At 60.6% G+C, this 177,621-nt stretch carries 191 protein-coding genes, 1 tRNA gene and 3 pseudogenes (1 of these 195 cut by a window edge); 91 read left to right on the top strand and 104 right to left on the bottom strand.

The genetic code is table 11. The features are described 5' to 3' along the window. The 6 genes and pseudogenes from EQW76_RS11230 to EQW76_RS11205 all read right to left on the bottom strand — a co-directional run. Positions 1 to 324: pseudogene (locus EQW76_RS11230) on the bottom strand (hypothetical protein); the annotation flags it as partial. A gap of 295 nt (positions 325 to 619) precedes the next feature. Next, positions 620 to 883 (bottom strand): hypothetical protein, encoded by a 264-nt coding sequence (locus EQW76_RS11225; RefSeq protein ID WP_142824420.1) that lies wholly within the window; start codon positions 881 to 883, stop codon positions 620 to 622. A gap of 3 nt (positions 884 to 886) precedes the next feature. Beyond that, entirely contained in the window at positions 887 to 3,097 is a 2,211-nt protein-coding gene (locus EQW76_RS11220) for a hypothetical protein (RefSeq protein ID WP_142824419.1), read from the bottom strand. A gap of 51 nt (positions 3,098 to 3,148) precedes the next feature. After that, on the bottom strand, positions 3,149 to 4,564 hold the full coding sequence (locus EQW76_RS11215) for a hypothetical protein (RefSeq protein WP_142824418.1): 1,416 nt from the start codon (positions 4,562 to 4,564) through the stop codon (positions 3,149 to 3,151). A 53-nt stretch (positions 4,565 to 4,617) separates the two neighbouring features. Then, positions 4,618 to 5,340 carry a hypothetical protein gene (locus EQW76_RS11210; protein WP_142824417.1) on the bottom strand — a complete coding sequence of 241 codons (723 nt, stop codon included), beginning with the start codon at positions 5,338 to 5,340 and terminating at the stop codon, positions 4,618 to 4,620. A 138-nt stretch (positions 5,341 to 5,478) separates the two neighbouring features. Then, positions 5,479 to 5,865 carry a hypothetical protein gene (locus EQW76_RS11205; RefSeq protein WP_244616954.1) on the bottom strand — a complete coding sequence of 129 codons (387 nt, stop codon included), beginning with the start codon at positions 5,863 to 5,865 and terminating at the stop codon, positions 5,479 to 5,481. A 166-nt stretch (positions 5,866 to 6,031) separates the two neighbouring features. Here EQW76_RS11205 and EQW76_RS11200 point away from each other — a divergent pair, with 166 nt between their 5' ends. The 5 genes from EQW76_RS11200 (at position 6,032) to EQW76_RS11180 (ending at position 8,445) form a co-directional block, all read left to right on the top strand. Then, the gene (locus tag EQW76_RS11200) at positions 6,032 to 6,313 is read left to right on the top strand and encodes a hypothetical protein (protein WP_142824416.1); all 282 of its coding nucleotides are present in this window, start codon (positions 6,032 to 6,034) and stop codon (positions 6,311 to 6,313) included. Positions 6,314 to 6,445: 132 nt separating this feature from the next. After that, positions 6,446 to 6,835, top strand: a complete 390-nt coding sequence (locus EQW76_RS11195; protein ID WP_142824415.1) for a DUF5681 domain-containing protein — start codon at positions 6,446 to 6,448, stop codon at positions 6,833 to 6,835. Continuing rightward, the gene (locus EQW76_RS11190; RefSeq protein ID WP_142824414.1) at positions 6,822 to 7,325 is read left to right on the top strand and encodes a hypothetical protein; all 504 of its coding nucleotides are present in this window, start codon (positions 6,822 to 6,824) and stop codon (positions 7,323 to 7,325) included. The genes EQW76_RS11195 and EQW76_RS11190 overlap by 14 nt, the downstream gene beginning before the upstream one ends. Positions 7,326 to 7,508: 183 nt before the next feature. After that, positions 7,509 to 7,904 carry a hypothetical protein gene (locus tag EQW76_RS11185; RefSeq protein WP_142824413.1) on the top strand — a complete coding sequence of 132 codons (396 nt, stop codon included), beginning with the start codon at positions 7,509 to 7,511 and terminating at the stop codon, positions 7,902 to 7,904. 52 nt (positions 7,905 to 7,956) lie between these two features. Next, the gene (locus EQW76_RS11180) at positions 7,957 to 8,445 is read left to right on the top strand and encodes a hypothetical protein (RefSeq protein WP_142824412.1); all 489 of its coding nucleotides are present in this window, start codon (positions 7,957 to 7,959) and stop codon (positions 8,443 to 8,445) included. A 1,092-nt stretch (positions 8,446 to 9,537) separates the two neighbouring features. Here the strand turns inward: EQW76_RS11180 and EQW76_RS11175 are convergent. From EQW76_RS11175 to EQW76_RS11160, 4 genes are all read right to left on the bottom strand, one after another. Beyond that, positions 9,538 to 10,152, bottom strand: coding sequence for a recombinase family protein (locus EQW76_RS11175; RefSeq protein WP_142824411.1), 615 nt, complete (start codon positions 10,150 to 10,152; stop codon positions 9,538 to 9,540). A gap of 266 nt (positions 10,153 to 10,418) precedes the next feature. Continuing rightward, a complete protein-coding gene (locus EQW76_RS11170; protein ID WP_142824410.1) occupies positions 10,419 to 11,912 on the bottom strand; it encodes a P-loop NTPase fold protein in 1,494 nt (497 codons plus the stop codon). A 106-nt stretch (positions 11,913 to 12,018) separates the two neighbouring features. After that, positions 12,019 to 12,351: an endodeoxyribonuclease gene (locus EQW76_RS11165; protein ID WP_142824409.1), complete on the bottom strand. Its 333-nt coding sequence runs from the start codon at positions 12,349 to 12,351 to the stop codon at positions 12,019 to 12,021. 832 nt (positions 12,352 to 13,183) lie between these two features. Next, the gene (locus tag EQW76_RS11160) at positions 13,184 to 14,035 is read right to left on the bottom strand and encodes a hypothetical protein (RefSeq protein WP_142824408.1); all 852 of its coding nucleotides are present in this window, start codon (positions 14,033 to 14,035) and stop codon (positions 13,184 to 13,186) included. 252 nt (positions 14,036 to 14,287) lie between these two features. Here EQW76_RS11160 and EQW76_RS11155 point away from each other — a divergent pair, with 252 nt between their 5' ends. Next, positions 14,288 to 14,668: a hypothetical protein gene (locus EQW76_RS11155; protein ID WP_142824407.1), complete on the top strand. Its 381-nt coding sequence runs from the start codon at positions 14,288 to 14,290 to the stop codon at positions 14,666 to 14,668. Here the strand turns inward: EQW76_RS11155 and EQW76_RS11150 are convergent. Beyond that, the gene (locus EQW76_RS11150; protein ID WP_142824406.1) at positions 14,644 to 16,803 is read right to left on the bottom strand and encodes a hypothetical protein; all 2,160 of its coding nucleotides are present in this window, start codon (positions 16,801 to 16,803) and stop codon (positions 14,644 to 14,646) included. The two genes, EQW76_RS11155 and EQW76_RS11150, sit on opposite strands and share 25 nt — an antisense overlap. A 1-nt stretch (position 16,804) precedes the next feature. On the opposite strand from EQW76_RS11150, the gene EQW76_RS29025 reads away from it, so the two are divergent. Continuing rightward, positions 16,805 to 16,945, top strand: a complete 141-nt coding sequence (locus EQW76_RS29025; protein WP_153816510.1) for a hypothetical protein — start codon at positions 16,805 to 16,807, stop codon at positions 16,943 to 16,945. On the opposite strand, the gene EQW76_RS11145 is transcribed toward EQW76_RS29025, so the two are convergent. The 9 genes from EQW76_RS11145 to EQW76_RS11105 all read right to left on the bottom strand — a co-directional run bounded on the left by EQW76_RS11145 (position 16,931) and on the right by EQW76_RS11105 (position 21,317). Further along, positions 16,931 to 17,218 (bottom strand): hypothetical protein, encoded by a 288-nt coding sequence (locus EQW76_RS11145; RefSeq protein ID WP_142824405.1) that lies wholly within the window; start codon positions 17,216 to 17,218, stop codon positions 16,931 to 16,933. The genes EQW76_RS29025 and EQW76_RS11145 overlap by 15 nt on opposite strands. Before the next feature lie 53 nt (positions 17,219 to 17,271). After that, a complete protein-coding gene (locus EQW76_RS11140) occupies positions 17,272 to 17,703 on the bottom strand; it encodes a hypothetical protein (protein ID WP_142824404.1) in 432 nt (143 codons plus the stop codon). 64 nt (positions 17,704 to 17,767) lie between these two features. Further along, positions 17,768 to 18,091 carry a hypothetical protein gene (locus tag EQW76_RS11135; protein ID WP_142824403.1) on the bottom strand — a complete coding sequence of 108 codons (324 nt, stop codon included), beginning with the start codon at positions 18,089 to 18,091 and terminating at the stop codon, positions 17,768 to 17,770. After that, positions 18,091 to 18,564 carry a hypothetical protein gene (locus tag EQW76_RS11130; protein WP_142824402.1) on the bottom strand — a complete coding sequence of 158 codons (474 nt, stop codon included), beginning with the start codon at positions 18,562 to 18,564 and terminating at the stop codon, positions 18,091 to 18,093. The genes EQW76_RS11135 and EQW76_RS11130 overlap by 1 nt, the downstream gene beginning before the upstream one ends. Positions 18,565 to 18,588: 24 nt before the next feature. Then, positions 18,589 to 18,807 carry an NUMOD3 domain-containing DNA-binding protein gene (locus EQW76_RS11125; RefSeq protein ID WP_142824401.1) on the bottom strand — a complete coding sequence of 73 codons (219 nt, stop codon included), beginning with the start codon at positions 18,805 to 18,807 and terminating at the stop codon, positions 18,589 to 18,591. Between the two features lie 39 nt (positions 18,808 to 18,846). Then, on the bottom strand, positions 18,847 to 19,470 hold the full coding sequence (locus EQW76_RS11120) for a hypothetical protein (RefSeq protein WP_142824400.1): 624 nt from the start codon (positions 19,468 to 19,470) through the stop codon (positions 18,847 to 18,849). A 691-nt stretch (positions 19,471 to 20,161) separates the two neighbouring features. Further along, on the bottom strand, positions 20,162 to 20,410 hold the full coding sequence (locus EQW76_RS11115) for a hypothetical protein (protein WP_142824399.1): 249 nt from the start codon (positions 20,408 to 20,410) through the stop codon (positions 20,162 to 20,164). A gap of 70 nt (positions 20,411 to 20,480) precedes the next feature. Beyond that, the gene (locus EQW76_RS11110; protein WP_142824398.1) at positions 20,481 to 20,837 is read right to left on the bottom strand and encodes a Rap1a/Tai family immunity protein; all 357 of its coding nucleotides are present in this window, start codon (positions 20,835 to 20,837) and stop codon (positions 20,481 to 20,483) included. Between the two features lie 120 nt (positions 20,838 to 20,957). Continuing rightward, positions 20,958 to 21,317, bottom strand: a complete 360-nt coding sequence (locus EQW76_RS11105) for a hypothetical protein (RefSeq protein ID WP_142824397.1) — start codon at positions 21,315 to 21,317, stop codon at positions 20,958 to 20,960. Between the two features lie 122 nt (positions 21,318 to 21,439). On the opposite strand from EQW76_RS11105, the gene EQW76_RS29020 reads away from it, so the two are divergent. The 4 genes from EQW76_RS29020 to EQW76_RS11090 all read left to right on the top strand — a co-directional run bounded on the left by EQW76_RS29020 (position 21,440) and on the right by EQW76_RS11090 (position 23,240). Beyond that, positions 21,440 to 21,598 carry a hypothetical protein gene (locus EQW76_RS29020; protein ID WP_153816509.1) on the top strand — a complete coding sequence of 53 codons (159 nt, stop codon included), beginning with the start codon at positions 21,440 to 21,442 and terminating at the stop codon, positions 21,596 to 21,598. Next, positions 21,595 to 21,849 carry a hypothetical protein gene (locus EQW76_RS11100; protein ID WP_142824396.1) on the top strand — a complete coding sequence of 85 codons (255 nt, stop codon included), beginning with the start codon at positions 21,595 to 21,597 and terminating at the stop codon, positions 21,847 to 21,849. Before EQW76_RS29020 ends, EQW76_RS11100 begins: the two co-directional genes overlap by 4 nt. 189 nt (positions 21,850 to 22,038) lie before the next feature. Then, positions 22,039 to 22,371 carry a hypothetical protein gene (locus EQW76_RS11095; protein WP_142824395.1) on the top strand — a complete coding sequence of 111 codons (333 nt, stop codon included), beginning with the start codon at positions 22,039 to 22,041 and terminating at the stop codon, positions 22,369 to 22,371. 98 nt (positions 22,372 to 22,469) lie between these two features. Beyond that, complete coding sequence (locus EQW76_RS11090) at positions 22,470 to 23,240, top strand: hypothetical protein (RefSeq protein ID WP_142824394.1); 771 nt, start codon at positions 22,470 to 22,472, stop codon at positions 23,238 to 23,240. Positions 23,241 to 23,297: 57 nt separating this feature from the next. Here EQW76_RS11090 and EQW76_RS11085 read toward each other — a convergent pair whose 3' ends face one another. The 4 genes from EQW76_RS11085 to EQW76_RS11070 all read right to left on the bottom strand — a co-directional run bounded on the left by EQW76_RS11085 (position 23,298) and on the right by EQW76_RS11070 (position 26,279). Next, positions 23,298 to 23,579 carry a hypothetical protein gene (locus EQW76_RS11085; protein WP_142824393.1) on the bottom strand — a complete coding sequence of 94 codons (282 nt, stop codon included), beginning with the start codon at positions 23,577 to 23,579 and terminating at the stop codon, positions 23,298 to 23,300. 292 nt (positions 23,580 to 23,871) lie between these two features. Then, entirely contained in the window at positions 23,872 to 25,260 is a 1,389-nt protein-coding gene (locus EQW76_RS11080) for a phage major capsid protein (protein WP_142824392.1), read from the bottom strand. 4 nt (positions 25,261 to 25,264) lie between these two features. Next, positions 25,265 to 25,855 (bottom strand): HK97 family phage prohead protease, encoded by a 591-nt coding sequence (locus EQW76_RS11075; RefSeq protein ID WP_202617138.1) that lies wholly within the window; start codon positions 25,853 to 25,855, stop codon positions 25,265 to 25,267. Between the two features lie 103 nt (positions 25,856 to 25,958). Then, positions 25,959 to 26,279, bottom strand: a complete 321-nt coding sequence (locus tag EQW76_RS11070) for a DUF6107 family protein (RefSeq protein WP_142824391.1) — start codon at positions 26,277 to 26,279, stop codon at positions 25,959 to 25,961. Between the two features lie 34 nt (positions 26,280 to 26,313). Here EQW76_RS11070 and EQW76_RS29015 point away from each other — a divergent pair, with 34 nt between their 5' ends. Continuing rightward, positions 26,314 to 26,454: a hypothetical protein gene (locus EQW76_RS29015; protein WP_153816482.1), complete on the top strand. Its 141-nt coding sequence runs from the start codon at positions 26,314 to 26,316 to the stop codon at positions 26,452 to 26,454. A gap of 42 nt (positions 26,455 to 26,496) precedes the next feature. On the opposite strand, the gene EQW76_RS11065 is transcribed toward EQW76_RS29015, so the two are convergent. From EQW76_RS11065 to EQW76_RS11040, 6 genes are all read right to left on the bottom strand, one after another. Beyond that, positions 26,497 to 26,814: a type II toxin-antitoxin system RelE/ParE family toxin gene (locus EQW76_RS11065; RefSeq protein ID WP_142824390.1), complete on the bottom strand. Its 318-nt coding sequence runs from the start codon at positions 26,812 to 26,814 to the stop codon at positions 26,497 to 26,499. Beyond that, positions 26,811 to 27,071: a ribbon-helix-helix protein, CopG family gene (locus tag EQW76_RS11060; RefSeq protein ID WP_142824389.1), complete on the bottom strand. Its 261-nt coding sequence runs from the start codon at positions 27,069 to 27,071 to the stop codon at positions 26,811 to 26,813. The genes EQW76_RS11065 and EQW76_RS11060 overlap by 4 nt, the downstream gene beginning before the upstream one ends. Before the next feature lie 52 nt (positions 27,072 to 27,123). Beyond that, positions 27,124 to 28,281, bottom strand: a complete 1,158-nt coding sequence (locus EQW76_RS11055) for a phage portal protein (protein ID WP_142824388.1) — start codon at positions 28,279 to 28,281, stop codon at positions 27,124 to 27,126. A 224-nt stretch (positions 28,282 to 28,505) separates the two neighbouring features. After that, complete coding sequence (locus EQW76_RS11050; protein ID WP_142824387.1) at positions 28,506 to 28,898, bottom strand: hypothetical protein; 393 nt, start codon at positions 28,896 to 28,898, stop codon at positions 28,506 to 28,508. A gap of 140 nt (positions 28,899 to 29,038) precedes the next feature. Then, positions 29,039 to 29,347, bottom strand: a complete 309-nt coding sequence (locus EQW76_RS11045) for a Dabb family protein (protein WP_142824386.1) — start codon at positions 29,345 to 29,347, stop codon at positions 29,039 to 29,041. Positions 29,348 to 29,526: 179 nt separating this feature from the next. Further along, a complete protein-coding gene (locus tag EQW76_RS11040) occupies positions 29,527 to 31,365 on the bottom strand; it encodes an alkaline phosphatase family protein (protein ID WP_142824385.1) in 1,839 nt (612 codons plus the stop codon). A gap of 239 nt (positions 31,366 to 31,604) precedes the next feature. Here EQW76_RS11040 and EQW76_RS11035 point away from each other — a divergent pair, with 239 nt between their 5' ends. Next, positions 31,605 to 32,570, top strand: a complete 966-nt coding sequence (locus EQW76_RS11035; RefSeq protein ID WP_142824384.1) for a magnesium and cobalt transport protein CorA — start codon at positions 31,605 to 31,607, stop codon at positions 32,568 to 32,570. A 54-nt stretch (positions 32,571 to 32,624) separates the two neighbouring features. Then, positions 32,625 to 33,029 carry a thioesterase family protein gene (locus EQW76_RS11030; RefSeq protein WP_142824383.1) on the top strand — a complete coding sequence of 135 codons (405 nt, stop codon included), beginning with the start codon at positions 32,625 to 32,627 and terminating at the stop codon, positions 33,027 to 33,029. A gap of 12 nt (positions 33,030 to 33,041) precedes the next feature. Here the strand turns inward: EQW76_RS11030 and EQW76_RS11025 are convergent, their stop codons facing one another. The 6 genes from EQW76_RS11025 to EQW76_RS11000 form a co-directional block, all read right to left on the bottom strand. Continuing rightward, complete coding sequence (locus EQW76_RS11025) at positions 33,042 to 33,659, bottom strand: glycoside hydrolase family 19 protein (protein WP_142824382.1); 618 nt, start codon at positions 33,657 to 33,659, stop codon at positions 33,042 to 33,044. A 541-nt stretch (positions 33,660 to 34,200) separates the two neighbouring features. Then, the gene (locus EQW76_RS11020; protein WP_142824495.1) at positions 34,201 to 35,469 is read right to left on the bottom strand and encodes a terminase family protein; all 1,269 of its coding nucleotides are present in this window, start codon (positions 35,467 to 35,469) and stop codon (positions 34,201 to 34,203) included. A gap of 217 nt (positions 35,470 to 35,686) precedes the next feature. After that, positions 35,687 to 36,292, bottom strand: a complete 606-nt coding sequence (locus tag EQW76_RS11015) for a hypothetical protein (RefSeq protein ID WP_142824381.1) — start codon at positions 36,290 to 36,292, stop codon at positions 35,687 to 35,689. A gap of 172 nt (positions 36,293 to 36,464) precedes the next feature. Continuing rightward, positions 36,465 to 37,082: a PIN domain-containing protein gene (locus tag EQW76_RS11010; protein WP_142824380.1), complete on the bottom strand. Its 618-nt coding sequence runs from the start codon at positions 37,080 to 37,082 to the stop codon at positions 36,465 to 36,467. A 3-nt stretch (positions 37,083 to 37,085) separates the two neighbouring features. Then, positions 37,086 to 37,442, bottom strand: coding sequence for a hypothetical protein (locus tag EQW76_RS11005; protein ID WP_142824379.1), 357 nt, complete (start codon positions 37,440 to 37,442; stop codon positions 37,086 to 37,088). A gap of 492 nt (positions 37,443 to 37,934) precedes the next feature. Next, the gene (locus tag EQW76_RS11000; RefSeq protein ID WP_142824378.1) at positions 37,935 to 38,456 is read right to left on the bottom strand and encodes a YcgN family cysteine cluster protein; all 522 of its coding nucleotides are present in this window, start codon (positions 38,454 to 38,456) and stop codon (positions 37,935 to 37,937) included. A 178-nt stretch (positions 38,457 to 38,634) separates the two neighbouring features. Between EQW76_RS11000 and EQW76_RS10995 the strand changes: the two genes are divergently transcribed. Both EQW76_RS10995 and EQW76_RS10990 read left to right on the top strand, forming a co-directional pair. Then, the gene (locus EQW76_RS10995; RefSeq protein ID WP_142824377.1) at positions 38,635 to 40,797 is read left to right on the top strand and encodes a PBP1A family penicillin-binding protein; all 2,163 of its coding nucleotides are present in this window, start codon (positions 38,635 to 38,637) and stop codon (positions 40,795 to 40,797) included. A gap of 92 nt (positions 40,798 to 40,889) precedes the next feature. After that, the gene (locus EQW76_RS10990) at positions 40,890 to 41,711 is read left to right on the top strand and encodes an endonuclease/exonuclease/phosphatase family protein (RefSeq protein ID WP_142824376.1); all 822 of its coding nucleotides are present in this window, start codon (positions 40,890 to 40,892) and stop codon (positions 41,709 to 41,711) included. Positions 41,712 to 41,808: 97 nt separating this feature from the next. On the opposite strand, the gene EQW76_RS10985 is transcribed toward EQW76_RS10990, so the two are convergent. Together EQW76_RS10985 and EQW76_RS10980 are read right to left on the bottom strand one after the other, a co-directional pair. Next, entirely contained in the window at positions 41,809 to 43,290 is a 1,482-nt protein-coding gene (locus EQW76_RS10985) for a hypothetical protein (RefSeq protein WP_142824375.1), read from the bottom strand. Positions 43,291 to 43,623: 333 nt separating this feature from the next. Beyond that, a complete protein-coding gene (locus EQW76_RS10980) occupies positions 43,624 to 44,124 on the bottom strand; it encodes a GNAT family N-acetyltransferase (protein WP_142824374.1) in 501 nt (166 codons plus the stop codon). A 154-nt stretch (positions 44,125 to 44,278) separates the two neighbouring features. Between EQW76_RS10980 and EQW76_RS10975 the strand changes: the two genes are divergently transcribed. Both EQW76_RS10975 and EQW76_RS10970 read left to right on the top strand, forming a co-directional pair. Continuing rightward, positions 44,279 to 44,866 carry a DUF1214 domain-containing protein gene (locus EQW76_RS10975; RefSeq protein WP_142824494.1) on the top strand — a complete coding sequence of 196 codons (588 nt, stop codon included), beginning with the start codon at positions 44,279 to 44,281 and terminating at the stop codon, positions 44,864 to 44,866. Then, positions 44,859 to 45,407 carry a DUF1254 domain-containing protein gene (locus tag EQW76_RS10970; RefSeq protein ID WP_142824373.1) on the top strand — a complete coding sequence of 183 codons (549 nt, stop codon included), beginning with the start codon at positions 44,859 to 44,861 and terminating at the stop codon, positions 45,405 to 45,407. The genes EQW76_RS10975 and EQW76_RS10970 overlap by 8 nt, the downstream gene beginning before the upstream one ends. A 25-nt stretch (positions 45,408 to 45,432) precedes the next feature. Here the strand turns inward: EQW76_RS10970 and EQW76_RS10965 are convergent, their stop codons facing one another. Continuing rightward, entirely contained in the window at positions 45,433 to 45,615 is a 183-nt protein-coding gene (locus EQW76_RS10965; RefSeq protein WP_142824372.1) for a hypothetical protein, read from the bottom strand. A gap of 583 nt (positions 45,616 to 46,198) precedes the next feature. Here EQW76_RS10965 and EQW76_RS10960 point away from each other — a divergent pair. Both EQW76_RS10960 and EQW76_RS10955 read left to right on the top strand, forming a co-directional pair. Continuing rightward, positions 46,199 to 46,423 carry a hypothetical protein gene (locus tag EQW76_RS10960; protein ID WP_142824371.1) on the top strand — a complete coding sequence of 75 codons (225 nt, stop codon included), beginning with the start codon at positions 46,199 to 46,201 and terminating at the stop codon, positions 46,421 to 46,423. 286 nt (positions 46,424 to 46,709) lie between these two features. Next, positions 46,710 to 47,735 carry a DUF2336 domain-containing protein gene (locus tag EQW76_RS10955; RefSeq protein ID WP_202617137.1) on the top strand — a complete coding sequence of 342 codons (1,026 nt, stop codon included), beginning with the start codon at positions 46,710 to 46,712 and terminating at the stop codon, positions 47,733 to 47,735. A 12-nt stretch (positions 47,736 to 47,747) separates the two neighbouring features. On the opposite strand, the gene EQW76_RS10950 is transcribed toward EQW76_RS10955, so the two are convergent. Then, positions 47,748 to 48,104, bottom strand: coding sequence for a DUF1491 family protein (locus tag EQW76_RS10950; RefSeq protein ID WP_142824370.1), 357 nt, complete (start codon positions 48,102 to 48,104; stop codon positions 47,748 to 47,750). 239 nt (positions 48,105 to 48,343) lie between these two features. On the opposite strand from EQW76_RS10950, the gene EQW76_RS10945 reads away from it, so the two are divergent. The 3 genes from EQW76_RS10945 (at position 48,344) to EQW76_RS10935 (ending at position 52,316) form a co-directional block, all read left to right on the top strand. Next, positions 48,344 to 50,251 (top strand): hypothetical protein, encoded by a 1,908-nt coding sequence (locus EQW76_RS10945; protein ID WP_142824369.1) that lies wholly within the window; start codon positions 48,344 to 48,346, stop codon positions 50,249 to 50,251. A gap of 278 nt (positions 50,252 to 50,529) precedes the next feature. Continuing rightward, on the top strand, positions 50,530 to 50,967 hold the full coding sequence (locus EQW76_RS10940; RefSeq protein WP_142824368.1) for a VirK family protein: 438 nt from the start codon (positions 50,530 to 50,532) through the stop codon (positions 50,965 to 50,967). Positions 50,968 to 51,089: 122 nt separating this feature from the next. Continuing rightward, entirely contained in the window at positions 51,090 to 52,316 is a 1,227-nt protein-coding gene (locus tag EQW76_RS10935) for a cytochrome P450 (RefSeq protein WP_161990956.1), read from the top strand. A 45-nt stretch (positions 52,317 to 52,361) separates the two neighbouring features. Here EQW76_RS10935 and EQW76_RS10930 read toward each other — a convergent pair whose 3' ends face one another. The 3 genes from EQW76_RS10930 to EQW76_RS10920 all read right to left on the bottom strand — a co-directional run bounded on the left by EQW76_RS10930 (position 52,362) and on the right by EQW76_RS10920 (position 55,422). After that, a complete protein-coding gene (locus tag EQW76_RS10930; protein WP_142824492.1) occupies positions 52,362 to 52,784 on the bottom strand; it encodes a GNAT family N-acetyltransferase in 423 nt (140 codons plus the stop codon). Positions 52,785 to 52,928: 144 nt separating this feature from the next. Next, positions 52,929 to 53,933 carry a peptidoglycan-binding domain-containing protein gene (locus tag EQW76_RS10925; RefSeq protein WP_142824366.1) on the bottom strand — a complete coding sequence of 335 codons (1,005 nt, stop codon included), beginning with the start codon at positions 53,931 to 53,933 and terminating at the stop codon, positions 52,929 to 52,931. Next, positions 53,905 to 55,422 (bottom strand): HAMP domain-containing sensor histidine kinase, encoded by a 1,518-nt coding sequence (locus EQW76_RS10920; protein ID WP_202617145.1) that lies wholly within the window; start codon positions 55,420 to 55,422, stop codon positions 53,905 to 53,907. Before EQW76_RS10920 ends, EQW76_RS10925 begins: the two co-directional genes overlap by 29 nt. Before the next feature lie 469 nt (positions 55,423 to 55,891). On the opposite strand from EQW76_RS10920, the gene EQW76_RS10915 reads away from it, so the two are divergent. Both EQW76_RS10915 and EQW76_RS10910 read left to right on the top strand, forming a co-directional pair. After that, positions 55,892 to 56,362: a DUF5330 domain-containing protein gene (locus EQW76_RS10915; RefSeq protein ID WP_142824364.1), complete on the top strand. Its 471-nt coding sequence runs from the start codon at positions 55,892 to 55,894 to the stop codon at positions 56,360 to 56,362. A gap of 201 nt (positions 56,363 to 56,563) precedes the next feature. Then, entirely contained in the window at positions 56,564 to 56,986 is a 423-nt protein-coding gene (locus tag EQW76_RS10910; RefSeq protein WP_142824363.1) for a SufE family protein, read from the top strand. A gap of 42 nt (positions 56,987 to 57,028) precedes the next feature. Here EQW76_RS10910 and EQW76_RS10905 read toward each other — a convergent pair whose 3' ends face one another. From EQW76_RS10905 to EQW76_RS10885, 5 genes are all read right to left on the bottom strand, one after another. Beyond that, positions 57,029 to 57,715, bottom strand: a complete 687-nt coding sequence (locus tag EQW76_RS10905) for a YkgJ family cysteine cluster protein (RefSeq protein WP_142824362.1) — start codon at positions 57,713 to 57,715, stop codon at positions 57,029 to 57,031. Positions 57,716 to 58,056: 341 nt separating this feature from the next. Continuing rightward, positions 58,057 to 59,046, bottom strand: a complete 990-nt coding sequence (locus EQW76_RS10900) for a DUF6456 domain-containing protein (RefSeq protein ID WP_202617136.1) — start codon at positions 59,044 to 59,046, stop codon at positions 58,057 to 58,059. Continuing rightward, positions 59,036 to 59,464 (bottom strand): helix-turn-helix domain-containing protein, encoded by a 429-nt coding sequence (locus EQW76_RS10895; protein WP_224128051.1) that lies wholly within the window; start codon positions 59,462 to 59,464, stop codon positions 59,036 to 59,038. Before EQW76_RS10895 ends, EQW76_RS10900 begins: the two co-directional genes overlap by 11 nt. A 211-nt stretch (positions 59,465 to 59,675) precedes the next feature. Then, the gene (locus tag EQW76_RS10890) at positions 59,676 to 60,104 is read right to left on the bottom strand and encodes a MucR family transcriptional regulator (RefSeq protein WP_142824361.1); all 429 of its coding nucleotides are present in this window, start codon (positions 60,102 to 60,104) and stop codon (positions 59,676 to 59,678) included. Between the two features lie 771 nt (positions 60,105 to 60,875). Next, positions 60,876 to 61,382 carry a GNAT family N-acetyltransferase gene (locus tag EQW76_RS10885; protein WP_279309162.1) on the bottom strand — a complete coding sequence of 169 codons (507 nt, stop codon included), beginning with the start codon at positions 61,380 to 61,382 and terminating at the stop codon, positions 60,876 to 60,878. Between the two features lie 195 nt (positions 61,383 to 61,577). On the opposite strand from EQW76_RS10885, the gene EQW76_RS10880 reads away from it, so the two are divergent. After that, positions 61,578 to 62,120, top strand: a complete 543-nt coding sequence (locus EQW76_RS10880; RefSeq protein ID WP_142824359.1) for a hypothetical protein — start codon at positions 61,578 to 61,580, stop codon at positions 62,118 to 62,120. On the opposite strand, the gene EQW76_RS10875 is transcribed toward EQW76_RS10880, so the two are convergent. Continuing rightward, positions 62,092 to 62,763 carry a hemolysin III family protein gene (locus EQW76_RS10875; protein WP_142824490.1) on the bottom strand — a complete coding sequence of 224 codons (672 nt, stop codon included), beginning with the start codon at positions 62,761 to 62,763 and terminating at the stop codon, positions 62,092 to 62,094. The genes EQW76_RS10880 and EQW76_RS10875 overlap by 29 nt on opposite strands. A gap of 139 nt (positions 62,764 to 62,902) precedes the next feature. On the opposite strand from EQW76_RS10875, the gene EQW76_RS10870 reads away from it, so the two are divergent. Together EQW76_RS10870 and EQW76_RS10865 are read left to right on the top strand one after the other, a co-directional pair. Then, entirely contained in the window at positions 62,903 to 63,334 is a 432-nt protein-coding gene (locus EQW76_RS10870; RefSeq protein WP_142824358.1) for a putative toxin-antitoxin system toxin component, PIN family, read from the top strand. Continuing rightward, a complete protein-coding gene (locus EQW76_RS10865; RefSeq protein ID WP_142824357.1) occupies positions 63,331 to 63,582 on the top strand; it encodes a hypothetical protein in 252 nt (83 codons plus the stop codon). The genes EQW76_RS10870 and EQW76_RS10865 overlap by 4 nt, the downstream gene beginning before the upstream one ends. Positions 63,583 to 63,589: 7 nt before the next feature. On the opposite strand, the gene EQW76_RS10860 is transcribed toward EQW76_RS10865, so the two are convergent. After that, complete coding sequence (locus EQW76_RS10860; RefSeq protein WP_161990957.1) at positions 63,590 to 64,135, bottom strand: GNAT family N-acetyltransferase; 546 nt, start codon at positions 64,133 to 64,135, stop codon at positions 63,590 to 63,592. 95 nt (positions 64,136 to 64,230) lie between these two features. Continuing rightward, positions 64,231 to 64,644: a universal stress protein gene (locus EQW76_RS10855; RefSeq protein WP_142824355.1), complete on the bottom strand. Its 414-nt coding sequence runs from the start codon at positions 64,642 to 64,644 to the stop codon at positions 64,231 to 64,233. Between the two features lie 276 nt (positions 64,645 to 64,920). On the opposite strand from EQW76_RS10855, the gene EQW76_RS10850 reads away from it, so the two are divergent. From EQW76_RS10850 to EQW76_RS10840, 3 genes are all read left to right on the top strand, one after another. Then, a complete protein-coding gene (locus EQW76_RS10850; RefSeq protein WP_142824354.1) occupies positions 64,921 to 65,784 on the top strand; it encodes a VOC family protein in 864 nt (287 codons plus the stop codon). A gap of 158 nt (positions 65,785 to 65,942) precedes the next feature. Continuing rightward, positions 65,943 to 67,112 carry an AI-2E family transporter gene (locus EQW76_RS10845; protein ID WP_142824353.1) on the top strand — a complete coding sequence of 390 codons (1,170 nt, stop codon included), beginning with the start codon at positions 65,943 to 65,945 and terminating at the stop codon, positions 67,110 to 67,112. 40 nt (positions 67,113 to 67,152) lie between these two features. Further along, positions 67,153 to 68,448 carry an FAD-dependent oxidoreductase gene (locus tag EQW76_RS10840; protein ID WP_142824352.1) on the top strand — a complete coding sequence of 432 codons (1,296 nt, stop codon included), beginning with the start codon at positions 67,153 to 67,155 and terminating at the stop codon, positions 68,446 to 68,448. Here EQW76_RS10840 and EQW76_RS10835 read toward each other — a convergent pair. Beyond that, a complete protein-coding gene (locus tag EQW76_RS10835; RefSeq protein ID WP_142824351.1) occupies positions 68,445 to 69,275 on the bottom strand; it encodes a polysaccharide deacetylase family protein in 831 nt (276 codons plus the stop codon). The two genes, EQW76_RS10840 and EQW76_RS10835, sit on opposite strands and share 4 nt — an antisense overlap. A gap of 161 nt (positions 69,276 to 69,436) precedes the next feature. Continuing rightward, positions 69,437 to 69,823 carry a DUF930 domain-containing protein gene (locus EQW76_RS10830; protein WP_142824350.1) on the bottom strand — a complete coding sequence of 129 codons (387 nt, stop codon included), beginning with the start codon at positions 69,821 to 69,823 and terminating at the stop codon, positions 69,437 to 69,439. A gap of 272 nt (positions 69,824 to 70,095) precedes the next feature. Between EQW76_RS10830 and EQW76_RS10825 the strand changes: the two genes are divergently transcribed. Beyond that, positions 70,096 to 72,189 carry a S9 family peptidase gene (locus tag EQW76_RS10825; RefSeq protein ID WP_142824349.1) on the top strand — a complete coding sequence of 698 codons (2,094 nt, stop codon included), beginning with the start codon at positions 70,096 to 70,098 and terminating at the stop codon, positions 72,187 to 72,189. Positions 72,190 to 72,270: 81 nt separating this feature from the next. On the opposite strand, the gene EQW76_RS10820 is transcribed toward EQW76_RS10825, so the two are convergent. Further along, entirely contained in the window at positions 72,271 to 73,179 is a 909-nt protein-coding gene (locus tag EQW76_RS10820; protein WP_142824489.1) for a LysR family transcriptional regulator, read from the bottom strand. A 135-nt stretch (positions 73,180 to 73,314) separates the two neighbouring features. Between EQW76_RS10820 and EQW76_RS10815 the strand changes: the two genes are divergently transcribed. Further along, positions 73,315 to 74,193, top strand: coding sequence for an NmrA/HSCARG family protein (locus EQW76_RS10815; protein ID WP_142824348.1), 879 nt, complete (start codon positions 73,315 to 73,317; stop codon positions 74,191 to 74,193). Positions 74,194 to 74,227: 34 nt separating this feature from the next. Continuing rightward, positions 74,228 to 74,854, top strand: a complete 627-nt coding sequence (locus EQW76_RS10810) for an SDR family oxidoreductase (RefSeq protein WP_142824347.1) — start codon at positions 74,228 to 74,230, stop codon at positions 74,852 to 74,854. Between the two features lie 45 nt (positions 74,855 to 74,899). Here the strand turns inward: EQW76_RS10810 and pepT are convergent, their stop codons facing one another. Then, the gene (gene pepT, locus EQW76_RS10805) at positions 74,900 to 76,132 is read right to left on the bottom strand and encodes a peptidase T (RefSeq protein ID WP_142824346.1); all 1,233 of its coding nucleotides are present in this window, start codon (positions 76,130 to 76,132) and stop codon (positions 74,900 to 74,902) included. Between the two features lie 210 nt (positions 76,133 to 76,342). Between pepT and EQW76_RS10800 the strand changes: the two genes are divergently transcribed. Next, positions 76,343 to 77,548 carry a patatin-like phospholipase family protein gene (locus EQW76_RS10800; protein ID WP_244616952.1) on the top strand — a complete coding sequence of 402 codons (1,206 nt, stop codon included), beginning with the start codon at positions 76,343 to 76,345 and terminating at the stop codon, positions 77,546 to 77,548. 165 nt (positions 77,549 to 77,713) lie between these two features. Beyond that, the gene (locus EQW76_RS10795; protein WP_142824487.1) at positions 77,714 to 78,244 is read left to right on the top strand and encodes a DUF922 domain-containing protein; all 531 of its coding nucleotides are present in this window, start codon (positions 77,714 to 77,716) and stop codon (positions 78,242 to 78,244) included. Here the strand turns inward: EQW76_RS10795 and EQW76_RS10790 are convergent. Both EQW76_RS10790 and EQW76_RS10785 read right to left on the bottom strand, forming a co-directional pair. After that, positions 78,241 to 78,576 carry a type II toxin-antitoxin system RelE/ParE family toxin gene (locus EQW76_RS10790; protein ID WP_142824345.1) on the bottom strand — a complete coding sequence of 112 codons (336 nt, stop codon included), beginning with the start codon at positions 78,574 to 78,576 and terminating at the stop codon, positions 78,241 to 78,243. The two genes, EQW76_RS10795 and EQW76_RS10790, sit on opposite strands and share 4 nt — an antisense overlap. Continuing rightward, a complete protein-coding gene (locus EQW76_RS10785; protein ID WP_142824344.1) occupies positions 78,536 to 78,838 on the bottom strand; it encodes a type II toxin-antitoxin system ParD family antitoxin in 303 nt (100 codons plus the stop codon). Before EQW76_RS10785 ends, EQW76_RS10790 begins: the two co-directional genes overlap by 41 nt. A 97-nt stretch (positions 78,839 to 78,935) precedes the next feature. Between EQW76_RS10785 and EQW76_RS10780 the strand changes: the two genes are divergently transcribed. After that, the gene (locus tag EQW76_RS10780) at positions 78,936 to 80,441 is read left to right on the top strand and encodes a protein adenylyltransferase SelO (RefSeq protein ID WP_142824343.1); all 1,506 of its coding nucleotides are present in this window, start codon (positions 78,936 to 78,938) and stop codon (positions 80,439 to 80,441) included. Between the two features lie 51 nt (positions 80,442 to 80,492). Here the strand turns inward: EQW76_RS10780 and EQW76_RS10775 are convergent, their stop codons facing one another. Next, positions 80,493 to 81,263, bottom strand: coding sequence for a hypothetical protein (locus EQW76_RS10775; protein ID WP_244616950.1), 771 nt, complete (start codon positions 81,261 to 81,263; stop codon positions 80,493 to 80,495). 141 nt (positions 81,264 to 81,404) lie between these two features. Here EQW76_RS10775 and EQW76_RS10770 point away from each other — a divergent pair, with 141 nt between their 5' ends. Continuing rightward, complete coding sequence (locus EQW76_RS10770; protein ID WP_142824342.1) at positions 81,405 to 83,741, top strand: glucose/quinate/shikimate family membrane-bound PQQ-dependent dehydrogenase; 2,337 nt, start codon at positions 81,405 to 81,407, stop codon at positions 83,739 to 83,741. A gap of 140 nt (positions 83,742 to 83,881) precedes the next feature. Beyond that, positions 83,882 to 84,400 (top strand): hypothetical protein, encoded by a 519-nt coding sequence (locus tag EQW76_RS10765; protein ID WP_142824341.1) that lies wholly within the window; start codon positions 83,882 to 83,884, stop codon positions 84,398 to 84,400. Positions 84,401 to 84,474: 74 nt separating this feature from the next. Here EQW76_RS10765 and bla read toward each other — a convergent pair whose 3' ends face one another. Together bla and EQW76_RS10755 are read right to left on the bottom strand one after the other, a co-directional pair. Then, the gene (gene bla / locus EQW76_RS10760; protein WP_142824340.1) at positions 84,475 to 85,455 is read right to left on the bottom strand and encodes a class A beta-lactamase; all 981 of its coding nucleotides are present in this window, start codon (positions 85,453 to 85,455) and stop codon (positions 84,475 to 84,477) included. 168 nt (positions 85,456 to 85,623) lie between these two features. Continuing rightward, complete coding sequence (locus tag EQW76_RS10755; protein WP_142824339.1) at positions 85,624 to 85,917, bottom strand: DUF1330 domain-containing protein; 294 nt, start codon at positions 85,915 to 85,917, stop codon at positions 85,624 to 85,626. Between the two features lie 1,022 nt (positions 85,918 to 86,939). On the opposite strand from EQW76_RS10755, the gene EQW76_RS10750 reads away from it, so the two are divergent. From EQW76_RS10750 to EQW76_RS10740, 3 genes are all read left to right on the top strand, one after another. Further along, on the top strand, positions 86,940 to 88,136 hold the full coding sequence (locus EQW76_RS10750; RefSeq protein WP_142824338.1) for a GTP-binding protein: 1,197 nt from the start codon (positions 86,940 to 86,942) through the stop codon (positions 88,134 to 88,136). A gap of 201 nt (positions 88,137 to 88,337) precedes the next feature. Next, positions 88,338 to 89,051: a DNA helicase gene (locus EQW76_RS10745; RefSeq protein ID WP_142824337.1), complete on the top strand. Its 714-nt coding sequence runs from the start codon at positions 88,338 to 88,340 to the stop codon at positions 89,049 to 89,051. 166 nt (positions 89,052 to 89,217) lie between these two features. After that, positions 89,218 to 89,607: a DoxX family protein gene (locus EQW76_RS10740; protein WP_142824336.1), complete on the top strand. Its 390-nt coding sequence runs from the start codon at positions 89,218 to 89,220 to the stop codon at positions 89,605 to 89,607. 103 nt (positions 89,608 to 89,710) lie between these two features. Here the strand turns inward: EQW76_RS10740 and EQW76_RS10735 are convergent, their stop codons facing one another. Then, positions 89,711 to 90,460, bottom strand: a complete 750-nt coding sequence (locus EQW76_RS10735; protein WP_142824335.1) for a cation transporter — start codon at positions 90,458 to 90,460, stop codon at positions 89,711 to 89,713. Between the two features lie 98 nt (positions 90,461 to 90,558). Between EQW76_RS10735 and EQW76_RS10730 the strand changes: the two genes are divergently transcribed. The 3 genes from EQW76_RS10730 to EQW76_RS10720 all read left to right on the top strand — a co-directional run bounded on the left by EQW76_RS10730 (position 90,559) and on the right by EQW76_RS10720 (position 92,625). After that, positions 90,559 to 90,999 (top strand): helix-turn-helix domain-containing protein, encoded by a 441-nt coding sequence (locus tag EQW76_RS10730; RefSeq protein ID WP_142824334.1) that lies wholly within the window; start codon positions 90,559 to 90,561, stop codon positions 90,997 to 90,999. Between the two features lie 453 nt (positions 91,000 to 91,452). Continuing rightward, a complete protein-coding gene (locus EQW76_RS10725; RefSeq protein ID WP_142824333.1) occupies positions 91,453 to 91,941 on the top strand; it encodes a GNAT family N-acetyltransferase in 489 nt (162 codons plus the stop codon). 138 nt (positions 91,942 to 92,079) lie between these two features. Beyond that, entirely contained in the window at positions 92,080 to 92,625 is a 546-nt protein-coding gene (locus EQW76_RS10720; RefSeq protein ID WP_224128059.1) for a putative glycolipid-binding domain-containing protein, read from the top strand. Here EQW76_RS10720 and EQW76_RS10715 read toward each other — a convergent pair. Further along, complete coding sequence (locus tag EQW76_RS10715) at positions 92,595 to 93,221, bottom strand: TetR/AcrR family transcriptional regulator (RefSeq protein ID WP_224128061.1); 627 nt, start codon at positions 93,219 to 93,221, stop codon at positions 92,595 to 92,597. The genes EQW76_RS10720 and EQW76_RS10715 overlap by 31 nt on opposite strands. Positions 93,222 to 93,339: 118 nt before the next feature. Here EQW76_RS10715 and EQW76_RS10710 point away from each other — a divergent pair, with 118 nt between their 5' ends. After that, the gene (locus tag EQW76_RS10710; protein ID WP_142824331.1) at positions 93,340 to 94,326 is read left to right on the top strand and encodes an alpha/beta fold hydrolase; all 987 of its coding nucleotides are present in this window, start codon (positions 93,340 to 93,342) and stop codon (positions 94,324 to 94,326) included. Between the two features lie 4 nt (positions 94,327 to 94,330). Beyond that, entirely contained in the window at positions 94,331 to 95,362 is a 1,032-nt protein-coding gene (locus tag EQW76_RS10705) for an aldo/keto reductase (protein WP_142824330.1), read from the top strand. Positions 95,363 to 95,415: 53 nt separating this feature from the next. Here the strand turns inward: EQW76_RS10705 and EQW76_RS10700 are convergent, their stop codons facing one another. Next, positions 95,416 to 96,531 carry a D-alanine--D-alanine ligase family protein gene (locus tag EQW76_RS10700; protein ID WP_142824329.1) on the bottom strand — a complete coding sequence of 372 codons (1,116 nt, stop codon included), beginning with the start codon at positions 96,529 to 96,531 and terminating at the stop codon, positions 95,416 to 95,418. 306 nt (positions 96,532 to 96,837) lie between these two features. Next, complete coding sequence (locus EQW76_RS10695) at positions 96,838 to 97,440, bottom strand: superoxide dismutase (protein WP_142824328.1); 603 nt, start codon at positions 97,438 to 97,440, stop codon at positions 96,838 to 96,840. Between the two features lie 547 nt (positions 97,441 to 97,987). Here EQW76_RS10695 and EQW76_RS10690 point away from each other — a divergent pair. Both EQW76_RS10690 and EQW76_RS10685 read left to right on the top strand, forming a co-directional pair. Then, positions 97,988 to 98,209, top strand: a complete 222-nt coding sequence (locus tag EQW76_RS10690) for a hypothetical protein (RefSeq protein WP_142824327.1) — start codon at positions 97,988 to 97,990, stop codon at positions 98,207 to 98,209. Between the two features lie 128 nt (positions 98,210 to 98,337). Next, complete coding sequence (locus EQW76_RS10685; RefSeq protein WP_142824326.1) at positions 98,338 to 98,526, top strand: hypothetical protein; 189 nt, start codon at positions 98,338 to 98,340, stop codon at positions 98,524 to 98,526. Positions 98,527 to 98,565: 39 nt separating this feature from the next. Here EQW76_RS10685 and EQW76_RS10680 read toward each other — a convergent pair whose 3' ends face one another. Continuing rightward, a complete protein-coding gene (locus EQW76_RS10680) occupies positions 98,566 to 98,865 on the bottom strand; it encodes a hypothetical protein (protein WP_142824325.1) in 300 nt (99 codons plus the stop codon). A gap of 153 nt (positions 98,866 to 99,018) precedes the next feature. On the opposite strand from EQW76_RS10680, the gene EQW76_RS10675 reads away from it, so the two are divergent. Continuing rightward, a complete protein-coding gene (locus EQW76_RS10675; RefSeq protein WP_111220248.1) occupies positions 99,019 to 99,210 on the top strand; it encodes a hypothetical protein in 192 nt (63 codons plus the stop codon). Positions 99,211 to 99,265: 55 nt separating this feature from the next. Beyond that, a complete protein-coding gene (locus EQW76_RS10670) occupies positions 99,266 to 100,006 on the top strand; it encodes a histidine phosphatase family protein (RefSeq protein WP_142824324.1) in 741 nt (246 codons plus the stop codon). Positions 100,007 to 100,033: 27 nt separating this feature from the next. Here EQW76_RS10670 and EQW76_RS10665 read toward each other — a convergent pair. Next, positions 100,034 to 100,234, bottom strand: a pseudogene (locus tag EQW76_RS10665) (hypothetical protein); the annotation flags it as partial. A gap of 191 nt (positions 100,235 to 100,425) precedes the next feature. Here EQW76_RS10665 and EQW76_RS10660 point away from each other — a divergent pair. From EQW76_RS10660 to EQW76_RS10650, 3 genes are all read left to right on the top strand, one after another. After that, positions 100,426 to 101,265, top strand: coding sequence for an AraC family transcriptional regulator (locus tag EQW76_RS10660; protein ID WP_142824322.1), 840 nt, complete (start codon positions 100,426 to 100,428; stop codon positions 101,263 to 101,265). 91 nt (positions 101,266 to 101,356) lie between these two features. Then, complete coding sequence (locus EQW76_RS10655) at positions 101,357 to 102,064, top strand: YbhB/YbcL family Raf kinase inhibitor-like protein (protein ID WP_142824321.1); 708 nt, start codon at positions 101,357 to 101,359, stop codon at positions 102,062 to 102,064. 11 nt (positions 102,065 to 102,075) lie between these two features. Beyond that, positions 102,076 to 103,299, top strand: a complete 1,224-nt coding sequence (locus EQW76_RS10650; RefSeq protein ID WP_142824320.1) for an MFS transporter — start codon at positions 102,076 to 102,078, stop codon at positions 103,297 to 103,299. Positions 103,300 to 103,336: 37 nt separating this feature from the next. On the opposite strand, the gene EQW76_RS10645 is transcribed toward EQW76_RS10650, so the two are convergent. From EQW76_RS10645 to EQW76_RS10635, 3 genes are all read right to left on the bottom strand, one after another. Continuing rightward, a complete protein-coding gene (locus EQW76_RS10645) occupies positions 103,337 to 103,588 on the bottom strand; it encodes a DUF1488 domain-containing protein (protein ID WP_111220761.1) in 252 nt (83 codons plus the stop codon). Between the two features lie 191 nt (positions 103,589 to 103,779). Further along, a complete protein-coding gene (locus tag EQW76_RS10640) occupies positions 103,780 to 104,631 on the bottom strand; it encodes an SAM-dependent methyltransferase (RefSeq protein ID WP_142824319.1) in 852 nt (283 codons plus the stop codon). Positions 104,632 to 104,762: 131 nt separating this feature from the next. Further along, positions 104,763 to 105,356 (bottom strand): TetR/AcrR family transcriptional regulator, encoded by a 594-nt coding sequence (locus EQW76_RS10635; RefSeq protein ID WP_142824318.1) that lies wholly within the window; start codon positions 105,354 to 105,356, stop codon positions 104,763 to 104,765. Positions 105,357 to 105,466: 110 nt separating this feature from the next. On the opposite strand from EQW76_RS10635, the gene EQW76_RS10630 reads away from it, so the two are divergent. Continuing rightward, entirely contained in the window at positions 105,467 to 105,823 is a 357-nt protein-coding gene (locus EQW76_RS10630) for a hypothetical protein (protein ID WP_202617135.1), read from the top strand. A gap of 90 nt (positions 105,824 to 105,913) precedes the next feature. Here the strand turns inward: EQW76_RS10630 and EQW76_RS10625 are convergent, their stop codons facing one another. Next, a complete protein-coding gene (locus EQW76_RS10625; protein ID WP_142824317.1) occupies positions 105,914 to 106,801 on the bottom strand; it encodes a branched-chain amino acid aminotransferase in 888 nt (295 codons plus the stop codon). 247 nt (positions 106,802 to 107,048) lie between these two features. On the opposite strand from EQW76_RS10625, the pseudogene EQW76_RS10620 reads away from it, so the two are divergent. The 6 genes and pseudogenes from EQW76_RS10620 to EQW76_RS10595 all read left to right on the top strand — a co-directional run bounded on the left by EQW76_RS10620 (position 107,049) and on the right by EQW76_RS10595 (position 112,233). Beyond that, positions 107,049 to 108,088: pseudogene (locus EQW76_RS10620) on the top strand (zinc-dependent alcohol dehydrogenase family protein). 323 nt (positions 108,089 to 108,411) lie between these two features. Beyond that, on the top strand, positions 108,412 to 108,873 hold the full coding sequence (locus EQW76_RS10615; protein WP_142824316.1) for a cupin domain-containing protein: 462 nt from the start codon (positions 108,412 to 108,414) through the stop codon (positions 108,871 to 108,873). A gap of 379 nt (positions 108,874 to 109,252) precedes the next feature. Next, on the top strand, positions 109,253 to 110,812 hold the full coding sequence (locus EQW76_RS10610) for a TerC family protein (protein WP_142824315.1): 1,560 nt from the start codon (positions 109,253 to 109,255) through the stop codon (positions 110,810 to 110,812). Between the two features lie 60 nt (positions 110,813 to 110,872). Beyond that, positions 110,873 to 111,646 (top strand): trans-aconitate 2-methyltransferase, encoded by a 774-nt coding sequence (tam, locus tag EQW76_RS10605; RefSeq protein WP_142824314.1) that lies wholly within the window; start codon positions 110,873 to 110,875, stop codon positions 111,644 to 111,646. Positions 111,647 to 111,746: 100 nt separating this feature from the next. Next, positions 111,747 to 112,019, top strand: coding sequence for a BrnT family toxin (locus tag EQW76_RS10600; protein WP_142824313.1), 273 nt, complete (start codon positions 111,747 to 111,749; stop codon positions 112,017 to 112,019). After that, the gene (locus EQW76_RS10595; protein WP_142824312.1) at positions 111,979 to 112,233 is read left to right on the top strand and encodes a BrnA antitoxin family protein; all 255 of its coding nucleotides are present in this window, start codon (positions 111,979 to 111,981) and stop codon (positions 112,231 to 112,233) included. Before EQW76_RS10600 ends, EQW76_RS10595 begins: the two co-directional genes overlap by 41 nt. A 44-nt stretch (positions 112,234 to 112,277) precedes the next feature. Here EQW76_RS10595 and EQW76_RS10590 read toward each other — a convergent pair whose 3' ends face one another. Beyond that, a complete protein-coding gene (locus tag EQW76_RS10590) occupies positions 112,278 to 112,676 on the bottom strand; it encodes a hypothetical protein (RefSeq protein WP_142824311.1) in 399 nt (132 codons plus the stop codon). Positions 112,677 to 112,890: 214 nt separating this feature from the next. Between EQW76_RS10590 and EQW76_RS10585 the strand changes: the two genes are divergently transcribed. Continuing rightward, entirely contained in the window at positions 112,891 to 114,447 is a 1,557-nt protein-coding gene (locus tag EQW76_RS10585; RefSeq protein ID WP_142824310.1) for a helicase HerA-like C-terminal domain-containing protein, read from the top strand. 65 nt (positions 114,448 to 114,512) lie between these two features. On the opposite strand, the gene EQW76_RS10580 is transcribed toward EQW76_RS10585, so the two are convergent. Then, a complete protein-coding gene (locus EQW76_RS10580; protein ID WP_142824309.1) occupies positions 114,513 to 114,818 on the bottom strand; it encodes an alkylphosphonate utilization protein in 306 nt (101 codons plus the stop codon). Positions 114,819 to 114,883: 65 nt separating this feature from the next. Continuing rightward, positions 114,884 to 115,303 (bottom strand): helix-turn-helix domain-containing protein, encoded by a 420-nt coding sequence (locus EQW76_RS10575; protein WP_142824308.1) that lies wholly within the window; start codon positions 115,301 to 115,303, stop codon positions 114,884 to 114,886. Positions 115,304 to 115,403: 100 nt separating this feature from the next. Between EQW76_RS10575 and EQW76_RS10570 the strand changes: the two genes are divergently transcribed. After that, positions 115,404 to 116,525, top strand: a complete 1,122-nt coding sequence (locus EQW76_RS10570) for an NADH:flavin oxidoreductase (protein WP_142824307.1) — start codon at positions 115,404 to 115,406, stop codon at positions 116,523 to 116,525. A 231-nt stretch (positions 116,526 to 116,756) separates the two neighbouring features. Here EQW76_RS10570 and EQW76_RS10565 read toward each other — a convergent pair whose 3' ends face one another. Next, on the bottom strand, positions 116,757 to 117,179 hold the full coding sequence (locus EQW76_RS10565) for an organic hydroperoxide resistance protein (RefSeq protein WP_142824306.1): 423 nt from the start codon (positions 117,177 to 117,179) through the stop codon (positions 116,757 to 116,759). A 121-nt stretch (positions 117,180 to 117,300) separates the two neighbouring features. On the opposite strand from EQW76_RS10565, the gene EQW76_RS10560 reads away from it, so the two are divergent. After that, positions 117,301 to 117,789 (top strand): MarR family transcriptional regulator, encoded by a 489-nt coding sequence (locus EQW76_RS10560; protein ID WP_224128065.1) that lies wholly within the window; start codon positions 117,301 to 117,303, stop codon positions 117,787 to 117,789. A gap of 19 nt (positions 117,790 to 117,808) precedes the next feature. On the opposite strand, the gene EQW76_RS10555 is transcribed toward EQW76_RS10560, so the two are convergent. Both EQW76_RS10555 and EQW76_RS10550 read right to left on the bottom strand, forming a co-directional pair. Further along, positions 117,809 to 118,540 carry a L,D-transpeptidase gene (locus EQW76_RS10555; protein WP_142824305.1) on the bottom strand — a complete coding sequence of 244 codons (732 nt, stop codon included), beginning with the start codon at positions 118,538 to 118,540 and terminating at the stop codon, positions 117,809 to 117,811. A gap of 168 nt (positions 118,541 to 118,708) precedes the next feature. Continuing rightward, on the bottom strand, positions 118,709 to 119,506 hold the full coding sequence (locus EQW76_RS10550; RefSeq protein WP_142824304.1) for a L,D-transpeptidase: 798 nt from the start codon (positions 119,504 to 119,506) through the stop codon (positions 118,709 to 118,711). A gap of 248 nt (positions 119,507 to 119,754) precedes the next feature. Between EQW76_RS10550 and EQW76_RS10545 the strand changes: the two genes are divergently transcribed. Both EQW76_RS10545 and scpA read left to right on the top strand, forming a co-directional pair. Continuing rightward, positions 119,755 to 121,125: a methylmalonyl-CoA mutase family protein gene (locus tag EQW76_RS10545; protein ID WP_142824303.1), complete on the top strand. Its 1,371-nt coding sequence runs from the start codon at positions 119,755 to 119,757 to the stop codon at positions 121,123 to 121,125. Positions 121,126 to 121,771: 646 nt separating this feature from the next. Continuing rightward, a complete protein-coding gene (gene scpA / locus EQW76_RS10535; RefSeq protein ID WP_142824302.1) occupies positions 121,772 to 123,907 on the top strand; it encodes a methylmalonyl-CoA mutase in 2,136 nt (711 codons plus the stop codon). Positions 123,908 to 124,376: 469 nt separating this feature from the next. Here scpA and EQW76_RS10530 read toward each other — a convergent pair whose 3' ends face one another. From EQW76_RS10530 to EQW76_RS10515, 3 genes are all read right to left on the bottom strand, one after another. Then, positions 124,377 to 125,399 carry an alpha/beta fold hydrolase gene (locus EQW76_RS10530; RefSeq protein ID WP_244616948.1) on the bottom strand — a complete coding sequence of 341 codons (1,023 nt, stop codon included), beginning with the start codon at positions 125,397 to 125,399 and terminating at the stop codon, positions 124,377 to 124,379. An 87-nt stretch (positions 125,400 to 125,486) separates the two neighbouring features. Next, positions 125,487 to 127,124, bottom strand: coding sequence for a cisplatin damage response ATP-dependent DNA ligase (locus EQW76_RS10525; protein WP_142824301.1), 1,638 nt, complete (start codon positions 127,122 to 127,124; stop codon positions 125,487 to 125,489). Between the two features lie 403 nt (positions 127,125 to 127,527). Further along, positions 127,528 to 128,541: a ligase-associated DNA damage response exonuclease gene (locus tag EQW76_RS10515; RefSeq protein WP_142824300.1), complete on the bottom strand. Its 1,014-nt coding sequence runs from the start codon at positions 128,539 to 128,541 to the stop codon at positions 127,528 to 127,530. A gap of 246 nt (positions 128,542 to 128,787) precedes the next feature. Here EQW76_RS10515 and EQW76_RS10510 point away from each other — a divergent pair, with 246 nt between their 5' ends. The 3 genes from EQW76_RS10510 (at position 128,788) to EQW76_RS10500 (ending at position 131,776) form a co-directional block, all read left to right on the top strand. After that, positions 128,788 to 129,573: a carbon-nitrogen hydrolase family protein gene (locus EQW76_RS10510; RefSeq protein WP_142824299.1), complete on the top strand. Its 786-nt coding sequence runs from the start codon at positions 128,788 to 128,790 to the stop codon at positions 129,571 to 129,573. A gap of 84 nt (positions 129,574 to 129,657) precedes the next feature. Then, the gene (locus tag EQW76_RS10505) at positions 129,658 to 131,013 is read left to right on the top strand and encodes a TIGR03808 family TAT-translocated repetitive protein (RefSeq protein WP_142824298.1); all 1,356 of its coding nucleotides are present in this window, start codon (positions 129,658 to 129,660) and stop codon (positions 131,011 to 131,013) included. 103 nt (positions 131,014 to 131,116) lie between these two features. Beyond that, positions 131,117 to 131,776 (top strand): glutathione S-transferase family protein, encoded by a 660-nt coding sequence (locus EQW76_RS10500; protein WP_142824297.1) that lies wholly within the window; start codon positions 131,117 to 131,119, stop codon positions 131,774 to 131,776. Positions 131,777 to 131,779: 3 nt separating this feature from the next. Here the strand turns inward: EQW76_RS10500 and EQW76_RS10495 are convergent, their stop codons facing one another. Continuing rightward, entirely contained in the window at positions 131,780 to 132,400 is a 621-nt protein-coding gene (locus tag EQW76_RS10495) for a glutathione S-transferase family protein (RefSeq protein WP_142824296.1), read from the bottom strand. Between the two features lie 111 nt (positions 132,401 to 132,511). Further along, the gene (locus tag EQW76_RS10490; protein WP_142824295.1) at positions 132,512 to 132,868 is read right to left on the bottom strand and encodes a DUF4406 domain-containing protein; all 357 of its coding nucleotides are present in this window, start codon (positions 132,866 to 132,868) and stop codon (positions 132,512 to 132,514) included. A 117-nt stretch (positions 132,869 to 132,985) separates the two neighbouring features. Here EQW76_RS10490 and EQW76_RS10485 point away from each other — a divergent pair, with 117 nt between their 5' ends. After that, positions 132,986 to 133,741, top strand: a complete 756-nt coding sequence (locus EQW76_RS10485; RefSeq protein WP_142824294.1) for a DeoR/GlpR family DNA-binding transcription regulator — start codon at positions 132,986 to 132,988, stop codon at positions 133,739 to 133,741. 28 nt (positions 133,742 to 133,769) lie between these two features. Here EQW76_RS10485 and EQW76_RS10480 read toward each other — a convergent pair whose 3' ends face one another. The 5 genes from EQW76_RS10480 to EQW76_RS10460 form a co-directional block, all read right to left on the bottom strand. Further along, positions 133,770 to 134,765 (bottom strand): asparaginase, encoded by a 996-nt coding sequence (locus EQW76_RS10480; RefSeq protein ID WP_142824293.1) that lies wholly within the window; start codon positions 134,763 to 134,765, stop codon positions 133,770 to 133,772. 122 nt (positions 134,766 to 134,887) lie between these two features. Continuing rightward, entirely contained in the window at positions 134,888 to 135,886 is a 999-nt protein-coding gene (locus EQW76_RS10475) for an NAD(P)H-quinone oxidoreductase (RefSeq protein ID WP_142824292.1), read from the bottom strand. Between the two features lie 77 nt (positions 135,887 to 135,963). Beyond that, a complete protein-coding gene (locus EQW76_RS10470) occupies positions 135,964 to 137,748 on the bottom strand; it encodes a GGDEF domain-containing protein (RefSeq protein WP_224128090.1) in 1,785 nt (594 codons plus the stop codon). Positions 137,749 to 137,933: 185 nt separating this feature from the next. Next, positions 137,934 to 138,188 (bottom strand): type II toxin-antitoxin system ParD family antitoxin, encoded by a 255-nt coding sequence (locus EQW76_RS10465; RefSeq protein WP_142824290.1) that lies wholly within the window; start codon positions 138,186 to 138,188, stop codon positions 137,934 to 137,936. A gap of 192 nt (positions 138,189 to 138,380) precedes the next feature. Then, positions 138,381 to 138,929 carry an HdeD family acid-resistance protein gene (locus tag EQW76_RS10460; protein WP_142824289.1) on the bottom strand — a complete coding sequence of 183 codons (549 nt, stop codon included), beginning with the start codon at positions 138,927 to 138,929 and terminating at the stop codon, positions 138,381 to 138,383. 169 nt (positions 138,930 to 139,098) lie between these two features. Between EQW76_RS10460 and betI the strand changes: the two genes are divergently transcribed. Genes betI through betB form a run of 3 tightly spaced genes read left to right on the top strand, consistent with a single transcriptional unit; the run spans position 139,099 to position 142,689 of the window. Beyond that, the gene (gene betI, locus EQW76_RS10455) at positions 139,099 to 139,689 is read left to right on the top strand and encodes a transcriptional regulator BetI (protein ID WP_142824288.1); all 591 of its coding nucleotides are present in this window, start codon (positions 139,099 to 139,101) and stop codon (positions 139,687 to 139,689) included. 5 nt (positions 139,690 to 139,694) lie between these two features. Continuing rightward, positions 139,695 to 141,224 (top strand): choline-sulfatase, encoded by a 1,530-nt coding sequence (betC, locus tag EQW76_RS10450; protein ID WP_142824287.1) that lies wholly within the window; start codon positions 139,695 to 139,697, stop codon positions 141,222 to 141,224. 1 nt (position 141,225) lies between these two features. Then, positions 141,226 to 142,689 carry a betaine-aldehyde dehydrogenase gene (betB, locus tag EQW76_RS10445; RefSeq protein ID WP_142824286.1) on the top strand — a complete coding sequence of 488 codons (1,464 nt, stop codon included), beginning with the start codon at positions 141,226 to 141,228 and terminating at the stop codon, positions 142,687 to 142,689. Positions 142,690 to 142,700: 11 nt separating this feature from the next. Here betB and EQW76_RS10440 read toward each other — a convergent pair whose 3' ends face one another. Then, on the bottom strand, positions 142,701 to 143,063 hold the full coding sequence (locus EQW76_RS10440; RefSeq protein WP_142824285.1) for a helix-turn-helix transcriptional regulator: 363 nt from the start codon (positions 143,061 to 143,063) through the stop codon (positions 142,701 to 142,703). Positions 143,064 to 143,069: 6 nt separating this feature from the next. Continuing rightward, the gene (locus EQW76_RS10435) at positions 143,070 to 143,315 is read right to left on the bottom strand and encodes a cytotoxic translational repressor of toxin-antitoxin stability system (protein WP_142824284.1); all 246 of its coding nucleotides are present in this window, start codon (positions 143,313 to 143,315) and stop codon (positions 143,070 to 143,072) included. A 93-nt stretch (positions 143,316 to 143,408) separates the two neighbouring features. Here EQW76_RS10435 and betA point away from each other — a divergent pair, with 93 nt between their 5' ends. Beyond that, positions 143,409 to 145,061, top strand: a complete 1,653-nt coding sequence (gene betA / locus EQW76_RS10430; protein ID WP_142824283.1) for a choline dehydrogenase — start codon at positions 143,409 to 143,411, stop codon at positions 145,059 to 145,061. Positions 145,062 to 145,088: 27 nt separating this feature from the next. Here betA and EQW76_RS10425 read toward each other — a convergent pair whose 3' ends face one another. The 3 genes from EQW76_RS10425 to EQW76_RS10415 all read right to left on the bottom strand — a co-directional run bounded on the left by EQW76_RS10425 (position 145,089) and on the right by EQW76_RS10415 (position 147,274). After that, positions 145,089 to 146,147 (bottom strand): LacI family DNA-binding transcriptional regulator, encoded by a 1,059-nt coding sequence (locus tag EQW76_RS10425; protein WP_142824282.1) that lies wholly within the window; start codon positions 146,145 to 146,147, stop codon positions 145,089 to 145,091. Between the two features lie 555 nt (positions 146,148 to 146,702). Next, positions 146,703 to 147,002 (bottom strand): type II toxin-antitoxin system RelE/ParE family toxin, encoded by a 300-nt coding sequence (locus tag EQW76_RS10420; RefSeq protein ID WP_142824281.1) that lies wholly within the window; start codon positions 147,000 to 147,002, stop codon positions 146,703 to 146,705. Further along, the gene (locus EQW76_RS10415; RefSeq protein ID WP_142824280.1) at positions 146,999 to 147,274 is read right to left on the bottom strand and encodes a YlcI/YnfO family protein; all 276 of its coding nucleotides are present in this window, start codon (positions 147,272 to 147,274) and stop codon (positions 146,999 to 147,001) included. Before EQW76_RS10415 ends, EQW76_RS10420 begins: the two co-directional genes overlap by 4 nt. Before the next feature lie 182 nt (positions 147,275 to 147,456). On the opposite strand from EQW76_RS10415, the gene EQW76_RS10410 reads away from it, so the two are divergent. Then, positions 147,457 to 148,824, top strand: a complete 1,368-nt coding sequence (locus tag EQW76_RS10410; protein ID WP_142824279.1) for a chloride channel protein — start codon at positions 147,457 to 147,459, stop codon at positions 148,822 to 148,824. Here the strand turns inward: EQW76_RS10410 and EQW76_RS10405 are convergent, their stop codons facing one another. Continuing rightward, on the bottom strand, positions 148,825 to 149,271 hold the full coding sequence (locus EQW76_RS10405) for an Rrf2 family transcriptional regulator (RefSeq protein WP_142824480.1): 447 nt from the start codon (positions 149,269 to 149,271) through the stop codon (positions 148,825 to 148,827). A 359-nt stretch (positions 149,272 to 149,630) separates the two neighbouring features. Between EQW76_RS10405 and EQW76_RS10400 the strand changes: the two genes are divergently transcribed. From EQW76_RS10400 to cysN, 3 genes are all read left to right on the top strand, one after another. Continuing rightward, positions 149,631 to 150,362 carry a phosphoadenylyl-sulfate reductase gene (locus tag EQW76_RS10400; RefSeq protein ID WP_142824278.1) on the top strand — a complete coding sequence of 244 codons (732 nt, stop codon included), beginning with the start codon at positions 149,631 to 149,633 and terminating at the stop codon, positions 150,360 to 150,362. A gap of 104 nt (positions 150,363 to 150,466) precedes the next feature. Then, the gene (gene cysD / locus EQW76_RS10395; protein WP_142824277.1) at positions 150,467 to 151,420 is read left to right on the top strand and encodes a sulfate adenylyltransferase subunit CysD; all 954 of its coding nucleotides are present in this window, start codon (positions 150,467 to 150,469) and stop codon (positions 151,418 to 151,420) included. 1 nt (position 151,421) lies between these two features. After that, positions 151,422 to 152,906: a sulfate adenylyltransferase subunit CysN gene (gene cysN / locus EQW76_RS10390; protein ID WP_142824479.1), complete on the top strand. Its 1,485-nt coding sequence runs from the start codon at positions 151,422 to 151,424 to the stop codon at positions 152,904 to 152,906. A gap of 46 nt (positions 152,907 to 152,952) precedes the next feature. Here the strand turns inward: cysN and EQW76_RS10385 are convergent, their stop codons facing one another. After that, the gene (locus tag EQW76_RS10385) at positions 152,953 to 153,978 is read right to left on the bottom strand and encodes a LacI family DNA-binding transcriptional regulator (protein WP_142824478.1); all 1,026 of its coding nucleotides are present in this window, start codon (positions 153,976 to 153,978) and stop codon (positions 152,953 to 152,955) included. Between the two features lie 286 nt (positions 153,979 to 154,264). Here EQW76_RS10385 and EQW76_RS10380 point away from each other — a divergent pair, with 286 nt between their 5' ends. The 5 genes from EQW76_RS10380 to EQW76_RS10360 all read left to right on the top strand — a co-directional run bounded on the left by EQW76_RS10380 (position 154,265) and on the right by EQW76_RS10360 (position 158,783). Further along, complete coding sequence (locus EQW76_RS10380) at positions 154,265 to 154,633, top strand: hypothetical protein (protein ID WP_244615275.1); 369 nt, start codon at positions 154,265 to 154,267, stop codon at positions 154,631 to 154,633. Between the two features lie 212 nt (positions 154,634 to 154,845). Next, positions 154,846 to 156,330, top strand: coding sequence for an esterase-like activity of phytase family protein (locus tag EQW76_RS10375; RefSeq protein WP_142824275.1), 1,485 nt, complete (start codon positions 154,846 to 154,848; stop codon positions 156,328 to 156,330). Between the two features lie 165 nt (positions 156,331 to 156,495). Then, positions 156,496 to 156,572 (top strand) — tRNA-Pro (locus tag EQW76_RS10370). A 432-nt stretch (positions 156,573 to 157,004) separates the two neighbouring features. Further along, positions 157,005 to 158,012 (top strand): Atu2307/SP_0267 family LLM class monooxygenase, encoded by a 1,008-nt coding sequence (locus EQW76_RS10365; protein ID WP_142824274.1) that lies wholly within the window; start codon positions 157,005 to 157,007, stop codon positions 158,010 to 158,012. A 249-nt stretch (positions 158,013 to 158,261) separates the two neighbouring features. Further along, a complete protein-coding gene (locus tag EQW76_RS10360) occupies positions 158,262 to 158,783 on the top strand; it encodes an isoprenylcysteine carboxylmethyltransferase family protein (protein WP_142824273.1) in 522 nt (173 codons plus the stop codon). 147 nt (positions 158,784 to 158,930) lie between these two features. On the opposite strand, the gene EQW76_RS10355 is transcribed toward EQW76_RS10360, so the two are convergent. The 8 genes from EQW76_RS10355 to EQW76_RS10325 all read right to left on the bottom strand — a co-directional run bounded on the left by EQW76_RS10355 (position 158,931) and on the right by EQW76_RS10325 (position 165,246). Further along, positions 158,931 to 159,419 (bottom strand): cupin domain-containing protein, encoded by a 489-nt coding sequence (locus EQW76_RS10355; protein WP_202617133.1) that lies wholly within the window; start codon positions 159,417 to 159,419, stop codon positions 158,931 to 158,933. Between the two features lie 155 nt (positions 159,420 to 159,574). Beyond that, positions 159,575 to 159,742, bottom strand: coding sequence for a hypothetical protein (locus EQW76_RS29010; RefSeq protein ID WP_153816479.1), 168 nt, complete (start codon positions 159,740 to 159,742; stop codon positions 159,575 to 159,577). Between the two features lie 187 nt (positions 159,743 to 159,929). Then, the gene (locus EQW76_RS10350; RefSeq protein WP_142824271.1) at positions 159,930 to 160,505 is read right to left on the bottom strand and encodes an NADPH-dependent FMN reductase; all 576 of its coding nucleotides are present in this window, start codon (positions 160,503 to 160,505) and stop codon (positions 159,930 to 159,932) included. A 35-nt stretch (positions 160,506 to 160,540) separates the two neighbouring features. Next, positions 160,541 to 161,491 (bottom strand): LysR substrate-binding domain-containing protein, encoded by a 951-nt coding sequence (locus EQW76_RS10345; protein WP_224128068.1) that lies wholly within the window; start codon positions 161,489 to 161,491, stop codon positions 160,541 to 160,543. 54 nt (positions 161,492 to 161,545) lie between these two features. Further along, entirely contained in the window at positions 161,546 to 161,992 is a 447-nt protein-coding gene (locus EQW76_RS10340) for an SRPBCC family protein (RefSeq protein ID WP_161990937.1), read from the bottom strand. After that, entirely contained in the window at positions 161,989 to 162,732 is a 744-nt protein-coding gene (locus tag EQW76_RS10335; protein WP_142824268.1) for an SDR family oxidoreductase, read from the bottom strand. Before EQW76_RS10335 ends, EQW76_RS10340 begins: the two co-directional genes overlap by 4 nt. A 52-nt stretch (positions 162,733 to 162,784) precedes the next feature. Beyond that, a complete protein-coding gene (locus tag EQW76_RS10330) occupies positions 162,785 to 163,636 on the bottom strand; it encodes an oxidoreductase (RefSeq protein ID WP_142824267.1) in 852 nt (283 codons plus the stop codon). Positions 163,637 to 163,680: 44 nt separating this feature from the next. After that, positions 163,681 to 165,246, bottom strand: a complete 1,566-nt coding sequence (locus EQW76_RS10325) for a GMC family oxidoreductase N-terminal domain-containing protein (protein WP_202617132.1) — start codon at positions 165,244 to 165,246, stop codon at positions 163,681 to 163,683. Between the two features lie 614 nt (positions 165,247 to 165,860). Between EQW76_RS10325 and EQW76_RS10320 the strand changes: the two genes are divergently transcribed. The 6 genes from EQW76_RS10320 to EQW76_RS10290 all read left to right on the top strand — a co-directional run bounded on the left by EQW76_RS10320 (position 165,861) and on the right by EQW76_RS10290 (position 173,190). After that, positions 165,861 to 166,916, top strand: a complete 1,056-nt coding sequence (locus tag EQW76_RS10320; RefSeq protein WP_142824265.1) for a LacI family DNA-binding transcriptional regulator — start codon at positions 165,861 to 165,863, stop codon at positions 166,914 to 166,916. Between the two features lie 47 nt (positions 166,917 to 166,963). Then, positions 166,964 to 168,214 carry a sugar ABC transporter substrate-binding protein gene (locus tag EQW76_RS10315; RefSeq protein ID WP_142824264.1) on the top strand — a complete coding sequence of 417 codons (1,251 nt, stop codon included), beginning with the start codon at positions 166,964 to 166,966 and terminating at the stop codon, positions 168,212 to 168,214. 66 nt (positions 168,215 to 168,280) lie between these two features. Beyond that, a complete protein-coding gene (locus EQW76_RS10310; RefSeq protein WP_142824263.1) occupies positions 168,281 to 169,216 on the top strand; it encodes a sugar ABC transporter permease in 936 nt (311 codons plus the stop codon). 2 nt (positions 169,217 to 169,218) lie between these two features. Next, positions 169,219 to 170,094, top strand: coding sequence for a carbohydrate ABC transporter permease (locus EQW76_RS10305; protein ID WP_142824477.1), 876 nt, complete (start codon positions 169,219 to 169,221; stop codon positions 170,092 to 170,094). A 31-nt stretch (positions 170,095 to 170,125) separates the two neighbouring features. After that, on the top strand, positions 170,126 to 172,078 hold the full coding sequence (locus EQW76_RS10300; protein ID WP_161990938.1) for a beta-L-arabinofuranosidase domain-containing protein: 1,953 nt from the start codon (positions 170,126 to 170,128) through the stop codon (positions 172,076 to 172,078). Positions 172,079 to 172,095: 17 nt separating this feature from the next. Beyond that, the gene (locus EQW76_RS10290) at positions 172,096 to 173,190 is read left to right on the top strand and encodes an ABC transporter ATP-binding protein (protein WP_279309156.1); all 1,095 of its coding nucleotides are present in this window, start codon (positions 172,096 to 172,098) and stop codon (positions 173,188 to 173,190) included. Positions 173,191 to 173,508: 318 nt separating this feature from the next. On the opposite strand, the gene EQW76_RS10285 is transcribed toward EQW76_RS10290, so the two are convergent. Next, on the bottom strand, positions 173,509 to 174,036 hold the full coding sequence (locus tag EQW76_RS10285; protein WP_142824261.1) for a DUF4142 domain-containing protein: 528 nt from the start codon (positions 174,034 to 174,036) through the stop codon (positions 173,509 to 173,511). Between the two features lie 463 nt (positions 174,037 to 174,499). On the opposite strand from EQW76_RS10285, the gene EQW76_RS10280 reads away from it, so the two are divergent. Further along, positions 174,500 to 175,612 carry an AI-2E family transporter gene (locus EQW76_RS10280; protein WP_142824475.1) on the top strand — a complete coding sequence of 371 codons (1,113 nt, stop codon included), beginning with the start codon at positions 174,500 to 174,502 and terminating at the stop codon, positions 175,610 to 175,612. Between the two features lie 68 nt (positions 175,613 to 175,680). On the opposite strand, the gene EQW76_RS10275 is transcribed toward EQW76_RS10280, so the two are convergent. Next, positions 175,681 to 176,877 carry an aromatic alcohol reductase gene (locus tag EQW76_RS10275; protein ID WP_244615277.1) on the bottom strand — a complete coding sequence of 399 codons (1,197 nt, stop codon included), beginning with the start codon at positions 176,875 to 176,877 and terminating at the stop codon, positions 175,681 to 175,683. Between EQW76_RS10275 and EQW76_RS10270 the strand changes: the two genes are divergently transcribed. Beyond that, the gene (locus EQW76_RS10270; RefSeq protein ID WP_224153333.1) at positions 176,791 to 177,147 is read left to right on the top strand and encodes a helix-turn-helix domain-containing protein; all 357 of its coding nucleotides are present in this window, start codon (positions 176,791 to 176,793) and stop codon (positions 177,145 to 177,147) included. The genes EQW76_RS10275 and EQW76_RS10270 overlap by 87 nt on opposite strands. A gap of 145 nt (positions 177,148 to 177,292) precedes the next feature. Here EQW76_RS10270 and EQW76_RS10265 read toward each other — a convergent pair whose 3' ends face one another. After that, positions 177,293 to 177,621: the 3' portion of an SDR family oxidoreductase gene (locus EQW76_RS10265; protein WP_142824258.1), read on the bottom strand. The gene runs 460 nt beyond the window's last position; the window shows 329 of its 789 coding nt (coding positions 461-789); the start codon falls outside the window, past its right edge — the gene reads right to left on this strand; it ends in the stop codon at positions 177,293 to 177,295.

Genomic DNA, 177,621 nt, shown 5'->3' with positions numbered 1-177,621 from the left:
CGCCAATTTACCACGCGCAAAAGCAAAAATCCTGCGGTTCACCTCGGATGGATACTCTGAAAGAGTTGGGCTTGTGTCTTCTTCAGCGTCTTCCGCTGCATCTTCTGCGTGTTCTACCGGCTCGTCGGAGGCCTCAACGGCTTGTTCCTCTGTGCTTTCGTTTTCGTCATCAGACGGTAGTAGTGCCTCATCGGCACCGTTCTCAGCATTGCTTGTATCCGTTTCGGTTGCACCATCGCTGGTGTCCAAGATACCCATAATGCGGCTTGCGGCATCGTCCCGCGACAAACCAATTCCGTCACCGGAGTTGCTGGTGTCATCCATTGGGGTTTTCTCCCTTTAGTCTTTTTGCTCCGCTGGTTATTCCAACGGTTGTCTGCACGTATTTACTCAGATGCGTTCAAACGTCGGGATTCTGCGCGGAATGCGGGAACAATTTCCATTTCCAAGGCTTGCGTTTACAAGTTGCACGGGACCGGACAAAAGCAGATGCAGAAGCCTACCGTGATCTTCGATCAAGTTACGAAGAGTGCCATCCTTGTCGATGGCGAAGCGTTGATCCCCTTACCCGGCACTCACGCAAACCAGCGAGATGCCGAAGAGGTCGCAAAGGCATTCATCAGGCGCCGTCAGTCGCATTGAACTGCTGGTTGTGCTTGGTCATCTCGGCTTCGGCCATGTAGCCGGCGAATTTGCCCTTCAAGCGCACCAACACGTCGAGTTCCAAGTGGAGACGTTCGCGATACGCCACATCCTCACGAGGGCTTTCAGCCCACGCCTTGTATAGGTCGCGCTGGATTGCCTCCCACGCGCCCTGATAGACTTCGTTTGAACAAATGCGGTCTGCTTCCAAGCCACGAGCGATCAGTTGGGTTTCGTTCATTGTTTACGCTCCCTGTGGTGGCATTGGAGCCTGTGGTTGCGGCGCTTGTTGCGCACCGTGCATCTGGCCCATCATTTCTGCCAACTGGGCCATGTCGGCCTGCATTTCATTGCTGGGGCTGTTCTGTTCGGCTTGGATGGCTGCGATATTGACCTGTGCCCCGTATTTGGCGTTTATCTCTGCCGCCTTCAAATCTCGATCTTGAACCATCTGGTCGCGTGCTAGGTCGTCGTCCATTTTCAACTTGAGCAATTCGAGTTGGAATTTCTGATCCGCTACGTGCGCCTGCTGCTCGATCCCGGCCTGTGCGATCTTGGCCTGAATTTCTTCCGGGCTTGGTGGCTGCGGCTGTTCCGGCTTGGGTGGCAACTTGGAAGGATCGTTGAAGAACGCACCCACGTTCTTGAAACCTGCGTTTTCCACCATCTGCGCCACTGTGTGATAGACGTTCTGCGGGGTGCTAACGCCTGCACTGAGTGCCTGCGGGTTCATCTGCAAATTCAGGATTTGCGTGTACATGGCCTGATTGTAGTCTTTGTTCATCACACCAAATGCAACGTTGGTGCTCATGTCCATCGACGGGTCCCAATTATCCGTGGTGATGGGAACGGCATTACCAAGCAAGCGGCTGATAAGAACCTGCGCACCTTCGGGCTTCTGCACAAGCAAGTCCGTCATGATGCGGAACAAGTAGGAGTACCCGGTGTCGGCGAAATAACGGGCTACCTGCTCCACTAGCAACTGCATGGAATTGGCACGCTGGCTACTTGCTGTAGCTGTTGCATTCTGCAAATCACTGGCATCTACGGCCATCATCTGACCGCCAACGCCTGTTGTGTAGTCGATATTGCTTTTGATCACGTCTACAAACTGCATGGCAGGACCACCCGAGAACGGCACATTCACGTAGTTGATGCCGTTGGTGGGATCACTCGAACGGATCAGTTTGCCGGGATGAGGATTGAGTAGGTCGTCCAGATTGACCGTCTCAGGATTGACCACCTTCATGGGGTTTACGCTGGCGTTCAACCCGTCGATGCTCGCTCTCATGATGCGGCTGATTAGTTTCTGGTCATCACCGATCTTGTCAGCGATGCCATGGCCGAACAACGTGTTGGGCAGCGGGAATGGGCAGAATGCCGCGTAGGGGTAGAACTCGCTGACTTCTTCCTGAGCCAACAGCACAGGTGCATTTTCGAGATCACCCGCGATTGTCAGGTGAACGTGCTCGCGAAAGCCATCGCCGTCGATATCCAGGCGCGTGTAAACTTCGTACACGTCAACATCATCCTCGACATCGCTAACGCCTTCGTCAAAATCCACCTGCTTGGATCGCTCCATGCCGATGCCGGTTGTGGAGTTTTGGGCCGATGTGACCTTTTCAACCTGTTCTTCGTCAAAGCCCATCTCAAGCAGTTGAGCGCGTGGCATCACGCATTTGTGGCCCTGAATGCGGGCCTTGATGCCGCCGGTCTGCTGGTCGAAATCGGCGTCCTTGCTGACGAAGAAATCTTCGGGCTTCACGTTGGTTATACGCATCTTCCACGTGTTCTTGCGCTTGCGCATTTTGATGTCGCGCATCTGCGGCATTGGCTGGCCCATCTGGGCAAGCATGTCGGGTGTGATACCCTGCGCGGCCAACTGCGGTGGGATTTCTGCGTCGTAGGGTTCGCTGCGGCTTAGGATCTGGATTTTGTCGTCGTCTTCGTCCTGAACCATTTGGACAAGAGCATCTTCGCTGACACCCTTTAGGGTCTGTGCGGGGGTGAAACATTTGTCCTCGTAGAAATCCACGTTGACGATACCCAAGCCAGTAATCAGGCCGTTCTTGATCCACGGCGTCAGCATGGTCACGTGGGAGTTCATGTTGCGAACGATGGCGTTCAAAACGTCGGTCATCTGCTTGGCAACAGGAACGTCTTCTGGACCCTGTGCGGTAAACTCGACCACCTTGCTTTGACTGTCGAAGATTTTGAGAAGGTTCGCGCCTAGCCAGTCAACACGCTCGGCAACATCGGGACTGACATATTTGCTGCGTCCACCGAGTGCCTTGTCGCCGTCGAACTGCTCGCGATTGTAAAGTTCTAGGCCGCGTTCCTGCTTGTATGAAATGTTGTCATTGGAAAAGCCAACGGCATCGCGGAGTTTGGTGGCAATCTTACTGGTGATTTGATCATCGGTTAGAGGCGTGCTCGCCTTCTTTTTGCTTGCCATTGCGGCCTTTCATGAGCCCTTTGCGGACTTCTTTTTGTTGTATATTTGCGATCACTCGTACGATTTCACGTCCGCGTATTTGATCGGCTTGCTCCACTCGTATTTACCCTGATGGCGGGTTTTGACACTGGCAAAGGTCAGGGCCAGAGCGTCAGCGCAGTCGGGCGATGCCTTGCCCCGCTTGCGGATAGACTTCTTGTCTTCAACGAGGATTTTGCCGCTGTCGTCGGTGTATTTTGGAAGAATGAGTTCTTCTTGCAGACCTACATGGTTTGGAATGCAGACGTTGCCGCCGCCGAACCACTCCCGCATTTCCCACCACAGCTGCGCTCGCAGATTGTAATAGAAGTTGACCTTTCTCGTTGGCTTGCGCTGCGTGACCACATCGGTGACCGGCAGGCCAAAGTCCTTGAGAATGGACCAGACACCATGCCCGATGCCGTTGGCGTCAATGCAGATGTCTTTGGGTTGCTGTGACTTGGGGGTCGCGAGATAGAGATCGCGGATTTTGTAGGCGAGTTGCGTGCCATCGAGGCCGCGCAACTCCATGGGCATTTCCAGAACGGTGTTGTCCTGGCGCTTGATCAGAACTGACCTGTCGCCGTTCTTTGATCCTGCTGGGTCCAGCCCCCAAACGATTGGGCTACCCGGCGCTGGAACTGCATCGTCGTTATCAATGGCCGAGATTACGGAGGCCAGCGAGATAATGCCGTCTTCTTCTTGTAGGGGAAATTCGCCCTCGACGTGGATCAGGTATTCGCGCGAGCCCTTGCCGCCGTAGGAAATGGTCATTTCCCGCAACTGCTCGTCCGTCATCAACGGATTGTCGCTCATCTTGCCGTGGACCTTGGTCCAGATCGATGAAACGTCCTCGTTCTTCCACGTGTCGTAGAAAAACCCTGTTACACTTGAGGGGTTGGAAATCAGGCACAGTTTGGGATTGGGATCGGTGAAGATGTTACCCAGAACGGTGAACACCTCATCGGGAACACCTGTGGCTTCGTCCACGAGAACGAAGTTGTTCGTCATGTGGATACCGCGAGCCGTCTCGATATTGTCTTTGTTGGCTAGTCGGTATTCCGCAAATGCACTCGATCCCGCCCCTACGCGGGTGATCTTGGTGGCAGCGTAATCGTATTCGGCCTTGAAAAAGGGGTCCATTCGGCCATAGAGGATGCCGAGTTCTTTCCAGATGCCCGACTTGATCTGGCCATCGGATGGGCCAAAAATGGTGACCTGCACGTTGTTATGGGTGAATAGCGCCCACCAGACGATAACCGCCATAACGTGGGTTTTGCCGAAGCCAACTCCACCGCGAAACGTGATGCGCTTGTTGTTTTGAAATGCCTCAGCGAACTCAATCTGCTTGGGGCGAAGCGTGCTCTTGAAAACGCTCTGTGCGAAAAACGCGATGTCCTGTTTAAACGCCGCAAGTAGAGCGACCATCTTGTCGTTGTCGATTGCCATAAAATACCCAGTGTTGTCGGGTATTTAGGCGGACTGGCTATTCCGCATGCCGCTCAGTTCGGTGGTGTGGGTGGCGGGTTGACCGGCGTGTTGACGCGACCGATATCCAGCGCTGTGAGTCGGATGGTCTCAAGGATTTTAGCGTCATCGCGAACCGCATCCCGGCTGTGCCAAGCCACCACGATCTTGCCAATGGGAAATCCGCGTAGGTCCTGCACTCCACAATCGTAAACGACATCTGTGCCCACGCTGCGCATGAGCGCTCGGATATAGGTGCTTTTGATGTCGTCGCGGGTCCACTTCCCACATGCGACCTCGTTTCGAGCGGGAAACAACACGGCGTGGATTTCGGCGAATATGCTGTTGTTGACCTTGTCGAAGTTGTCGGGGATGAACGCGATCCCCTCACCCACAAACGGGCACGTCAGGTTCGAGTAGTTGAAGAAAACTTGATTGAGCCCGTAGGTTGCGTTGGTGAAAGACCAGTATGTGGCCCTATCCGCGCTCAACGTGCGGCCTAACTCATCGATGGCAGCGCATGTAGTGGCGTCACGCGGAATGCTTTCCTGCAAGCGCTGTGCTTCTACTATAGGCGCTGGCTGTGCATGGGCTACAAACGCTGAAACGTCGAGTTTGTTGGTCACAGCCATGTAGCCGATAAAGCCCAGTGCGGCGAACAGGATGATGATGATTGTGGTTCCGATAAACGCGAGTGGCGTTTTGGCGAATGCACGTACCAGCGTAGCAAACCCATTCGGGATAAAAGAGAAGTCCATGGGATGCCTTGGGTATGAGAGTCGTCCCGGTATTTAATCGGAACCAGTCAAAGGCGGCATCAAACAGAGCAGAAAACCAAGCATGGAAAAGCCCCGGATTTCTCCGGGGCTCCAGTCGGATTGGCCAATCCGATGTTGTCATTTTGCCTTCTTCGACTTTGCGCGTCCTGCCTTCAAACGCTCAGACCGTTCTGCCGAGTGCTTCGCGATAACCCCTTGTAGGGCCTTGTCCTGGCGGATCACGTCGCCAGCGGCTTCCAAGACACCCACGACGCCAGCCAAATCCGCAGCCTTGAACAGTTTTGAACCAGCTACTTCAAAACCATTGCGACCGATACGGACGATCCATTCCCCACCTTGCTTGCGAAACCACAGGCTCCGGCTGCTGAAGGTTTTGCCGTTGTCCATGGCCTTTGCCATGTCGATCTGAGCGACCAGTTTGCCAAAGAAAATATCCATTGGATTAGCAGCACCAACCTGACCCACAGTTGCAGCCGACTTGAGCAGTTCCATTGCGTTTGTCATTTTCGATCTCCGTTTGAACCAACAGCACCGTGCTGCCGTACCATCGTCCAACAGCCTTTGATTCATCAGGGCAACCGGAGATTTCCTATTATTTTCAGGTAGTTGATTTGGACTGCTTATCCGCTTGTTCCCGCTAAATATCAGTAGAAATCAATGGGGAGCGCATATGAGCAGAGTTCTAATGAATATCGCGGGGGGTTATCTCCGCACCACTGTGCAGGACACAATCGAGAAGCACCCACAACTCAGCGTGGCGGAAGCAACCGAGGTTTGGGTCAAAGCCCGATACGGTGGTTGGATCGAGAAGAACCTTGAGGGCCATTATGTGATCGGCGATGTCACCGAGAACTCTTTTAGCATCATCTTCGATAACCCCAACGATGAAGACATATTCCTGAGAGACGTGGGCGGTCGAGTTGTGCCGCTGGAGGTTGCCGATGGCGAGTAAAGCAAAACAAGCCCGCAATGTCCGAAATGCCGTTTACTGGCGGATCATCAAAGCCGTTCCAAGTGCCGCGAGTATGCCCGCTAATCAGATTAGCCTATGGGTAGATCGCGTGATCGCGACGGGTGAAATGCAATGACGGATAAACCCAAGCGCACCCGCACACCCAAGCAGATCGCAGCGGGCTTTCAGAAGGGCAAGAGCGGCAATCCCAGCGGTCGTCCACCAGTTCCACCGGATGTGGTGGAAGCAGCCAAAGCGTTGACCATGGAAGCCATCGATACACTAGCCGATGAGATGCGAAACGGCAAAAACGGCAATTCACGCGTTCAGGCAGCAAAAGTTCTGCTAGATCGTGGATGGGGTCAGGCCAAGCAGAGCGTTGATGTTGATGTCACCCACAAACAGGACATGAGCAGCCTTTTGGACATGCTTGCGCAGTGGGACGAAAAGAAAGCCACAATTGCTGCGGCTAATGCGCCACTGGTGGTTGAACACGTGGAGGTGCGCAATGGACAAGAATGAACTGGTTGAGGTGATCGAGCGCGATCTAGCCGCGTTGGCCACATACGAGCCCCACATTAGCGAAGTCGTGGCAAATGCACTAGCCGATATACCGGATTGGGACTACGCCACGGCCAGTGCTGCGGTTGAAAACATTTTGGTCGGCTTGAGATCAAATGCGGAAACCGCACACGGTATCGTCAGTGAGATATCCACAGAGCACATCGAGGATATTACTCAATGGCAAGCAGAGCAGCAAAACGCGGCATTTGCGGCAGCTGCCGGAGAAGGAACCGTGAGTACCCCCACGTACTGGGACGACTTTAAAACCTTCGACATCAAGACGTGGGATGAAAACCAAGCCTTTTTCGATGCGTTGGAAATCCAACAAGGCAACTCGTGGCCGTTGCGCCAGCGCTGGATGTATTTGGAGAACACGCGGGTCTACAAAGTTTTCGACAACGCCAGTGATGTAGCGGCTTGGAAACTTGCTAACGGTAATGCCAGTTAGACCAAGCGAGGGGGTCTCATGTCGACGTGGGGGCGCCACATAAGGGGTCTAACTGGCAATTGAGTTTTGCCGTGACTGCCCCACTCGCGTCAATCGTTTAATCATTCCTTGGGTTCACATAATATTTCCGCTTGCCCAGCCAGACGCATTGACAATGTTCGCGTTATGTTCCTATGATTTGCCATGGACAAGGATTCCTTTCTCAGACTGCAATACCTCAGGATGATCAACAGCGATGAATTCGTGGTTGAGCAATGGCGGTCGAGCATTGATCGTTTTATCGCCGATATGTGGGAGCGAACGCCCACCGTACCGGGAAGACGATTTCTTGCACCAGTGGACCCCACGCTAGGATTCTCACCCGACAATGTGGAATGGCAGTTCCCCCGGATCAAATCGAGATCAAAGGCGAAAATCCCATCTAAACAAGTGGTGCGAGAAATCGCAGTGCGGCTGACAAAAGCGGAACGCATGGTGATCAAACAGGCAGAGCGAGAACTGGCTATCGAGGAAAAACGCAAAGCAATTGCTGCGGAACTGGCCGCTTGGAACAACGGATCTCTTACCCGCAGAGGTTGATTGCAATAAGCGGACTCATGCGGTGTATGTTCTCTTTAACAGGAGAATTGGCATGCGCAGCACGATTGAATTTGTCCGCGACAATCCCACGGCTATCAACGGCAGCGTGGATTTGTGGCACAATGGAACCTTCTACCACCTACAAGCGTACAACGGCCCGCAGATACACGAGTTGAACGCGACGAGTTGGGTGCTCCACGCGGACAAAAAAGACAAAGCAGACCGCCGTTGGATTTGTGAATACATCCTTGAGGCTTTGAGTGGCACATTTTTGGAATTGGATTATGCAAAGACCAACTACCTTTGCAGCAGCGGGATTAGCCATCGCACGGGATTCAGTCGGTATCTCAATGAGAAAACCCGCCCCGATTTGCTGCTGGAGAAAGTCACGCTGGACCACACCATCGATTTGCTAAGCGTAAGCATGAACATCAAAGCAAACGGCGTTGAGCAAGATATCAAGAAATGCGGGGTCCTGTTGAAGGGAACTGGCGATGCTGTGCAGTGGAAGTTGGCGAACACAGATCTAGATTTGATTTAGGGAACTTCCTGGCTCGGTTTCAAAAAATTTGAGAAACACCTGTGAGTACAGAAAAAATGTCTCAGCATTGCAAGTGACGCGTCAAAACATGCTATGGTTCATAGGTCTTTGACATCGATATCAGATGGTTGGAGTTATAAAATATTATTTCACCTCCAGATTTAATTAAGACGCCATTTGCAGTGGTCATTAAAACTGTTGCGTTAGCGTAGTTTTTATCATCTGCGTGGATCGTATACTTTGAACCGTGATCAAGTGCGTCGACCGCGAAACGCTGCCCCCATACGAAGCAGAATACGTTGGAGATTACGACGAAAAGTACGAAGGTGAATATATTTGTCGTTTTTGATACTTTTATAGACCAAAGGCAATATATTATTACAGTACACAGCTCCAATGCCCACAACATCGCCGTCGTATTCGACGAAATTTTAACATCCCTGAATGTGAATATTAGGCAAGCGATGCTAGTCGCTATTAGAAAAATGGTCACCAGCGGGGGCACACGGGTTGGGCTAATATTCTGCTTGATTGCGGTATTAATCGCATCGTCCGTCATTACCGCAATTATCAAAAACAGTAGGCCGAATTGGCCGCCTCGTAATACGAGATTTATGAAACTCCCATCGATAAGACTCGGGAGAAAGTTGATCCCGACAACAGAAAGAAATCCGAATACATTTGCGGCTTCTCCAATTGCTACAACACCACAAAAGATGATTGAGAACGTTGCAATATCTTGAAGGGTTAGATTCTTTAGCATTGACATGGCACCGAATGAAAACTTTCGGTAGTCTATCAAAAATTTGGGAACAATCTCAGACTGTAGAAAAATTATTGGTGCACTATACAGGTTTTACTTCCAAACCTACGGGGGGGGGTGAGTGCTCTGTGCGAGCCCCCCCCCCAAAAAAACAACATTTAATACTGATAGTAAAAGAGAGTCCTTAGGAGGCTCTTCCACTGGGTCCTATGCATTATACGCAGTGCATTGTAGGTATTGCACCAACGCGACCAGTGACTCTCCTAAGGACTCTGTGAGTAATGCTTAGCGTGCTCACATCGTTGTTATGTTGCCATCGATTAGTACCGTCAACCATTGATTCGTCTTAGCAATCGGACTACTTGGCCACTACCCCACTGCGATCCATTGACCGTAAGCAGACCACGTCCGTTTAACTCTCGTGCTATCTGTGCGGGCAATACAGCACCGTCCGCAACGATCTCCTTGACCGTTGCATCAAGTGTAGCGGCGAACGCATCTGCTGCCGTTGATCGCCGTAGGTTTGTTCCCCACGCATCTCCCCTCGCCCGTTTAGCTGCGATGGCCGCCTTGGTCCGTTCGCTGATCATCTCCCTCTCCTTCTCAGCCACAGCGGCCATTATGTGGAACTGGAAGTTATCCGCATTAGGAATGTCCACGGCCTTGATGGGCACGCCTTCCTTCAACAGACCCGAGATGAAGTGGACATCGCGAGACAGCCGATCCAACTTCGCTATGACCAGCACACAGCCATTGGCCTTAGCCAGTGCCAGCGCTGCCGTTAGTTGGGGCCGATCATCTCGCTTGCCGCTCTCGACCTCGGTAAACTCCGCTATTGGATCAGAGCCACCGTAATTCAGCACGGCTTTGCGCTGTGCCTCCAGGCCGAGACCTGATTGCCCCTGCGTTGCAGTGGATACCCGATAGTACGCGACGTATTTCATTTCGAACCTCAGACACAGAATGTGCGTTCTGTGTCTGCTGCCAAAAGAATGTAAGGGCGAGTGAAAAGATCGGTTGCCCTTATATGGTGTGGAAGTATGCTGTGGTGGAAGACGCAGAGCGTTAGGGCAAGGTAGCCATGGCTATTGGTTGGTCAGCCAGCTGTCGGCAAAAGCCCGGGACGAGATTGGGCGGGCCGTGAGGATGTGTACATTGTGACAAGTAACCGAGCCCGCTGCACTGATCGGATATTGATCCCAATCCTAAATCAGTCTCCACTAATCGTTTCGAATTTGGTGAAGCCGCGCATAGAACTGATTATTTCCGGATAATCATTGATCAGGCTGGAAGCAGCCTCCCCACGAACACGCAACTCTTGCATGATACAATAGCCAATGTCTTGAAGGAGTGGCGAGCCATTGGCGTTATTCAGTTCCCGTTGAACCTCAAGGGCCGCTTTTCCTAGCGTAGTATCACTTACGAAACCCATAGTGCGGTTAATCCAATCAGCCACAGACAATGCATCTGCTCCAGGTATGGATTTAGTAGGGAGCTGCAAATAGTGCCCCAGCCTGTTAGGACGGATAAAAAAGTCACTTCTTTCCGCTACAGTTTTTGTTGGCGTTTTTTCCAATACAGCGATGATGAGCGGTATTAATACGATTAGATGTATCGGAACTTGATAATTCCAGACGGTGGTTATACTCGCCAACACGTCCATCATATGCTCAAGCCGTCTATTATCTATGTTGTAATGGTTAGCGATCGCGGTAATAACTTCGCAGTAGTCTTCGATACGATAAGGCACATAAAACTTTGAATAATCCAAACCATATCGGTCAGCCATAGATCTAACGAGCATGTATCTGCTAGGCGTAGGCAAAGTATATGGTCGGTTAAAGAACCGGCTCAGGTATTTCTGGCTGTTAAAGCCCTCCCCGTAGACCGCCTTAATCGAGTGCGCCAGCTGCTCCGTATCCGTTGCAATCAGAAAGACAACATTTTCTACGTTGAACAGGTGCTTGATCCGTTCCAACATCGAAATCGCATAAGTTGGGCGGCATCGGTCGAGCTCGTCCACGAAGATAAAGAATGGCATGGCCTTTCCGTCTAGCCGTAGTGCCTCGACTATCTCTCCAAAACTCTGTTCGAAATTGAAGATGCTCTTCTTTGCTGCGGCAAATTCCTCAATCTTGGCTGTCGCATAGCTGTCCACAGCAGCGGTTACGATGTCTGCTAGGGGCTTTTCTACAACTTCGGCTGCCGTAGTGATGGTCTCATCTGACGCGAAGCCATCGAGAAGCCCGGCGATTTCATCTTTGCCACCGCCAATGGCTTTCTCGATCAACTTTCCCGTCATCCCCTTTGCGGCGATCCACATGAACTTGCCGGCGTTTCGCTTGACCACTTCGAGTTGTTTCAGCAAGCGGTCTTTGACGCCTTTATCTCGGGCTTCAAACTCCTCGATATACGCGGCAAACTCCGCAAGCACTGCGGTGAACGGGTCGTCGGAAAAGTCATCGCGCCATGCGTTGATAAAAACCGCTGGGTGGCCATTTGCTAGCACCTGCTTGTGCAAGCGCTCCATGAAGAAGGATTTGCCCTGCCCCCATTCCGCGTCGATATTCATCACGTAGGAGCCGTGTTTGCCTGCCGAGGCTCGCTCACTCATTCGGCTGACAACAAACGTATAGAGGAGGCCAGCGGCGGTCTCTCGCTCCAGAAGATCCCCGGCCCAAATGTCCTCAACTGCCTCGCTCATGCCTGCCTCCGCTTAGGTTCGAAGCATCTTACTCGCGAATGTTTCGAACAACCATTGCGGCAGAGGGGTTTAGCACAACTACTTTTGGGCTCATTTGGTCAGTCGCTCAAGCCCTACGCCATTTGATCCCGTTGGCATCGCACCATGCCGCATAAGTGGTTTTGCTGGTCTTGCTGATCTTAGCATCAGGGTTCTGAAACACGATGGTCACGCTCCAGTCCGGGTACTGCGCGGCGATGGCCCTATGCTTCTGCCGATCTTCCGCTGTGAACCTTCCCTTGACTTCAAGAATTTCCTTGGCGGATTCATTGACGAAATCGGGCAGGTAATGTTTCGTAAGTTGAAAGGGCAATCGCTTGGTTTCATATTGAAATTCTGCAGGAAGTGTTGCAGCGACCTTTGATTCTAGTTTGTTTCTATAAGTGGGTGTTTTGCTCATCCCATACTTATTGGTTTCCGAATCCCCCCCTTGGATTCGCCTTGCGGACCATTTTGCAACGATGAAAATCTTGTCGCCTTTTGGTTCGTTTCTTGGTGCGATATAGGCGCAAGTTGGTAGCCGGATAGCAACATCTCAGCGCAAGCATCTGACTTTGCACGGCTTTCTCGTTTCCCTCTGTTTCCACAGGCTCACCCACCAGATATTGTGGTTAGCGGAACATTAAAAACCAGCCCTTGACGATCGAGGCCGAAACAAACTTAATAAGATCACGTTACGGCGGTGACGAACCGGATATGTAAACGAGGCCGGTTCCTTCTCAATAATTGTCTCAACATCAACGATGGTGGTTCGCAAATCGCGTCCCTCCCTCGCAGCGAACCTGAATCCAACAAAAAAAGAAAGCGAGTAAGCAAACTGGAGAAATTGATCGTTTAATACTAAGTTTAGTGTTTACCGCAACAATCGCCACAAGATACAGAGGCAGCGCACCAACAAATGCTTCTGCAAGTAAGCCGCATACAAACCCTAGGACGCGATAACGAGCGTACTGGGATCAATCAACTGCGCCATCTTGCGAGATGGGCACACAAAAGGATTATGACAGTGAAATTCGAATGGTTTAAAAAGTTCAAGTTCGCGTTGGAGCCCAAGGTGATGAGGATGCTGCTCATGCTGTTCGTTGCATGGATTGCACCGCATTCACATGGCGCAATGCTGGTGGACCTTCTGATCTAGGCTCTAGAAGCGCCGATGACTTGGGTAGCAACGATGAGTAAGGCCAGCGGGGGTTGCTCCCTTTGGCCTTTCTCCCCTTATCGGACTCGGCTTCTCACTTCGCAATGTTCAAATTTAAATACTTGTTGAACTGCATGTCGATTTCGTCATGCATGTATTGTTCAAAGAACCACGAATCTAATTCCTTCGTTTCCGAACTTATTTCGGCCTTGATCACTCTCAAGCGCTCTTTTTCCACTTCGATAGCCTCAATGTTGCTCTCCGGAGGATGGGCAATTGACGCCTGTGAACTACCTAAACCTATGACTTCATTGTCGGAATATGAAATTTGCGTTGCAATCTCCCAGTCGCAGTTAATCATGCGTTCTTGCAATCGCATTGCCTCACCGATTGCATTTACAATATCTAACAACCAAGAGGGTATGTCTGATTCGAAAATAAATTCTGATTTGCGCCTGAGATTGTCGAGTGCGTCGTAATCGTCCTGGCCATAAAAATTCGCGTCGCGGTGCTGATTTGCGAACCGTAGGAACTCGTTGTAAACCTCGACGCGCTTTTCAAACATCGCCATTCGATGCTGGAAATAGGCAGTCTCCTTGGCTGTATCCGCCTGTGTTTGCATGGCTGCGGTTTGCGCCTCAAGGAACTTGACTTGTTCGGCAGCTGATGCGGCCTGCTGCTTTGACGTTTCGGATTGTTCCTTCATTACATTCCGGGTCAGCACGAGTTCCTGCCCTTGGATCATTGTAGCCACGAATAGCCAGAAGAATGCTAGCGGCGCAAAGAAGCCAGCAAGCACGTCGCCAATCTCATTCAGTTTGAGGTCGGTGAATTTCTGCGTGAAGGCGGGTTCGTTGTGAGCGATCCATGCCCCAACCACCACCACATAGATGACGGTAATGAAAATACCGGACTTAACCCAATTCTGCGATGTAAAGTTCTTCAAGACAGCGGCTCCTCCAACCTTGGGAGTATGCGTGATTCTCAGTTCACGGCAAAGTTGATCGCCTTTTTCGTTTGAGGTTTAGCGAAAACCCTTAAAGCCGAACCGCCAGAACCAAAGTAAGGATCGTGGATGACTTGACCGCAAGAAGTCCGTAGATCAGCAACGACAAAACTCTTGGGTGGATGATCAACTTAAACTTATTATAAAATTCGAAATTCATGGCTTGGTCCCCGACGTTGTTTGGTTGCTCTCTTGCAGTTTCATTATAGCGGGATGGTCGAGCGAGCGCGCAAACTCGACCGTGAGTTTAAAAATACTTTAGTGCTTGCGCAGGTAAGGGCTTTGGTTGCTCTTATTAGGCTGCGCTGGCCCGCCTACGTCAAGAAAATGGCTGATGAAATTTTGTCGCGCTCGGGAACCTTGAGGGGGTCGGGGGTCAAAGAAAAAGCCTGCCACGTTTGCAGCAGACTTTCTCATGAGGACCAACGTCTGTATACGGGACCATTCCCGCCGCATATTTACGGCACGAAAAAGCCCGCCGGGGTTAACAGCGGGCTTTACCTAAGTTTGGAGAAACTTGTGCGGCTCGTTCACTTCCGCATCCGTATTTATGCGCCGCCGATCCACGAGTAACCACCGCCGCTGCCACCGGTTGTTACGCCGGTTTCCGATTGCTTGAAACGCGTGAGAAGATTGCCGCCACTGGTTCCGAGATAGCCAACCACATAAAAGGGACCAGCACCCAAGCCGGAGAGGTCTACGCCGCCGCTACCGCCCACGCTGTTGAAGTTCGAGCCGTTCCACTGTGAACTTGTCGTTGTGCCGTTGGAGCACCACAACTTTTTCGTATCCATGTTGATTGCAAAGCGTGCCAGTCCTCCGTTCCCATTCGTACCAACTGAAACTTTGTTGGTACCGTTGTAGGTGATCTGACCTGTTGACGAGACCCAAGCGATGGCGTTGGCCGAGGCCGCGGGATTGCTTGCTGTGTTTGTTGAAATGCCGCTGAGAAAGGCCGCGTTGCAAAAGCCAACTGCCGTTCCTGCTGCCGTGGTGGTCGTGACTTCAAAGTACCATGTGCCTGTTGCGGGGATTTGCGTAGTTCCCGCTACCGCTGCCAGTGCGGAACCTGTGCCAGTCCATTGAACAGTGCGGTTGCTATTGCTGAGGATGAGGTTTGGCGAAATGCTCGATGGGTCCCATGTTGCAGCTGCTGATGCCGCAGTTACAGCAGCTGTCGCCGCGCTACTTGCTGTGGCTGATCCGTGAAGGTTGGTCGCAGTGACGGCAACTGTGAGGGTCGATCCGAGTTGCGCGGATGTCACAGTGAAAGAGGCAGTGTTCGCACCGCTTATAGGTGCCCCACTGGCTGACCACACGTACGTATAGGTACTGGGCGAATTCTGCCACGTGCCGTTGCTTGCGGTGAGCGTGCTGCCAACCTGGGGTGTACCAGTGATCGTGGGCACAGCCGTGTTGACTGGATCGGGCTGGCTTACGATGCTGGAGTTCGAATCCGCGCTTGCTGATCCACCCGCATTGGTGCCGGTCACTCGGACAAAGATGGTCAAGCCATAGTCACCTGCAACCGGCGTATACGTGCTTGAGGTAGCCCCGCTCTTTGCCACTCCCCCGATAAACCAACGATACCCATAAGAGGGCGAGCCGGTCCACGTTCCTGTGGTCGTGGTGACTACTGTTCCCACGTTTGTGGTCGTGCTCATTGTCGGAGCAACAGTATTCACGGGAGCAACCGTGGTGATGGGACCCAGGGCGTTTGAGGTGGCCAAAGCCGATCCATTCGCATTAGTTGCGGTTACCACGCAGGTAAGATTCGTTGCATTGTCAGCTGCCACAAGGACGCGGCTGCTGTTGGTCGAGCCAGATATATTTGTGCCGTCGCGCTGCCATTGATACGTGTAGCCGGTTGGCGAGTTTGTCCACGTGCCGTTGGTCGTGGTGAGGGTCGAACCCACTGTGGTCGTGCCGGAAACAACAGGGGCAACCGTGTTCGCGGGAACGGGGTTTGTGATGGGTCCGACTGCCCTGCTGGTCACACTTGAAGTGCCGTAGGCGTTTGTCGCGGTGACAACTGCGGTGATCTGAGTGCCAATATCAGCGCTGACGACAGTGTAGGTATTGCTGGTGGCGTCGGGAATTGCCGAGCCGTCACGCTGCCACGCATAGGCAAGCGTGGGTGAATTTGTCCAAGTCCCATCGGACACCGTGATGGTTGATCCATTGGCTGGCGTGCCGCTGATCGCGGGTGCCGCTGTATTCGCTGGCGTAGGATTGACGATTGGGCCGATGCCATTGCTGGTCGCGGTAGCCGTGCCATAGGCATTCACTGCGGTTGTGGTCGTGGTGATGGTCGAGCCGACATCAGCAAACACACAGACGTACGTTGCGGCGGTTTGACCCGCAATGGTGTTGCCGTCGCGTTTCCAGACCCTGCTAAGCGTGGGATTGTTTGTCCACGTGCCGTTACGTGCGGTGAGGGTCTGGCCGTTTGCGGCTGTGCCAGTGATCGACGGCGCTACAGTAGTGACCGGCACTGGATTTGTGACGGGTCCAATCGCGTTTGAAGTCGCGGTTGCGCTGCCCGAGGCGTTTGTCGCCGTGACCGAACAGGTGATCGATGTGCCTACATCTGCAAGAACGCTCACGTATGTGGAAGCTGTCGCAGTGGATATTGCCGTGCCATCGCGAAACCATGCGTAGGTGTAGGTCGTAGGCGAGTTGGTCCATGTGCCGTTATCGGTGGTCAAGGTGGAACCGATTTCCACGGCTCCCGTAGCAACAGGAGCAACCGCGACTACGGGTACTCCCGATGGCAAGGCCGGTATCGGCAAGAAGCCGATGGGGCTCCACGATATGCGCCAGCAGAATGTCATTTTATCTGCTGCCTAGGCTCGCACGTACTGTAACGGAATTGGCTGATGGGCTCTTCGCGTAGACTTTATCCGTGGCGTTCAGCGTGAGAACAATCGAGGTGTCGCGTTCACGCTGGAGAACGATGAAATCGTTCGATGCCACAGCGGGAAGTGCCTGAGCCACTGCGATATTAACGCTTGGGCTAACCGGATCGATCTGGATCTGTGCGGAAAGGATTGTGCTGCCATCGGCAATCAGCGTCCATGCTGTTCCGTTGACGCTTGTTGCTTGAGTAGTTGTGGTGGCCATACGAGCGCTCCATTTATTGGGGTGCTAGTATTTATTCGCGGAGGCAGGTCCGCTTACGGGATGATCTGACGCAGGGTGATGTTGTCGTAGAATGAATCGCCAGCGGCAAATTGCGCAAATCGAACGCTGACTTGGCTGGTGGTTGCGGTGAAGAAGACCGTCTTATGACCCGCTGAGATCGTGCTGTTATAGTAGTCCATGGAGCCCGGACCTGTTGTTCCGATATACAGCGACGAGGAAATGCCAGTCATGTCGCAATCGAACTGGTACGTGTTGCCGGTGATCAACCCTGATAGCGTCTGATCGCTGCGGGCTGTGCCCGTCGTTACGTTCAGGTTTAGTCGGCCTGCGCTCCATTGGACCAACGCTGGAGCCGTGGACACGTTTGTCCAGCCGGTGAAATCGGTATCAAAGGTGCCATTGGTGATTAGATTTGGGCGTGGAATGAAACCGTTGTTCCAAGAAAAGCGCCATTGAAAACTCATACGGATACTCCATTAACGAGGTATCCGTATTTACCGTTTCACGTCAGAGTTGCTCTGGAATGACTTAGCCGTGTGCGAGTTTCAGCAGCATCGTAGCGTGATCATGCTCCGACATGAGAAGTTCGAGGGCAAAATGTTTCTCAGTTGGCTTGCAACGGTAGCCTGCTACATATGGGGCAAATCTTGCAACGATGGCGTCGAACATAATGTCGGTGAGGTCGAGGTTGTCGACTGGCTCGTTATTCGCCCACAGCGACGCGAGGTGATCATGCAAGACGACGTCAATGTTGTAATCGCTCGGCTCCCATTCCGCGTCTTCGATATCGACAAAGCATTCATTGTCGAATTTTGAGACCGTGTAATCGGAAACGTAGGTGACATGACCCATCACTTCACCGCCTTTGGAATGACGATGACATTGGAGCCAACAGCCGTCATGATCGCGTTGATAGCGCCCAGCTGCTTTGCGCTGAGGTCTTCGCCCATCCGACCAACCACGTACTTGTGACGCTTCTTCAATTTCGCTGCGACACCCACGAGGACATCACCGAGGGTGGACCACTTTTGGATTTGCTTGCCGTAGATGCCCGAGCGCTTGTCTAGGATCGCATTGAGCTCAGCCGTCGCATATGGGTTGCTGAGGTCTGCGCGGAGCTCCATCACGGCGGTTACGAAATCGCAAAGCCGCTTGTGGTCGACGTCCGACAGTCTCACGTATTTGACCGAGCCTTTGCCCTCTTTCGATGGACGCTCAATTAGCTCGCTGGTGTTGATCGCAACGGTTCGTCCGCGTGCGCTGGTGCTGCTACGTGGAAGCGGTGCAGTTGTGTTGGTGAACAGGGTATCGTCTAGCTGTGTCATGAGGGTTTCTCCCTTTTAGTTTTCTTATTGCTGCTGTCTGGATTTGAAGAATTCGATTGCCTCGGCCAAAGCGGCTTCCGCCTGCTCGACCGCTGCAAGCAAGCGCTCGTTCAAATCGCGCGTGCTCTGTTTTGCTTGTGAGAGAGCCGCTTTGTGGGCTGCCGTTAGCGGCTTGCCTGTTTTTGCAGCGCGGATTTTCGCAATCGTCTCGGGCGAATGCTTGTGGCCTTTTGTGAATGCCATTGGGAGTTTTCTCCTTCTTATATGTTGTCGATAACTTATTTATGCCTGGGCGAGCGCGGTGCGTTTTGCCGCCTTGGTTGCCTTCATCGACGCGCTGATACGTGCGCGTTCTTCGGGCGATTTGGTCTTGCCCAGTTTTGCAGCCGCCTGCTTTGCGCGGGTTTCAGCGGACACCTCATGGCCCATCAAGCCGTTGCTGATCGCCTTTTTGGCCTTCTTGGTGCGGGGCTTGCCGGTCTTGGAAGCACTGATACGCGCCTTGCTGGCTTCGGTGTGCGTGTCGCCCTTCTCGAACTGGTTGACGCGCTTGCTCATGCGACGCGTCGTGTACACGGCCGTGGATGCGTCCATGATTTTGGATCGGAAACTGGTGCGATCCTTCCATGACAGGCAGTAACCGGACCAACTTTTGAAAAACGGCACCAGCGTGCCTTGGTTGAACTGCCTGCGAAGTTTTGACCGCTTGCCTGAGCCGATCAGCGCGAGGAATTCCTCGAAGGTAAGATTAAAGGTCACGCCCTTGGCAATCTGGTCGTGCTTGGCCTTCTGGAAACGATCATGCAGGATCATTTCGAGGTCAGCGGGCAGATACATATTGCCCTGCGTGATGGCGGCGATAACCGACTTGGCAGTATTCTCGTGGATTAATTCTTGATTGAACATAATATAGGCCTTTCGAAAACGTGATCGGAACCCCTTCCGACAAATGTATTTATATGTTTGCTATAACTTACGCGCCCTTTGGCCGTCATTATTTAAAAACGGCAAACAACGAAAAACCTAGACCGCCGTAAAGCGTGTCTAGGTTCGTGGGGTTTCGACGCGGGCCTATTCGCGTCCCACTATTTACTGTAACGGGGTGTCTGGACTTAGATACGACGCTCACGGAGCCAAGTTAACAGGTTACACCCATTAGTCTTATAATAGGCATTACACTAACAGGATACGAAGTTAACTGGATACATCCATATATGTAATATACATATATAGACGCACCCACTTATCTCCATTTCCCATTAGCGCAAAGCGCTAGCGCCTGCGGCTCGCTCCGCGTTTTCGGTGGAACCGAAAAGCACTCGCTCGTCCTAGCGCATGGGCTGACGCCCGTTTCCGGTGGAAACACCAGTTTCACTGGCTATTTCCATCTCGTTCTTGTCTTAGTTCCGTGGGTTATTGGTAGGTAGACGTAGCGCGATTTCGCAGCAAATCCAGTGGGTTAGATTGCCGCTAGATGCAGCCGCTCCGTCCAATAGAAGCCCGCACAGCGCGATCAGCGGCTTCCATGTGCAATGCAGCGCGGATGCCTGCCGCGTGTGTATGACGCTCCATTGGCTGCCATTTAGGTCCAGTCGGCTTAGGCGTCTTCTTTCATGCAGTACGAGCACAGGCCCTTATCGTCATAACGCGGGCCGAGGTTGTCCATAAAGTTCCTGGCCGCCGCGACCGTCTCAAGCCCCAAGGAGGGGTAAGACGGGTGCCAATAGGTTGGTCCACTGCCCTTGTCTTGGTTCTCCATTCCCTGACCGTCGCGACAGAACTTGCATTCGCCGCTGTGGATGCGAGCCCTCTTGCTAGGCGGAATGACTTTTACGAAATAGGCCATGAGTCCTCCATGTTTTCACTCAGAATATAGAAAAGGCCTGTGCCGCTTGTCCACGGCTCTCCGTTGGCTGCTAGTGACAGGGCCATGCGTTGATAAAGGCAACCATTGCCAGTCCAGCAGCTGCCTTCTCTCGGTGCTCAGGATTTTCCTGAAGATACTTGCAAAAGACGTCACCGAGCTGCCCTGCGGTTACACCCTTGGCAAGACAATAAAGTCTTGGTGCCTTGGGACCTGCGAGCAGCGCTTGGCTTGTGTCCGCAACCGCCATCACGAAGTGATTTACCGCAACCCGACCCTCCTGCTTACAGATCGCATTCATGTCATTTCCAGACAGGTACTGACAAATCCCCGATGTGGGAATTGACACCACCAAAGCGGCGATTAAGAATTTTAGCAACTGCACTGCCCCCGATGCTTGAATGTCCAAACCACATCATTAGACGTGTGGTTGTCAAGTCAGCATGAAAAACCCACGCGCCTGTGAAGAAGCGAGTGGGCTGAAAAGCCGAGGAAAGCGGCCACAAGCAATGTTTGTCAGCATTGCTGCTTATTTATGGTCCTGCTCGGCTCGTAGTTCCTCGATCCACTGACGGCGGCTCAACACGCGCATGGTGGGGTTCTTTGGTACAGCTAGACCAGCCTTGCCTTTGCGTGGGGTGTTCGTCTCTTGCTTCCACTCATTCTTGGTCATCGCCCGCATGTTGTCGGGTGTCCACGGCAAACTGGGGTCGATCTGCATGACGATCACGCTCAACGGGGAAGCCATCTTGGCAGCTCGCATTGCCGAAGCATTCCACCACGTTAGCCATTCAAAGGTGGTCATTGCCCACGGCTGTTTGTTTTGCTGGGCTCGATTTCTGGCCCGCTGATAAAATTGTTCGAAGTAGGCAAGTTCCTCTGGTGTCACGCGATATCCCCTTGAGACGACTGCGGGGAGACCCTTGTAGCCTCCCCGCTTGAGCAGCCACGGCACGTTCTGTGTCCGGTCGGATATTTACAGGTCGGTAAATACGGAAAAGAGGAGAACAAATGAAACTCATCATCCGTACCGCAATGCTAATGGGCGTAATTTTGTGGACAGGCGTGAACGCCGGCGACCTAATCCTTGGTGCCCCGGTTTTTGACCACATGACAATTTTGGTTCTTGGAATTTCCAACTGGGTCTACATGGAGGCCGACGCAGCATGACGGAAAAGGAAATCAACGACAACGCCCTACAGATCGCAGTGACCCGCTTGGTTGACCGGATGCAAACTGACCGCATCGCCCATGACCTCGCCATCGCACAGATGATGGAACGGCTCAGCATTGCCGGGGCAGCGCCCATCATGGGCATTACGATCCCCCACTGGACCCCTTATTTGACAGCTGAAGAATTCAACACGCTGGTGGCATGGCGCGAAGGCCAAAATATGCTCATCCATAAATTATCGAATTAACCATAAGTTAACAAACCCTTAACTGACCCGCTCTTTTTTATTGCATCGGCCCGCTGCCTTCAGGTATACCGACGCCTGAACGTGAGTGGGCCTCGGCCTATGACTCTGGCCTCGCAGGCCGAACGGATCACTAAACCGCAATCGCAGTTTAACGGAACCTTGTTCCGGTAGTGATCCTATGGAGTCCTCATGACTGACAAAATCCAAATCATCCTTGGCACCGACTACGGTCGCCACAACGACGACGACCTCCAAGCCGTCTTGAACGTTCTTTTGAACGGCATCAACTTTGCGCAGTGGCGTCCTGTCGACTGGGGCGACGACACGTACCGCTGCTACCTGCCTGCCTCCTGCTCAATCGTTCTCGCTCTGGGCAGCGGTAACATTTCCATCATTCCTGAAACCGATCTCGACCTCGCAACGCAGACGCCGCTCGAAGTTGAACTCTACGAAATTCCTGGTTGGACCGATCGTATTTTCTCGCAGATCTTCGAAGCAAACGGCTGGTCTGACGACGCGTAACTAATAGCCGGGGCTTCGGCTCCGGCACCCTCCCCCATTTTTGAAATCACAGCGTCAGACCGACGAACCATTTCGGCTGCGCATTTTTAGGAACTGCAATGCTGAACCTTCAAGTTTTTATCGACAGCCTCATGCTGCGCATGGGCTACACCAAAACTGCACTCATCCCACCTCCAGCTGAGCAGCTTTTTGTACCGCCGCTGTCTAATAATGCCTTCCGAGAAATCGGCGGCGGCAAGGTCTTATTCCCTATTGCTACGAATAAAGCGGGTAAGCCGATCATTTTCGAACGCAACGTCGCGTACATTGTTGGGTTTAACGGTCATTGGCGTAAAAAGCGCGTTGTCTCGCCCGACAGAGTCGAGACCGAGGACACAGAAGACGACATCGAAGACCGGGTAGAAAACTCAATCCCGGTTGTGTCTGTAATCGAAGAGCCTACTGTCGCTGCTGTGAAGGCCGTGCATAAGCCACCTACTGAGTATCGACAGACATACAGCCGGATTCACGCCCGGTGGAGCAAGTTAATGGCGTCTTGCTACGAGGTTGATCATCCCGATTACAAATACGTTGGCGCTCAGGGAGCAACCGTCTCCGAGCGTTGGAAAAATTACGAACTTTTCAAAAAAGACCTCATTGGGGCCGGCGGTGCGCCGTTTCTAAAGACACTCGTTCGAATAGATGAAACTCGGCCTTTTGGAGAAGGAAATTTCAAGTTCGTGAATCTAAGTCGAAACTTGACCGACGATGAAGTTCGCGAAATCCGTCGTTCAACTGAAACTACGACCGCAGCCGGTCTGAAGTACGGAATAAGTTCCGACGCTGTTAGCAAGATCAGGAGATACCAAGTCTACAAAGACATCGATTGACATGGAAAAGGCCGGGAAACACTTCCGGCCTTTTTCATATTCCATGGGCCATCAATTTTAAAGCAATGCAATCGCCGGATCGGTGTTCAGGATGATTATCACGTCGATCGCCCTAAAGGTTGCCGCGCCCGAACTCATCAAAAGCAAGAACGTACCAAGCGCATCTTTTTGGGATTGGCCTGATTGGGTTTCGTAGACAACCTCAGTTGTCTTGTGGTCGACATTGTCGCGCAGCCAACAAAATGCCTCGATTTCCGCTTGCGGGCTTAGATGTGCAATCTGTATAAAAACCCGGTCGCCCTCGACGTGCGTGTTAAAATCCGGTTTCGTCGTCATCATGTGTCCTCCAGCCTTTAAAGCAGCGCATATATTGCCAGCCGAATCGAAGGGCAACCGCAGACTATTACAAGGAAGCCATTCCCAGGACTTCAACTACCGCACAGCGTTCGACCAGTTTCCGCTCTGCACGCCATTCAGCTACCGAAGCGAACACTTGTTCAAACCACTTGCCGTCTACCAATCCCCAAACCTTGAACATTTCAACACCCTCTTAAGTTGCTATCTGCAACTCAGAGTATTGCCGTTGTCCTAGGAAGCGAGCAAAGAGTTGAGTCCAATTCAACTCTTTTGGCTAGTCCAATAGGAGCATCAGGACACGCCAATACGCCAGGTGCAGTGCTGATGCATTCGGAGCCGAAGATCGCGCGGACGACCCTCCTAAGGCTGCTATGGCTCGGTTCCGCAAAGTTGTTAGCCCCTTCAAAACAGGATTTGCACGGCCTTTGCCATTGTGTACAATACGCATATTGCGCACGCGCTTGGTGGTGTAGAACAGCACGTAGGGTTTGGCCGAATAGGGATCGCGCAGGACGCGGATACCAGTGCGGTCGACGACGAGGTAGCCGGCGCGGAAATCGCCGAAGGCAATGGCCGGCGCATCGGCGGCGATATCCGGCATGTCCTCCGCTTCGGTAATCGGGAAGCCCATCAGCGAGGCCGGCTGTCCGGCGGCAGACGGCGCCCGCCAGAGATAGTTGCCATCGGCATCCTTGAACTTGCGGATGGTTGCCTGGCTGCGGCGGTTCATGACGAAATTGCCGTTCTGGCGATGGCCGGCCTTCAGCGCATAGACGGCATCGATCAGCACGTCCGTCGGCCCGGCGGTGCGAAAGGCACCGGCAGCACCGGTGGCGATATAGCCGAGATTACCCCAGCTCCAGCCGGCATCCGCCACCGATGGGTACGCCAGAAACCCTTTCGGCTTGGCGACGCCATCGCCGGTGACGAACGCGGTACCCTCTTGCTCGGCAAAGACAATGTCGACCTCGCTGGAAATCCAGCTCTCGATGTCAACGGCGGCATCGTCGAGCAGCGCCTGGGTGGCGGCCGGCATGGCATAGAGTTCCATCGTTGGAAAGGTCAGCTCGGCCAGCTGCGGCGCGGTGGTCTGCGGCCGGGCGGCAGTTTCCGACACCCAGCCGGAGGCAAGCCCCTGCGTGGTGAACGGCTTCTTCAGCACCGAGCCGGACACCTGGCGAACCGTCGCCAGCGCACGGATCGGCGAGACCACCGACAGGCGGCGACCGATCTCGGTGTCGGTCTGGTCGGGCACCAGATAGCCGCCGTCCCCGTTGGAACCGACCGACAGCGCCTTGGCTTCGATCTCGCGCAATCCCGACGCGTCGCCACGGCGAATGTAGGTCTCGAAGGCCGCCTTGTGTTCGGCGGCATCGACGGAGCCTGGAAGGCTGCGACCGAGCGGCGGGCGGGCCTTTTTCAGCACCAGCTGGTCGAGGACCTTCTTGTGATCGTCCATCGCCTTGTTGATGCGGTCGACCTTTTCGCGCGTCACCACGTCCGATGTCAGCTTGCCCTCGATCTCGCCGAGGCGCCGGTCGTTGACATCCTTGAAGGCTTCGAACGCCTCCATGAATTCTTCGAAGGCAGCCCCCACGGTTTCCGGCACTGTCTTGATTTCCATGGCACCACCGCGCGGTGCCGTCGCTGTCTGCTCGCTCATGCGATCATCCTTGTTTGAAGGTTTCGGTCATCAATTGCCGCGCCGCCCGCCTGATGTGGCGGACGAGCTCGGTCTCCCTGTCGCGGAACCACCGCGCATTCTTGACATTCTGGACACGCGCCGACGGCAGCATCGGAAAGGTGACTACCGAGATTTCCCAGAGGTCGGCTTCCAGGATGTGCCGCACGCCGGACTTTGCGTCGGTGCGGGCCCTGACGGTACGAAAGCCGATGGACAGGCCATCGAGGGCGGAATTTTTCAAGAGCTGATGCACCTCACGGGCACGCGCCACACCGTCTGCCAGCTGGCCCTCGACATAGAGGCCGCGCTCATCCTCGCGGATGGTCTTCCAGGCGCCGATCGGCTCGGACGGGTCGTGCTGGAACAGCATGCGGATGCCCGATGCACCGCGGGTGGCGAGCGACCGGGCAAAGGCGCCGCGCTCGACGCGATCGCTGCCGAGATCGACCTCGCCGAAGACGCTGGCATAGCCGGAAAAGCTGCCGTCGCGGGTGAGGCCCCTGAGTTCGAGACTGGCAAATTTGCAGCTGTCGATGCCCATGGGGGATCGAGCAGACACGCTGGGTGCGGTCATGGCGAAGTCTCCGGATTGCGATGTTGATGGCGTCAGGGGCAGTGGCCCGCTTCTGTCAGGGGCGGTCTACCGGCTCCCGTCAGGGGCGGTTTAGGCGCTCCCGTCAGGCGTCGTGTTTCTGGCCGTAGCGGTCGGCAAGCCGCGACAGGATGCCGAGGGCCCACCAGGCGCAGAGGCTGGCGGCGGCGGAGCCGGCAAGCATGATGTCCGATGCTGCCAGCACGTGCGAGACATTGAGCCGCTCGGACGCCCAGACGCCTGTCGGACCGCCGAAGATCAGGCCACAGGCAAGGCCTGTGAAAAAGCGCATGGCCGCCTCGCGACGGGTTTTAGGCAGCAGATAGATCAGCGACACAGCCGCCCCCGCCGAAGCGCCGACGAGCCTCGTCGCCCACAGCGAAGTCTCGCCTGGAAGGTGCGCCATTGTTAAGATCTCCGGTTTAGGAACGGGATGTCGCATGCCGCTGCCAGCGTCGACCATGCTCGGCATGGGACGGCAGGTTCCGATTTCAGTGAGTCTTTTGAATCCGTTCGCGCCCGAACTTCGCTGGCTTGGCGAGGAACTTGATATTTTGAATGAGCGGATAACGGGCGGCTAAATTGCTGCTGCCGGCCCCACATGGCTTGATTTAATCTCGGAACTAATCCGTGTCGGGAATATCCGCGCCTTCGTCCTTGTCGAGATCAGGCGCCTGCTGGCGCCCATGCCGGATATAGGAAATCTTGATGGCGTCCGGCTCGACGCGGTAAGCGATGATGTAATTGCCGGCCACGTAAATCCGACGACCCGGCAGCTTTGTATCCGCGACGCCCGCCTGGGGGTATCCGGCCAGCAGCCGGAATGCCGAGCGAAGCTGTCTCATTGCGGTGTCTGATGCTCGCGGATTGAAGCTTGCGAGATAGGCCTTCTCGCACCGCAGATAGTCTCCGGCATTTGCCGAAAGAATGATTTTTCTCATGCAGCATCATGTTGCACGGGAGATAGTAACTCTGCAAACAGATCCTCAGCGTCGATGACCTCGCCATTGCGAATCTGTTCCTCGCCTTCCATGATCTGCAGGATGTCATTGCCTTCCTGCATCAGGTAATATTTCAGTGCCCTGACAATCACCCAGCTGCGGCTGCGCTCGGAGACCTTGGCGATGGTTTCGATGTCCTTCAGGATGTCTTCCGGAATACGCAGGGCGATGGGGTCTGAGAGGACGGGCTTTGTCATCGGGAAGCTCCTTATCTTGTTATACGATGTATAACAAATTTCGGGCGCCACCTCAATAACCCACCGCCTGGCGCTTTTCGGCGTCTGTCAGGAAATCCGCCTGGCCGACACGGGCCCATAATTCGCTGCGTTCGGCGGCAAGGCCGGCGATCTTGTCGAGATCCGGCTCCAGCCGCAGGCCTTCGCCATAAGCCGTGGCAAACCACAGGGAGAGCGCCGAGGCGGTGCGGGTTAGCAGCGGCAGGACGGTCAACCGGTAGAAGGCGCGATTGGCCTCCTGGTAGTTGGCATAGGTGTTGTCGCCGGGGATGCCGAGCAACATCGGCGGCACCCCGAAAGCCAGCGCGATATCACGGGCAGCGCCATTGCGGGCCTCGACGAAATCCATGTCCTTCGGCGACAGGCCCATCGACTTCCAGTCCAGCCCGCCTTCGAGAAGCAGCGGCCGGCCGGCCCGCATCGGCCCGGAATAGCCTTCGTCGAGTTCCTGTTTCAGCCGTTCGTACTGGTCCGGCGACAGGTTGCCGCCCTCCTTCGGCTGGTAGACGAGCGCCCCCGATGGCCGCGCCGAATTGTCGAGCAGCGCCTTGTTCCAGGTGGAGGAGGCATTGTGCAGATCGAGCGCCACCTGGGCAGCTGCCAGCGGCGGAAAGCCAAGATGGTCGTCGAGCGGATGAAACAGTTTCAGGTGCAGCAGCGTCAGGCCATCGCTCTCGGCAGCAAAGCGGCGCACGAGGCCGCCAACGCGGTATTCATAGGCTTCCGGCCAGCCATCGCGGCCCTCGACGATGGCGACACGATCCGGCCGCAGCAGGTGCAGCTCGCGCAACGCGCCGCCGACTATGAGCGGCTCGACATAGGCATTGCCCGACAGAAGCAAATGGCCGTGCAGCGCTTCGAAGAAATCCGGGCCCGCCTTGCGCCCGTTCGGCTGTCGCATCAGTGACAACAACGGATGCTCGCCAACTTCCCGGTCACCCTCGTAGAGCAGCCAGGAGACAGATGCCGCCGCCTCGGCCACCAGCCGCACCGAACGATGCGCCACAGGGTTCTTCATGAACCCCTCACGCGCCAGCGCCCCATAGGACCGCCCCGTCCAGTGCGCCCGACCCTCGGACGTCAACGTCATCATCGAGCCGCTTGCCTTGTGCTCGGCCACAGCCCTGCGGCCCGCCGTGGAACGCCACGGCAGGGTGAACGGGAGTTTCATCGGGATGTCCTTTTGAGTTGCGATTAAGTCGCCTTAAGCCTGTGGGGCTGGCAGAGCAGGCTCGACGGATCTCCTCTTGTGGGGGAGATGCCCGAAAGGGCAGAGGGGGCTCTGCGCAAAGTTAGAATTCGCTGGCATATACGCTGATGTCTCCCCCGCCTGGGAGGATATCTGCGCCACGCTTTGAACGTCTGTTCACGCTGTCCCGAAAACGCGACGTGTCCTCAAAATGCTTGTGCTTCGAACCTGACGATCAGTGTCTTCCACGACTTGTACTTGTCCAATGGCAACCCGGTAAACGGTGCGGCTTGCAAAATCGTTCGAGTGACCAATTCTGCAAATCTTTGCTGCTGAGCGGCGGTACCACCGGTTATATGTGGCGCGGGTTTGCCGCTGATTTCACCACGCGTGTTCAGGTTGACCCGAACTTCGGCGCGTAGCCCGCGAATCGCCAAATCAGACGGCAAATTCCAGCGTGCTATGATCGCATGCATGACGCCGTCAATCGTTGATTGTTTCAGCATAGCCGGCCTGGCTTCTGCGCGGGCAACCAGCAGCACCAGTGAAAGGACAAGAGCGAGGCACAGTTTAGATTTGGTATTCATTTGAAAACTCACGTGCTGCTCCCAGATACCGCAGCTTTAAAGGGCGTAGGCCATTACAGTAGCAATGGACATCCCTGTCGCGCGCCCTCAAGCGACCGCCGCTTTCCGCAAACCCAGCCGCTCGAAATCCGCCAGCCAAACGCCCCGCCGCCCTAAATCGCCTCCCGCACCGCCGTCTCGCTGTCGTAGTCCGCGGCAATCCGCATCTCGCGCAGCGGCCGGACGCGTTCTATCGAGATCTGGTAATTCGGATGGGCCTTGTAGGCCGCCAGTGCTGCCTCGTCGTCGAATTCGCCGTAGACGACGAGGTCGACGTCGGTGCCGAGCTGGTCGGTCTTGACGTTGGTGCCGATCTCCAGCAGCCGGGCGTGAGGAATTTCGGTGAGGATCGACAGGCCTGCCCGGACCGCCTCCAGATTGGCCCGATCGGCGACGTTGAAGAAGACGATATGACGGATCACGCGTGGCACTCCTCGAGGACGTTGTCTGTCGCAGCGGTTAGCATGCGTGCCGCCGGCGTTCAACCGGGGCATGCTGCCCCGGGCTCAGTCCATCAAGCGGGAAAGTCCAATGCGATCTCGGCAGGGATCTTTTCCCAGGGCGCCGAGATCGCGCCGTTTTGAACCTCGATCGGCCTGCCTCAGTTCATCGATGTGCCGTCCGATACGGTGAGACCGACAGTGCGACCGGGGAAGCCGGCGGCGTCGAAATATCGGGTATCGCCGACCATCTGCATGTCGATGATCGTCTTCAGACCGTTTTCGGCCGGTTCCGACACCAGCATTTTCGTGGCGACCTCGGGCATGGTGCCGTCCTTCATCGCTTCGGTGATGACGCGGCCGACGAGCTTGCCCTTGTCTTCGGTCTTGAGGTCGAGGATGCGGGCGATGGTCTTGCCGATGTCCGCATTGCTGGTCGGCGCGGCGTCGACGAAGCCTGACTTGAAGTCCGGGCCGATCATCGCCTGGAAGTTCCAGGTATCGGCACGGCTGAAGGATCCGTGCATGCCCTGGCCCTGCTGCAGTCCGCTGTCGGCGACCTCGGCAGTGCAGCGCTCCGGCTGGCCGCAGATCGTCGAGAAGGAGCGGAAGTTGACGGCGATGGCCGGCATCGGCGTGACGGCAGACCCTTCCAGCGCGATGTCGTCGAGCGACAGTGTACCGGGGAAGGCACCGAGCGATTTGGCGACGAAGATGCCGCTGACGTAATCCTGCTTCAGGAGCGCATCGACGACGTTCTTTGCCATCGCCTTGTCGCCGTCCGGCAGGTAAATCAGGTCAGATCCGCCGTTGGCAGCCACCACCACCTTCGGGTGGTCCTTGTCCCCGCCGATCAGGCCGTTGCCGCTCTTCGGGTGCTGGCCGGCGTCGATCGCCTTGTAATCCTGGTCCGGATCGATCAGCGGCAGGCTCAGCGCCTTGGCAAGGTCGAGCGAAAGGAAGCCGACCGGCAAAAGGCCGGGGGTGACGTCGGCGTAGCTCGCCTTACCGGCGGCGCTGGTCTGGCTTTGCTTCGAAATCGTCGAGAAACCATGGTCAGCGGTCACGATGATGTCGGTGCTGTCGGCCAGTCCCTGTTCCTGCAGGGCAGCGCGCAGGCGGCCGAGATCGTCGTCGGCATTGCGGATGGCCGCCATCGAGGTCGGGCCGTTGATGCCGGGCACCAGCTTGCCGAGGCTGTCGCCCTGGTTATGCTGGGTGCCATCCGGATCGCGGGACCAAAAGACCATGACGAACGGCTTGTGCTTGTCGGCAAGCTCGGGCAGCACGGCGCGGGTGGCGGCGGCAGCGAAATAATCCTGCTGGATGGTGTTGGCCGATTTCGTCCCTGCCGTCTGGAAATCGCCCGACTTGCTGTTGGGCCCACGGCCTGGCGCCGCCAGTTGCAGCCCGGCTGCCTTCAGGCGATCCTGCGTTTCGGCAGACAGCGGGATACCCTTCTCGGTGCCGGTAGCATCGTCGATCAGGATGGTCTTTTCGCCGGTTCGCTCGGTGTGGTCGAAAATCAGTGCGGGACCGAGCTTGCCGATCGAGGCGGTGCCGAACCCCTTGTCGCGGGCCAGCTGCAGGATAGTCGCCTCGTTCAGGTAGTTGCCGGAGAAATGCTCGTCGACATCGCCGAGCACCGGATCGCTTTCGAGAAACGGCGTCAGGCTCTTGCCGGCGCCGGGAACCTGGAAGCCGGTGTAGATGGTGTTCGAGAAATCGCCCGTATCGCCAAGCATATGGCCGGTCGCCAGTGCGGAGGCATTGGCCGTGGTGAAGGTCGGAAACAGCGAGTGGCTGTTGCGCAGATAGACGCCGTTGCGGGCGAGCGCCGCCATGTTGGGCGCCGTGGTGTCGTCGACAACGGGGCTGCGGAGACCGTCGGCAACAAACAGGATGACATTGTGCGGCTGGTCGGCGGCTCCGGCAGCGCCGATGGCGCAAAGGCTTGCAACTCCGGCTGCGAGCACGGCGGATAGAAATTTCAATGTCATGGCTGTCTCCGATCTCTTGACTGAGCCCGACGCTAGCCGCGCTGCTTGACAGTTTCGTGACAGTTGCAAGACCGGTTCACACATTGAAACCCCCAGACGATTGTCAACTTCCAACGGATGCGATTTGCACCACGCAAAAATTCGCACCCGCCCTTACATCGCGCGGCGGGGTGCCTAGATAGCGGCGGTAGATGGCGTTCATGCGGGTGTTGCATGGGGCCGAGACGGGGTCCTTTTGCATGAGTGTTGTTGCATCCTTTCTGTATCGCGATGGAGTGCGGGCCGAGAAGGTGCCGATTGCGGCAGCGGTTGCGCCGGTGGCGGAGAACGAATTCGTCTGGATCGGGCTGCATGATCCGACCCTCGACGAACTGCAGGTGCTGCAGCGCTCGTTCGGGCTGCACCGCCTGGCCGTCGAGGACGCGCTGAATGCCAAGCAGGTCCCCAAGCTCGATATCTACGGCGAGCAGTTGTTCGTGCTGGCAAAGACCGCACACCTCACCGGCGATGACATCGACTATGGCGAGACGGCGATCTTCGTCGGCAAGCGCCACATCATTACCGTCCGGCACGGATCGGACCGGGGCCACAGCCAGCTGCGCGGCCAGCTCGAGGAATCGCCGCAGTTGCTGGCCCACGGCACGGATTACGTGCTGCATGCGATCATCGATTTCATCGTCGATGGCTACCTGCCGGTCGTCCAGACGATCGAGGACCATGTGCTCGGCATGGAAAGCCGCATGCTCGAATCCTTCCTGGAGCGGACCCAGATCACCCGCCTGTTCCAGCTGCGCCGTCAGGTCATCCTGTTCCAGCGCGTCCTCGGGCCGATGTCGGAACTGTGCGGCAAGCTCGTCCATCTCGACCTGCCCTGTCTCGACTATGAGGCAAAGCCCTATTTCCGCGACGTGCTCGACCATGTCCACCGGGTGGAATCGATGGTTGCCGGTCTCCGGGACGTCATCACCTCCGTTTTCGAGGCCAGTAACCTGCTCGAGCAGCAGCGCCAGGGGGTGATTACCCGGCAGCTTGCGGCCTGGGCGGCTATCCTTGCCGTGCCCACTGCGATTGCGGGCATCTACGGCATGAATTTCGAAAACATGCCCGAACTGAAGACCGAATACGGCTATTACGTCGTGCTCGGCGTCATCGTCGTTCTCTGCGGCGGGCTCTACATGCGCTTCAAAAAGACCGGCTGGATCTGAGCCTCTCCTCACCCCGGTATTGAATAGCCCTCCCGCTGCTCCCAAGTGTAGGACATGCCGCATCACCCGACACCCACGTTCGAGCACCGCATCACGATATCGCCGGGGGACATCGACCAGATGGGGCATGTCAACAACGCCGTCTATCTGCAGTGGGTGCAGGAGACGATCGTCAGCTACTGGAAGCATGTCGCTCCGATCGAGGCCCGGGCAGGCCTGCTCTGGGTCGCGCTCAAGCACGACATAACCTACCGTGCGCCGCTTTTCCTCGACGACAATGTCGAGGCGCTGGTGACGGCGACGGAGACCCGTGGTTCGCGGGCGTCGTTCAAGACCATCTTCAAGCGCGGCAAGGATGTGTCCGCGGAAGTCATCAGTTCCTGGTGCTGCGTCGATGCGGCCACCCGCAAGCCCAAGCGTGTCGCACGCGACCTCGTCCGCAGGTTCCTGCCCGACTAAGGCTGGTTGCCTCTAAACCGTGTAGCTGAGCGCCGCGTAATAGATCTTGCCGTAGCCAGCAATCGTGTCGGCGCGGTCGAGGCCATTGACGATCCGGCGGGCGTTGACCCAGTCGCCCTTGGTCTTGTTAAAATAGTCCGCCAGCTTGCGGCCGGTGAAGCTGCCGTTCAGCATGCCGTAGAAGATGATCAGGACGGCCACGTCCAGATCCAGCGCAAGATCGGGATCGGCGACCAGATCGACGCCGATGGCATCCCCGAGCTTCCGGTAATTCGCCTTGAAGGTGATCTGCACCAGTCCGCGGCCGAACCAGTATTTCCCATCGGCATCCTTGCGCCAGTACGGCGTCTTCACCCATGAGAGCTTTCCCGCATCCCAGGCCGCCTCCAGCTTGGCTGCGGCCTGCTCGTCGGTGTTGGCCAGCGTCTCGCGGACAGGCTGCATGGTGAAGGCGGATTCGTGGTAGGCGGTCGCCAGGATATAGGCGAGCCACCGGTCGTCGCTTTTGGCGTGGTCCTTTTCCCAGGCATCGAGGACGGCCTCGTGGCCCTCGACCTGCGCCATGTTCAGGCCGTTTGGATAGAGTTTTTCGCGCAGCTGGTCGAAGAAGAAGTCGCGGTTCAGGCTCATCTGTCTCTCCATTGTCTATGCAGCGGAATGGACTTGTGCACCGGAGGTCGTCACGTCGCGAATGCGCTCCGGAGAGCGCTGCGTGTCCTTTCTTTGTGAGGCGATTCATAGCTCAGCGACACAACCCTGCGCGCGTATATTGGGCACGGCCGCAAGCATCCTGGATTGAACTCGACAGAGGACATCGATGCCGACGAGGCTTTGATCCGGCAACGTGGCCGGGGATTGCATGATCTCCACAACTTCAATCGGTTTAAAAAAAAATTCAATCGTTTAACATGTTTAAACCCCTGATTTACAACCGCTTTAAGCTGTGGAACTATGATGTCACAAAGTCGTTATCTGCCCAGTCAACGTCCAGCGAGGTTCTGATGTCAAAGCCCGATCAAAGCACCAAAACCGTTCCACAGCATGTTTTCGAGCGCCATGAAAGCGAATGGCGCCAGATGCAAACCCGCGAGACGGCTCCAAAGCCGGCGACCCATACCGCCCAGGCCTGAGACTGCGGGCAGCCCGGCGCTGCCCGTCATTATCCACGCTTTCAGATGCCGCGGACACGGGGCTCGCCGCCACCTTCCAGCATCAGCGCCGTCAACGCCCAGACCAGCGCATCGAGCCGGTCGGGCGACCGGCCGAGCGACAATCCATCCGGTCCGAAATCGCACATCTGGTCTTCCAGCGCCGTGAAACGCCCGGCGTGACCCACGCGGCCTTGTTCGTAGAGGGCTGCCACCGGCTCGGCCCGCAGAAATTTGCCGCGCGTCGCACGTACCGTCGTTACCGGCAGGTTGATGTCGATGCTGCGCAGCATGGCCGTCACCATGTCGCCGCCCTGGTTGATCTCGGCAACGATGCGGTCGGCATCGAAACGCCGGAAGGCCCTGACGACAGCCCCCGCCCATGTGGCAGGACTTGCGCCTTCCACCGAGCAATCGGCCAGTACCACCGCCCTTCCCGAGGCCTCGAGGCCTGCGACGACGATGCCGCAGCAGGCATTTGGCCCGGCGGAGGCCGGCGGGTCGACGGCAACGACGATGCGCCGGAGCGGGCCAGTCAGTTTTTGCACCAGCGCCGCAATCGTGTCGCGCTTCCAGAGACCATCCTCGCGGTCCTCTATCAGTTCTCCATCCAGCTCCTGGCGCCCTAGCCGCGTACCGCCGTAGCGGGCTGCAAGTGCCGAGATGAAACCCGGCGACAGGTTGCCCGCGTTGGACAGCGTCGACAGACGCGTAACGACCGTGCCGGCATCGGCCAATAGGTTTTTGAGCAACGGCACCGGGCGCGGCGTCGTGGTCACCAGCTGCTGCGGATGCTCGCCGAGGCGAAGCCCGAACTGCAGCATGTCAAAGGTTTCCTGGCCATGCTTCCATTTGGCCAGCTCGTCGCACCAGGCGAAATGAAACTGCGGCCCGCGCAGGCTTTCTGGATCTTCGGAGGAGAATATCTGGGCCACCGCGCCATTCGGCCAGACCAGCCGGCGGCGGGAGATCTCGAAATCCGGCCGCTTCAGCCGGGCGATGCGACAGATGCCGGACACGCCGTCGATCATCACCTCGCGGGCATCGCCAAGCGTTTCGGCGACCAGCGCGATACGAAGATCGGACCGGTCTCCGGCGCTGGCGAGCCCATGCACCCATTCTGCACCCGCCCTTGTCTTGCCGGAGCCGCGACCGCCGAGCAGCAACCAGCTGCGCCAACACCCCGGCGGCGGCCTCTGGTGATCGCGACCGGCGATCTCCCAGTCCTTGACGGCGAGATATTCCGCGGCAAGCGCATTGAGGACGGCATCGCAATCGGTATCGCCCGCCATCCGGCCTCCCCTCGCCGCCAGCGCCGGACCGGCACCAGCCGATTGGCCTGAAGCAAGCCCCGACGCCGTGACGCTTGAGAGTTGCTCGGACACGGCCGTGACACTTGCCGGCGAAGGTTCGGCCTGCCTGAAGGCCCGGTTGTCCGCCGAAATCGCAGCGGCGCGGCTCGTGCACCTGAGTTGCGCCATTTCCGTACTGTGGGTCTTCAACACGTCGTCAAAATACCGCATCAGCTTCAGCAGCCGGCGGATCCCCTTGCGGCGGCCCGGTGGCGGTGGCGGCGGGATCCAGACCGGGGTTAGCCCGCTGAAGATCGCGTTCCGCAACAATTGCCCGCGCCCGATCCTCGGCACGTTGCTCGATGATCGCCAGCAGCCGGCGCTTGTTTTCCACATATCCGGGCCCATCGGCATGGCGCTCGATCTCCGTTTCCCGGTCGCGCGCCATCTGGCGCTGCAGGCCATCGATCTTTTCCAGCGTCCGGACGATCAGCGACATCGCATCGACCGACAGCTTGACATCGGCACGGGCAAGCTTTGCCGCAGCCTCGTCGCCCGTCCCTTCCGCAAACGCCTTGCCGGACGCTTCCGCCGCAGAGCGCAGTCCCTTGAAATAGTCGAACTCGGCCCGCATCTCGACCGTCATCTCGTTGAGCAAAGTCCGAAGGACATCCTCGGCACTGCCGGATTTGATTTCCAGCAGGCAGGCTTCCGCCTGTCGAAGGCACTCGTTGGCACCCCACCCGATATCGCAACCCCGATAGGCCAGCGCATTCGGCCAGTACCCGAACAGGCCGGGATCGAAACCCTCGAATTCATGCATGGCAACTCTCACGGGTCAGCGCGCCGGACACGAAAGCGTCAGCGGGCGGGACATGGAATTTTTCGGAATGCTGAACCAATGAGGCCGCCGCACCCGATCTCCCCCCTGTGGGGGAGATGCCCGACAGGGCAGAGGGGGGTGAATGCGGCAGTCTCGGCAGTTGCCGAAATACTCATAGGCCAACCGAATTGTCTGGCTTCTGGATCGTATTCCACAGGATGCCGGGCGTAAAATCGTAGCCCAGGCGTATCCACTGCATGACATCGAACGGGTGCGCGATAATCAGATCCGCGCTGCCGATCTCGTATCTGAGAGCCTGGAGGGTTCGCTTGCCAGAAGACGTCGTGTTCACCACTTGAGTGTCGACGACAGACGCATCGTTGGAAGCGAAATCTTTCAAATTATCCGTGACAAGAATGTCGGCTTCGGACCCGAAGGCCGTCGCCAGCACGCCTGCATCCTCGACGTCGGACATGGCGAAGCGCTCTTCTCCGCCCAGGATAAGATAGGGATCAAGCCCATCCGGCCCATATTTCATGATATCGACAATAGAGCCGGTATAGGCATCAATGCGGTCATTCGAAAATTGCAGCCGGCGGAGAACCGTCTCAAGGGTTTCGATCATCTCGAAGGAGACGACCAACTGAGACCTGTCGGCCACGCCCCATTTCTGGTTGCTCACCATCGACACCAGGGTCTGCGTTGCAGTTCCCACATGACCACGGTCGTGCGCCATTATGTTGGCGACGAAGACATTGACATCGAGCACCACCCGGACCGGACGATCCATGCCTTACTTCCGGTGCGCTACGGCTCGGGTAAGGGACGTGGCCTCCTCCAACATGTCGATCTCGCTGGACGCATCTTCAGGCCCTCCGAAACGGTGCTCGGATGCGAGATCGGCGGTTGCCTTCTCAAGACGGACCCTTGCGGCCGCAGCCATCATTTCGCGGCCAAGCCTGGTGATCGTGTCCTGGTCGTTCTGTGCGTTCAACTCGAGCAGCAAATCGCGAACGCCCTTGGGAAGCCCAACGAAAACAGTGATTGCGCTGGAAACCGCGTTCGATACGGACCTGTTTTCCATCGAAGCCACCATCTTCAATTTCGTGGCCGTTTTGCCATCGACATTCGCCGAGATTGTGGAGGACATCGCTAGCTCCTATAGAAACACATCATTTCTATATACCCGCGAGGGCAGCCGTTTACAACCTGCCTATACCCCCAGAAATCACGGTGGCCACCCCCTCTGTCAGCTACGCTGACATCTCCCCCACAAGCGGGGGAGATCAGGCTGGCGTCGCCTTGGCCGTTACCTCACCAACGTCCCCGCTTTTGGCGGCAGACCATGAGGTGTCAGAATGTGAGGCATCTAATTACCAGGGATGCAGACAATACGGCCCCAGCTGATCTCCCCCCTTGTGGGGGAGATGCCCGACAGGGCAGAGGGGGGGTGAATGCGGCGGTCTCGATAGGCTCCCTGTCAGCGACGCTGACATCTCCCCCACAAGGGGGGGAGATCAGGCTGGGGGTCTTCTTGCCCGCACCTCTCCGACTATACCTAAAACTAACAAACAACCGTCACGCCGCCAAGGACTATTTTCCTATAATGATGATTTCGGTATTTGAATTTGGGAATAGAGGATTATTTCCCTATTTCATCAGCCCGCTGGCGCTCGTCTTCTTCCGCATCGCCGTCGCCATCCCTTGGCATGTCGCCGACCGTCAGCGGCCAGTCCACTACGTGGTCCTCGTAGTCGTCGACCGGCACGTCTTCTTCGCTGAAGGTGCGGCCCCTGGTCGAGATGCCGGCGGCGTGGACGGTCTCGGGGTCGCCGGAGACGAGGGGGTGCCACCAGTAGAGATCGCGCCTCTCGTTGATCAGCCGGTAGCCGCAGGTCGGTGGAAGCCACTGGATTTCCGACACATTCTCAAGTGTCAGCTGGACGCAGTCGGGTACGAAATCCCAGCGGTTGGGATAGCTGGTGCAGCGGCAGCTGTCGCTGTCCATCAGCTTGCAGCGGACATCGGTGAAATAGATGTCGCCACTGTCCCACTCCTCGATCTTGTTGAGACAACAGAGGCCGCAACCGTCGCAGATGCTCTCCCACTCGCCCGGTGTCATGTCGGCAAGGGTCTTGCGCTGCCAGAAGGGGGTTTCGTCCATGCTCTTGCTATCCCTGCGCGCCGGCCGTTTCAGGAAAGCCGCGCTGCTTTGTTTTGTGATTTGCCGGAAAGCAACCAATTGTTCAACCTGTGGCGGATATAGGGGATATCGGGTTGCCGGGGAAGGCTGAGCCTGCCGCATTCGGCGGAAGGCTCGAAGATCATACGGGAAATCACGCATGCAGGAGCCGATAGAGCCCGAAGGGCCTTCGCCGAAGAGGCCGCGCCGAAAACGCTTCCTGCTGCTGCGGCTGGATTCGCTGATCGATTCCACCGTCTGGAATGCCGGTTTCCGGGCCGCCGAAATCTGGGAAGACATCACCATCTTCTTCCGCCGCTTCCGCATGCATGGCTGGAAGCGCATCGTGTTCGAGTTGCTCGGCGAAGGCATGACGCTCGGTGTCGCGGCCTCCGTGGTGATGCTGGCGCTTGCCATGCCGGCCTTCGAATCGACGGTCGGCGACTGGCGCAACCGCGGTAATTTCGCCGTCACCTTCGAGGACCGCTACGGCAATGTAATCGGCCACCGCGGCATCATCCACGAGAACTCAGTACCGGTCGATGAACTGCCGGATTACTTCGTCAAGGCGGTACTGGCGACCGAGGACCGGCGCTTCTTCGATCATTTCGGCATCGACGTCTTCGGCCTGTTCCGGGCGCTGACCGTCAATGCGCAAGCCGGCGGCGTCGTCCAGGGCGGCTCGACGCTGACCCAGCAGCTGGCTAAAAACCTGTTTCTTTCCAACGAAAGATCCATCGAACGCAAGATCAAGGAGGCGTTTCTGGCGATCTGGCTGGAGGCCAACCTGTCGAAGAAGGAAATCCTCTCGCTCTATCTCGACCGCACTTATATGGGCGGCGGCACCTTCGGGGCGGCAGCGGCGGCGCAATATTATTTCGGCAAGAATATTTCGGACGTCAATCTGGCGGAGGCGGCGATGCTTGCCGGCCTGTTCAAGGCGCCGACCAAATATGCGCCCAGCGTCAACCTGCCGGCGGCACGCGCCCGCGCCAACGACGTGCTGTCGAACCTCGTGCAATCGGGCTTCATGACCGAGGGCCAGGTGGTGGCCGCGCGCCGCAACCCGGCCTCAGTGGTCGACAGGGCCGAAGTCGTGTCGCCGGATTTCTTCCTCGACTGGGCGTTCGACGAGGTGCAGCGGCTGTCGGCACGCTTTGCCGAGCGCTCGCTGATCGTTCGCACCACCATCGACATGAGCCTGCAGAAGGCAACCGAGGATTCCATCGGCTCCAGCCTGCTTGAATATGGCGAGCACTACAATGCCAAGCAGGGCGCTTCAGTACTGATCGAAACCGGCGGCGCCGTCAGGGCCATGGTCGGCGGCCGGGACTATGGCGAAAGCCAGTTCAACCGCGCCACCAAGGCGCTGCGCCAGCCGGGCTCGTCGTTCAAGATCTATACCTACGCGGTCGCCATGGAGAACGGCATGACGCCGGCCACGACCATCGTCGATGCGCCGATCTCCTGGGGCAACTGGAGCCCGCACAACTACGAGAACCGCTATGAAGGGCGGGTGACGCTGACCGAGGCCATCGCCAAGTCGATCAACACCATCCCGGTACGGCTTGCCAAGGAGCATTTCGGCATCCAGCCGATCCGCGAGATGGCCAAGCGAATGGGCGTCGAGAGCCCGGTTCGCAACGACAAGACCATTCCGATCGGCACCTCCGAGGTGACCGTCCTCGACCAGGCGACGGCCTACGCCGTCTTTCCCTCGGACGGACTGCAATCGCGGCGCCACGGCGTCAGCGAGATTGTCGGCTACGACGGCAAGATCCTCTATGATTTCAATCGCGACGAACCTGCGGCAAAGCGCGTGCTGTCGGAGCAGGCGAATGCCTCGATGACCCAGATGCTGACGCAGATCCCGGTCATCGGCACCGGTCGCAAGGCAGCCCTCGACCGCGGCATCGTCGTCGGCGGTAAGACCGGCACGACGCAGGCCTACCGCGACGCCTGGTTTATCGGCTTTTCCGGCAACTACACCTGCGCCGTCTGGTTCGGCAACGACGACTACACCTCGACCAACAACATGACCGGCGGCACCCTGCCGGCGATGACCTTCAAGAAGATCATGGACTACGCCCATCAGGGCATTGCGCTCAAAGCCATCCCCGGCATCGCCGACCCCTTCCCGGCCCAGAAACCGATGACAACAGCCGCCCGCAAAGCCGCCACGGACGCCGCCGCCAGCGCCGAACCACCCCCGGTCCGGCCCCGCTCGCTGTCGGCCGAATCGACCAAGGTGCTGCGGGATCTAGAGGAGCAGTTGAAGACCGCACCACCGCTGAAGGGACAGCGGGTGGCGAGTGTGGAGTAGTGACGGCAATTCCAGCAGTTGCCGTGAAGGATTGCTAGACACATCGCCGGTTTCACGTTTGAGATTGATGCATTGGAGTACGGGAGGCAGATGTGCGCGTGCTGTGTCTGAACGGCTGGGGCGGACGCCTCTATGAGCGCCTCGTTGCCTACGTGGCTGCAGTCGACCCCGATGTTCTCTGCCTGCAGGAAGTGGTCAAGACACCGGGTACAGGGCAGCGTTGGCTCACCTACCGCGACCAAGGTACCGCCCTACCGCAAAGAGCCAATTTTCTGGTTGACGTTGCGGTGGCCCTGCCCCATCACACGTCGATCTTCTGCCCGGCCGCTGAGGGCGATCTGTTTGATGGCGAGCAGCCATATAAGTCGCAATGGGGTCTAGCGACATTCGTTCGCGCCACCATTCCCATCATTGGCCAGACACAGGGCTTCGTTCACGGAGATTATTCGTCTGACGGATACGGACTGCATCCGCGGTCGCGGACCGCACACGCCGTTCGGCTGTTCGATGTGGAATTGCAGCAATGCATTACCATTGCACAGATGCATGGCTTGCGCGACTTGAGCGGCAAGCACGACACTCCCGAAAGGCATCAGCAGGCCAACAGGTTTGCGTTGCTGATCATGTCGACTGCGCGACCGGGAGAGCCTGTCGTGGCGTGCGGCGATTTCAATTTGCTGCCTGAAAGCAAGACATTCGATGTTCTCAGGAATATAGGCCTCACCGACCTTGTCACCGGCCGGGGCTTTCGGGGCACCAGAACGTCATTCTACCCCAAGCGAGAACGCTACGCCGACTATATGCTGGTCAACGATGCCGTCGGCGTAGACGCTTTCGAGGTTGTCTCAGAGCCCGAAGTCTCGGATCATTCACCGCTGCTGCTGACAGTCGGTGCCACGCTTCGCCAGGTGTGAGCCAGCAGCAGGACGCCGATGGATTTCATCAATGACTCATTTAACCTCAGCTGACTGCGGCCAGAGGGCCGCAGTCCCTTCATTCAGCAAAAGCTGATTACTTCTTGTAAAACGCCAGCCGCTTGACGCCGATTTTCATATTGTTGAAGTTGGAGGGCTTGAGCGGAAACAGGACGTTGGCGGAGTAGCTGCCGCTGATCGAGCCGATGGCGAGGTTGACGATGAACTCTGCAGGATTGGCATTGGTCCAGGTGTAGTTCTTCGTATCCACCAGCGTGCCGTTGACGTAGGTATCGACCTTGCCGGCGCTGGTGCGCACGACTTTCGTGAGCCTGATATCGCCGACCAGCGGACCGGTGAGGCGCTTGAGATAGCCGGCGCCGACATCCGCGGTTGCAGGCGCCCATTCGTCGTTGTTGAGCTGGAAGCCCTGGGTCACGGTCTCGCCGTGGGTGAAGGCCGAGAAGATGTCGGGCCCCTTGTAGAAGTCGAACCAGCTCTCGCTGTCGATCTCGTCGGAGCTCGTTGTCGAGGCGGTGGTATTCTTGCCGTAGAGCCAGGCAGCACCCCAGAAACCGTTCGGCTGGTTGGCGGGCAAGGCGTTCAGCTCGGCAATCGTGTTGACCTGGCGGCTGGCAACGGCCTCAGGGTAGTTGACGTTTGCATCGAAGGCGTAGTCGCCATTCTTGAGGTCAAAGGTGTCCTTGGTGATGATTTGCGCAGAGCGGATCGGCGGCACGAAGATCATCAGCTGGCCGGCCGGGTTCTGATAGGTCGAGGGCTGGCTGATGAACACGAATTTCTTCTGCGTGGTCACGGTCTTGGTGGTCTTGTCGACAGTGACAGCCCGGTAGTCGTCGTTTCGCTGGAAGGCGTTGTCCTTGACATAACCGACAGCCATTCCTGTCGGCATGGAGGCGGGAATGGTGTCGAACACCATGGTGGTGGCCGTGCCGGCGGCGTTGGTGGCGGTCGGCTGGGCGAGTTTCAGGGCATAGAAGGGCGTCAGGACGGCAAGCGCGTTGGTGACGGGATTGGTGGTGTTGGAGTTGAACATGGCAAGAAGCGTGATCTTCCCATCGGTGCCTATCGAGTCGACCCTGTATATGCCGCGCGACTGCAGCACGATCATGTTGCCGACCTCGATCTTGGTGCCGCTGGCAAAACCGAACTGTGCGGGGTCGATCGGACTGTTGACGTTGATCGAGCCGCTGATCTGGCCGAAGACATTGGTGAAGCCGCCGGAATAGGAGGCGTCGCCGCCGCCAAGCACGCCGGTCAGGTTAAGCCGGTCGCTGGCAAAGACGTGGGTCTGGGCGTTGCCAGCGGTATAGCGCTGGACTTCCGAGCCGATCGTTACTTCTGCCGCATTGTTCTGGAAATAGTTGAACTTGCCATCCAGTTGCGCCTTGTTGGTGATGGCAGTTTCGCCCGTGCCGGCCACGGCGCTGGTGCCGAAGACATAGGTTCCAAGCGAGGTCCAACCGGCGATCGCATCGTCGGCGGGAGCGGCCCGGGCAGCCGACTGCCCGAGAAGGATTGCGGTTGATAGGGCTAGAGCGGAGAGGAGCTTTTGCATGGCTTTTCCTTTTTGCCTGATCGACCGAGCCCGGAGATGGGCTCATAGTGCACTGCAATATGTGGAGCGCCCAAGCGTCTGGAATAGTCTGCTATCTCAAGGGTCGTTAGTTGCCATTGACCGGAAATTACTCGGTTCAACCCATGCAGAAAAACCGATACTGGTGTTGCAATCCTCGATTTTGCGAACCGTTTCGTAAATCTCCCGCGTGTGTTGATAAACGAAACCGATATTTCGCGTCGGCATCCGGGAAGCCCCGGCGTAGAGGCTTTCGAGACAGCTCGCGGGTTGCCGTCCGGGTGAGGCTCAATACCGGCGAATCGATTCCCGTCTTCAGTTTTTTAGGGCGACGATCCGTCTGGCCATGAGAATTTCGTCGATCTCCCTGCCCTGGTGCAACAATGCGCAGGGTATTCGACCGATCTCGGTTAAGCTCCGGCGACGGTAAAAGCGGATCGCAACATCATTTTCGGCACTGACCGCGAGCTCCAGCTGGCGAATGCCCTGGCCACGGGCAAATTCCACCAATGCTTCCAGAAGCGCTTCCGCAAGCCCCCTGCCGCGGGCATTCTCGCGCAGATAGACCATCTGGATCATGGCGCGGTGCGCCTTCTTGGCTGGGCGCTGCCGCGCAAGCGCCATGATCCCAACCGGCAGGTGGTTTTCGACTGCGATGAAGACATCATTGTCCACCAGACGGCGGCGCCATTCCTGATCTGGAAGGTCCTGCCAATCCTCGACACTACTGGCGTAACTTTCCGGCGAGGCTCGCAAGGCTTCGAGGCGAATGGACCGAAACAGATCTACATCGTCGGGTGACAGCAGCCGGATCATTGCGTGTCCTTTGCAAGAACGAAATTTCCGGCAATGTGCCACATTCGCCGAAGCTTTGGCAGGGGCGCGCTCGGCCCACGGACCATCCCGCCCTTCCCCCTCCCGGCAGAATCAGGAATAAGCTTGACGCTTGAGTTCTCACAAGGACGCCGCTGTGTTTCGGGTTCCTCTTCTGGTCGCGCTGTCGCTGGCCATTGCGTTTGGCGGCGGCATCCTGTTCACGCTCTATGCGCTCGATGCCAGCGCCGGTTTCGGCGCGATCCGGCTTGGCGCCTGGCAGGCCTTTCCGGCGCTGCATACCGTGGACGCCGACCCCTATGCCAAATCCCACCGCGCCCGCGACGGACGGCTGCTCTACGGCACCGCTGAGGGGCTGGAATTCACCGCTGGCGACGACGATGGGCATGACCGGCTGTCGGCCGGATGCCGCTACCGCATCAGCGGCCAGACGCCGCCGGCGCGGCTCTGGACGCTGTTCTCCGTCGCCCCGGACGGCAAGCCGCTGGCAGCCCAACCCGGCCGCCCGGCAGCAATCAACTCTTGGAACGTGCTACGCGACAGCGATTCCAGCTTTTCGATCGTCGTCTCGAAGGATGCCTCCGCCGGCAACTGGCTGGCGCTGCCGCCGGCTGGCAATTTCAAGCTGGTGCTGACGCTGCTGGACACGCCGGCGGCTGGCAGCGCGGGGCTGATCGACCTCTCGATGCCGAAGGTCGAGAAGATCGGCTGCGACCATGCTTAAGGTGCTGTTTGCCATCGTCGTCGGCGTGCTCGGTGCGGCCCTGCTGCATCTGGTGATCATCTTGGCGCTGCCCGCCTACAGCGATCGCGATGCCTTCCAGCGGGTCGAGGCGCTCGGCGAGGAAGATGCCTTTCACGTGCTGGACCCCACCACCAGTGCGGGCAGTCTCTCGAACGGCGATCCCTACATGCATACCGCCGTTTGCGCCTTCGACCTTGCCGACATGCCGGTGCACCTGATGGCGGCGGGCCATGTGCCATTCTGGTCCCTGGGGATCTACGACAGCGCTTCGAACGAAGTTTTCAGCATGAGCGACCGGACCTCGGTCGGGGGTGCGCTCGACGTGCTCGTGGCAGCGCCGGTGCAGCTTGCCGCGATCCGCAAGGCGTTGCCTGCAGAGCTGGCGCAATCCATTCTCGTGGAGATGACAGAGGGTCAGGGCTACGTGGTGTTGCGGACCATGGCGCCGCAGCCGAGTTTCAAAGAGGGCGCCAGTGATTTTCTCGCCAAGGCGCGATGCGACGCCTTCGACGCAAGCTAGATCGGCTATATCAGGACAAGGCCTGTCAGCCCTGTTTTCTCGTCTTCGTTTTCGGCCGCTTGGCGCCAGGCGCCGTGCGGCGCTTGGGCGGCTCGAGCCGCTCGTAGCGTACGCCGGTAAACAGCAGGATGCGGGCCGCCGTGCCATCATGGGCCGGAGGTGGCGGCTTGTGGTTTCGTCGGTCTTCCAGTCTTATGATATCAGCCATGTCTCGTCTCCATTGCAATCTTGAGACGGATGAACTTGCGATCGATTTCACCCTGTCCGCCTTTTTGGCGGACCGGCGCTCCCTCGGGAAAAGTCTTGCTGGCAAGAGCATGTCCGAAGGGCATTCGCGCCTTTCCAATAGCAGTGCGGTACGTGTCTGACGGTTTGCCGGGGCGCCCGAAGGGACGGTTTGCGGCGGTAGCGATTCGAACAGACGCCGGGTCGCGGTGTGCTTGCGCGGATTGAGACAGGGGATCGTTAACAAGACCTTAACGGCACGGGACGCCCTGCAACGCGTTTTGGTCCGCCGCCGTGCCAACAGGTCGGAACGGGAGCTTCGGATTGGCATGAGAAACCACCAATGGTTGAGGCGCAAAATTCTAAAATAGAATGGATTCATATTGTTAGCACCAGTGCCCGCCTGTCGGCGAGCCCTGCTGCGAGCGTGTGTGACACGAAAACGTCATGCAAATATTATTTGCGACTTTGGCCGTTTGGCGTATGGTTCCCCTACTGGCCGGCCCTGCAAACACCGGCAGTTCATGACATACAGTGTTTTCATCCCACAGCTTGGGAGATGTGCAATGACGCTTCTGCTCAACTCAGCCTTCACAACCGACGATGTAGACGTGCTTCGCGGCGCTCTCGACTGCTGGTATGCGGAAAAACGCATCGACCTGAAGAGCACGGAAGCGCAGTTTGCGGCTGCGGCCGCGCTCGACCTGTTTCAATCGGGCTACGATACCCGCGACAGGCTGCTGGTCGCCCTGCGCAGCCACAGTGCCCGCCAGGGCGTTTCCTACGCGTAACCTGTTGAAAGTAACCGGCGGCATGCTTGCTGCAACCTCGCTGCCGCAATCGCCTCCCCGCTTTTCACGAGCGTACCTTTTCGTGACACCTCCGTCGCATTTTTATTAAAGTTTTCACTGCCTATTAACCCTGATCGCGCTAACGTCACGGCATAGCCAGATCCGGACGCGAGCGTCCGCCGGGTCCTATCGTTTTCCGCGCGACGTTTTCGCCGGAGCGCGTTTGCCCGGCTGCCCCGCGTGCTGATCTCCGGCTCCCCTCTTTGTTCTGTGTGTGGGTGGTAGCGTGCGTGATCGGTTTCGAGACCTGGAAGGACCGCTTGGCGAGCGCAAGAAGGATGTGGTCCTGATGGCGACGGTTACCAGCTTCGAGGAACGGCCCCATCCCGGAAAATCCGAACTGCGGCAGTTTGCCGAATTGTTCATGCCGCTGTTTCTCGCCTCCAGCGACGAGGCCAAGCGACAGGCGGTCGCTGCTTTGTCGCAATGCCCGCATGTGCCGCCGGCCGTGGCGCTGTTCATCGGCTGCCAGCCGATCGCGATTGCCGCTCCGTTCATCGCCGGTGCCGCAACAATCGACGACGACACGCTGATCACCATAGCCCGCACGCAAGGAACGGAACACGCCAAGGCCATCGTCAAGCGCGACAATCTCTCGCCTGCGGTCGTCGATGCGCTGGTCGGCCTGCGCCATGCCGACACCGGTCGCGGCAAGACGAAGGCGCTGGAAACGCCACAGACCGAGCGTATCCCCTTGCTCGAGGCACCCGACAGCGCGATTGCCGAAAGACTGGCCCGCGAGGAGGCACTGCGCCAGCAATTGCGCCAGATTGCCCGCCACCTCTCCCACGACGATACCGATCGCCTCGGCCTGCGCAGCCTGACAGATGTCCAGGAAGCGCTGCTGGTGCGCTTTGCCCGCGAGCGCGAGGCCCAGAATTTTGCAACGGCGCTGGCCGACGCACTGTCGTCGAGCCGCTGGCTTGCCGAGCGCATCCTGCTCGATCTCTCCGGCCAACAGCTGGCGGTCACGCTGACCAGCCTCGGCATGAACTTCGCCGACGGGGTCTTCGTGCTGGAGCGCTTCTATCCGCATCTGAGCGAGGGTACCGGCAGCATCAGCCGCGCCTGGCGGATCATGGATTCGGTCGACCCGGTGGACAGCCAGGCGCGCGTCGAAACCTGGCGCCGCGCCGACCGCTACACCTACGTCACCCCGGACCAGGCAAGGCCCGCCAGCCAATTCAAGGCGCGCAATCCCGAGGCGGAAAACGACGTCTTACCGGCCCGGGCGCGCGGCGGAGCGCGCTAAAGGCCCCAGGTGTCAGAGCGGATTTTGCCGCTGGTCTGCGACAGGCACGATGTCGGCGATGTCGTCGGTCTCGAGTTCGAGTATCCAGAGATCGGCATCGAATTTCTGTTCGCGCTCGAGCATCTGACGCACCGTCTCGGCATCCTGACGCTCGAGGCGGACTTCGAACATCCGGCCGTTTGAACCATCCTCGTCGAACAGGCTTTGCGGCGCCGGACCGAACAGTGTTTCCAGCCCGTCGCGAAACCGCTGGCGTATGAAGATCGCCCCCGAAGCTTCCGCCCCCTTGCGCTCGACCGCGGCAAAATCCCCCCGGCCAAACAGCCGGCGGATCAGGGCGGATACAAAGATGTCGCTGCGCAGCCTCATGGATCCGGTGTATCTGGTGGCGCATCGACGAACAAGAGCGACGGTCCGGTAACGCTTCCACCGGCGTGCAGGTCGCGTGGCCGCGCCATGCGCCCCATGCCTTGCAATTCTCCGTTAAAAAACTGCGCGAAACATACGCCTTGCAAGACGCGAGCAATGGGCGCAGTGTGTACTTATAGTAGCATTCATTTCAGATTTACCTCTAAAATTGCAACCTTCTTTGAAAAGGAGACGTGCATATGACGATGTCTGTTGTCTACAGAAGCCTGCAGGGGCTTGGACTTGCCCTGACGATACTGGTGGGGCTGACGGGGCTGGCGCCGTCGGGCGTTGCAGCCGAAAGCAGGCGGCCCCTCAGCGCAGCGGCCGCCGCGAGGTCGATCCCGATGCTTTCCGCCAGGCAATTTCGCCGCCAGGAAGACTGGCGCGCTACCATCGCCACCGTTCCGCAGCCGAAGAAGGGCTGCTTTACGGCCAAGTATCCTTCGACCCACTGGCAGGAAGTGCAGTGCGTGGCGGCGCCGAAACAACCGATGCCACCGCGCTCCGGCATCGTGCCGCAGACTGTGGGCAACGGCAACGACATCGCGGCGCAGGCACCCGGCGGCTTTATCATCAGCGCCTCGGGATCGTTCGATACGTTGACCAATGTCACCAGCGAAAGCGGCCAGATCGGCGCCGCCGGGCCGATGATCCCCAACACCTACACGCTGCAGATCAACACCGATTTCTTCAAGACCGGCGTCTGTGCGCCGTCTCCGAACCCGAACTGCCGCGGATGGGAGCAGTTCGTTTTTGAAAACAACAATGCTTCGCACCGTGCCTTCATCCAATACTGGCTGATCAGCTACAACACGACATGCCCGGTCGGCTGGACGCAGTTTGCCGCCGGTGCCGAAATCTATTGCGTGATCATCAGCAACTCCAGCGGCGCTGTTTCCACCCCGGCGGTGCCGGTGACCAGTCTTGGACAGGTAACGCTCACGGGTATGGCGGGGCCAAGCGGCGACAGCGTGATCATGACCATCAGTGGCACCGCATTTTTGCGGGTTGGCGACAACGCCGTCAATGCATCCGGCGGCTGGACGATTGCCGAATTCAATGTGCTCGGTGATGGCGGCAGCGCTGTCGGCGTCGGCAGCCAGGCAACCTTCAATGCAGGAGCATCGCTGCAGACGAGGACGCGGATCACCTATGGCGGCACTGCGCCCCCGAACTGCGTCGCGCAAGGGTTCACCGCCGAGACCAACAACCTGAGTTTCGGGCCGAATGCGCCGGCAAGCTCCGGACCGGGACCGGCAATCGCCTTCAACGAAAGCACAGCCGGCGGCAGTCCGTCGAATTGTGCCGCCTCGACTGCAGTCGGCGATACCCACCTGACGACGCTCAGCGGCCTCCTCTACGATTTCCAGGCTTCCGGCGATTTCCTGCTGCTGCAGACGGGGTCCGGTTTCGACGTGCAGAACAGGCAGGTATCGGGTGCTCCGAACTGGCCAAATGCCGCTGTCAGCTCGGCCGTCGCCGCGCGGTTCGGAAAGACGCAGGTTGCTGTCTGCACCAAGCCGCAGGCCGTGTTCATCGACGGAAAGTTCGTCAATGTCAGCGAAAAGACGCCGGTTTCGCTGGCCGATGGAACGCAGGTTACCCGGAGCGGCGACATCTACATTGTTCGCGGTGCCTCCGGCGACTGGCTGCAGGCCGGCATCAATCCGGCCAATGGCACCGACTACATCAACGTCAAGGTCGGTCTCGGCCAGTGGCCGGTGGAGGCTCACGGCCTGCTTGCCAACGTCAAGGAAGACCCGAACCTGCTCGCCACGCGGGAGGGGGAAGTTCTGAAAAATCCGTTCTCGTTCAAGGAACTCTACAGTTCCTACGCCAATAGCTGGCGTCTGAAATCGGGGGAATCGATGCTGAATGTCTGCGGCGAACGGACCATGGCCGATATCCCGAAGGCGCCCTTCTCCTCCCGGGATCTGGACCCGAAAACGGCGAAGAACGCACAGAACGCCTGTGCACGGGCTGGCGTCAAGGAAGGCCCGCTGCTGGAAGCCTGCCTCATCGACGTGGCAATGATCGGTAACCCAGCCGCCGCCAATATCCACGCGGAAACCGAAGCGCCTAAGGCCCTGGGGCGGCTGAGGTAAGCAACCAGGCATTCGTTGGGCATCGCAAGCCCTATGCCCTCCCCGTTGCCGGCCGCCCATCACGGGCGGCCGGCTTTACTTTGTGCGGTTGCCAAGATCTTGCTTCAGCAAGCCCTAACATACAACCGATGCACGATCATCGATCTGTTATATCGCAGTGCTAAATTTGACCCTGGTGCGACGAAATTCGGTTTCGCAGCACCTGTTTTGAAGGACGCGGGCGTTCTTTATCGACAACGCACCGCCGACCTTCGCTATTGCTAGTTAAGGGTCTGATTATGAAACGTTTCCTTCCCGTACTTCTTCTGGCTGCCCAGCCACTGGCAGCAAGTGCTGCTCCATCGGGCGGCCACTCCATGTCTCTCCCCGCCGTCGAAAATGCGCTGGTCAAAGGCAGATCGGTCGCTGTGTCTCTCGACCTCGGTCGTTGCACCTCCAGCAGCGGCGATGAGAAGCCAAGCAAGACACGCGGCGGACTGAAGATCGAAGCCTTCCGGATTATGGACGACGGAACGCTGGCTTTTGCAGATGAGCATATGACGCTGGATCTCGAGGGAAAGCCCATCGTCCAGCTTTTACGATACAGGGTCCACCCGGATAAAAATGCCGAATTCACGATGACGGTGTTCAGCCTTCCCGGCTACACGCAGGTCGGCACTCCCCGCAGTTTCACCTGCAAGATCGACGACGGGATGAGCTTTTTCACCGCCCGCTGAATTGCGGGGCGTGATCCTGATCCGCCTGTTGCACAGCCGCTGCGGCTGGCAACAGTTTTGGCGCGCCTTGCGCAAGCGTTGCCCCGATGCGGACTGCCAGAAGTCAACATGACAGGAATTCGATGACCGGTTTCAAATCATCCAGCGGATCCGATGCCAGCAACGTCCCGACGCTGTCGATGCAAACCCTCGCCAGCAATCCACACGAGGTTTATCGCCACTTTCGAGGCGAACTGCCGTTCATCCGGTCGGAAGCCGGCGTGTATCTGGTCCTGCGCGCCGATGATGTTCTCAACCTCCACAGCGATGCCAAGACGCGGCAGGTGGAAACAGAGCTGATCACTCTGCGGGGCGTCAAGGACGGGCCGATCTGGGATTTCATGACAAACGGCATGCTGACCTCGAATGGCGATGCTCATATGCGGCGGCGTTCGCCGATGGCAAAGACATTCGCATTCCGGATGATTGCCGCGCTGCGCCCGCATATCAGGCAGACGATTTCCGAGATTGCGGATGCCGCAACGCCCAAGGGCGGCATGGACATGCTCGACGACTTCTCCACGGTTATTCCGGCGAGGGTGATTGCGTCGATCCTCGGTCTGCCGCGAGATGACGTGGGCAGATTTTCAGAGATCGTCTACCGGTTCAGCCCGCTGCTGGGCGGCTCCTGGCTTACGCAGGACGTGCCCGAATTGCAGCAGGCAGCGGGCGATCTTCGGCGCTATGTCGGGGAGATCGTGACCAGGCGCAGCCGTGACAAGGCGAATGATTTCGTCAGCGAGTTTATGTCCAACGTCGAAGAAGAGGGATCGCTGACGGCCGAGGAAGCCATCACCCAGATCATGACCCTGATCGTCGGCGGCAGCGACACGACCCGCTCGGCGATGGTCATCCAGCTCTCCCTGCTCCTCCAGAATCCGGATCAATGGCACGCGGTCGTCAAAAATCGCGATCTGGTGCCGAACGCGGTTCTCGAGTGCCTTCGCTACGAGCCGGCAATCGGCTCGGTGCCCCGCGTCACCACGATGGATATTGAACTCGACGGGCGGGTTCTGCCAGCGCATAAAGCGTGTTCGCTGGTCACCATGTCCGCCCTCAGGGACGAAAAGCTATATCCGGAACCGGAGCGCTTCGACATCACCCGCGAGCAGCTGAAATGGCATCCGGTTTTCGGCGGAGGCGCGCATCGTTGTCTCGGTGAAGCGCTGGCGAGGGCAGAGCTGGAGGAAGCCCTCACCGTGCTCGCCGAGCGCTTTCCCGACATCGAAGCCGCCGGTGAGTTTCCGAAGGTCAGGGGCTTCTCGGGCATACGCCAGGTCCAGAACTTCGCCGTCAATTTGAATGCGTAAGGCCGGTGTTTCTTCCATGCGGAACAGGTGGCCGGCGTGGCAGGGTCACGAAGCGGGATCGCTGCCGAGCGCTGCGAGTGCTTCACCATCCAGACGGTAGTAAATCCTGTCCGTTTTGCGCGTGCCGCCTGTTTCGTCGTAGAAGGCGAGAAGCCGTTCGTTGGCAGCGTCTGCCGTCCAGTCTATGCGGACGAGGCCCCTCTCGCCTGCGAGCATGGCCAGCGTCCGCATCAGCGAGCGTCCGACGCCCTGCCCCCGACAGGCGGCACCGACGTAGAGTTCCTTCAGGAATATGCCGGGCTTGAGGCCGGCTCCGGGATAGGTCGAACTGAAAGCGCAGAGGCCGACGACCTTGCCGCCGTCTTCGGCAACCAGAATTTCTGAGCCTGCCGGCCGGGCGCGCAATTGCTGCAGAATGTCCGACGTCGGCGGGCAGAAGACTTTATAGTGCGCCTGCATTTCCTCCATGAGCGCGACCAGACCTGCTTCGGCGGGATCGTTTGCTTCGAGCAGGCGGATTTCGACAGCCACCTCATATCCTCCAAAAGACACTCATTGGGGTTCTGCAAGGCTGATCCATTCAGCGGCAGCAACGTTACCACCGCAACCCGATCACAGGGCGCCGATCTCGCGGAGTTTTTTCAAGACGGTGCCGTCGGGTTCGCCGGTTTCCGGCAGACGGTAGTGTTTCTGGAAATGGAGGATGGCAGTGCGGGTGCTCTCGCCGGCCACGCCGTCGATGCTGACATTGCTGTAGGCGATGTTGCTCAGGCCCTTCTGGATCTGCATCACCATCGTCGCATTGGCCACCGGATCGGGCACCGGCTTTTTGGCCGGCGTCGCGGAGGCGGTCCTGACCGATGCAGTCTTGACGTCCTTTTCCGAGCTCATAATGGCGGCGGCAACCGGATCGGCGGCAGCAGCATTCGATGAGATGTCCGCCGGCGGCTTCTCGGCTGGCACGGCGACGCCTGGCTTGGCATCCGCCTTCAGCGCGGCCAGCAATTGCTCGCTCGCCTCGCCCGTCTGTTTCAGCCCGGCGGATTGCTCGAAGGAGAGGATGGCAGCCGTGGTGCGCGGTCCGATGATGCCGTCAGCCGCGCCGTTGTAGAGGCCACGGCGGACCAGTTCGGCCTGCACCTGCGAGACAACGTTGCCCGGCTCGGCGACGGGAGCCTGCGCCGTTGCGACAGGTGCTGCCGCGGCTGGTACCGGCGGCGCGGATGTCGCCGTGTCGTCCGGGCGTTCGATGCGGAACGTGGTGGTATCGGCGGGGTCGTGGCGGGCGCTGCTAAACGGCTTGCGTCCGGCCAGCTGGTAGGGCGATGACGCGTCGCGGGTGCGGAAGAACGGCGACGGGTGGTTGCCGGGCTGGTACCAGAGCGCGTTGGTGGCGATAAAGCTGAAGATCACGGCGAAGGCCATGGTGCCGCCTGCGGTCGCGGGATAGCGGGCGATGACGCCGCCGAGGTGGCCGGCGCCGCGCAGGGTAGCGCCACCGACGAGGCCGGCACCGCGCAGACCGAGACTGCCAACGGCCACCGCACTGCGGGACGCGAGCCCGGACTGCTGCCGTTTGCCCTTTCCCTTAGGCGATTTTCGCTTTCGCGTGGCCATAGACTGCTTCCTTGCTCTGTGTTTCCAAATGCTCCACGGAACGGAGACGCGGCGGGAATTCCACCGGCTGCTGATCTTCTGCCGTCTGCACCAGCGTGCCGTCAAGCGGTACCAGCACGGTGACCACAGTTCCATGACCGGGCGTACTGGCGATACCGAAGCTGCCGCCATGCAACGCCACCAGTCCCTTGACCAGCGACAGGCCAAGGCCCGTGCCCTCGTAGCGGCGGGAATGTTCGCTATCGATCTGCACGAAAGGCTGGCCGAGCGAGGCGAGCCGTTCGGGCGCAATACCGATGCCGGTGTCGCTGACGCAGATCTTCAGCATGTCGCCGGCCCGCGTCGCGTCGACCGTGACGGCGCCGCCGGCATCGGTGAACTTGATGGCATTGCCAACGAGGTTGATCAGCACCTGCTGGATGGCCCGCTGGTCGGCAACGACCTCGCCGAGATCGCGCTGGATACGGCTTGCCAGTTTCAGGCCCTTGTTCTTTGCCTGCAGCGACAGCATCGCCTCGCAGGACTTGATGGCGGAGGCAATCGGGAACGGCTCGACGATCAGCTCGTAGCGGCCGGACTCGATCTTGCTCATGTCGAGCATGGCATTGACGACGGAGAGCAGGTGGGCACCGGAATCCCGGATCAGGCCGACATATTCGCGCTGACGGTCGTTTTCCAGCCGACCGACATATTCGCCGGCCAGCATGTCGGAAAAGCCGAGGATGGCGTTCAGCGGCGTACGCAACTCGTGGCTGACGGCGGCAAGGAAGCGCGACTTGGCGTCGTTCGCCGATTCCGCCTCTGCCGCCTTGCGGGTCTCGGCGTCGCGCTGCTGCTGTTCGCGGCCGATGTCGCGGGCCTGGGCGACGATGTCCGTCAACAGGCCATCGGCATCGCGACGGGCTGTCATGTCCATGCTGATATGGGCGAACTGGTCGCCATCGATGGCGCCGGCCGGGCGGTCGAGCCGGAGACGGATGGCAACGGCGTCGGAGCCCTGGCGGATGGCATCAAGTGCCTGCAGGAAGACGATCCGGTCGGAAACGTGGACCTGCTCGAAGAAGCCGCGGCCAAGGACCGGACGCATCCAGCCGAGGAACGCGGCACGGTCGCGTCCGCCGACAGTGGTGACGACACCCTGTGCGTCAAGCAGCAGGACAAGACCGGCGGCGGCCTCGAGCATCAACTCCTGGCGCTGGATAATGACGGGTGCTTCGATTGGCAGCGGTCTCTGGCGCGAAAGGGCGATGCTGCCGACTGCGGAAAACAGGAAGGCGGCGCAGACGGTGGCAACGCCGACCGGCAAGGCGACGGCTGGCGTGGTGAGGAAAGACAGGCCGCACGGCACCACAATCAGCGCCAGCGACGACAGCCGCGCAACGCGCCGCAGGATCGCCAGCTCTTCGCCGCGCACCTGCCCGTCGCCCGACGTCCGGGAGAGCCAGCTTCCGCCGGCCCTGTCGACAAGGGCGATCGCCTTTTCAGCCATTTTACTCAATACGCGCACACCAAAATCCGCACAAAAGGCGTCTATTTCTGTCCCGATAATAGGCGTTGCGCGCTTAAGGAAAGGATAAGCCGAAAGGCCCAATCCACCGCTGAAAAGCCGGAAAATCCCGTTTTGACGCATCGAAAGGATGCATCGGTTTTTGTAGTTAACAGGGGGTAAGCGATGGATTTCGCTGCTTTTTCGTGTTTTCGTTAAGGTTTGTGGCAGGCGATGGGAGCGCAACCCCCGGCATTCTCTGGAGATGGCCTGCAACATGCTTAACGGCGGCCACGACAATTTGACTTAAATGTGCATAAAATGCCGATAGCTCGCATTTGAACTAAATTGGCCTCAAATGCCTTCTAGTTTTGAAAAGCGATGTCAGCATCTGCGGACTAGGTTTGTTTCAACCGGGAAGACCGGATCGATTCGGCTCCAAGACCGAACGAAAAACAGGATGGGCAACACGATGTGGTTTCTGATCAAGACAGCCTTCTGGTTCTCGCTGGTACTGGTGCTTCTGCCGGTTTTCTCCTCGCAGAGCACGACCCGGACCCAGAACAACCCGCAGGTCCAGATGTCCGACGCCGTTACGGCAGCAACGGGCGCCTTTCAATATGTAACGTCGCTGTGCAGCGAGAAGCCCGAGATTTGCGTCAAGGGCGGCGAGACTTTCACGGCGCTCGGCTATAGAGCCCGCGAAGGCGCACTGGTCGCCTATGAGATGATCGACCATCAGCTTTCCGGCAAGCCGGCCGATAAGACTGCCAGCAACGCCGGTACAACAGATACGTCCCGCCAGCAGGTCGCCGTCGCCGCACCGCAGGCAGAGCCCGATATGCAGCCGATGCCGCCGAAACTCGGCAGCGACGCCAACGACAGCGTTTTCACCGGCACCATCATCCACGTTCCGGTGCCGATGCGCCGCCCGGTCCTCTGAGCCGACATCAATTCCGCGACGCCGGGCAAGTCTCCGGTGGCGCCTCCCCTTTACCCTGACGTGCCGTGCCTGCCCTGTTAAACTCCCAGCATGTTGCTGCGCCGTGTGGACTTGCTCCGCACGGCGTTCTTTTTTCCGCGCGGGTTCAAATCGCCGTTGCTTTCGCCTATATGCCAGTCTCAGAGACAGTGGACGTATGCGATGACCAGCCTTGACAAAATCATGGACGATTTCACCTTCCTCGAGGACTGGGAGGATCGCTATCGCTATGTGATCGAGCTCGGCAAGGCGCTGCCGGACCTGCCGGAAGAACAACGCACGGCTGCCAACAAGGTACAAGGCTGTGCCAGCCAGGTCTGGCTCGTCAGCCACACCGAAGACGGGGCCAAGGATCCGGTCATGACCTTCGAGGGTGAATCCGACGCGCATATCGTCCGGGGGCTGGTCGCCATCGTGCTCGCCACCTATTCCGGCAAGCGCGCCTCCGATATCGCCGATCTCGATGCCATCGAGGTGTTCAGCAAGATCGGGCTGGTCGAACACCTGTCGTCGCAACGCGCCAACGGCCTGCGCTCGATGGTCAAGCGCATCCGCGAGGAAGCGCGCGACAAGGTCGCCGCCTAGGTTTTCCGTCCCGGATAGTACGATCGCATGGCCTGATCGCTTTCAGCCGGCCAGCTGCTGCAGCAGGGCTGCCGAGAGCCCCTGTTGCTGGCCGGGCAATCCGCGGCGCCGGGCCGTTTCTTCCAGCGCCCTTGTCGCGAATTCATAGAGACGGTAGCGCGCCGGGTTTTGATCGACACCGCCGCCATCCGGGTTGTCCCCGAACACTACTTGCTGGCAGCGCGGCAGGGAGGTCGAGGTGAAGCTTCGACAGGAAAGCGGGCGAACCGCATAGACCGTGCAACTGCCGCCGTCGTCGAGCAGTGCACAGGGCGTCCGCAACAGCTGCGGTGTCGGCGAGGCCGCATCGGCTGCAACTTTCGCCTCCAGCCGCAAAACCAGCTTTTCGCGCTCGATGACCGTGAAGTTACTCTCGACATGAGCAGCGATCACCTCGGCCACGCCGGGCGGCACCGCGACGAACAGGTGACAGCAGGGGCTGCATCCTTTCGAACAGGCAAAGTGCGGCTGGCCGGCGAAATTGCTCCGAACGGTGTCGACAGCAGCGTCCGCCACCGACATGGCGGTCAACGCCGCATCGGCCATGTCGGAGGCGCTGTCGAGCGTCTCAAGGAGCACCGCGTAGAACTCCGCGAACATCGCATCGTAGCGCTGCGTCACCATCCGCGTCAGCTCGCCGACGGTGGCGATATCCTCCATGATGCGCAGCCGGGCCTCGTCGTGATCCATCGATGTCTTGACCTGTCATGGAGACCGCAGCAAAGCGCAAAATGCGGGCTGCGGGATCTGGCCTATCCCTCGCCCGACGATTCGTCGAGTCGCGCAGGGATTGCTTTCCGGTTGCGTTATCCAGCTATCAGAATCGTGATGGCACTCCCTTGCGTTTCAGCAAAACACTGCGCTTCACCTCGCTCAAACGATTAACCATGCCTTTAACCATAGATTGAGATCGGACGGATGAATGATCGCAAGCGAGCCCAACGCGCAAACGCATAAATATGTAACCTAGACGCGAACGTTACGAACGCATCATCGCCCTCGTTCGAGCTCAAAACATCCCCAAAAAAACGTCATTTCACTGAACGAAAAGTCAACGGGAGACAGTCGCTATCTCCTCGAACGCCTGAAACTGGACATGACATTGCGAATCCCGGACAGAAAAGCGGAAGCCGAAAGCTCGATTTCCGGCTCAACGAGCGGGCCGGCTTGAGTAGATCCGGTCGATATCCTTCCGCTCCCCAGTGCTGCGTGGTGGAATTCTTCTGAGATCGAGGTGGCGTATAGTGTCGCGAAAGCGTCAGCAGCGCGGTACGCAGCATCAGCTTGGCAGAGCGCGCAGGCCATTGCCTTTCGCGCTCGACGGTCGTCAGGCCTTTCGTGAAACAGCAGATATCGAGCGCGACACCGCTGAGTTCTGGACCCATCGCGGCGATGGCGCGGTTGACGGCAAGACGGGCCGCCATGGCGCTGTCTGCGACGTCAGCCATGCCGCCGCGCCCGCCCTTGGCCGAAGTCGCAAGGCGCGGCTCCCACGAGGCAGTGACGCGCGGCTGCAACTGTCCACGATTGAAATCGGACGCAAGCTTTTCCCCGGCAGCGAGAGCCGCCTCCGGCAGGAAAGGCGCGCCATTGCGGTCTTTTAACCGGGAAAGCGCGGCAAGCGGCGATTCCGCCTGATCGAAACGCACTCTCTGCCTGGCGCCGTCGACCTCTGCAGTCGTGGAAACGATTTCGGCGTGCTGGGCCAGGAACTCCTCTTCCGTATCGGCGGCTGCGCGACGCAGGAAGCTACGTGCCGGCGGCAACAACATCAGGTACTTGGCCGTCTCCAAAGGCCCCGCTGGCGCGTCAGCCGCCGATAATGGTGGGGTCGAGGGGCTGTCGGTGACGAGGCCTGCAGCCATAGCCCAGTCGATCAGCCCGGTGGCGCTGAACTGCCGGCGTCCGTCCACACTTTGGAGCACCACGCCGCCGGGCTCGGGTATCATACCCGCACCGGCGCCGATGAAACGCAGCAATCTGACCAGCGACTTACGGGATGGGGGTGTCCTAGTGCTCATCTGCAGCCGCCTCCGAAGCTGCAAACACCGAGCCGGCCAGACGTTCGACGGACTCGACGAAAGCGTCATAGGCCTGGTCGTCGCGCCTGCCCTCCACGATCCTCAGGGAATAGGCCACTGTGCTGCGGTCGCGCCCGAAGGCGTCGGCGATATCGGCGATGGGGATCTGCAGCGCGACGTGGCAGACATACATGGAGATCTGGCGGATATGCCACATCGTCCGGCGCCGGTCTCGCCGGTGCAGAGTGCGCTCGCTGACCAGCGCCGACATCTCGCCGGCCATACGGTTGACGATACCGCAGGTGGCGTCGACCGAGAGAAAGCCGCGGCGAACGGGCACGAGCGCCGTGCCCGACAGCACCGTTGGCAGCGGAATGATCGCAGGAAGAGAGACGGGAACGAGGGGATCGATGGACATGCGCAAACTCCTTTTTAGGAATTTATTCACACATCGACGAAGATAGCAAGAACCAACAATTGATAGACGCCAGCATTATTTTGCTGAATTAAATGATTAAATTGAAAATCACCCTCAATATTAATGGGATTATTTTCCTTAAATGTCGAAACTTTCCCACAAAAAAACCGGGCTCGAGGCCCGGTTCCGTGTTGCTGTGTATCTTTGATGGTCAGCGGGCGCGCTTGCGGCGCTGGCCGAGACCCATTTCCTTGGCGAGGCGCGAACGCGCTTCGGCATAGGCTGGCGCGACCATGGGGTAGTCCGCCTGCAGGTCCCACTTTTCGCGATAATCTTCCGGCGACAGGGAATGATGCGTCATCAGGTGGCGCTTCAGCGACTTGAAACTGCCGCCGCATTCCAGGCAAGTGATCTGGTCGTCCTGTACGGACTTGCGTACGGAGACGGCAGGCTTCTGCTTTTCAACAACAGCCACGGCGGCGACCGGTGCCGAGGTGCCGCTGAGCGCGGAATGCACGTCGGAAATCAGGTGTGCGAGGTCGCTTACGGGAACAACGTGATTGCTCACGTAGGCGGCCACGATGTCGGCCGTCAGTTCAACCAGCAAGTCAGCGCCGGCACCAAGAACCGCGTCTGTCATTCAAATTCTCCTATTCACATTTTTTCAGAGACAAGCCGCTCTGGCTCGCCTCAGTTCCGGTCAGCGTCGCGGCGACATAGTCTTTCGCGACACAACTGCATGTGACTTCAAGACACCCCCAAGTCTTGTCCCCGCATAAACAGCAAATTGTCTACCAACGAATCGGCGTGCCGACTTTGAACGCCCAAAGATGGACCAACGACCCCTTGGGTAAAACCCGTTGCAATAAGCTTCAAGCATCAATGGCGTAATCGAGAGTTCAAAAGCACGTCAAATTCGACTTGCAATGAATTATCACTGTCGGCGTGAAAGTCCAGTCACCACAGAGAACAATTCGTGTGCTAAATTCAGACACATTGGGAAATGTAAATGTAATTATACTTCGAATTTTCAACTTGAAGGAAAATTAACAGATTATGAAATAGGATCTCGGTTGCAATGTTTCAGACGGTCGAATCCGTTATTCTATGCAGGAACAGACACCCAAAATAACAAAGCAAACCTACCTATTTGCGTACGAACAAATGATCCCTGAAAGAACGCCGCGTCAAGTTGTAAATGCTTGAGCCCCGGAAATCGCCGGTGCAGGGTCCAGTGTTGTCTCGCGACGTATTCAACCGGCAGTTAAGCTGCCAGATACTGCAGGGTGCACTTCTCCCTGCACTCGCGGGACAGCAGATGTAGCGACGGGACCTTGTCGCCCTGCCCCGGCTTGTTGGCCAATGGCTGGCTGCAAGCACATGGACAGCAAGCCGGAGCATGGCCCCACGGTCAGGACAGTATCCGCAACTCCATGCAGGTCAGATCGAGCCAACGACCGAACTTGATGCCGACTTCCGAAAACGTCCCGACGACGCGAAATCCGAGTTTTTCGTGCAGGCGGATGGACGCTGCATTCTCGGCCTCGATGCCAGCGATCATGACATGGACATTGCCGGCAGCGGCTCGCTCGATCAGGGCTCGCATCAGTTGCTCGCCGATCCCCGCGCCACGCGCCTCCCGGTCGACATAGACCGAATGCTCGACGGTGTGGCGGTAACCGTCGAAGGCGCGCCAGTCACCGTATGACGCGTAGCCGGCGACCTTGCCGGCGACAATCGCGACCAGCACCGGATAGCCCTTGGCGACGCGTGCGTTCCACCACTGGCGGCGGTTGTCGACATCGACCAGCACCTCGTTCCAGATCGCCGTGCTATGCTCGACGGCGTGGTTGTAGATGTCGCGGATTGAGGCCAGATCGGCGTCGACGGCATCGCGCAAAAGGATGGGGGCGGTCACGGCACACTCCGTTTTAGGACGATCGACGGCATACGCCGCGCCATGACCAAAGTAAATCTGCCGCTCTTGCATGGCTGCCGCCGCGATGACTTATCCTTGGGCAATTCGCCATATTAATTTTTCAAGACTACGAGATTCTTGGCTCGAAATAGGCTAAACAATAGACATCCTTTGTTCTCGCCATCCGGAAAACGCATGTTGTCGCGCCTTGCCGCCTGTCTGCTCCTGTCTGCAGTGTCTGCGCTCTCGACCGGGCAGGCTCATGCAAGCGAATGGTGGCCCTACGACAACAGCCGTTTCGGCTACAGCATCGAACTGCCGCCCGGTTTCGGGCTTACCCTTCTTGCCAATCACGGCGACGGACTTTCCCTGGCGCCGGCCGACAAATCCGCCCGCTTGCTGGTATTTGCCACCCCCGCCTTCAGCAGCGATTTTCAGAGCGAGGCGAAGACGCGTCTGGTGCTGGCGAGGCAGGATGGCTGGCAAGTGTCTTTTTCGAAAACGACCTCGCAAGGCTTCAGCTTCACCGGCATCAAGCGCGACAGGCTGGTCTACGGACGCGGCGTTGCGCTCTGCAACGGGGCTTCGGCCTTTTTCCAGATGGACTATGCCAAGGCGGAAATGCAGCGCTACGATGCCGTGCTGATGCGGCTGGTGCGCAGCCTCAAGGCAACCGAAAAATGCAATGCCGGCAGCCAGAAGCCGCCGTTCAAAGGCTCGCTGGCGGCGACAGGGTGAAGCAGGTCATGACCGCCGCATAGTGGATGCCGGCGGCCGTCAGCACGAAAGCGTGCCATATGGCGTTCTGGAACCGCAGCTTTTCCCAGACGTGAAAGATCACGCCCAGCGAATAGACGACACCGCCGACGACGATCAGCAGCATCGAGACGGACGGGATCCGGGCTGCCACAGGTCCTGCCACCAGCACGCCGCTCCAGCCCATGGCGAGATAGAGCAGGATCGCCAGCCTGTCGTAGCGACCGGGAAATCCGCATTTCAGCACGATGCCGATCGCAGCGAACACCCACAGGGCGATCAAAGTCGACAGCAGCAGCGGATCGTCGGATCCGCGCTCGAGAAACGGCGTATAGGTGGCAGCGATCAGCACGAAGATTGCCGAATGATCGAACCGCCGCAGGATCCACTTGGTCGGCGAGACCGGCCAGATGTTGTAGGAAAACGACATGGTGAGCGTCAGCACGAGGCCGAGGCCATAGATCCAGGCAGCGGCGATTTCGCCCCCGGATCGCCACAGCGTCGCATAGACGACCAGCACCGTGGCGCCGATCAGTGCCAGAACGACGCCGACGCCGTTGACGATGCTGTCTGCAATGATTTCGGATTTGTCGTAAGTCCAGCGGATACCCTTGAACTCCGCCACCGGTGAATGTGCGTCGCGATTTGCCATGCCGAATGGTGCCATCTCATGGATTTCGGGGCAAGCGTTGGGAGGCGGAGAATAGGGTTGCATCCGCTGTTATCAGGCTTGCGTGATATCATATACGATATTACCTTGAACCATGGTCGTTGCAGATGCCAATGTCATTCTACGCGGAATTCGTTCGCGGGACGGAGCATCCGGCTTCGTTCTAAGAGAGATGCTTTTGCGGTCCATTCCGTTTGCAATGTCACCAGCGGTTGTGTTGGAATACGAGGATGTTCTCAAAAGGCCCGGACTAGCCGGATTGTATACATCGGCAGTAGAGATCGATGTCATTCTTGACGCACTATGTGCCATGGCAACTTTGATACGGCCGTGGTTCCGCTTTCGGCCATTCCTGGATGATCCGAAAGACGACCTGATTGTCGAATGCGCCTTGGCAGCTGGAGCGAATTTGATCGTCACGGATGATCGCCATTTTCGACATCCGTCAGTTTCGGTATTCGGCCTGACAGCTCTTTCGGCAAAAGATTTTGTCCGCCTGTACAAACGAGAAAGGAAAGTCACATGAGCCAATATCCGTTGCGGCTGCCAGACTATCTGATGGAGCAGGCCAAGGAAGCCGCCGCCGAGGAAAATGTCTCGGTGAACCAGATGCTTTTGTCGCTGATATCCGAGGGCATGGGAAACCGCCGGGCTTTCAAAAGTCTGAAGCGGAAGGCGGCGCGTGGCGATCCGGCGCAGGCACTGGCGATTCTCGACCGGCTTGAAAGCCAGCCCCCGGAGAAGGGCGACGAAATGCCCGAAGACGCGGGCTGAGGCCAACTCACCCCCACTCAGCCACGCCCTCCCCATCGTCACCCCCGTCAAGCGCGCGGCGGAAGATGAAGTTTTCGTGGCGCTCGCCGTCCAGTTCGAAGTCTGTGGAACCGGCGCTTTGGAAGCCATGTCTTTCGTAGAAGGCGATGGCATCGGCGTTTTCGTGGTTGACGGACAGCCAGGCGGCATCGGCACCGCGGCGATGCAACGTTTGGAGCGCCCGGTTCAGCAGTTGCGTCCCGATGCCCCGGCGCAGGAAGTGTTCCTGGACGTAGAGCGTGGCAATTTCCGACTGCAGCCGGTCGTCGGACGGACACGGCGCGCTGAAGGCGAGGCGCACATAGCCGACGAGATGGGCGCCTTCGCAGCAGACTACGAATATCTGCTGCTTGTCCTCGAGGGCCTGAAGGAACTTGTCTGCCGTGAACTCCGATAGGACATAGGTCGAAAGTGCGGTCCGGACGCCGCGCTTGGCATAGGTATGGAGAAAAACCTGTGTCGTCAGCGCTGCCAGATTGGCGGCATCGTCTGCTACAGCCTCACGAAACTCCATTCCGCCTTCCCCTACCCTCGGTGCTTTCCGGCGGTAGCCGATAGCATACTCCGACAGAGAAAGAGAGAGAGAGCCGTATTTCCTCCTTCGCTCCCCTATCCACGTTCGACGAGGACGGAGCATTTGGCGTGGCGGACGACGCGGTCGGCGGTTGCGCCGAGAAAGTAGTTCGACAGGTCGGGTATGTGAGATGAGACGATGAGGAGGTCTGCCTCATGTTTCTCGGCAGCTTTCAGGATCGCTGCTGCCGGCGAGCCGGTGCGGACTTCGACGAGAGCCGGAACAGCGAGGCGCTTGCAGAGATCCTGGAGCTTCAGGTCGGCGTCGCCGATAGCGTCGGTGACGAAATCCTGCGGCAGGTCGAGGATGAGAGAGCTCGGTATATCCTCCACGACATTCAACGCGACGATCTCGCCGCCGGCATCGAGCAGTTCCATCGCGCGCCGCAGCGCTGGCTCACCCTTCGCAAGGGTTCCGATATCGATGGCCACGATGATCTTCTTGTACATGCTTCTGCCCCTTTGGACGCCCCGTTGCTTTCCATGACCACCCTAACGGCGCGGACCCGACAATCCCTTGATCGAGGTCAAAGGCTGCCAGCGTCAACAAGGCCAGCGTCAACAAGGGATGCACGCTTCATCGTCAAAAACACATCTTCTGCGAACGACGGTTATCGGCCATATAAGATGGCGAAGGCGGTGGCGGGACCTCGGGTCCTGCCAGCCGTCCCATCGATGCCGCCTCGCGCGACGGATATAATACCCGGACACCGGGCAGGAGATTTCATGACCGAGACCGCACCGTCCTATGCGCTGACGCGCCCAGCCTATGTCGGCCAGTCGCATCTGGTCGTCAGCGACCTGCCACTGGTTTCCGGCTTCTACCAGTCTATGCTCGGCCTGAAATCGATGGAAAAAAGCGCCAGCGGCGAATTGCTCGGCGTTGGCGGAAAGCCGCTGCTGTCGCTTACCACCGACAAAGCAGCCAGGCGCGCGCCACAGAATACCGCTGGCCTGTTTCACACCGCCTTCCTGCTGCCCAACAGGACCGAGCTGGCCCGCTGGCTGCGCCATGCTGCCCACAACAACGTCCAGCTGCAGGGCGCTTCCGACCATCTCGTCAGCGAGGCCATCTATCTCGCCGATCCGGAAGGCAACGGTATCGAGATCTATGCCGACCGCGCCCACGACCTTTGGAAGTTGCAGACCGACGGCATGATCGAAATGGCGACACTGGCGCTGGACCTGCAGAAGCTCTACGAAAGTGCGCCACAGGACAGCTGGAACGGCATGGCGGACGGCTCGGCCATCGGCCATATCCATCTGCAGGTCGGCAATATCCCGGAAGCGGATGCTTTCTATCGCGACGTCCTCGGCCTGAAGATCATGGCGCGCTATCCCGGCGCCAGCTTCTTTGCCAGCGGCGGCTATCACCACCATGTCGCGGCCAACATCTGGAACAGCCGTGGCGCCGGCGTCCGAACGGAGAACATGACCGGGCTGTCCGACTACACGCTTCGCTTCAACGACAGCGCCGCTTTGGACGCAGCCGTCAGCAAGCTCGATGGCCTCGAAATCCGCCACGAAAAACGCGACGGCGGGGTGTCGCTGAGAGACCCCTGGGGTATCGGCCTGACGCTCACCGCATAGGGCGTTCCGCCCTCCCGGCGGGCAGTTGGCGGCGCTGTAGAAATCGCTGCCGATGCCGCGGAAGCGGCTACAACCTTTAGCTTACCGCTCTCGGGAACCCGCAGTGCGTTTGCGCGTTATGGCTGCGAGGCGCTGGGGCTTCCGGAACGTTCACAAAAATGGGCATTGCCAACGGTATACGTAAGCAGACACGCAAGATTGCCATAGAACGCGAGATGCGATTGAGCAGCTGGGCCAACTCGCTGAAACAGGCGACCGAGCAGATGGATGGTGGGGCACCCATGCGCCGGGTCGAGAAAGACGGGCTCGATGTCGCGTCCGCCTGGGCCATCATCGGCATTTTCCTGATCATGGCGGGAGCCGGCATCTACTTCATGTCGGTCATCCTCATTCCGGTGACGCTGGCAATCGTCGTCGGCATGATCCTCGGTCTGGTCGCCGAAAAGCTGAGCAAGCTCGGTGTCCCGCGCATTCTCAATGCGGTCCTTCTCTCGAGCTCCGTGGCGCTGATCATCTTCCTGATCATCAACAGCGTCGCCGGGCCGCTGGCAGCACTGGCAAGCCAGGGGCCCGACATGGTGCAGAACTCTATCGACCGCATCATGCCGTTCCTGCAGAAAATCCACTGGCTGCACATCACGCCGAAGACATTCGAGAGCGGGCCGATGTCGGCAGGGGCCCTGATCGAGCATACCGGCAGCATACTGCATGTCGTCACTGCGAACCTGACCCCGGCCATCGTCCAGGGGCTGGTGTTCTTTGCGGCGCTGCTGCTTTTTCTGGTCGGCCGGGTCACTCTGCGCAAGGCGATCATCATGGCGTTCAAGGGCCGGCCTGAACGGCTGGCGGCAATCCGCGTCATTAATGCTGTCGAGCAGGTGCTGGGCTATTATTTCGCCACGGCCTCGCTGATCTATATGGGGCTCGGCGTGATCATGACGGCCATCGCCTATTTCGGCGGGCTCAGCATGCCGGCGTTGTGGGGTGTGTTCGCGTTCCTGTCGAGCTTCGTACCGTTCCTCGGCATTACGCTCATGACCGTCGCGGTCGCCATTGCCGGTGTCCTCACCCATGACAGCATCCTTATCGGCCTTATACCCGCAGCGATTTTCTTCTCGGTCCACCTGACTATGGAAAACCTCGTCTTCCCGGCGGTGATGGGTCGCCAGCTCGAGCTCAACCCCTTCGTCGTGTTCGTCGCCATCATCTTCTGGACCTGGATGTGGGGCGCTGTCGGCGCGATGCTCGCCCTTCCCCTGTCGCTGATCGTCATGACCGTCATCAACGAAGTGTTCATCGAGGAAAAGCCGCAGCCGCAGCTTCCCTGACTGTCCTGCGCGCACGCCTTTTCCTGGAGCCAGAGACGAAATGCCGACCGACCTGCAGATGAACGCCACCGAACAGTCCGACCTCGTCACCGGCCGCGCCCCCTGGGGCCGGCTGGCTTTGCATCCGTGGTACAGCCCGTTGCGCGAAAACCTCTCGGTCGACGTGGCCATCGTCGGCGGCGGGATCACGGGATCGCTGATTGCCGAACACCTGACAGCGCGTGGCTATTCCGTCTGTGTGATCGACCGCGAAGAGCCGGGGCTCGGCAGCACTTCGGCAAGCACCGCGATGCTGATGTGGGAGCTCGATACATCGCTCTCCGATCTGTCGCTCTCCTACGGCTATGACAAGGCGGCCGCGATATACCGGCGCAGCGTCGTTGCTGTCTCGGGGCTCGGCAAGCTGATCGAGCGGCTGCAAATCCCCTGTGGCTACCGTCAGCGCTCGAGCCTGTATCTCACAAACAGCATCGGCGGCGCGCGTGAACTGCAGCAGGAACTGGCGCTCCGCAAGCGTGCCGGGTTGCCGGGCGAGTATCTGTCGCATCCCTACCTGATGACCGAATTCGAGATTGAACGCGACGGTGCGATCCTCTCGTCCGGCGCTGCGGAAGTCGATCCGCTGATGCTGGCCTGGGGACTGCTCGCAGTTGCCGTCAAGCGCGGCGCACAGCTGGTCAAAGCATCCGCCACGCGCATCCGCACGGAAGGCCGCTCCGCCGTCATCGAGACCGATGGCAGCCACGTGATCGAAGCCCGGAACGTGGTGCTCGCAACCGGCTATGCGATGCCCGGCATTCCGATGCCGAAGCTGCATCGCGCCACCTCGAGCTGGGCGATGGCGACAGTGCCGCAGGACCCGAACAGGCTGTGGCGCGACCGCGCGCTGATCTGGGAGGACAGCCACCCCTACCTCTACATGCGGACCTCGGCGGACAATCGCATCATCATCGGCGGCGAAGACGATGCGACGGTGCTGCCCGCCCTGCGCGATGCCAAGATGGCCGACAAGATCGACACCCTCAGCGAGAAGCTGAAGCGGCTCTGGCCACAGGCAGACACAACCGCCGAATACCGCTGGTGCGGCACGTTTGGCGAAACGGTGGACGGTCTGCCGCTGATCGGCCCTGTTCCCGACATGCCGAACGTAATTGCCGCCTACGGTTACGGCGGCAACGGCATAACCTTCTCGTTCATGGCCTCGCTGATGATCGGCGCACTGGTCGCAGACGAACGGCGCGACTGGTTCGACGATTTCGCGCTGGACCGCGAAGGCCCGACCTATCGGGGCTTTGCAAATGGCAACCCGATACCGGAGCGCGGGTTGCCGCTTTAGCGCGATGCCTGCTGGGTGGTGTTGTCGTCGCCCTGTACGGCGAAATCCTCCAGCCGGACGAACTGGACGCCGCGCGCCTTGAGGTCGAGGATGCCTTTGACGACGCCTTCGCCGGAGGAATGGGTCGGCTGGTTGATGTGCGAGATCAGCACGTCGCCGTCTTTGGCGCTGAGATACTGCTTCTCCACCACGGCAGCCGGCAGGGAGGCGCCGGCATCGCCGTTGATCGAATAGCCTGCCACCTCGAAGCCGAGCGCGCGGATCTGGGCGATGGCCGACAGGTCGTATTTGGCGGTTGCGCCGCGAAACCAGTGGGCCTGCGGGATGCCATGGGCCAGCATGGCATCGGAGCCGCCCTGCACTTCCTGGGCCACGGCTGCCGGCGAACCGGCAGCGGCGATGCCATAGACCAGCGTCGGGCGATCGACCGTCGGGATGTGGTTGAGGCCGTGGTTTTCAAGCTCGAACAGGTCCGAATGGGACATCATCAGCGCCAACGCATCCGGATTGGTGCGCAGCCAGCGGGCAGTGACGAAGATCGTCGCCGGTACATTCTGGTCGATCAGCGTGTTCAGAATCCGCATGTCGGTCTTGCCCATGCAGGCGTCGAAAGTCAGCGCCACGCGCGTTGCCGGCTTGCCGGCGCGCGCCACGTGCAGATGCGGTTCGACGAGTTTGACGCCCGGTGTGGAGGGGTTCGGCTTCGGGGCGAGCGGCGGGGAGACCAGCGCGGTTTGGACCGGGGCCGCCGGAAATGCGGAATTGGCGGACATGGCCGCGGGGATGGCGACAAGCAGGGCTGCGGAGGTCAGGAGCAGTCGGATCATGGGGCAGCCACCGTGTCAGGGACATCTGATTTCAAAGGGCGCCGGGGCACCAGTCCCTGCAATCCCATGGCAAGGCGACCGATCTGTGGCGCGACGGCATTGCTTTACTGCCAAACCCGGCAGAAGCAACAGCTTTCGGCTTCGAACAGGCGTCAAATGCCTCAGTCGTAGAGATAATGCTTCTGCCAATCGTCCCTTGGCACTTTCTCGCCGATCTGGAAACTCAGCGATTTCACGTCGATCTGCTCCGGGCCCGTCACGCAGTCGTATGTCAGGTGGTACCATTCGCCCTTGCTGCGAAAGACCGCGCCGGGTGCCTTGATCGTGTCTGCGGTCATCGACGGGTCGCCGAAGGTGTAGGCGATGACCTTGTCGGGATGGTAGTCCTTCTCGGCGGCGATGCGTTTCATCGCCTCGGTATCGCAACTCTGTTCCAGGCGCTCGGCAGGATCGAGCTTTTCCAACTGCTTCTTGATGGCGGCATCGACGGCGTAGGAGGTCGTGGCGAGGCAAACGGCGGGTACGAGGACGCCGATGAATTTCAGCATGAAAAGCACTTCCTTGGTTCAAGTCAGACTGAACTGACAATCGTTCGCGCAAACGCACGGTCGACTGCCGATTCAGATGTTTGTAACACTTCGTGAGTTTCGGAAATAATGTGGTGACATCATGGCGGGTGCGGCTGAACCTTGCCGTCATCCGCAGCCAACTGCCCGATCTTCGCACCGCGCCGCGGCGCTTATCGGCGACAAGTCGCTTGATCCGACACCGGCCGGTGTCTATCTCTCTGTCACCTCAGATCACCAGAAAGCGAACATACGTGTCGATATTCAAGCCTCTTCCGACCGCCCCCGTCGCGCCGAAGCGTCCGGTATCCGACACCCGCCACGGCATCACCCGGACGGACGATTATGCCTGGCTGAGAGCCGACAACTGGCAGGCGATGTTCAAGGATCCGTCCATCCTCGATGCCGACATTCGCAAGCATCTGGAGGCGGAAAACGCCTACATGAACGCGGCGATGGAAGACACCAAGGATATCCAGAAGGTACTGTTCGCCGAGATGAAGGGCCGCATCAAGGAGGATGATTCCTCGGTGCCGGTGAAGGACGGCCCCTTTGCCTACGGCACGCTGTTCGTCACCGGCGGCGAGCAACCGCGCTATTTCCGCGAGGCACGCGATGGCGGCGAACGCCAGCTGATGCTGGATGGCGACAAGGAGGCATCAGGCAAGGGTTACTTCCGACTGGCTGGGCTCGACCATTCCTCCGATCACAGTTTCGGCATCTGGGGCTATGACGACAAGGGGTCGGAGTATTTCACGCTCAAGGTCCGCGACCTTTCAACCGGCGAGGACTTGGCCGATGTTGTCGAGAACACCGGTGGCGGCGGCGTCTGGGCGCCCGACGGCAAGAGCTTCTTCTATTCGGCACTCGACGAGAACCACCGCCCGTCGAAAGTCTTCCACCACATCGTCGGCACACCGCAGGCAAGCGACCGGCTGGTCTATGAGGAGAAGGATCCGGGCTTCTTCATGGGCGTCGGCGGATCTCTGCTCGACGACTACATCTTCATCGACATCCACGACCACGAGACATCGGAATATCGCATCCTCTCGACCAAGGACCTGATGGCCGAGCCGAAGCTGGTGGCAGCCCGCGAGGAAGGTATCGAATACGAGATCGCCGAGGGCGGCGACGTGTTCTACATCCTCACCAATGACGGCGACGCGCTCGATTTCAAGATCATGCAGGCACCGGCAGCAACGCCGGAAAAGGAACACTGGACCGAGGTTGTCGCCCACAAGCCGGGCACGCTGATCCTGTCGCACATGGCCTATGCCCGCCATCTCATCTGGCTGGAGCGCAAGGACGGCCTGCCGCAGATCATCGTGCGCGACCGCGAGACCGGCGAGGAACATGCCATCGGCTTCGAGGAAGAGGCCTATTCGCTGGGCCTTCAGGGGGCGGCCGAATACGACACCGACACCATCCGCTTCTCCTATTCGTCGATGACCACGCCAAGCCAGCTCTACGACTACAACATGGTGACGCGCGAGCGCACGCTCCTGAAGACGCAGGAAGTGCCATCGGGCCACGACGCCAACGACTACATCACGCGCCGCGTCTTTGCGCCCGGCTGGGATGGCGTCGAGGTGCCGGTCTCGCTGCTTTACCGCGCAGACACGTTGCTCGACGGCACCGCCCCCTGCCTGCTCTATGGATACGGCGCCTACGGCATGGCCATTCCCGCCAGCTTCAGCACCAATGCGCTGTCGCTCGCCGACCGGGGCTTCATCTATGCCATCGCCCATGTCCGGGGCGGCAAGGACAAGGGCTTTGCCTGGTATGAAGACGGCAAGATGGACAAGAAGACCAACACCTTCAAGGACTTCATCTCGGCGGCGGATTATCTGAGCGAGAAGAAGTTCACCTCCTACACGAAGATCATCGCCGAAGGTGGCTCTGCTGGCGGCATGCTGATGGGCGCCATCGCCAACATGGCACCGGAAAAATTCGCCGGCATCATCGCCGCCGTGCCCTTCGTCGACGTGCTCAACACCATGCTTGACGACACGCTGCCGCTGACCCCGCCGGAATGGCCGGAATGGGGCAATCCGATCGATTCAAAGGACGACTACGACCACATCGCCAGCTACTCGCCCTATGACAATGTCGGCGAGAAGCCCTACCCGCCGATCCTGGCGCTGGGCGGCCTCACCGACCCCCGCGTCACCTACTGGGAGCCCGCCAAATGGGTCGCGCGCCTGCGCGAAAAGACCACCGGCGACGCCCCGATCCTGCTCAAGACCAACATGGACGCCGGCCACGGCGGCGCCTCGGGGCGCTTCCAGCGGCTGGAAGAAATCGCATTCGAGTATGCGTTTGCCCTGAAGGTCGTGGGGAGGATGTGAGGGGGCGGCTACCCTCACAGCAACGTGGCGCGGTCGTAAAAGGTCTGACTCGCGTCAGGCACAGGCGCCATTGCCAGCATGTCAGCCCGCAAACATCGCTCCCAGCTCTTCAGCTGTGCCGTTCGGGAAGGTGGCATGGAGATGGGCGATGAAGGCGGAGACCTTGCTGCTCAGCAGGCGACGCGAGCTGTAGAGTACCCAGATGGCGGTTTCTGACGGGCTGACACTGCCCCAGGAGACGAGACGGCCACTGGCGAGGTCGCCTGAAATCAGCGACTTTGGCAGCAGTCCGGCGCCGGCGCCGGCCAGCACGGCATCGCGCACCATGATCATAGTCCCGAGCCGAAGGACCGGATCGGGCGCAAAGGTCCGGCCGCCGACCGGATCGACGGTCGTCCAGGCCGCTCGTAGGCCGAACGATTCCAGCACGACGGCGGCAAGCGGTGGCGGCTGCTCGCCCTTGTCCGCCATCGGTGGCAACAGCGTCGGCACGGCTGCAAGCAGAAGGTCGTCGTGGAGGAAGCGGCGGCCTACCAACAACTCATCCGGCGCGGGATTGACCCGGATCGCCACGTCGTACCCCTCTTCGACCATGTCGACATCGCGGTCTTCCGCCGTTACCTCCAGCCGGACCTCCGGATAGGCTTTGGCAAAGCCGGCAGCGATCCGGCCCATCGCCATATGCGAAAACAATACCGGCGCGCTGACCCGCAGGCGGCCCCGCGGCTGCGCCGAGCCGTTGCTGACCTCGTCGGCAGCCTCGGATATTTCCGCAAGCAGCCCACCGGTCTTTTCGTGCAGACGACGACCCTCGTCGGTCAGCCGCAGGGTCTTGGCTCCCCGTTCGAACAGCCGCACGCCAAGGCCCAGTTCCAGCTCGGCAACCCGCCGCGACAGCGTCGCCTTCGGCCGGCCGCTTGCCCGGCTGGCAAGCCCAAAACCGCCATGGGCGGCGACGAGATTAAAATCCGCAATCGCAAGCAGGTCCATCGGCATCGTTCCATCAGTGAGACACCCCATCTATATTCTCGGACTACTTGCATGGCAATGGATCGATTAACTTCAGGTCGACATCACGGCGGCGCACTCACGCGACCGGCGATGATCTCGAAAAGGAGTATGAGCATGACGATCTTTGTTGTTGGAAGCACCGGAAACATCGGCAGGCAGGTAGTGGCTGGATTGGCCGCCAGAGGCGCGGATGTGCATGCGCTGGCCCGCGATCCGGCAAAGGCGAAATTCCCGGCCGGCGTAACTGTCATCAAGGGTGACCTGACGGATATCGATACGATGCGCGCCGCGCTGGCAGGCGTCTCGACGCTGTTTCTGCTCAACGCAGTGACGCCGGACGAAGTCACGCAGGCACTGATCACCCTCAACCTTGCCCGCGATGCCGGCATCGAGCGGATCGTCTACCTCTCGGTTATTCACAGCGACCTCTATACCAACGTGCCGCATTTCACCGGCAAATTCACCGTCGAGCGAATGATCGAGCAATTCGACATGGCGGCCACCATCCTGCGTCCGGCCTATTTCATCGACAATGACGGGCAACAGAAGACGGCGCTGATCGAGCACGGCGTCTACGGCATGCCGATTGGCAGTCGTGGCCTGTCGATGGTGGCGACCCGCGATATCGCCGATCTGGCGGTCATCGAACTACTGCGCCGCGAGCGCGCCCCAGATCCGCTACCGCGCACGACAGTCAACGTCGTCGGCCCGGACAGCCTGACGGGCGAGCGGGTCGCGGCGATCTGGTCGGATGTACTTGGCAAGCCGATTGCCTATGGTGGCGACGATACCGGAGCGTTCGAAGCGATGTTGAAGCAATTTTCGCCAAGCTGGGCCGCCTACGATCTCGCCCTGATGGCCCGCCGCTTTCAAAGCGACGGCATGATCCCTGACGCCGGCGACGTCGAACGGTTGGAGGCCATGCTCGGCCGGCCGCTGACATCCTATCGTGCCTTTGCAACCGAGACAGCCGCTGTCTGGGCAAAGGCCTGAGCAAGCTGCAGCACCCCATCAAGGAGTTGATCCCATGAAAATTCTCGTCGTCGGCGCCACCGGGGGAACCGGCCAGGCCATCGTTCGTACCGCACAAGCGCAGGGCCACAGCGTCGTCGCCCTGGTGCGCTCAAGACAGAAGGCAGCGCAGCTTGAAGGAGTGGTGCTCTTCGACGGCGATGCCCGCGATGAGGCAGCGCATTTTGCCGCACTCGGCTGCGACGGGGTGATCAGCGCACTCGGCACCGGCATCGGGCCAGTCAAGGAAATCACGCTGCTGTCGCAATCGACAGCAGCGCTGATCGCGGCGATGAAACGCCGCGGCGTGCGGCGTCTTGTCTGCATCACCGGCATGGGTGCCGGCGACAGCAAGGGTCACGGCGGCTTCGTCTATGACCGGCTGATCCAGCCGATCCTGCTGAGAAAGGTCTATCAGGACAAGGACCGGCAGGAAGCCGTGATCCGCGAGAGCGGCCTCGACTGGGTGATCCTCCGGCCGGCCGTGCTCAACGACAAGCAGGAAGCGCAGACGGTGCGGGCACTGACCGATCTGTCCGGTTTCCACGGCGGATCGATTTCACGGCAAAGCGTGGCGACGTTCGCTGTGGCACAATTGACGGAGGATCGGTGGTTGCGAAAGGCGCCGGTGATTTTCGCTTAGCGACGGCAGCAGATTTGCGCGCCTCTGGCCCCACGCCGTATTGCCCTACGCCCGCTCCTCCCAGACCCGGGCCAGTTCCACCAACGTCTTCACCGCTTTTTCCATGTCCTGCCGGCTCACCCATTCCAAGGGTGAGTGGAAGGCGTGGCCGCCGGCGAAGATGTTGGGGCATGGGAGGCCCATGAAGGACAGGCGGGAGCCGTCGGTGCCGCCGCGGATGCTGCCGCGTACCGGCTCCATGCCGGCCCGGCGGATCGCTTCGACGGCGTTTTCCATGATCTCGGGGTGGCGATCGAGCACCTGCTTCATGTTGCGGTATTGCTGCTTGACCGTGAACGTGTGGGTCGAGCCCGGATAGTCTCTCATGACGTTTTCAACCCGGGTTTTCAGCATCTCTTCCTTGGCAGCAAGGCCGGCATCGTCGAAATCGCGGACGATCAGGCTGATGGTCGCTTTTTCCATCGAACCGGTGACGGCAACGGGGTGGACGAAGCCATTCCTGCCCGATGTTGTCTCCGGTGCCTGGTCCTTCGGCAGGCCGGCCACGATGGCGCTGGCGATCTTGATGGCGTTTTCCATGCGCCCCTTGGCAAAACCCGGATGGATGGCAACGCCGGCAATGGTGATCTCGACGCCATCGGCGGAGAAGGTCTCGTCCTCGATATGGCCGGCGGTCTCGCCATCCACCGTGTAGGCGAAGGCGGCTCCGAGCTTTTCGAGATCGACCTTGTCGGCGCCCCGGCCGACTTCCTCGTCGGGCGTGAACAGCAGCTTGATCGTGCCGTGGCGGATGTCGGGGTTGTCGATCAGCGTCTGCGCCGCCGTCATGATTTCAGCTAGCCCCGCCTTGTCGTCGGCGCCGAGCAGCGTTGTACCGTCTGTCGTGATGATGTCGTTGCCGATCTGGTCGGCCAGCGCCTTGTGCTCGCTGACGCGGATAACGCGCGCGGGATCGCCGACGAGCGTGATATCGCCGCCCTGGTAGTTCTCGATCAGCTGCGGCTTGACGTCGGTGCCTGTAAAATCCGGTGCGGTATCCATGTGCGAGCAGAAGCAGATGACCGGCACATCCTTGTCGGTGTTGGCAGGCACCGTCGCGTAGACATAGCCGTGCTCGTCGAGATGGGCATCCTCAATGCCCATGGCCAGCAGTTCCGTCACCAGCAGTCGACCGAGCGTCTTCTGCTTTTCGGTGGTCGGCTGGGTCGAGGAACTTGCGTCCGACTGGGTGTCGATGACGACGTATCGGAGGAAGCGGTCGGTGACGGTATCGGTCATGGGATCCAGTCCAGTGAATGTTTTCGGGCTGGAACATAACCTGCGTCGTCGGCGCGGTGAATGCGTTTTTCGCCTCTCCCAAGGCGGTTTATGGAAATCCCCGGTTTATTACGGAAATGTTGAGATACCGCGCCAACATAACGGGGCCGCTTCGCCGCGCTAGTCATCAAGCTTGACGTCGATTGCGGCGGAGGCAGGGGATTGCAGGGATTGGCATCGCAATCGGCACAGCGCCGGATAAGGTTCGGACAGGCGTGCATTCTTGCACTCGCCTGCCTGGCGATGCTCACCGGCTGCGTCGGCAACGCGCGCGTCACCTATGTCAGGCAAGACGCGGTGCAGGCGCAGGTGGCGGGGTTCAACAATATCCGCACCTATCTCGATGCCAGTCCGACCGAGCTTGCCGGCGTGAAAGGCTGGGAGCCGCCGGCGACGGCAAAGAAGCTGAATTACCTTGTTATTTCAGGCGGCGGATCGGGCGGCGCCTTCAGCGTCGGCGTGCTCGATGCCTGGACGAAGCTTGGGACACGGCCGAAATTCGACATCGTCAGCGGCGTCAGCACCGGCGCCCTGATCGCGCCTTTCGCCTTCCTCGGATCGTCCTACGACCCGCCGCTGGTCAAACTCTATACCAGCGGTGTCGCCAGCGACCTGGTGGACCGGCGCTGGCTGCCCAACGCCATACTCGGCAAAAGCCTGCTGAAGCAGGAGCCGCTGCGACGCATGGTCGAGGAATACATCACGGCGGATGTCATGCGGGCCGTAGCCACGGAGCATAAGGCCGGCCGGCGACTGCTGGTGCTGACGTCGAACCTCGATTCGCAGCGTCCGGTGGTCTGGAACATGGGGGCGATTGCGGCCAGTGGCCAGCCGGATGCCCTGAAGCTGTTCCAGGATGTGCTGATCGCCTCGGCCAGCGTGCCGGGTGTCTATCCCGCCGTGATGATCAAGACCCATGTCGGCAACCGCTCTTTTCAGGAAATGCACTCGGATGGCGGCTCGGCATCGCAGGTGCTGACGATCCCCGATGCCGTGCTTGCCGAAGCCGACGGCCATCCGCCCAAAAAGCCCCGCGATTTCAACGTCTATGTGCTGATCAACAATACGCTGATGCCGGAATTTTCAAATACGGCCGACAGCACGTTGCCGATCATGGCGCGCGCCTATGCGATGCTGATAAAATCGCAGACGCGGGCCTCGGTGATGGCTTTTTATGAATACGCCATGCGGACGGGTATCAATTTTCACCTGGCCTCGATCGACAGGCAATATGCCTATAGCATGTCGGACCCGTTCAACGCGACCTACATGCGGTCGATCTTCAAACTCGGCTCTTCCGAGATGCTCGCCGGCGAACTGTGGAAGCAGAAACCGATATTCTCGGTAGAGCAGCCGACCGTCGTGGCGACAAACTAGCGGATGGCATCAGCTGGCTGACCCGATCCACGATTCCGCTTGATCGAAGCCGGGATTTGCGGCCTGTAGGCACCGACCTCGAAATGCGACGGAGCAAGTTTGGTGAGAGCAGGCATTCTGACGGGCATCTGGGCCCTGGCCCTGACGCTGGTACCCATCGCCGCGATGGCGGACTGGCAGGCCGTCGAGACGACAAGGCCCTATGCGATCTCCGGCAAGACGACGCCCGAGCTTTACGCCTCGATCGGCGCTCGAGGCCCGGAGTTGGGCGGCAGCCGCGTGATCGCGCATACGACGTTCAAGCTGACCTGGACACGCAACTACCAGCCACAGGCGTCGTCCTGCGTGCTGGTCTCGGCCGTACCGAAGCTGACGATCATCTACACGTTGCCAAAACCGTCTTCGCCTCTGCCGTCCGACGTCAATGCCAAATGGCAGACCTTCATTGCCGGCGTCGCCGCGCACGAAAAGGTGCATGGCGGCTTCATTCGCGACATGGTGCACGAGATCGAGACGACCAGCATCGGCTTTACCGTCGCCAACGATCCCGACTGCCGCAAGATCCGCGTCGAGCTTACGAAGCGCCTGGGAGAGATCTCCGCCCGCGAACGCCAGCGCAACCGCGATTTCGACAAGATGGAAATGGGCCAGGGCGGCAAGATGCAGCAGCTGATCCTGGCGCTGGTGAACGATTAGGCGGGACCCTCGGGGTCCGGGCGGCGGTCCGTGAACAAGGTCTCGTAGTCGCGCCCCCCGGAGACGATGTTGGTGATCCAGACGATATCTGCCTCGACGCGGTAGAGGATGACGACGCGCCGTTCGAAGACTGCCATCCGGATACCGGCACCGAGGTCTTCGCGCAGTACTCCCGCGTTCGGGGCGTGTCCTATCCGTTCGCATCGGGCATAGAGACGGTCGATATATGCGCGTGCCGTCTCGATATTCTGGCTTCGATCGAGAATGTAAGCGGCAATGTCGAGCAAATCCTCATCGGCCTGAGGGCGGTATCTGACAATCAGGCGATCCATAAATCACCGGACTTTCGAAGAACGCCTCGATGTGCGCCTTGACTTCCTCCCCCGTCAAATCGGGTCGTGGATCGTCGATCGAAGCCTGGACCCGGGCGCGGAGGGAAGCGATGCGCGCGGCGTAATCTTCGTCCTGCTCGACAAGCGCCTTTATCGCCGCTTGGACCAAGTCGCTGGCCGAACCATAGGTCCCGGCCTCGACCCGCGCATTGATGGCCTCGACCATCTCGGCGGGAAGCGTGATGCTGAGTTTCTGGTTCATGGCTGGAGCGCCTTCCGATTGAGACGTTAACGTAAGACCAAACAGCGGGCCGAACAAGCGCCTTGCAGCCGCCTGGGCGGCGCCATACCTTTCCCTCATGAGCTCATCCATTCAAGACAGCGCGGCGCCTGCTGCAACATTTCCGTTCGACAACAGCTACGCAAGGCTGCCGGAGCACTTTTTTGCGCGGCAGCTGCCGTCAGCGGCGGCGGCGCCTTTGTTGCTGATGCTGAACGAGCCGCTGGCTATCGAGCTCGGGCTCGATGTGGCGGCGTTGCAGCGGGACGGTGCCGAGATCTTTTCCGGCAACATCGTGCCTGATGGCGCCGATCCGCTGGCTATGGCCTATGCGGCGCACCAGTTCGGCGGCTTCGTGCCGCAGCTCGGCGACGGGCGGGCGATCCTGCTCGGCGAGGTCATCGACATCAATGGCAGACGCCGCGACATACAGTTGAAGGGTGCCGGCCAGACGCCTTTTTCGCGGCGTGGCGATGGACGTGCTGCACTCGGACCGGCCCTGCGCGAATATGTGGTCAGCGAGGCCATGCATGCGCTCGGCCTGCCGACCACGAGGGCCTTGGCACTGGTATCCACCGGCCAGCCGGTCTACCGCGAGACGGCATTGCCAGGCGCTGTTTTCACCCGGGTGGCCGGAAGTCATGTCCGCGTCGGCACGTTCCAGTTCTTTGCCGCGCGCGGCGATGTAGACGGCACGCGGGCGCTGGCGGATTACGTCATCGAGCGGCATTATCCCCTTGTGCGTGACAGCATACGGCCCTATCTGGCGCTGTTCGAGGCGATCATCGAGCGGCAGGCGGCGCTGATTGCCGGCTGGCTGAGGGTTGGGTTCATCCATGGGGTGATGAATACCGACAACATGACGATCTCTGGCGAGACCATCGATTTCGGCCCCTGCGCCTTCATGGATACCTACGATCCGGCCACGGTCTTCTCGTCGATCGATAGCAATGGCCGGTATGCCTATGCCAACCAGTCGGCCATCGGCCAATGGAACCTGGCGCGGCTCGGCGAGACGATGCTGCCCCTGTTCGATGACGACCCGGATACGGCGGTGGAACTTGCCAACGACGTCATCAAGGGATTCGGCCCTCGTTTCCAGGCCCATTGGCTTGACGGCATGGGCCGCAAGATCGGCCTCTCCGCCGAGGAAGATGGCGATCTGGATCTCATTCAGGCGTTGCTGGCCCTGATGCAGGCGGAGAAAGCCGACTTCACGCTCACCTTTCGCCGGCTTGCTGCTGTCGCCGAGGACGACGCCGCCACCGCGGCGTTTGCGGCAACATTCGAGAACCCGGATGCTGCCCTGCCCTGGCTCCACCGCTGGCGGGAGCGCCTCTCACGCGATCCGCAGACGGCTGCACAGCGTGCCAAGGCCATGCGCTCGGTCAATCCCGCCTTCATCCCGCGCAACCACCGAATAGAGCAGGCAATCGTCGCTGCCGTAGAGGAAGGCGACCTCTCCTTGTTTCATGCGCTGCTGGATGTGCTCGCGAAGCCCTACGAGGACCAGCCTGACTTCGCAGCCTACGCCGAGCCACCGAAGCCGGCAGAGCGGGTTATGCAGACGTTCTGTGGGACCTGAGGTAGGGGCAGAGGACCGTCAAACGCACTGGCCCCCTGCTTGCTTGAGCGCCTACATACCGAATTTTGTGAAAGTAATTGCGGGATAGACGTCCGGCATGGCGCTTCTCATAAGGTCGCGCTCGGCGGATGTGGCTTCCATTCCCACCACACGGGGATCGCTGCGCGTTCCTGTCAGCCGAACATACCCCGCGTCAACAATCTGACCCTGGCCAATCGTGATTGCGCTCTCACCTCCAAAAGGAGCGACATAGCTCAATGCTCGACCGAAGACGCCATCGGTGTCACCTCCCGCTTCGATGGTCATGTCTCCATAGCTGCAATTTGCGTACGTAATGGCGTAGCGACCAGGCTCCACGGGCACGAACCATCTCTCATATCTTTGTGCGGTCGCGGCGAACAACTGACCGAGAGACAGTTTGTTTGGATTTGGCAACCGATACGCGGCCGCAGAACTGACGGACACAGGCGGCTCCGTTTCGTCCGGCTTACCCGCCTTGATCTTCCGTAGAGTGATGTAACCGCCACAATTCACATCGCCCAACAACGGGAAATCGATCAATCGGACGAGAAGGAGAGAGCCCTTTTGTTTCTTTTTTGCGAGAATCTGGGCCGATCCTTGCTGTTGCTGGGCGGCAACCTTGGCTGGGTCGGGAGTCCCAGCGCAACCGGCCAAAAACCCGAGACCCACCCATAGGCCAACAGTTCTTAATCGCATCTCCGGGTTCTCTTTCTCTGTAAGCGCCAATTTCCGACACGTTTTCGCATAAAGACCTCTGGCACATGACGTGCCGATTTCAAACAGGTGGACAGCAAAATACATAGCCAGGCTACCTTATTTTGATTGTGGCTATTGAAAGGCACGGATGACACGCTATCTGCGTCGCTGACAGGGCCGGCTTTCGGCCCCACATGCCGTGCGCGCTCTCCGGCGGCGCGGCTCCCTCTCAGCGGAGATTGCTCGATGGCGGTCACGATTACCTCCCTTCTTTTCATTTTGATCGGGCTTGCGCTCGGTGGCGGCGGAGGCTGGCTGGTTGCCCTTGGCGGCAGTCCCTTCTACCTGTTTGCCGGTGTGATGTTCATCGTCACCGGCGTCCTGCTGTGGATGCGCCGTTCGTCCGCTCTCTGGGTCTATGCCGTCCTCGTTCTGGCAGCACTTGGCTGGGCGGTCTGGGAAGTCGGCTTCGACTGGTGGCAACTCGGGCCGCGCGGCGGACTGATCATCGTGCTTGGCCTCTGGCTGCTGACACCCTGGATCCGGAAGCCGCTTGGCTTCCGCAGCCCAACCGGCCATACCTATGGCGCCAACCCCTGGCCTCTTGCCATTCCGGTCATTATCGCCGTGCTCGTCGCCGGCTATTCGATGACCACAGATCCGCATGATCTGGCAGGCAGCCTGCCGACAGAAGTTGCCGCCACGGCTCCGACGGGTGGCGACATGCCCGATGGCGAATGGCACCAGTACGGCCGCACGCCATACGGCCAGCGCTACTCTCCGCTTGCCCAGATCACGCCGGCCAATGTCGCCGACCTGAAGCTCGCCTGGCAGTACCAGACCGGCGATGTGAAGCGCCCGGACGACGTCGGCGAAACCACCTATCAGGTGACGCCACTGAAAGTCGGCGACAGCCTCTATCTCTGCACGCCGCACAATCTGGCCATCGCGCTGGATGCCGCCTCGGGCAAGGAGAAATGGCGCTACGACCCCAATTCCGGCATGAACCCGAACCGCCAGCACCAGACCTGCCGCGGCGTCAGCTATTATCACGACGTGGCCGCCCAGCCCGGCTCGGCCTGCGCCGAGCGCGTCTACCTGCCGACCTCGGATGCCCGCCTGATCGCGCTGGATGCCGCCAACGGCAAGGTCTGCGAGACGTTCGCCAACAAGGGTACGCTCGATCTCGGCCAGGGCATGAAGTACAATCCGGCCGGCTACTACTACTCGACTTCGCCGCCTGTCGTCGCCAAGGGCATGATCATCGTCGGTGGTGCCGTCAACGACAACTACTCGACGCAGGAGCCATCCGGCGTCATCCGCGCGTTCGACATCAACACCGGCGCCCTGGTGTGGAATTTCGACAGCGGCAATCCTGACGTGACGACGCCCCTGCCTGCCGGCCAGACCTACACCACGAACTCTCCGAACAGCTGGTCGGTCTCCAGCGCCGACGAAGCCCTCGGCCTCATCTACGTGCCGCTCGGCAACAAGGTGCCGGACCAGCTCGGCATGGGCCGCAGCCCGAGCGTCGAGAAGTTCTCGTCGTCGATCGCAGCCCTCGATCTTGCCACCGGCCAGGTCAAATGGGTCCAGCAGTTCGTCCACCACGACCTCTGGGACATGGACGTGCCGGCTCAACCGTCGCTGATCGATATCACCCAGAAGGATGGCACCACCGTTCCGGCGCTCGTCGGCGCGACCAAGCAGGGCGATATCTACGTGCTCGACCGGCGCACCGGCGCGCCCGTCATCCCGTTCAAGGAGATCCCTGCTCCGGGCGGCACGATCCCCGAGGATCATGCATCGCCGACGCAGCCGATTTCCGACCTGACGTTCAGCCCGCCGCCACTGCAGGAGAAGGACATGTGGGGGGTCTCGCTGTTCGACCAGCTCGCCTGCCGCATCAAGTTCCACGAACTGCGCTATGAAGGCCGCTATACGCCGCCATCGCTGCAGGGATCGCTGATCTATCCCGGCAACTTCGGTACCTTTAACTGGGGCAGCGTTGCCGTCGATCCGGAACGCCAGGTGATGTTCGGCATGCCGACCTACCTCGCCTTCACCTCGCAGCTCGTTCCGGCCAGCCAGATCCCGCCGAAGGGTCAGGACCAGAAAGGCAGCGAACAGGGTCTCAACCGCAACGACGGCGCGCCTTACGGCGTCTTCATGGGTCCGTTCCTCGGCCCGCTGAAGATCCCCTGCCAGGCTCCGCCATGGGGCTATGTCGCCGGCGTCGACCTGAAGACCGGCAAGACCGTCTACAAGCACAAGAACGGCACGACGCGCGACATGACGCCACTGCCGCTGGCCTTCAATGTCGGCGTTCCCGGCATCGGCGGCCCGATGATTACCAAGGGTGGCGTCGTGTTCATGGGAGCAGCGGTTGACAACTATATCCGCGGCTACGACCTGACCACCGGCAAGGTGCTCTGGAAGGGCCGCCTTCCCGCCGGCGGCCAGTCGACGCCGATGACCTACACGGCAGGCGACAACAAGCAGTATGTGCTGATCGTCGCCGGGGGCCATGGATCCATCGGCACCAAGCCCGGCGACTACGTCATGGCCTATACGCTGCCATAACGCAGGCGTCGCTATCGCCAGAAATCATCGACTCCTCGTTGGCAACGACGGGGAGTTTTTTGTGGCGGGACGCCCTGAGCCACAAGGCCCGGACAGGTTTGCCGTGGCAGGGTGGACATCAGATTTCAGGAGATACGATCATGAAGGTACACAGCAGCCAAAGCAGTTACAGTGCGCCGCTCCTCAGCCAGTCCTATACGGACTCCGACGACGACACGCCCTTCGTGTTGCCCGACGACGAAGACAGCAGCGAGAAGAAGACCGCACCGTCAATCAGCAGCGCCGGCGTTGCCAACTCGATTTCATCCTTCTTCTGGCAGAGCCAGTCGGGCGGATCGACCACCGATGCGACCACTGCGGCAACCGCCGACGGCACGGATGCGACGGACAGCGGCAGCGCTGCCGGTTCTGACGATGACGACGATATCCTGTCGCAGTTCTCCAGATGGGCGGACATGACGCCGGCGGACAAGATCCGCTCGCAATATCTGGAACAGCAGAACATGACGGAAGAGCAGTTCTCGCAACTGCCGGCCGACCAGCAGAAGGCCATCAACGACCAGATCGCCAGCCAGATAAAGCAGCAGGCAGGCGCCAGCACGTCCGCTGCAGGCGAGGACGAAAGCGACGGCGGAAGCGCTGCGGTTTCACTCGGCTGATTGCCGCATTCATCAGGTGAAGTCGCTACGGGAGAGATTCGCATCTCTCCCGTAGCGCTTTGAATTTACAGTACTTACTGCTCTTCGGCCGAACTGCCGACCATGCCGGCGACCATTTTTCCGATCTCCGCAAACACGGCGTTGATCTCGGCCGTCGGTGCCGTTGCATCAGCGATGTAGGCGGCCACCAGGATGGGGCCGCGCTCGGGCGGCCAGACGATGGCGATGTCTGCGGCCATGCCTTGAGCCCCGGTGCCGGTCTTGTCGCCTACCTTCCATTCCGCCGGCAGGCCGGCGCGCAGGCGATCCTTGCCCGTGGTGGCAGCGACCAGCCAGCCCGTCAGCATCGTACTCGAGGCATCCGACAGCGTGTTGCCGAGGGTCAAGAGGCCGAGCGTGTCGAGCATCGCATCCGGTGTCGTGGTGTCGCGCGGATCGTCCTTCTTCGCCTCGTTCAATTCCGGCTCGCGGCGGTCCAGGCGGGTTTCGGTATCGCCGGTCGTGCGCAGCCAGTCGGTGAGCGCCGCCGGGCCGCCGAAGCTGTCGAGGAGAAGATTGGCGGCAGTGTTGTCGCTGACGGTGATTGCCGCCTCGCACAATTCCGCAATGGTCATGCCATCGGTGCCCGCGTGCTTTTCAGCGACCGGCGAATAGGCAACGAGCGCCTCCTTGCCGAAGCTGACGCGGCGATCGAGCTTTTCCTTGCCCTGGTCGACACGGGCAAGCACGAAGCCTGCCGCAAGCGCCTTCCAGGTGCTGAACATCGGAAAGCGTTCCGTCTCGCGGTTGCCGAGCGAGATATTGGTTTCGGTGTCGAGAACGGCGACGCCAAGCCGGCCGCCGGTGCGCTTTTCGAGCGCTGCAAGCTGGGCGCCGGCATCCTCCTCGGTCTTGTCGGAGGGCGGCGCCGGCTGTTCCGGCACGGGGGGCGTCGGGTCTTGCGGCACGACGGGCGGCGGGGTTGTTTGCGCCATCAATTGCTGCGGCAGCAGGGCCGCCATGGGGCCGAGAATAGCCGAGCCCAGAAGCAGGCGACGGGTGATGGATGCAGGCATGCTTTACTCCGAAAGGTTCGTATTCCCCCACCTAACGAGGGAATATGGCGCGGGTCTGGCGCAGGTGGCGCACGGGTGGACGTAGTTTTCCCAAGCACCCGCCCCGCTACGCAAATTTCAACGGTTGCCAAAAGGCGAACATCAGGGACACCCGCCCGTCGTCACCGATCAACCGGCGACGCCTTCGACGACGAAGACGCGATAATCGGCACCCTTGAAGCGGTGCTGGACGGCTTCCTGGTAGAGCGGGCTGTCGTACCAGTCCTGCGCCGCCTCCATGGTCGGAAACTCGAGGATGACGGACCCGTCGACTGCATCGCCCTCCAGCGTCTTCACCGCCCCGTAGAAGGCCAGCGGCTTCATCTCACGCCCCTCAGCCGCCCGCGGCGCCATCTTGCCATAAGTCGCGAATTCTTCCGGATCGGTAATCCGGTCGCGCACGAAAACCACATAAGCACTCATTTTTCCGTCCTTTCGCTCCTAGTCGCTAACTCCCCATCTATGGCAGATCATCCCGATGGCGATGGGTCAAGCGACGGAATTTTGATGGGAGGGGTAAGCGGGTGCGATAGGTCTTGCGAGGTGTGCGGGTGGTTTTGGGGGAGGCAAAGGAGAGTCGGCTACGGCGCTTGAACAAGCTCTTCCAATGTACATTTGGAAGAATTATTCGGGTCTACCAAGAGCCGAATTTGGTGTCCGCAAGGATAATCTGCCAAGCTGTTTCCTTTCGTCGCCAGGTTCCGGGCGTAGGCGTTCGACCCGTTGAAAAGAAATGCAACATCGACAAAAACATCGCTTGAGTCACCAATGAGCCGGGTGCGAGACGCGGTAACCGTAGCCATCGTCGGACGCCAATGACGCGTCTTTCTCAAAGTCCAGCGCCTGTCCAAAGCTATGAGCAATGCCACTGCACAAACTATGACTGCAGCAATGAAATTAAACCGCATCCATACTCCCGCCGCCAGTTATTGGTACTCAAGCTTTACAATTTTTGCGCAACGTTATCAACGTCACGCTTGAAGAGAAGCCGAATGTCCGCGTCAGACAAGAGCTTCTTTGACCCTCGAGTAAACACATTAGCGCCTGAATTCCAATACGAGCCAAAGCGGCCCCTCAACCCGATGCCTGAGACGAGTACAGAGTTCAACGCGCATTCCGCAGTATCAACGTCAGCCCATGTAGATCAGCACATCAACCCGCGCGGCCAGTCAAACCCGCAGGCATTTGACCGAACGAGCGAATAGCCGTGGTTATACTGTCTGTGACCTAGTCCAGCATGTTGAATACCACTTCCGATTGTTATGATATCGTACGGTCGATCTCTGCGAGGGCTGAAAGACCTACGGGTCGTGGGCTTCGAATTGCTCTACCGCCGGACAGTCATTGGCGCCAAACCGCGAGACGACCCCTCCTCCCACCGGAACGTGCTTGACAAAATTCCAGGCAAAATTATTGTAATGTTATAACGTGTATTGGGGTTAGCAATGAATTCGAGACTTCCTGTTACCGTCCTGTCCGGCTTCCTTGGTGCCGGCAAGACCACTTTGCTCAATCATATCCTCGGAAACCGTGAGGGAATGCGGGTTGCGGTGATCGTCAACGACATGAGCGAGGTCAACATCGATGCGGCGCTGGTGCGGGATGGAGGTGCCAATCTTTCGCGTACCGATGAGCAACTGGTTGAGATGACCAACGGCTGCATCTGCTGCACACTACGCGACGACCTGCTGAAAGAGGTTCGCCAGCTCGCCGAGCAAGGTCGCTTTGACTATCTGCTTATCGAATCCACCGGCATTGCCGAGCCGCTGCCGGTTGCCACGACTTTTGAATTCCGCGACGAAGCCGGCGAAAGCCTCTCCGATATCGCCAGGCTCGACACGATGGTGACCGTCGTCGACGCTGCCAACCTGCTCAAGGATTATGGATCTTCCGATTTCCTCGCCGATAGGGGCGAAACGGCGGGCGAGGAAGATAATCGGACGATTGTCGACCTGCTGGTCGAGCAGATCGAATTTGCCGACGTGGTCGTCCTCAACAAGGTCGGCAGCGCAACGGAGGCGCAGCGCGATGCTGCGAGGAAGATCATCGTCGGGCTCAATCCGGATGCACGCCTGATCGAGGCGGATTTCGGTGCGGTTGCTCCCGGCGACGTTCTTGGAACCGGCCTGTTCAACATCGAAAAAGCCGAGACGAACCCGCTCTGGTTCAAGGAGCTTCATGGCTTCAAAGACCATATTCCGGAAACTGCGGAATATGGCATCCGCTCCTTCGTCTATCGCGAAAAGCGCCCCTTCGACCCCGCAAGACTGCGCGCATTTCTGGATCGCCCATGGCCGGGCGTCGTGCGCTCGAAAGGATTCTTCTGGCTGGCGACGCGTACGAACCATGTGGGCGAACTCAGCCAGGCGGGTGCCATGGTTCGAACCGCGAACATGGGTCTCTGGTGGGCATCGCTGCCACGCGAGCGCTGGCCGCAGGATGCGGAAACCGTGCGGCTGATGGAAACCTATATAGACCCGGTCTGGGGCGATCGCCGGCAGGAAATCGTCTTCATCGGCGCCGATCCGATGGACGAAGTCTGGATCAGGCAGCAGCTCGATGCCTGCCTGATACAAGCCGATGCCTTCACGCCCGAAAGCTGGCGCGATCTTCCCGACCCGTTCGAGCCATGGGCGGGCTGAGTTGGCCGAGCCTGAGATCAGCCGCATTTGCGCTTGCCGCGACTCACGGCGGTGGCTAGTCTTTGGATCAGGCTAGGCCCACGCCTCCCCCCTCCATTCGGGGAAGCATCATACATGCAGGGTGACAAACGTTCATCGAACCATCTGTTCGGGCATCGCATGCGGAGGGGTTGCGTTTTCGGCTCGTGATGGAGGTTACGCATGAAACTTTCTGCACCCATATTCCAACTGAAACGGCGGGCAAAGCTGATGGCCCGGAGCTCTGGCGTTCCGCTCAACCAGGCGCTGGACCAGATCGCCCGCGACGAGGGGTTTGCCCGATGGAGCATGCTGTCTTCGCGCATGGCCGTCAGGTCGTTGTCGGAAACGATATTGTCGAGGCTCGAGAACGGCGACCTGCTGCTGGTGGCGGGGCGACCGGGGCACGGCAAGACCAGCCTCGGGCTGCAGCTTCTGGTCGATGCCATCAGCGACGACAGAAGGGCGGTGTTTTTCACGCTCGAAATGACGGAGCAGCAGGTGCGCAAGCATATCGGCGTGCTCGAAAAGGACGATCGCACCGATTGCGACAGGCTGGAGGTCGTCACGTCCGACGATATCAGCGCGGATTACGTCATCCGGCATCTGGCGGGGTCCAGGCCTGGAACGATCGCGATCATCGACTACCTGCAGATCCTCGACCAGAGCCGCCAAAAACCCGTGCTCTCCGAGCAGATCGCCGCACTGGGCAGTTTTGCGAAGGAGACAGGCATCGTCCTCGGCTTCATCTCGCAGATCGACCGTTCGTTCGATGCCGAGAGCCGGCGCCTGCCGGATATCTCCGATATCCGCCTTCCCAACCTCGTCGACCTCGGCCTCTTCACCAAGGCATGCTTCCTGCACAATGGCGAGGCGCAGCTGCAGGCCGTGGCCTAGTCCTCGGGTCGGGCCCGAGGATGACGATCCTGGGGGCCGAACCTGTGAACAGTCTGTCGCCGCCGGTCGGCTTGGCGGCGGCAGAGTGTCGCGCTATGGGGTTTTTTTCAAGAGTATCGGCGGACGCTGCTCATCAACCGACAAAGCCCAACCACCGGAGAAGATTATGAAACAGCAACTATCCTCCGCCCAGCCCTACGTGCTCAGCCTCCTGCGCATCGTCTTTGGCCTGGTCATCTTTTCGTTCGGCACTGCCAAGATCTTCCATTTCCACGCCGGCGTCTTCATGCCGCCGGAGGGCTCGCTGCCATGGGTCGCGGGGCTGATCGAACTTATCCTCGGCTTCCTGTTCCTGATCGGCTTCCAGACACGGATCGTAGCCTTCGTGCTCAGCGGCGAAATGGCGGCTGCCTACTTCATCGCCCATTTCCCGAAGAGCTTCTTCCCGACCGAAAACGGCGGCTATGCTGCCGTCGTCTTCTGCTTCCTGTTCCTCTACTTCGTGACATCGGGCCCAGGCCCTGTCAGCGTCGACGCAAAGCTGCGCCAGGAATAGTCGACGTTATTCGAAAGCTGCACACACGGATCAGCCCATTGCACGCAAATGCAATGGGCTGATTTCGTTTGGGGAATTGGCTAAATCCGGGACATCCGCAGCCTCAATGGCTGTGTGCGGCTGCCGGCTTGTGGTCGTGGCTATCGCCGGCGGCGTGGTCGTGAGAGCAGCAGCCCCCATGATTGTGGCCGGCATGGTCGTGACCTTCGTGATCATGGGTGTCAGCGACACCGCCGGTTCCGGCTGCTTTCCATTCGCGCCAGGAGTGGCTGAGGATCTGCACCGAAGAGGTCAGGAACAGGCCTGCCATGACGGCCGCGACCGCGAGATCCGGCCAGGCTGTGTTGGTGCCCCAGACGCCGAGAGCTGCTGCCATGACCACGACATTGCCGATGGCATCGTTGCGCGAGCAGAGCCAGACGGAGCGCACGTTGGCATCGCCATCCTTGTAGTTGACCAGCAGCACGACGGTTGCAAGGTTGGCAAGCAGCGCCAGGAAGCCGATGATGCCCATGACCGGCGCTTCCGGCACGCCGACCACGAAGACCCGGTAGATGGTGGCCGCGCAGACGAACAGGCCCATCAGGAACAGGCTGATGCCCTTGCCCGCCGCCGCCATGGTGCGGATCCGGGGAGACGCGCCGATGACGGCCAGCGAGATGCCGTAGGTGACGGAATCGGCAAAGAAATCCAGTGCGTCCGCCTGCAGCGCCTGGGACCGGGCCAATTGGCCGGCGACCATCTCGACGAAGAACATGATGCCGTTGAGCGCGATGACGATCCACAGGCGCGTCTTGTAGGTATCCGACATGCCGTCGAAGGGACCGTGGGTGTGGCCGCAGGAAGCGCTCATGATGTCACCTTTCTTATCGGGCTGATTTTGTTGCCAGAACCTGTGTGACATCCTATCTAATCCCTCTAGCGACTAGAGGAACAAGAGGAAATTTCGCCATGCTGTCGATCGGGACATTGTCGAAGCGCGCCGGCGTCAAGGTGCCGACCATCCGCTACTACGAGCAGGTCGGGCTGCTCGACGCGCCCGAGCGCAGCGACAGCAACCAGCGGCGCTACGGCGAGACCGATGTGGAGCGGCTGGCTTTTATCCGCCACGGCCGCGATCTCGGCCTGACAGTCGAGGCGATCCGCGGGCTGATCACCCTCAGCCAGCATCCGGAAAGGCCCTGCCGCGATGCCGACCAGATCGCCCGCGAGCACCTTGCCGACGTCCGCGAAAAGATCGCCCGCCTGAAGAAGCTGGAAAACGAACTGGAACGCATCGTCTCCCACTGCAACGGCCACAGCATAGAAGACTGCTACGTCATCCGAGCCCTCTCCGACCACGGTCTTTGCGAGACGGATCATGTTGGTGGAGGGCATGTGTTTAGTGAGTAGTGAGTAGTGAGTAGGCAGTAGGCAGTAGTCAGTAGGCAGTAGGCAGTAGGCAGTAGGCAGTAGGCAGTCGCTATTTCTAACAGAGTGTTGAATCAAGTCCCCATCAATATCTAACGGCAACTTGAATGCGCTATTGCCTATGACCGCTGATCTCACAATTTCTGCTACTTATATTCAAAGCGCCTACCTAATGATCAAATCCTACTGCCTACTGCCTAACGCCTACTGCCTCTACTCACCAATCACTGCTCACTAATCACCACCTCCCTTGACATCCCCCCCATTTCAGATCATCTCTTTTCCCATGATCACGCACGCGCTCATCACCCGCTCGTACTTTTGGCTGTACCTCTAGAAGGGCGGCCGGCAGATCATTTTTGTCAACAAGCCGCCGTCAGGCGGCTTTGTTGTATGCGACAGCGTCCTGACGGCACTCCACACAGGACGCAGACCATGCTCGAAGACAGTGAAATATCTCTGCTGAGACCTCCGGTGCTGACTATCCGTGCCGCCAGGCGCGAGGACTTGCCAGACCTCAACGCGATGATCACCCTGCTGGCAGCCCATCACGGCGATGCGGCCGCGACGACGCCGGAGCAGCTGGAACGCGATCTCTTCGGCCCCCTGCCGTGGATCACGGCGCTGGTTGCCGATTCAGCCGAAGGCCTCCTCGGCTATGCCATCCTCGTGCCGCTCTACAGGGCGCAGGAAGGCCAGCGCGGCATGGACCTGCATCATCTCTTCGTGCGCGACGGCCATCGCGGCCACGGCATCGGCCAGCATCTCGTCGACCGCGCCCGCGAGACCGCCCGCAAGGCCGGTTGCCGCTACCTCTCGGTCAGCGCCGCCACCGGCAACGTCGCTGCCCACCGCTTCTACGAACAGCTGGACTTCACTCCCCGCCCGGTCACCGGCATGCGCTACCTGCAGGCGCTCGGCTGAGGGATCAGCGATGGGCCTGGGGAATCCTCGCGATCTCGTCCGGGAGGCATCCCACCGGCGGTGCGACCGCCTGCAAGACGCAGGCTTGAAGCGGTGAACCCGTCGGCCATAGTGCGAATCTACATGGGAGATAGGGCGATGTTGCGGGTGGTGCGGTGGACGGACTGGGACGGCAAGGGGCTCGAGCATCTCTTCGTTGCCGATGACGAAACGCGGATTGCGGCCCGGAGCCTGGTGATCGGCGAGCGCGACGGTCACCGCTTCGGTCTTTCCTACCAACTGACCCTCGATCCCCGGTGGCGCGTACGCGAAGTCAGCATGCAGATAGTCGACGGTCCGGCGCTGCACCTGGTGTCGGACGGACACGGGCGCTGGAGCGGTGCCGATGGCATGGAGCTTGCCGGGCTTTCAGGCTGCATCGACGTCGACATCGCGGCCACGCCGTTTACCAACACCCTGCCCATCCGCAGGCTCGACCTCGCTGTCGGTGAGACCGGAACGATCAAAGTCGCCTATGTCTCCGTGCCCGACCTCGCTGTGAAAGCGGTCGAGCAGCGCTATACGAGGCTTGGCGAGAAGCGTTTCCGCTACGATGGCCTGTCCACCGGCTTCAGCGTCGAAATCGAGGTCGATGGCGACGGCATCGTCGGCGACTATCCGGGCGTGTTTCGGCGCGCGCCATAGCGCAGTCCGTCGGACAGCAGGGCCACCATCCGGCGTGCATGGTCCGGATCATTATCCTGTGAGGACATGCACAGACGCGCGACAGCGCCCAGCAATTCCTCTGCGTCGACATCCGTGCGCGCTTCACCGGCAGCTGCCGCGGCCTCCAGAAGGTTTCGCAACGCGGGCTGCAGTCTCTGCTGGAAATAGCCCGGGAGGGTCTCGAACGTCGGATCGCCGGAGTGCAGCGCCGAGGCGAGACCGCGCTTGGTGGCAATGAAGCCCGCATAGCGCTGCATCCAATGTGCCAGGGCCTCGCCAGGCGCGTGTTCTGCGGCAAGTGTTGCGGCAGCCTCGGCACAGGCATCCACCTCATGCCGGAAGACAGCCGCCACCAGATCGGCGCGCTGTGGAAAGTGTCGATACAACGTGCCGACGCCGACGCCCGCCCTGGTCGCGATTTCGCGGACCGGAGCATCGACGCCGGAACTGGAAAATACCGCCATTGCTGCCTTCAACAGGCCGTCGAGATTGCGCTGGGCATCGGCGCGCACACGGCGATCCGGACGTTCCGTTTCGTCCGCCCCCGCCGGTTTGTCATTCGTTTCATCGCGCACAGTCATACCCACTTGCAAAACGGAACGTTGTTCCGTATAAAACGGAACACTGATCCGTTTAATTAAGTTAGCACGGACCGGCAGAATTGGCCACCAAAGGATACTGAAGCACATGCCAATGAACGATCCAGCAGGGACGATCCCCATCAACGAGGCCAGCGCGGTTGTCTCCATCTGCCCGGTTGTCCTGCCCGCGCCGGGTCGGGCCGTTGATCTGCAGATGCGTATCTCTGCTCCCGTTACCGGAACCTCCCTTCCGATCATCCTTCTGTCGCACGGGCACGGAAGGTCGAACCATCTTTCCTCGATGAACGGCTATGGTCCGCTGGTCCATTTCTGGGCGGCGCACGGCTTCGTCGTCATCCAACCCACCCATCTCAGTTCGAAGACGCTGAGCCATATCGTCGGCAGCGATCCCGACGCCCCGCTGTTCTGGAGATCGCGCGTCGAGGACATGATATTTATCCTCGACCAGCTGGAGTTGATCGAAGCCTGCGTTCCGGAACTCCGCGGTCGCCTGGATCGCAGCCGGGTCGCCGTTGCCGGCCACTCGATGGGCGGGCATACGGCATCGATGCTGCTGGGCGCGCAGCTGACGGATGAGCATGACGGCACGGCGGTCAATCTTGCGGATCCGCGCATCAGCGCCGGCGTGCTGCTGGCGGCACCCGGCAATGGCGGGGCCGACCTCAGCGCTGCTGCGGCCGAGAGGTACTCCTTCTTCACGACATTCCGCTTCGACCATATGACAACACCGGCACTGGTCATCGCCGGTGACCGGGACGTTTCACCGCATCTCACGGTGCGGGGCGCCGACTGGCATGCCGATCCCTACACTCTCAGCCCCGGCCCCAAGAGCCTGCTGACGCTGTTTGGCGGCGAACATGGGCTCGGCGGCATTGCCGGCTACGATGCGGCCGAAACGACCGACGAAGATCCGGCCCGCGTCGCATTGGTGCAACGGATGAGCTGGGCGTATCTGCGCACCGCGCTTTACCCTGGGGACGATGCCTGGCCGACCGCCTGCGCTGCATTGGCCGATAGCGCGGAACCGCTGGGTCGGGTCGAGAGCAAGCAGTCCCGCTCCAAAACCACAAAAGGATAAGATCATGCAATATAGAAATCTCGGAAAAACCGGCATCAAGGTCAGCCCCTACTGCCTGGGCGCGATGATGTTCGGCGCCATGGGCAACCCGGACCATGAGGACGGCGTTCGCATGATCCACAAAGCGCTGGATGTCGGTATAAATTTCATCGACACCGCAGATTACTACAGCCATGGCGAATCCGAGGAGATTGTCGGCCAAGCCCTGAAGGGACGCCGCGACACTGTGGTGCTCGCTACCAAGGCGCACCTGCCAATGGGGGCGGACCCGAACAGCCAAGGCAACTCCAGGCGGTGGATCACCCGCGCCGTGGACGACTCATTGCGCCGACTGCAAACCGATTACATAGACCTGCTCTACATCCACCGGCCGTCACCCGATACCGACATCGAGGAAACGCTCGCGGTCCTTACCGACCTGATGCGAGCCGGCAAGCTGCGCGCCATCGGTTCATCGACCTTCCCCGTCTCCGAGATCGTCGAAGCGCAATGGGTTGCCGACCGACGCTGCTCTGCACGCTTCCGCGCCGAGCAGCCTCCCTACTCCATTCTCCACCGCAGCATAGAACGCGAAGTGCTGCCGACCTGTGAAAAATACGGGATGGGCGCTGTGGTCTGGAGCCCGCTGGCAATGGGCATGCTGGCCGGCCGTTACCGCAAGGGCCAGCCGCTGCCCGAGAGTTTACGCGTCACCCATTTCCCAAAGCAGATGTCCGACCAGCGCAAGCTCGATGTCATCGAGCAACTCATCACCGTTGCAGACGTCGCAGGCCTGTCGCTGATGCACATGGCAATGGCCTTCGCTATTGCCCATCCCGGCGTTACGTCCGCCATCCTCGGACCACGGACAATGGATCAACTGGACGGACTGCTTGCCGGCGCCGAGGTCAGGCTCAGTGACGAGGTCCTCGACAGGATCGACGAGATCGTCTCACCGGGAACCGAGGTCGGAACCCTCGATGCAGCATACAATCCGCCTGCGATCACAGACGCAAGACTGCGCCGCCGGGTAGCCGGCGAAAGGTCCGCCGCCTGACACTGCCGGACGTCGGCGACGGATTTCCAGTGCCGACGTCTATCTGTGCCGCCTCAGGCCGCAGCCACCTCGCTTTTGGCCGAGGCTGCTTTGTCAGACCGCCGCGCGCTATCGCGGCGCAGCGCGTGGGCGATCAGGCGATCGATGAGTTCGGTGTTGTCGATACCGCTGGCGGCGAAGGCTTTTGGATACATGCTGATGTTGGTGAAGCCGGGGATGGTGTTGACTTCGTTGATGGTGACCGTCCCATCGACCTTCAGGAAGACGTCGACACGGGCCATGCCCTCGCAGCCGAGCGCCAGAAAGGCGCGGCGGGCGATTTCGCGGATGCTTGCGGCCACCTGGTCCGGCAGATCGGCGGGTACTTTGACGACGGCGCCGTCGGCATCGATGTACTTGGCGTCGTAGCTGTAGAAGCCGTGCTTTTCGGCCGGCACGATCTCGCCGGGAAGCGAGACGACCAGCGAACCGTCGGCATCCTCCAGCACCGCGCATTCGATCTCGCGGCCGTCGACGAAGGTTTCCACCAGCACCTTGTCGTCATGACGGAAGGCGTCGCTGAGGACCCCGGTGAACTCGTCGGACGTCCGTGCCCTGCCGACGCCGACCGACGATCCCTGCCGGGCCGGTTTAACGAAGACGGGTAGCCCGAGCGTCGTCGAGATCGTCTCGAACGACGCCGGGTCGCCGCGCCGCAGCGTCACCGAGGGGGCAACCGCAAGCCCGGCATCCGCAAGCAGCCGCTTGGCGATGTCCTTGTCCAGCGCCGCGACCGAGCCGAGAATACCGCAGCCGACATAGGCGACATCGGCGACCTCGCAGTGCCCCTGCACCGAGCCGTCCTCGCCGAACAGGCCATGCAGCACCGGAAACACCACAGAGACCGGGGGCAACTCATAGGCCGCGCCCGCCGGCGGCATCGCCATCATCCGTCCGCGGCCGCCCGGCAGCAGGCAGACGCCGGTGCCGGTCGCCGGCACGGCCGAAGGCATCGTCGCGCCGTCCCAGTCGATCAACAGCCATTCGCCGCTGCGGGTGACGGCGATGGGGACGATCTCGTAGCGGGAGCGATCCATGGCGCCGACCACATTGGCGGCGGACATGAGCGAAACCTCGTGCTCGGAGGAACGTCCCCCAAAAAGGACTGCGATTCTCGGCTTGCTGGACATGCGGTGGCGATCCCCCGTGCGTGTATTGGCCGCGACGTTTCGCGCCCAGGCAGACGGTTGGCACAACCGGTCCGCCGGCCTGCAAGGTTAAATTGAACTGCGCCTGATTTATGGCGGTCCACGCGAGGGGGATTTTTGTGGATTGGCGGCTGAGTTGGATGGGGCAAGAGGCCATCTTGCGCGTGGGGCGGCGCGCCCCTCTGTCGACGATGCCGACATCTCTCCCGCAAGGGGAGATTGGCGGAGGCCGGCCAAAATAGAAAAAAGCCCGGCGCGGGGCCGGGCTTTCTGGGTGGTGCGCTAGACTTACTTGGTTGCCGTTTCGTACATTTCCAGCACGTGATCCCAGTTGATCAGGCTGTCGATGAATGCCTCGAGATATTTCGGGCGGGCGTTGCGGTAGTCGATATAATAGGAGTGTTCCCAGACGTCGACGCCGAGGATCGGGCTTGCGCCGTGGACTAGCGGGTTTTCGCCGTTCGGTGTCTTGGAGATTTCGAGCTTGCCGTTCTTGACGGAGAGCCAGGCCCAGCCGGAGCCGAACTGCGTGGTGCCTGCGGCTGCGAAATCGGCCTTGAACTTGTCATAGCCGCCGAGATCGGAGGCGAAGGCTGTTTCCAGCTTGCCGGGCAGCTTGTTGCCGCCGCCGCCCTTCTTCATCCACTTCCAGAAATGGATGTGGTTGTAGTGCTGGGCAGCGTTGTTGAAGAGACCGGCATTGGTGCCGAACGACTTCTTGACGACCTCTTCGACCGACAGATCGCTCATGCCGGCTTCGGCGGCGAGCTTGTTGCCGTTGTCGACATAGGCCTTGTGATGCTTGTCGTGGTGAAACTCGAGGGTTTCCTTCGACATGAAGGGGGAAAGCGCATCGTAGTCATAGGGAAGTTCAGGCAATTCGAAAGCCATGGTCTTGTTCTCCTGTTGGCAGGTGAGGCGGAACATAGGAGCGGAACCCGCACGAGGCAACCGCGCAGGGGCCAAAAATCGGAGCGCCTACCGAAAAAATCCGCCGTATTTCAGGCGCATGACAAACAGGCTAGGTAGCGGAGGCCCGGAGGGCCTACCATGTCGCTCGCCGCTGGAGGGGTCCGCCGCCTGTATTGGCAGCACGGGCCGCATTCAGCCTGCAGTTGTCGCCGCATCGACGCGGTCGTCATGAAACGCTGGATTAGCCCTTCATGGGCACGTTCCGAGTGTCAAAGCCTTCGGCAGGACTGCAACCGCCAAGAGGTCTAGCCTGTCGCGCGCTTCATGCTATGCTCTTGTCGATCGCTGGGGACTGGAGAGCCAGGGACGGGCGGCAATCACACGTTGTCCCGAGTTGGCCTTGACCGGCGCCTTGCGATCGACGGATGCCGCGGATGGCATTCGCCTCAGTACTCGACTTTGAGATAAAGACCACGCTACGGCGCCCTGATGGCGACCGGCGACGTGGCGGAGAGCAAAAGCGCCCATGTCAGTTCATCGTTTCCCGATCGGCCAGTCCGTACGCCTCAAGAGCCGCCAAGGCCTGTCGCCGCGTGCAGCCGATACCTACCGCATCATCGCCCTGCTGCCGGTGCGGGATAATTCGCCGCAATACCGGATGCGCAACGACGAAGTCTCCCAGGAGCGTGTAAGCCAGGAGCGCGATATCGAAGCCTATGACATCGCTCCGGATATCGCCGCCGAGTAACGGCGGCCTTGACCGGCAGCATTTCCGGACGGATCGCCTGAAGGCATCCTGATCCAACTGCCGCCGGCCTCTACGACATGCGCCAGAAGCCCCTCGTCAAGCATCGCCAACGCCCACAGGAGAGTGCCATGTTGTTCTTTTTCAAGGGCCGTTCGGTCATTGTCGAGACACCGCTTCGAGCCCGCGCCTACCCCAACCTTGCGCTCGTCGGCATTTCCGACGCGAAGGCGGTAGCCATGGCTGGGCTCGAAGATGCCGACATAGCCATCGCGATCCCGTCCGACCACCCGACGATCGAGGTCGGGAGCCTGATTTGAGCAGCGCTGGCGCTGCCGGCATCTGTCATCGTCGCATCCTTAAATCGTCTGCAGAATTTCATCGTGAGTCGAGCCGGCAATGAAGCAGCTGCTGGCCTCGCCGAGCAATCGCAGAAACGCGGCATCGGTGTTGATCGCCTTGTGGTCACGCTCGAAGGCCTGAAGATCCTCGTGCTGCGCAGACCAGAATATCCGCGTCGGATTTCCGGCGAGCGGCCGGCTGATGGCGATCCGGATGCCGTGGTTTTCTTCAATCAGCCCTGCTGCCTTTTTGACGAAGGCGAATGCGTCGGGGACCTTGCCGGGCGCAATGGCCGCGCTGCGTAACCAGGTTATCATGTGGTGCTCCTTGCCGTTTGCGAGACTTGCTCGATGTCGCAGGAGTAGACGCTCCCACTGTCAGATTCTGTCAGTAGCCTCTTCACCACCATCGTGACGGTAGGCATCGGGCGCAGGAACTGCTATGTCGTCCTTTCAAGCGAGGATGGGACGATGGCAAGAAAAGCGTTGTTTGTTTTGGGTCTGTTGCTGTTCATCGCCGGAGTGATCTGGGCCGCACAGGGCAGCGGTTACTTCCCCTACCCCGCCAGCAGCTTCATGATCGACCAGCGCCCCTGGGTCTACCGCGGCGCGATCACGGCGATCTGCGGTGTCGTGGCAATGCTCTGGTCCCGGCGGCTCTGAGCCTTGCCCCGAAACACGCCGCCAGCGGTGGCATGCTGACAATGCGGAACGGCTGATGCGCATCTTTCTCGTTCGCCACGGCGAATCCCTCGGCAACCTCGATGGCCATGCCTACCGTGAATTCGGCGACCACAACGTGCCCTTGAGCCAATGGGGCTATCGTCAGGTGGCGCAGGCTGGCGGCGTGATTGCCAAATACCTGGACAGCCTTCCCGAGTTCGAGCGTCCGAAGCTGCGCGTCTGGTTCTCGCCGTTCCTCAGGACGCGCCAGAGCAAGGATGCGCTTTTGACGGTGTTGCCAGCAGCAACCGTCGGCAAGGTGCGGGAAGACTATCTGTTGCGCGAGCAGGATTTCGGAGTCTTCACCGAGATCTACGACCATGTCGAGCAAAGGCAGAAGTTTCCGGACGAGTTCGAGCGGTGGGCGCGGCTGCGCAGCAATGGCGCCAAGTTTTACGCCCGGCCACCGGATGGCGAAAGCCGCGCCGACGTGGCGCAGCGCATGCGGCTGTTCCTGCAGACCGTCATGCATGAGGCACTGCACGGCCACGATAGCGTATTGATCGTCGGCCACGGCGTTACCAACCGTGCCTTCGAGATGAATTTCCTGCAGCATCCCGTCACCTGGCTCGAAGAATCCGACAATCCCGGGAATGCCGACGTGACGCTGATCGAAGGCAACGGGACGCGCGGCTACACGTCGACACTGCTGCACAAGGCTGCCGACCGACAGCCCGGACAGGACGAATTGCGCGATGCAGTCCTGCCGTCTGGGCTCTCAGGCCCCGGAGCCTGACGGGTTCGGCACCGGCGGCTATTCCGCCTGGGTCTTGACCTTTTCAGCTTCCTCGACGTCGGTGCGACCGCCGGAAATGCTGCTTGTCGTCATGGAGACCGGGTCGGATGCCGGAAAGCTATCCTCGAGTCCGGTGTCGAGGTCGCCTTTTGCGGCGGTGTTGCGCTGGTCTGCCTGTTCCTGCTTCAGCGACTGGGCAGCGGGCGAGATCCTGGCTTCGTCTGTCATGGGGATATCCTCTTCTCTTATGATGGGCACAACCATAACATTTGCCAGCGGCGGTCGGTTCCATCTTTTGGCGACGCCAGCCTGTCGCTAGTTCCCGTCTACATGCGGAAAAGACGCCGTTTTACGCCGTATCCGGCCTTGGCATCCGGCGAAACGTCGGCGTAGATATCGGCTCCCGCCTGGAGCATGACATGTCTGAATCCCGTCTCATTCTCGAGCGCCTGCGCCGTCTGGTGGCTGAAGATCGCAGGCCGATGGCGCCGCTCGCCGACCGGAATGCCGCACCGTCGCTGTTCTCCTTCGTCACCCACAGGCGCGAGCGCATTGCCGGTGCCGCCTTTGCGCGCCTGTCGATCGTTGTCATCGTCGAGGGCAGCAAGGAAGTGCTCAGCATGGGCCGCCATCAGCGTCTCGATGCCGGCACGGTTCTGGTGCTGCCGTCCGGTTGGCGCGGCGAGGTCGTCAACGATCCGGATCCGGCAAGCGGCGCATACCGCGCCATCTTCATCGACTTCCCGGATGCGCTGGTGCGCCGGGCAGAGTCCGGCCTCTCTCCGCTGCGGCGGCCTGCGCTTGCCCACATCGGGCTCGATGCGGCGCTTGCCGAGGCGATCCGCCATGCCGGCGACGGGATCATGGACGGCAATCTGCCGACGATGATCGCCGAACACCGGGTGCTGGAAATCCTGATGGTTCTGGCAATGCGTGGCGCCCTGCCCGCGCGGGCGGAGACCACGACCGATGCCATCCGGGCGCTGGTGCGCTGGCAGCCCGACCGGGCCTGGACTGCCGACCTGATCGCCGCCGAGCTCGGCACCAGCAATGCGACGCTGCGCCGGCGGCTGGGGATGGAGGGCACCTCGCTCCGTGCCGTGATTGCCGGCGAGCGCATGGCACTGGCCGAAACGATGCTGGCGGAGGATGGGCTTAGCCTGCGGGAAGCGGCGCTGGCGACAGGCTACCGCTCGCCCAGGCGCTTTGCAGAACGCCGGCGGGCGCTCATCCAGCACGGCACGACCGAGCCGATTTAAGCGTTTCAGACTTCCAATCGAGCGTTTCCGTGCTCATGGTCCGGCCGGCGATCTGTTAGCCAGTGTCCAGCGATCCACCAAAGGGGCTTCCATGCGAACGAGTGACAGATTTCCGAGTGCCATTGTGCTTGCCGCCGTGGCTGGCCTCATTCTCCCCGCCTCGGCAGTGCCGGCCTTTGCCGCCGATCTTGCGGTCAGCTTCGGCAAGGCCGAGCCCGGACGTATGCTGCCGCCGGCAAATGCTGCCTGCGTCGTGCATCAGGGCAAGCTCAGGCCGGGACGAAACGAGAGCCCGTCGCTGTCCTGGTCGAAGGGCCCGACGGGCACGAAATCCTATGCCGTCACCATGGTCGATCCCGACGTGCCCGTCGATCGCAGCGGCTTCAACAGGGATGACACGGTGATTGCCGAGACCGCGCCGCGCGAGGAATTCGTCCATTGGGTGCTGGCCGACATTCCCTCCGACTTCAGCCACTTGCCCGAGGCAATCGACGGCAACGGCCTGACCAAGGCGGGACTGCCGCTGAAACGCACCGACCACGGCCGGCGAGGACAGAACGGCTTTGGCGAGGGGTCGCTGAAGAACGGCCCGCAGGGCGGCTATCACGGCGCCTGCCCACCCTGGAACGATCAGCGCATCCACCACTATCGCGTCACCGTCTACGCGCTGGATGTGGAGCACCTCGGCCTGCCGGACGCGTTCACCCGGGCGGACCTGCTGCTGGCCGCCGATGGCCATATCCTGTCGAGCGGCACCGCCGAACTGCGCTATACATTGAACGCCAGGGCCAGGGAATGACCGGGACGGGCATGAGCAAGACCGCGAGCGAGGATGTCACGGCGCACTGGATGCGCAACATGATCGTCTGCCTCGTCGGCTCCTTCACCACCATCGTCGCGATGACGCTGCTGCTGCCGTTTCTGCCGCTCTATGTCGAAGAACTCGGCGTCAGCGACAAGGCCGGAATCGTCCAGTGGTCGGGCATCGCCTATGGCGCCACCTTCTTTGCCGCAGCCTTCGTCGCGCCGATCTGGGGCAGGCTCGGCGATATCTACGGCCGCAAGCTGATGCTCGTGCGCGCCAGCCTCGGCATGACCCTCGCCATCGGCCTGATGGGCATGGTCGACAGCGTCTGGCAGCTGGTGGCGTTGCGGCTGTTCACCGGGCTTGCCGGCGGCTATGCCTCGGGGTCGATGGTGCTTGTGGCCACGCAGACGCCAAAGCATCGCGTCGCCTGGGCGCTCGGCATGGTATCTTCGGGCATCATGGCCGGCAATCTGGTGGGGCCGCTGATCGGCGGCGCGCTGCCGGCTATCATCGGCATCCGCAACACGTTCCTTGCAGCCGGCGGGGTGATCTTCCTGACCTTCCTCGCCACCATGTTGTTGATCAAGGAGGAGAAATCGGCCTCCCGCAGACAAGCCGCCAAGGCTAGCGGCGGCTGGCGCTCGATCGAGGACAAGCGGCCGGTCATCGCCATGCTGGCAACCGGCATGCTGTTGATGCTCGCCAACATGTCGATCGAGCCGATCATCACCGTCTATGTCGCAGACCTTATCGACGACCAGACGAAGCTGACGCTGATATCGGGCGTGGTGATGTCCGTGGCGGCGCTGGGAAGCGTGCTATCGGCCTCGTGGCTGGGCAAGCTCGCCGACCGCATCGGCCACTGGCCGGTGATATCAGGCGCGCTCGGCATCGCCGCGCTGCTGTTGATACCGCAGGCGTTCGTGACCAGCGCCTGGCAGCTGATTATACTGCGCTTCCTGATGGGCGTGGCGCTCGGCGGGCTGCTGCCCTGCATCGCCGCCGTCATCCGCCACAGCGTGCCCGATGCGGCCGCCGGCGGTATCCTCGGCCTGTCGACCTCGTCGCAGTTCGTCGGCCAGGTGGTCGGCCCGGTGCTCGGCGGCTTCGTCGGCGGCCACATCGGCATGCGCGCGGTATTTTTAGGCACCTGCGTGCTGCTGTCAGCCGGCGCGGTCTACAGCTGGATGGTTCGGCCGCGACATGAAAAGAGCGGTGCAGCCTGAGAGGGCGCCGTCTCGTTCAAAGTCGGATGGTGCTGTTTTACCTGAAATCCTTCGACGTCAGGATGTAGGAGCTGCGGCGGGTGGCGGCGTAGGCCTTTGTGGCGACGGCCTGGATGCCGCTGCGCTTGGCGTCGAAGGCGGCGAGATAGCCGGCCTCGGAATTGGCGCCGGCAAACACGTCGACATCGACGAACAGCTGGACTTGGAACATGCCGTCGTGACCGAGGAAGCGAACGCGGCGACCGGGTTCGTCATAGCTGCGGCTGGCATTGGGAAACGTAAGCGACATCGGACTACCTTCTGAAAACGGCCCGGTCGCCTTTAAAAATCGGGGGCTGAAGCGTCATCGCCTCTTGTCCCCTTGCGTCCGGAAAAGCTGCCTGCGGTAGCGTGGCATCGCAGGTCTCGCGCAGAGCATAGCATGCGAGGGCGTGAGGCGGCGGCTTTAATTTGCAGGAATGTCACCGCACCCAAAGCCGCTCAGGCAGATTGCGGGATATCGCTGGAAAACCAGACATCGGGATAGACGGCAATGGCGGTGTCGTCCGGCGCCCTTGCGGTCGTGATCCATACCGAGCGGACGGATCGTGCCTCCGATGCGCTTTGTGGCGTCCGCGTCGCGACGATCTCATCGGATGCGCCGATGCAGGGAATGAACCACGACGGTCTCTGCGGGGCGACGCTGAAGCCATTTGCATCGGCGCGGATGAGCAACGTCAATCCGACACCCTGCGTCGGTCGCCAGGGGAAAATCAGCCGCCCGCCTGGCTTCAGCGCCTGCAGCCAGGCAACCGGGGGCGCGGCAACGCCGGCATTGACGTAGATGACGTCGGACATCGGCATGGCTGCTTGCGTGGCGTTGGCATTGACGACGGTGACGCCTTCGAAGGGCTGGAGATTGAGCCGCGCTCTGTCGGCGAGATGGGTTTCCCGTTCGAAAGCTGTGACCTTGCCATCCGGCACGGTCAGAAGCGCCAGGATGGCCGTGTAGTATCCAGTACCCGCGCCGATATGGGTTACGCTTTCGCCGCGCTGCGGGGCGACCGCTCCGATCCACGAGGCATGCAGGAAAGGCTCGCCATTGTTGATGCCTTTGGCTGCATCCAGGGCGACAAGGTTGTTCTCGTAGAGATAGACGGGATCGGCGCTCGGCGTTTCCAGGTAGTTGCTGCCCTCTACCCAGACATGCCACGGCCCCGGGCCGAGAAAGACTTCGCGGGGAACGAGCTCGAAGACACGCTCGAGGCGTGGATCGCGGGACAGGCTGACGGCGGCCATGCGCTTGGCGAAAAAGCCGCGGATCTCTTCCAGGCTGGCGCGGTTGCTCTTCATGAACCCCTCCCCGCTCTCCGGCACATTACGGTTCAGACAAAACTCGGAAACACCGGCTTGGTCACAAGGAAAATGCATTTTCTTCTGTTGTGCAACGGGGAATTTGGCAAACAGTCTGACGAGCGCCTCGATCAGGCCGGGAGACCATTGCGGATCACCGCCTCGATCAGTCGCTCGAGATCCGCGTCCGGCGTTTTTTCCGCCATTGCGCCGAGCCGGCCGTCGATCAGCAGGGTGGCCAGCCCGTGCATCAGCGACCAGCGTGTGCTGGCCAGCACCAGGGTCTCGAAGTTTTGCGGCGTGGTGGCCGGTGCCGGGCCGGACTGGTCAGGGGTCAGCAGGGCGAAGGCGGCGACGCCTGCCGTCGCCAGCGCCGGGGAAGACCAGTCCAGCCGCTCCGAGCGGAACATCAGCAGGAATATCCCGGGATGGGCCCTGGCGAAGGCGACATAACCGTGCGCCAGTGCCTGAACTCGCGTGCGTGGGTCCGGTTCGGCCAGATGCTTCTCGAGAGCCTGCCGCAGTCGGACGAAGCCTGCGGCCGCCAACTCGGTCAGCAGGCCGGTGATATCGCCGAAATGATGGGACGGTGCCGCATGGGAGACGCCAGCTTCGCGTGCCGCGGCCCGCAACGTGAGGGCGTCGATACCGTCGCGGTCGAGGATTGCCTCCGCTGCGGCAAGCAGGGCCGGACGAAGCGCACCATGATGATAGGTCTGAGTCATCCCGCATCCTTACACCGACAAGATCGCCCTTGACGAGAGGCCGGCATGAATGCCATATATCTTTACAGTGTCTAGATGCGAGCCAGCAGGCCTCGCGGACGGGAGCAGTCATGGACGGAACGATGGTCTACGTGTCGATTACGGGCCTGCAGATCAAGGCGCGGCGTCATCTCCCGCGCTTCTGGTGGCACGCCATCCCCTCGATGCTGCAGGCGCAGAAGGCAGAGGGGAACATCTCGACGGATACACGACAGATAGACGGCGTCCATCACACGCTGACAGTCTGGAAAGACGAGGCCGCCATGCGCCGCTATCTTGTCGACGGCGCGCATCTGCAGGCGATGAAGGCATTCGGTTCGATTGCGACCGGCAAGACGTTGGGATTCTATGCCGACCGCGTGCCGGACTGGCAGGAGGTGCATGCGCTCTGGCAGACGAAGGGCAAGCCCGTCGGACGGGCCAAGTAGGATTTTCGCACTACGCCTGTGCCGCCCGCAGCGGGCGTGGCCATCGTGTCTCGCCGCCAACTCGTCTTCATGCGTCTAAAGATGAGCCGATTACTCGTCGGTGGCTTTGCGCGAATGGGCCCAGTCCATGTAGATTTCCAGTGCCTTGCGAGCGACCGGTCCTTCGCCGAAGGTGCGGCCATCGAGGCGGTCGACGCTGACGATCTTCGAATAGTTGCCCGTCGTGAAAACCTCGTCCGACGCCATGAAGTCGGCAACGGATAATGTCGTCTCGCGAACGTCGAAGCCGGCCTGGCGGAGCAGGCCGATGATCCGCTCGCGGGTGATGCCGGCCAGAAAGGTGCGGTTGGCGACGGGTGTGAATACAGCGCCGTCCTTGACCATGAAGACGTTCGAGGATGCGGTTTCTGCGACGTTGCCGTTCATGTCGCAGGCAAGCGCATTGTCGAAGCCACGGCTGCGGGCTTCGATAATCATCCGGCCGCTGTTCGGGTAGAGCGAGCCGGTCTTGGCCTCGGTCATCGCCGTCTCCGGCGACGGGCGGCGATAGGGCGAGACGGTCAGGGACTGCGGCTTGGCATTGTTCATCGGCGCTTCGAACAGGCAGAGCGCGAAGCGGGTCGAGGCCGGATCGACGGCGACGACGCTGGTCGGCATCCCGTGCTCGCCCCAGTACATCGGCTTGATATAGAGCGCCGAAGTGCCATCGAATTTCTTCACGCCCTCCATGGCCAGCGCCTCGATCTGTTCGGCCGTCATGGTCGGTTCGAGGCCCATGGCGCGGGCCGAGCGGTTGACGCGCTGGCAATGCAGATCGAGATCGGGCGCGATGCCATCGAACCAGCGTGCACCGTCGAAGACCGTCGAGGCCAGCCACATCGCATGCGACGTGGGCCCGATCAGCGGCGGGTTGCCGGGCAGCCACTCGCCGTCGACATAGGTCCAGGTGGCGGAACGCGGCGATGTATCGACAGCCATGGTGGTCTCCTTCGAATTTCGTCACGAGACAAGACCTCATGGAAGGCGAGAATCAAGAAGAAATCTCCAAGGCAAATCCATTCGCAACAAATGACGCGAAGGTGCAAAGCCGGCGCAACTTTCCTGCGCTTGCCATCCGTCGCATGAATTGGTGCATGAGCAGAATTGATGGGCCGCAGAGTGGAAGCAGCCGTGGTGGCGTGCCATCATGGACACCATCCAACGCCCACTCGAATCGGAACTGCCGATGCGCGCCATGTATTACGAAGCCTTCGAGGCTAAACCCGAAATCCGCACCTTGCCCGATCCGACGCCATCGGAAGACGGGGTGGTCATCGCGGTCGGTGCGAGCGGCCTCTGCCGCAGCGACTGGCATGGCTGGATGGGGCATGATCCCGATATCGCCCTTCCCCATGTTCCCGGCCACGAACTGGCTGGCAAGGTGGTGGCGACGGGGCGCGGTGTCGTGCGCTTCAAGGTCGGCGACCGCGTCACCGTGCCTTTCGTCTCCGGCTGCGGCCATTGCGGCGAGTGCCATTCCGGCAACCAGCAGGTTTGCCCGAACCAGTTCCAGCCGGGCTTCACCCACTGGGATCGTTCGCCGAATATGTCGGGATCGACTATGCGGACACCAATCTGGTGCATCTTCCGGAGACGATCGACGACGCGACAGCGGCCAGCCTCGGCTGCCGCTTTGCCACGTCGTTCCGTGCCGTCACCGACCAGGCGAAGACCAAGCCCGGAGAATGGATCGCCGTGCACGGCTGCGGCGGCGTCGGGCTTTCGGCGATCATGATCGCCACCGCACTCGGTGCCAATGCCATTGCCATCGACCTTTCGGACGAAAAACTGGCCTTTGCCCGCGAATGCGGTGCGGTGGCGACGATCAATGCCGGCACCGTTTCGGATGTCGCCGAGGCCGTGCGCGAGATCACCGGCGGTGGCGCGCATGTGTCGATCGACGCGCTCGGCCACCCCACGACCTGCTTCAACTCTATCCGCAACCTGCGCCGACGCGGCCGACACGTGCAGGTCGGGCTGATGCTCGGCCAGCACGCGACCCCGGCCATCCCGATGGCGCAGGTGATCAGCCAGGAACTCGAGATCTATGGCAGCCACGGCATGCAGGCCTGGCGCTACGACGCGATGCTCGCCATGCTGTCTGCCGGCAAGATCGCGCCGCAGAAGCTCATCCAGCGCCGGATCAGCCTGGAAGAGGCTATTCCCGCGCTGATGACGCTCGACCGGGCGGAAGGCCTCGGGATCAGCGTCATCACGCGGTTTTGACGTCGCGGTCGGCGGCTTCATCGGGAGCGCTTAGTCGCCGGGTTGCATTCGGGCCATACGCCTCGCTTCCGATGTCTTGCTTGTCACATGTCTGTATCGGAGAGCGTGCTAGCACTCAGTTGCAAGGGCACGAAAGTGGCGATGCACGGCTGGTTCGGCCGACCTCCAAAGGTCGCTCGAATGCGCTTCAGACTGCAATGCCGCGTTCGTACCCGTGAATATGACGCAGGGCTGCCCGTCCGTATGACCATGGCCGCACGGTTGCCAAGGGTGGTCGAAGGGTTTAACGGACGCGTCCTCAAGAAGAAAAACAAGAAAGCGACATCATGTCCGACTCCTCCCATGCCGATACGGCAGCACAGGCCAAGCCTCTTTTCGTGCTCGGCGACCACGTCCAGCGCCAGGCGCGCCTTGAAGGCACGTGGCTCAACGTCTTCGACGTCACGGTTCCCTCCGGTGGCGGCACGCCTCTTCACAGCCATGCCAGCCCCGAAGTGTTCCGCATTCTCGAGGGTACGCTGACTGTGCAGCAGATGACCGACTCCGGCCTCTCGGAGACGCAGGCGCAGGCTGGCGACATCATTTCCATCCCCGGCAACGTGCCGCATGGTTACAGCAATACCGGCCCCGAAGCCGTCGTCTTTTCGGCCATCATCGACAAGGACATGGCCACCTATTTCGAAGTTGCCGACATCGGCCCGCAGGCGGAAGTCGCGTCCGACGAGGAAGCCGAACGATTTCTGGTTGCCGCCGGCGAGCACGGCATCCGTATTCTGGCATCGTAATATCCAAGGCCGACCGCCGCAGCGCGCTGCGGTCGGCTTGCTGGCATGCAGTGTGTTCATAACCTCGCCTGTACCGATGTTTTCGTCCTCTCCCCCTTGCGCAAACAGCAGTTCGACGCCAGATTGCACCGATGCCCGATAGCGACCCATCCAGTACAAGCCTGCCCCATGCCGAGCGCGATATGCCGGCAGACGAGGGCAGCGACGATTGTAGACCCGGCGAAGCGGGTCGCTGGCGCTCCTCGTCCGTGACACCAGCCATCGGCATTTCGACGCGTGGACGCCCGTCGTCGGCCGATCTAAGCGTAAACACACATCACCCAATCTCAAAACAGGGGAGTGGCCGGTCTGTAATGACTGCGGCCGCCAACGCAGAACTATGATCTTCGACTGGATTTCCGATCCTTCCGTCTGGGTCGGTCTGGCCACCCTCATCGTTCTCGAGATCGTTCTCGGCATCGACAACCTCGTGTTTATCGCGATCCTCGCGGACAAGCTGCCGCCGCAACAGCGCGATTCGGCAAGGCTTATCGGTCTCGGCCTGGCGCTGGTCATCCGTCTTGGACTGCTGGCCTCCATTGCCTGGATCGTGACGCTGACGACGCCGTTGTTCAAGGTGATGAATTTCGGCTTCTCGGGCCGTGACATCATCCTCATCATCGGCGGCATCTTCCTGCTGTTCAAGGGGACGATGGAGCTGCACGAGCGGCTGGAAGGCCAGGAGGACAGCAAGGATAAGAAGCAGGTCCATGCCGTCTTCTGGCAGGTGATCGTGCAGATCGTCGTGCTCGACGCGATCTTCTCGCTCGACAGCGTGATTACCGCCGTCGGCATGGTGCAGGACCTCGCGGTGATGATGATGGCCGTCATCATTGCCGTTGGCGTCATGCTTATGCTGTCGAAGCCGCTGACGCTGTTCGTCTCGAAGCATCCGACCGTCGTCATCCTCTGCCTCGGCTTTCTCATGATGATCGGCTTCTCGCTGATCATCGAAGGTTTTGGCATCCACATACCGAAGGGCTATCTCTATGCGGCAATCGGCTTCTCGGTCATCATCGAGGCGCTGAACCAGCTCGCACGCCACAGCAAGGAGCGGCTAATCACGCCGAGCAACATCCGTGACCGCACCGCCGACGCGGTGCTGGGCCTGCTCGGCGGCAAGCGCTCTCAGGGCACGCTCGGGCAGACGGTTGACTTGATCGCCGAACAGGCCGGCGAAGCCGAAGTCTTCTCGAACGAGGAGAAGGACATGATCCAGGGCGTGCTGGCACTGGCCGACCGTTCTGCCCGCTCGATCATGACGCCCCGCATCGACATCGACTGGCTCGACCTCGACAAGCCCCAGGCCGAACTGCAGCAGCTGATCCTCGACGTCGGCCATTCGCGCTTTCCGGTGGCGCGCGGCAGCCTCGACAATTTCATCGGCATCGCCAGCGCCCGCGATCTGCTACGCGACCTCCTGAAGGACGGCGCTGTCGATCTGGCGCGGTCGATCCGCCAGCCGCTCGTCGTGCATGAAAGCATCACGGCGCTGAAGCTGATGGAGCAGCTGCGGCTTTCGAACCAGGCGATTGCCGTCATTCTCGACGAGTACGGCGAGATCGAGGGCATGGTGACGACGACCGACCTGCTTGAAGCCATCGCCGGCGAATTTCCGGACGAGGACGACGAAAAACTGTCAATCGAGAGGGGCGCGGACGGATCGCTGACCGTCGATGGCTGGATCGACATCCGCCAGGCCTCGAAACTGGTCGACGCCGACCTCGTCGACGAAAACGACCGCTATTCGACGCTGGCCGGCTTCATCCTCTGGCGTCTCGGCCACCTGCCGCACGAGGGCGAGAACTTTGCCTCCGAGGACCTGGCTTTCGAGATCGTCAAGCTGGAAGGCCGCAACATCGCCAAGGTGCGGATCAGCCGGGTCGCGGAGCCGGCCTGACGTCATGCTGGCGTCATAGTTGGCGCCAATGGTCTGTCTGAAAAGACAGGGAGACATGACATGGCGTGGTCGGCAAACCAGTATGTGAAGTTCGAGGACGAGCGCACCCGCCCGGCGCGCGACCTGCTGGCGCAGGTGCCGCTTGAAACGGTTGCCCGTGCAATCGACCTCGGCTGCGGACCCGGCAATTCGACGGAGCTGATCGTCGAGCGCTTCGGTGCCACCGGGGTTTCCGGCCTCGACAGCGATCTCGACATGCTGGAGAGCGCGCGCCGGCGGATGCCCGGCACTACCTTCACGCAGGCGGATCTTGCGACCTGGCAACCGAGCGAAAAGACCGACCTGCTGTTTGCCAACGCCGTCTTCCAGTGGCTGCCCAACCATCTCGACATCTTCGACAGGCTGCTGGACGGCCTTGCGCCCGGCGGCGTGCTGGCGGTGCAGATGCCGGACAATCTCAACGAGCCGACACACCTGCTGATGGAAGAGACAACGCATGCCGGGCCCTGGCGTCCGGCGTTCGAGGCAAAGAGCGTCCGCCGCACTCCCCTCGCCGAACCCTCCGTCTATTACGACCGGCTGATCGGCAAGTCATCGCGCATCGACATCTGGCATACCATCTACAACCACCCGATGGCCGATGCTGAAGCGATCGTCGAATGGGTCAAGGGCACCGGCCTGCGCCCCTATCTCGACAACGCCGGCAGCACCCACCGCGATGAGTTCACTGCCGACTACCTGGAACGGGTCCGGGCAGCCTACCCCCCACTCGCCGACGGCCGCGTGCTGCTGCGCTTTCCGCGGATGTTTCTGGTGGTGGTGAAGGGCGGCTGAAGTTTGGCGCCCGGGCAACGGGCCTCGTCGGGACTATCATTGCTCGCAAAAGTTGCTATCGTATCGTTATTGCAAATTATAGATTTTTGTAGTAACAAAAATGGCGATTGTTTTCGATCCTGCAAAACGCAATGGTGCCCTATGGGAGCGTGGGCTGGACTTTGCGCGCTGCAGCGAAGTTTTTGCCGGTGATACCCTCACCAGAGAAGACGATCGAGCCGACTACGGCGAACAGAGGTTCATCACCGTTGGTTGGCTTGACGGCAGAATGATAATCGTCGTGTGGACACCACGCGATGGTCATGAGCGTATAATCAGCATGAGGAAGGCCAATGACCGAGAGCGAAAAGTCTACGCAGGCAGAATGGCATGACGAGGACGACGCGCCTGACCTTTCCACACCCGAATGGATCGAGAAATTCAGGAGCGTGCCCGTCAGGCGCGGTCGGCCGCTGATCGATACACCGAAGGAATCGACGACAATCCGGCTCGATGCGGATGTCCTGGAGCGGTTTCGCGAGGGTGGTCCGGGTTGGCAGACGCGCATCAACGCCGCGCTGCGCGAATGGCTGGACAATGAGGCATAGGCGACAGTCCGAATTTTTCCGAACCGCCGCCTTATATTACCGGATCAGACGAACTGGCTGAGCCCCGGGATCGAGCCGACGACCTCGTCGACGACTTCGTCACCGGCATATTGCCTTGCGACTGCGATGGTTTCCTTGGCGAGCGCCGAGATCTCGCTCATGCCGAGCCCCTGGCTCATCAGTTCCTGACCGAGCGCCATGATGCCGCCGCCAGCGCCGACGGCGCTCATGAGGCCTCCTAGCAGGCCGCCGCCGCCACCAGTCTCGGCACCATTGAACTGGGCTACGAGATCAGGCGCGCCAGGGATCGCCGTGATCATCTTCGAGACGGGGCCATCCGGCGCCTCGCGCTGCAGGAAGCCGAGCATCATGCCGACGGCGCGTTCGGCGATATCGGGGGCGATGCCTGCCTTGGCGGCGATCTGGTCTACGACTTCGTTCATGGGGCTCTCCTGCCACAGGGATTAAAGGGTAGCCTCAAGCGTATTTTGTTTGGCCTGCCAACTCAAGGCGACGCGAAGCGGGAGATAGCTTTTCTGCGATTATGGCAGTGCCCGCAGCAAGTTGTTGTTCCTGCGGAAGACCCCCTTTATAACTAAGCAATGTAAAACACGATCGCAGCCGGCAGGGCTGCCTGATCCGGTGGGGAGACGACGGATGGCTGACGACAAGGGACAGATCTTTCTCGGCGCCAGCCGCAAGCCGGACGACAGCATCGCCGGCAAGGAATACCTGTCGCTGAAGTTCGGCAACCGCCACGGGCTGGTGACCGGTGCTACAGGTACCGGCAAGACCGTATCGCTGCAGGTGATGGCCGAGGGCTTTTCGCGGGCCGGCGTCCCGGTCTTCTGCGCCGACATCAAGGGCGACCTTTCCGGCATTGCGGCGCGGGGCGAGCCGAAGGATTTCCTGCTGAAACGCGCCGAGGAGATCGGCCTCTCGCCGTATGAATTCGAGCAGTTTCCGGTGATCTTCTGGGATCTCTACGGCGAAAAGGGTCACCGCGTCCGCACCACGATTGCCGAGATGGGGCCGCTGCTGCTGTCGCGGCTGATGGATGCGTCGGAAGCACAGGAAGGCGTCATCAACATCGCCTTCAAGATCGCCGACCAGGGCGGATTGCCGCTGCTCGACCTCAAGGATTTCCAGGCGCTGCTCAACTACATGGGGGAAAACGCGTCTGCGCTTTCCAACCAGTACGGCTTGATCTCGAAATCCTCTGTCGGCTCGATCCAGCGCGGCCTGCTGGTGCTGGAGCAGCAGGGCGCCGAGCATTTCTTCGGGGAACCGGCCCTGAAGATCAGCGACATCATGCGCACCAGCCAGAACGGTTATGGCCAGATCTCGGTACTAGCCGCCGACAAGCTGATGATGAACCCACGTCTCTATGCGACCTTCCTCCTCTGGCTGCTGTCGGAACTGTTCGAGGAACTGCCCGAGATCGGCGATCCCGAAAAGCCGAAGCTGGTGTTCTTCTTCGACGAGGCCCACCTGCTCTTCGACGACGCACCGAAAGTGCTGACGCAGCGCGTCGAGCAGGTGGTGCGACTGATCCGCTCGAAGGGCGTCGGCGTCTATTTCGTCACCCAGAACCCGCTCGACGTGCCAGACACCGTGCTTGCCCAACTCGGCAACCGCGTACAGCATGCGCTGCGCGCTTATACGCCGCGTGAGCAAAAGGCAGTACAGAGCGCTGCCGAGACGTTTCGGCCCAACCCCGATTTCGATTGCGCCACCGTCATCACCACGCTCGGTACCGGCGAGGCGCTGGTGTCGACGCTGGAGGGCAAAGGCGCGCCGTCTATCGTCCAGCGCACGCTGATCCGCCCGCCTTCCGGCCGCGTCGGACCGATCACGGCTGACGAGCGCCAGAAGATCATGGCCAACAGCCCGGTCGCCGGCCAGTACGACCAGGATATAGACCGGGAATCCGCATACGAGATCCTGATCGCCCGGGCCAGCAAGGCTGCGGACCAGGACGCCGCCAAGCAGCACCCACAGGCTCAGCCCGCCGACAACGACAACGCCTCGGGCCGCTGGACCCTGCCCGGCTTTGGCGGAGACAAGGACGAGACCAAGGAAAAGCCGGCCGGACGGGCCGGCTATCAGCGGGAAACGGTGATGGAGGCGGCGCTCAAAAGTGTCGCCCGCACCGTGGCGACCCAGGTCGGGCGGGCGCTGGTGCGGGGTATTCTTGGCAGCCTGAAGCGGTAGCAAGCGCCGGGTGTGAAACGAGAAAACCGGAGTGAGCCCCGGTTCTGATCCCGGGGCTTTGGCGATCAACGCTTGCGGACGAACTCGGTGCGCAGGACGAGGCCCTTGATGGCGTCGTGGCGGCAGTCGATCTCTTCCGGATTGTCGGTCAGACGGATGGACTTGATGACGGTGCCCTGCTTCAGGGTCTGGCCTGCGCCCTTGACCTTGAGATCCTTGATCAGCGTGACGCTATCGCCGTCCTTCAGAACCGTGCCGGAGGCATCGCGCACTTCGACGGCACCGGAAGCGCCGGCAGCCTTTACTTCGGACGCGGGACGCCAGTCGCCTGTTGCCTCGTCATACACGTATTCGTCGTTATCGGCTGCCATCGAAATTTACTCCTGATGCAAAGATCGCCGCTTATAGCAGTCGCGCAATCAATCGCAACATCTCCTCACCCACCCTTCCTCTGGTCGAACCGGGCGCGGGCCTTCTCAACGTCCTGCAGGTTGTCGACCGTCCAGCTGTAGAGAGCGCGGAAAGGCGTTTTCAGCGAATGACCAAGGGGGGTGATGCTGTACTCGACGGCAACCGGCGATGTATCGATGACGCGGCGGTCGACGATCCCGTTGCGCTCGAGACGACGCAGGCTCTGGGTCAGGGATTTCTGGGTGATGCCCTCCAGCGTACGGCGGATCTCGTTGAAGCGCAGGGGGCCGTCGCAAAGGGCTGCCAGCAGCAGCACCGACCATTTGTCGGCGACCTGCTCCAGAAGCAGGCGGTGTGGGCAATCGGCGGCGCTGAGAACCTTTTTCCGGGGCTTGGCTGCGATATCTCCACCGGCTTCCCGCGACAACGCCTGCTGTTCTGACATGGTGGTTTCCTTTGAGCAACCTAGTGGCCGAAAAGTGCCTGATTGACACTAGGTATCCAGGATATACTAATCTGCCGCATCATCAATGCGGAGCCTTTCCATGAGTTCAACAGACGTATCCTCCTTGTTCCAGCCCTTCCGCGTCAAGTCGCTGGAACTGAAGAACCGCATCGTCATGGCGCCGATGACGCGCTCGTTCTCGCCGGACGGCGTACCGGGCGACAACGTCACCGCCTATTACCGCCGTCGCGCCGAAAACGAAGTCGGACTGATCCTTTCGGAAGGCACGGCGATTGACCGCCCGGCCGCCAAGAATGATCCCAATGTGCCGTTCTTCCATGGCGAAGCATCGCTTTCCGGCTGGAGCAACGTCATCGACGCCGTCCACAAAGCCGGCGGCAAGATGGGGCCGCAGATCTGGCATGTCGGCGCCGTCAGGAATGCCCGAACCGAGTGGGTTCCGCCATCGCCGATCGAGAGCCCATCGGGTCTCGAGGCTCCAGACGCACCATTCGGCGAGGCAATGAGCGACGAGACCATCGCTGACACGCTTGCCGCCTATGCGCGCGCTGCCGCAGATAGCAAGCGCCTGGGCTTCGACACACTCGAAATCCACGGCGCCCATGGCTATCTGCTCGACCAGTTCTTCTGGGGCCTTACCAATGTCCGCGACGACCGGTTTGGCGGCACGTCGATCAAGGAACGCTCGCGCTTCCCGATCGAAGTTGTCAAAGCCATCCGCGCCGCAGTCGGTCCGAACTATCCGATCATCCTGCGCCTCAGTCAGTGGAAGCAGCAGGACTACAAGGCCCGCCTGGCGGAAACCCCGGATGAAATGGCGGACTGGCTGGTGCCGCTGGTCGAAGCCGGGGTCGACGTGCTGCATTGCTCGCAGCGTCGTTTCTGGGAGCCTGAATTTGCCGAGATAGACGGAGAGAACGGCCTGAACTTTGCAGGCTGGGCGAAGAAGCTCACCGGCGCTGCCACTATCAGCGTCGGCTCGGTCGGCCTCTCCGGCGATTTCATGGCTGCTTTCGGCGGCGAAAGCTCTACGCCGACCGGTCTCGACAATCTGGTGCGCCGGATGGAGCGCGAAGAGTTCGACCTCATTGCGGTCGGCCGTGCGCTGATCAGTGATCCGGCCTGGGCCGCCAAGATCCATTCGGGCGAAACCGCCGCTCTCAAGGACTTCAGTCCTGCCGATTTCGGCCAACTGGTCTGATCTAGCCTCGATGAAGTGGGACGGCGGCGATTATCGCCTTGCCGCCGTCTCGTCATCCTGGTCTCATGCAGTTTGACTTTGATTTGCTCGAAGCAGTTTCGGGATTTCCCCTCATGCGCAACCGTTGTGTTTAGCGGCAGCGCTCCTCGCCAACATCATCATCTTGTTCCAGGACAAAAAAGGCCCCCTCCCGGCTGGGAGAAGGCCCTTCGTCTCACAACAAATGCTGGCTCAGGCGACGGTGACCGGCACTTCGGTCGTGGTGCGCATTGCGTGGCTGTAGGGGCAGACGATGTGGGCGGCAGCGGCGAGCTTTTCAGCCTCGGCCTTTTCCATGCCCGGGATGTGGACGGACAGCGCCACTTCGATACCGAAGCCGGTGCCGTCTTCGCGCGGGCCGATGCCGACCGTTGCGGTGATCTTTGTGTCATCCGGGATGCTGACCTTCTGCTGGCCGGCGACATACTTCAATGCGCCGAGGAAGCAGGCGGAATAACCGGCAGCAAACAGCTGTTCAGGATTGGTGCCGGCAGCGCCGTCGCCGCCCAGCTCCTTCGGAACCGTCAGCGTCACATCGAGTGCGCCGTTTTCAGATGCTGCGTGGCCTGCACGGCCGCCTGTTGCAGAAGCCTTGGTGGTGTAGAGAATAGGCATATCGCGTTTCCTTCTCGGTTGGACGATCTTGCTCGGTTGGATGATTTTATATATCGCGAAATCTAATTGTGTGCAATAGATATTTGCGGTTTGATTTTGGAAAGCCCCTGTGGGCAATTACATGGGAACTGAACGGCAGGATGAAATGGCAGAGCACGTGACAAGACGAGTGGTGCCCGACGAGGAAAAACGCCTCGAGCGGCAATTGTGCTTTGCCGTCTACGCCACGGCGCATGCGTTTACGCGTGCCTACAAGCCGATCCTCGACCGCGTCGGCCTGACCTATCCGCAATATCTGGTGATGCTGGTGCTGTGGGAGAAAAGCCGGCTGCCAGTGAAGGCGATCGGCGAGCAGCTGGATCTCGATTCCGGAACACTGTCGCCGCTGCTGAAGCGTCTCGAGCAGAACGGGCTTATCGTCCGGACACGCGATGCAGAGGACGAACGCCAGCTTATCGTGTCGTTGAGCGACAAGGGAGAGGCGATGAAAAGTGAGGTCGATGGCATCATGCTCGCCATCGGCGAGACCATCGGCTGCAGCATCGACGATATGGCAGGTCTTCGCGACCGCCTGCAGCAGTTGCGGGCCAATCTGACAAAATCAGACTGACCCGCATTTTCAAGGCCTATTACTGGATGACCATGATCGGTGCCTTTTCCGGCACGCGGTCGTAGACGTCGATGACGTCCTGATTCAGCATGCGGATGCAGCCCGACGATACGGCCTTGCCGATCGAATGCCAGTCCGGATTACCGTGCAGGCGGTAGAACGTGTCCTGCTTGCCCTGGAAGATATAGAGAGCACGCGCGCCGAGCGGGTTCTTCAGGCCCGGGCCCATGCCGCCGTTCTTGATCGAATACTTGACAAGTTCCGGCTGACGGGCAACCATTTCGTCCGGTGGGTTCCAGCGTGGCCATTTCTGGCGCCACTGGATAACGCCGGTGCCCTGCCAAGCGAAGCCTTCGCGACCGACGCCGATGCCGTAGCGCATTGCCGTGCCGCCGGGTTCGGTGATGTAGAGGAAGCGGGTGCGTGTATCGACGATGACCATGCCGGCCGGCTGTCCGGTGTCGTTGATGACGCGCTGGCGCCAGAACTTCGGGTCGATCTGCTGATACGGAATGGCCGGCAGGAGATAGCCGTTGTCTTCCATTGCAGCGTAGATCACGGCCGGATCTGGCTGTTCGCCCCGATAGCCGTTGCCGCCGAGCCAGCCGCTGATCATCGGCATCGGGTTGCGGTATTCGATGATCTGGCCGCCGGGACCGGCCGAAGAGGCGCAGCCGGCGAGCGTTGATGCGGCGCCGATGCCGGCGAAGGTCAGAAATTTACGGCGTGAAAGAGACGAAGGCAGGTTCATGTGTGAACATCATTCCATGGTGCGGGGGCGTCGGGCGGACAAAAACGACAAGTGCCGAATCAGTTTCGCCGATTGAAGACCATTCAAGCTTAACAAGCCTTTAAAGCGCCTGATCTTCCGCCGCTATCGCGCTTATGCAACAGCTCCTAAAATAGTAGACTGAGACGCCTACATCACGACAATTTGCGTATGGGCCGGCACGCGATTGTAGAGATCGATGACATCCTGGTTGAGCATGCGCACGCAGCCCGACGATGTCGGCTTGCCGATCGACTGCCAGTCCGGCGTCCCGTGGACACGGTACAGCGTGTCCTTGCCGTTGTTGTAGATATAAAGCGCCCGGGCACCCAGCGGGTTGGTCGGCCCCGGGTTCATGCCGCCGCGCTCGGCCGAGATCGGTCGCATGTCCGGCTCGCGCGCCACCATTTCCGCCGGCGGCGTCCAGCGGGGCCACTTCTGCTTCCACTGCACCACGCCCCGCCCGGCCCAGGCATAGCCTTCGCGACCGAGCCCTACGCCGTAGCGCATCGCCTTGCCGTTGCCCTCGACCAGATAGAGAAAGTAGTTCCGGGTATCGACGACGATGGTGCCCGGCCGCTCGGTCGACTGATAGCTGACCTCCTGGCGCAGGAAGCGCGGATCGATCCGGGAATAGGGTATGGCCGGAAGCGTGAAATCGTCTTCGTGCTGCTGGGCATACATTGCCTGGTGCACCGGATTGGAAACCGGCAGGCCATAGGTCTGGTGAAACTGAGTCTGGTAGATATTGCGCACCTGGGGCACCGGCTGCACCGGCAGGCGCTTGACCTTCTCGGGATCGATGCCTTCCGGCCGGTAGAAGACCGGCGCGGTTTCCTGGGCAAAGCGATCCGGATCGGTGGCGCCGGTGTCGGGAATGATGCTGCAACTTGCCAGCGCGAGGCAGGAGACAGTCGAAGCCAGCAACAGCAAACGGGAAAGGAGCATAGGACCAGCCATCATCGAGAACGCGCAAAAGGAGCAATCCAAAGCACCCTGCCAGCCACGGCTGGCGCGAGGCTGGTGTCGGGTGCAGAAGTAGGCAGTAGGCAGTAGGCAGTAGGCAGTAGGCAGTGAGGCAGTGAGGCAGGCTTGTCATCCAAATTGTGCTGGGTGGCGCAGTTATTTTGAGAAACCATCCAATGTGTTGTTTTCGACGCCGCCTCGCTCCTTTAGAACGACCTGAGGAGGATCGTATGACGCTGAACATTCTCGACCCGCAGGCTTTTGCCGCCACAGACCGCGAGGCTTGGCTGGCGCTGGTTGGCAAGGCGCTGAAGGGCGCTGATTTCGACCGCACGCTGGTGTCTGCGACCGACGACGGTATCGCCATCCAGCCGCTCTACGAAAGACGTGTGGCTGCAACACCGCTCGCGCGTCGCCAGCCATCGGCGGCCTGGGCGATCTCCCAGCGGATCGACGATCCCGATGCAACACGCGCCTTGTCGCAACTGGCCGACGATCTGGCCAACGGCGCCACGGCTGTCAGCATGGTGTTTGACGACAGCGCCCAGGGTTTTGGTACGGGGATCGGTGCCGGCGAGGAGGCCCTTGTCGCATCGCTCTTTGCCGCCACCGCAGGCTATCCCGTTTCGGTGCGGCTGGAACAGGGCGGCCAGTCGGTTTCCGTCGTCGACGACCTCATGCAGTCCGGCGCGTACCTGCCGCAGACAGTGCATTTCGGCATCGACCCCTTCACCCCGGCGGCCTTTGGCGGACGGCCTGTCGAGACGGCCGACCTCGGCACCCGCTTCCGGCAGCGGCAAGGGCTGGCACGCGGCGGCACCATCCTGAACGCTGACGGGCGGATCATCCATAATGCCGGCGGCACCGAGGCGGAGGAACTGGCCGTCATGGCAGCGGCAATCGCTGCCTATCTGCGCCTCCTGGAGGCCGAGCGCATTGAGCCGGAAGCGGTGCTCGGCGCCATCAGTCTCAACCTCTGCGCCGACCAGGACCAGTTTCTTACCATGGCCAAGGTGCGCGCCGCGCGGCTGCTCTTTGCCCGCATCGCAGAAGCCTGCGGTGTCGATCCAGCGATACGGCCGCATGTTTTCACTGAAACCAGCTACCGCATGCTGACGCTACGCGATCCCGAGACCAATATTCTGCGCAACACCATCGCGGTATTTGCCGCCGGCACGGGCGGCGCCGACGAGATTGCCGTCCTCCCCCACACCCTCGCCCACGGCATTCCCGACCCGCTGGCGCGACGCCTGGCGCGCAACACGCAGCTTATATTGACCGCCGAAAGCCACCTCGACCACGTCTCCGACCCATCCGCAGGCTCCGGCGGCCTCGAGGCGTTGACCGATGCACTTGCGGCAAAAGCCTGGGCGCTGTTCGGCGATATCGAACGCGCAGGCGGCTTGCAGACCGCCATCGCCAATGGCAGCCTGGCATCGATGGTGGCGCAATCCCGACAGAAGCGTCCGTCTGGACTGATTGTAGGGACGACACTGTTTGCTGCGGAAAAGGAGCGGCTCGTCACGGTGCTGGGACCTCGGACCACAGTTGCCACTGTCGGCGTGCGGCTGGTGCGACGGGACGAGGAGACGGTATTATGATGGTCGAACAGGGTGCCGCTGGTCGGAACTTGATGGCTCGAAGCCAACGGCCGCAAGAGGATATCGATGTCCAAACAGTCGACGACAGTACCGATCCCTCCCTCATTCCTGTGCTCGTCACAGGAATCCAGCACGCCCAAGTCCTTGGGCGGAAAAGACTCTTGCGCTCGTGGCACCGGCCCCCTCAAGGCGCAGACGCGCCTTGGCTGGATTCCTGTGACGAGCGCAGGAATGAGGGAGGATGGGGTGATGCTCGGGAAAAGGGAGTGGCCCCGGGGCGCAGGTTATCGATAGGTGGCCAAGAAGGCCGAGTGACATCTGCCTTACGACCATGCGGCCTGACAGCCCCCTCCTGGAAACAGGACCATCTTGCGACACAGAGCGCATCCCCCTCCCTCATTCCTGTGCTCGTCACAGGAATCCAGCACGCCCAAGTCCTTAGGCGGAAAAGACTCTTGCGCTTGTGGCACCGGCCCCCTCAAGGCGCAGACGCGCCTTGGCTGGATTCCTGTAACGAGCACAGGAATGAGGGCGAATGGGGCGGTGCCTTTCGAAAATCGATGAGCCGGTGGCTGTGGTCTTTGGGCTTGTTGATGAAGGGGCGTGGCGGGGCACTCGTGCCGGTCATGGGCTTGGGAGATATCGTATGAGCCGCATTCCTGATTTTTCAGTCCTGCCCTGGGTTCGCCCTAACCTTCCGACGGTCGCCGAAGCCGGTGATGCCTGGGAGACGCCTGAGGGGATTGACGTCAACCGTCGCTATGGCGAGGCGGAACTGACCAATGTCCCGTTTCTCGAGACCTATCCGGGGGCAGCGCCCTTCATCCGGGGCCCCTACCCGACGATGTATGTCCAGCAGCCATGGACGATCCGCCAATATGCCGGTTTCTCGACGGCCGAGGCGTCGAACGCATTTTACCGGCGCAATCTGGCGGCCGGACAGAAGGGGCTTTCGGTGGCCTTCGACCTTGCCACCCATCGCGGCTATGACAGCGACCATCCGCGCGTCGCCGGCGATGTCGGCATGGCCGGCGTGGCGATCGATTCGATCCTCGACATGCAGCAGCTGTTCGACGGCATTCCGCTTGGCGAGATGAGCGTTTCGATGACGATGAACGGTGCGGTGCTGCCGATCATGGCGCTCTACATCGTTGCCGCCGAGGAACAGGGCGCGTCCGAGGACAAGTTGTCCGGCACCATCCAGAACGACATTCTCAAGGAGTTCATGGTCCGCAACACCTATATCTATCCGCCGCAGCCCTCGATGCGGATCGTCTCGGACATCTTCAGCTATACCAGCCGAAGGATGCCGAAATTCAACTCCATTTCGATTTCCGGCTACCACATGCAGGAAGCCGGTGCGACGGCTGACCTTGAACTTGCCTACACGATTGCCGACGGCATCGACTATGCGCGGGCCGGCGTTGCTGCCGGGCTCGATATCGACAAGTTTGCCCCGCGCCTGTCGTTCTTCTGGGCCGTCGGGATGAACTTCTTCATGGAGGTGGCAAAGCTCAGGGCCGCGCGACTGCTCTGGGCGGCACTGATGCAGAAGAATTTTGCGCCGAAGGATCCGAAGTCGCTGGCGCTACGCACCCATTGCCAGACCTCCGGCTGGTCCCTGACGGCGCAGGACCCGATGAACAACATCGTCAGAACCATGGTCGAGGCGATGGCGGCGACGCAGGGGCATACCCAGTCGCTGCACACCAACGCCTTCGACGAGGCGCTGGCGCTGCCAACTGATCATTCCGCCCGCATTGCCCGCAACACGCAGATCCTTCTGCAGACGGAATCCGGCACCAGCCGCATCATCGATCCCTGGGGCGGCTCGGCCTATGTGGAACGGCTGACCCACGATCTCGCTGCCCGGGCGCTAAGCCATATCGAGGAGGTCGAGGCGCTCGGCGGCATGGCGAAAGCCATCGAAACCGGTATTCCCAAGCTGCGCATCGAGGAAGCCGCAGCCCGGACGCAGGCGCGTATCGACAGCGGCCGGCAGGTGGTTGTCGGGCTCAATGTCTCCCGCCTCGCCGAGGAGCGCGACGTAGATGTGCTGACGATCGACAACTCCGAGGTGCGCGCCCGGCAATTGTCGAAGCTGCAGCAGTTGAAGGGTTTGCGCGATACCGCCGCCACGGAGCAGGCGCTGGATGCGCTGACGCTGGCGGCCCGCAATGGAGAGGGCAACCTGCTCGATCTCGCGGTCAAGGCGGCGCGCGCAAGGGCTACCGTCGGCGAGATCTCGCTGGCGATGGAAAAGGCATTCGGCCGGCATGTGGCCGAAGTGCAGACGATCTCCGGCGTCTACCGCAGCCAGGTCGGCGACAACGATCCTGTGTTCAACGCCGCCGTTGCCGCCGTCGAGGGGTTCCGGAGAGCACGGGGTGCGGCGCCGCGCATTCTGGTTGCCAAGATGGGCCAGGACGGCCACGACCGGGGCCAGAAGGTCATCGCTTCGGCCTTTGCCGATATCGGCTTCGACGTCGTCGTCGGCACGATGTTCCAGACGCCGGAGGAAGTGGCCGATCTTGCGGTGCGCGAAGGCGTCGATATCGTCGGCGCGTCTTCGCTGGCCGCCGGTCACCTGACGCTGGTGCCGGAGTTGAAAAGCGCCCTCACCCGCAGGGGTGGCGCCAGCATCCTGATCGCGGTCGGCGGCGTCATTCCGGCTCAAGATTTCGCCACCCTCCGGGCCGCCGGCGCCGACGCGATCTTCCCGCCCGGCACCGTCATCGCCGAGGCGGCGCAGTCACTGATCGAACGGATGATGCCAGCGTGACGACGGCCACGGGAAGGGCGCCATATTCTATCCTGTGTTGAGATTTACCAGGTCGGTTGCATCGGCAATGATGGGGTGGCAATGTCTATGCCTCTGATAAAGCAGAGATAGAGCAAACCATCACGCAAAAGGCACAACCTTGAAACCTTCACCGATAGCATCAATCTTTTCGGCACTGATTTTTCTGAGTGCATGCTCAACCACGTCCCCGTCAAACCAGGCATCGACCTCGGATGCCTGTGGTGCATCCCGATATCAAAAGTTCGTAGGCGGTCCATCCTCTGCGACAGTGGGGCTCAAAATACCCGGAGACTCCCGCCACTACGGCAGCCAGGAACGTGTCGCCACAGATACGCCCACGCGTCTCAATTTTGTCCACAGCGGCACAGCATTCGAGAGTGTCACCAACCCGAAATCGACCGTGATACGGGTGTTCTGCGGATAACGCCGCCCATTTTTGCGCGACAGGCTAGGCCGCAATACCCTTGAAGAACTGGATACTGCGTTCGATTTCGGCCGGCAGAGCAGAAAAGTGGCCGCCCGGGATGACGTCGACGTCCATGTTGACATGCGCCTCGCGGGCCCGTTTCGACAGGATGCCGACGCGGGTGACGAAGTGCACCTCTTCCGAGCCGTGCATCACCTTCATCGGGCACTTGAAGCTGTGAGCATAGCAGACAGGCGAGCGCATCTGGAATTCGCGCGGGTCCTTGTCGTCGAAGCGGATATCCTGCGGGTACCTGTTGAAGAAGGCGAAAGAGTCCGGATTTCCCGAGATCGGCGCGGCGGCGCGAAAACGCCGCGTCGACATCGCCGTCAGCATGGCCAGCGTGCCGCCGATGCTGTGGCCGGCGAGGAACATGCGATGCGGATCGACGCCCGGCATGTGGCGCAGCCGGTCCGAGGCGGCCAGCACGTCGTCTACCTCGTCGTAGAAGCCGGAGAAGTTACCCTTCTGGCCATTTTCGCCGCGCATGCTGGGGATCATCACCACATAGCCGGCATCTATGTATGGCTTCATCAGCTGCCAGTGGCCCTGGCCGATCGCATTGCCGCCATGCAGGAAGAGGACTGCCGGGCGCGGCGTACGGGTGCGCTCGAAGCGCGACACCCAGGCGACAAGCTCGAGCTCTCCGCCATAGCCGCTGCGGTAGAAGATATGGTTTGCACCTTCGGGAGCGACGAGCGCTTCGTATTTATCCGGCGCCGGTCCCTTGACGAGCAGGTTGGTGCGGAACTTGCGGCGCTCCCGCTGATAATCGCCGCTCATCTGCGCCGGTGCGGTGTTGGAAACATCCGATGCCTTTGCAGCCGGGGCCGGCTGCGCAGCGGCCGCCGGCGCCGGTGGTGTCGTCGAAGCAGCAGGCGGCGTGGTGGCGCGGGAGGCAACGGAGGCTGCACGGGCGGAGATCGGAAGGAGCACGCTTGCGGCAAGGCCGGTCAGAACAGCACGGCGGCGGTGGGAGAACTCAGGTACATCAGTCAAAGTCAAAGCTCCGTCGTGGTTCCCCGCCAGACCAAGTCTGCACGGGTTGAAAGTCGGCGCCAACTCACTTTGTGGTGAGGATTCGCATTGACGCTAATATTCGGCGGGAGAGGTCTTGGCGTCAATCATTGCCACCAGTGTTTCCAGCCGATCGGCCTCGAAAGGCGGTTTATCCTGCCGCAAACGGGCGATCCGCGGGAAGCGCATGGCCACGCCGGACTTGTGCCGGCTCGAGCGGTTGATGCCCTCGAAGGCGACCTCGACCACGAAGCCGAATTCACGCTCCGCCCTCACCGACCGTACCGGACCGAAGCGCTCGACCGTGTTGTTGCGCACGAACTTGTCGAGCACCTCCAGCTCGGCATCCGTGAAGCCGAAATAGGCCTTGCCGACCGGCACGAGCTGCTCTCCCTCCGGTGTCGTCGACCAGACGCCGAAGGTGAAATCGGAATAGTAGCTCGAGCGCTTGCCGTGGCCGCGCTGGGCATACATCAGCACCGCGTCGATGTTGAACGGATTTCGCTTCCACTTGAACCACGGCCCCTTGGCGCGGCCAGCTGTGTAGGGGCTGTCGCGGCGCTTGATCATCACCCCTTCGATGACAGGATCGGGGGGGGCTGCGCGGAGCCTGTCGAGCTCGTCCCAGTCGGTGAAATCGACGAGTGCCGAGAGATCGAAACGGTCGTGCGGCGCGTGCTCGATGATCTCGGCCAGGCGGTTGCGACGCTCGATGAAACCCCGGGCGCGGACATCCTCGTCGCCGTCGAACAACAGGTCGTAAGTGCGGATGAACGCCGGGTAGTCGGCGAGCATCTGGGCGTTCACCGTCTTGCGGTTCAGCCGCTGCTGGAGGTCGGAGAACGTACGGGTCGGGTTGTTCGAGCGCGCGGTGCCGCCGATCAGCAGTTCGCCGTCGATGACGCCCTCGAAGGTGATGGCGTCCACCACGTCCGGGAAGGCGCCGGAGATATCGTCGCCCGAGCGCGAGTAGACCTTCGACGTCGAGCCCGAGCGCGACAGCTGGACGCGGATGCCGTCCCATTTCCATTCGGCGGCAAAGTCCTTCGGGTCGAGGCCGTCGAGATTGCCGGGCTCGACCGGGTTTGCCAGCATGACGGAGTGGAAGATCGCCGGCGTTGCCAGCAGCGGCCGGTCGCCCTTGCCCTCGAGCCACTGGAAAAGCGTCACATAGGGTGGCTCCAACCCGTGCCACAGCGTCTCGATCTCGGTGACGTCCTTGCCCGACAATTCAGCCAGCGCCTGCTTGGCAAGCCGCGCCGACACACCGATGCGCATGGCGCCAGTGGCAAGCTTCAGGAAGGCGAAGCGACCGGAGGGATCGAGCCTGTCGAGCATGTCGCGCACGAACCCACGCACCTCGGTGCGGCCGAGCGCATTCATCTCGTCGATGACCTGGCCGAGACCTGGCTTATCTGTCGGCGCCCGCTCGATATCGGCGTCATTGTCCCAGACCAGCGAGATTGTCTCGGCGAGATCGCCGACGTAGTCGTAGGAATAGCGGAACAGCACCGCATCCATCCGCTCCAGCACCAGCTCGCGCAGCATCGCCGGCTTGACGTTGCGCACATCGAGCGTGCCGGCAATGGCCGCCAAGCCATAGCCGCGGTCAGGATCCGGCGTGTCGCGGAAGTAATCGGTCAGCAGCTTCAGCTTGCCGTTCCGGCTCGGCGTCAGAACCAGGCGATCGAGGAGATCGGCGAAGGCTTTCATGAGTATGCACCCTCCCCTTCATGGGGAGGGTCGGCGCGTAGCGACGGGGTGGGGTGACTGCCACAAGCTCCGACCTTGCCGCAGATCACCCCCACCCGCGGCTTTGCCGCGACCTCCCCCATCGAGGGGGAGGTAAAGAAACGCAGCGCTTCCACCAATCCCGCCTCAATCGCTCCCCCGGCCTCAGTCCCCTCCTTCCCCTCATTCCTGTGCTCGTCACAGGAATCCAGTGCAGCGCGTCGGCGCTGCGTGAGACTGTCGCAGTGAGGCAAAGGTCCTCTCACCGTGCAGACGCACGGTGGCTGGATTCCTGTGACGAGCACAGGAAAGAGGGAGATGGGAGCTTCTGCACGTGTCCCAAACAACGCTGCCTGGGAAGCTGCAGCCGGTAGACGATGATGCATCAATCCCCCTCGTCCTCATATCCAACCAGATGCAACGGCTTGGCTTTGATGCCCTGCAGCTCGCACCAGCGGACGAGGGCTTCCTCGCGGCCGTGCGTCACCCAGACTTCCTGGGGCTGCAGCTCGGAAATGGTTTCCAGCAGTTCCGGCCAGTCGCAATGGTCGGAGATGACAAGCGGCAGCTCGACGCCGCGCTGCTTGGCGCGTTGGCGGACCATCATCCAGCCGGAGGCGAAGGCGGAGACGGGGTCGTGGAAGCGTCGCGCCCAGCGGTCGGCGAACGCCGAGGGCGGGCCGACGACGATGGCGCCGTGGAATGTCGTCTGGTCGGCGCGGCTTTCGATGGTTGCCGGCCGGAGCTCGCCGAGCGCGATGCCCTGGCTCTCGTAGTAATCGCACAGCCGCGTCAGCGCGCCGTGGATATAGATCGGCTCGTCATAGCCGCAATCGCGCAACAAACGGATGACCCGTTGCGCCTTGCCGAGCGCGTAGGCACCGACCATGTGGGTACGGTCGGGGAACTGCTTCAGCGAAGCAAGCAGCCGACGCGTTTCGGCCATCGGGTCCGGATGGTGGAAGACCGGCAGCGCAAAGGTCGCCTCGGTAATGAAGACGTCGCAGGGCACGGAGACATAGGCGGCGCAGGTGGGGTCCGGGCGACGCTTGTAGTCACCGGATACGACGATGCGCAGGCCGTCTTTCTCGATGGCGATCTGCGCCGAGCCGAGCACATGGCCGGCGGCATGAAAGCTGACGGTGACGCCGTTGACGACGATCTCCTCGCCAAAGCCCGCCGCCTGCTCGCTGCCGGCAAAGCCCTCGCCGTAGCGAATACGCATGATATCGAGCGTCTGGCGTGTGGCAAGCACATGGCCATGGCCGGGCCGCGCATGGTCCGAGTGCCCATGGGTGATCAACGCCCTGTCGACCGGACGCACCGGGTCGACATAGAACCCGCCAACCGGGCAAAAAAGCCCTTCCGGGGCGGGGTAAAGCAATGCATCTGGCCTCATGGAGGACAAGATAGCGACAGTTTGCCGGACGGCCAGAGGCGGCTGCGCTTTCGCGCAAATTTAGATGGGTCAACGGCGGATCTCGATGGCTGCGCTGTCGCAACGGCCGGCATGTGCTGGGGCGGTTTCTGCTTGTCGATGGGGCGCAAAACGGTGATACCTTCGGTGCTTGCGAGGGCGCATCGACAGACTGCTGTCTTGAACAACACGGCCATGTGCGATTGCGATGCAGACAAGGAGGATGTCTTGGCAACCCATTCGATGCGCGTCGGGCTGGCGCAAATCATGCCGGATGCGGACGTTGGTAGCGCGATTGCCTCGGCAGCCAAGGCAGCCGCCGATGTCTTGGTGTTTCCGGAAATGTTTTCCAACGGTTACAGCCGCTATGATGGCGCGGATGCGGGCTCCAGAGCGTCCTGGATCGATGGAGCAGTGGTAACGGATGGGGAATACGTGAAGCGGTTTCGCGACGCAGCGCGCAAGCATGGTATTGCCGTCGTGGCAACCTTTCTCGAACGGGCCGAACCCAGGCCCTTCAACGCTGCAGTTCTGATCGACAGTGACGGCGAAATCGTGCTGCAGCAGAGAAAGCGACACATCTGCCATTTCGACATACCGGAAGATGCCTGCGCACCGGGCGACCGCTCCAGTGTCGTTCGCCTTTCGACCCGGAACGGCGATGTTGCCGTTGGCATCATGATCTGCATGGACCGCGAGTTTCCCGACGTGGCGTCCGACCTCGTCCGCTTGGGCGCCGAGGTCATTTTCGTGCCCAACAGCAGTCCTCTTGTCGATGACCCCGAGGTGGGCGATGTCCGCGTGGCAGGCATCCGCGCCATGGCGTTCCAATCGGTTGTTGGTGTCGCCGTGGCCAACTATCCGGCACCGAAGAACGACGGCCGGTCTCTTGCCGTCGATCCCCTAGGACGGATTGTTTGCATGGCAGGAGAGCAAAGCGAGATCGCCTTTGCGGACTTCGATCTGGAAATGATCAGGGCGACGCAGGAAAAAGAGTGGTTCCGGCGTGTGTGATAGACCGGGATTGCGTCTCGTCCGATTTTATCGGCATCATGAAGGGAGCATAAGGCGAACTCCCTTGCATTCGAGGAGCCGAGCATGATTTCCCGACGTGAGTTGATGCTTGGCGCTTGTGCGGCGGCGGCGAGTGCGGCAGCGGTTTCGCGGGCGCTGGCGGGGCCGGCGGGGAATGTGGCTGCCTCGGATATGCGCGGTGCCATCGATGGCGTGGCGTTTCGCAAGCGGGTGTCGGCGGATGGGCTGCAATCGATGATCGATGCGGCAGCTCGGAACAAGGGGCCGGTGATGCTGCCGGCAGGCAACTACACGGCCTCGAACCTCACCCTCCCCGATAATACGCGGCTGATCGGCGTCCCCGGGGCGACGCGCATCGTCTATGGCGGCGGCGGCTTTCTGATGAAGGCGGCCGATGCCGGGCGGATCGAGATCTCCGGCGTCGTCATCGACGGGGGGAACCTCGGGCTGGCCGTGGATGCCGGCGGGCTGCTGCGGTTCGATGGCGTTGGCGATTTGCTGCTGAGCAGTTGCGAGATTACCGGCAGCGCCGGGAATGGGCTGCATCTGGAGCGCTGCGGGGGCAGGATCGAGCGCAACCGTATTTCGGGCGCGGCACACGCCGGCGTCTATGCGGTCCAGTCGAACGCCCTGACCATCACCGGCAACCGTGTCGAGGATTGCGGCAATGGCGGCATTCTGGTGCATCGCTGGCAGAAGGGCGAGGATGGCAGCGTCATCTCCGGCAACCGCATCGCCCGCATCGGCGCCCGCGACGGCGGCACGGGGGAGAACGGCAACGGCATCAACGTCTATCAGGCCGGCAATGTCATGGTGACCGACAACCACATCGCCGACTGCGCCTTTACAGCGGTGCGAGCCAACTCCGCTTCGGACGTGCAGATCAGCGACAACCAGTGCCTGCGCTCCGGCGAGACGGCGATTTTCTGCGAATTCGAATTCGAGGGCGCTGTCGTGTCGGGCAACCTGATCGACGGCGCCGCCAATGGCATCGCCATTGCCAATTTCGACAAGGGCGGCCGGCTCGCCAGTGTGACCGGCAACGTGGTGCGCAACCTGTCGCTGTCGGCGCCCTATGCACAAGACGGCGGTTTCGGTATCGGCATCTCGGCTGAGGCAGACACGCTGATTTCGGGCAACGTCATCGAAAACGCGCCGCTCTGGGGCTTCAAGCTCGGCTGGGGGCCTTATATGCGCAACCTCGTCGCCTCTGGCAACATCGTCCGTAATGCGCCTGTCGGGTGCGCGGTGTCGGTCGCCGACGGGGCGGGATCGGCGGTGATTTCGAACAACCTGTTCGAGGCCGCTAGCCAGGGGGCAATCGTCGCCTTCCTCTGGGACAAGCCTGCATCGGCCGACCTCGTGACCGGCAGCACGGCCTATCCGCACCTGACCATCCTCGGCAACCGCTTGGCGTAGCGCGACCGATCAAAAGCTTTCATCGCTGCATCAACGCCAGCTGCTTCCGTTCGCCTGCGCTGCCAGATAGGTTTGTAGGCATAAGCAAATAGAGGGAACCTTCATGCTGACGATTTATGGCGTCTATCGCTCGCGCGCATCGCGCAACTACTGGATGGCAAACGAACTGGGGATTTCGTTCAAATCCATACCCGTCATGCAGGCCCACCGTCTGGACGAGCCTCTGGCGCCGGGCGCGCCGATCAACACCATGTCGCCGGAGTTCCTCGCCATCAACCCGATGGGGCTGATCCCGAGCATTACCGACGGCGACTTCGTCATGCACGAGTCGCTCGCCATCAACCTCTACCTTGCGCGCAAGCATGGTGGGCCGCTCGCTGGCCAGACGGCGGAAGAGGACGGCCTGCTGTCGATGTGGACGATCTTCGCCGCGACGGAACTGGAGCCGCACAGCATCCGCCTTGTCCAGACCTACGACCGTGGGGAACAGGGCACCGATGCCGGCAAGGCCACGATCGCGGTGGCCTGCCGCCTCCTGAAGCGGCCACTGGACGTGCTGGAGAAGCATCTCTCGGCGAACGGCCATTTTGTCGGCGATCGCTTCACGGTCGCCGACCTCAACGTTGCCGAAGTGCTTCGCTATGCCCAGAGCGAAGCTGCATTGTTCGATGCGCGTCCGGCGCTCGATGCCTGGATCAAGCGCTGCCAGTCGCGCCCCGCCTACCTTGCCATGCAGGCGACGCGCGGGCAGGAAAAAGGCTGAGGCTCAGCCCTTTTCGATGGCGAGCGCCTGCTGCACGGCCGCCCGGTCGCGCATGCGCTCGCCATGCGCCTTGACCTTGGGAAACCGGTCCATATCGACGCCGTCACCGGGCAGCCAGTTGGCGACGGTAAAGAGATAGCCGTCGGCCACGGAATAGTTGGCGCCGAGCACCCAGGGACCAGCCAGCAACTGGTCCTCGATCAGCACAAAGCTCTCGGTCATTGTCTGCGATACCTTGGCCTTCATCGTCTCGATGGCGGCTGCATCGTCCGACCAACGACTGCCCCGGCGCCCGTGAGAGTGGTTCACGTGGACTGTCGAGGACAGGTAGTTGTTGAACGCCTGCATGACGGCAAATGCGAAGGAGTCGTCGAGCGGCGCCAGTCGCACGTTGCGCGAGACCTGAGAGATATAGGCGAGGATCGCCGGCGTCTCCGTTATGACGCCACGCTCGGTCACCAGCGTGGGCACCCTGCCCTTCGGATTGAGTTTCAGATACTCCGGCGTCTTCTGATCGCCCTTGGAAAGATCGATGCGGCGCGGCTCGTAGGCGATGCCGGATTCCTCCATGGCGATGAGGCTCGCAAGTGCACAACTTCCTGGCGAATAATACAAAACTGTCATGATGATTCCTCTCCCTTGGGGGAGCAGAATAAGCGCGTTTCTCACCGAAGTGAAAGGCCATGCGTCGGAAAATCGGAGGATAAGAGGGCGATAGATCGCCCCCTGCCGACTTCAGGCGCAGCCCGGAACATCCTCGAGGCGGTTCCACACGGGAATGCCCCGTTCCCTGGCGATGCGCACATCGTTGTCGGCGCCCTTGGATGCGCCCTCCAGGCGGAGCACGCCGTCGCAAAGCGCCAGAAGCCGGCCGGCAACAGGATGGAAAATGGCCTCGTAAAGGTCGTCGCCCACGGTTTTTCCACCGGCGGCATTCCAGACGGGCAAGGCAACCCACTCGCCGATCATCGGCACATGGCCGGCCTCGAACAAGCGGTGCGACGGCGCTTCCAGCCGCTTCAGGTTTTCCGCCATTTTCACCGGGTCGTCGTTCGTGCCGGAGCGATAAGGGCCGGCAATCAATATCAACATGGTCTGTCTCCCGTCGCCTGATGCGACAATTTGCACGAATATCGATAATATTGCTGGAATGTCGAGTCATATTTCGTATTATGCGTAATATCGTTTAACTTCGTGCAGGAAACCGGCATGCTGACGAACCAACGCAAATCGACGATCCAGGCGGCCTTGCGCAGCGACGGACAGGTGATTGCCAAGCAGATGGCGGAAATGCTCGGCGTGTCGGAAGACACCATCCGGCGCGATCTGCGCGAGATGGCAGCCGAGGGGCTGCTGCTCAGGGTGCACGGCGGGGCGATGCCGCTGTCGCCGGACTTGCCGGACCTGTCTGCCCGCCGCAGCCTGTCGTCCGGGGAAAAGCAGCGGCTCGGCGCCTATGCCGCCGGCATGATCCGCCCTGGCCAGACGGTGTTCCTCGATGGCGGCACGACGAACGCCGAAATTGCCCGGCAGCTGCCACGGGGCTTTGCCTTCACCGTGATAACGCACAGCCCGACGATTGCCGGCGAACTGGAGCATCATCCGACGGCCGAGGTCATCCTGATCGGCGGCCGGATCTACAAACATTCGATGGTTTCAACCGGAGCGAGTGCGATGGCAACGATTTCACTGGTGCGGCCGGATATCTTTTTTCTCGGGGTTACCGCCGTCCACCCCGCTCATGGATTTTCGACGGGCGACTTCGAGGAGGCGGCCATCAAGCGGCATATCTCGGCATGTTCCGCCGAGACGTTCGTGCTGGCCACTCCTGACAAGCTCGACGCATCGTCGCCGTGTCATATCCTGCCGCTGGCATCCGTGGCCGGCATGGTCCTGCCCGGCCCGCTGCCGGAGGCCGATCTCCAGCCCTATCGCGATGCCGGGCTAGGGATCCAACTGGCGTGAGCGCCTGCCTCGGCGAATTTTCCGGGGTTCAGATGGTCGCCCTGACGTCGCCGACATGGATGCCGTTCCAGTTGTGCATCGACTTTGTGGCCATGGCCATCAGTCCGGCGTGGATCTCGCCATCGGTCTCGAAAAACCGGGCGAGCGTGGCGGCGATCATCGCCTCGGCTGCGCGGCCGGTGCCATCGTCGCACTTGACGGCGATGGCGACGCCCTGTTCCGGGATGGCAGCGCAGAACACGCCCTCGGCGCCGGTCTTGCAGAAGATCTTGCCGGGTGCGATCTGCATCAGTTCCGTGCAGGCGCGGCCGCTGCCGGCGACATAGAAGGGCTCAGCCATGCAGGCCTCGATCAGCCGGCGCGAGGCCTTGGCACGCAACGCGCCGAGACCCTGGCCGGTCGCCATCTTCGCAAAGCCGTGCGCGAGAGCGCGCAGCGGCACGGCATAGGTCGGGATCGAGCAGCCGTCCGTGCCACAGACGTCGGCGCCGAGTGTGGCACCGGTCAGGTCTTGCATCGTGTCGCGGATTTGCTGCTGCAGCGGATGCTCGTAGCCGACGTAGCCCTTGCTATCGATGCCCTGGTGGCAGCAGGCGCAGACGAAACCGGAGTGCTTGCCGGAGCAATTGTTGTGGAGCGCCGTCGGCTTCTCCAGCGTGCGGGCCTGGTGGATCAGGGTCTTCTGGTTGGAAGACCAGTGGGCGCCGCATTCCAGCGCCTCGACATCGCGGCCAGCGCGCGCCAGCATCGAGGCTGCCAGCGCCACATGCTCGTCTTCGCCATTGTGGGAGGAACAGGCCAGCGCCAGTTCCTTGTGGCCGAACCCATAGGCATCGGCAGCACCGCTTTCGACCAGCGGCAGGGCCTGCATCGCCTTGCAGGCGGAGCGCGGAAACACGCCGGCATCGATATCGCCGCGTGAAAACACCACGCTGCCGTCGCCGTCGACGACAACGATCGTGCCGCGATGACGGCTCTCGACAAGCAAACCACGGGTAACTTCGACGGTGACGGGATTGGTCATGATGGCATCCGATGCTGGTGGGGTCGAGCGGTGATAGCGTTTGGGGCGACGCTTGCCAACCGTCCTCGCGCGCGCCGTTGGCGCTGCCCCCCCCCCGGCTCACAGAGGGCCGATGTGTCCGCTCATTCCACGCGGAGCATGATCTTGCCGATGTGGCTGCTGGTCTCCATCATCTTATGGGCTTCGACGACATCCTCGAAGGCAAATGTGTGGTGGATCAGCGGGGCGATGGTGCCGGCATCCAGCAGCGGCCAGACCTGCGACAGGAGATCGTCGCGGATGGCGCGCTTTTCTTCCGCCGTGCGCGGCCGCATCGTCGAGCCCGTGACCGTCAGGCGCTTGACCATGATCGGCGCCAGGTTGACCTTCTCGGCGATTGAGCCGCTGAGGAAGGCGATGATCGACAGACACCCGTCCTTGGCAAGGGCAGCAAGGTTCTTTTCCAGATAGGCAGCACCGACCATGTCGAGAACGATGTCGACGCCGCTTTCTGTCTCCGCCTTGATGACCTCGACGAAATCCTCGTCGCGGTAGTTGATCGCCCGCTTGGCGCCGATCCTGACGCAGGCGTCGCATTTATCCTTGGAGCCGGCCGTGGTGAAGACCTCGGCGCCGAAAGCACGGGCAAGCTGGATCGCCGTGGTGCCGATGCCGCTGGAGCCGCCGTGTATGAGGACGCTCTCGCCCTCGGTCAGCCCCGCCATCTGGAATAGATTGGCCCAGACGGTGAAGTAGTTTTCCGGCAGCGCCGCAGCGCGAACCGCGTCGTAGCCATTGGGGAAGCGCAGCGCCTGGGAGGCGGGAACGGCGCAGTATTCGGCATAGGCGCCGCCATTGGCGAGCCCGCAGATCTTGTTGCCGATGGCAAATTCGGTAACGCCGGGTGCGACGTCGACCACCTCGCCAGCCACTTCAAGGCCGAGGATCGGGCTGGCATCCTTGGGGGCCGGATAGTTTCCCTGGCGCTGCGCGACATCGGGGCGGTTGACGCCTATTGCCTCGACCCGCACGAGAACCTCGCCGGGCTTCAGCACCGGCAGCGGCTTGCGGACAATGGTCATCACCTCGGGGGCGCCGAAGGACGGCAGGTCGACGCAGCGCATATCAGTTGGCAAAGGCATCTGGCTCTCCATGACATCAGGGAGAGACGCACATAGGTCAGCGGGAGCGGAAATAAAAGGCGCGACGTCGTGGGGCGTCAATTGGTCTCGCAGAGTTGTTCGAAAACCAGGCCGCTGGCGCTTTCCTTGGCCTTGGTCTTCAGGCCGGCGATGCGCTTGCTGACATTGCCGATGTCGTCGATCACCGTACCTTCCGGCAATTCGACGACGCCGATCGAGCAGCGCATCAGCGAGAATATTGTTTCCGCGCCGCTGCGGTCATGGCCGGTGATATAGCCGCGCTCCCGGTCGTCGGATGGATAAAGTGCGGCGACATCGTTGCTGAAGTCGGCGCGCAGCCTGTCGAGCGTCTCGGTCAGTTCCTCGCGGCTGCCCCCGATGACGCCAATGAAAAAGTCATCGCCGCCGACATGGCCGAGAAAATGAGTGCCCAGCAGGAAATGGCGGCGCATCAGGGCTGCAAACAGCGAGATGGCATGATCGCCGATGTGGAAACCGTATGCATCGTTGAACGGCTTGAAGGCATCGAAGTCGCAATAGCAGAAATAGCGGATGGCATCGACCGTGCCGCCGGCCGTCATGCGCATGAAATCGCGGATCGCATGGTTGCCCGGCAGGCCGGTCAGCGGGTTCTGGTCCTGCGCCGTTTTCAGCTGCTTTTCGGTCATCGCCTTGACCAGCGATGCGGCGGAGACGACGCCGGCGTAGCGCAGGTCCTCGATGACGACGAGGCAGGTAGCATCGTCGACATCGGCGAAGATCCCCATCAGGTCATCGACGGTCGAATTGATACTGACGACGGGCGCAGGCTCCATGAAATGCGAGATCGTCCGCTCATAGGCCTTGTTCTTCAGCAGATCCCGGCCGAAAGGCTGATAGATATAGGCTTTCAGGCTGTATTCGTGGATGATGCCGCGCGGCTCGTTGTTGGCATTCAGCACCGGGAAATAAGCCTGTCGCGGATTGCGCCGGAAAAGTTCGAACACCGTGTCGATCGGCTCGTTTTCGAACACGGTCGGCAGCACCTCGATCTGCTTGCGGATGAGGATGTCGTCGAGCGACTGCAGAGGCGTGGCGGTCGATTTGTGATCCGGAAAATGCGACAGGCGCGGATGCCACTGGCTAACATCGGACATCGGCCGGGCGATGAGCCAGCCCTGGGCCATATCGACGCCGAGGTCCCGGCAAACCGCCAGTTCGCCTTCGGTCTCGATGCCTTCGGCGATGACGCGGGCGCCCAGCATGTGAGCCATGGAGACGGCGCTTTTGAGGAAATGCCGTTTGCGCATCGCGGTATCGGCACCGGTCACGAAATGCCGGTCGACCTTGATATAGTCCACCACCTGGTCGCACAGCAGCCGCATTTCCGAATGACCGACGCCGAAATCGTCGATTGCCAGCTTGAAACCGGACTTGCGCATATAGGCGATCAGGCCGGCGATCTCCGGAAAGGCACTGTTGTCGAAGCGCTCGGAAAACTCGAAGCAGACGGAAGACGGCGGAATGCCGCGCGTTTTCAAAAGCCCCAGCAATCCCTCGACCAGCAGCAGGCCTTGCGGAATGAGCCGGGCGTCGAGATTGAGAAAAAGCGTCGCTTCGGCCCGGTTCGGGAGACTCGAGAAGGCGCCAAGCGCCAGCCGCTCCATCATCTGTTCGAGCCCGAACAACTGGCCGGTGCGCTCGGCCTCGTCGAGAGCGGCGATGGGGTCAGCAAAGCCGATCCGGTCATGGCCGCGCATCAGCGCTTCATAACCGAAGACGGCGGCGGTCCGGATATCGACGATCGGCTGGAACGCGGTTTCTATGAGCGTCCATCTGGCGGCATCGAAGGGATGGCGCCGCACTGCCACCTCCTTGACCATACTCCCGGACATACTCGTCTCCACTGCCCCACGCGATGTCGCTGGGGTTGAAGATGGTTGTGAGGCGTCAATAAAAGCTTTCCGGTTCGTGAAGTTTTAATGACAAAAAGCCCGTCCCGGCGCTCAAGGCCGGCATGTACCAACCTGCAGGAATAGTTTAGCTTTTTGGCTTTCACGCAGCAGCTTCAATTGTGGGCCGCAGCTGAAGCGTCGAAGTCGGCAAACATATCGGCAACGCGCCTGTCGGCACTGCCGGCCCCGTCGGGCAAACCCGTCGCCAGGTGGTGCGCATCGCACAGATCGCCTCGCTTGCGTGCCGCTTCCCACATGCGCAGCGCCTCGCGCACGACTTCGCTGCCGGATGCGTAATTGCCGTTGTCGACGGCGGCGCGGATGCCGGCGACCTGCATTGGAGAGATGGAAACAGTGACCATAGGCATGACATTGCCTCTCTTTGCCGTGTCTGGCCGAAAAACTGCCAGATCCGCGCAGGCATCATGCCTGCGTTCAAGGTTCACTCAAGGGCGGCCTGCGGCGCGAGATACGGGCCTCACGCTGTGCTGCCACGTCTTCACGTTATGCCTGCGCGCCAAGCTTGTCAAAAGGCGGAACCAACGGGCGATTTCTTCTAATCAGCGCCTGAGGCCAAGTACGAAGGCGATGAGCGTCCAGCCCTGGAACATCAGGTCGACGGCGAGGAACAGGCCGAGGATCCACAGGCTGTTAACGGGCCAGCCGAGCGCGACCACGAAGCCTGCCACCATCGTCACGATGCCGCTGAGGAGAATGAACCCCCAGCCCTTCCCCGGCTTCATCCTGCGGCCGACCCAGATACGCAGGACGCCGGCAATGACCAGCGCTATGGCCAGCATCAGGGTAAAGACCGCCGAGGCCAGCAGCGGGTTCATGAAGGCGAAGATACCGGCCAGCGTGTAGAGCAGACCGCTGAGGATCCATGGAAGGCTATGTTCCCAACCCCGCACCTGGAAGGCATGGATGAGATAGACGATACCGCCGAGCAGCATGAGCATTCCGACGTAATAGACCGAGACGACGGTGGCGAGGAAGAGGTTCCCGAAGGCAATGCCGCTGAGCAGCAAAAGCAGGACGCCCAGCGCCACGAACCAGCCCCACTTTGCATGAGCGGAGGCGTGCGGCAGTTCGTTCAAACCCATGACCATGACGACACCCGTTCCTGTTACTTTTACATTTCGTGAAATCCACGTCGAGAAACGCATTCTAGCGCAAAAGGTCTTCCCCGGACACTGATCGAAATCAATTCGCGGGTTTCCGATTTTTATTGATTGATGGCTCAATCAAAAATACGATGATCGTCATCAGGAGACGACGATGCCGAAAGTCGGAATGGAGCCAGTGCGTCGCGAGGCGCTCGTCAACGCCGCCCTCAGGGTGATCGGCGATCACGGATCGCTGAGCGTCACGATGTCCGACATCGCCCGGGAAGCCGGTGTCTCGGCGGCGCTGGCCCATCACTATTTCGGCAGCAAGGAGCGGCTGCTGCAGGCAACCATCCGCTCGCTTCTACGCCAGTTGCGCAACGACACGGTGACGGCGCTCAAGGCGGCAGCAGGACCGCGCGAAAAGCTGTCGGCGATGATCCGCGTCAGCTTCCAGGCAAACCAGTTTGCCCCGGAGACCATTGCCGCCTGGCTCGCCTTCTATGCCGAGGCGCAGCGCTCCGAGGAAACGCGGCGCTTCCTGGTGATCTATGCGCGCCGCCTGCGCTCCAACCTGCTCGCCAACCTCCGGCCGCTTTGCACTGCGGATGACGCGGAACGCATGGCAGAAGGCGCGGCTGCGATGATCGACGGGCTGTATATCCGGCAAAGTCTGCGCTCGGTGCCGACAGGTATCGAAGCCTCTATTGCGTTGACCGAAGACTACATAAACACTCATCTGACCGCCCTTGGCAAAGGATAGACGCCGTGACCGAGATGAAGCCGGATATCCTGATCGTCATGGTCGACCAGCTCAACGGAAAGTTCTTTCCGGATGGTCCGGCGGAGTTCCTGCATGCGCCGCACCTGAAGGCACTGGCAGCCCGCTCGGCACGCTTTGCCAACAACTATACCTCGTCGCCGCTCTGCGCCCCTGCCCGCGCCTCGTTCATGGCCGGACAATTGCCGAGCAGGACACGGGTCTACGACAATGCCGCCGAATATGTCTCGTCGATCCCGACCTACGCCCACCACCTTCGCCGCGCCGGATACTATACGGCGCTGTCCGGCAAGATGCATTTCGTCGGTCCCGACCAGCTTCACGGCTTCGAGGAGCGGCTGACGACGGATATCTATCCGGCCGATTTCGGCTGGACGCCGGATTACCGCAAGCCCGGCGAGCGCATCGACTGGTGGTACCACAATCTCGGCTCGGTAACCGGCGCCGGTGTTGCCGAAATCACCAACCAGATGGAATATGACGACGAGGTGGCGTTTCTGGCAAACCAGAAACTCTATCATCTCAGCCGCGAGAACGACGACCAGAGCCGCCGGCCGTGGTGCCTGACGGTGTCCTTCACCCATCCGCACGACCCCTATGTCGCCCGCCGGAAATACTGGGATCTTTATGAAGGCTGCGATCAGCTGATGCCCGAAGTCGGCATGCTGCCCGACGAGCAGCAGGATCCGCATTCCCGGCGCATTATCCATTCCTGCGATTACAAGAATTTCGAGGTCACCGAAGAGCACATCCGGCGCTCCCGCCAGGCCTACTTCGCCAATATTTCCTATCTCGACGACAAGGTCGGCGAGCTCATGGACACCTTGGCGCGCACGCGGATGCTCGACAACACGCTCATCCTGTTCTGCTCCGACCATGGCGACATGCTGGGCGAGCGCGGATTATGGTTCAAGATGAACTTCTTCGAGGGCTCCGCGCGGGTGCCACTGATGATAGCCGGCCCCGGCGTCACCCCGGGGCTGCATCTGGCGCCGACCTCCAACCTCGACGTGACGCCGACCATGGCCGACCTTGCCGGCATATCCATGCAGGACATCATGCCCTGGACCGACGGCATGAGCCTGAGGCCCATCATCGATGGCGCCGAGCGCACCGAGCCGGTGCTGATGGAATATGCGGCGGAAGGTTCCTATGCGCCGCTCGTCTGCATTCGCGAGGGCAAGTGGAAATACATCCACTGCATGCTCGACCCTGACCTTCTCTACGACCTCGACGCCGACCCGCTGGAACTCACCAATCTCGCCGACGATCCGGACTTTACGGAGGTCGTCGCCCTGTTCCGCCGCAAGCGCGAAGAACGCTGGGACATGGGCGCCTTCGATGCTGCGGTGCGCGAAAGCCAGGCGCGGCGCTGGGTCGTCTACGAGGCGCTGCGCAACGGCTCCTATTATCCGTGGGACTACCAGCCGCTGCAGAAGGCCTCGGAGCGCTACATGCGCAACCACATGAACCTCGATACCCTCGAAGAATCCAAACGCTATCCACGCGGAGAATAAGATGAAAGCCCAACCGAAAGCCTCGCACTTCATCGACGGCGAATATGTGGAGGATACGGCGGGAGCGGTGTTCGAAAGCCTCTATCCGGCCACCGGAGAAGTCATCGCCCGGCTGCATGCGGCAACGCCGGCCATCATCGAGAAGGCGATCGCATCTGCCAAGCGTGCCCAGCCGGAATGGGCGGCAATGAGCCCGACGGCACGCGGCCGCATCCTGAAGCGGGCTGCCGATATCATGCGGGAACGCAATCGCGAACTGTCGGAACTGGAGACGCTGGATACCGGCAAGCCGATCCAGGAGACGATCGTCGCCGACCCGACCTCGGGCGCCGACAGTTTCGAGTTTTTCGGCGGCGTCATCCCAGCCGGCCTGAACGGCAGCTATATCCCGCTCGGCGGCGACTTCGCCTATACCAAGCGCGTGCCGCTCGGCGTCTGCGTCGGCATCGGTGCCTGGAACTATCCGCAGCAGATCGCCTGCTGGAAGGGTGCGCCGGCGCTGGCCTGCGGCAATGCCATGGTCTTCAAGCCATCGGAAAATACGCCGCTGGGTGCACTGAAGATCGCCGAAATCCTGCATGAGGCAGGGCTTCCGAAGGGCCTCTACAACGTCATCCAGGGCGACCGCGATACCGGGCCGCTGCTGGTCAACCATCCCGATGTCGCCAAGGTATCGCTGACCGGCTCGGTGCCGACGGGCCGCAAGGTGGCAGCGGCTGCCGCCGGCAGCCTGAAGCATGTGACGATGGAACTCGGCGGAAAATCGCCGCTGATCGTCTTCGACGATGCCGACATCGACAGCGCCATCGGCGGCGCGATGCTCGGAAACTTCTATTCGACCGGCCAGGTCTGCTCGAACGGCACCCGCGTCTTCGTCCACACCGCCGTCAAGGCTGAGTTCCTGAAGCGCCTGAAGGCCCGCACCGAGGCGATGGTCATCGGCGACCCCATGGACGATGCGACGCAGGTCGGGCCGATGGTATCGCTCGCCCAGCGCAACAAGGTGCTCGCCTATATCGCGGCAGGCAAGGCCGAGGGCGCAACGCTGGTTGCCGGCGGCGGCATCCCCAACAACGTCGCCAGTGAAGGCTATTACATCCAGCCGACGGTGTTTGCCGATGTCACCGACGACATGACCATCGCCCGCGAGGAAATCTTCGGGCCTGTCATGTGCGTGCTCGATTTCGACGACGAGGAGAAAGTGATCGCGCGGGCCAACGGCACCGAGTTCGGCCTCTCCGGCGGAGTCTTCACCGCCGACATCACCCGCGCCCACCGCGTCGTAGACCGGCTCGAAGCCGGTACGTTGTGGATCAACACCTACAATCTCTGCCCGGTCGAAATCCCGTTCGGCGGCTCGAAGCAATCCGGCTTCGGCCGCGAGAATTCACTGGCAGCGCTGGAGCACTATTCCGAGCTGAAAACGGTCTACGTGGCCATGGGCAAGGTCGAGGCGCCGTATTGACCATGGATGGATCAGTCCGCCACGTCGACGACGAGATCGTCGAGATCGACCTTGAGGGCGGTAGCGATACGCTTCAGGACATCGACACTGCCGGTTTTTTTGCCTGCCTCGATCTCAGAGAGATAGGGCTGCGAAATTCCGGCGGCCATGGCAAGTTCGGTGACAGTCATGCGGCGATAGTTTCGGAAGATACGGACGGCATTTCCGCCATTGGCACGCGCCTCAACGATCTCCAAGGGCCAGGTTTCTTCTCCTGCAGAAATCCCGGCCAGGACAGCATTCGCCCTCAGTCCATCGACCAGATCCTCATAATCCTCTTCACTCAACAGCACATAGGGTTTGCCGTCGATTTCGAACCTCTTGATATCGCCCATTGTGGATCAATCCTTGTAGATACTGCCCCGCGGACCGGCATCGATGACCACGATAATCCTACCCTTGTCATCGATGATAACCCGATCCAGTCCGACCCTGATACGGTAGAGATTTCCGCCTTTCATCTTCTTGATGTCGACAATCTCTCCGCGCGCATAGGCTTTGACTTTTTCAATGATCGCCAGCCGCCGTTTTGGCTGCATGCGCATAAGTGCTTTGTCGGCAAGTCGGGATACGACAACGTCCTTCATTCCGACACCATCGCCCTGAGCTATACCGCCTGCAACAATGATAGCGCATCGCGATACATTTGTCGCCCTTTTCCATAGACGTCTGGAGCCCCCATGCAGCAAGCAGATTTCGTCATCATCGGTTCCGGTTCGGCAGGATCTGCCATGGCTTATCGGCTGTCGGAAGACGGCAAGCATTCGGTGATCGTGCTGGAATATGGGGGCACGGACTTCGGGCCGTTCATCCAGATGCCGGCGGCGCTCGCCTGGCCGATGAGCATGGATCGCTACAACTGGGGATATCACTCCGAGCCGGAGCCTCACCTCAACAACCGGCGGATCACCGCGCCGCGCGGAAAGGTGCTCGGCGGCTCCTCGTCGATCAACGGCATGGTGTATGTGCGCGGCCATTCCGAAGACTTCAACCGCTGGGAGGAGCTTGGCGCGCGGGGCTGGGGCTATGCCGACGTGCTGCCCTACTTCAAGCGCATGGAAAACAGCCATGGCGGCGAAGAGGGCTGGCGGGGCACCGACGGGCCGCTGCATGTACAGCGCGGCGGCTTCACCAATCCCCTGTTCCACGCCTTCGTGGAGGCCGGCAAGCAGGCGGGTTTCGAGACCACCGACGACTATAACGGCTCGAAGCAGGAAGGTTTCGGGCTGATGGAGCAGACCATCTACAAGGGCCGCCGCTGGTCGGCCGCCAATGCCTATCTGCGCCCTGCCCTGAAACGCCCGAACGTCACGCTGATCCGCTGCCTTGCCCGGAAGATCGTCATCGAGAACGGCCGTGCTACCGGTGTCGAGATCGAGCGCGGCGGCAAGATCGAGGTCGTCAAGGCCAACCGCGAGGTGATCGTGGCTGCATCTTCGTTCAATTCGCCAAAGCTGCTGATGCTGTCGGGCATCGGGCCGGAAGCGCATCTGAAAGAAATGGGCATCGAGGTCAAAGTCGACAGACCGGGTGTCGGCGCCAACCTGCAGGACCACATGGAATTCTATTTCCAGCAGGTCTCGACCAAGCCGGTGTCGCTCTATTCCTGGCTGCCGTGGTTCTGGCAGGGCGTGGCGGGGGCGCAGTGGCTTTTTACCCGCTCGGGACTTGGCACCTCCAACCAGTTCGAGGCCTGCGCCTTCCTGCGCTCGGCGCCCGGCATCAAGCAGCCCGACATCCAGTATCATTTCCTGCCCGTGGCCATCAGCTATGACGGCAAGGCGGCCGCCAAGAGCCACGGGTTCCAGGTCCACGTCGGCTACAACCTGTCAAAATCGCGCGGTGCCGTGACGCTGCGCTCCTCGGACCCGAAGGCCGATCCGGTGATCCGCTTCAACTATATGAGCCATCCGGAAGACTGGGAGAAATTCCGCCACTGCGTCCGGCTGACGCGCGAGATTTTCGGCCAGAAGGCCTTCGACCACTACCGGGGACCTGAAATCCAGCCGGGCGCCGAGGTGACCACAGACGAGCAGATCGACGCGTTCCTGCGCGAACACCTGGAAAGCGCCTATCACCCCTGCGGCACCTGCAAGATGGGATCGAGGGACGACCCCATGGCCGTCGTCGACCCCGAGACCCGGGTCATCGGCGTCGACGGACTGCGCGTCGCGGACTCGTCGATCTTCCCGTCGCTGACATATGGCAACCTCAACGGCCCGTCGATCATGGCGGGCGAAAAAGCCGCCGACCACATCCTCGGCCGCCAACCGCTCGCCCGCTCCAACCAGCGACCCTGGACCAACCCGCGCGCTGACATCAGCGACCGGTAATCCTGTCTCGACAGCCGCGCTTGCCCCCTATCGCCCGGGCGCGGCTGTGCTTTTGCGGACGACCAGGTCGACCGCCATGACATGCCCCTCTGCCGGTATGGTGGCTTCGAGTATGGCCGCCACCGCGCGACGGGCGATTTCCGGCAACGGCTGGACGACGGTCGTCAAGGCGGGCTGGGACAACGCCGCTTCCGGCACGCCGTCGAAACCGACCACGGACACTTCGCCGGGCACGGCGATGCCACGAGCGGCGAGCCACTGCAGCGCCAGCATGGCGCTGTGGTCGGACATGGCCAAAACGGCGGTTGGCGGCGCAGGCATCGAGAACAGCGCCGTCATTGCAGCCTCGACCGTCGGCTGGTCGTTCAGCGTGCCGAAGACCGGCATATCGTCGGGCCCGATACCGAACGTCTCTATCCCTTGCCAGTAGCCACGCATCCGCTCCCGCATGCTGCCGCCCAAAACCTCGTCGATCCGCGAAAGCGGCAACAGCCCATGCGGAACATCGTGGTTTCCGATGGCCAGTATGGCGACATTCCTGTGGCCAAGCTCGCCCAGATGCCGCGCAGCGGCAGCCGCGCCCGCCCTGTTATCGATGCCGATCCGCGGGACCGAGGCGTCGTCCTCGCCAAGCGCCAGCGCGATGAAGGGCAACTGCCGCCGGCGTGTCAGGTCGACCAACCTTTCTCCACCTTCGACACAGAGCAGGATAAACCCGTCGACCAGGGCACTGTTGACATTCCAGGCCAGCTTTTCCTGGTTTTTCGCTGACACCAGCGCAATCCCGGTTCCGCTCTCATCGCAGACGTCGCCAATCGCCGTCATGATCGCTCGCGCCCAAGGATCTTCGAAAAAATAGGACAGCGGCTCGACCGTTGCCACGCCGATCGCATTGACGCGCCCTGCTCGCAGCAAGCGGCCCTTTACGTCAGGCCCCCTGTAGCCCAACGCGGCAGCGACCTTCAGGACATGCTCGCGGACCTGTTCGCGCACCACCTCAGGGCGGTTGAAGACATTGGAGGCGGTCCCTTGCGAGACCTCCGCCACCCGCGCCACATCGGCAAGTTTTGCGCTCTTTTCCTTCATGCCCTACCCCCGCCTGCACCGAAAGCGAAGCATAACGCCCCGTTTGTATCGATTCAACTTTTGCTTGACAGGTCGACAGAGATGCATGACCATTGAATCGATTCAAAAGCAATCAAGTCCTGTGTCAAACCGGGGGAAGCCTTCGTCATGCCACCCATCCCGAGCCTGTATGCGGATCTCTACATCGAGCGCTTCGGCGACCCGAACGATCCCGAGCCTGAATCGCCAATCCCGCTCCCGAAACCGCCCGCAGGTTTTGCAATTCGCCTGCTCAGGATAATGTTCAGGCACGGCGCGCGCAAAAAGGCCACAGCATGGTCCTTCACGCTGCCAATCGACCGGCGCTTTCGGTGAGAGATCGTCTGGCAGCGAGTTAACCAATGGAGTGCGAGTTCTGCTGGTATCATCGAGATCGACGAAAAGATTGAAGCCCCTTCGGTGCGCGGTCGTTGGCCTCAAGGCTCAGAAACCAGACTTTTAGAAAGCGGTCGCTGTGGCCGCTCCATGAGACAGGGGGCTGGATCGTCAAAGCAACATGGGTATCGATCGGCGGGCTCAGTGGTAGTCTTCTTCCCGCTGGTGGCGGATGGCCGCGACGGTGACTGTCTGGCTGTCTTCTATCTTGAACAGAAGCACATATCCGGCCGCGCCGAAAGGTACGACAAGCTCCCTTAAAAGAGAATCGCCGCCGGACGCTCGACGGCAGCTGAAAGGAAACGTTTCCAGCATGACCATGGCCTTTTCAATCGCCGCATAGGCCCGCACGGCAGCTTGTTCATCGCGCTCCAGCAGATAGGCGTATAGACGTTTGATATCTTCCCGGGCCTTTGCCGTCGTCCTGACCGCATAGGTCACGAGGAATGCTTTTCCGAAGACCTGGCATCGAGCATTCCCTTCAATTCGTCGAGAACCTCCTTCGAACTGAAATAAATTCCTGTTTTCTTTGCATCTTCAAGCGATGCCAGGCCGCGTGCGATAAACTCCGCCTGCTTGCGTCGGAAATCTATCTGTGCCCGGATAGAAGCCTCGACAAACGCCGACAGCGTCTCGCCGTCCTTCAAGACGCTCTCAGCCGCTGCGCGTAGTTCGGGATCGACGCGCAGTGACGGAAGGGATGCCGTTTTCATGAGCCGCTCCATGCGTTGCAATTGCGATGCATTGTAGAACGCAACAGGCGCTTGTCAAATAACGCGCGCTGACCCCGACCGATTCCAACTTGCAAGACGCGCCAGCGGGGTCGATAAGGGGTCTTCGCCCAGAGGCTCAATTTGCCCGAACTCAGCCAGTTTTCCAGCAGTCCAGAGCTCCCATGCCCTCCTCTTCCTATCGAAAATCGAAGTTCCTGCGCCGCTCCCGGGCTGTGTGGGGGTCGCACGGGACGTGGCGGACGCGGCTGGTGTTCTGGGCGGGGGCTGTGGCCATCGGGCTGATCAGCGTCGGCTTTGCCAAGGCGGCAGACATGGCGCAGCGGCTTTTCGGTGCGGTGACGACCTCGGGCGACTGGGGATTTCTGCTGCCTCTCGTCATCACCCCGGTCGGGTTCGTGCTGTCGGCGTGGCTTGCCATCACGCTGTTTCCGAATTCCCAGGGAAGCGGTATTCCGCAGGCGATCGCAGCGCGGCACCTGCATCAGGAGGATGACCGGGTGCGGCTGCTGTCGCTGCGGGTGGCGGCGGGGAAAATCCTGCTGACGATTCTCGGCCTGCTGTCGGGCGCCTCGATCGGTCGCGAGGGACCGACTGTCCAGGTCGGCGCCGCCATCATGCTGGCAGCGGCGCGGTTCGGCGGTATGGTACAGGCACGCGGGCTGATCCTTGCGGGCTCGGCAGCCGGGATCGCAGCAGCCTTCAACACGCCGCTGGCCGGCATCGTCTTTGCCATCGAGGAAATGAGCCGCACCTACGAGGCCCGTGCCAACGGGCTGGTGCTGACGGCGGTGATCCTCGCCGGCCTGGCGGCTCTCGGGCTCTCCGGCAGCTACAATTATTTCGGCACGGCGGTGACGTCGCCAACCTTCCTTGCCGATTGGGGCCTTGTGCTGGTCTGCGGTATCGGCGGCGGCGCGCTCGGTGCCGGCTTCAGCGGCCTTGCCCTGCATTTTGGCCTGCGCATCCGCCGCTGGGCACAGCCGCAACCTCTCCTGCGCATGCTCATCATGGCCGGCGGCTGCGGGCTGGCGGTGGCTGTCATCGGCGTCATCTCCAAGGGCAATACGTTTGGTACCGGATACGAGCAGGCGCGCGGCGCGGTAGAGGGGAACTCGCTGCCGTTGCTGTTCTTCGTGGAAAAACTCCTGGCAAGCTTTTTGTCGATGATTTCAGGCATTCCGGGCGGGATATTTGCCCCGTCGCTCGCCGTCGGCGCGGGTTTCGGCAGCACCGTCGGGCACCTCATGGGCACCAGCATCGCCCTTGCCGCCATCCTCGGCATGGCCGGCTATTTTGCCGGTGTCGTGCAGGCGCCGATGACGGCTTTCGTCATTATCCTGGAAATGACCGGCGATCACCAGGCGGTCATCCCGATCATGGCGGTGTCGATGCTGGGCTATGTGACGTCACGGATGTTGTCGCCGGAGCCGCTTTATCACGGGCTTTCGCGTGTCTACATCGCCGCCGCCATCCGCGCACGACGGACGCATGACAAGGATGCCGCGCGGACCGACGCAAGTTCCGCTTGATCAGGCCAGCAGCCTTGTGACCGTGGCGCTTTCCGGGCGGCGGATGGCGTCGGCGATGGTGGTGTTGAACAGGACCTTGCGCATGGCATCCGCGACCTTGGCGAAGACATGGTGGATTTCGCAGCCCTGCTCGCCGTCGCAATCGCTGCAGCGGCGATAGGCGGTCAGCGACAGGCAGGGGAGCGGCGCAATGGGGCCGTCGATGATGCGCAGGATTTCCCCGAAGGTGATCTCTTCGGCAGGTTTCAGCAACAGATAGCCGCCTTGCTTGCCGCGCCGGCTTTCGACGATGTCACGGTGCTTCAGTTCCAGCAGGATCTGCTCGAGGAATTTCTTCGGGATCTTCTGCTGTGCGGCGATCTCGGAGATCAGCATCGGCTCGCCTTGATCGGCACGCGCCAGGATGGCCAGCGCCCTCAATGCATATTTTGCCTTCTGCGTGATCATCTGCAATGCCATTCATCCACGGCGCAGTGGCGCCTTTTCCCTGGTGAACACCCCTTTTGGCGCATGTTGCCTGAACCGGAATTGAACGCGTGCGGCCGAAACGGCTACAAAATTGAAGATTGCAGCAGAAATCAGTTTGACATCCGGCGATTAACTCTACTAGATTGGTAGATATAAGCGCTGTTCTTGCTGACAGCGCCAGCCCGAGAGGCGCCGGTTGCGGAAAAAGCGGTTGCTTTTGCGCTGCGTTGGCCGTTGTGAGAGATATTTGCTCACACCAAGTCGTTTATGAAATCCCATTCCTGTCTTTTTCGGTCATCGTCTGCGATGCTGCGCGCACTTTCAGACAAGGTTTTCCGATGACTGCCATCAATTCCATCGAAGATACGGAAACATTGAACGCCGCGCTGGCAGGTCTCGACCTCGCCGGCCGATTGTCGCTGGCGGCAAGCCTCGGCCGCGCGGTCTTCACCACCAGCCTCGGCATCGAGGATCAGGTGATCACTGCCGAGATCGGCACGCACCGTTTTCCAATCGACGTCTCGACGCTGCAGACGGGCCGGCTGTTTGCAGAAACGCTGGCGCTCATCGACGAGACGGAAAGCCGCTACGACATTTCGATCCAACGCTTCGAGCCAGAGCAGGCCGACATCGACGCCTTTGCGGCGCGCTACGGGATCAATGGTTTCTATGAGAGCGTCGAGGCACGGCATGCCTGCTGCGGCGTGCGCAAGGTGCTGCCGCTTGCCCGCGCGCTCGCCGGCGCGACGATCTGGGTCACTGGCCTTCGACGCGGCCAGTCGGCCAACCGGTCGGATACGCCGTTTGCCGAGTACGATGCTGAACGGCACTTGCTGAAAATCAACCCGCTGGCCGATTGGGATATCGATCGCATCCGCGCCTATGTCGCCGACAATGCCGTGCCGATCAATCCGCTGCATGCGCGCGGTTATCCGTCGATCGGCTGCGAGCCCTGTACCCGCGCCATCAAGCCCGGCGAACCGGAACGCGCCGGCCGCTGGTGGTGGGAAAACGACGAAACGCGCGAATGCGGCCTGCATGTTGCCGAGGATCCTGTCGTTTCCGCTTGAACCTTCCCCCGCGTCTCTGCAAATTCCAATCTCGACTTGCGAGACGCAATTCCCTTTTATGCCGGCCCAACCTGCGGCCGGAGACGACAGAGTTGGAGTAGACAATGGCCGACAGCCGTCCGGATACGGAACTGCACAATCCGCAGAGCGTAAAGCCGCCGCTAGATCCGCACCTGAAAGCGCTGGAAAACGAATCCATCCATATCTTCCGGGAAGTTGCGGCGGAATTCGAACGGCCGGTCATGCTCTATTCGGTCGGCAAGGATTCGTCGGTGCTCCTGCATCTGGCGCGCAAGGCCTTCTATCCCGGCCGCGTCCCCCTCCCTCTGCTGCACGTCAACACCGGCTGGAAGTTTTCCGAGATGATCGCCTTTCGCGACAACATCGCGAAGACCTACGATCTCGACCTGATCGAGCATATCAATCCGCGCGGTGCCGCCGAGGGGATTACCCCCTTCACCCATGGCTCGTCCGCCTTTACCGACATCATGAAGACACAAGGGCTGCGCCAGGCGCTCGACGCCGGCAAGTTCGATGCGGCCTTTGGCGGCGCGCGGCGTGACGAAGAGGCAAGCCGCGCCAAGGAGCGGATCTATTCATTCCGCACCCCCGACCATCGCTGGGATCCGCGCAACCAGCGGCCGGAACTCTGGAACATCTATAACGGCATGATCCGCCAGGGCGAAAGCGTGCGCGCCTTTCCGCTGTCGAACTGGACCGAGGTCGACATCTGGCGGTACATCCAGGCCGAGGACATTCCGCTGGTGCCGCTCTATTACGCCAAGAAGCGCCCCTTCGTGGAGCGCGACGGAATGATGATCCTCGCCGAAGATCCGCGGCTGGAGCTTTTGCCCGGCGAAGTCCGCCAGGAAGGCATGATCCGTTTCCGCACGCTTGGCGACTTCCCGCTGACCGGCGCCATCCGGTCGGAGGCGACCACCCTTGACGAGGTGATCGGCGAACTCGAAATTGCAACGGTTTCCGAACGGCAGGGACGCGCGATCGATCGCGACCAGTCCGGCTCCATGGAAAAGAAGAAGCGTGAAGGATATTTCTGAGATGACTGTCGCCAGTGCCGCAAACGTCGTCCATCTCGCCCCGGCCGAGCCTTTGAAAGCCGTGCGCGACACCCGCCCGCTGCGTCTCATCACCTGCGGCAGCGTCGACGATGGCAAGTCCACGCTGATCGGCCGCCTGCTCTGGGACACCAAGGCCATCAAGGAAGACCAGGCCGCAACGCTGCGCCGGGATTCCACCGGCAAGCAGAACGACCTCGGGCTGCCCGATTTCGCGCTTTTGCTGGACGGATTGCAGGCCGAGCGCGAACAGGGCATCACCATCGATGTCGCCTATCGCTACTTTGCGACGGACAACCGCTCCTTCATCGTCGCCGACACGCCCGGCCATGAACAGTATACCCGTAACATGGCGACGGGGGCCTCGACGGCCGATCTCGCCATCCTGCTGATCGATGCCCGCGTCGGCATTCTCGAGCAGACGCGCCGCCACGCAACCATCGCGTCGCTGCTCGGGATCAAGCAGTTCGTGCTGGCGATCAACAAGATCGACCTCACCAACTACGATCGTGCCGGCTTCGACAAGATCGCCCATGATTTCAAGGAATTTGCCGCGACGCTCGGCGTCAGGCAGATCACCACAATCCCGATGTCGGCGCTTAAGGGCGAAAACGTCGTATATTCCGGCGCGGCATCCATGCCTTGGTACACCGGCCCGACGCTGGTCGAGGCGCTGGAACTGGCAACCGTTCGCTCGTCACAGGCGGTCGGCTTCCGGATGTCGGTGCAGCGCGTGTCGCGGCCCGGCGAAAGCTTTCGCGGCTATCAGGGCACCGTTGCCGGCGGCTCGGTGAAGCCCGGCGACAGCGTGATGATCTTGCCATCTGGCATGGTCGCAAACGTCGCCAAGATCGTCACCTTCGACCTGGTGCGCAACGCGGCGGTGGCGGGAGATGCAATCACGCTGGTTCTAGACCGGCAGGTGGACGTGTCGCGCGGCGACATGATCGTTGCCATCGACCACCAGCCGCAGGTCGGCCTTTCCTTCGATGCGCAAATCGTCGCGCTGCAGCCGGAAGGCATTCACTCCGGCAAGCGCTACTGGCTTAAGAGCGGCAGTCGACGCCAGCGGGTGCAGGTGCTTCCCGTCAGCCAGCTGGAACTGGTCAGCGGCGCATGGAACCCGGCCAAGGCGCTGCCGATGAACGCCATCGGCAAGGTCCAGCTGATCTTCGACGAGCTGGCGATCTTCGATCCCTACGAACTGAGCCGCTCGACCGGTGCGTTCATACTGATCGATGCCGACACCAACAACACGGTGGCCGGCGGCATGATCTCGGGCAAGCGCGCCGACCTCGGTGCCTACGACCCGGATCAGACGCGCGTGCTCCTGTCATTGCCGGCAGACCTTGCCGAACAGATCATGGCAAGCGACCTGTTCGCCAGCCGTCGCGACGAGGCGAAGGTCCGCCGGATGACCTCCGCGGAAGCAGCCGACCTCTGGTCGGACGCGGCAAGCGACATCTGATAGAACCGACAATTCAGGGGGAGCGATACCCCCTGACCTTTCCCCCTTACCGGGTCGTTCCACGCACGATCAACTTGAAGCCCAGCTTGCGCCGGCCGGCGATTTGCCCGCCGCCAATCGCCTGGACCAGCATATCGGCGGCCTCAAAACCGAGTTCGAAGCGCGGGATATCGACGGTCGTGATGGCCGGATGGGAGGAGGCTGCGAATTCGAGATTGTTGATGCCGCAGATGCCGAGATCGCCGGGCACGCTGATGCCGCGACGCTGGCATTCGAACAGCACGCCGAGCGCCAGATCGTCGTTCTGGCAGAGCACCGCATCGACATCGGGCGCCCGCGCCAGAAGCTCTGAGAATAACCGGCAACCGAGGGCCACGCTGGTCGGTTCATCCTCCATGAGCATCAGGTCGGGATAATGGATGCCTGCTGCCTGCAGCACGTTTTCGTAACCCTGCCGTCGCCGGTTCGACCGGACATCGAGGTAGCCGCCGAGCAAGCCGATGCGTCGATAACCGGCGGATACAAGATGACGCGTGGCTGCCTCGCCGACGGCCTCGTGGTCGATGGCCGCAGCCATGGGCTCTTCGGGCTTCTGGCTGTGATCGAGAATGTAGGATACCGGGCAGGTCGCCGAAATAACGGTCGGGGCAATCCGCTCGCAGCATTCGGTGCCGACGAGAAGGATGCCGGCCGGGTTCTGCGTCAGGAGGTTACGGATCTGACCCGTCTCCTCGCCGCCGCTATACACCGTATTGGCATATTGCGTGTGCAGGCCGGTGTTGCGCACGCGGGCTTCGATGCCACTCATGACATCGGAGAGGATCTGGCTGTTGATTGCCGGGGCAAGAACCGCGATGATGCCGCTATGGCGGCCGGCGAGTGCCCGTGCGGCCAGATCGGGCACATAGCCCATGTCATCGATGACCCGGAGGATGTTTTCGCGCAATTCTGCGGAGACCTTGTCGGGTGCACGCAACACACGGGACACGGTGATAGCGCTCACGCCTACCTTCTGGGCGACGTCCCTGAGCCTGACGCGGGTCCGCTTGTTCCGCCTGATGCCTGGCTCCATTCCAACGCTGTCCTGCAACTATGCTCCTGACCTTGTGATCCCGACAGTGCGGCCGGAGCTTGCACTCATATCCATCTCATGTATTTCTTTACGAAGCCGGATGCGGCTGGATCACCCTTGGCGGGGAAGATCGGAAGCATGGCGGAATTCAGCCCGCGGAATTGCCCAAGATCCTATATTTGTTTCGACATTTATATCGCGCGTACACAATTTGTGTGCCCCGAAAGTGCGGATATAGCGGTGCCTACGCTAGTCTTGCCTTAAGTCGCTGATATATCCTCATCCTATGGACACCAATCGCGTTTTGAAATTCAGCGTCTGGATTTATATCGCAGCCCTCGTCGCGCTGACGCTGGCGCACGTGAATTGGCAGGCCGAGATTGGTAATCCTTTCAACATCTACCACATCGTCGCGCTGTGCATCGCAGGCTGCCTGGCACGACTGGCCTACCCGGACTCACCGTCTTTTGCCTTCCTCATGATGATTGCCACCGTTAGTGCGCTCGGTCTCGCCCATGTGCTGACCATCGGCAATGACGGGCGCCCGTTCGACATCATCGTCAATATGGCGAGCGGCATGTGGGGCGTCGCCCTCGGCGCGGTCATCGACAGGACGCGCCTCCCCTCGGTCTTTCGCCGCAACGCCACGGACTGAGTGACGGATAGTGGCGACCGCGCCATCGTGCTTGCAGCACGATCCGCCTGGGTTGTGATATCGACATTCCAAAACCTGTCATCCAGCTATCATGTTGCCGCCATAAACCCTCCCCCAGACGGTGACGGGGTTTTGTCGAACTCTTGAAAAAGACAGCTCCATCTCCGAAGCCGCAGCCGATGCGGTGCCGATCATTGATGGAGGATATTGCGATGAAGACCTCGATATTGAAGACGATCCTGCTTTCGACAGTCCTCCTGACGGGCTTTGCGGTAGCCCCGGGCCGTGCCGACGATACCGCGCCGGCCGCCAGCCAGACCCTCGTCAACAAGGGTCTCGTCGGCATCGGCCGCATTCCCGCCAGCCAGCGGGATTCGTTTGGCGAGACATTCGGCTCCGGCTCGGGCATGGCGATAGATCCCGGCACCTGGACGCGCACCGCCGAGGGCTACAAGGGCAAGCTCTGGCTGCTGCCGGACCGGGGATACAATGTCAGCGGCACGACGGACTACCGGCCCCGCCTCAATACCATCGACATCCAGATGACGCCGACGGCGCCGGGTGCCGCACCTTCCTCGGGCAAGGAGCAATCCGGCGTGGCGGCCACGCTCGCCAGCACCATGCTTCTGAAGGACGACAAGGGCGCCGACATGACCGGACTTGATCCGTCAGCCGGCGTGCGGCCGGCGAGCGCGACGTTGCCGATGCTGCCGCAGGCGTCCAACGGCAAGATCTCCCTCGACAACGAGGCAATCGTCCGCCTTGCCGACGGCTCGATGCTGATCAGCGACGAATACGGCCCGAACATCTATCATTTCTCGGCAGACGGCCGGCTCGTCTCGGCAACGCAGCCGCCGGCAGCGCTGATCCCGATGCGTGACGGCAAGCCGAATTTCGCCTCGAACAATCCCGGCCCGGGCGAAAAGGCACCGGAACCCAAGGATCCGCAGACCGGACGGCAGAACAACCAGGGCCTCGAAGGCATGGCGATGACGCCGGATGGCAAGACTGTCATCGCCTTGCTGCAATCAGCCACGCGCCAGGATGGCGGCGACAGCAGCAGCACGCGCCAGAACACGCGCGCCCTCTTCTATGACGCGAGCGATGTCGACCATCTGAAACTGGTGCACGAATATGTCGTGCCGCTGCCCGTCTTCACCGATGCCAAGGGCAAGACTATGGTGGCCGCCCAGAGCGAGATCGTCGCGCTGTCGCCGACCACATTCCTGATGCTCGCCCGCGACAGCAACAACGGCTATGGCGTCAAGGGCGACAAGTCGCTGCACCGCGCCATCGATCTCGTGGATGTCTCCGCCGCCACCGATATTGCCGGCACCGCCTTCGACGCCGACAAGCCGGTGGCACCGAAAGGCGTCCTCGATCCCTCCGTTACGCCGGCCAAGCGCACGCCGTTCATCGACCTCAACGACGAGGCGCAGCTTGCCCGCTTCGGCCTCCACAACGGCGCACCGAACGACCGCAACAACCTGTCCGAAAAATGGGAAGCGATGTCGCTGGCAAGCGTCCTCGACCCGAAACTCCCGGACGATTATTTCCTGTTTGTTGCCAACGACAACGACTTCCTGACACAGGACGGCTACCAGGTCGGAGCCGCCTACAAGGGCGAAGGCGGCGCCGATGTCGACACGATGTTCCAGGTCTTCCAGGTCACCCTGCCGGGATTTGCAAAGAAGTAGCCACCTGCCGGGGTGGGCCCATATCGCGCCCACCCTGCCCCTTTGACAAAGCTCTGTCGTGCCTGTCGCCAACCGCCAAATCGGCCTGACCATCCAAAAAACAGCGCCCCGAAGATTCGGCCTTGTCTAACCAAAACGGCTGGTTTAAGTAAGCGCCACTGGTCACGGAGTGTAGCGCAGTCTGGTAGCGCACCACGTTCGGGACGTGGGGGTCGAGTGTTCGAATCACTCCACTCCGACCAGTTTGATTTTAAATGCTTTTTCCCGAATTTTTCTAAGTGTTTTGGCCCTTAGATGCTGGGTCCGACAGAAGTTCCGACAGTCATTATTTTTGCAGTCGGTGTACTAGACCCTTTCGGCAAATTGGATTCCTAAATCACGCTGGGCATTGTTCAAGGCTGCTTTCCGGGAGGCGGTTTTCGCACGCGGCGACCTTGCCCGCAGAGCGTGGGAGGAAGTCGCGGCCCGCGCGCGATAATCGACAATACCTAAACGGCATGCTGCATGTTCGAGGTCGGATCCCCTTGACGCGACATGCATGAACGCTTCCGGGGAAATAGCCCGTGTCCGATGTGTTGGACGGTGCATCCCGGCGGTCGCCCTTCCGATGGCGGATGTCATCGCCTAAGATCGCTTCTCCAATCCATCGACGTTGCGCATGAAGGGACTACATCTTGGAAATCGGAATTGACAGTTTTGCCGCGACCGTCCCTGGCGTCGGCGATATGGACCGTATGGGGTTCCTGCTCGACGAGATCGTGATGGCCGATACGGCAGGACTGGACGTGTTCGGCATTGGCGAGCACCACCGCGGCGACTATCTCGACAGTGCACCTGCCGTGATCCTTGCCGCAGCCGCTGCCCGGACGAAATCCATCCGCCTGACGAGCGCGGTGACGGTGCTCGGCGCCGCCGACCCTGTCCGCGTCTTCCAGGAGTTTGCGACACTGGACCTGATTTCCCGGGGACGGGCAGAAATCGTCGTGGGCCGGGGATCCTCGATCGAGGCCTATCCGCTGTTCGGTCTTGACCTCAGGGATTACGACGCACTGTCGGAAGAAAAGCTGGAGCTGCTGCTTGCCCTGCGCGACGAGACGAATGTGACGTGGTCCGGCCGTTTCCGTGCTCCGCTTGACGGCCAGGGTGTCTACCCACGACCTGCGCAGAAAAAGATGCCGATATGGCTTGGAGTGGGTGGCACGCCGCAATCCTTCGTTCGAGCCGGCCTGCTGGGCCTTCCGCTGATGGTTGCAATCATCGGCGGCGAGTTCAGGCGGTTTCGACCGCTGGTCGACCTTTACCGGGAGGCCGGAGCGCGCGCCGGGCACACCGCCGAAACACTGCGCGTCGGTATTCATGCCCTTGGCTTCGTGGGAGAATCCCAGCGCGAGGCGGAGGATCGGTTCTTCCCCGGATGGCAGGCGATGTTCACCAAGATCGGCCTCGAGCGGGGCTGGCCACCGTCGACCCGCGCCCAGTTCGACAACCTGGTTCGTCCCGGTGGATCGTTCCTCGTCGGTGATCCCGATGCGGTGGCGACCAAGATCCGGCAGACATCCGAGGAACTGGGTGGCATCGACCGCCTGACGTTCCAGATGAGTTCTGCAGCGAGCGACCAGCCGGCGATGCTGCGGTCGATCGAACTGCTCGGTCGCGAGGTCAAACCGCGCCTGTCCACTTGAACGACAGGTGTCCCGTCACCCGACACATTGACGACCCGGCGCGCGATCAAGCCGCGGCAATACGCAGCCGTGGGCTTGAAGGTTTATAACGTCATCCTGCCCCCCACCAACATTCGGCTCACACTGCGTATCATTGCCGGGCGACCGTGCCTTCTCATGCAGACGGCTTGAGGCAGGCCTTCGGGCAGCGACCACCGGTTTCGCCGGTGTTGCGTTCATCGGCAAGACGCTCAATTGAAAGGATTTCATATGCCCCTGGGTCTCATCATTTTCTGCATGGTTGCGGTTGCCTTCCGTGTCGCCATGCTCGTCGTATCGCTTCGCCACGAGGCGGCGTTGAAGCGAGAGGGTGCCGTGGAGATCGGTGCGCGCAATACGGCTATCCTGGCGCTCGCGCACATCGCCTTCTATATCAGCGCCATGACCGAAGGTGCCTTCCAGGCGCACCCCATTGACGCCGCCTTCTGGATTGGCGTCATTCTGTATACGATCGGGGTCGTAGCGCTGGTGGTCGTGGTCCGGCTGCTCGGCTCCCTCTGGACGGTGAAGCTCCTGATTGCCCGTGAGCACGTTTTGGTCACCCATGCGCTGTTCCGGTGGGTGCGACATCCGAATTACTTCCTTAATATCCTGCCGGAGTTGATCGGCTTCGCTCTGCTCATGAACGCTCCCCTCACCCTGGCTGCCGGCCTGCCGTTTTACGCCATCCCGCTGATCATCCGCATCGTCCAGGAGGAAGCGGCAATGAGATCGCGGTTTTCGGCGTATTGAGGTCGGGGGACGGGCGCGCCGACCATGTGCTTCAGAGCGTGAGCTCAAAAGCGGACATCAAAACCCATGCCGGGTGGATTGGTGAGGTGCCTGTCAAAACCCGAAAGCTTGCCAGGCACGAATGCCCGGCAAGCTCTCGGAGCGACTTCAGGAAGGAAGGCCCGCCGGCGGTTCCAGAACTGTAATCCCGTACTGGGCCGCCAATTCGAGAAGCGCTCCCATCCCTTCAGGCGAAGGTGGCGGCAATATCGGCACCACTCCGTTGTGAACCGGAATGCCCGCTCGTGCGACAAAGGAATCGAAGCCACCCGGCGTCGTCACGAGGAGACCTCGGGCGGGAACCGTACCCGTATTTCGCAACCTGTGCGGCACGCCGCGCGGGGCGAAATACGACTGGCCCGCTTCCAGCCGGAAGCCGACCTCCCCGACCGTCACGTCCAGCGCGCCTTCCAGGAGTGTCATGCTCTCGTCGTCGTCGCGATGAACGTGGAGCCCGCCGTCGCCCTTGGGCGGCATCGTCCCCTCGATCATTGTAAACTGTCCACCCGTGTCCTCGCTTGTGAGGAGCACGCGCATGACGACGCCAAGGAACAGGTAGGCATCGGGTTTTTCGCGATGCACGTATGTCGGTTTCATATTCATATCCTCGGTGATTATGGGGCAATTCCGGCCCCGGGTTCGGTTTTGAAAGGCCGCTGTTTATTCCGCTGGAGCTTGGTTATTCTCCAAGAACTCGACGAGCCGCGCGTTTCGCAACAGGCATCGGTGCCCCTTGAGAAAGACGTCGAGGCTCAGACCCCCTGGACTGATGAGCGCGCCATAGAGAAATCCGCCGCAAGCACTTTGCCGCAGGCCTTCTCCAGAACAGACCGGGTTCCGCGACCCGGCTGCTTCCAGCCAGTGCTGTAGATCTTGCCGCTGTAGGGATCGACGGGCTTTAGAATGCACCGTTGGGTCATGTGCCTGATCATCCATTTCAAAGCTTATGGCCCGATCTCTCAATTTGATCGGTCGCTCTCAGTTAAAGAAATCTGACGGAATGATTAGCCTGCCTATCCAAGACGGTATGTCCGAGGAAATGAACGATCAAAGCCCTCGTTCCGATGACCGCGGCAAGACAGACATCTTAAAGTATCATTAAGGTGATTAAATGCTGGTCTTTGTACCTTCAGAGAAGTGCGCGAATGCGGCAATCTGCTTTGACAGGTGCTGGCGCGTCTCTTCATCGGTGAGCTCGGGCGGCTCTCCATCGACGTTGCCGGGGACATGCCCGATCATCACCTCCGGCTTGTTGAGTACGGCTGCATCCAGATACACAAGGATTTGTCGGAGATGGTACTGGGCGCGGACGCCGCCCAGCATGCCGCGTGACGCCGTCTGGATCGCCACTGGCTTGCCCGCAAACGGCTGGTTCGGGAGACGCGAAAGCCAGTCCAGAGCGTTCTTGAGAGCGCCGGGGACGGAGTAGTTGTACTCCGGCGTGACGATGATGACGCCATCGGCCAGACGGATCGTGTCGCCCATGGCCATCACATCGGCCGGGAACCCCGTCTTCTCCAAATCCTCGTCATAGAGCGGAAACGAACCGATCGAACCAAGCGCTGCGATCGTCACACCGTCGGGAGACAAGGACGGCAGGGCCCGCGCGATGGCGGCATTGTAGGAGCCATGACGCAGGCTTCCGAGAAGGGTCACGAAGTGCAGCGACTTGGACTGGGACATGAAGGCTCCGACTGAGATTGCTGACAAATGGCGAACTATGGTGAGCCAGGATCAGGGTTGACCACTTTGGGCAGCTCGATGATGAGGTAGTCGAGAAACGCACGCACCGATGGCAGCACATAATCCCGGAAAGGCAATACCGCCGTGATGACCGCCTTGCCCGCCAGCCATTCCGGCATCACCCTTTGCAGCTTTCCCTCGAGCAATTCCTCCCGACAAATGTAACCCGGAAGCGCCGTGATGCCGATCCCGTCCGCCGCCGCTTGTTTCAGCATCATCAGGTCATTGCCCGCCATCCGGGGTTGGACCGCAAGCGAGCGATCGCCCATCAAGGGATGGCTGAGCTTCCAGACGGTCGCCTGCCCGGGACGATACATCGCCAGAAGGTCATGCTCCAAAAGATCGTCCGGCGTGGTTGGCTCACCGCGATGCTGGAGATAGCAGGGAGCCGCGAAGATGAACCAGGGTGCCGGAGACAATGTACGCTGCACCAGGGCCGAGTCGGTCATTTGTCCCTCGTGGGCCCGGATCGCCAGGTCGAAGGCGCCGCCGATGATGTCGGTCTGCTCGTCGCCCGTGTGCTGGACGAGGTTGATCTTGGGATGATCGATCGCAAACTGCGGTATGATATGGCGCAGGACATACATGGAGGTTGCGATCGCCGTCGTAAATTTGACGACCCCCGTCGGCTCATCCAGCCTTTGGCGAACCGAATTTTCCGCCATTTCTGCACTCTGGAGCATGACAAGAGCGTGGCGATAGAACAAGGAGCCCGCCTCGGTCAGTGTCTGCGCCCGTGACGTCCGGTTGACCAGGCGCACACCCAGGCCTGCCTCGAGCTGCTGGAGCCGATGGCTCAGGGTCGACTTCGGAATACCCGTGCTGCGGCTTGCAGCCGTCAGCCCTCCGCTGTCGACGACCTGAACGAAGTAGCGGACGTCATTCAGGTCAAGCACTAGGCAGTCCTTCAGCAGGTTGACGGACATCCCGCCAAGACCCGTGTTCGAGGGCCTCATTCTATAGAGAGGCCACAACCAGCATTAGAGAGACGCCCTCACCAGGGCAACCCCCAAATGACGGGCAAGACCTTCAGATGCCGACGCAAACGCCGAAAGATTGATGCCCTGTATCACGTTCGAATCCGCCCCGTCGGCCGGAATGAACGACGCCTCGAACCGGATGTTCGTCTCGTCGTCAGATTTGCCTGCAACGACAAGGATCTGGTTCGTCTGCTCGGTGACGGGAATAGGGAATGTCACCATCTGGTAGGTGAGATGACGTGCGTCGTCGTCACATTTGATCATCCGCTCGCGGACAAGCGTCCCGTCGGAGGTGATCAGCTCCCGTTCCCGCTCGCCCACCAGACGGCTCTCGCGGGCAATGGGGTTCCACGATGCAACTGTTGCGAAATCGCGGACGACAGCCCAGATCCGCTCCGGACTTGCGCTAATGGTCGCGGTGTAGACGGCGACATAGCTCTTGGTCATACCCTCGCTCCGCCATTCGCCAGGATGTGTTGCCCCGTCAGCCATCGCGCCTGATCGGAGGCGAGGAAGGCGACGACATCGGCGATTTCGTCGGGCTCGCCAAGGCGTCCAAGCGGTGAGCCGGCAGCGATGCGGTCCCGCTCTTCCTGCGGCGCATCCTTGATGAACTCGGTGTTGGTCGCGCCGGGCATGACCGAGTTGACCGTGATCGCACGATGGCCGAGTTCAATCGCAAGGACCTCCACGATCAGCTTCGATCCGGCCTTCGAAGCGGCGTGCAGCCCCATCCCCTGTGCCGTGAACGCGGTTGTCGATGTCGAAATATCGATGATCCGTCCGCCGTTGCATACGCGCTTGGCCGCTTCCTGAAGCACAAAGAACGAACCCTTGGCGTTCAGTCCGAAGATCCGATCGAAATCCTCCTCCCTGACGTCAACGACTGCCACGCCGATGAACGGTAGTCCTGCATTGGCGACGACGATGTCGAGGCCGCCAAAGGCAGCATCGACTTCCGAAAACAGCCGGCCGATGTCCGCCATGTTGGCAACATCGGCCTGGAAGGCGCGCGCCACGCCGCCGGCCTCCTCGACCGCCCGAACCGCGTCCGCCGCTTCCTCGGGACGGCTGCGATAGTTGATCGCCACCGTAGCGCCCTCGCGTCCGAGCCGCTCGCCAATCGCCCGGCCGATGCCACGCGATGCACCGGTGATCAGCGCAACCTTGCCTGCTAGGGATGTCATGGGAATGCTCCTGGGTGAAAATACGAGATCAGCGGCGGGACGTTCTGTTTGGTCATTTCGGGAACACGACCGATGCACTGACTTCGCGCCAGGCATCGATATCGCTCTTCATCGACGCCATCTTGCGTTCCATGACGGCGACCGCGTCGTCTCCAAGCGCAAGATGCAGAGGCGGCTTTTCGGAGGCGACGAGCTTGAGAATTGCCTCGGCACCACGCTGGGGATCGTTCGGCTGCTTGCCGGAGATCTGGTCCATGAATCCACGGAACTTGCCGACGGGGTTGTCCTCATAGGCGGCAATCGTCTGGCCGACATGCTTCAGCGATGACGAGGCGAAGTTGGTGCGGAAAATGCCCAGTGTCAGGATTGTCACCTTGATCCCGAACGGCGCGACCTCTTGCGCCAGAGCCTCGTTCATGATGTCGACCGCAGCCTTTGCCGCAGAGTACACCCCAAGCCCGGCAAAGCCCGTAAACCCGCCGACGGCGGATGCGGCGACGATGTGACCGGTTCCTGCAGCCCGCATGATCGGCAGTGCCGCCCGCAAGACATTGAGCTGGCCGAAGAAGTTGGTGTCGAACACCGCCTTCGCCTCGGTCTCGCTGGTCTCCTCGACCGCGCCCAGCATCCCCCATCCGGCATTGTTGACAAGGACGTCGATCCGGCCACCGAACAGGGTGGCCGCCTCAGCGAGCCCGGCCTCCACGGAAGCAACATCGGTAACATCGAGGACGACGGCAGACGAGCGGCCCGGTGCGACAGCCTCGAACTCGGCCTTGTTGGCGGCATTGCGAACCGTGCCGACCACATGATCGCCCTGAGCCAGCGCGGCTTGCGCAAGGGTGCGGCCGAGACCCGACGATACGCCGGTGATCAGCCAGTTCCTGGATGTTGTCTGCGACATGGGAAGCGTCCTTCTGAGAGGCTCTAATCGGAGGGAAATTCGAGCTAGGCGAGGATGCGGGCGGCGATCCGCTCGGCGACCATGATGGTGGTGACGTTGGTTGGAACCGATGGAATGTCCGGCAGGATGGAGGCATCGACGACACGAAGGCCCTGGAAACCGCGCACGCCCCCAAAGGCATCGACGACGGCGGTGTCGTCGGTGTCCGGCCCCATCGGGACCGTCGAAGTCGGATGCTGGTAGGCTGCGATATTGGCGACGATGTTGGCGCGCAGGTCCGCGTCGCTCTGGATGCCAGCCCCCGGTGCCATCTCGTGGTCAACCATGCCTGCGAACGGCGCCGTTCTGCCGATCTCCCGGGAGAGTCTGACCGCCTCCACCATCCTGTCGAGATCGCTGGGGTCGTCGAAGAAATTGTAGTGAATGCGCGGCGCGATGCGCGGATCGCGCGACGTCAGATGGAAGGAGCCAATGGACCGCGGCAGGGTTACGGCGGCGGCGAGAACGATCGCTCCACCGGTGGGGCTGGCCTTCGGGTCGATGAAGTGCGTGGCGGACACCTGAAGATCGAGTTCGCCGCCGACCGACAAAGATGAGCCCGTCCAGACAAGCGCGCCGGCCGCAGGTCTCATGGCTTTTTCCGACGCCTTCAGCGCGTAGACATTGTAGAAGAACGGATGGTCCTGGAGACGTGCGCCGACCGGCAGACCCGCCAGCACCGGGATTTCCAGAGCACGCAGATCGCTGGCCGGACCGATGCCGGAGCGAAGGAGAATGGCCGGACTGCCGAATGCCCCGCCCGAAAGGATGATTTCGCCTGCTGTGAGGACTTCTCCGGAGACCAGCCGAACGCCCGTGGCGCGATGGCCGCTAAAGACAATGTTGTCCACTTCGGACCCGCTGCGGATCGCAAGGTTCGAACGGGCACGGACCTCGGCGGTCAGATAGACGATGCCGGTGTTCATCCGCATCTCGTCGACGACGTTCAGCGGGTATGCCCCTGCCCCGTCCGCAGCGTCGCCGTTGAAATCCTGCACGTCGGCAAGGCCAAGGTGGCGGGCGGCCTGGACGAAGGCTCTCGACGACGGCGTCAGTTCGCTAAGGGTGCGCTGCCTGATCGGGAAAGGGCCGGATCGACCGTGAACGGCGCTGTCGCCGGTCGGGGTGTTCTCCAGCGCCTCGAACGCGGCAGACACTTCATTCCAGGACCATCCCTTAATTCCGCGCGCTGCCCAGCGCGCAAAATCTGACGGTCGTGCCCGCATGGCGACAGTACCGTTGACTGCCGAGCTGCCGCCGACGACCCGGCCGCGTGGCAGCGGAATGTCATGGCCGAGCCTTTCCTTGTCGTCGCTGTGGTAGTGCCAGTCGAAATCGGGCGTACCGACAGTGCCGGCGTCGGTCAGGCTTTTCGGGTAGCCCGTCGGTGCAAAGCTGGGGCCGGCCTCCAGCAACAGCACGTGACGATGGGGATCGGCACTGAGCCGTGTCGCAAGCACGGATCCCGCAGATCCGGCTCCGACGATGATGACGTCGACCGGTCGCGAGCCTGCCCGGGCAGCACCCCCGCCGATTACTAAGGCAGCCGTTGCCTTGTCACCTTCACCCATGAAACGTCTCCGCGTCATTGCCATTGCTCAAACCGTCCTCGGCCGATGCCCGTCGGCGCTTGCAACGCCACTTCACTCCGGTGTCAGGGAAATAGCGAATGCCCGCGCACCCCAACAGCGGCCTGGTCCCGGAAGCTAAGTTCAACAGCATGGACGATCGTATCAGCGATGGACGTATGGCCTACGTCCCACCCCGTGCGGCCCCAAGGGTGGTCGTTGGCAACGCATGTCCGCAGACAGACTGGATCATACGAGCAGGCCAGCTATTTCGATCCGAAGGATAACCGCGCTCAAGACGCTTCGTTTGACATAGCCGCAACCCAATGCATCCGAGGGCATGGCTACACGAGTTGGATGAAATCTCCACAGATGTCGCCTCGTATCTTTCCGAAAAGCGGCAATTCGTTTGCGGTGCGTTTCTTGTGCAACCATTGCTCCGGCATAGGCGCGTCTGGCAACGCCAAGATTGCTCGAAGGTTTTAATCCCATACGTCATGACGAACGAGAAAAAGCGCTTGACCAAAGATGAGAAAACGGTTTTCCTATGGTGAGCAAACGGTTTTTCATTCCAGATATGTTGATGTCCGGTGGTATTGAACGAAAATAGCAAAGGCGTGGCAGTGTTGTCAGGCGACAGGACAGAGGTCGCCGCGCGCATCACGATTAAAGACGTTGCGCTTGCTGCGAACGTATCGGTTTCCACTGCATCCAAGGCCCTAAACGAGCGCGGCCGTATGACGGTCGAGACCCGGAAACGCATACAGGATATCGCGCAGAAGATGGGTTTTCGCCCGAACGCCATGGCGCGCGCGCTCGTTCACCAGCGCTCATTCACCCTTGGCCTTCTCACCAATGACACATACGGTCGCTTTACCCTCCCAATTGCCGCCGGCCTGTCGTCCGCGATGGCAGATCGTGGAGTGTCGGTCTTTCTGTGTGCCATTGACGACGATCCGGAGCGCGTGCGGCTCAATCTGGAAGCGATGGAGGACAAGCGCGTCGACGGGCTGGTGGTTTCCGGAAAGCGTATCGACCGTGTGCTGCCGGTCGATCTTCCTGCCGTTCACATGCCTGTCGTCTACGTCAATGCGGCCTGTCCTCCAGGCGCCATCGGTTTTGTCCCCGACGACGAGGGAGGCGCGCATGCGGCCGTCGCCCATCTCGTCAGCCTCGGTCGCACGCGCATTGCGCATGTGACGGGTCCGCGCAGCTTCGGCGCCGTCGGCCTGCGGGAAAAGGGCTGGCTGCGCGCGCTCTCCGAAGCGGCGCTCCCCTGCTTTGGCGCGGCGCTGTCCGGCGAATGGTCCGAACGCTTTGGCTACGAAAGCGGACAGCTGCTCGTTGCAAAGCCAGTGTCTGATCGGCCCGATGCGGTGTTTTGCGGCAACGACCAGATCGCCCGCGGGCTGATCGACGCCTTGACGCTTGCGGGTCTCAGGGTGCCGGAGGACATCGCCGTCGTCGGCTTCGACAACTGGGAGATTTTTGCAACGGCCACGCGTCCGCCGCTGACGACAGTCGATATGGCCCTCAAGGAGTTGGGGCGCCAGGCTGGCGTCACGCTACTTGATCTCATTGACGGCAAGCCGGTGGAGGCCGGGCAGCGCCGTCTTCCGTGCCGCTTGAAGGTGCGTCAATCGTGCGGTTCGGAGGAGCCGTCGACTGAATAGGATTTAACCGCACCCGAAGCCGGGTGCAAAACTGGGAGGGGAATGAAATGAAGAAATGGATATTGGGGTTCAGCGGCCTTGTCGCAGCATCGCTCGCTCTGCCGCTATCCGCCAGCGCGGATACTTTCACGCTCTGGACGCGGTCCGACAGCTCGACCTTCATGCCGAAGCTCGTCGATGCATTCAACAACAGCCAGAAGGAGCATCACGCGGATCTGCAGATCGTACCGGTCAATGAACTCGTGCAAAAATACGCCGTGGCAGCGGCCGGCGGGACGGCACCTGATGCCCTATCGCTCGACCTGATCTACACGCCCGCCTTTGCCGCGGCCGGTCAATTGGAGGATTTGACCGATTTTGCAAAGTCCCTGCCCTATTTCAACGCTCTGTCGAAGGCGCACATTTCAGTCGGGACCTACAACGACCGCATCTATGGCGTGCCGTTCTCCGCTGATGGCTCGGTGCTCATCTGGAACAAGAAGTTGTTCAGGCAGGCTGGTCTCGATCCCGACAAGGGGCCAGCGACGTGGGCGGAAATCCGTAGCGATGCGGAAAAGGTCAATGCCCTCGGGGGAGATATCAAAGGCTTCTACTTCTCCGGCAACTGCGGCGGCTGCAATATCTTCACCTTCACGCCGCTCATATGGGCGTCGGGCGGCGACATCTTCTCCGCCGATGGCCGCAAGGTTACGCTGGATACGCCTCAGATGCGGGATGCGATCGCCTTCTATCAGGGCATGGCAAGAGACAAGCTCATTCCGGCAGGCGCACAAACGGACACGGGGGCGAATTTCTTCTCTGCCTTCGCCACTGGCAAGATCGGCATCACGCCGTCCGGTTCCTTCGCCATCGGCGCGCTCAATTCGCAAAGTCCAGATCTCGAATACGGCGTCGCTCCCCTTCCGGGCAAGGAAGGCGGCTCCTCCTCCTTTGCCGGCGGCGACAATTTTGTCGTCTCCAAGGGGACCAAGAAAATGGAGGCGGTGAAGGCGTTCCTCGAGTTCTCCTATTCGCTCGACGGCCAGAAGCTGCTTGCCCGCAACGGTTCGCTGCCGATCCGTAGCGATATCGCCAAGGAAGCGCTGGCAGGCCTCGATTCACGCTATCTGATTGCTGCCGACGCGATGGCCAAGGGCCGGACGCCCTATTCCACTGTGTTTAACGATCTGATCAACTCCGCCAACGGCCCATGGATCACCATGCTGAACACGGCCTTCTTCGGTGGACCGGATGCGATCGAACCGGCGATCCAGGCCGCGCAGAGCGCCATGCAGTCGATCGTCGACACCGCGCCCTGAAGGCTCGATCCTGAAAGGCGGAGCCGTGAGGCTCCGCTGCATGGATATCAGCGAAGGACCAGACCGATGTCAGTCAATACTCTGGCGACGCCAAGCGGCGCGCCCAATGCCTCTCTGCGTCCCCGGCGCAAGCCGCGTCGTGACTGGATGGGACTTCTCTACGTGGCTCCGGCGCTGGCGCTGGTCCTCGTCTTCTTTCTCGTGCCTCTTGGCATGACCGCCTGGATGTCGCTGCACAACTGGCCGCTGATCGGCGTGCCGCGCTGGGTCGGCTTTGCCAACTACAAGGCGCTCTGGAACGACATCAACTTCTGGAACGCGCTCGCCTTCACCATCCGCTACACCATCGCAGCCACGATCGGCCTTTTGCTGGTCGGTTTTGCGCTAGCCCTCCTGGTGGAAAAGTCACGACCGTTCGCCGGCTTCTATCGTACCGCGTTTTTTCTGCCGGTGGTGATCGGTTTCGCCTCGGCGAGCCTATTGTGGAGCTGGTTGTCGAATGTCGACAGCGGACTGTTTTCCCCTTTGGCCGAGGCGCTGGGTCTCACGGATGGCCGCGTGAACCTTCTCGCCACCTTTGCACCCGCCTTTTGGTCGGTCACCGCCATGGTGATCTGGAAGATGGCGGGCTTCTACATGGTCATCCTGATGAGCGGACTGCACTCCATTCCGGCCGACTTCACGGAGGCCGCCCGGATCGACGGCGCGAACGCGCTTCAGCGGTTCCGCTTCATTACGCTGCCGCTGGTGCGCCGTCCTTTTGCCCTTGCGCTCATTTTGTGCGTTTCCGGCTCCATGCTCGCCTTCGACCAATTCTACATCATTCTCGCCGGCGGACCGCAGAACAAGACGATCACCGCAGTTTACTGGATTTTCAGCCAGTCCTTCGTGTCCTTCCGTCTCGGTTATGGTGCGGCGCTGTCGATGGTGCTGCTTGCCATTTTGGTGGTGCTGAGCGTGATCCAGCTGCGACTGCTGGGTGACAGGGAGGCCGCGCGATGACGATGACCGCAACGCTTCACGCAGCAAAGCTTGCGCCGGCACGCAGACGCGGCAATGCCTGGCTTTACGGAGTGCTGTTTCACACCACCTGCCTGCTCGTTGCACTGTTGTTTCTGGCGCCGATTGCGCTTGTCCTGCTGGCATCGTTCCGACCGCCCGCCATGGCGGGAAATGGGCTGCTTTCGATCCAGGGACTTGGCTTTGGCAACTACGGGAGACTGGAGGATTTCGGCGCCGGCATCCTGCATTACGCCGGCAACAGCCTTTTCGTCGCCGTCGCCACGGCGTTGCTCACCGTCGTGGTCTCGGTCTTTGCCGGTTACGGATTTTCGCGCTTCCGCTTTCCGTTCAAGGCGGTGGCCTTCGTTCTCATTCTGTCGACGATCATGGTGCCGTTTCAATCCATATTGACACCGCTGTTCCTGATCCTCGCCAAGCTCGGGCTGCAGAATACGCTGAGCGGCCTCGTCCTCATCTATGTCACGCTGCAGCTGCCTTTCTCGGTCTTCATGATGCGCAATGCCTTCGACGCAGTGCCCAAGGAGATCGAGGAGGCGGCGCGCATCGATGGCGTGAAGGGACTGCGGGCGCTGGTCTATGTCATGGGGCCGCTGGTGTTTCCGGGTGTCGTTTCGGTCGGCCTTTTCGCCTTCCTGAACGCCTGGAACGAATTCCTGGCAGCATTGGTGCTGTTGACCGATCAGGACCGCTACACGCTTCCGGTGCTCGTTACGGCCGTGCGCTCCGGCCATTATGGCTCAGTCGACTGGGGCGCCGTGCAGGCGGGCGTTACCGTGATGATGATCCCCTGCCTGCTGCTCTTTCTTGCTCTCCAGCGCTATTACATCCGCGGCCTCACGGCCGGCGCGGTGAAATAGGCGCACACCAATCCAACAGAGGACCTACATCATGAGCATGCCTTCTTCCGCCGCCGACACGATCCGCCAGAATGCAAAATTCCGCCCACCGGCCGTCCATCAGGTGCGCGTCGGCGGCTTCTTCGGTCCCCGCATCGAAACCATCGCAACCGCCACCGCGCACACCCTGCTCGACCGCTGCATCGAAGCGGGCATGCTGGACCAGGTCGATCCGGACAGGCCAAACCCCGGGCTGCGCATTCCCTACCAGCAGGGCAATGATACTGTCAGCACCCAGATGTTCTGGGACTCCGACTTCGGCAAGAGCATCGAGGCGGCCGCCTATGGGCTGCTGCACAAGCCGGATGCCGCGCTCGAGGCCCGGATCGACGAGATCGTCGATGCCTATGGACGACTGCAGGACGAGAATGGCTACCTGAATTCCTGGTACCAGCGGATCGAACCCGGCAAGCGCTGGACCAACCTGCGCGATTGCCACGAGCTCTATGATGCCGGCCACCTGATGGAAGGTGCCGTGGCCTACTATCACGTCACCGGCAAGCGCAAATTGCTGGATATCATGGCGCGCTACGCCGATCATATAGCGACCGTCTTCGGGCCCGGAGAAGACCAGAAGCCGGGCTATTGCGGACATCCCGAAATCGAGCTTGCGCTTGTCAAGCTTGGGCGCGCCACCGGCGAGCAACGCTATCTCGAGCTTGCCCGCTTCTTCGTCAACGAGCGTGGCCAACGGCCTGATGGCCAGCACTATTACGACCGGGAAGCCCGCGCGCGGGGCCGGGATCCGGCCGATTATCACTTTGCGACCTACGAGTACTCGCAGAGCCATGTGCCGGTGCGCGAGCAGCGCCATGTGGTTGGCCATGCCGTGCGCGCCGCCTACCTCTACTCCGGGATGGCCGATGTATCGACCGAGTTTGGCGACGACAGTCTGAAACCTGCGCTCGAGGCGATCTGGGCGCACCTTACCGAGAAGAACCTTTACGTCACAGGTGGTTTCGGGCCCTCTGCCCACAACGAGGGACTGACCTTCGACTACGACCTTCCAAACGAAACGGCCTATGCCGAGACATGTGCTGCCGTGGCGCTGGTCTTCTGGGCCAGCCGCATGCTGGGGCTGGGTCCCGATCGCGCCTATGCTGACGTCATGGAGCGGGCGCTCTACAACGGTGCTCTGGTCGGTCTCTCCATCGACGGCACCCGGTTCTTCTATGACAATCCGCTGGAAAGCCGTGGCAAGCATCATAGGTGGACCTGGCATCGCTGCCCCTGCTGCCCGCCGAACATCGCCCGGCTGGTAGCGTCGGTCGGCACATACATGTACGGCGAGTCGGAAAACGAAATCGCCGTGCATCTTTACTGCGAGGGCATTGCGGATCTGGAGACGGCAGGAACGGCTGTTCGTATCGGCCAGGAAACCATCTATCCCCTGGATGGCGCCATCCGGCTGACGCTGGAGCCGCAGCAGCCGGCCGAATTCACTCTTTCCCTGCGCCTGCCGGCCTGGTCACCGGGCGTGACGATCCGTGTCAACGGCGCGCCGGTCGACCGAGCTGCCGTCGAGCAGAAGGGGTATGCGAGGCTGTCCCGCCTCTGGAAGTCGGGAGATGTTGTGGAACTCGATCTAGAGATGCCGGTACAGCAACTACACGCGCACCCGAAGGCGGGGGTCGACCAGGGACGGGTGGCGCTCCAGCGGGGGCCGCTGGTCTATTGCCTTGAGGGCGTCGACAATGGCGATGACCTGAACTCCCTCGTCCTTCAACCGCAAAGTCGCTTTCGCTGCGAGCCCGTGAACACACTTGGTAGCATCCCGGCACTTGTAACGACCGGTCTGCGCGAAGTGGCCGCTGGCGAAAGCCTCTACACGGAAAGGCTGCCTCGCCGGGAGGAGGCGGAAATCCGGGCGGTTCCATATCATCTGTGGGACAATCGCGCAGCGGGAGAGATGCTGGTCTGGATCCGGACGGAGGGTGGTCGATGAATGCGGTGGACATGAGAGTGGCATCTCACCTTTCAGCCCAGACCAGCGGCGTCGATCTGAGGGGCGTCTCCAAGAGCTTCGGCGCGGTCGACGTCATCCACGACATCGACCTTTCCATTGCGGCCGGCGAATTCGTCGTGTTCGTGGGGCCGTCCGGCTGTGGAAAGTCGACGCTTCTGCGGCTGATTGCCGGACTGGAGGAGACAAGCCGGGGCGAAATCCTCATCGGCGGACGCGACGTCACGGATGCCGATCCCTCGGATCGCGGCATTGCCATGGTATTCCAGTCCTATGCGCTCTATCCGCACATGACCGTCGCCCAGAACATGGGCTTTGGCTTGCGCATGGCGCATCGGCCGAAGAAGGAAGTCGCCGACATGGTGCAGGCGGCGGCCGAAATTCTGCATTTGTCTCCCTTGCTCGATCGCCGTCCTGGCCAGCTCTCCGGCGGTCAGCGCCAACGCGTTGCTATCGGTCGAGCCATCGTGCGCGATCGCAAGGTCTTTCTGTTCGACGAACCGCTCTCCAACCTCGATGCCGAATTGCGGGTGGGCATGCGCATCGAGATCGCACGGCTGCACAAGCAACTCGGCAACACGATGATCTACGTCACACACGACCAGACCGAAGCCATGACGCTGGCAGACAAGATCGTCGTTCTCAGAGCTGGCCGTATCGAACAAATCGGTTCCCCGTTCGACCTCTACAACGATCCCGACAACCTGTTCGTGGCCGGCTTTATCGGCAGCCCCAAGATGAACATCCTGCCGGCGAGCTGCGAGGCCGGCTCGCTCCTGATCGGCGGCCAGCGCCTGCCGTTCGCGGTGCCTGCTAGCCTACCCGCAAACGGTGAACTGCAGTTCGGCATAAGACCAGAGCATCTACGGTTAACCCGCGACGCCGAGCCTGGCCTCAGTCTCACCGTCGACTTTACGGAATTCCTGGGTGGTGCGACTTATCTCTACGGGCAGGTTCAGCCGGGCGTGTCGCTGGTCGTCCAAGGCGGTCGGGGCCCAGCGCCCAAGGTCGGGCAGTCGATTACAGTGACGTTCGATCCATCGGATGCGCGCTTGTTCGATGCCGACGGAAGACGGGTCCGCAGCGACGGCTGAGTGAGCTGCGGTTATGGAGATGAGATGCACCGGAGTGCCTGCGGCAATGCAGAGAGCTTTCTTGGCGCAAACAAACGTTGCTGGCTATGTTTATGGCTTGGAAGGGAGGCGACCCATGCCCATAAGCGGAAATCGTTGGGCATGCCGCTCGGCTCGTTTGCCTTGATGACATTTCAACCGGAAGGGGCCCGCTCAGACCTCTGATAGTCTGCTGTCTAGGCTCGCCGCTCTTGTCGGTAGGGGCATTGGGGCACCGTCCGCAAACTTTACATCGCAACAGTGAACGGGCGACGGAGTATCCGCCGCCCTGTCCGTAGCTTACTTGTTCAGGTCCTGCGCCATCATGAGATGATGCTCCAATGCGGGGCGTGTCTTCGTGGCCCACGTCTTCAGGTCGGCATTGTCGCCGCCGTCGCCGTAGCGCTTGAAGAGGTCGACGGCGTCCTTGTGGGCCGAGACCTGGTCGGAATGGTACTGCTTGTTGAAGTCGTCGCCTTTTAGACCGTTGAGCTTGTCGATCATGCCCTGCTGCGAAGACGTCATGGCGGTCGGGATTGCAACCTTTACCTTGCCGGAATCGACCATCGCCTTCATCTCGGCCGATGTCTTGGTGTGGTCGGCAATCATCTGCTCGGCGAAGGCCTTCGTGGCCGGATCGGCCTTTTCAACAGCCAGCTTGCTCGCCGCGATCTCGAACATGTCACTGGTGGCGGCCTCGGTGACAAAGTCTTCCGTCTTCGGAGCATTGCCCATCAGCGAATTGACGCCTGTGCTTTCGGCAGCCGATTGAGCGAAAGCCGAGGTAGAAACCATGAGAAGCGCTGCGGTCAGAATTATCTTGTTCATTTGTAGTCCTCCATTTGCTCTGGCTAACGTGCTTTTGGCTCAGGCGTTCCCAATTGGCCGGAGGGCAAGTGCTTTACGGCCCCTTTTGAGCGATACCGGACAGACGCGGAACCGATAGGACGCATTGAGGTTTGCCATGCTCACATGGGCGCCACGGAAAGTGTGATGCGCTTTCTGCCAACGAGACCCACGCCGTTGCAGACCACGCCATGGCGCTGCTCGTGATTGGATCGCCGTCCGATCTGGGTATCCGGGGATCGCAGAGAGCGACTTACACCGTATCGGGCGTTCAATCTGTCGCCGCGACGGACTGCTGTGCCTCTCAGGTTCGAGGGCTCTTCAGACAAGTCCGCCGCTCCAAGAAACAGGGTTCGATTGCCTTTTGTGACGGCAGCGCCACTTCACTATCGTCGGCTACGTTGTAGTCCGCCGACATCGGGGAAATGATTTGTCAGACGTGAACATGTTGCCAGAGGACCGCGGGGATGGCTCGAAAGTCTCCGCCGTTCGCGCCGCCCCCAGATGGGCAATTATTGGTCTCTTCCTTTACGGCTCGGTGTTTACATTGAGCAGCGCAAAGGAATTCCTGGTGCCCATCGTACTGGCGTTCCTGCTCGCCATGGTCTTTGGGCCGATCAGACGATTCTTTGACCGGCGTGGCGTGTCTTCTACACTGACGTCGCTGGTGATCGTCGCCGTTCTGTTTTTCGGGTTTCTCGCCCTGATAGGCGCTCTGGCCATTCCCGTCAGCGGATGGATGGAGCGCGCGCCGCAGATCCAGAAGGATGTGCAAAGCAAGCTCAGTGGTCTCTCCAGTACCTTTTCAGGGATCATGGATGCCGCAACCCGCCTCGGAGAATTGACCCGTAGTCACTCGGCCGACGTTCAGCAGGTGGAAGTTCGCGACAGCAGCATGATCGCAAACGCTGCTCTCTTTGCTCCCGCAGCGATGGCGCAGTTCATCTTCACGCTGATCCTGCTTCTGTTCCTACTGGCGTCAGGCGATATGTTCTACGAGAAGCTCGTCCATGTCATGCCAACGTTCAAGGACAAGAAGCGGGCGATGCGCATCGCCCACGATATCGAGCGCAAGCTCTCGCGCTATCTGTTGACGATCACCATCATCAATGGCGGACTTGGCGTTGCCGTTGCCCTCCTGCTCTGGGCTGTCGGCATGCCGAGCCCTATCATTTTCGGGGTGCTCGCGTTTCTTCTCAACTACGTCCCCTATCTCGGTGCCTTCGCGGGTATTCTTGTCGCCATGAGTGTCGCGCTGGTGTCGTTTGATGTGCCAGGCTGGTCGCTTGCTGTCGGCGTCCTTTATCTCGGATTGACGAGCATCGAGGGCCAGTTGATCACGCCGTACTTCATCGGACGAAGTCTCCGGCTGAACACCGTGGTCGTCTTCATCGCCGTGTCCTTCTGGGCATGGCTGTGGTCGGCCGTCGGAATGCTTGTCGCCGTGCCGTTGCTCGTGGCCGTGAATACCTTCTGCGAGCACATCGATGGTCTGAAAGGGCTGGGCGACTTTCTGTCCGAGCGCCATTCCGAGAAGGAAGAAGCTCCGGCTGGATAATCGGCGTATGCGTGAGCTTCAGCTTGAGCGCTCACATGCAACTTGCGCCCAGCCGAGCCGCATCGCCGTCAGGAGCGAAGATTTTCGCTGATCCACTCCTCGGCTGTCATGACATCGATGCCATTTCGCTCATTAAAGCTGTTGCGCTTCGGCCATGCCACGCCCTTGCCTTCGGCAAAGACCGCCCGGTATTTCCGGATGTGATTGTCGGGGTCCCGCGCGAGTTCAGATAGGAGATCCGGAACTGTCCATTCTGCCTTTGCAAACGGGCGCCCAAGCACCTTCTGGAGCGTGTCGGCAACCGCACCATAGGTCAGGGTGTCGCCGGCAAGATAGACAATTTCATTGCGGATCGTCGGCTGAGCAAAGACCACTTCCGCGGTCAAGGCACCGATATCGTCGGGAGTTGTCAGAGTGACCTCGGTATCCAGGCTGCCAAGCGCATTGACCACATTCTTTTTGAGATCAACGACCCCGAAGACCGGTTCGAACAGGAAGCTGGTGAACATCCCGGTCGAGATCACCACCCAGTCGGTCTTGTCCTGGGCACGCAGGAGGTCACGCACATCGATCTGGGCGTCGAACAGGTCCTGAGGACTGCCGCGACCGATCACGTCGAAATCGACGCCAAACTGCCATGGGAAATATCGCTTGAGATTGGCGTCCAGCGCAGCTTTCGCAAGCTTCATTGGCGTGTTTCGACCCGCAGAGAAACCTGCGCAGCCGATCACGGTATCGAAGCGAGCGAAGATTGCCGCCAATTCGCTGACGGAAGCGGCAAGAATGTCGCCGGTGACAATCTCGATCCCCAGTTCGCGAATTTCGGAGACATCACGCTGTTTTACCGTGTCCGTCGATTCAACAGTTGCGGCCCGCAAGAGAACGCTGATCGTCGTGTCCGCATGATGCCTGGCTTTACGCGCCAGATTGCGCAGAACCGGCATGCCGAGTTCTCCCGCACCAATAACCAATATCGACTGTGAGTATGCTGTTCGAGAAGAGTTCATCTTGGAAATCCTTGCCAGTCTCATCGTTCGTGTGAACGGGTAACTGGCATATTTCCGGGAGGGTCGTAAGAAGGTACACGCGTGATACCGGAGGGCAGGAAGATGACCATAGACGAAATCCTCAGCTACTCCCAAACCGTCTGCGACGGTCTTCGCGAGGATGAGGACGGGGTGAGGCGCGAGGTCCTCACCCATGCAGGAAACCGGTGGTCGCTGGGCGTCATCCACACCCTGGGTGTCTATGGCAGACTGCGCCATGCGGATATCGGACGAAGAATGCATGGTGTTACCCAGAGGATGCTGACACGCACCCTTCGCCAACTCGAGAGAGATGGGCTGGTCGCGCGCTATGATCTCGTGGAGATGCCGCCGCGCGTGGAATACGAGCTTACCGAACTTGGGATGGCGCTACTGATCCGCATGATTCCCCTTTGGACATGGGTCGTCGAGAACTCGGATCAGTTTCGAAAGTCGCGTGACGAATATGATTCCCGGCCGCAGGAGAAGCCTTCGTGGCAATCTTTCTGATGGGTTTGCAGGTTGCCACGGACAGGTGCGCCACGATCAATGATCGGTCGGATGCTCCCGCACGCCCGAGACTTTGGGGTGGCCCCGAGCACCGACACTGCCCGGCCGCACATAGGCTGATCGTGCGGCCGAGATAGGCCGAAACTCACATAGACTTCAGCATTCCGCCATCGACGAAATATGTCGAGCCGACCGAATAGCTCGCCCGTTCCGAGCACAGGAAAACGAAAAAGTCGGCGGCTTCCTGTGGAGTGGCGAACCTTTTGATGGGAGCATGTTCGTTGGCCACGGAGTCGAGGTAGCCCTGCCAGTCGCCACCTTTTTCGGCAGTGAGCTGCTTGGCGGTCTTGATCCAATCCGGCGTCAGGACGAGGCCGGGATTCACGCAGTTTACCCGGATGTTCTGCGGGATCAGCTCGGTGGAAAGTGTCTTCGAAAACATCATCAATGCCGCCTTGGTGACATTGTAGATGG

It is taken from the genome of Rhizobium sp. rho-13.1 (genome assembly GCF_007000305.1).
Lineage (GTDB): Bacteria > Pseudomonadota > Alphaproteobacteria > Rhizobiales > Rhizobiaceae > Rhizobium > Rhizobium rhododendri.
Note: the sequence above shows the minus strand (reverse complement) of the source record. Positions and strands in the feature narration are given on the sequence as shown.

What these genes read in the sequence shown, in the direction of transcription:
- EQW76_RS11040 (WP_142824385.1), bottom strand. Translation starts at nt 31,365, where the DNA reads ATGACATTGAAATTTCTATCCGCCGTGCTCGCAGCCGGAGTTGCAAGC.
- EQW76_RS11210 (WP_142824417.1), bottom strand. Translation starts at nt 5,340, where the DNA reads ATGGACTTCTCTTTTATCCCGAATGGGTTTGCTACGCTGGTACGTGCA.
- EQW76_RS10850 (WP_142824354.1), top strand. Translation starts at nt 64,921, where the DNA reads ATGACCGAGACCGCACCGTCCTATGCGCTGACGCGCCCAGCCTATGTC.
- EQW76_RS10920 (WP_202617145.1), bottom strand. Translation starts at nt 55,422, where the DNA reads ATGGCTGAAAAGGCGATCGCCCTTGTCGACAGGGCCGGCGGAAGCTGG.
- EQW76_RS10775 (WP_244616950.1), bottom strand. Translation starts at nt 81,263, where the DNA reads ATGTATTTTGCTGTCCACCTGTTTGAAATCGGCACGTCATGTGCCAGA.
- EQW76_RS11190 (WP_142824414.1), top strand. Translation starts at nt 6,822, where the DNA reads ATGGACAAGAATGAACTGGTTGAGGTGATCGAGCGCGATCTAGCCGCG.
- EQW76_RS11125 (WP_142824401.1), bottom strand. Translation starts at nt 18,807, where the DNA reads ATGGCATTCACAAAAGGCCACAAGCATTCGCCCGAGACGATTGCGAAA.
- EQW76_RS10845 (WP_142824353.1), top strand. Translation starts at nt 65,943, where the DNA reads ATGGGCATTGCCAACGGTATACGTAAGCAGACACGCAAGATTGCCATA.
- EQW76_RS10655 (WP_142824321.1), top strand. Translation starts at nt 101,357, where the DNA reads ATGCGAACGAGTGACAGATTTCCGAGTGCCATTGTGCTTGCCGCCGTG.
- EQW76_RS10585 (WP_142824310.1), top strand. Translation starts at nt 112,891, where the DNA reads ATGGCTGACGACAAGGGACAGATCTTTCTCGGCGCCAGCCGCAAGCCG.
- EQW76_RS11035 (WP_142824384.1), top strand. Translation starts at nt 31,605, where the DNA reads ATGAGTGTTGTTGCATCCTTTCTGTATCGCGATGGAGTGCGGGCCGAG.
- EQW76_RS11090 (WP_142824394.1), top strand. Translation starts at nt 22,470, where the DNA reads ATGCTGAACCTTCAAGTTTTTATCGACAGCCTCATGCTGCGCATGGGC.
- EQW76_RS10735 (WP_142824335.1), bottom strand. Translation starts at nt 90,460, where the DNA reads ATGAGCGCTTCCTGCGGCCACACCCACGGTCCCTTCGACGGCATGTCG.
- EQW76_RS10820 (WP_142824489.1), bottom strand. Translation starts at nt 73,179, where the DNA reads ATGGACCTGCTTGCGATTGCGGATTTTAATCTCGTCGCCGCCCATGGC.
- EQW76_RS11165 (WP_142824409.1), bottom strand. Translation starts at nt 12,351, where the DNA reads ATGAGCAAAACACCCACTTATAGAAACAAACTAGAATCAAAGGTCGCT.
- EQW76_RS11075 (WP_202617138.1), bottom strand. Translation starts at nt 25,855, where the DNA reads ATGACCGCACCCAGCGTGTCTGCTCGATCCCCCATGGGCATCGACAGC.
- EQW76_RS10555 (WP_142824305.1), bottom strand. Translation starts at nt 118,540, where the DNA reads ATGAACCTGCCTTCGTCTCTTTCACGCCGTAAATTTCTGACCTTCGCC.
- EQW76_RS29010 (WP_153816479.1), bottom strand. Translation starts at nt 159,742, where the DNA reads ATGACCCAACGGTGCATTCTAAAGCCCGTCGATCCCTACAGCGGCAAG.
- EQW76_RS10505 (WP_142824298.1), top strand. Translation starts at nt 129,658, where the DNA reads ATGATTTCCCGACGTGAGTTGATGCTTGGCGCTTGTGCGGCGGCGGCG.
- EQW76_RS10305 (WP_142824477.1), top strand. Translation starts at nt 169,219, where the DNA reads ATGACCGCAACGCTTCACGCAGCAAAGCTTGCGCCGGCACGCAGACGC.
- EQW76_RS10460 (WP_142824289.1), bottom strand. Translation starts at nt 138,929, where the DNA reads ATGGTCATGGGTTTGAACGAACTGCCGCACGCCTCCGCTCATGCAAAG.
- EQW76_RS10645 (WP_111220761.1), bottom strand. Translation starts at nt 103,588, where the DNA reads ATGTCGCTTACGTTTCCCAATGCCAGCCGCAGCTATGACGAACCCGGT.
- EQW76_RS11015 (WP_142824381.1), bottom strand. Translation starts at nt 36,292, where the DNA reads ATGCATGAATTCGAGGGTTTCGATCCCGGCCTGTTCGGGTACTGGCCG.
- EQW76_RS10360 (WP_142824273.1), top strand. Translation starts at nt 158,262, where the DNA reads ATGCCCCTGGGTCTCATCATTTTCTGCATGGTTGCGGTTGCCTTCCGT.
- EQW76_RS10570 (WP_142824307.1), top strand. Translation starts at nt 115,404, where the DNA reads ATGAGTTCAACAGACGTATCCTCCTTGTTCCAGCCCTTCCGCGTCAAG.
- EQW76_RS10415 (WP_142824280.1), bottom strand. Translation starts at nt 147,274, where the DNA reads ATGAAAACGGCATCCCTTCCGTCACTGCGCGTCGATCCCGAACTACGC.
- EQW76_RS10940 (WP_142824368.1), top strand. Translation starts at nt 50,530, where the DNA reads ATGAAACGTTTCCTTCCCGTACTTCTTCTGGCTGCCCAGCCACTGGCA.
- EQW76_RS10575 (WP_142824308.1), bottom strand. Translation starts at nt 115,303, where the DNA reads ATGTCAGAACAGCAGGCGTTGTCGCGGGAAGCCGGTGGAGATATCGCA.
- EQW76_RS10380 (WP_244615275.1), top strand. Translation starts at nt 154,265, where the DNA reads ATGGACACCAATCGCGTTTTGAAATTCAGCGTCTGGATTTATATCGCA.
- EQW76_RS10515 (WP_142824300.1), bottom strand. Translation starts at nt 128,541, where the DNA reads ATGAGGCCAGATGCATTGCTTTACCCCGCCCCGGAAGGGCTTTTTTGC.
- EQW76_RS10710 (WP_142824331.1), top strand. Translation starts at nt 93,340, where the DNA reads ATGAACGATCCAGCAGGGACGATCCCCATCAACGAGGCCAGCGCGGTT.
- EQW76_RS10560 (WP_224128065.1), top strand. Translation starts at nt 117,301, where the DNA reads ATGGGAACTGAACGGCAGGATGAAATGGCAGAGCACGTGACAAGACGA.
- EQW76_RS10405 (WP_142824480.1), bottom strand. Translation starts at nt 149,271, where the DNA reads ATGATCACGCAGAAGGCAAAATATGCATTGAGGGCGCTGGCCATCCTG.
- EQW76_RS10330 (WP_142824267.1), bottom strand. Translation starts at nt 163,636, where the DNA reads ATGTCGCAGACAACATCCAGGAACTGGCTGATCACCGGCGTATCGTCG.
- EQW76_RS10865 (WP_142824357.1), top strand. Translation starts at nt 63,331, where the DNA reads ATGAGCCAATATCCGTTGCGGCTGCCAGACTATCTGATGGAGCAGGCC.
- EQW76_RS10855 (WP_142824355.1), bottom strand. Translation starts at nt 64,644, where the DNA reads ATGTACAAGAAGATCATCGTGGCCATCGATATCGGAACCCTTGCGAAG.
- EQW76_RS10375 (WP_142824275.1), top strand. Translation starts at nt 154,846, where the DNA reads ATGAAGACCTCGATATTGAAGACGATCCTGCTTTCGACAGTCCTCCTG.
- EQW76_RS10935 (WP_161990956.1), top strand. Translation starts at nt 51,090, where the DNA reads ATGACCGGTTTCAAATCATCCAGCGGATCCGATGCCAGCAACGTCCCG.
- EQW76_RS11010 (WP_142824380.1), bottom strand. Translation starts at nt 37,082, where the DNA reads ATGGATCGTCCGGTCCGGGTGGTGCTCGATGTCAATGTCTTCGTCGCC.
- EQW76_RS11115 (WP_142824399.1), bottom strand. Translation starts at nt 20,410, where the DNA reads ATGGCCTATTTCGTAAAAGTCATTCCGCCTAGCAAGAGGGCTCGCATC.
- EQW76_RS10905 (WP_142824362.1), bottom strand. Translation starts at nt 57,715, where the DNA reads ATGGATCACGACGAGGCCCGGCTGCGCATCATGGAGGATATCGCCACC.
- EQW76_RS10685 (WP_142824326.1), top strand. Translation starts at nt 98,338, where the DNA reads ATGTTGTTCTTTTTCAAGGGCCGTTCGGTCATTGTCGAGACACCGCTT.
- EQW76_RS10640 (WP_142824319.1), bottom strand. Translation starts at nt 104,631, where the DNA reads ATGAAGAGCAACCGCGCCAGCCTGGAAGAGATCCGCGGCTTTTTCGCC.
- EQW76_RS11205 (WP_244616954.1), bottom strand. Translation starts at nt 5,865, where the DNA reads ATGACAAACGCAATGGAACTGCTCAAGTCGGCTGCAACTGTGGGTCAG.
- EQW76_RS10785 (WP_142824344.1), bottom strand. Translation starts at nt 78,838, where the DNA reads ATGAACCAGAAACTCAGCATCACGCTTCCCGCCGAGATGGTCGAGGCC.
- EQW76_RS11080 (WP_142824392.1), bottom strand. Translation starts at nt 25,260, where the DNA reads ATGAGCGAGCAGACAGCGACGGCACCGCGCGGTGGTGCCATGGAAATC.
- EQW76_RS11100 (WP_142824396.1), top strand. Translation starts at nt 21,595, where the DNA reads ATGACGGAAAAGGAAATCAACGACAACGCCCTACAGATCGCAGTGACC.
- EQW76_RS10285 (WP_142824261.1), bottom strand. Translation starts at nt 174,036, where the DNA reads ATGAACAAGATAATTCTGACCGCAGCGCTTCTCATGGTTTCTACCTCG.
- EQW76_RS10355 (WP_202617133.1), bottom strand. Translation starts at nt 159,419, where the DNA reads ATGAAACCGACATACGTGCATCGCGAAAAACCCGATGCCTACCTGTTC.
- EQW76_RS10840 (WP_142824352.1), top strand. Translation starts at nt 67,153, where the DNA reads ATGCCGACCGACCTGCAGATGAACGCCACCGAACAGTCCGACCTCGTC.
- EQW76_RS10750 (WP_142824338.1), top strand. Translation starts at nt 86,940, where the DNA reads ATGAATTCGAGACTTCCTGTTACCGTCCTGTCCGGCTTCCTTGGTGCC.
- EQW76_RS10695 (WP_142824328.1), bottom strand. Translation starts at nt 97,440, where the DNA reads ATGGCTTTCGAATTGCCTGAACTTCCCTATGACTACGATGCGCTTTCC.
- EQW76_RS11220 (WP_142824419.1), bottom strand. Translation starts at nt 3,097, where the DNA reads ATGGCAAGCAAAAAGAAGGCGAGCACGCCTCTAACCGATGATCAAATC.
- EQW76_RS11145 (WP_142824405.1), bottom strand. Translation starts at nt 17,218, where the DNA reads ATGGCCACCACAACTACTCAAGCAACAAGCGTCAACGGAACAGCATGG.
- EQW76_RS11020 (WP_142824495.1), bottom strand. Translation starts at nt 35,469, where the DNA reads ATGGCGGGCGATACCGATTGCGATGCCGTCCTCAATGCGCTTGCCGCG.
- EQW76_RS10870 (WP_142824358.1), top strand. Translation starts at nt 62,903, where the DNA reads ATGGTCGTTGCAGATGCCAATGTCATTCTACGCGGAATTCGTTCGCGG.
- EQW76_RS10730 (WP_142824334.1), top strand. Translation starts at nt 90,559, where the DNA reads ATGCTGTCGATCGGGACATTGTCGAAGCGCGCCGGCGTCAAGGTGCCG.
- EQW76_RS10350 (WP_142824271.1), bottom strand. Translation starts at nt 160,505, where the DNA reads ATGTCCCAGTCCAAGTCGCTGCACTTCGTGACCCTTCTCGGAAGCCTG.
- tam (WP_142824314.1), top strand. Translation starts at nt 110,873, where the DNA reads ATGGCGTGGTCGGCAAACCAGTATGTGAAGTTCGAGGACGAGCGCACC.
- EQW76_RS10485 (WP_142824294.1), top strand. Translation starts at nt 132,986, where the DNA reads ATGCTGACGAACCAACGCAAATCGACGATCCAGGCGGCCTTGCGCAGC.
- EQW76_RS11170 (WP_142824410.1), bottom strand. Translation starts at nt 11,912, where the DNA reads ATGAGCGAGGCAGTTGAGGACATTTGGGCCGGGGATCTTCTGGAGCGA.
- EQW76_RS11175 (WP_142824411.1), bottom strand. Translation starts at nt 10,152, where the DNA reads ATGAAATACGTCGCGTACTATCGGGTATCCACTGCAACGCAGGGGCAA.
- EQW76_RS10650 (WP_142824320.1), top strand. Translation starts at nt 102,076, where the DNA reads ATGAGCAAGACCGCGAGCGAGGATGTCACGGCGCACTGGATGCGCAAC.
- bla (WP_142824340.1), bottom strand. Translation starts at nt 85,455, where the DNA reads ATGCCTGCATCCATCACCCGTCGCCTGCTTCTGGGCTCGGCTATTCTC.
- EQW76_RS10945 (WP_142824369.1), top strand. Translation starts at nt 48,344, where the DNA reads ATGACGATGTCTGTTGTCTACAGAAGCCTGCAGGGGCTTGGACTTGCC.
- EQW76_RS11060 (WP_142824389.1), bottom strand. Translation starts at nt 27,071, where the DNA reads ATGACAAAGCCCGTCCTCTCAGACCCCATCGCCCTGCGTATTCCGGAA.
- EQW76_RS10880 (WP_142824359.1), top strand. Translation starts at nt 61,578, where the DNA reads ATGTTGTCGCGCCTTGCCGCCTGTCTGCTCCTGTCTGCAGTGTCTGCG.
- EQW76_RS10340 (WP_161990937.1), bottom strand. Translation starts at nt 161,992, where the DNA reads ATGACCAAGAGCTATGTCGCCGTCTACACCGCGACCATTAGCGCAAGT.
- EQW76_RS10890 (WP_142824361.1), bottom strand. Translation starts at nt 60,104, where the DNA reads ATGACAGACGCGGTTCTTGGTGCCGGCGCTGACTTGCTGGTTGAACTG.
- EQW76_RS10720 (WP_224128059.1), top strand. Translation starts at nt 92,080, where the DNA reads ATGTTGCGGGTGGTGCGGTGGACGGACTGGGACGGCAAGGGGCTCGAG.
- EQW76_RS10480 (WP_142824293.1), bottom strand. Translation starts at nt 134,765, where the DNA reads ATGACCAATCCCGTCACCGTCGAAGTTACCCGTGGTTTGCTTGTCGAG.
- EQW76_RS11215 (WP_142824418.1), bottom strand. Translation starts at nt 4,564, where the DNA reads ATGGCAATCGACAACGACAAGATGGTCGCTCTACTTGCGGCGTTTAAA.
- EQW76_RS10930 (WP_142824492.1), bottom strand. Translation starts at nt 52,784, where the DNA reads ATGGAGGAAATGCAGGCGCACTATAAAGTCTTCTGCCCGCCGACGTCG.
- EQW76_RS11135 (WP_142824403.1), bottom strand. Translation starts at nt 18,091, where the DNA reads ATGGGTCATGTCACCTACGTTTCCGATTACACGGTCTCAAAATTCGAC.
- EQW76_RS11030 (WP_142824383.1), top strand. Translation starts at nt 32,625, where the DNA reads ATGCCGCATCACCCGACACCCACGTTCGAGCACCGCATCACGATATCG.
- EQW76_RS10595 (WP_142824312.1), top strand. Translation starts at nt 111,979, where the DNA reads ATGACCGAGAGCGAAAAGTCTACGCAGGCAGAATGGCATGACGAGGAC.
- EQW76_RS10725 (WP_142824333.1), top strand. Translation starts at nt 91,453, where the DNA reads ATGCTCGAAGACAGTGAAATATCTCTGCTGAGACCTCCGGTGCTGACT.
- EQW76_RS10690 (WP_142824327.1), top strand. Translation starts at nt 97,988, where the DNA reads ATGTCAGTTCATCGTTTCCCGATCGGCCAGTCCGTACGCCTCAAGAGC.
- EQW76_RS10545 (WP_142824303.1), top strand. Translation starts at nt 119,755, where the DNA reads ATGACGCTGAACATTCTCGACCCGCAGGCTTTTGCCGCCACAGACCGC.
- EQW76_RS10765 (WP_142824341.1), top strand. Translation starts at nt 83,882, where the DNA reads ATGAAGGTACACAGCAGCCAAAGCAGTTACAGTGCGCCGCTCCTCAGC.
- EQW76_RS10830 (WP_142824350.1), bottom strand. Translation starts at nt 69,823, where the DNA reads ATGCTGAAATTCATCGGCGTCCTCGTACCCGCCGTTTGCCTCGCCACG.
- EQW76_RS10635 (WP_142824318.1), bottom strand. Translation starts at nt 105,356, where the DNA reads ATGACTCAGACCTATCATCATGGTGCGCTTCGTCCGGCCCTGCTTGCC.
- EQW76_RS10490 (WP_142824295.1), bottom strand. Translation starts at nt 132,868, where the DNA reads ATGTTGATATTGATTGCCGGCCCTTATCGCTCCGGCACGAACGACGAC.
- EQW76_RS10435 (WP_142824284.1), bottom strand. Translation starts at nt 143,315, where the DNA reads ATGAAGGACGTTGTCGTATCCCGACTTGCCGACAAAGCACTTATGCGC.
- EQW76_RS10475 (WP_142824292.1), bottom strand. Translation starts at nt 135,886, where the DNA reads ATGCCTTTGCCAACTGATATGCGCTGCGTCGACCTGCCGTCCTTCGGC.
- EQW76_RS29020 (WP_153816509.1), top strand. Translation starts at nt 21,440, where the DNA reads ATGAAACTCATCATCCGTACCGCAATGCTAATGGGCGTAATTTTGTGG.
- EQW76_RS10470 (WP_224128090.1), bottom strand. Translation starts at nt 137,748, where the DNA reads ATGGTCAAGGAGGTGGCAGTGCGGCGCCATCCCTTCGATGCCGCCAGA.
- EQW76_RS10315 (WP_142824264.1), top strand. Translation starts at nt 166,964, where the DNA reads ATGAAGAAATGGATATTGGGGTTCAGCGGCCTTGTCGCAGCATCGCTC.
- scpA (WP_142824302.1), top strand. Translation starts at nt 121,772, where the DNA reads ATGAGCCGCATTCCTGATTTTTCAGTCCTGCCCTGGGTTCGCCCTAAC.
- EQW76_RS10895 (WP_224128051.1), bottom strand. Translation starts at nt 59,464, where the DNA reads ATGTCCATCGATCCCCTCGTTCCCGTCTCTCTTCCTGCGATCATTCCG.
- EQW76_RS10985 (WP_142824375.1), bottom strand. Translation starts at nt 43,290, where the DNA reads ATGCAAAAGCTCCTCTCCGCTCTAGCCCTATCAACCGCAATCCTTCTC.
- EQW76_RS10275 (WP_244615277.1), bottom strand. Translation starts at nt 176,877, where the DNA reads ATGGCGCAGTCTGCCATAGACACCCAGGGTGTGGATGACGCCCAGCGA.
- EQW76_RS10970 (WP_142824373.1), top strand. Translation starts at nt 44,859, where the DNA reads ATGCTTAAGGTGCTGTTTGCCATCGTCGTCGGCGTGCTCGGTGCGGCC.
- EQW76_RS10410 (WP_142824279.1), top strand. Translation starts at nt 147,457, where the DNA reads ATGCCCTCCTCTTCCTATCGAAAATCGAAGTTCCTGCGCCGCTCCCGG.
- EQW76_RS10980 (WP_142824374.1), bottom strand. Translation starts at nt 44,124, where the DNA reads ATGATCCGGCTGCTGTCACCCGACGATGTAGATCTGTTTCGGTCCATT.
- EQW76_RS10910 (WP_142824363.1), top strand. Translation starts at nt 56,564, where the DNA reads ATGACCAGCCTTGACAAAATCATGGACGATTTCACCTTCCTCGAGGAC.
- EQW76_RS11085 (WP_142824393.1), bottom strand. Translation starts at nt 23,579, where the DNA reads ATGATGACGACGAAACCGGATTTTAACACGCACGTCGAGGGCGACCGG.
- EQW76_RS10385 (WP_142824478.1), bottom strand. Translation starts at nt 153,978, where the DNA reads ATGGAGCCAGGCATCAGGCGGAACAAGCGGACCCGCGTCAGGCTCAGG.
- EQW76_RS10335 (WP_142824268.1), bottom strand. Translation starts at nt 162,732, where the DNA reads ATGACATCCCTAGCAGGCAAGGTTGCGCTGATCACCGGTGCATCGCGT.
- EQW76_RS10780 (WP_142824343.1), top strand. Translation starts at nt 78,936, where the DNA reads ATGAGCTCATCCATTCAAGACAGCGCGGCGCCTGCTGCAACATTTCCG.
- EQW76_RS10440 (WP_142824285.1), bottom strand. Translation starts at nt 143,063, where the DNA reads ATGGGCGATATCAAGAGGTTCGAAATCGACGGCAAACCCTATGTGCTG.
- EQW76_RS11195 (WP_142824415.1), top strand. Translation starts at nt 6,446, where the DNA reads ATGACGGATAAACCCAAGCGCACCCGCACACCCAAGCAGATCGCAGCG.
- EQW76_RS10660 (WP_142824322.1), top strand. Translation starts at nt 100,426, where the DNA reads ATGTCTGAATCCCGTCTCATTCTCGAGCGCCTGCGCCGTCTGGTGGCT.
- betI (WP_142824288.1), top strand. Translation starts at nt 139,099, where the DNA reads ATGCCGAAAGTCGGAATGGAGCCAGTGCGTCGCGAGGCGCTCGTCAAC.
- EQW76_RS10565 (WP_142824306.1), bottom strand. Translation starts at nt 117,179, where the DNA reads ATGCCTATTCTCTACACCACCAAGGCTTCTGCAACAGGCGGCCGTGCA.
- EQW76_RS29015 (WP_153816482.1), top strand. Translation starts at nt 26,314, where the DNA reads ATGCCGCTGCCAGCGTCGACCATGCTCGGCATGGGACGGCAGGTTCCG.
- EQW76_RS11180 (WP_142824412.1), top strand. Translation starts at nt 7,957, where the DNA reads ATGCGCAGCACGATTGAATTTGTCCGCGACAATCCCACGGCTATCAAC.
- EQW76_RS10310 (WP_142824263.1), top strand. Translation starts at nt 168,281, where the DNA reads ATGTCAGTCAATACTCTGGCGACGCCAAGCGGCGCGCCCAATGCCTCT.
- EQW76_RS10425 (WP_142824282.1), bottom strand. Translation starts at nt 146,147, where the DNA reads ATGAAGGAAAAGAGCGCAAAACTTGCCGATGTGGCGCGGGTGGCGGAG.
- EQW76_RS10960 (WP_142824371.1), top strand. Translation starts at nt 46,199, where the DNA reads ATGACGCTTCTGCTCAACTCAGCCTTCACAACCGACGATGTAGACGTG.
- EQW76_RS11200 (WP_142824416.1), top strand. Translation starts at nt 6,032, where the DNA reads ATGAGCAGAGTTCTAATGAATATCGCGGGGGGTTATCTCCGCACCACT.
- EQW76_RS10700 (WP_142824329.1), bottom strand. Translation starts at nt 96,531, where the DNA reads ATGTCCAGCAAGCCGAGAATCGCAGTCCTTTTTGGGGGACGTTCCTCC.
- EQW76_RS11120 (WP_142824400.1), bottom strand. Translation starts at nt 19,470, where the DNA reads ATGTTCAATCAAGAATTAATCCACGAGAATACTGCCAAGTCGGTTATC.
- EQW76_RS10925 (WP_142824366.1), bottom strand. Translation starts at nt 53,933, where the DNA reads ATGGCCACGCGAAAGCGAAAATCGCCTAAGGGAAAGGGCAAACGGCAG.
- EQW76_RS10810 (WP_142824347.1), top strand. Translation starts at nt 74,228, where the DNA reads ATGAAAATTCTCGTCGTCGGCGCCACCGGGGGAACCGGCCAGGCCATC.
- EQW76_RS10625 (WP_142824317.1), bottom strand. Translation starts at nt 106,801, where the DNA reads ATGGCTGTCGATACATCGCCGCGTTCCGCCACCTGGACCTATGTCGAC.
- EQW76_RS10670 (WP_142824324.1), top strand. Translation starts at nt 99,266, where the DNA reads ATGCGCATCTTTCTCGTTCGCCACGGCGAATCCCTCGGCAACCTCGAT.
- betA (WP_142824283.1), top strand. Translation starts at nt 143,409, where the DNA reads ATGCAGCAAGCAGATTTCGTCATCATCGGTTCCGGTTCGGCAGGATCT.
- EQW76_RS10770 (WP_142824342.1), top strand. Translation starts at nt 81,405, where the DNA reads ATGGCGGTCACGATTACCTCCCTTCTTTTCATTTTGATCGGGCTTGCG.
- EQW76_RS10860 (WP_161990957.1), bottom strand. Translation starts at nt 64,135, where the DNA reads ATGGAGTTTCGTGAGGCTGTAGCAGACGATGCCGCCAATCTGGCAGCG.
- EQW76_RS10950 (WP_142824370.1), bottom strand. Translation starts at nt 48,104, where the DNA reads ATGAGGCTGCGCAGCGACATCTTTGTATCCGCCCTGATCCGCCGGCTG.
- EQW76_RS11025 (WP_142824382.1), bottom strand. Translation starts at nt 33,659, where the DNA reads ATGAGCCTGAACCGCGACTTCTTCTTCGACCAGCTGCGCGAAAAACTC.
- EQW76_RS10705 (WP_142824330.1), top strand. Translation starts at nt 94,331, where the DNA reads ATGCAATATAGAAATCTCGGAAAAACCGGCATCAAGGTCAGCCCCTAC.
- EQW76_RS10610 (WP_142824315.1), top strand. Translation starts at nt 109,253, where the DNA reads ATGATCTTCGACTGGATTTCCGATCCTTCCGTCTGGGTCGGTCTGGCC.
- EQW76_RS10500 (WP_142824297.1), top strand. Translation starts at nt 131,117, where the DNA reads ATGCTGACGATTTATGGCGTCTATCGCTCGCGCGCATCGCGCAACTAC.
- EQW76_RS10965 (WP_142824372.1), bottom strand. Translation starts at nt 45,615, where the DNA reads ATGGCTGATATCATAAGACTGGAAGACCGACGAAACCACAAGCCGCCA.
- EQW76_RS10580 (WP_142824309.1), bottom strand. Translation starts at nt 114,818, where the DNA reads ATGGCAGCCGATAACGACGAATACGTGTATGACGAGGCAACAGGCGAC.
- EQW76_RS10630 (WP_202617135.1), top strand. Translation starts at nt 105,467, where the DNA reads ATGGACGGAACGATGGTCTACGTGTCGATTACGGGCCTGCAGATCAAG.
- EQW76_RS10550 (WP_142824304.1), bottom strand. Translation starts at nt 119,506, where the DNA reads ATGCTCCTTTCCCGTTTGCTGTTGCTGGCTTCGACTGTCTCCTGCCTC.
- EQW76_RS11055 (WP_142824388.1), bottom strand. Translation starts at nt 28,281, where the DNA reads ATGAAACTCCCGTTCACCCTGCCGTGGCGTTCCACGGCGGGCCGCAGG.
- cysN (WP_142824479.1), top strand. Translation starts at nt 151,422, where the DNA reads ATGACTGTCGCCAGTGCCGCAAACGTCGTCCATCTCGCCCCGGCCGAG.
- EQW76_RS10755 (WP_142824339.1), bottom strand. Translation starts at nt 85,917, where the DNA reads ATGAGTGCTTATGTGGTTTTCGTGCGCGACCGGATTACCGATCCGGAA.
- EQW76_RS11065 (WP_142824390.1), bottom strand. Translation starts at nt 26,814, where the DNA reads ATGAGAAAAATCATTCTTTCGGCAAATGCCGGAGACTATCTGCGGTGC.
- EQW76_RS10300 (WP_161990938.1), top strand. Translation starts at nt 170,126, where the DNA reads ATGAGCATGCCTTCTTCCGCCGCCGACACGATCCGCCAGAATGCAAAA.
- EQW76_RS10465 (WP_142824290.1), bottom strand. Translation starts at nt 138,188, where the DNA reads ATGCCTATGGTCACTGTTTCCATCTCTCCAATGCAGGTCGCCGGCATC.
- EQW76_RS11095 (WP_142824395.1), top strand. Translation starts at nt 22,039, where the DNA reads ATGACTGACAAAATCCAAATCATCCTTGGCACCGACTACGGTCGCCAC.
- EQW76_RS10525 (WP_142824301.1), bottom strand. Translation starts at nt 127,124, where the DNA reads ATGAAAGCCTTCGCCGATCTCCTCGATCGCCTGGTTCTGACGCCGAGC.
- EQW76_RS10675 (WP_111220248.1), top strand. Translation starts at nt 99,019, where the DNA reads ATGGCAAGAAAAGCGTTGTTTGTTTTGGGTCTGTTGCTGTTCATCGCC.
- EQW76_RS10345 (WP_224128068.1), bottom strand. Translation starts at nt 161,491, where the DNA reads ATGTCCGTCAACCTGCTGAAGGACTGCCTAGTGCTTGACCTGAATGAC.
- EQW76_RS11225 (WP_142824420.1), bottom strand. Translation starts at nt 883, where the DNA reads ATGAACGAAACCCAACTGATCGCTCGTGGCTTGGAAGCAGACCGCATT.
- EQW76_RS11130 (WP_142824402.1), bottom strand. Translation starts at nt 18,564, where the DNA reads ATGACACAGCTAGACGATACCCTGTTCACCAACACAACTGCACCGCTT.
- EQW76_RS10995 (WP_142824377.1), top strand. Translation starts at nt 38,635, where the DNA reads ATGCAGGAGCCGATAGAGCCCGAAGGGCCTTCGCCGAAGAGGCCGCGC.
- EQW76_RS10590 (WP_142824311.1), bottom strand. Translation starts at nt 112,676, where the DNA reads ATGAACGAAGTCGTAGACCAGATCGCCGCCAAGGCAGGCATCGCCCCC.
- EQW76_RS10280 (WP_142824475.1), top strand. Translation starts at nt 174,500, where the DNA reads ATGTTGCCAGAGGACCGCGGGGATGGCTCGAAAGTCTCCGCCGTTCGC.
- EQW76_RS10815 (WP_142824348.1), top strand. Translation starts at nt 73,315, where the DNA reads ATGACGATCTTTGTTGTTGGAAGCACCGGAAACATCGGCAGGCAGGTA.
- cysD (WP_142824277.1), top strand. Translation starts at nt 150,467, where the DNA reads ATGGCCGACAGCCGTCCGGATACGGAACTGCACAATCCGCAGAGCGTA.
- EQW76_RS10400 (WP_142824278.1), top strand. Translation starts at nt 149,631, where the DNA reads ATGACTGCCATCAATTCCATCGAAGATACGGAAACATTGAACGCCGCG.
- EQW76_RS10325 (WP_202617132.1), bottom strand. Translation starts at nt 165,246, where the DNA reads ATGGGTGAAGGTGACAAGGCAACGGCTGCCTTAGTAATCGGCGGGGGT.
- EQW76_RS10915 (WP_142824364.1), top strand. Translation starts at nt 55,892, where the DNA reads ATGTGGTTTCTGATCAAGACAGCCTTCTGGTTCTCGCTGGTACTGGTG.
- EQW76_RS11140 (WP_142824404.1), bottom strand. Translation starts at nt 17,703, where the DNA reads ATGAGTTTTCAATGGCGCTTTTCTTGGAACAACGGTTTCATTCCACGC.
- EQW76_RS10680 (WP_142824325.1), bottom strand. Translation starts at nt 98,865, where the DNA reads ATGATAACCTGGTTACGCAGCGCGGCCATTGCGCCCGGCAAGGTCCCC.
- EQW76_RS11000 (WP_142824378.1), bottom strand. Translation starts at nt 38,456, where the DNA reads ATGGACGAAACCCCCTTCTGGCAGCGCAAGACCCTTGCCGACATGACA.
- EQW76_RS10740 (WP_142824336.1), top strand. Translation starts at nt 89,218, where the DNA reads ATGAAACAGCAACTATCCTCCGCCCAGCCCTACGTGCTCAGCCTCCTG.
- EQW76_RS11005 (WP_142824379.1), bottom strand. Translation starts at nt 37,442, where the DNA reads ATGTCCTCCACAATCTCGGCGAATGTCGATGGCAAAACGGCCACGAAA.
- betB (WP_142824286.1), top strand. Translation starts at nt 141,226, where the DNA reads ATGAAAGCCCAACCGAAAGCCTCGCACTTCATCGACGGCGAATATGTG.
- EQW76_RS10600 (WP_142824313.1), top strand. Translation starts at nt 111,747, where the DNA reads ATGGCGATTGTTTTCGATCCTGCAAAACGCAATGGTGCCCTATGGGAG.
- EQW76_RS10795 (WP_142824487.1), top strand. Translation starts at nt 77,714, where the DNA reads ATGGCGGACTGGCAGGCCGTCGAGACGACAAGGCCCTATGCGATCTCC.
- EQW76_RS10790 (WP_142824345.1), bottom strand. Translation starts at nt 78,576, where the DNA reads ATGGATCGCCTGATTGTCAGATACCGCCCTCAGGCCGATGAGGATTTG.
- EQW76_RS10495 (WP_142824296.1), bottom strand. Translation starts at nt 132,400, where the DNA reads ATGACAGTTTTGTATTATTCGCCAGGAAGTTGTGCACTTGCGAGCCTC.
- pepT (WP_142824346.1), bottom strand. Translation starts at nt 76,132, where the DNA reads ATGACCGATACCGTCACCGACCGCTTCCTCCGATACGTCGTCATCGAC.
- EQW76_RS11185 (WP_142824413.1), top strand. Translation starts at nt 7,509, where the DNA reads ATGGACAAGGATTCCTTTCTCAGACTGCAATACCTCAGGATGATCAAC.
- EQW76_RS10900 (WP_202617136.1), bottom strand. Translation starts at nt 59,046, where the DNA reads ATGAGCACTAGGACACCCCCATCCCGTAAGTCGCTGGTCAGATTGCTG.
- EQW76_RS10745 (WP_142824337.1), top strand. Translation starts at nt 88,338, where the DNA reads ATGAAACTTTCTGCACCCATATTCCAACTGAAACGGCGGGCAAAGCTG.
- EQW76_RS10835 (WP_142824351.1), bottom strand. Translation starts at nt 69,275, where the DNA reads ATGATCCGACTGCTCCTGACCTCCGCAGCCCTGCTTGTCGCCATCCCC.
- EQW76_RS11070 (WP_142824391.1), bottom strand. Translation starts at nt 26,279, where the DNA reads ATGGCGCACCTTCCAGGCGAGACTTCGCTGTGGGCGACGAGGCTCGTC.